The sequence below is a fragment of the Joostella sp. genome (genome assembly GCF_048266025.1).
In the GTDB taxonomy this organism is placed as follows: domain Bacteria; phylum Bacteroidota; class Bacteroidia; order Flavobacteriales; family Flavobacteriaceae; genus Galbibacter; species Galbibacter atrarenae.
Window position 1 is genome coordinate 944,502 of record NZ_JBLXAF010000001.1, and the last position, 230,686, is coordinate 1,175,187.

The window sequence follows — 230,686 nt, forward strand, 5'->3', positions numbered from 1 at the left end:
CAAGTTGACCGTTTTATGTTGAAAACGGTAATTAAATACCCGAAATTAGATGAAGAGCAACTTATTATCCGAGCGAATCTAAAAGGGGAATTCAATAAGGTAAATAAAGTAGTTTCCATAGAGCAAATTCTTAGAGCTCAAGCTTCTGTTAGAGAAGTTTATATGGATGAAAAAATCGAGAAATATATCCTTGATATAATTTTTGCAACACGTTATCCAGAGAAATACAACCTTGCAGAGTTGAAGCCACTTATTAGTTTTGGTGCTTCACCAAGGGGTAGTATTAATTTGGCAGTAGCTGCAAAATGTTATGCGTTTATAAAAAGAAGAGGATATGTAATTCCAGAAGATGTTCGTGCTGTAATCCATGATGTGCTACGCCACAGAGTAGGAATTACATATGAGGCAGAAGCAGAGAATATTACTTCAGAAGAAATAATTAATAAAATTGTAAACGAAATAGAAGTACCATAGATAATTGAAAAAAAAATTATGATACGGAGAAGGTTGTTTTGGAAAACTCTAAAACACATAAAACTTCGAAGTGTTAAACTCAGCTAATGAGTAAATTTTATTGAGATCTCATGGATTCGATAAAACAAACTTTCAATAAAAAATGGATACTAAAGAACTACTTAAAAAGGTTAGAAAAATAGAGATAAAGACCCGTAGATTGAGTGATCATATCTTTGGCGGGGAATATCATTCTACATTTAAAGGGCGTGGGATGACATTTAGCGAAGTCCGCAGTTACCAATTTGGTGATGATGTAAGGAATATCGACTGGAATGTTACTGCGCGTTATAACGAACCTTATATAAAAGTTTTTGAAGAGGAACGCGAACTCACCATGATGCTTATGGTAGATGTGAGTGGATCGGAGCTATTTGGAACAACCAATCAATTCAAAAAAGATATTATTACTGAAATATCGGCTACGCTAGCATTTTCTGCTATGCAAAATAACGATAAAATTGGGTTAATATTATTTTCAGATCAGATAGAATTATACATCCCGCCAAAAAAGGGAAGATTTCATGTGTTACGAATTATTCGTGAGTTGATTGAGTTTAAGCCGTCAAATAAGAATACAGATATAAATGGTGCACTTAAATTTATGTCTAGCGTAAGCAAGAAAAAGGTAATCGCATTTGTATTGTCAGATTTTATGTCTGATGCTTATGAACATGCTCTTAAAATAGCTGCAAATAAGCATGACATTACAGGAATAAGAATCTATGACGAAAAGGAAGAAGCTATTCCTAATATTGGTTTCGTGCAGATGGAAGATGCAGAAACTGGAGAACTGATGCTTGTAAATACAAAGTCAAAAAGTGTTCGTAATCAGTATGCGCAACATTATAAAGACAATGTGAATTATTTTCAAACAGTATTCACTAAAAGTGGGGCAGGGGTAATAAGTAGTCGCGTAGATGAAAGTTATGTGAAGAAATTATTAGGGTATTTTAAACGAAGAGGATAAAAAGAATTAACCATAAGAATGACAAATTTAATTTTTAAGAATAGGTTTAAGATGTCGCTTCGAGGGAAGTCGGGCATGCTGTTGCTTATATTCTTTTGTGTTTCCTATTTTACCATAGCACAATCTACACCAACAATAAAATCTTCTGTAGATTCTACAGAAATAAAAATTGGGGAGCAGATACTTTTTAAGGTTGAAGTGGAAGCAGATACTACTGCGCAGGTAATTTTTCCTGAAGGGCAAACTTTTATGCCTATAGAAGTGGTGGAAGCTTTACCAACGGATACATTGATAAATCAAGATAAATTCAATTTAATAAAAAAATATGCATTAACGCAGTTTGATTCTGGGAGTTATACGCTACCGCGTCAACAGATAATGATTAACAACAAGCCTTATTTTACGGATTCTTTGCAAATAGAAGTAAATACCGTTGTTGTAGATACGTTAAAGCAAAAAATGTATGATATAAAAGGTTTGGCACAAGTAGACAAGCCTCTTGGAGATTGGTGGATTTGGCTACTTGTTGGGATTGTAATTGCTGCTCTTGTTGGAGGTTTACTTTATTGGTTTGTTTTTAGAAAGAAACCACTTTCCGAAGAAGAAAAGATAGCATTATTGCCTCCTTATGATCGTGCTCTTGCTGAATTAAAAAAATTAGACGAATCTAAATACCTTATCCAATCGGAATACAAAGAGTATTATTCAGAATTAACGAATATTGTACGTTCATATTTAGAAGAAGATGCACATATTTCTGCATTGGAGAGTACAACAGATGAGTTGATTTTTAAAATGGAAATGCTTCGTGATGCAGGGAATTTAAAAATTGATGATGAAACGTTAAAGCAGTTTAAAAATGTACTTCAAACTGCCGATTTAGTAAAGTTTGCAAAGTCTACTCCCGAAGGTTCGATTATAGATCGTGATAGAAAGTCTATTGAGCATATTGTTGTAAAAACTAAAGAAGCCCTTCCAGAGCCTACAGAAGAGGAGTTGATGGAGCAAGAAGAATACATGGAGGCCTACAAGCAGAAAAAGAAAAAGCAACAAATAAGATACGCTATTGCTGCTGGAATCGGAGTGTTGTTAATTGTTGTAGGGATATTCACGTATACTTATGGCTTTAAAAATGTTAAGGATTCGGTTTTCGGGAACGCTACAAAATCTTTACTCGAAGAGCAGTGGGTAGGAAGTTCTTATGGATACCCAGCAATTTATGTGGAAACACCGGTTGTTCTAAAGAGAGAGACTGATATTACAACAGATGAAGCGGCAGGAACTAATACTTATCAGGTGTTTTCTTATGGAGATTTACTAAGTAAGTTCTATATACAGACAAGTATCTCTACCTATAAAAAAGAAGCTGATTTCGATGCTAAGAAAGCGATAGATGCAGCGCTAGCAAAAGTAGAGGCAGCTGGAGCTAAGAATATGATTGTAAAACAAGAAGACTTAGTAACGCCAACAGGAAAGAAAGGGAATAAGGTTTTTGGAACATTAGAAATAGAAAACCCTGATGATAAGAAGATGAAGAAGTCTGCTTACGTTATTCTTAGTTTTGTTGAAAATGGAGGTTTCCAGCAGATAATTATGGTATATGAGAATGGCGATAGTTACGCGGAAGATATTGTTAAAAGAGTAACCAACTCTATAGATTTTAAAACGGAAAGCTAATTATGTTTGAAAATATACAATTTGCAAATCCACAATTTTTCTGGTTGTTTTTGATACTTCCAGTAGCTATTGCTTGGTACTTTTTTAAACGTAAAAAGCAAACAGCTTCCTTAAAAATATCTAGTATTAAAGGATTTAAGGGGAAGTCGTCTACGCTAGCAAAATTGAAGCCTTTACTTTTTGTATTGCGTTTACTGGCAATAGCAGCTTTAATTGTTGCGATGGCAAGACCACAGACAGAAGATATTTCTACAAGAACCAATACAACGAGAGGGATAGATATTGTAATGGCAATAGATGTTTCTTCAAGTATGTTGGCACGCGATTTAAAGCCTAATAGATTAAGTGCACTGAAAAAAGTAGCAGCAGAATTTATTAAAGAACGTGTAAACGACCGTATTGGATTGGTGGTTTATTCAGGAGAAAGTTTTACGAAAACCCCTATTACTAGCGACAAGGCTATTGTGCTGAGGTCTTTAGAAGATATAAAATACGGACAGCTTGAAGATGGTACTGCTATCGGAATGGGACTGGCTACTTCTGTAAATAGATTAAAAGATAGTAAAGCCAAGAGTAAAGTAATTATCTTGCTGACCGATGGTGTTAATAATTCTGGTTTTATAGAGCCACAAACAGCAGCTGGTTTAGCAATAGAATATGGTATAAAAACGTATACAATAGGGTTAGGGAGCAATGGTATGGCGCTTTCGCCAATTGGTTATAATCCAGATGGAAGTTTTAGATATGGAATGAGTAAAGTAGAAATAGACGAAGCTTTACTAAAAGATGTTGCAGATAAAACTGGAGGGAAATATTTTAGAGCTACAGATAATGAGAAATTGTCTGAGATTTATGATGAAATAAATAAATTAGAGAAAACAGATATTGAAGAATTTAAATATTACAACTACGAAGAAAAGTTTAGAGTGTTCGCGCTTTTAGCTTGTGCTTTATTAGTATTGGAATATTTATTGAGGTATACTGTTTTTAGAAGTTTTGTATAAGATATGTATCAATTAGACGAAAAAATATATTTCTATTTATTGGTTTTAATACCAATATTGTTGCTGCTTTTTTTAGGGTTTAAATTCTGGCAAAGAAGAACTCAGAAGAAGTTTGCAGATACAACATTGCTCGATAAATTAAGTCCTAATAGATCGAGCTTTAAACCGTTTATTAAGTTATTGTTTTTACTTTTAGCGATAGCATGTTTGGCAGTTGCATTGGTTAATCCAAAGATTGGTTCTAAACTCGAAACAGTTAAACGAGAAGGAGTAGATATTGTTTTTGCTATTGATGTTTCTAAAAGTATGGCTGCAGAAGATATTGCACCAAATAGATTAGAGAAAGCAAAACGGATAGTTTCAGAGATAATAAACAATCTTGCTAGTGATCGTATAGGGATTATTGCGTACGCTGGGCAAGCATATCCGCAGTTACCAATTACAACCGATTATTCTGCTGGGAAAATGTTTTTGCAGAGTATGAATACCGATATGATGTCTTCGCAAGGAACGGCAATAAATGAAGCCATTTCGTTAGCAACTACATATTACGACGACCAAGATCAAACAAATCGTGTATTGTTTTTAATTTCTGACGGAGAAGACCATTCCGACATGGCAATTGAGTCGGTTGAGAAAGCACGTGAAGCAGGAATTAAAATATATACTATTGGGGTAGGAACACCAAAAGGAGGGCCAATTCCTATTAGAGTAAATGGAATTATAGATTCTTATAAAAAGGATAGAAATGGTGAAGTTGTAATTACACAGCTTAACGAGACTATTTTAGATGGGATTGCTTCGGAAGGAGATGGATCTTATATTAATGGATCTAATACAGGGGAGGTTGTAGATTTTGTTACAGATACCTTGGCAAGGATGGATAAAACTGAATTTGAGTCTAAGCAATATGCAGATTTTAAAGATCAGTTTCAATGGTTTATTGCTGCGGCAATTATATTTTTGTTCCTAGATATTTTCTTATTGGAAAGAAAAACGGTTTGGATTCAGAAATTAAACTTGTTTAATGAGCGAAAGAAAGATGAAAAATAATATAAAAACAATAGCTATAAAAGAGCGATTTTCTATGGATGCTAGAATTGTTTTCCTAACTGTTTTAGCACTTTTTTCCGTAGCTCAAATAGCTGCACAAGATTCAGAAGCTTTAGAAAAAGCTAAAGAGAAGGCTTTATCTGAGTCAAAAGGTTATACTTATGAAGGAAACGAAATTTTATCAGAAAGTGATGACGCTGTTGCTGCTGAAGTAGAATATCGTAAGGCTATAGCTAAGAGTTCTGCAAATGCAAAAGCTAAATATAATTTAGGAAACGTTTATTATAAGGATGAGAGTATGGGCGAAGCTTTTATGCGATATAAAGAAGCGGGAACCACAGCAGAAACTAAAGAAGAAAGACATAGCGCATATCATAACTTGGGAAATGTATTCATGAAGAATAAAGAGTACCAGAAAGCAGTAGAAGCGTATAAAGAAGCGCTTAGAAACGACCCATCTGATGAAGAAACACGTTATAATCTTGCCTTAGCCAAAGAAATGCTTAAAAAGCAGCAAGACGAGAATAAGGATAATCAGAATAAAGACGACCAAAACCAAGACGAGAATAAAGACAACCAAGAGAATCAGGATCAGAATCAAGACGATCAAGATAAGAAAGATGGTGATGAAGGGGAAGATAAAAAAGACGATCAAGGTGAGGAAGGTGACGAGAATAAAGAGGGAGACAATAAAGATGAGCAAGGAGAGAATCCTGAAGATAAAAACCAGGATGAAGGAAAGAATGATAAACAAGATCAGCAGAAGCAGAATCCTGAAGGTAAACCTGAAGAGCAGCAACAACAGCCTAGACCAGATCAGTTATCACCGCAGCAGGTGAGAAATATTTTGGAGGCTATGAATAATGAGGAGAAGAAAGTTCAGGAGAAAGTAAATGCTGAAAAAATAAAAGGTGCGCCAGTAAAATCTGAAAAAGATTGGTAGAGAAATGAAGATTAGAATATTAATAATAGCTTTTATTATAGGATTTTTTGGGAATGTATATTCCCAAGATGAGGTACAGTTTGAGGCCAAGGCCAGCAAGCAGAAGCTTGGTGTGAATGAGCGCTTACGTATTGAATTTAGTATGAATAAAGATGGAGATAATTTTGTACCTCCTTCTTTTGAAGGCTTTAGAGTAGAAATGGGACCAAATCAATCTGTGAGTCATTCATGGGTGAATGGAAAACGTTCTTTTTCGAAATCATATTCTTATATAATTTCTCCTATTTCAAAAGGGAATTTTACAATTAATCAAGCAAAAGTAGAGATTGATGGAAGTACTTATAAAACATTTCCAATAAAGATAGAAGTTACTGGTGCAGTTAGCGATCCGAACGCTCCTCCTTCAGCAGACGAAATTGCTGGAGAGAATTTACATTTGGTAGCCGAAGTCTCTGACGCTAGTCCTTATTTAAATGAAGCGGTAAGCGTTGTTTATAAGCTTTATGTAAGCCCAAGTATTAATGTGTCTAATTTTGTGCCTAAAGCAAATCCTACGTATAATAATTTCTGGTCTCAAGATATAAAGGTTAAAAGATATAATGTTGAGAATGGATTGTATAATGGAAAGCAATATCGCTTTGTAGTTCTTAAAAGAGTTGTTTTATATCCTCAAAAAACGGGATCTTTAGAGATAGAGCCACTTTCTTTAGATGTAACGGTAGATGTGCCTACTAATAGAAGGGATGTTTTTGGAGGTAGATTGTTTACGCAAACTCATAAAACAGTTACTGCTGGGCAAAGAAAACTTAATGTTCGTCCGTTGCCTACAAAAGGAAAGCCTGATGGTTTTACTGGTGCTGTAGGGCAATTTGATTTTGATGTGATTACTTCAAAATCTGATCTTAAAGCAAACGAATCTTTAAGTGCTAAGATAAAAGTATCTGGAAAGGGTAATTTAAAACTTATTAGCTTACCAAAGTTAACGCTACCAAGCTCTTTGGAAGTATATGAGCCAGAGCATGAAGAAAGTGTTTCTACGAACTTATCTGGAATGAGTGGTGAGATTTCCGATAATTATACCATTGTTCCTCAGTACAAGGGGAAATATCCAATTCCAGGCGTTGCTTTTTCATATTTCGATCCAAAGGAAGAAGCATATAAAACGATAACTTCCCAGCAGTCGGTAATTAATGTGTATGAAGGGCCTACAAGTGCTTCTGTTGCGAATGCAACAAATGATAATGCAGATAGTAGTACTTTAAATAAGCAACCAGTTTCAACTATTGGAGATCAGTTTAGATATATAAAATTGGATGCTGATTTTGTGTCTAAGAAAGCGAATGTCTTCTTTGGTTCTATTTTGTATTATATATTATTATTAGCTCCTTTATTGTTAATCCCTATTGCAATTATGATAGGTAAGAAAAGAGCAGCTATGGCTGGAGATGTTGTTGGAAATCGTGTGAGAAAGGCTAATAAGCTTGCTAAGAAATATTTATCTGAAGCCAAACGTAATTTAGGTAATAAAGAAGCTTTCTATGAGTCTTTAGAGCGAGCGCTGCATAATTATTTACGTGCGAAATTAAAGTTAGTGACTTCAGAATTTAGTAAAGAGAAAATTAGTGAATTATTGCTGTCTAAGAGTGTGGATGAGCAGGTTGTAAATGAGTTTATTGCATTATTAAAAAGTTGTGAGTTGGCAAGGTATTCTCCGAGTACGATTGCTGAGATGCAGAATGATTATAATAAAGCAGCCGAAGTTATTTCGTTAATCGATAAACAGTTTAGATCATGATTCGAGGTTATAAAATTTTATATAAAAGTATTGTGCTCGTCCTTTTCTTGTTAATTTCTGTTTCAGGATTAGCACAGCAGGAGTCTTCATTTCAAGAAGGAAATGATTTTTATCACGACGGTGAATATCAAGAAGCTATAGATGCATATTTAAAGGCAGAAAAAGGGAATCTTCACTCTGTAGCATTGTATTATAACTTAGCTAATTCATATTATAAATTGAATGAAATAGCACCGAGCATTTATTATTATGAAAAAGCTTTATTGTTGAATCCTGACGATGAGGATGTAAAAAACAACTTAAAGTTCGCTCAACAAATGACTGTTGATGCTATTGAAGTATTACCACAAGTAGGGATAGATAAGATTTTTGGGAAATTAATTAATAAGTTCTCTTACGCAACATGGGCGATTTTAGCTATTGTCTTTATGGTTTTGTTTGTGTTAGCTTTCTTACTTTATTATTTTGCTAATTACCATACTAAGAAGCGAGTATTTTTCGCTATCAGTATAATTTTCATGATAGCTTCTATTGGTAGTTTTGTATTTGCACATTCTCAATATGGAGCTGTAAATGCTAAAGATCCTGCTATAATATTTGCAAAAGGAACACCAGTTATGTCCGAACCAAACATGGGGAGTACTGAGGTTTTTTTACTACACGAAGGAACCAAAGTAAACGTTTTAGATACCGTTGGAGAATGGAAGAAAATTAGGCTTACAGACGGTAAAATCGGTTGGTTGCCAAGCAGTGAGATAAAAATAATCAAAGATTTTTAGTTGTTCCTTAACAGAAAAATCAATAACAAATATTATCTTTACATTTATTGTAATGTAATTTGCTAGCATTGGATACAAATAAGAAAATATTTGTTTGTTTTTTTTTATTCATATTCTGCTCTTTCTTGATAACACCGGCAATTTTAACGGTAGTAGAGAAAGGTGCAGATATAGCCTATTATTATAATTTAGCAGAAGAAGAAAAGAAAGATACCAATACAAATGGGTTGAAAGAAGTTAAAGAAATGCCTTACCCTAAGGACTTAAACTTACAGCTCTCCCAGATTTCTAAGAAAAAAGAAAATTATTTTTACTACTTCAAGCGCCATTACGATCAAGTAATGGATGTTATTATACCGCCTCCAGAGGCCTTTACTGTATAATTAATTAGATCAGAATTCATTTTTGAAATTACGAATAGTTCAGCATAAATTTTTGTTTAACTCAGTTAGTACATCAGTAATGAAATAAATAGGATCTAATTTATTATAGTTTCGTTTTTCAAATAAGATTTATAGTAAAGTTTCAATAGGCTTTCGCGTTACGCGGAGGTATAATATAGTTAGATATGTTTAAACATTTAAAAAAAGATTTACCGGCTAGTCTTGTCGTATTTTTTGTAGCCCTTCCATTATGTCTGGGAATTGCATTGGCCAGTGGAGCGCCATTGTTTTCTGGTTTGATAGCTGGAATTGTAGGAGGGATTGTAGTAGGAAGCTTGAGTGGTTCGTCCATAGGAGTTAGTGGACCAGCAGCAGGTTTAGCAGTTATAGTTTTAGCTGCGATAGCTAATTTAGGATTCGAGAACTTTTTAGTAGCAGTAATTATTGGTGGTGCGCTTCAAATCTTATTGGGAGTGTTAAAAGCTGGTATTATTGGATATTATTTCCCTTCGTCTGTAATTAAAGGAATGTTGGCAGCCATAGGTATTATTATCTTTTTAAAACAAATTCCTCATGCATTTGGATATGATTCTGATTATGAGGGAGATTTAAATTTCTTCCAAATGGATGGAGAGAATACGTTTTCAGCAATAGGAGCAATGTTTGATTTTATTTCTCCTGGAGCTCTTTTAGTAACGTGTATTTCGCTACTCATTTTATTATTTTGGGAGAAAGTTTTATCAAAAAAACACGATATATTTAAAATTATACCAGGGCCGTTAGTAGCAGTAGTTGTAGGTATTTTATATTATATGTTTGTAGATCCAACTTCTTCGCTTGCAATAGCAAAAAATCATTTAGTTTCTGTACCAGTTCCAGAGAGTGCAACAGATTTTATGAGTCAGTTTACATTCCCTAATTTTGGAGCGATTACAAATCCGCAAGTATGGGTTGCAGGGGTAACAATTGCTATTGTGGCTAGTTTAGAAACACTATTGTGTGTAGAAGCTACAGATAAGTTAGATCCAGAGAAAAGAACAACTCCAACAAATAGAGAGCTTTTTGCTCAGGGAACAGGAAATATTGTTTCTGGACTTATTGGAGGGCTTCCAATTACACAAGTAATTGTTCGTAGTTCTGCGAACCTTCAATCAGGAGGTAAGACAAAATTATCAGCAATTATTCATGGATTTTTATTGCTAGGATCGGTAATTTTGATTCCGTTGTTACTTAATAAAATTCCATTAGCAGTATTAGCTGCAATTTTATTAATTGTAGGTTATAAACTAGCAAAACCAGCTTTATTTAAGCAAATGTTTAAGTTAGGAAGTGAGCAGTTTATTCCTTTTATTGTAACTGTTTTCGGTGTAGTGTTTACAGATTTATTAGTAGGAATCGGTTTAGGATTGGCCGTAGGGATTACAATAATTCTAATTAAAAATTATCAAAATTCACATTTCTTGCATATTCAGAAAACAGAAGATGGAAGTCATGTTGTTAAAATGACTTTAGCAGAAGAGATTTCTTTTCTTAATAAAGGCGCTATTTTAAAGGAGCTTAATGCACTTCCAGAAGATACATTGTTGGAATTGGATGTGAGTAAGACTTTGCGATTAAATTATGATATTTTAGAAATTCTTGATGATTTTGCTATTAAAGCTAAAGATAAAAATATTGAAGTTAAATTGATTTCCGATAAAGGAGTTCTTTACAATCCGAAAAGTTTTACTGAATTTTTTAGATCAAAAAATAGAAAAGCGGCTTAATTGTTTATTTAAAAAAGTTTAATTTTAGAAAAAATATATAAATATGAATTTAGAAACGGTATTCGATAATAATAAAAAGTGGATTCAATCTAAACTCGATGTAGACTCAAATTATTTTGAAGAATTAGGGAAAGGGCAAAGTCCTGAGCTATTGTATATAGGATGTTCTGATAGTAGAGTTACAGCTGAAGATTTAATGGGTTTAACACCGGGTGAAGTTTTTGTACATAGAAATATTGCAAACATGGTGGTAGGTACAGATTTAAATGCAATGTCTGTATTAGATTATGCTGTTAATCATTTAAAAGTAAACCATGTTGTAGTATGTGGTCATTATTCTTGCGGTGGAGTGAAAGCAGCTATGCAATCTGCTGATTTAGGAATTTTAAATCCATGGTTAAGAAATATTCGTGATGTGTATCGTTTACATAAAACCGAATTAAATGCTATTGAGGATGAAGATAAACGTTACGATCGTTTAGTTGAATTAAACGTTCAAGAGCAATGCGTAAACCTTATTAAGACGGCTACAGTACAAAAAGCATATAGAGATAGAAGCTTAAAAGTACATGGTTGGGTGTTTGATATTCACACAGGAAAGTTAATCGACTTAAAGATTGATCTTGATGGTATTTTAAATAATATCATGGAGATTTATCACTTAGACTAAAGTAAGAGATATCAAAATCAAATAATATTTTATATCATCATTTGTTTTTGTGATGATATTGAGGGCAAAAAAAATCCTGCGGAGTTTTCTCCGCAGGATTTTTTGCTTTCTACTGTTATATATCTTAGTTGTTCTTTTAAAGATGTATCCTTTTAGCCTTTGTGTTGTATACTTTATAGATTTCTTCTTTTATTTCTAACCTAAAGTTCATCTCTGTTTTAATTTTAATCTCCAATTTATAAGGCTTTAAGTTAGTTATTCTGGTTGTAGTGCATTATTATTTAAATTTTATTCTATATTTCTTGAATTAATAATGAAATATTTTTAATATAATGTCATCTGTTTCTTATAATTTTATTTTTAGTTACATTATTTTGTTATACATTATGACCGCATAAATACTTGTTTTTTAGGTATATGTCTAATTTTCGCACGACTTCGTAAGAAAATTCGAAATAAATAAAAGAATTTAGTGAATGAAGAATTTTTTCTCCAATTTTAAAAATGATGCTTTTGGAGGTATCACAGCAGGAATAGTAGCATTACCACTAGCGTTAGCTTTTGGTGTTAGTTCAGGGTTAGGTCCTAGCGCGGGACTTTATGGAGCTATATTTTTAAGTTTCTTTGCAGCGCTATTTGGCGGAACTAATACACAGATTTCTGGCCCAACTGCTCCGATGACTGCTGTAAGTATGGTCGTAATAGCAAGTATTATTGGCGCTAATGATGGGGATGTTGCGCAAGCTTTACCTGCTATCTTAGCTGTTTTTCTCCTAGCGGGATTGATGCAAGTAGCGTTCGGACTTGCTGGTGTTGGAGTGTATATTAAATATATACCATATCCTGTAGTTTCTGGTTTTATGACCGCTATTGGAGTAATTATTTTGATTACCCAATTGCTCCCAATGGTTGGGTACTATCCTAAAGAAGATAAAGCTTTTGTGAGTGAGTTTACTCCCTATGCTGAGGAGATATTATTAGATAGGATTTTAAAGGAAGAAGCCGGAGAAGGTATTTTGGTGCTAGATGATTTTAAAGAAACAGTAAGTAGAGCTGAAGAAATTGATGATGATAAGATCCATACTGAAGCTGTTGTATTAGCTAAAAAATCTGCTTCTGGTGTCATAGGAGCTATTAAGACTTTTCCTCGTGCTTTGAACAATATAAATTGGTTAGAACTTGCTTTAGGACTGATTACCATATTCATTATATACGGATTTAAGCGAATTACAACCGCTATTCCAAGCACATTAGTTTCATTATTAGTGGTCTCTGGAGCGGCAATGATATTAGGATTAGATTATCGTCCCATACAAGAGATTCCTGGAGGATTCCCAATTCCACACTTCGAAATATTTACATCGTTTAGTATCTCCTCTATATTGCCTTATATTTTCACTGCTTTTACTTTGGCGTTATTAGGAGGTATTGACTCGCTATTAACTTCTGTTGTTGCCGATAATATGACTAAAACAAAACATAAACCTAATAAAGAATTAATAGGACAAGGTATTGGTAATAGTATAGCCGCCTTATTTGCTGGATTGCCTGGGGCTGGAGCAACCATAAGAACAGTAGTTAATATTAAAGCAGGAGGTGCAACGCGTCTTTCTGGTATGATGGCTGGAATTCTTTTACTGATTGTATTATTAGCATTAGGTCCTATTGCATCTAAGATTCCTGCTGCTGTTTTAGCAGGTATTTTGGTTACAGTAGGTCTTGGAGTTATGGATTATAAGGGATTAAAAGCAATTCCGAATATGCCAAAAAGTGAAGTTTTTATAATGGTAACGGTAATGTTACTTTCTACTTTTTGGAATTTAGTATACGCTGTAGGGATCGGTTTGGTGATTGCTGCTTTGGTGTTTATGAAGAAAATTGGAGATCATACAGCACAAGCATCTGATGTAAAAATGTTAAAAGAAGAAGACTGGAAAGATGAGATGGATTTCCCAGAAAGCTTGAAAGAGGAAGTCTTTATTAAGCATTTAAAAGGGCCTCTTTTCTTTGGGTTTACGAGTGAATTCCAACACCTTTCATCTCAAATCCCTATGACTGCTTCTCATGTGGTTATCAGAATGGATAAAGTTCCCTATATGGATCAGTCTGGAGTGTATGCAATGGAAGATGTGTTGATAGAACTCAGTAGTGCCAATATAGAAATTTTATTTGTAGATGTTAATAAGCAGCCTAGATATCTAATGGAAAGAGTCTCTCTGATTCCAAGATTAGTGCCAGAAAATCATGTTTTTAAAGATTTTAATGAGTGCTTGCTCTATATAAAAATGAATGTAAAGGATGAATATCCTAAGAAGTAAGGGTAAGGCTGAATTATTAAGATGTTTCTTTTAGAACCCAGTCAAAAACAAAATTTCCGATACTTTTTACAGGTTCATAAGTAGCGGAGTTTTCGAGGGTTTTCTGGTTTATAAACTCTATTGTTTGGTTAGAACGGTCTATAAAAATTAAGATGGCTCCAAGGATAATAGCAATCTTTAATCCTCCAAAAACGCCTCCTGAAATCCTATTTAAGAGTCCTAAAGCGGCTAGATTAGCTATTTTGGTAAGGAGCTTTCCAATTAAAGAAACAGCTAATATTATTAATATAAATGTAATTGCAAAAGCAGTGAGGCTAATGTATTTTTCATCCCAGCTAACCTGTTCTTTTAAATAGTCTCCAATAAAATAGGAAAAATGGATGGCGCCATATATACCTAATACTAAAGCAATCAAGGAAGCTATTTCAATGAAAAGACCTTTCATAAAACCACGCACTAAGCCAAATAGAATAAGTCCGCCAATAATAATATCTATAAAGTTCATGCAATGATTGCTTTTCAACAAATATAAATCTTTTTTTAAATTATAATTAAGACCATAATTGATGGCCTCTTTAATCGCGGATAAAGAATTAATGTTAACGGTTAAATACTTATGGATTAACTTTCTATTTTTGTACAAAATTGAAAGATGGCAAGAGACGAGGTATTAAAGATGAAATGGGATTTGTTGGTTACTAAATTATCCAATCAGTTTGCTGATGGAGATGAGTTAGAGCTTGACGGAGTTATATATTTAATAGGTGTTCAGGAACTTGGGCAACTAAATAGAAAGTTTAAAAAAGACGAGAAGCTTAATTTAATGCATATTGCTATTTGTAGACTTTTAGAGCCTTATGGTTATTATGAGTTTGATTTTTTTGATGATGATGGTTGGCCGCATTATACTATAAAAGAACAATTGCCAGTGCTTAAAGCAGGAGAGCAATCTGTATTAATGAAAGAAGCGATTGTTCAATATTTTATAGAAGGTGGTTATATCGAGTAATTTTTAAAAGTATTATTAAAAAATGGTTTTTAAAAAGAATTATAAGTTCGAGGAAACTACATTATATTCTTTAGAAATCTTTAAATTTGCCCTTCCAAAGAAAAGTTGGTTATGATAGATACTATTAAGGAACATATCGGAAAAGTAAATAGCTTTACAGCTGCTACTTTAGATGAGGTTGAAGCATTTAGAATTGAATATTTAGGAAAAAAAGGATTGTTAAATGATTTTTTTGCTGAATTTAAAAATGTTCCTAATGAACAGAAAAAAGAATTTGGACAGGTAATTAACCAGTTGAAAACTTCTGCTCAAGAAAAGGTTAATTCTCTAAAAGAAGCCTTAGAAAATAATGACGCAGATAGTAATCAATATGGAGATTTAACTCGTCCTGGAATGCCATTAGAGCTTGGAGGGAGACATCCAATTTCTATCGTTAAGAATCAAATTATAGATATCTTTTCTCGTATCGGGTTTAATGTTTCTGAAGGACCAGAAATTGAAGACGATTGGCATAATTTCACAGCTTTAAATTTACCTGAATATCATCCAGCAAGAGATATGCAGGATACTTTTTTTGTACAAAAAGATCCAGATGTTCTATTGCGTACACACACATCTTCTGTGCAAGTGCGCTACATGGAAAATAACAAGCCACCAATTAGAACAATTTCTCCAGGTCGTGTATTCAGAAATGAAGCAATTTCTTCACGTTCTCATTGTTTCTTTCACCAAGTGGAAGGTCTTTATATAGATAAAGGAGTTTCTTTTGCAGACTTAAAGCAGACATTGCAGTATTTTACTACCGAAATGTTCGGAAAATCTAAAATTCGCTTACGTCCTTCTTACTTCCCATTTACAGAGCCAAGTGCAGAGGTGGATGTATATTGGGGTTTAGAAACAGAAACCGATTATAGAATGACTAAAGGTACGGGTTGGTTAGAAATTATGGGTTGTGGTATGGTAGATCCAAATGTATTGGAAAACTGTGGGATCGATTCTAAAGAATATTCAGGATTCGCCTTTGGAATGGGGATTGATAGAATTGCATTGTTACTACATCAAATATCTGATATTAGAATGCTTAGTGAAAATGATATTCGTTTTTTAAAGCAATTTAAATCTGTATTATAAATAATATTACTGATGAAAAAAGATATTGAAATACCAGTTGCAGAAGAAGTTTATATCGCCGCTGTAAATGAGTGGGATGAAAAACACCTATCTAAAACATGGTATATTTATCTTATTAATAATCGAAATACCCCTTTGGAGGCTTCTCTTCTTGTTTCCAAAGGGTATGCCGAAGAAATGAAAACTACAACCATGCGCCATGGTCTTGGTGATCTGGATGCAAAATCTTTTCGTAAAGTAGAACTTCTTCATGAGGATCTTTTTAAATTAGAAAATGAATTCTTTTTAACTTTTTTTGCAGACAATAAGCTATATGAAAGAAATTTTATTTTTGATGCACATCAGATCTCGGAGAGTAATCAAATCAATATTCCTTTAATGGATGTGGAGGGAGTTTTAGCTAGATAAATCCCATAAAACATATTATTTGTTCGGTGTAATCACTATTATAATTGATTAACCCTATTTTTATTTATCTGAAATAGTTGTTATTAGCTTAAAATTATTATTTTCGTTTAATGAATATATTCTATGTAATAAATAGATTATATATATTGCTTGATTTAATAGTTTTAGAGGTAGTAATTTTATTATGAATTTATGGTTTTTTACAGATGATAGAGATGAGATAACAAAACTTCGATTCTTAGCACTTTGCGTGATTATCTCTGCTTTTTTGTTTGAAACATATGATGAGTTAGTGCTCAATGGTAATTTTATAAAAGGTTGTGTAGATGTACTTATAACTCTTATTATATTATCTTTATTAGTGTTAAATAGATTTAAGGTCATTTCATTAAAGGTGATTTTAACTATCGTAATGTATTGTATTCTTCTTTTTATAACTTTTTCAGCACCAATTGAAGGGATACATAATTTAGATTCAGCAATTACATTTTTTGTAAAGGGGGAGCTTATTTTTGTTTTATTAATTGTTGGGATGGGGGTTTTAGTTGATCCTCTTCATATAAACTATTGCATAGCATTAAATCTAATTTTTGCAACTTTCTTGGTTTATTACTTGTTTACAATCGATTTACATATTCCAACTCCTAAATTATTTTATTATCTAGTGATTTCATCTGGGTCTGGTATTATAGCAAAGCGTTTGTATGTCCATCTATTAAGTCTTCAGTCTAAGTTAAGAGAAGCTAATAATGATATTACTCTTAAGAACGACAGACTTATTCGGGTAAATAAATCTAACCAAGAGTTGTTTGTAATATTGGGTCATGATATGAAAACTCCTTTTGTTCATATTAGAATGTTGTTAGATTTAATGGAACGTGCAGATTTTTCTAAAGATAAGTTTGATAAGTATAAAGCAATGCTTGATGAAGCTACTGCTAATGGAAGTAAATTACTTAGAAATTTATTGGAGTGGGTGCATAACAATTCTTTAGAGCATGAAATGAAAATCACACCTTTCCCACTTCATTCTTTAGTTGAAGAAGAGATAGAAATGTTTAAAAACACATATATATCTAAAGAGGTCAAGATTGTTAATTTAATCCCTAAAGATCTTATTATAAATGCGGATATGAATATGTCTTCAGTAATTATTAGAAACTTACTTTCTAATGCTATAAAATATTCTCATGTAAATTCTAAGATTGAAATTGGAGTAAGAGATATTAATAAGAGCCTTCATATTTATGTAAAAGATTTTGGAGTAGGTGTTAGTGAAGCTGTTTTAGAGAAAATCAAGAAAAATATAAAAGTGTCTTCCATGCCAGGAACTATGAATGAGCAGGGTACGGGCTTAGGAATAAATATTTGTAAACAATTAGCGTATCATCATGGTGGTGATATTACTGTTGCTGCAGATGATGAGGTAGGTAGTACATTTATTTTTATTCTCCCTCAATAAAACAAATATTTTTTTCTACTTGAATTATTTCTTCACTATATTTAACATATATTAGTTCCTTTCCCCTTTTTTTAGATTTCCCCCACACATATTTATAAGTTAATAATGAGCGTTTTAAGCGCTTTTTAAGTTCTTTGATAGATTTAACAAACTATTAACGACTGTTTAGTTCGGTATTATCCGAACTAGAGTTAATTTTGCGCTCTTATTTAGGCACTATGTTAATAGATGAAAAATTAAATAAAGTAAAGGCAGAGCTTATTGAAGAGATGGGAGTGTATTTTGAGTGTCAAGATATATTATCTCCATTGTCTTCAAGGATTTTTGCCTATTTAGCTTTAGCGGGAGATGATGGCGTTACCTTCGATGAAATTTTAGAAGAGTTAAAGATTAGCAAGAGCTCAGCTTCTACTAATCTTCAGCTTTTACAGTCTATGGGTAGAGTTGGATATTACACTAAGCCTGGAGATCGTAAGAGATATTTTAAAGTTTCGTTTGATAATATGGTGAACCGTTTAGATGATAAAATTAATTCTTGGAAAAAAGAAAAGGAGTTACATATCAAAGTGCTCGATTATCGTCATAAGGTTTTGTTAGCAAACGATAAAATCGACCGTGAAATAGAAAATAGAAAAGATTTATCATATAACAAACACTATATAGAGTTTGTGGATAGGATGATCGAAAATTTGCATAAATTAAAAAGTAATTTAATAACTGTCAACCAAGATAAATAATGGGTTCAAAATTATATTCAAGAATTATATTAATGGGACTTTCAGTAGTCTTATTAAGTTGTGGAGGTAAGAAAGAGCAGGATCAAAGTCAAGCGCAAAAGGCCATGCCATTTCCTACTGTTAAAGTAGAAAGTAAAGAAATTACAGGTTATAAGACCTACCCAACAAGCATAGAGGGGGTTCTTAATAGTGATGTGCGTGCTAAAGTTTCTGGTTACATCAAAGAGGTTTTAGTAGATGAAGGAGAGAAAGTGAGTAAGGGACAGACTTTGTTTAGACTAGAAACAGAATCTTTAAGTCAAGACGCACAAGCTGCACAGGCTAGCGTTAATGTGGCGCAGGTTAATGTAGATAAGTTGAAGCCACTTGTAGAGAAAGGGATCATCAGTAAAGTGCAATTGGAAACAGCAAAAGCAAACTTAGAGCAAGCAAAAAGTAATTATAGTAGTATTAATGCTAGTATTGGTTACGCAACTGTTAAAAGTTCTGTGGATGGGTATGTAGGTGCTATTCCTTTCAGAGAAGGTACTCTTGTGAGTCCAAATGATCAAACACCATTAACAACGGTTTCAGATATTAAGCAGGTTTATGCTTACTTTTCTATGAATGAAGAAGATTACATTGATTACATTCAGAACACAAAAGGAGATACTCGTCAAGAAAAACTAGATAATTTCCCTGAGATAGATCTTGTTTTAGCAAATGGAGCTTTATATCCACATAAAGGAAAAATTAAAACTGTAACAGGGCAAATCAATCAGAATACTGGTACGGTTAGTTTTAGAGCGACTTTTGATAATCCAAATTCATTGCTAACTAATGGGAATAGTGGAACAATAAAAATTCCAACTATATATAAAGATCAGCCGGTTATTTCTCAAGAATCTACATTTGAACAACAAGGTCAAGTGTTAGTTTATCATGTGAATGATGAAAATAAAGTTTCATCAGAAGTAATAAAAATTAGTGATGAGATAGACAATCTATATGTTGTGAAATCTGGAGTAAAAGTAGGAGATGTGATTGTTGCAAAGGGAGTAGGGAAACTAAGAGAAGGGATGCTTATTGCTCCCCAAGAAGTTTCTTACGACAGTATAGTCAAGCCAATAAAAACTTTATTTAGAAACTAGAAGCTTAAAACATAAGATATGCTAAAGACATTTATTGAGAGACCTGTATTGTCTACAGTAATCTCTATTATATTAGTAATATTAGGGGTTTTAGGGGTTATTTCACTCCCTATAGAACAGTATCCTGATATTGCTCCAGCTACGGTTCAAGTAAATGCTACTTATCCTGGAGCGAGTGCAGAAACAATATTAGAGAGTGTTATTGTTCCGATTGAGGAGCAAATAAACGGAGTGGAAGGGATGACTTATATCACTTCAACAGCTACAAACTCTGGAACAGCTAATATTACTGTTTATTTTGATGAAGATACAGATCCAGATATTGCCGCGGTAAACGTTCAGAATAGAGTTTCGAGAGCAAACTCTTTATTACCACAAGAGGTGGTTCAAACAGGGGTAATTACACAAAAGCAGCAAACAAGTTCGTTGATGTTTATATCATTCTATTCAACGAATAAAGATTACGATGCTACTTATTTACAGAATTACCTTAAGATTAACGTAATTCCAGAATTACAGCGTGTTAAAGGGGTTGGAGACGTTAATGTGTTTTCGCAGCAGGATTATGCAATGCGTCTTTGGTTAAAGCCAGAGAAGCTAGCTGCTTATAACCTAATTCCAACAGATGTTGTTGCAGCATTGACCGAACAAAGTTTGGAGGCTGCTGCCGGATCTTTAGGAGAGAATAATGGAGAGGCATTTTCATATGTTATTAAATATAGTGGACGTTTTAAGACCGAAACTCAATATGAGGATATTATTATAAAGGCGTTAGGCGATGGTCAGTATTTAAGACTTAAGGATGTAGCCGATGTAGAATTAAATGCGCAATCTTATGCTGCAAATTCTGTTACAAAAGGCTTCCCTAGTATAAACATGGCAATTTATCAGACTAAAGGTTCTAATGCACAAGAGATTATAGAAACTATTCAAGGGAAATTAGATGATCTAAAACCTACTTTTCCAAAAGGAGTTGAGCTATTTATTCCATATAATACGAATGACTTTTTAACAGCGTCTATAGAAAAAGTAGTACATACGCTAGTAGAAGCCTTTATATTGGTTTTTATTGTTGTATTTATCTTCTTACAAGATTTCCGTTCAACACTTATTCCTGCAATTGCAGTTCCAGTGGCGATTATTGGAACGTTCTTTTTCCTGAATGTTTTTGGATATTCTATAAACCTATTAACGTTATTTGCATTAGTACTGGCAATTGGTATTGTCGTCGATGATGCCATTGTGGTCGTCGAGGCCGTCCATGCAAAAATTGAGGAAGGGAATTCTGAGTCCGCGAAATCTGCAACCATCGATGCGATGCATGAAATTTCTGGAGCTATTATTTCGATTACATTAGTAATGGCGGCCGTATTTATTCCAGTAACCTTTATTCAAGGTCCTACAGGGGTATTTTATGAGCAATTCGGTATTACACTTATTGTGGCGATCATGATTTCTGCAGTAAATGCATTAACCTTGAGTCCTGCATTATGTGCATTATTGCTAAAAACACATACAGAGGAAGAAAAGAAGAACACTTCTTTCTTACAACGATTTTATGATGGTTTTAATAGAGGATTTAACGCTATAACTCAGCGTTATGGTAAATCCCTAGGGTTTTTATATAAGCATAAATGGATTACAGGAGTTGCTTTACTGGCATCTATAGCGGGTATTGTATGGGTTTCTTCAACAACACCTACAGGTTTTGTGCCTAGTGAAGACCGTGGAATTATTTTTGCCAATGTTGAATTGCCTCCAGGTTCTTCAATTGATAGAACAGGAGAAGTTAATAGATTATTATATGAAAAAACCAAAGATCTTCCTGGAGTAGAAGGAGTATCTGTAATTAGTGGTTTTAGTTTGCTAGGAGGTAGAGGTAGTAACTACGGATTAGGTTTTATAAAATTAGATGATTGGGAGAAACGTGGTGAAGATTCTCTTTCTGTAGATGCTCTTACTAAAAAACTCTTCGGTTTGGCGGCTTCTATTCCTGAAGCAAATATTGTCTTCTTTGCTCCGCCGAGTATACCTGGATTTGGAGTTTCCTCTGGGTTTGAGGTTAACCTTTTAGATAAATCAGGAGGTGCTTTTACAGAGCTGGATCAAACTAATCGTGATTTTATGACTGCCTTAATGCAGCATCCTGAAATACAATATGGGCAATCGTCATTCAATACAAGATATCCACAGTACGAAATGGAAATCAACGTTCCATTGGCTAAAGAAAAAGGAGTCCCTATAAACTCTATATTTTCAACATTACAGGGGTATATAGGAGGTATTTATGCATCCGATTTCTCAAGATTTGGAAAGCAGTATCGTGTATACTTACAAACACTTCCTGAGAATAGAGATAATAAAGATGCTCTTAACGGTCTTTATGTTAGGACAGGAGAAGGAGAAATGGCTCCAATTACACAGTTTGTAAAACTGAAGAGAGTATATGGACCGCAATCTGTAACAAGATTTAATCTTTTTAACTCATCAAAAGTAACTGGAGCAACAAATCCAGGATTTAGTACAGGGGATGCTATTGCTGTTGTAGAAGCAGAGGCTACAAAGCTACCAGCAAATTATGATATTGCTTACTCTGGATTAACAAGAGAAGAGGTGAGTGCCGGAAGTCAGACGATTTTAATCTTCATTTTAAGTATTGTCTTTGTATACTTCTTATTAGCGGCACAATATGAGAGTTATCTATTACCATTCTCTGTTATTTTCTCTCTTCCATTAGGGGTTTTTGGAGCTTACTTTACTACGAAAGTGGTAGGATTGGAAAACAATATATATTTCCAGATTGCATTGATAATGTTAATTGGATTACTGGCGAAGAATGCAATTCTTATTGTAGAGTTTGCGCTCCAGAGACGTAAAAATGGTGAAAGCTTATCTGAAGCAGCTATACATGGAGCAAAAGCGAGACTTCGACCTATTTTAATGACTTCATTTGCATTTATCTTAGGATTGATGCCGCTAGCATTAGCAGGTGGTGTAGGAGCAGCAGGAAATAGATCAATTGGTACAGGAGCTGTTGGTGGAATGTTAATAGGTACCATTTTAGGAGTATTTTTTATTCCGATATTGTTTGTAATCTTTCAATGGTTACAAGAACGTATTTCTGGAGCACCAAAAGTAGCAGTAGAACCTCATGATAACTCAAATTAAGATGAAGAATTTAAAGAAATATAGAATCTTATTAGGTCTTAGTATTCCATTGCTTTTGCAGTCTTGCTTTGTAGCTAAGAATTACGAAAGGCCTGAAGTAGAGACCGAAAACTTATATAGAACTGATAATATTTCTCAGGATAGCACTTCTTTAGGAATGGTTTCTTGGCGTGAATTGTTTCAAGATCCAATTTTGGAGAAACATATAGAAACTGCATTAGAGAACAATCTAGATATTAGAATGGCAGTTCAGCAAATTGTTGCTTCGGAGGCTTATTTAAAACAAGGAAAGGCTGGTAATTATCCAACACTTGGTGTTAATGGGTCGGTTACGCGTCAGCAGAACTCAGAGAATAGCCAGTTTGGTAGTATTTTCAGTGAGCCATATGAGCAGTATGATTTGACTGCAAATATTTCTTGGGAAGCAGATATCTGGGGTAAAATACGAAGTAACAAAAGAGCTTTTGAAGCTACTTATTTACAAACCTTAGAAGCACATAAAGCTGTTAAAACAGAATTAATTGCTGCTATAGCTTCTACTTACTATCAATTACTTTCTTTGGATGAACAATTAGAAATCACCAATGAAACGATTGAGAATAGAAAAGGAAGTTTAGAGACTACAAAAGCTTTAAAGGAAGCAGGATTAGTTACTGAGGTAGGAGTTAAACAAACGGAAGCGCAATTGTATACTGCACAGGCTATAAAGATTGATCTTGAGAACAATATAAAATTATTGGAGAACTCTTTTTCTATTCTTTTAGCTGAGCCACCGCATGCTATTGAAAGAGGAGTTTTAGATGCCCAAAAAATTGATTCTGAATTAACAACAGGGGTGCCATATTTGTTATTGCAAAACAGACCAGATGTAGCTTCAGCGGAATATGGATTGGTAAATGCTTTTGAGCTTACTAATGTAGCTAGAAGTAGCTTTTATCCCTCTATTACATTAGGTGCTAGCGTAGGTTTTCAGAGTTTAAACTTTGATAACTGGATAGATGCGAGTTCTATTTTTAATTCTTTGGTAGCTGGTTTAGCACAACCAATTTTGAATGGAAGAAAAATACGTACACAATTTGAAGTTTCTAAAGCTCAACAAGAACAAGCACTTTTAAATTATAAGAAAACACTGTTGGTTGCTGGAAGAGAGGTGTCTGATGCATTGTATGATTATGATGCTGCTACAGGAAAAATTGAAGTCAGACAAAAAGAATATGAAGCTTATAATTTAGCAACACAATATTCAGAAGAGTTATTAAATCAAGGTTTAGTTAACTACCTTGAGGTGCTTACAGCTAGAGAGAATTCATTAAATTCTGAATTATTATTGGTTCAGAATAAGTATTACCGTTTAAACTCTATTGTCACTCTATATCAAGCCTTAGGAGGCGGTTGGCAATAAGACTTTCATAAAATATATAGACATTGTGCCCTTACTTATTGTAAGGGCTTTTTGTTTTTAATAATTAAAAGGTGTTAATTAGAGTTTTTAAACTCAACTCATGAATATTAATCAACTTTCACAAGAACAAATAAAAGCAGAGCAAGCCCGATTTATGACTAAAGTATACGGATGGATGTCTGGAGCTTTGATTATAACAGGTTTAATAGCAGCTTGGGTTGCTAATACAGAAGAAATTGTAAATGTTATTTTTAGTAATAAATTATATTTCTACGGATTGCTTATTGCAGAATTTGCTGCTGTTGCCTATTTAAGCGCTGCAATTAATAGGATAAGTGCAAATACTGCAATCGCTGTGTTTATAGGGTATGCTATATTAAACGGATTAACGTTTTCTGTTATCTTTCTTGCTTTTACTTCAGAGTCTATAGCTACTACTTTTTATATTACTGCAGGAACCTTTGGAGCTATGAGTGTTTATGGATATTATACTAAAACCGACCTAACTTCAGTTGGGAATATAGCTTTTATGGGCTTAATTGGGATTATTATAGCATCAATTGTCAATTTCTTTTTCCAGAATGAAATGTTGTATTGGATTGTGACGTATGCAGGTGTTTTAATTTTTGTAGCGTTAACTGCTTATGATACTCAGAAGATAAAACGAATGAATATCATTGGGAATGAGGGAACAGAAGAAGATACAAAAGAAGCTGTTATGGGAGCTTTAACACTTTACCTAGACTTTATAAACCTATTTCTATTCTTGCTGAGAATTTTTGGAAGAAGGAAATAACCTTTATCGGTTGAGCGTTTCTTTTCTTTCTTAAATTGAAATATTCTTCAAATTATTGATGATAAAAAAGTATCATTCTTTGTTATTTCTTGTGTAGAAAAAACTCTGTTATTAATGTAGTTTGCAATCAGTAAAATTATTGTGATTGCTTACTATAAGCATTCTGCGGTATAAAATGAGATATATAAACAGCGATATTTTTGCAAATTGATATTCACTATTTACTTGTTTTAATCTTGAATGATAGTGTTGATTTAATAAAATGCTTGAATTAGTAGAACTACTGATGTATCTGAGTTATTAAAATTCTTCAATAAATTGAAACCGAATTATTATGAATAGAGTGTTGTATATAATGTGTTGTCTTGTATTTTGTGGAGTTGCTTTAGGGAACGCACAAGAAAAGGAGATGGACGAACTGTGGGGTGGATTAAATAATAATACCGTAGATAAAAAAACGCTTTTTTCTGAAGGAAATTACGCTATGTTTATTCACTGGGGTATTTATTCGGAATTAGCTGGGGTATGGCAGGACACTACTTATTATGGAATTTCAGAATTTTTAATGGATAAAAGACGAGCAGGTATTCCTGTTGATGTTTATAAAAAGCAAGCAAGTAAATTTAATCCAGAAAATTTTAATCCTGACGAAATTGTAAAACTCGCAAAAGATGCAGGGATGAAATATATTATAATCACTGCCAAACATATCGATGGTTTTGCGATGTATGATTCTAAAGTAAGCGATTTTAATATTGTTAAAGCTACGCCATATGGAAAAGACCCGATGAAAGCTTTACAAGAAGCTTGCGAACGAGAAGGACTCGGTTTCGGCTTTTATTATGCGCAATATTTAGACTGGACATTTCCTGGAGGGAAAGGAGGTCCTACTAAAGATAGTCAAGGGAATCCTGTAGATTTTGGATATTACTTTGAAAATAAATGTTTGCCTCAAGTTCGAGAAATCACCCAAAATTATGGAGATTTAACTTTGCTTTGGTTTGATACGCCTGGACAGATGGAAAGGAAGTATGTAGAGAAACTTATAGCAGAAGTTAAGAATAATCAACCCAACGCTTTAGTTTCTGGAAGGGTAGGACATGGATTAGGAGATTATAATACATTTGGAGACATGCATATTCCAGTACTCAATGTAGATGGATTATGGGAATCTGTAGATGTAACGAATGATAGTTGGGGTTACACATGGTATGATAAAAATTGGAAAACACCTAAGCAGATTTTAATTAATACAATTTCTACTATTGCTAGAGGAGGAACATATATGCTGAATATAGGTCCTAAAGGAGATGGTTCTATCCCTAAAGCTGTAAAAGCTAGTTTAGAGAGTTCTGGATCTTGGATAAAAAGGCATCCTAGTGTTATTTATGGAGCAAAGCCTTCTCCTTGGAAAAAAGCATTTTCTTGGGGAGATGTAACAGTTCATAATAATACTATTCAGTTATGTGTTTTTGATTGGCCAGAAAATGGAAAATTAGAGTTTTACGGACTAGAGAATAAAATAGTAAGTGCTAAGTTGCAGAGAGAAGATGAAACACTTTCAGTAGCATATAATCAAGAAAATAAGTGGGCTACAGTGAATTTACCGTTTCAAAAGCCAGAGAAACTTATAAATGTAGTTGTTTTAGAGGTAAAAGGACAAATAAAAGTAGATGACAAACTTGTAGTTGACCCAGTTTACAAAACTGAATTACCTGTAGAGATAGCTAGTGAAAATAATGTTACTATTGAAGGGAAACGATGGATGGAAAAATTTGGAGAATGGAAGCATGTTACGCAAGCACATAATTGGATTGAAAAAGAGAGCTATATTTCCTGGGAAGTAAATGTAAATCAACCAGGATATTATCAAACAGAACTACGCTATGCTGGAAATGGGCGTATGGTATGGAAGATCGAATCTTCTCATGGTGAAGTCGTTCAAAACGAGCAAGGTTCCTCTAGTATTTATACAAACTTCCCGATGGGGTGGATAAAATTTGATGAAGCTGGCGTATATGAGCTAAAAGTAAGATTGATAGAAGGTGATACTTCTTCAGCTAGTTTAGAAGGGTTATACCTTCAGCCAATTGAATTTTAAGGTTTATAGTCAGCTTTTTTCTTCTTTTAAAATAGCGTCAATCGTTGCGTTTAGTTTTTCTTTGTTGCTATAGATAGGATCTAAATCGATGATTTCAACTTTTCGGAACTGTACAGGGTGACTTTCACTTTGAATAGATATAAAGCCTTCTGTTAGCGCTTTTCCGTCTTGTTTAACGGTTGGATCAAAATCTTTAACCCCAGCATCTCCAATTTGAGGATTTGTATATTCAAGTACTGTTTCTCCGTCTATAATATGTTTTACAATGGAGTCTTTTAAAACTAAAAATGTACCACGAACCCATTGGTCGCCATGATAAGTTTTAGAATCAGAGTTTGTACAGTGTGGGGTAAATAATGAATCGTTTAAGACAACATTTGTTCCTGGAGTGCATAAGTTCAACGTGTGTCTTTCGTTAGTGCCGTCTCCTCCTAAAAATTGCCCTTCAATACTAATTGGAAAATCTTGATCTTTCAGCATTGTTCTTGGGTCTTGGCCATGTAACATAGCACCGCTATTTCTCCAAGCCCACCCTTCACCGTCTGCAATTTGTTTGTCTATGAATCGGTATTCAATAGCAAGGAAATATGCCGAAAAAGACTTGTCGTAGAATAAATGACCGTATTGTTTATTGAAAACATCATTATAACCATCATAATTAACGGTAATGTATCCATCTTTTACGGAAAATGTGTTGGCATAATTTTCGCCAACCTCATGATGCCTAATTTTAGGAATCCAGCCAGAAAGGTCTTCGCCATTAAATAGCTGCTCCCATTCTAGCTGGACTGCTGTATCAGTTTTTAATGTTGGTATTTCTTTTTTCTCTTCATTGTTTTTACAACCAATCGTAAAAATTAGTCCTGCCAATATTATAAACTGATATATCTTCATCTTAAAATAAATTATTCTACAATAAATTTACCTTGCATAGCAGCAAAGTGTCCTGGGAAACTACATAAGAAATCATAAGTTCCAGCAGCTGGAGCTTCAAATTCTATAGTGTCACTTTCTCCACCACCAATTAATTTTGTGTGTGCAATAACAGCATCTGTTCCTTCAGGAATGTATTCGCTTTCTGATGCTCCAGTAGCTTTGGTAGCAAATTCTATAAGATCAGTACCTGCTTTTAGAATCACAAGATTATGACCCATTACACTTTTGTCAAGCTTACCAACGTGCTTTAAAGTGATAGTTACTTTTTCACCAGCTTTTACTCTAATTTCTTTTTTATTGAATTTCATCATGTCGTTTGCTGTAATAACCACAGTATTTTGTGATTCTTTAGCATCAGAGCTCTCTTTAGAAGACGACTGATCTTGTTCATATTGAAATTTTTCTTCTTTTTTCTCTTTCTTCCCGTCACCACAACTTATAATGGCTAATGAAAAAAGACACGCAGCTATTTTACTGTACAGTTTCATTGTTGTTGTTATTTTTTTAGTTAACTGCTAAGATAATCATTTCAGATTCTTTTGTGGAATTCATTGTGTAGAAAATAGGTAGCTTTTTAGTCTGTAAAATCTGATGCAAATTGAAGCGCTCTCTTTTCATTATAATAAATATTGTTTGTGTCATAAAACCCCACATGTCCTCCATACTTAGGGGTTTCAAGAAAAAGATGCTCATTTTTTTTTGCCTTTTCTCTTGGGAAGCAACTTTCAGAAAGAAAGGAGTCGTTTTCTGCATTTATGAGTAATGTTGGTGTTGTAATAGCCTCTAGATATTGTAGAGAGCTACTTTGTTTGTAATAGTCTAAAGCATCTAAAAATCCATGTGCTTTTGAAGTGTATATGTCATCAAAATCTTTTAGAGTGATTATGCTTTTTATAGTTTGATCTGTTACTTTATCTGGAAATATTTTTTGCTTTTCTTTTAATTTCTGAATTAGTGACTTTTTAAAGCGAAGAGCATATAAATAATTTTTCCTTTTATGAATCTCTAGCATGGATCCATATAAATCACAAGGAGCAGAAATTGCAATGGCTGCTTTAATTTGTGAAGGTGTGTCGTGTTGGCCTAAATATTTTAGAACTAGATTTCCACCAAGACTAAATCCTTTTAAAATAATATCCTTATAATTAGTTGTTTTTAGAATGTGATTTATAATCCATTCCAATTCATCAGAATCTCCAGAATGGTAGGATCTAAAATTATTATTTGTTCGTCCGCTACAACTTCTATAGTTTACCGAAACAACATCAAAGTCGTTGTTGTTAAATAATTTTGCGCTTCCTGTAACATAAGGCCTTTGTGCATTACCTTCCAATCCATGTAAAATAATTAAGAGCTTAGTTGTTTTTACTTTTGAATAACTCCAATCTAAATCGATAAAATCATTGTCGCTTGTAGTAAGTTCAACACGTTTCTGTTCTACGCCAATTACCTTTCTTATTTTTCCAGAATAGATAGTTGCAAAATGACCGTTTTTAAATAAATGAGGTGGATTGTAATGAGATTCAATAATAGGCATATTAGAAATATATTTTCCTTAAGCGTTAAATATTATGCGCGCATAATAATAGTTTGTAAATTTGTTTTCAGGGAAGGTTAAAACTAAGAAAATAATTAGATATAATAATCGCTAGTGCTGTCTATTTAAGTATAAAATAGAACAATCTATGTGGGAGATGTTTTACTTCTGATGTTGGAATGAATTAAAATTTATATATGTACAAAAAGGAATTTGAAATACGTTGGAACGATTTAGATGCAAATAGACATTTAGCAAATAAGGCATACATAGAATTTGCAGCTCATACAAGAATGTCTTTTTTAATAGAAAATGGTTTTGATCAACGTTTGTTGGCAAAGCTAAATATCGGTCCCGTAGTTTTTTATGAACACATTTATTATTTTAAAGAAGTATTCTCAGGGAAACCAGTAACAGTTTCTCTAGAGTTAAAAGGACTTAGTGAAGATGGAATGTTCTTTGAATTTCATCATAATTACTATGATTATAAAGGTCGTAACGTAGCACATTGTGAAATAATGGGTGCTTGGATTGATTTAGGATCTAGAAAACTAATAGGGCTTCCAGAAGAGGCTGTTCATCTTTTTGATAAGATAGAGCGTGCTAAAGACTTTAGAGTACTTACCAAAGAAGATACTCGTAAACATGCTAAAAAGCCAGTCGATTTAGAAGCTTAATGAAAATAGATCGTTGAAAGACGAATTTTTTTGTTTGACTCCCTCGCGGTATATGCTGCGAGGGAGTTCTTTTTTTATACAGGCTTGCTCTCCATCTTAGGTACTTGCTTTTTAGTTTTAGTCACCAAATAGACACCTATAAATACTAAGATAGCAGCAACAATTCTAACAGTACTAATTTTATCAGCGCCTACTAAAACAGCAAAAGCTATCCCGATAAGCGGTTGTAAGTATACAAAAGCTCCAATAGTCGATGCTTTTAATTGTTTTAATGCGTAGATATTTAAAATGTAAGTAGAAAATGTGGTTCCAAGTACAACAAAAGCCATACGCCAAATAGCATCGAATGGGAGAGAACTCCATTCTACTGCTGTGAATTCTGAAATTGTAAACGGTAAATTAATAAAAATTGCAATTAGAAACAGCCACTTCATAATTGTGAAGGCATGATATTTTGCTGTGAGTGGTTTAACCAAAATTAAATAAATACCGTACGAAATAGCATTTATAAGAACCATAATATTCCCCAATGCAATGTCTGGAGCTCCTTGTTGCATTTCCCCTCCGGCTAGCACCAAGCCAAGGGCTCCGGTTAGACCTAGTAAAACTCCAAAAATTCTAATTGGAGTAATGCGTTCCTTTATAATCAAAGCAGAAAGTACAAATACAAAAATTGGTGTAATTGTGGATATCACAGAGCTGTTTACAGGCGAAGAAAGGCTAAGGCCTTTGAAAAACATCAGCATATTGATAACCATTCCGAAAATAGCACTTCCTATAAGTCGTGGCCAATCTTCTCGGGCAATTTTTTCTTTCGGACCAAAAAGACTAATGAGCCAAAATAAGACAGCCGCACCCGTTACTCTTAAAAATATGAACCCAAAAGGCTCAATATAAGTTGGCATTACATCTTTAGCAACAGTGTGGTTTATTCCATAAATAACACTTGCGCCAAAGGCTGCTAATAGCGCTAAAACTCTTTTATCCATGAACAGCTTGTTTTGCGGATTCAACAACTTTTTTACTGTTTCCTATAAAAATAGAATCCCCAATAATTATAACTGGTCTTTTTAAGAATGTATAGTGTTCTGAAATAAGCTCTTTGTAGTCATCTTCACTGAGTTCTTTATTTTTTAAATTTCGCTCTTTATAAAGGCGTGCTCTTTTACTGAATAAAGATTCGTATGACTCAGCTAAAGCTTTCATTTCTTCAATTTGCTCCTTTGTAATGCTTTCTTTTTTTATGTCTTGAAAAATGAAATCTGAAGGTAGGTTTAGTTCTTCAATGATTCTTTTACATGTGTCACAAGTGCTTAGGTAGTATATCTTTTTCATGAGCTAAAATTTAAACGGCAAATTTAAAGTTTATAAGACACTTTAGCCTTCTTTTTGTGGTATTTATATCATAGTATATGTTATTAATTATGTGACTTTTTATAATGAGTTCTTGCATGTAAATATGTAATTTTATCGGTTAGAATTAAAAACACTATATATAATGATCGATTACCAGTTTAATATCTTGGAGAAAAGTAGAGAAGCCGTATTGAAAAAAACGCAAAACCTTTCAGAAGAACAAATCAATAAAATCCCTGAGGGGTTTAAAAATAATATAGCTTGGAATGTAATACATCTGCTAGTAACCCAGCAACTTCTGTGTTATAAGTTAGCCGGAAAAGAAATGTATGTTAGTGAAGAAGTGGTTAATAGTTATCGTAAAGGAACAGCTCCAGATCCAAGCAAGCCAGTTTCTTTAGAAGATTTTAATAAGTTTAAAGAGGAACTTATGCTAAATATCAAAAGGATAAAGGAAGATTATAAAAAAGTTACTTCTTTTAATAGCTACCCAACCAGTGCGGGGATTACTTTAAATAGTATTGAAGACGCTATAGCTTTTAATAATTATCATGAAGGGCTGCATACAGGTTTTATTAATGCGTTGCTTCGTGCCATTCAGGCTTAATAAATTCATTAGCTTTTTCAAAAGGAATTTCAATTTTAGTAAGTCCATCTGCATAGGCAGATATTTCATACGGGTTGTAAATTAATATGATCCCCTTTTCGTTGAATCCAATGCTATTTGGTAAATGAAAATTATCATCTTCAAACATAAATCCGGTGCTATTAATATTGGCATCGGATTTTATTTTTTCTTGATTTCTAAAAGTTTCTTCCGCGTAATCTATAAATGCTTCTTCATCTTTAAAAAGTCCTTTAGAAGGAATAATATTCCCTGTAGCATTATCAAAATTTAAGTAGCTAACGCTCCCGTAACCGTGCGCGCCACCCGTAAAAACATAACTGTCTATTTTTATGGAAGTAAATTTCTCGTTTTCAAAAGCTATTTCTCCATTTATAGTAGCTTCCCATGGAATAATATCTTCTGGAAACCTCTCTTTTAATTTCTTGTAGTCATTTTTAAAAATTCCAATAGCTGTTTCTAAAGAATCTGTTGTTCGTTCTTCAGAATAATTAAGAATACTGATAATAAATTTATCGACCTCTTGATTTATAGAAGTTGCAATAGGACTTTCCGGTTGTGCTTGCGGAGTATTGATAACTACTTTCGCACAATTTTCGCAGGTATCATTTATGATATTATGATTCACAAAACTAAGAGTTTCCTTCTTTTCACATCCTATAAAAAGGATAGAAATAACAATTCCGATTGCAAAAAAATTCTTCATAAAAAATAGCTGTTAAATAAAGGATAAAGGTACGTTGTTCTTTGCAATCACCAAAAGTAAACGATATTTTTGTTAGGGTAACACTGCTACATTTTATGAATTTAAAGTTGCTTTTATTGTTTCGGCTTTAGTATGAAAGTTGGGGTTCTATAAATTATTAAAATGATTGTTTTGAGAGTGTTATGTAATTTCATCAGATATGAGTAAAGATAATTTACGTTTTAATTCTAAAACAATTCATGGAGGTCAAGAGCCAGATAAAGCTTACGGTTCCGTAATGCCTCCAATTTATCAAACATCCACCTATGCACAAAGCACACCAGGTGGTCACAAAGGATACGAGTATTCTAGGAGTGCTAACCCTACACGTACCGCTTTAGAAAAAAGCTTGGCTAGCATAGAAAATGGTAACTACGGACTGGCTTTTGCAAGTGGTTTAGCTGCTATTGATGCTGTTATGAAGCTATTAATGCCTGGCGATGAAGTGGTTTCTACGAGTGATCTGTATGGTGGGAGTTATAGGTTGTTTAGTAATATTTTTGAAGGTTTTGGAATCAAATTTCATTTTGTGAATATGGAGAATCCTTCAGAAATTGAAAAACATATCAATAAAAATACTAAGATCATTTGGGTAGAAACACCAACCAACCCAATGATGAATATTATAGATATCGAGGCGGTTTCTATGATCGCAAAAAAACATAAGGTGCTGTTGGGAGTAGATAATACTTTTGCGACTCCCTATTTACAGCAGCCTATAAATTTGGGTGCAGATATTGTTATGCATTCAGCTACAAAATATTTAGGAGGACATAGCGATGTGGTAATCGGAGCTTTAGTTGTTAAAGACAAGGAACTTGCAGATAAATTATATTTTATACAAAATGCAAGCGGAGCGGTTGCCGGCCCGATGGATAGTTTTCTTGTTTTAAGAGGAATTAAAACATTACATGTTCGAATGCAGCGCCATTGTGAAAATGGAGCGGCAGTTGCAAAATATCTAGTGAGTCATCCAAAAATTGAAAAGGTATATTGGCCAGGTTTTGAGTCGCATCCTAATCATGAAATAGCTAAACAGCAAATGAATTGTTTTGGAGGAATGATTTCTTTTGTTACAAAAGGAAATAATTATGAGGAGGCTATTAAAATAGTGGAGAACCTTAAGGTTTTCACTTTAGCTGAGTCTTTAGGAGGTGTTGAATCGTTAGCAGGGCATCCTGCGAGTATGACGCATGCTTCAATCCCTAAAGAAGAGCGAGAAAAAACGGGTATTGTAGATGCACTTATTAGATTGAGTGTAGGAATAGAAGATGAAAATGACTTAATAGAGGATTTAAGTCAAGCAATTGGATAACGAAAACGTTTGAAATTGATGATTTTTAAAAAAACTAGTACCTATTTTCAATAAAAAGCATAATTTTGCTTTCAAATTATTAAATACTTAATTATTCCATTTTTATGAACGCAATGGACAAAAAAATTGAAGCATTTATGGACGAAGTAAAAGTTCGTAATGCGCATGAACCTGAATTTCTTCAAGCAGTACAAGAAGTAGCAGAAACGGTACTTCCTTATATTGCTGAACATGAAATTTATAACGGTAAAAATATATTATTAAGAATGGTGGAGCCTGAAAGAGCAATTATGTTCAGGGTGCCATGGGTAGACGATAAAGGAGAAATCCAAGTTAACAGAGGATATAGAATTCAGATGAGTTCGGTTATAGGGCCGTACAAAGGAGGACTTCGTTTTCATCCAACAGTAAACTTGAGTATTTTAAAATTCTTAGCTTTTGAGCAAGTGTTTAAAAACAGCTTAACTACGCTGCCAATGGGTGGTGGTAAAGGAGGCTCTGATTTTGACCCTAAAGGGAAGTCTGATAATGAGATTATGCGTTTTTGCCATAGTTTTATGTCAGAACTTTTTAGACATATTGGACCAAATACAGATGTTCCAGCTGGAGATATTGGGGTTGGAGCTAGAGAAATTGGTTTCTTATTTGGAATGTATCGTAAGATTAGAAATGAATTTACGGGAGTTTTAACAGGAAAAGGACTTTCATGGGGAGGTTCGTTAATCCGTCCAGAAGCTACAGGATATGGAAATGTGTATTTTGCACAGAATATGCTTGAGCGAAAAGGAGATAGCCTAAAAGGAAAAGTTATAACGGTTTCTGGTTCTGGAAATGTAGCGCAATATGCTACGGAGAAAGCTACGCAATTAGGAGCTAAAGTTGTAACATTATCAGATTCAGGAGGAACAATATACGACAAAGACGGTATAGACGAAGAGAAGCTGGCTCATGTTATGGAGATTAAAAACGTAAATCGTGGCCGAATCTCTGAATACATTGAGAAGTATCCAAACGCAGAATATTTTGAAGGTAAAACACCTTGGCATATTGCTTGTGATGTTGCAATGCCATGTGCTACGCAAAATGAGCTTGATCAAGACAATGCAAAAGAATTAGTTAAAAATGGATGTATCTGTGTGAGTGAAGGGGCTAACATGCCTTGTACTCCTGGAGCAGTTACAGTTTTCCATGAATCTAAGATTTTATTTGCTCCTGGAAAAGCTTCTAATGCTGGTGGAGTTGCTACTTCTGGATTGGAGATGGCGCAAAATTCATTACGTTACAGCTGGTCTAGAGAAGAAGTGGATGAGAAATTACAAGGGATCATGAAGAGTATTCATAATTCTTGTATCGAACATGGTGAAGATGAAGATGGTTACGTAAACTATGTTAGAGGTGCTAATATTGCAGGTTTTGTTAAGGTGGCAGATGCCGTTTTAGCTCAAGGAGTGGTATAAGAAACCATATTATAAAAATAAATGATGCCCCAAAGGTTTTATTAACCTTTGGGGCGTTTTTTGTTTTAAAATTACTTGATTGGATTTGTGATTTTAAGTTTTTGAATGAGCAGTTCATGCTTTAAACAATACAATAAATAGCTTTTTTACGGTTGCGCTTTCCTATCTTTGTTTTTATGATTGTTACGACTAAAGCTATTGTGCTTTCTGCCTTAAAATATGGAGATACGAGTTTAATCGTTAAGCTCTTCACAGCTTGTGATGGCGTAAAATCGTATTTACTTAAAGGAGTTTTGGCTTCTAAGAAGGGAAAGCTTAAAAAAGGATATTTTCAGCCGTTAACACAATTGGAGATTGTCGCAAATCATAAGAATAAAGGTACGTTAGAAAGTTTGCGAGATGTAAAGTTAGCGTACTCCTATAAAAGTCTTCAGACAGATGTTCTAAAAAGTTCTATTGCACTGTTTTTATCTGAAATGTTAGTAGTTTCTCTTCAAGAGGAAGAAGAAAATGTAATCTTATTTGATTTTATAGAAAATGCTTTTATTTGGTTGGATACCAATAATGAAATTGCAAATTTCCATATCTCATTCTTGATTCAACTGACTACTTTTCTTGGTTTTTACCCTGATGATACTCATATTGATGCTTCGTATTTTGATTTATTAGAAGGGGAATTTGTTCCTTCGCTTTATAATGAAGTTATCGAAGGAGTCACATTGGAAGCATTTAAACAATTCCTAAAAGCAGATTTTGATGAAGCTAAAACCATTAAAATGGGAAGAGGTGTCCGTGCTATTCTGCTTAATAATCTAATCCGTTATTACCAGCTCCATTTAACGGATTTTAAAAAGCCGAGATCTTTGGAGATTCTTCAACAAGTATTTGGCTGATAACTTCTGCGCATCGCTTTTATTTCAGAAGAAAAACAGAACCACGCAATCATAAAAGTTAAAATCATAGCTAGTAAAGTGATTATTTTCAAGTTATTTATAATTCAATAGGGAGCTTTTAGTGTTATTAAGGTGTGTCAATTCACTGGAATTTAGTAATTTTGCAAACTTTAATACGACAAAGATTAACTGATTGGTTGTAGATGAAAATTGACATTAATAAATTTTAATTTTCAGTGAATTGAAATATTTAATGTGAGAGCAAAATGGAAACATATGTTCTTAATTTTATAATTTATGTAATCAGCTAATTACTAAAATTTAAACGCGTGAAGTTTACAGAATATAAAGGATTGGATTTACCGAAAACAGCAGAAGAAGTTCTAAAGTTTTGGGAGGAACAGGCTATTTTTGAAAAAAGTATAACTAGCAGAGAAGGGAACGAACCGTTTGTGTTTTTTGAAGGACCTCCTTCTGCCAATGGATTGCCAGGTATTCACCATGTGATGGCTCGTGCGATTAAAGATATTTTTTGTCGTTATAAAACTCAAAAAGGATTTCAAGTAAAAAGAAAGGCTGGATGGGATACACACGGACTTCCTGTAGAGCTTGGAGTTGAAAAAGAATTAGGAATTACCAAAGAAGATATCGGTACTAAAATATCGGTTGAAGAATATAACGAAGCTTGTAAAAAAGCGGTAATGCGCTACACGGATATCTGGAATGATATGACGCGCAAAATCGGGTATTGGGTAGATATGGAAGATCCATATATTACTTACAAACCAAAATATATGGAGAGCGTTTGGTGGCTACTTAAGCAAATCTATTCTAAAGATTTGATGTATAAAGGGTACACTATTCAGCCATATTCTCCAAAAGCAGGTACAGGATTAAGTTCACACGAAATTAATCAGCCTGGAGCATACCAAGATGTTACTGATACAACTATTGTAGCGCAGTTTAAAGCGAAAGATGAAACATTGCCAGCGTTTTTAAAAGGCTTTGGGACTGTTCATTTCTTAGCTTGGACAACAACTCCATGGACACTTCCATCAAATACAGCTTTAACAGTTGGACCTAAAATAGATTATGTTTTAGTTAAAACTTTTAATCAATATACACATGAGCCTATTAATGTTGTAGTTGGGAAGCCGCTTCTTAAAAAGCAATTCTCAGGAAAATATTTTGAGGCTACTTCGGAAGAAGATTTTGCTAATTATAAAGCTGGAGATAAGAAAACACCATACCAAGTAATTGCTGAAGGTAAAGGTGCCGATATGGTTGGTGCAGAATATGAGCAATTATTAACATATGCATTGCCTTATCAGAATCCAGAAAATGCTTTTAGAGTTATTTCTGGAGACTTTGTTACTACAGAAGATGGTACTGGTATTGTTCATACAGCACCTACTTTTGGTGCAGATGATGCTAAGGTTGCAAAAGAGGCAACGCCAGAGATTCCTCCAATGTTGGTATTGGATGATAATGGTAATCCTGTTCCGTTGGTAGACTTGCAAGGGCGTTTTAGAGCGGAGCTTCCTGAAGTAGGAGGTAAATACGTGAAAAATGAATATTATGATGATGGAAAGGCGCCAGAGAAGTCTGTAGATGTTGAGATTGCTATTAAATTAAAAGAAGAAAATAAGGCCTTTAAGGTTGAAAAATATGTCCATAGTTATCCACATTGCTGGAGAACAGATAAGCCAGTATTGTATTATCCTTTAGATTCTTGGTTTATAAAAGTAACCGATGTTAAGGATAAAATGTACGAATTAAACAAAACGATTAATTGGAAGCCAAAAGCAACTGGAGAGGGTCGTTTTGGAAATTGGTTACAGAATGCAAATGATTGGAATTTATCGCGTTCTCGTTTCTGGGGAATTCCATTACCAATATGGCGTACCGAAGATGGAAAAGAAGAAGTTGTTGTAGGTTCTATAGAAGAATTAAAAGCGGAAATGGCGAAAGCCGTAGAAGCGGGAGTTCTTGAAGCTGATATTTTTGCTGATTTTGAGGTGAATAATATGAGTGAGGAGAATTATGATAAAGTAGACCTTCATAAAAATGTAGTTGATAAAATTACATTAGTTTCTCCATCTGGAAAACCAATGAAGCGTGAAGCTGATCTGATAGATGTTTGGTTCGATTCTGGATCGATGCCTTATGCACAATGGCATTATCCTTTTGAAAACAAGGAGAAAATAGATGATAAAGAAGCTTATCCGGCAGATTATATTGCAGAAGGAGTAGATCAAACTAGAGGTTGGTTCTATACACTTCATGCAATTGGTACAATGGTATTCGACTCTGTTGCATATAAAAATGTAGTTTCAAACGGATTAGTTTTAGATAAGAACGGACAGAAAATGTCTAAGCGTTTAGGGAATGCTGTAGATCCATTCGAGACATTGAATGAATATGGTCCAGATGCTACACGTTGGTATATGATTTCGAATGCAAACCCTTGGGATAATTTAAAATTTGATCTTGAAGGAATAGCTGAGGTACGTAGAAAGTTCTTCGGAACACTTTATAATACGTATTCTTTTTTCAGTTTATATGCTAATATCGATGGATTCACGTATTCGGAAGATGATGTTCCGTTAGAAGAGCGTCCAGAAATAGACCGTTGGATTCTTTCGGAGCTAAATACTTTAATTCAGAAAGTAGATCAAGCTTATGCGGAGTATGAACCAACACGTGCGGCCAGAGCAATTTCTGACTTTGTACAAGAGAACTTAAGTAACTGGTATGTACGTTTATGTAGAAGACGTTTCTGGAAAGGTGACTATGAGCAAGATAAGATTTCTGCGTATCAAACGCTTTATACTTGTCTTCTTACAGTAGCTAAGTTGGGTGCGCCTATTGCTCCATTCTATATGGATCAATTATACAAAGACTTGGTAGCTACTACCAATAAAGAGAATTCTGAGAGTGTACACCTTGCAGATTTTCCAAAATATGTAGAGAACTTTGTTAATAAGTTGTTGGAGCGTAAGATGGAGAAAGCGCAAACGATCTCTTCTTTAGTACTTTCATTACGTAAGAAGGAGATGATTAAAGTGCGTCAACCGCTGCAAAGGGTTATGATTCCTATACTTGACGAAGCTCAAAGAGAAGAAATAAAAGGAATAGAAGAGCTTATAAAGTCGGAGGTTAATGTAAAAGAAATCGAGTTGATTGATGATGCTTCTGGGCTTTTAGTAAAGCAAATTAAGCCTAATTTTAAAGTTTTAGGACCTCGTTTTGGAAAGGATATGAAGCTGATTGTCAGTGAGGTATCTAAATTTGAACAAGCTGAAATTCAGCAAATAGAAAAGGACGGAGAGATTTCTATTGAAATTAATGGAAAAAATGTTACTTTAGGTATCGATGAAGTAGAGATTTCATCGCAAGACATAGAGGGGTGGTTAGTAGCAAGTTCAGGCGCTATCACTGTAGCATTAGATGTAACTATAACTGATGATTTACGCAATGAAGGCGTAGCTCGAGAATTGGTAAATAGAATTCAAAACCTTCGTAAAGATTCTGGTTTTGAAGTAACAGACAAGATCGAAGTTAGGTTACAGAAAGATGGATTTGTAGAAAAAGCTGTACAGAATAATATAGATTATATTAAAGCAGAAACGCTGACTGCAGAGCTTAATTTCGAAGAAAATATTAATAATGGTACAGAAATTGCATTTGATGAGGTGAACACCAAATTAATCATTCAAAAACACTAGTACTATGGAAGCAGATATAAAAACGAGGTACTCAGATAAAGACCTAGCAGAGTTTAGGACTTTAATAGAAGGGAAAATGGAGAAAGCTTATCAGGATTTAGAACTTTTAAAGAGTTCTTATAAGAATGATGGGAATAATGGAACTGATGATACATCGCCTACTTTTAAAGCTTTTGAGGAAGGTTCTGAGACCATGAGTAGAGAAGCAAATACACAGCTTGCTTTACGTCAAGAGAAATTTATTCGTGACTTAAAAAATGCCTTGGTGCGTATTGAAAACAAAACGTATGGTGTTTGTAGAGTTACAGGAAAACTTATAAATAAAGAACGCTTGAAACTTGTTCCGCATGCTACTTTAAGCATAGAAGCGAAAAATTTACAAGCTTAATCTACAATGTTTATTTTTTTTAAAAAACGCTCTTTTTAAGGGCGTTTTTTGTTTACAGTAAATCGTACTTTGGTGAGATTTTTTATAGTCTTTTTTTTGACAGTCAGTTTTTCTTTTGCCCAAAAAGCAGTGGATATGGTGGTATTTGCCGATGGTGTTTCTCTTATAGATGTTAATGCCGAAAATATATTTTCAGTAACTATAACTACACATACATCTGATGAGGTGTTCATAACAACTCTTATGGATGGGGAATATCAAAATGAATTTGTAAACACCGTAAAAGAAGATGGTACAACGCTTTATCTAGGAGTAGAGAATAGACCTTTGTTTGATAAGCCAAATGATAAATTAAGCGCTCATAAAGTAGTTGCTATTTCTTTGAATATTGTTGTCCCTGAATATAAGGAGGTGCGAATTCATGGAAGTTATACAAAAATAGAAGCATCAGGTAAGTACGCGGTTATGGAAGCCACTACTGGAAATGAAACGATTGTTTTAGATAATATTTCAGGGAATCTTATTAAGGCAAGAACTAGAAAAGGTGCTATTATTGTTACTAGAGCCGCGGGTATTATAAAAGCAGTATCTAAGTATGGACAGATATATCAAGGAACTTTAAAAAATGGAATAACTAAGTTTGAGTTAAATTCTCTTAACGGAGATATTTACGTTAATAAAACAGAATAATATCCTTATTTTTACGGCCGTCCTAAAAAACACTTTTTTAAGTTGGAGGCAATTATTTAGAAAATCATGTCATTAAAGAAAGCAACATTTATAATTATATTGGTCTTACTAATAGATCAAATCTCAAAAATATACATTAAGACTAATTTTGTTTTAGGAGAACACGTAGAAGTTTTTAGTTGGTTTAAAATTCTATTTATAGAAAATGAAGGGGCAGCATGGGGAACAAAAATTAGTGATATTATTCCTGGTGTCTCCGATGAGGCAGGTAAATTATTTCTTACTGTTTTTAGATTGATAGCAATCTGCGGAATTGGTTACTGGTTGGTAGATAGTGTTAAGAAAAATTCGACGCCAACATTAATCTTAGCAGTTTCTTTAATTTTTGCAGGTGCTTTAGGGAATATTATAGATTCTGTTTTCTACGGATTAATATTTGATGATAGTTATGGTCATGTAGCTACACTTTTTTCTGATGAATCTTACGGGACTTTATTTCATGGTAAAGTGGTAGATATGCTTCATTTCCCTATGATAGATACAGTTCTTCCTGATTGGTTTCCTATTTGGGGAGGTAAAAACTTTAGATTCTTTGAACCCGTTTTCAATGTTGCAGATGCTGCAATTAGTATCGGGGTAGGTGTTCTGTTGATCTTTAACAAAAAAGCTTTCCCTAACGAAGGGAAATAGTGCTAAGGCTTGTTGATTTTTCCACTATAATTTTTTGAATTATATTTCTTTTTTTATTGGCTATATATAGAAATTTTAACTTTATTTTTAGATTATACGCTTCAATACGTATAATTTAATCTAAATTTTTATATATTTCGGGCAAAGGATGAACTTATGTATCCTTAGCTGATATTGAAAAAACGAAATAAACTTTTTTTAGACACTCTTTATTATGAATATGTAGATTCATTGTATAGTTATGGAATGAACATAAATAATGATTCTGATTTAGTTAAAGATACCATCCACGACTTATTTATTGATTTATATAAGTATAAAAAGAAACTACGGAAAGTCGAGAATATAGAGTCATACCTTTTTACTTCCTTTAAACATAAACTTTATAAGGCGATTAAAGTAGAAACAAAAGTTATTAAAGTTTCTTTTAATACAAATGACCATGCTACGGATGTAGTTTCACAAGATCATAAAATTATTAATCTTGAACAGTATAATTACGATCTTGAAATGCTGTCTAATGCGATGCATAAACTTTCGGATAAACAACGTAAAGTAATTCAATTCAAGTTTCACCATGGTAAAGATTATCCTGAAATAGCTCATATAATGGGCATTTCTGTACCTTCTGCAAGAACACAAGTATACCGTGCGCTGAAAACATTAAAAGCTGGAATTAGTTAAAATTATTCTTTTTTCAAAAAAAGAGCATATAATCTGTCTATATATTAAAACTTAATGACTCTTACTATTAAAGGCTTCTGTTTTTGGAGGTTTTTTAATGAAAATGAGAATTGTGTTTTAATGAATAGATATAGAATTACACATGATGATAAAATGAAGCTTATGAATAGAATTAATGATTCTATTAATCAAATGAAGCTTCAGAAGAGAATCAGACAAAAGAGAATAATATTTTCTGTTGCAGCAGCTGTAGTGTCTATATTCTTTGTGGGACATCTATTTTATAAGGATAATTATTTCCAATCATCACCTTTAAAAAAAATAATTACTCAAAATAGAGAAAGCGAATTATCTACAGGCGGGGAGGTTAAATTAATTATAGGAAGAGAAAAAGCGATTAGCCTTCAGCAAAAAAACTCAGAATTAATTTATTCTAATAATGGAGAGGAAGTTCTAGCAAATAATATTTTAGTTCATAAATCTTCTGTAAAGATCAAATCTAATATAAATGCCTTAATTGTTCCATATGGAAAGCGGTCTTTTGTTACTCTTTCTGACGGAACAAAAGTCTGGTTAAATTCTGGAACGAAACTGTCGTACCCCAGTGTTTTTAATGCCATAAAGCGCGAAGTATATTTAGAAGGAGAGGCAATTTTTGATGTTGCTCATAATTCAGAGAAGCCGTTTTTTGTGCATACAAAGGAAAGTGAAATTAAAGTCCTTGGAACCATCTTTAATGTTTCTAGTTATTCTGATGAACAATTTATTCAAACAGCCTTAAAATCTGGAAGCATAGAAGTTATTTATAGAAAATCTAACATTCTAGGAACAAAAATTAAGAAGAAACTTTCTCCAGGAATGATTTCTCTTTTTGATAAGGATGCTGAATCAGTAGAGATCAAAACTACTGATGTAAATAATGTTATGAGTTGGAGGGATGGAGTGTTAATTTTTAGAAATCAGCAATTAGAAGGTATTATAAAAAAATTAGCTAGGTATTATAATGTACGTATTGAAATAAAAAACAAAGAAGAATTATCAAAGACATTCTCTGGTTCATTGCATATAAAGAAAACTATAGAAGAAGTAATGCAGGTGATAAAAGAGACTACAAGTATTGATTATGAAATTAAAAATATGAACGAGCGAAACTAACTTTTAAACTAAACTATACGCCTATGAAATGAGAGCCGCTAAACAAAAAAGCCAGAAAATGTTCCCGCATTTTCTGGCGTGAAATTAATTAAACATTGAAGTGAACAACATTTAAAAATCTATTACAAAAATATGAATAAAAAGTACACACTAATCCTGTACAATGGATTAAATAAGTTCCTATGGGGTATGATAAAAACAATTGTTTTATGTATATGCTTCGGGTTAAATAGCTTGTATGCTATAAATACCTATTCTCAAACAAAAATGAATATTGATGTAGAAAATGTGTCAATAGAACATTTTTTTAAGGAGATACAAAAGAAGAGTGACTTTATTTTCTTTTATGAAGATAATGTAGTTAATAATGTTTCAAAGATATCTTATCACGCTGAAGATAAGTTGATAAAAACAATTTTAGATGATGTGCTCAATGAAAATCGTCTTCATTTTAAAATGTTTGATAACCAAATAATAATAGCGAGAAGTACTAAAGTTATTATTCAGCAGTCTATCAGTGGAAATGTTACAGATCCAGATGGATTGCCAATGGCTGGTGTAAACGTCTTTATAGATGGAATTGCTAAAGGTGTAACTACAGATTTTGATGGTAATTACTCTATTACAGCAACTGAAGGGCAGACTTTGGTGTATAGTTATATTGGGATGAAAACTCAAAAACATACCGTAGGAAGTAATGATGTTATAAACGTTGCTTTAGAATATGATGTAAAAAGTTTAGAGGGAGTTGTAGTAACAGGATATCAAAATATTCAAAAGAAAGTCTTTACTGGTGCTTCTCAAACATTAGAGGCAGAAGAGTTCAAGATAGATGGAGTTATTGATGTAGGGCGTATGTTAGAGGGTAGAGCTGCTGGGGTTAATGTCCAAAATGTTACAGGAACTTTTGGAGCTGCACCAAAAATTACGATTCGTGGAGGTTCTTCTATTTATGGAGATACAAAACCACTTTGGGTAGTAGATGGAGCAGTGCAAGAAGAAATTATAAATCTTAGTTTTGCAGAGTTGGTGTCAGGAGATTCAGCTACATTAATTAGTTCAGCTATTTCGGGTATAAATGCTAATGATATAGCATCAATAGAAATCCTTAAAGATGCATCTGCATTATCATTATATGGAGCGCGAGCAATTAATGGAGCGGTTATTATTACAACCAAAAAAGGAGGTAGAAATCAGAAGAACACCATTACCTACCAAGGGGAATATACCGTGAGGAGTATTCCTGATTATTCCGATTATGATTTATTGAATTCTCAAGAAACAATGGGTATTTACAAAGAGCTCGAAAATAAAGGGTTCTTAAATTTATCAAGAAATACACAGGGAAGATACGGGGGAGTTTATAATATTATGTATAGAAGTATAGATAATTATGACCCATCTATTGGAGGATATGCAGTAGAAAATACTCCTGAAGGAAGAAATAGGTTTTTACAGCAATATGAAATGGCAAATACAGATTGGTTTAAGACTCTTTTTAGAGGTAGTCCAACTCAAAACCATACGTTGAGTTTTTCAGGTGGTGGTGAAAATAGTGCTCAATATGCTTCTATAGGTTTTTATACAGATCCAGGATGGACAATTGCTGATAAAACAGATAGATTTACCGCTAACTTAAGAAACACCTATTATATTTCTGATGTTGTTACTGCTGGAATTTTACTTCAAGGATCTGTAAGAAATCAAGATGCTCCTGGGACATACGAAAGAGAGTCTAATACTGTAGATGGTGAATTTAGTAGAAACTTTGATATAAATCCATTTAGTTATGCTTTAAACACAAGTAGAACGTTACGACCAAGAGATAATAATGGAGATTTAGAATACTATAGATTTAATTGGGCGCCATTTAATATTATAAACGAGGTTAATAATAATAAAATTGATCTTCAGGTAATAGATATTAAGGCACAAGGTAATTTAGGAATTAAGATAAACGATAAGTTAGATTATAGTTTTTTAGGATCTCTTAGGTATGCAAAAAGTAGTAGAGAACATAATATAACAGAAAACTCTAATGTTGCGGCAGCATATAGAGCAAATGAAACTACCGTTGTTGCGGATGAAAATGTTTTCTTATTTACAGACCCTAATAACCCTAATTCACCTCCGCAAGTAGTATTACCGTATGGGGGTATTTTGAATTCAAGTGAAGATAATTTACAAAGTTTTTACTTCAGAAATGCATTGAATTACTCTAATAAATTTAATGACAAACATGATGTGGAACTTTATTTGGGGCAAGAATACAGATATACAAATAGAAGTAATGAATTCTTTTCGGGGTATGGGTATCAATATACTCGAGGAGGTATTCCTTTTACAGACTATAGAGTTATCCAAAATGCTTTAATTAACGATACAGATTACTTTGGTAAATCTGAAGATAGAGAAAGAGGAGTTGCTTTTTTTGGACAAGGAACATATGCCTTCGATGATAGATATGTAATTAGCGGAACAGCAAATTATGAAGGGTCTAATAAGTTAGGAAGATCAAGTAGTGCTAGATGGTTGCCAACATGGAATGTGAGTGGTAAATGGAATGCTTCTAATGAAGATTTTTTGAGAGATTCTAAAGTTATTTCAAACCTATCTTTTAGAGTTGGATATGGTTTGATTGCTGGTTTAGGAAGTGCAAGTAATGCTGTGGCAATTTTTGAGAATGATATTACAAATAGATTTAATACGGATGATCGTGAAAATGTAATTGATATTGATGAGCTTGAAAACAGCGATTTAACTTGGGAAAAAGTAAATGAATTTAATTTCGGAATGGACTTAGGCTTGTTTCGTAATCGAGTTACGCTAACAACAGATTTATACCAAAAGAAATCCTATGATTTAATAGATTTTGTTTCTACAACGGGTATTGGAGGTCAAACTATAAAGATAGCAAATAACGCAGATATGACAACAAAGGGTATTGAGATAAGTTTGCTTGCAAAAATCTTTGATAACCCTAATTTTAAATGGACTTCGACATTTAATTTTGCTTGGTTCGATCAAGAAATTACCAAATTACATAATGAACCGTCAGTGTTTGACTTGGTTAGAGATACAGGAGGGAATGTAGTAGGAAGACAACGTAATTCTCTTTATTCTTTTGACTTTACAGGATTAGATGAGCGTGGCTTGCCAATGTATAATTTTGGAGAAGATCAAAATCCAACAACAGATGTTGATTTTCAAGACACAGAAGATATCTCGGATTATCTAAAGTATGAAGGACCAATAGATCCAAATATTACAGGAGGTTTTTCAAATACTTTTACATATAAAAATTGGGATTTAAGCGCATTAATAACAATGCAGGCAGGTAACAAAGTAAGGTTGTCACCCATATATAGCTCAGAATATAATGATTTAGATGTCTTTACTACGGATTTTAGAAATAGATGGTTAGTCCCTGGAGACGAAAATGTTACTAATATTCCTGTAATTGTAGATACAAGAACCATAGATAGCTATAATTCTAGAGATTTATCTCGTGCTTATAATGCTTATAATTACTCAACAGAGAGAGTTGTTGATGGTTCTTTTGTGAGAATGAAAAATATTGCTTTAGGATATTCATTCCCGAAGAACTTAACAAACAAATTATCGATGTCTAATTTTAAATTAAGATTTCAGGTAACAAATCCATTTTTAATTTATTCTGATAAAGATTTAAATGGTCAAGATCCAGAATTCTTTAGAGCTGGTGGTGTTGCTTATCCAATAAGCAGGCAATATACTTTTACATTAAACGTAGGATTCTAAAAAAGGAGAAAGATGAAAAGAAATATTAAAATATATACACTATTACTGGTAAGTGTGTTTGTACTGTCTAGCTGTAATGAATTTTTAGATGAAGTGCCAGATAATAGAACAGAGATAGATTCTGCTGATAAAATTGGAGAATTGCTAGTGGGTGCATACCCAGAGGCGTCATATTTTATGATTGCAGAAAGTATGAGCGATAATGCAATAGATTTAGGTTCAGCCAATACTACAGATGTAGATGTTAATACAATCATGTACAATTGGGAAGATACAAACCTTGACACAAGAGATACACCTACTTTTTATTGGAATGCATGTTATGCTGCAATAGCTCAAGCAAACCAAGCGCTAAAGGCAATTGAAGAATTAGAAGGAGGTAGTGATTTAAGTGCTTATAGAGGTGAAGCATTATTAGCTAGAGCTTACGCACATTTTATGCTTGTAAATTTATGGGGAAAAGCGTATGATTCAAACACAGCAGCTACAGATCTAGGAGTTCCATATGTTTTGGAGCCTGAAGTTGAGGTTTTACAGGATTATGAGCGGAATACAGTTGCGGAGGTTTACGAATTAATCGAAGCTGATTTATTAGAAGGACTGCCTTTAATTACAAATGATTATTTTGAAGCAAAATTTCACTTTACCCAAGATGCGGCAAATACATTCGCTTCTAGATTCTATTTGTTTAAAGGCGAATGGGATAAGGTGGTAACGTATGCTTCGAAAGCACTTTCTGCAAATCCAGCAGATAACATTAGAGATTGGAACTTCTATAGAACACTTACTTACGATGAAACAAGAATAAGACATCAAGCTAGTGTTGAGCCGACTAACTTGCTTATTGTTGGGGCGAGTTCTTTGTATGCGAGACAATATGCATTAGGGAGATATGGGTTGAGTTCAGCGCATAGAGGAGAAATTTTCACTACTGACACACCTCTAAATAAATCATGGGCGTATAGTGTATTTAATTTTTCGTCAACTAGGTATTTTGTTCCTAAGTATAACGAGTATTTTAGATACACCAATCTAAGTGAAGGGATAGGGTTTCCGTATGCTATGAATGTACTTATAACCTATGATGAAGCTTTGCTTAATAGAATTGAAGCTAACGTTATGCTTGGAAATACAGTAGAGGTTGCAAACGATATAAATGCATACATTTCTAAAAAAACACTAGGTTATGATGCTACTAATGATTTGCTAACCTATAATGATATAGATACATATTATCAAGATTTTGTAGTAAACGGAGAATTTGATCCTTTTTATGAAATAGGAACAGATAAGCTGCCTTTAATGAAGTTTGTATCTAAAAGTAGACAAAGGGAGTTTTTTCATGAAGGGATAAGATGGTTAGACATCAAGCGCCTAGGAGTGGAAGTAGTACATCCAGATTTTGATGGGAATGAAGAGATCTTAACTAAAGAAGACCCTAGAAGGCAATTACAGATTCCTATAATAGCACAGAGTTTAGGAATTGAAGCAAACCCAAGATAATTAATCCAACTAAAAATAAAATAGATGAAATTAAATAATATAATATATAGTTTTTTCTTGATGCTTTTATTTAGTGCTTGTGATTCAGAAAAATCATTAGAGGAAAGCATCTTAGATACGTCTCAACCAGCTCTGTCAGAATTGGATGTTTGGTTGAGAGATAGTTATGTATCGCCGTATAATATAGAAGTATTATATGAATGGGACGATAACCAAGTTACGCAATCTAGATATTTATATCCTCCTACTGAGGAGAATGTTAAACCTTTAATGGAGCAGATATTAGATATTTGGATAAATTCTTACTCTGAGGTTGGAGGTGATGATTTTGTGAGGGAAATAGCACCAAGACAAATTGTGTTAGTAGGAGGGTATAATGTAAATCCTAGTGGAACCATAACGCTTGGACTTGCGGAATCTGGAAATAAAATTACACTTTTCCGTGTGGACGATCTTGATTTCTCTGATTTGGAACAAACAAGAAGATTCTTTAAAACTATTCAACACGAGTATTGCCATATTTTAAATCAAAATAAAATTTTCAGTGAAAGCTTTGGTGATATAACACCTTCTGGTTACGATGGTGACTGGCACTTAACATCTACAGAGAATGCCAGAGAAGAAGGTTTTATAACTAATTATGCTAAATCTAGAGATTCAGAAGATTTTGCAGAAATGACATCAGTAATGCTTACCAATTCTAAAGAAGAATACGAGGCTATCATTGCAAGTATTGAAAGCGAAACAGCTGTAGCAGATTTAAGAGCAAAGGAAGCTATCGTAGCAGATTATTTTTTGAAAGAATGGGCAATAGATATATATGAACTTCAAGCTATAAACTACAATAAATTAATAGCGTTAACTCAAAATTAATTAAAACATTATGAAAAAAATATCAAAATATAGAATAGCTGTTAGTACAGTTTTTTTCGCGCTGTTTTTAATTACTTCATGTAATAATGACGAAGGCGCAGAAGATTTATTCACTGAAAATGCTGTGGAGCGTTTAGATGAACGTTCGGAAGAACTAAATAATTTGCTATTAAGTGCAGAAAATGGATGGAAAATGTATTATTTCACTGATAGTGAAGAGTTTGGTGGGTTTACTCTTTTAATGGACTTTAGAGAGGATGGTACCGTTTTAATGACTTCAGATACAGATGATGAATTACAAACTAGTGAAAGTAGGTACGATATCAAATTAGGAAATACAACCAAATTGTCTTTTACTACCAAAAATGATATTCACAATCTTGTTGATTCTTACTATCCAGTTGAGCTTAGAGGAGAAGGTTATAAAGGTAGTGGAGAGTTTTATTATATAGAAACAACCGAGACGGGAAATATTGCTTTTAGCTCAGTAAGATTTCAAGAAGGCGAATATATTGTTTTTGAAAAGGCTACTGCAGAAGATTGGGATTCTACCATAGAAGAGAGTATAGCTATGGAAGAAAATTTATTACCAGGTCCTGAAGATTCTGTATTTACATTAATTGAAGTTGATAATGGTTCTAGTGTTGAAAAATATCCTTTTGTTTTTGATGAATTACGAAGGTATATGAATTTCTCAGGAATTGATAGTGACGGTAAGGTTGTAGATAATTCTTTTGGAATTTTGTATACTCCAGACGGATTAACAGTTTATCCAAAGTTAGAGTTTGATGGAGTAGAGTTTGATAGCTTTAATTTTGATGAAGAGCAAGGTGTTTTTATTGCTGAAGAGGGTGGTATTACTGTAACTATACAATATGCAGATGCACCAGCAGTAATAAGCGATGAGGTTAATGAGATTGGAAGCGTTAATTATGAAACGTATGGATTTAATTTTGGTTGGGGAACAAGTTCTTTAACATCTAAAGGGTTTTTAAATTTAATAGATGAAGTTAATGAAAACCTTGGTCAATATGAATTCGAAAGATTTAACATCTATGCGGAAGTAGACGAAGATGGTTATGTACTAGTTGGTTTCACAATTTCAGGATATTTTGCTGGGTATTATTTCCTGCCTGAAATAAAAGATGGTAAATACGTTTTAACATATCAAGACGTAGCAGATAATAATGGACGATTTTTTGAAGAAGGTCTTCAGCCATTTTTAGATTTAATTGGTAGTGAAGAAGGGTGGTATTATGATAAATTAGGTTCTTTCACAACAGATACAAGAAACTTTTCTAATACCTCTGCAACTTTTACTAGCGCAGAAGATCCAAGTGTTAGATTCTATGGGTTGTGGTATTAAAAATTAAGATTGTATAATATTTTCAAAGCAACTTTTATTCATTTAAAAGTTGCTTTTTTTTATACTAGAAGCTGCAAATTTCATTTGGAGTTACGCAGTAATCTAATGCGATGTCATGTTGAGAAATGTCCTCAATACTTTCTTCAGGAGGGAAAAAGGAAAGACCTATTTTTATAACTTCATTGTTGCAAGACGCAAGGAATCGATCATAAAATCCTTTGCCGTATCCAATTCTATTCCCTTTTTTATCATACGCTAGTAGCGGTATAAAAACAACATCTATCTTTTTATTAGGCACTTCAATACCGTCTTCAGGTTCAGGAATCCCATATTTATTTACTTTAATAACAGTATTATCGGTGAGTAAAAAATTGGTTAGTATTCCTTCTTTAAAATTACTTTTTGAAATAATTACTTCTTTGTCTTTTCCTTGAAGAATGCTAAGGATAAAGGAAGTGTCTATCTCCTTCTGAGAGGCAATACTTAGGAAAATATGGTAATAATTGTTTTCCCAAATTTTAAGCCTTAAAAGTTGGTTTGCAATAGCGATGCTATAATCTTCTATATCGCTTTGCGAGAGAGCATCACGTTTTTTTTTATATTCTATACGAAGCTCATTTTTATTCATTATTATCAAACTTTTTCAAACATCTCTTCTAATTCCCCTAAAGATATTGGTTTTACCCAATAATCAGAAACTTCTTCGAATTCTTTGGCGCGTTCTATGTCTTCTTGATTAATAGAAGAACTCACCACATATAGTGTAATTGGATGTTCTAGATCACATTTAATTTTTACAAATTCATCTAAGAATTGCCATCCATCCATAACAGGCATATTAAGATCTAAGAGGATTACCTGAGGGACTTTATCTTTTGTAGGTTGTTCAAAAATATCTTTGAAATAAGAGAAAGCTTCTTGACCGTTTTCAAACACTAAAAACTCTTTACAAAGCTTTTTGATGTCTAATAAACGAGATAGCATTTTCACATAGAGTTTATCGTCATCGATTATGCAGGCTAGGTCTATTTTGTGGGTCATTTATATATTGTTAGGGATCAAGTTATAATAAAATAGCTGCTAAATATAGTTTTTTTTTAATACTTCAGTCTGTAAAAAAATAGCAGAGGTAGGTATTTGAATGAAATAGTTATTTTAGGCTAAATTATATCGTATTTTTACTGTGGATTAAATAAAGCTTTCTGCCAAATGTGTTTTATTTTAGATTAAATTATCTTTGTTAGAAATTGCGATTAATACATGAGTAATACTCCGATAGAAATTCAATTACAAACCTTACCCGATAATCCTGGGGTCTACCAATTTTATAATAAAGATGGTAAAATTATATATGTTGGTAAGGCAAAGAATTTAAAAAAACGAGTTTCTTCTTATTTTCATAAAAATCATGATTCTGGTAAAACTAGAGTACTTGTAAAAAAGATTGATACTATAAAGCATGTTGTTGTGGCTACAGAAACAGATGCATTGCTTTTAGAAAACAACCTTATAAAAAAATATAAGCCGAGATATAATGTATTATTAAAAGATGATAAAACATATCCTTGGATCTGTATAAAAAATGAACGTTTTCCTAGAGTTTTTCCAACGCGTAATTTAATTAAAGACGGTTCAGAGTATTTTGGACCCTATACAAGTATGAAAACAGTGCGAACGCTGTTGGATTTAATAAAAGGACTGTATCCTTTAAGAACTTGTAGTTACGATCTTGCAAAAGAAAAAATCGATGCAGGGAAGTATAAGGTTTGCTTAGAATATCATTTGGGTAATTGTAAAGGGCCTTGTGAGGGGTATCAATCGTATCAAGATTATGATAACCAGATAAAGGCTATTAGAGAGATTCTAAAAGGGAATTTTAAGGATTCGCTTTCTGAGTTTAAAATTCAGATGAAAGAATTGGCGGAAGATATGCTTTTTGAGGAGGCTCAGAAAGTAAAAGAAAAAATCGATGTTTTAGAAAACTATCAGGCTAAATCTACTATTGTAAATCCTAAAATAAGTAATGTAGATGTGTTTTCTATTGTTACTGATGATAGCTTTGGGTATGTTAATTTCTTACAGCTTTCCTATGGTTCTATTATCCGAGCACATACTATAGAAATTAAGAAAAAATTAGAAGAGACAGATAAAGAACTGCTAGAATTGGCTGTTACGGAATTGCGAACACGTTTTAATTCGCAGTCAGAAGAAATTTATGTCCCTTTTTCAATAAAAGTACCAGGAAAAATTAAGGTGACTATTCCAAAATTAGGGGATAAAAAACGTATTTTAGAACTGTCGGAGAGAAATGCTAAGTATTACCGTCAAGAACGTTTTAAGCAAATAAAGATAATCGATCCAGATAGGCATGTAAAACGTATAATGGGACAGATGAAGCAAGATTTACGTCTTTCTGAAGAACCAAGGCATATAGAGTGTTTTGATAACTCTAATATTCAAGGGACAAATCCTGTGGCTGCTTGCGTTGTTTTTAAAGATGGTAAACCTAGTAAAAAAGAATATCGCCATTTTAATATTAAAACGGTAACAGGGCCAGATGATTTTGCTTCTATGGAGGAAGTAGTTTTTAGACGCTATAAGCGACTTTTAGAAGAGGAAGAACCTTTGCCGCAGTTAATTGTTATTGATGGAGGAAAAGGACAACTTTCTTCAGCATTAAAAAGTTTAGATGTATTGGGTTTAAGAGGGAAGATTGCAATTATTGGGATTGCAAAACGTTTAGAAGAAATCTATTACCCTGGAGATTCTATTCCGATGTATTTAGATAAGAAGTCTGAGACGTTGAAGATTATTCAGCATTTAAGAAATGAAGCACATAGATTTGGAATTACATTCCATAGAAATAAAAGAAGTAAAGCAGCTATTAACTCAGAGTTGGAGAATATAGAGGGAGTTGGAGAGAAAACAGCAAGCGATTTATTAAAGCAGTTTAAGTCTGTAAAGCGGGTAAAAGAGGCTCCATTAGAACAGATTGCAGCTGTAGTAGGAAATGCAAAGGCTAAAAAAATATATCAAACTTTTCATAAAAATTAGAACCGTGTTGGCAAAGAAATATTTATTATTATTTACACTCCTATTTTCATTTTTAGGCTTCTCTCAAGAGGTTCAAAATAAAGACCCAAAAGTAGGATTGGTTTTAAGTGGTGGTGGTGCCAAAGGACTAGCTCATATTGGAGCCTTACAGGCAATGGAAGAGGCTGGTGTTCGAGTAGATTATATTGGGGGAACCAGTATGGGAGCAATCGTTGGTGCGTTATATGCTGCTGGATATTCTCCAAAGCAACTAGATTCTATTTTTCAAGAGATTAATTTTGACGTGTTATTACAGGATAAAATTCCACGTTCTGCAATGTCTTTTTATGAAAAGAATAGCTATGAAAAATATGCAGTTTCCTTGCCATTTAATAAGTTTAAATTATCCCTTCCGAGTTCATTGTCTAAAGGGCAAAGCTTATATAATTTATTATCCAAGCTTCTTTTTAATGTAAATGAAATAGAAGATTTTAACGACCTGCCAATTCCTTTTTTCTGTATCGCTACTGATGTGGAAACGGGGGCTCAAGTGAAATTGAATAAGGGATATCTGCCTAGAGCGTTGGCTGCAAGTGCTGCGATTCCCTCTTTTTTTGAGCCTGTAATGAATGATGGAAGTGTTTTGGTAGATGGTGGAGTGATTAATAATTACCCTGTGGATGAAGTGCTAGAAATGGGTGCTGATATTATTATTGGGGTAGACGTTCAAGATTCTTTAGCAACTCGAGATGAACTTCAGTCTGCTACAGATATTTTAGTACAGATTAATTATTATAACACTATAAATGCAATGGAGGAGAAGTTAAAAAAGACAGACCTTCATATAAAACCAAATATTAAACCTTTTAGTGTGCTTTCCTTTGGAAAAGGGAGAGATATTATTGAAAGTGGATATGTTGCTGCAAGTGATAAATCATTAACATTAGATAGTATTGCAAGCCTGCAAAAGCAAAAGCCCATTAAGAGATATCCTGGGAAAATTGTTGATAGTTTTTTAATTGACAAATTATCTTTTGAAGGAAATGATAAGTACACTCGAGCTTACTTAAAGGGGAAGTTACGATATAGAACTGAAGAGTATATAGATTTTGATAAAATAGATCAAGGAATGAGCAATCTTGCTGCTACAAATAATTTTAATAGCGTAAGGTATGAGCTTAGACCAAATAAGGAAGGTTATATGCTTACGGTTCCTATAATAGAGCGCCATACAGATATGTTTCTGAAATTTGGCGTTCATTATGATGGTTTGTACAAAACAGCAGCTTTGGTTAATATTACAAAAAAACATCTCTTTTTTGATGATGATAATGTTTACTTTGACTTTATAGTTGGTGATTTCCTTCGGTATAATTTTGAATATTATTTAGATAAAGGATTTTATTGGAGTTACGGAATTAAATCTAGGTTCAATACATTCTCTAAGGATGTAGAGTTCGATTTTATAAATCAAGGGCAATTGCAAGATGCCCCCGATTTAAATAAGTTGGATATAAAAATGTCGGATTTTACAAATCAGATATATATGCAAACTGTTTGGAAAGAAGAGTTTACTTTCGGGGTTGGATTAGAACACAAATTGCTGCAAATTGAAACAGAAACATTGGTTGATGATAATGGAAAGGAAGTGTATTTAGAGGATGAGAATTATTTTAGCGTTTATAGCTTCTTGAAATTTGATTCTTTAAATGATAAATACTTTCCTTCTAAAGGTTTTTTCTTTGACGGTGATTTTCATGCGTATTTACTTTCTTCAAATAAACGAGATGATTTTAGTGAGTTTTCGATTGCAAAGGCGAAAATGGGGTTTGCAACACCTTTATATAGGAGTTTGTCACTTAGTGCTTTTACAGAAGGTGGATTTAAATTTGGAGATCCCAACATTCAATCTTTAGATTTTATTTTTGGAGGTTTTGGGAATAATTTCATTAATAATATTACTCCCTTTTTAGGTTATGATTATCTTAGTTTTGGTGGAGACAGTTATGTAATGGCTACTTTCACTGCAGATTGGGAGTTTGCAAAGCAAAACCATGTAAATATAACAGCTAATATTGCAAATGCAGGGGATGATATTTTTGAGGAAGGTACTTGGTTTTCTTTACCTGATTATACAGGATACGCCTTAGGTTATGGTTATGAGTCTATTATTGGGCCTCTCCAAGGAAAAGTTCATTGGTCTCCAGAGGTAAACGAGGCGCTTTTTACGATTAGTATTGGGTTCTGGTTTTAAATACGTATAGTTTTTAAGAGTTTCTTAATGGAAATCTCCGTAAATTATTGCGATATTTGTTTAATTCAAACGTTTTCGTTATGCCTTTTTATCATAAACTCGGTAACATACCACATAAGAGACACACTATTTTTAAAAAGCCAGATGGTAGCTTGTATTATGAGCAATTATTTGGAACTATCGGTTTTGATGGAATGTCCTCAAACTTGTATCATGTACACCGCCCAACGCAAGTAAAAGAAATAAAATCTAAGATAAATGTAGCTCCAAAGGTTGCTGTCTCTAACAATATACAATCGTATCGTTTTCATGGATTCAAAATAAAACCTGAAAATGATTACTTAAAAAGTAGAAAATCAGTTTTAACAAACTCCGATTGTACAATTCAATTAGCGGCACCTAAAAAGTCGTCAGAAGAGTACTTTTATAAGAATGCAGATGCAGATGAACTTATTTTTATTCACAAGGGGAATGGGAAGCTGAGAACTCATCTAGGAAATTTAGATTTCTCTTATGGAGATTATTTAGTCGTACCAAGAGGGACTATTTATAAAATGGATTTTGAAACAGAAGACAATAGACTTTTTATTGTAGAATCCCGAAGTCCAATATACACACCCAAACGATATAGAAACTGGTTTGGACAATTATTAGAGCATTCTCCATTTTGCGAACGAGATATTCGTAGACCTTACGAATTAGAAACTAATGATGAGAAGGGAGACTTCTTAATTAAAATAAAGAAGCAAGATGAGATTTTCGATATGGTCTATGCAACACATCCTTTTGATGTAGTTGGTTACGATGGTTTTAATTATCCTTATGCGTTGAGTATTCATGATTTTGAGCCAATAACAGGTAGAATTCATCAACCACCACCAGTACATCAAACTTTCGAAACAGACACTTTTGTTGTTTGTAGTTTTGTTCCTAGACTTTATGATTATCATCCAGAGAGTATACCAGCTCCTTATAATCATAGTAATATAGATTCTGATGAGGTTTTGTATTATGTAGATGGCGATTTTATGAGCAGAAATGATATAGAAAAAGGACATATTTCGTTACATCCAGCAGGAATACCTCACGGTCCTCATCCTGGAGCAGCGGAGCGAAGTATTGGTAAAACTGAAACAGAAGAATTAGCTGTAATGGTAGATACCTTTAAACCGCTTATGCTTACAGAAGAAGCTATTGAGATTTCAGACGACTCGTATTATAAGTCTTGGTTAGAAAATTAATATTTAAAGAATATGTTGAATTATAGAGTTGATATAACAGCTCATTTAAGAGCAATGTGGTAGGTATTTGTTATTCTCAGAAATTAACTTATCGCTTATTCATATTCAAAATAATAATTATAAAAAAATAAAATGTCACAAGATACAACATCACTAAAATTAAATAAGGAAGTAGCAGAAGCTGAAGATTTTTTACCGCTTTTGGGTACTGATTACGTTGAACTTTATGTTGGGAACGCCAAACAAGCAGCGCATTATTACCAAGCAGCATGGGGTTTTCAGCCAGTAGCGTATGCTGGACTAGAAACTGGTAGAAGGGATAGTGTTTCATATGTGTTAGAACAAGATAAAATAAGAATCGTTTTAACGTCTCCTTTACAAGAAGGGGGAGCAATAAATAGGCATATTGAAAAACATGGCGATGGAGTAAAGGTAGTTGCACTTTGGGTGGATGACGCTAAGAAGAGTTATGAGGAAACCACAAAAAGAGGTGCAGAAAGTTACATGGAGCCTAAGACTATTGAAGATGAGAATGGAAAAGTAGTACTTTCAGGAATCCATACATACGGAGAAACCGTTCATGTATTTGTTGAGCGCTCAGCATACAACGGAGCTTTTATGCCAGGTTTTAAAGAATGGAATCCAGAATATAAGCCAGCAACTGTAGGTCTTAAATTTATTGACCATATGGTTGGGAATGTAGGTTGGAATGAAATGACTAAATGGTGTGAGTTCTACGCTAAAGTAATGGGGTTTGCACAATTGGTTTCTTTTGATGATAAAGATATATCTACAGATTATACCGCTCTTATGAGTAAGGTAATGAGTAATGGTAACGGTAGAATCAAGTTTCCGATAAATGAACCTGCGGAAGGAAAGAAAAAATCGCAGATCGAGGAGTATATAGATTTTTATAATGGTGCTGGAGTGCAACACATAGCCTTGGCAACAGATAATATTATTAAAACTGTAAAGGAGCTAAAATCTAGAGGAGTGGAATTTTTAAATGTTCCTGAAACATATTATGACACAGTTTTAGATAGAGTAGGGAAAATAGACGAAGATTTGCAACCGCTTAAAGAACTTGGAATTCTTATAGATAGAGATGATGAGGGTTATTTACTGCAATTATTTACAAAGCCGATTTTAGATAGACCGACAATGTTTTTTGAAATTATTCAGCGTAAAGGGGCTAAATCCTTTGGAAAGGGTAACTTTAAAGCACTTTTTGAAGCTATAGAGAGAGAACAGGAAATGCGAGGAACGCTATAAAATAGCGATTTTATTATTAAATTGATAAATAGAAACTGAACAATTTATATTCTTAATGTTAAAAAAGTTAAACTTATTTATTATGCTTGCATAATATATGTTTTGTATTAACTTTGCTCTCGCAATAGGGGTGGTGCCCTATGCAGACTTTAAGTAAAGTTTTCATAATTTAAAGTTTTGGTTGGTTAATGAAAAAAACTCGGCTTCGGTCGAGTTTTTTGCGTTTATAAACTTTTGGAATAATAATTGTTAATTGTATTGATAAAGAATTATAATGTAATTCATTTTATTATTTTTACACAATTAACTCTGACTATGAAGAAGATAATCTTAGCGATAACAATATTTTGGCTTTCAGCTTTTGTGAATCAAAATGAGACAAAAGAACAAAAAGCTTTTCAAGACGGAGAATGGTTTAAGTTTAGAATCCACTACGGAATCTTCAATGCTAGTTATGCTACACTACAAGTTAAAGATGAATATCTAAATGGGAAAGAAGTTTACCATGTAACAGGAATTGGTAAAACTACAGGATTAGCTAGCTTGTTTTTTGAAGTTAATGACGATTACCAAAGTTATTTTGATAAGACTACTGGTCAGCCTTATAAATTTATTCGAAAAATAGATGAAGGAGGGCATACCAAAGATTTAGAAATAAACTTTGATTATAAAGCAAAAAAAGCAACTTTAAAAGATCATAAACACGATACAGAAGAGTATTTTGATATAGATAAAGGGGTTCAAGACCTTATTTCTGGATTTTATTTTCTTAGAGATCGCGTAGATAGAACTACCGTAGCAGCTGGAGATGAGTTCGTGTCTGATATGTTGTTTGATGATGATGGGATATTTAAATTTAAACTTAAGTATTTAGGGAGAGAGGTTTTAAATACAAAATTCGGTAAAGTAAAATGTTTGAAATTCAGACCTTATGTGCAGTCTGGACGTATTTTTAAAGAAGAAGAAAGTTTGACTTTATGGGTGTCTGACGATGAGAATAAAATACCAATACGAATAAAGGCAGATATCCTTGTAGGTTCAATAAAAGCAGATTTAGAAGAATTTAAAGGATTGAAGCATCAGTTTAAAATTCAAATGAATTAATGGCAATTAAACCAGAAATTGAAGCTCAAATTAAAGAGCTTGAAGAGAAGTATAAAAATTCAGGACAAGATCTTAGTGCGTATTTAGATGGTCTGCTTTATGAAAAGTATCTTACATATTGGGATTATATCCATTTAGATACATTGTTAAGCCTGCAGATTCCACGTACACATTTCCCTGATGAAGAAATTTTTATTACTTATCATCAAATTACAGAGTTGTATTTTAAGCTTATTATTCATGAGCAAAAGCAGATTATAGATCATAAACTGAATGATGCAGATTTTATGATCACCAAAATCGGAAGGATTAATAATTATTATAAAATTTTAATTAATTCTTTTAGTGTTATGATTAATGGGATGGACAGAGCTCAGTTTCTAAAATATAGAATGGCGCTTCTTCCAGCCAGTGGATTTCAATCTGCTCAATTTAGAATGATAGAGATTTATTGTACTCCTTTTTATAATTTATTGCCTGAAAATGCAAAATCAGAATATACACCAGAAAGTAGTCTAGAAGATCTTTTTGAAAATATTTATTGGAAAAGAGGAGCTGTAGATACTAAAACACAAGAAAAAACGCTTACATTAAAGCAGTTTGAATACCGTTATACTCCAAGGTTTATGCGAATAGCCAAAGAGGTAGAAGGAGTGACGATTTATGAAAAGTATTTAAACTTTCCAAAAGAGGTAAAAGAGAATCCTTTATTGATTAAAGCGATGAAAGAGCTAGATGTAAATGCAAATGTAAATTGGAACTTGATGCATATGGGCGTAGCTTATAAGCATTTAAGTAAAGATAAGCAGACAATTGATGCTACTGGAGGTACCAATTGGAAAGATTATTTACCTCCAAGTTTTCAGAAAATCATCTTTTTTCCCGAAATTTGGAGCGATTCAGAAAGAGCCGACTGGGGAAAACAGTGGGTGGAGCATATGTTAAACCCTCAAACAAATTAGTAGTAAATGCCAAAGAAGATTGTAGGACTTTTGTTTATTGCGATACTAACTATTTTATCGTGTAAAGAAGAAGAGAAGAAAGTAGAGGAAGTGGGTGTTGTGGAAGCAGAAGGATTGGAGCCCGTTGAAGTGAAAGAATTTGGTTATGATTTAAACCAATATCTTGTTGTTAGAGATACAATAAAAGCTGGCGACAGTTTTGGTGAGATTTTACAGCGTAATAATATAGGATACCCTGAGATATATAATATTGTTGAAGGGGTAAAAGATTCATTTAATATAGCAAGCCTTCAAGTAGGAAAACCTTATACATTATTGTGTACTAAGGAAGATTCTTTACAGAAGCCAAAATGTTTTATCTATCAACCAAATAGCATAGATTATGTGGTGGTAGATTTTGCTGATTCTACATTAGTAAAAAAGGGTAAAAAAGAAGTTAAGCTTGTAGAACGTGAGGCTTCAGGAATTATAAACGGTTCTTTATATCAAACACTTCAGGAACAAGGGTTAAGTCCTATTGTAGCTTATAAAATGTCTGATATCTATGCTTGGACTATAGATTTCTTCAGAATTCAGAAGGGAGATAAGTTTAAAGTTTTATTTACTGAAAAGTATATAGACGATTCTATTTATGCAGGAGTCGATAAGATTAAAGGAGCATACTTTGAGCATAATGGAGAGCCTATTTATTCATTCCGTTTTGAGTCTGATTCTACAAAACATATTGTTGATTATTTTGATGAGAATGCTAAAAATTTAAGAAGAGCTTTCTTGAAGGCGCCAGTTCAGTTTAGTAGAATTTCATCTCGTTATAATTTAAATCGTAGAATTGCTTACTACGGAAATAAAGTGAGACCACATAAGGGGACTGACTTTGCTGCACCAGTTGGAACACCAATTTTATCTACAGCAAATGGTACCGTAATAGAATCTACCAGAAGAGGTGGAAATGGTAATTATGTAAAAGTAAAACACAATTCAACTTATACAACTCAATATTTGCATATGCAGAAAAGGAAGGTGAAAGTAGGTGAGTATGTTAAACAAGGAGACGTTATTGGTTGGGTTGGTATGACTGGAAATACTAGTGGACCCCATGTTTGTTACCGTTTCTGGAAAAATGGAGCACAAGTAGATCCGTTTAGACAAGATCTTCCAAAAGCAGAACCTATTGGAGATTCGTTGAAAGTGAAATATTTAGCTCATATAAAACCGATAAAGCAACAATTAGACGCAATAGAATATCCTTTGGATAAAAGCTCTGAAGAAGGAGAATATGTAACCGAATTAAATCAATAAGATGCCATTATCAGCAATCAACCCAACCAAGACAGAAGCTTGGAAGAAATTAGAAGAACATTATAGTACTTTTCATAATACATCGGTAAAGAGTTTGTTTGCTCAAGATGATAAAAGAGCAGAGAAGTTTACCATTCAATGGAATGATTTTTATGTAGATTTTTCTAAAAATAGAATCGATGATACTACGGTTAATTTACTTCTAGAACTAGCTACAGAGGTCAACTTAAAGGATGCTATAGAAAAATGTTTTACTGGAGATATTATTAATGAAACAGAAGGGAGAGCAGTGCTTCATACAGCTTTAAGAGCCAAAGAAAGTGAGAAGATTTTTGTTGATGGAGAGAATGTTGTTCCTGAGATTTATGAGGTAAAAGAAAAAATAAAAGCGTTTACAGAAAGTATTATTTCCGGAGAGAAGAAGGGGTATACTGGGAAAGCGTTTACCGATGTTGTAAATATCGGAATTGGAGGATCAGATCTTGGGCCAGCAATGGTCACAGAAGGACTCCAATATTATAAAAATCATCTTAATGTTCATTTTGTAAGTAATGTAGATGGAGATCATGTGCATGAAACTATCAAGAAATTAGATCCTGAAACTACTCTGTTTGTAATTGTTTCTAAAACTTTTACAACGCAAGAAACATTGAGCAATGCAACAACTCTTAAAAAGTGGTTTTTAGAATCTGCCACTCAAAAGGATGTTGCTGCACACTTTGTTGCTGTGTCTACGAATCTAGAAAAGATAAACGAATTTGGAATAGATTCTAATAATGTATTCCCAATGAAAGATTGGGTTGGAGGAAGATTTTCATTATGGAGTGCTGTTGGTTTGTCTATAGCGCTAGCAGTAGGGTTTGATAATTTCAACAAGCTGCTGGGGGGAGCTCAAGCCATGGACGATCACTTTAGAGAAACTCCTTTCGAAAGAAATATTCCAGTAATATTAGCACTTTTAAGTGTTTGGTATAATAATTTTTATGGAGCAGAAAGTGAAGCTTTAATACCTTATTCTCAATATTTACATAGGCTCTCAGCATATCTTCAGCAGGGAACTATGGAGAGTAATGGAAAGAGTATGGATCGTGCCGGAAACCCAGTAGATTATCAAACGGGAACTATTATTTGGGGAGAACCTGGAACGAATTCACAACACGCATTTTTTCAATTGATTCACCAAGGGACTAAATTGATTCCAGCGGATTTTATTGGGTTTATAGAGTCACTTCATGGAGATAAAGATCATCATGATAAGTTGATGGCCAATTATTTTGCGCAGACGGAAGCTTTACTTAACGGAAAAACAAAAGGAGAAGTAAGAGAGGAGTTAGAAGGAAAAGATATTTTAGAAGAAGAAATTGAAAAATTACTCCCTTTTAAGTTATTTGAAGGAAATAAGCCTACAAACTCCATACTTATTGATAAGTTAACACCGCAAGCCCTCGGAGAGATTATAGCAATGTACGAGCATAAAATCTTTGTTCAAGGAGTAATTTGGGATATTTTTAGCTTCGATCAATGGGGTGTGGAATTAGGGAAACAATTAGCCTCTACAATACTTACCGATATAAAAAGCGAAAAGATTAGTAATCATGATAGTTCTACGTTAAATCTTTTGCGATTTTATAAAAACAGTTAACATATTTTGTTAAAATCTAAAAACGTAACATTGTAATCTGCACAAGATTATTATGTTACGTTTTTTGTTTACTTTTGTTCCAATGTTAAATTATTTAACATTACCTTAATGCTAGAAATCATTTAATAGATGATTTTTGCACCGTTAAATTAAATTAAACAAACAAATGAAGACAATCTACAATTGGATTTTAACAACAGTAATTGCATTGATTACTACTACAGCTTTTTCGCAAGGAACGATTACGGGTTCTGTAGTAGATGGGAGTTTCGGGGGGCCATTACCTGGAGCTAATGTTATGGTGAAAGGTTCTACATCTGGAACTTCAACCGACTTTGATGGTAATTTCACATTAAATGTTACCGAAAACTCAGGAACTATCGTAGTTTCATATATTGGGTTTGTAGCAAAACAAGTTAATTATACATTAAGTAATGGCTCTACTAATATTGGAGCTGTTAAATTACAGCCAGATTCTGAAGAATTAGAAGGAGTGGTAGTTGTTGGGTCAGGTATTATTGACCTTGCAAGAGATAGACAAACGCCTATAGCTGTGTCTACAATTCCTGCAAAAGAAATTCAGCAAAAAATTGGAACTCAAGATGTATCAATGATGTTGGTAAACACTCCATCTGTTTATGTTTCTAGCCAGTCTAGTGGTTTTGGAGATAGTCAGATTAGAGTTAGAGGGTTTGAGCAAGATAATACTGCGTACTTATTAAATGGACAGCCAATTAATGGTATGGAAGATGGTAAAATGTATTGGTCAAACTGGTCTGGAATGGCTGATATCGCCAATGGTATTCAAATTCAAAGAGGTTTAGGGTCTTCTAAATTAGCAATATCTTCTGTTGGAGGTACAGTTAATTTTGTTACAAAGGCTACTGATATGAATGAAGGTGGTTTTGCTTCAATAGGAGTAGCAAATGATAATTACTTTAAAACGACAGCTGCTTATAATACAGGTATTAGCGAAGGTGGTTTTGGAGCTAGTGTTCTTTTGAGCCACTGGCAGGGAGATGGTTATAATGATGGCACTTACGGTTCAGGGCAAAGCTATTTTATATCTTTTGGTTATAGACCTAATGAGAAGCATAATTTAAACTTTTTAATTACAGGAGCTCCTCAGCAACATGATCAAAGTTATTCAAAATCAATTGAGACTTATTTAGAAAGAGGTAGAAAGTTTAATAATAATAATGGTACTTACAGAGGTGAATACATGACTGAAGTAGGGAATTATTATCATAAGCCTGTAATGAACCTTAACTGGGACTGGGAGGTAAGTGATAGATCTCAATTATCAACAGTTCTTTATGGATCATGGGGACGTGGAGGTTCTATTGGTAGTGTTGGTAGTCGTGTAAGAAACTCTGAAGGATATGTAGATTTTGATGCAATATATCAGAATAACATAAATAGTCCTGATGGATCAGCAACATACGCTTTACGTAATTCTGTTAATAATCATTCATGGTATGGTTTGGTGACAAACTTTAGCCATTCAATAAATGATAATTTAGACTGGAATGTTGGTTTCGATTTAAGAACATATAAAGGAAATCACTTTAGACAAATAAAAGATCTTTTAGGAGCAGATTATTATGAAGATACACGTAATGTTCGTTATCCTGACGGAAATCAAATTTCTAACACATACACAAATAATCCTTGGAGTGCAGTTTTTAACTATGCTGATGAAGAAGATAGATATGCTTGGGACTATGATGAAAGAATTAATTATGGAGGATTATTTACACAGTTAGAATATAGTGTAAATAATTTCTCAGCTTTCTTTCAAGGAGCAATTTCTAATCAAACGCACGTTAGATGGGATAGATATCAATATACTGTAGAAAATGAAGAATCTGAGAAAGTAGAGAATTTTGGATATAATGTAAAGGGTGGTGGAAGTTATAAATTTAATGATAATAATGCTTTTTATGTAAATGCTGGATATTATTCACGTCAACCTTATCATGACAATATTTATTTAAACTTTACAAATGAAGTAAACCCTTTAACTGAAAATGAGAAAATATTAGGTTTAGAGGCTGGATATTCATTTAAAAGTAATTTCTTTTCTGCTAATTTGAACTTGTATAGAACTAGTTGGAAGGATAGAGTAACTACGTCATCAAGGGTTACTTCTGATAGCGAAGTGATAGGAGGTAATACAGTGCCTGCTGAAACTTTATTGTATACTACAAATGAAGGAGTAGAACAATTGCATCAAGGTATTGAGTTAGACTTTACTGCATTTCCAGTAAATAGATTAAGACTTAAAGGTTTTCTTTCCGTTGGAGATTGGGAGTATGTAGGAAACTCAAGAACTACAATTCGTGATGAAGACAGAAATGTGCTTGATTTTAATGACGAAGATGTAGATGGAGGAAAAGTTGGAGGAGCTGCTCAATTTACTGTAGGATTAGGTTTCAATTATGAAATTATCAGAAATTTATCTATAGATTCAGACTACCGTTACTATGATAATTTATATTCTGATGTTGGTGCAGTTAAAGAAAATTTAGAATTACCAGGTTATGGACTTTTAGATTCTGGAGTATCGTATAAAATGATATTATCTGATTCAAAGAACAAAAATTCTATTGACTTTAGATTTAATGTGAATAATGTACTTCATAAGATATATTTATCTGAATTAAGAACAAATAATTTTGCACAACCTGGAGACGAGACATATCAAGGTTTAGCAGTTTCGAATGAAGGTTATTTTGGATTCGGTAGAACATGGAACTTTAGTATGCGTTTCAACTTCTAGAACTTAGAATCACTACAATATTTAAACCCCGCAATTTGCGGGGTTTTTTTATGTCTTTTCTGAAGTTTATCAAGCTTTAATTCTTATTTTTGAAGAACTAACAAAACAAACATACTCATGTATACAACAGTTAATGCTTTACATTCATATTGGGCGTATTTTACGCTTTTAGTACTTATTATAGCCGTTCTAAATGCTATGGTAGGATATTTTAAGAATAAAGATTTTAGTCTGGCTAAAGACTTTAGAATAAGTCTTTTCGCTCTTATCTTTTCTCACTTACAATTGGTAATAGGTTTAATACTTTACTTTGTTTCTCCAAGGTTTTCTTCTTGGCAAACAGGAGGAGTAATGGGAGATAGCCTTTTAAGACTAGTTCTTGTAGAGCATCCTTTTATAAATATTATTGCAATCGCTTTAATTACTATCGGTTGGAGTAAGCATAAAAAAGAAACTACTTCTAAAAGAAAATTCGGAAAGATTGCCTTATTCTACGGAATTGGACTTTTCTTGATTTTACTTAGAATACCTTATATGCTTTGGTTCGATTAGTCTATTTCTGGACTTTTTTAACCAAATAGAGATACACCGGAAAATGGTCAGAATATCCTGCTATAAAAGCACCTGAAGCATAGCTTCTAAAAGGATATCCTTTGTATTTTCCGGTTTTTGTTTTTAAATATTCTGCACTGAAAATGCCTGCTTTCCAAAAGTGCATTCCGTCATCTTTTTTTAATAGGTTTGATGTTAAAAAAAATTGATCAAATAAACTCCATTTGTCTCGATATGCAAGAGAACCGATTCCTTTCTTATATAATTTTTCCATAGGATTATACAAGTTATTGATCTCATCTAGTTCATCCCTTTCTCCTTTTGTCCTTAATATGTTTTTAAAACTTGCGTCTGTAGGGTTATCATTATAATCGCCCATACTGATTATTTTAATGGCTGGATTTCTCCATACAACAGAATCAATTATTTTCTTATTTAATCTCGCTGCTGCTTCTCTAAAGGGTCTACTTCTTTGTTCGCCTCCACTTCTCGATGGCCAATGATTAACAATAAAACAAAAATGCTCTCCTTCAAAATATCCATCAACCACCAATTGATCTCTTGTGTAATCTCGGAATCCCTTCTCGTTGTGTATTATAAGTCTTCTATAATGAATAGTATTAGGAATAAAACTTTCTTTTTTATAAAATAAAGCTACATCTATGCCGCGTTCATCTGGAGAATCTTCATGTATAACACCGTAATCACTACTTATTAATTCTGGATGACTCTTGAGGTCTGTAAGTACTTTTATGTTTTCTACTTCAGCAAAACCAATAACCGTAGGAGTATTGTCTATCGTTTCATTTGTAATCTCTTTTATGACCTTAGCAAGTCTGGATAATTTTATATTATATCGCTCCTCCGTCCATTTGTATTTTCCATTCGGAGTGCGTTGGTTATCAAAAGTTAGAGAATCATCTAGTGTGTCATATAGGTTTTCAACATTGTAAAAGGCGATGGTTTTTATTGAATATTCTGTTGATTGTGCAATCAAAATAAAAGATTTTAATACGACAATTGTAATTAATAACTTCTTCATTATATATTATTTTCTATAAATAAATAGTAAATGTACGTTATATTTCATTACATTGAAGATTCAAGTGCCTGATAATGAGTATGAAAGTTTTAGTTCTTTGTTGTTTATTAGTTAATTTTCACTGTTTGTATGGGCAGGAAGTAAAAGGCTCTATCTATGATTTAAGAACGCAACTCCCTATTGAAGGTGCTTTGATTGAAGTAGAAGATTCTTTTCACGAAGTGTTGTCATCTTTGGATGGTAATTTTGTGATTTTAGATGTTGCTAGTAATAATCATGTGCTGAAGATTACCAAGGAAGGTTACATTATTAAGTTTCTCCCGTTTTCTAAAAAATATTTGCAGACAGTAAATTTTAAAACCATCTATTTAGAAGTAGATGTCAAAGAACTTCAGCAGGAAAACAGTATTTCTCTATCTGACAGTGATTTTATAGATGATGTAGATACCGATTTTTCAGGGCAAATGCTTCAGGCAACACGTGATATTTTTCTTAGTAGAGCAGCTTTCGATTTTAGTCAATCCTTTTTTAAAGTCAAAGGATATGATTCTAAATATGGGGATGTTTTAATAAATGGAGTTCGGATGAATCGAGTCTTTAATGGTAGACCGCAATGGAGTAATTGGGGAGGGATAAATGACGTACTTCGAAATCAAGAATATTTTTATGGTTTAAAGGCAAATCCTTATGGTTTTGGTGGACTTCTTGGAACTACAAATATGAATACTAATCCAGCTAAAATGCGCCCCGGAATACGTTTGTCTTCTTCAGCTTCTAACAAATCTTATAGGGGTAGATTGATGGCAACTTATAACTCTGGAGTAAAAAAGAGCGGAATTTCCTATTCATTATCCGCTTCAAAACGATGGGGGAAAGAGGGCTATGTTTCTGGAACCTTATATGATGCCTATTCTGTGTTTGGAGCAATAGGATATCAAACTGGGAAACATAATTTTTATTTTACTGGAATGTATACACCTAATAGAAGAGGTAAGTCTGCTGCTATTACTGCGGAAGTATTTCAGCTTATAGGGAGAAGATATAATCCATATTGGGGAGAGCAAAATGGAGAGATTCGTAATTCTAGAGAAAGAAACATAGAAGAACCTATCGCTATGTTTAATTATGATTTTTCAGGTGATAAACTTACCGTGAATTTTGGTGCTGCATATCAATTCGGTAGCTTTAGTAGTAGTCGCTTAGGGTATTATAATGCTCCAAGTCCCAATCCAGACTATTATAGATATCTGCCTAGTTTTTATATTAATAATTCTTTAGGAGCCAATTTTGATAATGCCAATCTAGCTAAAGAGGGGTTTCAAGAAAACCCGCAAATGCAATGGAGTTCTTTATACAGTGCTAATTTATCTAGTGAGCGGAATGGTAAAAGTTCTTATGTGCTTTATAATGATCAAGCGGATGAGAACCAATTGTTTGTAAATATCAATTCAAGCTATATTTTTAGTGACTACTTTAAGATTGATGGTGGTTTTAGGTATCATAAATCGGATGCTGAGAATTATGGACTTCTTTTGGATTTACTTGGCGGTGATTTTCATGAAGATATAGATACATTTTCAGATACTAAAAATGATGTTGAGCATGAAGTTCAGAAAGGTGTTGGAGATAAGATGGGATATAATTATAATATCAATTCTAGTTTCTATGAAGGTTTTTTGCAGGGGGACTTTCAGTTAGAGAAATTTGCATTTTTTGTTTCAGCCAAAATATCACAAACAACATATCAAAGAGAAGGTTTGTTTTTAAATGAGCGCTTTCCATTAACCTCTCAGGGGAAAGGTGAAATTCAAAATTTCACAGATTATGGGTTTAAAACTGGACTGACGTATAAGTTTAATAATCGTCACATTGTAAATCTGTCAGCTGCTTATTTAACAAAGGCTCCCACGTTGCAGAATACTTTTGTAAACGCTAGAGAAAATAATAAAACTGTAGATAGTCTGCAGTCCGAAGTTATATATTCTGGAGTACTTACATATAATCTTGATCTTCCTAATATAAGCATGAGACTTACGGGTTATTATTCCAAATTTAAAGAAGTAACGGATATAAATTATTTTTATGTAGATGCAGGTGTGGGGAGTGACTTTATCCAAGAGGTGGTAACAGGAATTGAAAAGTTGCATTACGGAGGTGAACTTGGGTTTTCTTATCAAGCTACAACAGAAATTAAGCTTACAGCTGTTGCATCCTATGGAGATTTTAGCTATACCGAGAATGCTAATGTAACCATCAATTTCGATACCGTTGGAGCGGAGGAAGATCTAATTAATTTAATAGGAACATTAGATTTGGGTGAGACAGCAATAAAAGATTTTAAGCTTGCTGTAGGCCCTCAAAAAGCATATTCTATTGGTGTAGATTATAGAAGTTCTAATTATTGGTGGGTTGGTACAACAGGAAATTATTTAGCAGATAACTATGTGGATATTTCTGCTATTAAAAGAACAAATAGCTTTTTACAAGATCCCGATGGGGATGTTTTTCCCAATGCTACTTCAGAGATAGTTACTGAGCTTTTGACACAAGAGCGATTAACTCCTGTTTATTTATTGAATCTTACTGGCGGAAAATCTTGGTTGATAGACAAGAAATATATTAGCTTTTTTGTGAGTGTTAATAACCTTTTCGATGTTAGTTATAGAACGGGAGGTTATGAGCAGAGTAGGAACGGGAATTTTGGACAGGCATATAACGATACGCAACGTGGCGCTCCACTTTTTGGGAATAAATACTGGTATGGATACGGTAGATCATACTTTGTGAATCTTGCTTTAAGCTTTTAATATGCGAAATCTAAAAAATATAATACTCAGTATTATTTATTTAACAGCTATTCTGATTTTCTTTTTTGCTTGTGTTGCAGATGATCAGCACGATATTCCAAACGATATTTGTATAGAGAATACATTGGAGGTAAATGCTTCTTATGACGAAGTTAAGGCTTTATATAATGGAGAGATCCTAAGGATCCAAGAGGATTTAATTATATCTGGATACATAAATTCTTCTGATGCAGCTAGTAATTTTTTTGGGAATATCCATTTTCAAGATCATCCTACAAATCCTACTCAAGGGCTTCAAATAGAATTGGATTTAAGGAATCTTGCGATTTTTTATCCCATTGGTCAAAAGGTTTTTATAAAATTGAAAGGCCTTTATTTAGATAATGATAAAGGAACATATAAGCTTGGGGGTACGTTTACTGCTTTTGGAAATCTTTCTGTAGGGAGACTTCCCGCAACTAAAATTAGGGAACATATAATTGTATCCTGTGATGAAGTTGTGTCAATGGTTCCGAAGAAATATGAGATGGAGCAGCTTGATAGTACTATGGTGAATACGTTGGTTGTTATTGATGATTTAGAGGTTGCTCCTGAAAGATTATGTGGCGCGTTTGCAGAATTCCGAGAAACTACAGATGTGGAACTGAATAATTGCAACGGGGCACCTTTGATTATGAGAAATAGCGGCTTTTCTGATTTTCAGTCTGCACTTTTGCCTCTAGGAAATGGTCTTGTTACAGGGGTGTTAACAAAAGAGCGTGAAGAATATATAATTACTATTCGTGATCTAAATGATGTAGATATGAATAATGAAAGGTGCGATGCGATTGAATATTATTGTGAAATACCTGAAGCTAATGCAACTATTTTTGATGTTAAAGAAAAGTACTTGGGGGAGAGGATTACGATAAAAGAACCTTTAGTTCTTAATGCTACGATTATTGCTAATGATGAAAATAAGAATTTTTCTAAACAGCTATATGTACAAGATGCTACTGGAGGAATTAAGGTTAAGTTAGATGATACTAAGATTTTTGAAAGATTTCTGTTGAATGCTGTAATTACAATTGTAGTAAATGGATTAACCTTAGATAAAATTGATGAGGAATATACTTTAGGAATCTTAAGTGATGAAGAAATTCTTGGAGTCGAAAAAGAAGATTATTATCGCTTTTTTTATGATGAAGGGGAGTATTCAGAAATAATACCTAATAAAATAAATATTGCTGATATTTCTGAAGCTGATATTGGAAGTTTAGTAGTTGTAGATTCTGTACAATTTGTAGATAATTCTAAGTTCGTTATAAATAACAGAGATACAAAGAGTGTTATAACAGATTGTTTTGCTAATGAACTTACTTTAAATACATCACGTAGTTTTGTTTATAGTAGTGAGGTCGTGCCTATTAATAATGGAAGTATAATCGGTATTTTACAATATGATAATGGGTTTCAGATAAGGATAAGAGATGTTGCTGACTTAGTCGGGATGAATCTTGAAAGATGTAATGTTCTAGATAATGCTGCAGAGATAAGTCTGGAAACTTTAATTAGTCAATATGGAGAAAGTGGAAAAGAGATAAAAGAAAATCTTAAGATAAAAGGGTTTGTCACTACAGATTATTTAACTCATAACCTTGAAAATACTAGCGCGATAATTCAAAATCAAGATATTGGAATGGAGCTTGAATTTAAAGAGGCACACCAGATTCCCTTAAATTCTGAAATCACTATCGCCTTACGTGGTCTAACATTTTTTAATGATGAATATGGATTTCATATTAAAGGGTTGACTAATGATCATATTTTAAATATTATTGAAGCTCAGCCCGTAAAACCATTTAAAGTCAGTATAGATGAATTATTATCGTTAAAATACAATAATGTAATTGTTGAGTTACAGGGATTCCAATTTGAAGATGTTAATGCTGTATATGCTGGAGATAATGTTATTGTTAACTGTGAGGATAGTTATACAATTTCAATACTCGAATCTGCCAGTTTTGCTAATGTTAATGTAAGTGATGGAAAGGGAAATATTGTTGGAGTATTGATCAGAGGTCGGTTTTATGTGAGATCTGTTTCAGACTTCACGTTTGATCAGCCTTATGAAGATTGTTCTTTGAAATTGACAAGCAAGTTTGTCTTCATTTCTGAAATAGCTGATCCAGACAATAGCAGTGCTGCTTTGAATATGCGATTTATAGAACTCTATAATTCTAGTGATAAAGAAGTAAGTCTTAATGGTTGGGCATTGCGAAGGTATACAAATGCAAATGTAAGTTTTACGGAGCGAAGTGTTATTGATTTGTCTGGTTATGTTATTCCGCCAGAAAGTACTTTTATAATAGCTTCAAATGAGGTAGATTTTATTTCAACTTATGGGTTTTCTCCCAATTTGGAGGCTGGAACTGGGAGTGCGGCAGATTCTAATGGAGATGATAATATAGAATTAGTGGACGGTAATGGTAGCGTTGTAGATGTATTTGGGAGACCTGGGGAGGATGGATCGGGTACAAATCACGAATTTGAAGATGGTCGAGCTGTGAGGAATCTAACAGTAACTACTAACAATAATGAATATGATTTTTTACAATGGATGGTTTTCAATGATACGGGTGAATCTGGAACTGTAAAGCTCCCAAAAGTTGCTCCTCTAGATTATAACCCAGGACAAAGGTAGCTGCATTTGGTTTAGATTGTTGAATATATTTTATTGTCTTCAACAAGGTTAAATCTATGTAAACATGATATTTATCATGTTTTGTTAGAATTATTGAGTTTACTTTTGTTAAAGATTAAAACATAAATACTATACTTTGGAGTTTATGTTTAGCTGAAGTATTCTGAATTTTGAGGGGAATGATGAATAAAATTAAAGCTTCTAATCTTTTTTAAATTATTTGTTATTTAAAAGGCTTCCATTTTTAAGTGGAAGCCTTTTATTTTTTTATTCAGTAAAAAGAGCTTTTAATTCTGTAGCTTCATTTGGTTTCATTTTTCCAGCTAAGACTAGGCTAAGTTGCTTTCTTCTAAGCGCACCTTCAAAACGTTCTTTTTCTAGTTTTGTTTCTGGTACCGTTGGAGGAACAGCTACTGGTTTCCCTGTGTCGTCTACAGCTACAAAAGTGTATATTGCCTCATTAGCTTTGCTTCTGTGACCATTTTCTCGATCTTCGATCCAAACATCAAGATATATTTCCATAGAGCTATTAAATGCTCTAGAAACACATGCTTCTACAGTAACAACACTTCCTAGTGGAATAGCTCGGTTAAAAGCTACATGGTTTACAGATGCAGTCACTGTAACTCTTCTGGAGTGTCTTCTAGCAGCAATACTTGCAGCCCTGTCCATTCTGGCTAGTAACTCACCACCAAATAAATTGTTTAGTGGGTTTGTTTCACTAGGTAAAACAAGGTCGGTCATTATTGTGCGAGATTCGCTAGGTGTCTTTGCTTGCATTATTTTTATTTTTTTGCAAAGATATCTTCATTTATTTCAATAAAAGAAAATTAGTTAGATAATATTTATAGAATACTCATAGTTAGATTAATATTAGGATCAGTAAATACATAAATATTAATAGGAAGAGCTATATTTTAATGATGAGCCAAAAAAAAGCCTCATTATTTAATGAGGCTATGTGTATATTGCTATTATAGCAAGCTTATTTTATTTCGTCAACCAAAAGCCAAGCTTCGGAAGATTCTGTCTTTTTAACTTCTCTAAGAAATGTTAATGCCTCAGGAACATCAGCAAAACTAGCATAGGTAACTTGATGTAGGCCATATTTGTTTTTTCCTATACGCTCTGCATCGAATCCTTTTTCTATGAGTTGATTTACTTTTTTATCTGCGTTTTCTTCTACTCTAAAAGCGCCAGCTATAATATGATATTTTAAAGGTTGCTTTTCAACTTTTAAAGTAATAGAAGGAATTTCTAATGGAGCAGTATCAAAAAATGTAGCTTTCTGGATATCTCTCTCAATTTGTTCTTGAGCCTCTTGTTGGGCAACTTGAACTTGATTTTCTTTCTGAATGTCAACCAATCGATAGCCGATAGTTCCAGCAGAAACTGCTAATAAGAATATTGCAGCATATTTTAAGTAAGAACGATTTTTTCTTCGCTCTGGAGTAAATGCAATCGGAGCTTTCTCTTCAATTTTTTCTATATCTTTCTTTAACTCCTCTCTAGTGATAGAGGGAGAAACAAAAGAAGATAATCCGAATGAATCTGTTAAATAGTTTAAATGATAAGAAGGCTGGAATAATATTTTTTCATCTTCATTAGACCAAAGTTCTCCTATGTTTTTAAGTGCTATTCTTTCTTTAGATAACAATGTTTTTCTCCATGAAAGTACAGTGGCTTCAATTTTCTTTGTAGCCTCTTCGTAAGAGACATTTTGTGCTTCTGCTACATATTTAGTAAGCAACCCATCATTAGATTTTAGTTGCTCATTAAATGCGATTGATTTAGATGGAGGATAGAATGCATTCGTGTTATAGTGCACTTTTGCAGGTTTGTGTTGAGTTATGAAAGAACCAAAACCTGGAATGGTTACACACTCATATCTGTATAATAAATCGCTTATGTAATTCTCTATTCGCATATAGCAAAGATGTAAAAAAATCGAGTAGATTTTAAAATACTTTTTCAGTTTTTATTAACAGTAGTTTTTTTTCTATACTTTTATAACTGATAATCATTTGTTTAGATGACAGATAAAGAGCTTCTTTTTTTATTAGCAATGCATAGAGCGCCTAAAGTTGGGGATATTACTGCAAAGAAAATCCTACAACATTGCGGTAGTGCGGAAGCGGTTCTTAAGGAAAAAAGGAGCAATCTACTTCAGATTGGAGGGGTAGGTACGTTTTTAGTAAATCAGTTATTGCGTAAGGAAAATCTAATTGAAGCAGAGAAAGAGCTTGCATTTATTAGAAGTAGTAATTATAATGTAGTTTCATATTATGAGGAGGAGTATCCTCGTAACCTTCGGCATTGTATTGATGGCCCAATTCTTATTTTTAGTAGGGGTAATATTAATCTAACGAAGCCTAATAATAAGATTTTGAGTATTGTGGGTACGCGTCAAATTACTTCCTATGGATCGGCTTTTTGTGAAGAACTGATAAGTGATTTAGCTCCTTTTGATCCCTTAATTCTTAGTGGTTTTGCATACGGAATAGATATTTGTGCACATAAAAGTGCAATTAAAAATAATTTACAAACTATAGGCTGTTTGGCTCACGGTCTTAATCAGATTTATCCTAAAGTGCATTCTAAATATGTTTCTGAAATGGAACATAACGGAGGCTTTATTACTGATTTTTGGAGCGATGAAGGCCCTGAGCGTAATAATTTTTTAAAAAGGAATCGCGTAATAGCGGGAATGGCAGATGCTGTTATCGTAGTTGAGTCGGCAGGAAAAGGGGGGAGTTTGGTCACTGCAGATATTGCAGCGTCCTATAATCGAGATGTTTTTGCAGTTCCTGGTAGAGCTACAGATAAGTTTAGTGAGGGGTGTAATAACCTTATAAAAACACAACAAGCGCATATGATAACTTCAGCCGCCGATATTGTTTATATGTTAGGTTGGGAATTGAAAGAATCTGTAAATTCTGTACAGAAACAAATGTTTGTTGAAATGGATGAAAGCGAACAAACTGTTTATGATTATTTGCAAGAAAATGGAAAGCAATTATTAGACAGTATTGCGTTAGGCTGTAAAATGCCAATACATAAACTGGTAACAGTTTTATTCGGGATGGAAATGAAAGGAGTTGTGCGCCCGTTGCCAGGTAAATTGTTTGAGTTGATATAGAATTACTATAATAATCAAGGATGGATTCTAGAACCCATCCTTGATTTATTTTTTAATATCCAATTTTGCTTCGTACGCGTTTTAAAGTTTCATTGGCTACTTTTCTTGCTTTTTCAGCCCCTAAAGCTAATATGTCATCAATCTCATTAAGGTTTTCCATATAATAATTGAAGCGTTCTCTTTCTGTAGAGAATTTATCAAGAATTAGTTCATATAATGCTTGTTTTGCATGACCGTAACCAAAACCTCCTTGCTCATATTTTTTACGCATGTCTGCTGTTTGCTCTTCCGTAGCAAGTAATTTATAAATGCCATAAACATTACAAGTATCTGGATCTTTAGGATCTTCTAACGGAGTGCTATCCGTTTCGATGCTCATTACTTGTTTACGTAACTTTTTTTCTGGAAGGAAAATATTAATAAAGTTATCCGCAGATTTACTCATTTTTTTTCCGTCTGTCCCTGGAATGTACATCGTTGTTTCTTGTACTTTTCCTTCAGGAATAACAAACGTTTCACCTATTTGCGTATGTACACGTGAAGCTACATCTCTAGTTATTTCTATATGCTGCATTTGATCTTTTCCAACAGGAACAATCTCCGCATCGTAAAGTAAAATATCTGCGGCCATAAGCATAGGATATGTAAAAAGTCCTGCATTTACATCGTCCAATCTATCTGCCTTATCTTTAAAAGAATGTGCTAGTGTAAGACGCTGAAATGGGAAATAGCAACTTAAATACCAAGTAAGCTCCGTTGTTTGTGGAATATCACTTTGTCTGTAAAATACAACTCTATTTACATCTAGACCGAAAGCAAGCCAAGTTGCAGCAACTCGGTAGGTGTTATTTCTTAAAGTCTCTCCGTCTTTAATTTGAGTTAACGAATGCATGTCTGCAATAAATAGAAAAGAATCGTTTTCTAATTTATCAGACATTTTAATTGCAGGAATAATAGCTCCCAATAGATTTCCTAAGTGGGGAGTTCCTGTACTCTGTATACCTGTAAGTATTCTTGCCATTTCTGTATTTTAAACAATACTACAAAGGTATAATGTTTTATAAAAAAATATAGTACAATTGCTTATTTTTGACTCCATGCAGAAACTTATAAAAGGATTCTTTCAGTTATTATATAGAATTTGGTTTTATCTCCTTATGGCGTTGCCAATTATTGTTTTGTTTCCATTATTGCTGATTCTAAGTAGTAGTGAGCGATTGTATCCTTACTTCTTTTGGATAGCTAGAAACATATGGGCTAATTTTGTGCTTTATGGTATGTTTTTGTTTCCAATAATCAAGAGAGAGCAGAAGCTTGAAAAAGGAGAAAGTTACATGCTTATTGGGAATCATACTTCTATGATGGATATTATGATGATGCTAAGAGTTTCTAAAAATCCTTTTGTTTTTGTCGGTAAAAAGGAGTTGTCGAAGATTCCTATTTTTGGATTTTTCTATAGGCGTGTTTGTATTCTTGTTGACCGAAGTTCTTCTAAAAGTAGGTCTGCTGTCTATAAAAGAGCTCAAAAGCGTCTAAATCAAGGGGTGAGTATATGTATTTTTCCTGAAGGGGGAGTTCCCGATGATATAACTGTTGTGTTAGATTCTTTTAAAGATGGCGCCTTTAGATTGGCTATAGAGCACCAGATACCTGTTGTTCCAATTGTTTTTTTAGATAATAAAAAGAGGTTCTCGTATGAATTTTTTAGTGGCTCTCCTGGGAAAACAAGGGCTGTTGTGATGCCTTTTATTCAAACTGAAAATTTAAAATCTAGTGATGCTTCAGAAATAAAACAGGAATCTCGTGAGCTTATTCTTGATAAATTAATTGCTGAAGGATAAGGTCATTAGTTAAATATAAATCTAACGAGTGATTATCTGTAAAGTTATATATACCAATATTATTCTTGAGCTAAATGCTTTACTTTTCCTAGCGGAAATAGTAGTCTTTAGAAGTTGATTAAAACTTAAAGCTCAATCCAGAATATACTCCTAAAATATATGGAGAGAAACCACCGTCTTCTCTAGAGAATGTGTTTAATTGGTATTTAAACATTGGCTCAATATTAAAAAGTAACTTGTTGGAAACTTGGTAATCTACTCCTAGCCCAATATTGGTACTAAAACTTAAATCGTTCAAATTATTAGCTTCTCCAATTTCGGTGGCTAGATTATTAGATTGTAAGGTTACTTCATTGTTTGTTAAAAATAAAGAGCTTACACCTCCAATAATATTAATTCCAAACTTCTTATCTAACAAGCGATATTTTAATTCCATTGGGACTTCAATATATCCGAACTCTTGATTCATAGTTCCTTCAGAAGAATCGTCTGTTTTTCCTTGAAATTCACTAGTTGCGCTAAAACTTGGGTTTTTACTACTAGAAACATTTAAAAGCGCATCTGATCTATTAAAAGTTACGGTAGAAAGTGATTGTGTGGACCCAAAAACAGCAGGGCTAAACTCAATATTATTGGTACTATAACCCATATTTACATTGTTAACTCCAGACCTCACACTTAAACGCTTACTCACATTGTATGCAACGTTAATTCCATAACTCATATTTATAGCACCTTCTTTGCTGTTTGAAGAAAATTCCCTGTTAATAGGAGATCCTTTGCTAAGTGAATTATAGTAAACAGGAGCGATATTTGGGTTTACAGACCAACGTGAAGCTTTAGGCTCGTTAACTGCAACTTCAGTTTCTTCTTTTTCCATTTCTGCAACAACATCTAATAGCGATCTCTTTTTAGAATCATCGATATCGGTGTCTTTTTCCTCTTCTGTCTGTGGCGAATTTTTAGCAACTAGATTATTATCCTCTGCAACTTCCTTGTTTGCTACCGAAGACTCTTTATTTGCAAAACTCTTATCTACTTCAGGGTAATTAATTGGGTTTTTTGAAGTGTTGTTGTTAGCTTTATTTGTGCTTTTTTCTGATACAGCAACTCGGGTATTGTTTGAGTTAACTTCTTTTTTGGTTGCAGGGTTTTTAATGTTGTCAAGAGTTTCTTTCTCATTATTCTCTTCCTCTGCAATAGCATTTTTAGGTGTTATTGCAGGCTCTTCATTTAATATGTTGGTATTTTTTTCTTCTGATGGTGTAGCAGGTTTATTGGTGATTGTTTCTGTTGAAGGAATCGCGTTGTTAGGAGTGTTTAGGAATAGACTGCCTAATAATAGTAAAAGAGCTACTGCAGCAGCTGCACCACCAAGTCTCCACCAAATAGGAATTACCTTGCGGTTTTGTTTTCCTTTATCATCCAAAGAGGTTTCAATCGAAGACCAGATGTGCTCAGGTGGAGCAGCATCGAAATCCTTGAATTTCTCTTGGAATAAGCGTTCTATGTTCTTTTTGTCCTTCATATTAATAAAATACCAATAGGTATTATATAATTTTGTAGCAAAGAAAGTATTTTATACCGAATTTGCTGCTGTATTTATAGTGTCTTCTTCTATTTTATTCCTTAAAGCCATTTTAGCACGTGCCAAATTAGACTTAGATGTTCCTTCGCTAATAGATAGCATTTCGGCTATCTCTTTATGAGAATACCCGTCCAATACATAAAGGTTAAATGTGAGACGATATCTATCTGGTAATTCTTGGATGAGTTTTAATAAATAATCCAAAGAAATGTCTTCATCTACAACTTCAACATTTACTTCTGCATCCAGATTATTGGGGAGCGCTTCAAAAGCACCTTCTTTTCTATACTTTTGAAGTACTGTATTAACGGTAACTCGCTTCATCCAGCCTTCAAAAGAACCTTTAAAGCTATATTTTTCAATTTTACTAAAAATAACCATAAAACTATCGTGCAGATTATCTTCCGCCTCAGCTTGATTGCGAGAATATTTTAGGCATGCGCTATATAGCTTCTTACTGTAAAGCTTATAAAGTGCTTCTTGCGCTTTTCTATCCTGCTTCTTGCATTGTTCTATGAGTTGTTCTAGACTCACTATGGCTTCGTTAGGCTCTTTTTGTTTTTACTCATCTCCAGCATCTCTTACTGGAACTTCATAAGTAATATACACTTTTTCTCCATTTTCATCTTCGCCTACGTAAAATTTAAAAGTATAGGGGTCTCTATATCTTACTTCAAAATCGAAACTGTCTGTACCTTCTGTATCTGTTAGTGTTTCGCAATCTGTTCTGTCTAACACTGTGGCGATTGCAAAGATAGTACGTTCTGTTTCTCCTGTATGATTAAATTCAAATCCATCATAAATGTGACAATCAGTAGGAAGTGCATAGTTGAATTCAATATTATACACCTTTCCATATTCAAAATATTCTGGGAATGTAGCCTCAGTAACTTCTAAGGTTTCATAATAAAAATTTGTAGCATCATCATCAGATAAGTCACAAGAACTAAAACTAAGTAGCAATACGCTGCTAAGCATTAAAACAAAAAACTTTTTCATCTTTCTATTTGTGTTATTTTTTTATTATTAGATGCTTTTGTAATCAAAGGGTTGCGTATGGGGATAAAAAAATCCCGAGAAATTATTTCTCGGGATTTTTTTGGTATTAAATAAGAGATCGAGTTTATTCATTCATAGCTTTAATAGCGTCATAAATTTTAACTTCAAGCTCTTCTAAGAGTTCTGGATTGTCTTGTAATAATGCTTTAACAGCATCACGACCTTGACCTAGTTTAGTGTCTCCATAACTAAACCAAGAACCACTCTTTTTAATAATTTCAAACTCAACACCAAGATCTAAAATCTCTCCAACACGAGAAATCCCTTCACCATACATAATGTCGAATTCTGTAGCTTTAAAAGGAGGAGCTACTTTATTTTTAACAACTTTTACTCTAGTTTTATTTCCAGAAGCACCACCGTCACTATCTTTAATTTGTGTAGATCTACGGATGTCTAAACGTACTGAAGCATAAAATTTTAATGCATTACCACCAGTTGTTGTTTCTGGGTTACCAAACATAACTCCAATTTTTTCTCGAAGCTGATTGATAAATATTACGGTACATTTTGTTTTATTAATACTTGCAGTTAGCTTACGGAGCGCCTGAGACATTAAACGGGCATGAAGTCCCATTTTAGAATCTCCCATTTCTCCTTCAATCTCACTCTTAGGAGTTAATGCAGCTACAGAATCTATAACAACGATGTCTATAGCTCCAGAACGAATTAAGTTATCTGCTATTTCTAACGCTTGCTCTCCATGATCCGGTTGAGATATAATTAAATTATCGATATCTACTCCTAATTTCTGCGCATAGAAACGATCAAATGCATGCTCTGCATCAATAAATGCAGCAATACCTCCAGCTTTTTGAGCCTCAGCCATTGCATGCAAAGTAAGTGTGGTTTTTCCAGAAGATTCTGGACCATATATTTCTATAACTCTTCCTCTTGGGTAACCTCCAACGCCTAAAGCGATATCCAGACCAATAGAACCTGTAGGAATAGCATCTACATCTACAATAACACTATCTCCCATTTTCATCACCGCTCCCTTACCGTAGGTTTTATCCAACTTGTCTAAAGTGAGCTTTAGTGCTTTTAATTTTGCATCTTTTTCCGAACTCATTTCTCTCTGTGTACTTTATATTTTGATTAGTGCTAAAATACTATTTCTTTTTTCAGCATACAATTTGCCGCGCAACCTTTTTAATTATTTTGTGTCTATTAATTAAGGAAAGCAAAAAGAACTCTTGTGATTAGAATTCACTTAAATAGTATTTTCTAGTTGTAGGGAAGTTACGTCTTTTATTTTTAAAAGATTTACATAGATTTTTTCAGATAGAAAACGGCAATGTCTACATATTAAAATCAAAAATAACTTTTGCTTTTCCTTGTTTCGAAAAGATTGATGTAGGCTAATTTCGTTGTTGGTTTTTGCAAGGATGGATATATTAAATGTTTAGCAACAACGATTTAGTTATTAAAGAGTTTCAGTGTAAATTGAAACTCTTTTTTTATGTGTATCTTTGCACGGTTTAATTTCTATATAGATGACAAGTAACGGACGTATTGAATTGATGGCGCCTGCAGGGAATTTTGAATCACTACAGGCTGCTTTGGTAAATGGAGCAGATTCTATTTATTTTGGTGTTGAACAATTAAATATGCGAGCTCGTGCAAGTATTAATTTCACTATTGATGATTTATCAGAAATAGTGAAAAGATGTGAGGAGAAAAAAGTTCGTACCTATTTAACTCTTAATACCATTATTTACGATCATGATCTTTCTGTAATAAAAACGGTTCTTGATGCTGCTAAAGCGGCAAATGTTACAGCCGTTATTGCTATGGATCAGGCTGTAATTGCCTATGCTAGGCAGATACAGATGGAAGTTCATATTTCTACACAAATTAATATTACAAATATAGAGACAGTAAAGTTCTATTCTTTATTTGCAGATACTATGGTTTTGAGTAGAGAACTTAGTCTTAGACAGGTTAAGAAGATTTGTGATGACATTGAAAAGGAGCAAATAAAAGGACCTTCTGGGAATTTAGTTGAAATTGAAATTTTTGGACACGGAGCTTTGTGTATGGCTGTTTCTGGAAAATGCTATTTGAGTCTTCATTCTCATAATTCTTCAGCAAATAGAGGTGCTTGTAAACAAAATTGCAGGAAAAAATATACCGTTATAGATCAAGAAAGTGGTTTTGAGATAGAGTTGGATAATGAATACATGATGTCTCCTAAAGACTTGTGTACATTAGATTTCTTAGATCAGGTGATAGATGCTGGGTGCAGTGTTTTAAAAATAGAAGGACGAGGAAGAGCACCAGAATATGTTGCTACGGTAATAAAAACATATCGAGAGGCTATAGATTCATATTATGAAAAGACCTATTCTGATGAAAAAGTTTCAGAATGGATGAAATCTCTTGAGAAAGTTTATAATCGTGGTTTCTGGAGCGGATATTATTTAGGTCAGAAATTAGGAGAATGGAGTGATGGGCCAGGATCACAGGCTACGCAGAAAAAAGTGTATGTAGGTAAAGGGATGCATTTCTTCCCTAAAAGCAATATTGCTGAATTTAAAGTAGAAGCTTTCGATATCAAGATAGGAGACACACTGCTTGTAACAGGACCTACAACTGGAGTTGAAGAATTTACTTTGGAAGAAATGATGGTGAATGATGAAAAGCTTGAAGTTGCCAAAAAAGGAGATTCTTGTACGATCCGTACAGACTTTAGAGTCCGATTATCAGATAAACTATATAAAATTGTTGCTTCCTAATGGTTGTAGTTACTTTACAGAGAAATAAATGTATAGGCTGTAATTATTGTGTAGAATTGGCGCCGCAGCAATTTCAGATGTCTAAAAAGGATGGTAAATCTGTGTTGCTAGGAGCGGTAGAGAAAAAAGGGTTTTTTACAATAAAATCTTTCGATGAATCTATTTATGATGCTTGCAAGCAATCACAAAGTGCATGCCCAGTAAAAATCATAGAAACGAAACTTATTTAAGTAGTAAATTCAGAAAATTAATAGTTTGTAAAAAATCAAGTTAGGTGCTTGCTAAAATGGGTTGAAGAAAACTTAGAGCAGGCAACTGTAGAATGTGCAGAGAGCACCAAACACAGTTTCTTTTATTCGTTTCTTTAAAAACCAAAAAAGGCTTACTTTTGCAAAAATATATTCTTTAACTTAAATTTTGTTATAGCATGCAACTGTACAATAACTTAAGCGCAGAAGAAAGAGCAACATTAATTGAAGAGGCCGGAAAAGAACGCCTTACAATTTCTTTCTACAAATACGCTAAAATCGGAAATCCACAAATCCTAAGGGATCACTTATTTATAACTTGGAACGAATTGGAAGTTCTTGGTAGAATTTATGTTGCTAATGAAGGGATTAACGCACAATTATCGGTTCCTGCCGATTTATTTGCGGATTTTAAAGCACATTTAGATTCCATTTCTTTTTTAGAAAATGTACGATTGAATATTGCTATTGAACATGATAATTTTGCTTTCCTAAAGCTTAAGGTGAAAGTGAGAGAGAAGATTGTTGCAGATGGACTTATTGATGAAACTTTTGATGTTACTAATAAAGGAGTTCATGTAGATGCAAATAAATTTAATGAACTTATAGAGGATCCAAACACAGTTTTAGTGGATATGCGTAATCACTATGAAAGTGAAATAGGTCATTTTAAAAACGCGATTACTCCAGATGTAGATACTTTTAGAGACTCTTTGCCAATTATTGAAGAAGACCTTAAAGAGCATAAAGAAGATAAAAACTTGGTAATGTATTGTACTGGTGGGATTCGTTGTGAAAAAGCCAGCGCTTACTATAAACATAAGGGGTTTAAGAATGTATTTCAGTTGGAAGGTGGAATCATTAATTATGTAAGGCAAGTAGAAGCAAATAAGTTAGAGAATAAATTTATAGGTAAGAATTTTGTTTTTGATGAGCGTCGTTCGGAGCGAATTTCTGAAGATGTTATTGCTCATTGTCATCAATGTGGGAAACCTTGTGATACACATGTAAATTGTGCTAATGAAGCTTGCCATTTGTTATTTATTCAATGTGAAGAATGTGCAGCAGAAATGAATAATTGCTGTTCTACAGATTGTATGGATATTGTTGCACTTCCTGCTGAGGAGCAAAAAGCGCTAAGAAAAGGGAAGGGTGTTAGTAACTTGATTTTCAAAAAAGGAAGATCAGAAGTATTAAAATATAAGAATAAGAGTTAGTAAAAGCACTTATAAAGAGTGTTTTTATTAATTTAAAAAGCTGTTTCTATAAATCGGTCATTCTTAAATTTTAAGGGTGTAAGAAATTTAAACAGACTAAAAATAGTATCTTTACGTATTAGTAAAATATTTATGAACCTCCGCCGAAACATACTTTTGAGAAGTTTATTTCGGTTCAATATATAAAATTATGGGATGTAGTAGTTGTTCAACCGGTAAGGATGGGCAACCTCGAGGGTGCCAGAATAACGGTACTTGTGGAACAGATGGTTGTAATAAACTTACCGTTTTTGATTGGCTTTCTAATATGTCGTTACCCAATGGGCATGAGCCTTTTGATTGCGTGGAAGTTAGATTTAAAAACAGTAGAAAAGAGTTTTTCAGAAATAAAGAAAATTTAACCCTTTCTATCGGAGATGTCGTTGCAACAGAATGCTCTCCTGGGCATGATGTTGGAGTTGTTACGTTAGTTGGAGAATTGGTTAAAGTACAGATGAAGAAGAAAAAAGTAGATTTTAAAGATGAAAATCTACCTAAAGTCTACCGAAAAGCTTCACAGAAAGATATAGATATTTGGCAAGCAGCACGAGATCGTGAAGCTGAAGTTCAGAAACGTTCTAGAGAATTAGCTATAAGCCTAAAATTGCAAATGAAAATCTCCGATGTTGAATTTCAGGGAGATGGGTCTAAAGCTACTTTTTATTATACCGCAGAAGAGCGTGTAGATTTCCGACAGTTAATTAAAGATATGGCGCGTACTTTTAGTACACGAATAGAAATGCGTCAAATAGGTTACAGACAAGAGGCTGCCAGACTTGGTGGGATTGGATCTTGTGGCCGTGAACTTTGTTGTTCTACTTGGCTTACAGATTTTAGATCCGTAAATACTGCTTCCGCTCGTTACCAGCAGCTTTCACTAAATCCACAGAAATTAGCCGGACAATGTGGTAAGCTTAAATGTTGCCTAAACTACGAATTGGATGCGTATTTAGATGCATTGAATGATTTTCCGAGTCAAGATCAGCGCTTAAAAACCAAAAAGGGAGATGCCGTTTGTCAGAAAATAGACATCTTTAAGCAGTTAATGTGGTTTTGTTACGAAGGAGAATGGGCAAATTGGTTTATTCTTACAACGAGTCAAGTAAAAGAAATTATCAGTCTTAATAAGAAAAAACAGCTAGTAGCAGGGTTAGAAGAATATGCTTTAGATCTAACTGAAGATACTAAAACGGAGTTTGAAAACGTTGTAGGGCAAGATAGTTTAACACGTTTTGATAAGCCTAAAGGCACAAAAGGGCGTTCTAAAAATAAGAAAAGACGTAATAATAACAGAAGGAAAAGGTCTGACAATGCATAAACGACTTGTATTTTTAAGTCTTATAGGTTTACTGCTTATTGCTTGCGATACCAATAGTGTATTTAGTGAGTATAAAGCGATAAAAGGAGGTTGGGATAAAGAAGAGGAGGTCTCTTTTGATTTCACCCCTAAGGATTCTATAAATGCATATGATATCTTTATCAATCTTAGGAATGATAATAAATATCGATTCAGTAATTTATATTTGATTGTTAATTTAGACTTTCCCGAAGGAAAAACTATTTCAGATACTTTAGAGTATGAAATGGCTAAGCCAAATGGTGAATGGCTAGGAAAGGGGTTTTCTTCAGTAAAAGAGAATAAACTTTTTTATAAGCAAGCAATTGTCTTCCCCACTATGGGAAATTATAGTATTGGGATAGCGCATGCAATGCGAAAAAATGGATCTGTAGAAGGAGTGACGTCCTTAGAGGGGATTACAGACGTAGGTATAAGTATAGAAAAATCAGCTGAAAAATAAAATGGCAAAGAAGGCAACGAATAAAAAAGCTAAAAGTAAAAATCAAGGTTTTAGAAAATATATCCTTTGGTTTTGGCGATTGTTCTTAGGTGGAATCGCTTTTGTAGTACTTATGTTTTTATTAGCTTCATGGGGTGTATTTGGAGAATTACCTTCATTTGAAATCCTAGAAAACCCACAAACAAACTTAGCTTCAGAAATTATTTCTTCTGATGGAAAAACGTTGGGTAAATATTATTTAAATGATAATAGAACGCCTGTTGCTTTTGAAGATCTTCCGCCACATTTAGTAAATGCATTAGTAGCTACAGAGGATGAGCGTTATTACGACCACTCAGGAATTGATGCTTGGGGAACATTAAGAGCAGCTGTTTTCTTGGGGTCTAGGGGAGGAGCAAGTACGATTTCTCAGCAATTAGCAAAACAATTATTTACAGAACAAGTTTCGTCGAATATACTAGCGCGTGTCGTTCAAAAAATGAAAGAATGGATTATTGCCATTCAGCTAGAAAGACAATATACAAAAGAGGAAATCATAGCGATGTATTTCAATATCTATGATTTTGGTAATAATGCAGATGGTATTCGTTCTGCTGCACGTATATATTTTGGAGAAGAACCTTCAAGCCTAAATGTAGAGCAATCTGCAATGTTGGTGGGAATGTTTAAAAATTCTTCTTTGTATAATCCTAGAAGGAACTCTGCAGGAGTGGAGAATAGAAGAAATGTAGTGTTGAGCCAGATGTATAAGAATGATTTTTTAAATGAGCAAGAACGCGATTCTCTAAAGGCAATTGCTTTAGAAATCGACTACCATCCAGAAACACACCGAGAGGGAATTGCTACATATTTTAGAGAGTATCTTAGAGATTGGTTGAAGCAATGGGCTGCAGATGAAGATAATTACAGACCAGACGGTGAGAAGTATAATATTTACCTAGATGGATTAAAAATATTTACGACTATAGATTCTAGAATGCAAGCAAATGCAGAAGAAGCGGTAACGGAACATATGAAGCGTTTACAAGCAGAATTCTTTGTTCAGAATACAGATGAACGCAACCCTACAGCACCATTTTTAGATGTTACTCCAGAAGAAGTACAAAGTACATATGAGCGTTCTATGCGTCAATCAGAACGTTGGAGGCATATGAAATATGATCTTAAAAATCCAAATGATAAAATTATTGCTTCATTTAAGGAAAAAATTCCAATGCGAGTTTTTACTTGGCAAGGGGAAAAAGATACCGTAATGACGCCGTTAGATTCGATTAAATATTACAAGTATTTCTTACGTACAGGAATGATGTCTATGGAGCCGCAATCTGGACATGTAAAAGCATGGGTTGGAGGTATAAATTATAAGCATTTTCAATACGATCAAGTTAAGCAAGGTCGCCGCCAAGCGGGTTCTACTTTTAAACCTTTTGTATATGCTACAGCTGTAGATCAATTGCACTTGTCTCCTTGTGATGAATTTCCAGATATATATACATGCATTGAAGCTAATAAGTATGGAAATATGCTTCCTTGGTGCCCTAAAAACTCCAATGGAAAATATTCTGGAGATATGTACACGTTAAAGTATGCATTGGCAAACTCTGTGAATACTGTTACAGCTAGGCTAATGGATAAAGTTGGTCCGCAACCTGTTGTAAACCTTATAAAACGTATGGGGATAGAATCTGAAGTTCTTCCTGTACCTTCTATTGCCCTTGGTACAGCAGATGTTTCTGTATACGAAATGGTAGGTGCCTTTGGTACTTTTGCCAATCAAGGGGTGTATGTAAAGCCAGTTATGATTTCTCGTATAGAAGATAAAAATGGAACTGTATTATATGAGTCTGTACCAGAAACACGTGATGTTTTAAGTAAAGAAGTTGCTTATACAACCATAAAACTGATGGAAGGTGTTACCCAGGCAGGATCTGGAGCTAGGTTAAGAACTACTGGAGTAGATAAGTATAACCAGATGTATCGCGAAATAATGACGGGTTATCCTTATAAATTAATGAATCCTATTGCAGGTAAAACTGGAACAACTCAAAATAATAGTGACGGTTGGTTTATGGGGATGGTTCCTAATTTGGTTACTGGTGTTTGGGTAGGTGGAGAGGATAGAGCAACTCATTTTTCAAGGACTTTATATGGTCAAGGAGCGAGTATGGCATTACCTATTTGGGGACTTTATATGAAGAAGTGTTATGCCGATGAAGATCTTGGTATTTCAACGTCAGATTTTGAAGAGCCAGAAGACTTAAGTATCCGAGTAGATTGTGATAAACCTGCTGAAACGGATCAAGATTCTATAAAAGTAGATTATAACGAAGGAGTAGATATCGATTTTTAAAATCGTACTTATGAAAGCATTATTAATTGTAGATGTTCAAAACGACTTCTGTACTGGCGGCGTATTGGCCGCCAAAGGAGGTGAAGAAGTGGCTCCTATAATTAATAAAGTTGCTCCTAGTTTTAATTTGGTAGTAGCTTCTAAAGATTGGCACCCTACAAAAACAAAGCATTTTGATAAATGGCCTCCACATTGTGTTCAAAATACAGAAGGAGCAGCCTTTCACCCTGATTTAAACTTAGATTTTATAGATAAAATTGCTTTAAAAGGAACAGGAACTATTGATGATGGTTATTCTGCTTTTGAAGCTACGAATATCAATCTTACTTCATATTTTAATAATGAGGGTGTTACTTCTTTATATGTTAGTGGTATTGCAACAGATTATTGTGTTCTTCATTCTGTGATAGATGCAATCAAAGCTGGTTTTAAAACATATGTTATAACAGATGCAATCCGTGGTGTAAATTTAGAGCCGAACGATTCGAAAGAAGCATTAAAGCAGATGGAACAGCTTGGTTGTATTTTAATTACTTCTGAAGAGTTTTTAGATTCTTAGGACTCATGAATGATATTTTTTGACTTTAGTTTAAAAGTTAACTCCCAATAATCAGTTTCTTCAATTTCTTTCCATAAATAGATTATTAAACAACTCAATAAAAAATTCTTATTTTATTGAAATATTCGTAATTTTCAATTAAAATTTTATCAAATGATTAATAAGAAAGTTGCCTCTGTGGATGAAGCACTCCAAGGAGTAAAAGATAATATGACATTTCTATTGGGAGGATTCGGACTTTGTGGAATTCCTGAGAATAGTATCAATAAATTGGTAGCGCTTAATATTAAGAACCTTACTTGTATTTCTAATAATGCGGGAGTAGATGATTTTGGTTTAGGCTTGCTGCTGCAAAAACGTCAAATAAAGAAAATGATTTCCTCATATGTTGGAGAGAATGACGAATTTGAACGTCAGATGTTGAGTGGAGAGCTAGAAGTAGAACTTATTCCGCAGGGTACATTATCGGAACGCTGCCGAGCGGCACAAGCTGGGATTCCTGCTTTTTATACTCCAGCAGGCTATGGAACGGAAGTGGGTGAAGGAAAAGAAAGTAGAGTTTTTAATGGGAAACCACATATTTTAGAACATGCTTTTGATGCTGACTTTGCTTTTGTAAAAGCATGGAAAGGGGACGAAGCTGGGAATCTTATTTTTAAAGGAACTGCTCGTAATTTTAATCCTGTTATGTGTGGAGCAGCTAAGATTACAGTTGCCGAAGTAGAAGAGTTGTTACCAGCAGGCATTTTAAATCCTAATGAAATTCATATTCCAGGGATTTTTGTTCAGCGAATTTTTCAAGGAGAAAAATATGAAAAGAGGATTGAACAACGTACAGTAAGAAAGAGAGTTTAATTTGAACAATTCAACAAGTTAATTATGAGTTTAAATAAAGAACAAATAGCGCAGCGTATTGCTCAAGAAGTAAAAGATGGATATTATGTGAATCTTGGAATTGGAATTCCTACACTGGTTGCTAATTATGTACGCGATGATATTTCTGTTGAATTTCAAAGTGAAAATGGCGTGCTTGGGATGGGACCATTTCCTTTTGAAGGGGATGAAGATGCAGATATAATAAATGCCGGTAAGCAAACAATCACAACATTGCCAGGTGCTTCATTTTTTGATTCATCACTTAGTTTTGGGATGATTCGTGGGCAACATGTCGATCTTACCATTCTTGGTGCTATGGAAGTTGCAGAAAATGGAGATATAGCAAACTGGAAGATTCCAGGGAAAATGGTGAAGGGAATGGGAGGAGCAATGGATTTAGTTGCTTCAGCAGAAAATATTATTGTTGCGATGATGCATACCAACAGAGCAGGCGAGTCTAAGCTTCTTAAAGAATGTTCTCTACCATTAACAGGGGTTAAGTGTGTTAAAAAAATTGTTACCAATCTAGCCGTTCTTGAGGTTACTAAAGATGGTTTCTTATTGTTAGAACGTGCTCCTGGAGTTTCTGTAGATGAAATTAAAAACGCTACTGATGGACGTCTTATTATTAAAGAAAATACTCCTGAAATGAATTTATAACAATTTATTGTTTTCTTATTAAGTTGTTATTTTTAAAAGAATGTGCATTTCGTCGAATTAGTTTATCCTTTTAACTGATAATTCAAATTTTCTTTTAGATTTGCAACCGTCAATATGGAAATATTGTGTTGAATGACACATAATTTTAATTTGACAACAACATTTGTATCATTCACAACAAAAATGTGAGATTTATGATAAAGTGTTATAAATTTATGTTCCTAGATTATTAGATTGTTATTAACCTACTTAACTATTTGTAAAATGAGTGATTATGCTTTAACCTATGAAACCGACCAACAAAGTAAATCGATCTTAAAAGTATTAAGTAATAATATTAAAGGAACGATTACACTAATGAAAAGTTTAATGATTGTAGCAAAAAAACTATTAATGTTCTAATGCCCCAAATAAGAACATTTCCCCCACTAGTTTTTTGCTGAGTGTCATGGATTAAAGAGATAAACTTAATTGTTTATCTCTTTTTTTATGCTTTAGAATTTACTTTTTATGTTAATTACCTTACTTTTATCTTATGTCGGATACACTTTCAATAGCAGCAATACAAACTTCCTTAGCGTGGGAAAATCCTGAGGAGAATCGTGAATTACTTCAACAGAGAATAAGAGATTTAAAAGAGGATGTCGCTATTGTAATCCTTCCTGAAATGTTTACATCTGGTTTTACAATGAACGCAGCAAGCGTGTTCGAAACTATGGAAGGTGAGACTTTAAAGTTGCTAAAAATTATTTCAAAGGAAAAAAATGTAGCTATTGTTGGGAGTTTGGTAATTCAAGAAAGCAATAATTATTACAATCGATTAGTGTTTGTAACTCCAGATGGTAATATTAGTTATTATGACAAACGGCATACCTTTACGTTGGCAGGAGAACATGAGGTGTATGCTTCGGGAATCGAGAAAGTGATTATTACTTATAAAGGTTGGAAGTTATGTCCGCAGATATGTTATGACTTACGTTTTCCCGTTTGGGCTAGAAATACCGAAGATTATGACGTGCTTCTATATGTTGCTAATTGGCCAAAAAAGCGAATAAAAGCATGGGATGTTTTGTTGCAAGCACGTGCTATCGAAAACATGAGTTACTGCATTGGAGTAAATCGTGTTGGGTTAGATGGGAATAATTTTGAATATACAGGGCATTCTGCAATATACAATCCTCTTGGAGACACTGTTGTTTATAGCGAACAAGATGAAACTCTTTATGCTACACTTTATAAAGAGGAAATTGCAAAGTACAGAAACGGACTTAAATTTTTAAATGATAGAGATGACTTTACTTTAAAATAAAAGTCTGCTCAATCTCCCAATTGGCTCTTAACTCAACAGGATCCGGATAATAACTGATTCTTTCAGGCTGGATTTTCTTTAAGTAATTTCCTGTATCCCATTTTCCATTAGCATTATCATCATGAATTACACGAATTAGATATGTGCCAGGGTCGATATTTCTGAATTCATAAGCATATTTCTTTTCCTCGATGTACATTTCTTCCTTTACATCGCCATTTTTATCTGTAAGCTGAAGTATTAATGGGTACGATTCTACATTCTTTAGATTTACACGCATACTCCCAAGATCAGCCACACTTTTTGTGGAAACACCATAAGAAAGGGTGTCGTTTTTATCACCATAGAAATCTGTAATAGCTCCAGGAAGTAAGGTGATTCTATATTTCTGATCAGCCTCAGAATCCCATTTTAAATTAAAGATGTTTTTCTTTTTATCTAATAACGGAGTAAATTCTAAGGTTGTAGAATCTTTGTCTATTACAGAAATAAGCTCTTTGTTATAAGATTCAATTGGCGTAGAACCATGAATTTTTAAGGAATCATTTATACTGAAACTCTTATTCATTTGTGCTACCACAAGGGTGTCTGCATAAAGTTCTTTAATACGGACAGTAAAGGTGTCTATTTCCTTTTTGTTTTTTACTTCAAAAATTAAAGAATCGGACTCGAAAGGAGTGAAGAAGTATTTAAGTGTATCTTTTTCAGCATCTGGAAAGATTCGGTAATCATAATCTTCTGGTTTGTCAGAAATTAATTTTATTTCCATTCCAGTAGGATCGCCTTCGTAACCAAAAAATATTTTATTCTTAGCAATTAAAGAGGGTCTTGCTGCTTTATATGCAGGAACTTCCGTAAAGAGATTTAATCCGTATATAGAATCGTTTGGAATATTTATAAGATGATCTATAAAACCTATTTTATCTGTTTTTGGATCGAATTTATAATTTCCAGCTTTATCTTTTATAGCGACTAATTTATAAGTTCCCTTTTTAAGATTTGTAAGTCTAAAATTTGTAGAACTATCTAATGTGTTTGTTATATATGTAGGTGGTTTCTGGTATATAACAGAGTCGGTATAAGCGCTATCCACTTCGTAAAGCATAACAGAAATAAAAGAATCTGGCTTTTTCTGAACTGCATCAATCACAAAACCTTCCAACTCTAAAGAATCGATATATGATCCAGTTGAAAAAACATATTTAAAAAAAGAATATGGATTTGCTTCATTGTTATCTACTACACTTTGTCCGAAATTAAAAACATAAGTGGTATTTTCCTTCAAGGTGTCTAATAATTCAATCTCCAAATATTTACTCGCTCCAGACTGAGGATATACATAAGGAGTGTTTTTTAAAGGAGGAGAGACAATAAGTTGCTTCTGTAGGTCTTTAAGTTTGATGTATTCATCAAAATCAATTCTAATTTTTTCTGAAGTAAAATTAGTAGTATTATTCTCAGGTCTAGCTGAAACAATAGATGGTGGCGTTAAATCTTTAGGTCCTCCTTCAGGGGTTCCTCTTCTAGCGCAGTTTATAAGACTGAATAATAGGACAAAAAATAAAATATAACTTAAGAGATTCTTAGCTTTCATCAGATAATACTTAATTGTTTTTCAGTGGTCAGCTAGAAAACTTTTTAGTAATGATTGTTGTAAAATTATTACTGATTAAAAAAGGTATTTCAAGTAGCCCAATTGAAGCTGCAAATTAACGATTATTTTTAGTAACGTTGAAATTATGTAGTAATTGCAATAGTGATAATACTAAATTTAATATTCTGATCTTTCGGGAAGGCAATAATACAACTCTCCATAGTGGCTCCCGTAGTGATTACATCGTCAACAAGTAAAATATGTTTTCCCTTCAGATTGATGTTATCATTATATAAAAAACGATTTTTTAAATCCGAGACACGCTCACTTCTGTTTTTTCTTGTATGTGTTTTCGAAAACTTAATATTATAAAGAATTTCTTCGGAATAATTTGCTGCTATCTGATCGGCTATTTCCTTGCCAAATTTTGCCACTTGATTGTATCCTCTTTCTTTTTTCTTCTTTTTGTGTAACGGAACTGGGATTACATAATCAATATTTTTAAATCTTACTGAATTTAAAATTTCTACTCCAATCCATTTGCCAAAGAGTGTTCCAAGCTCTTGGTGGCCTCTATATTTTAGGTTATGAATAAGCTCTCTGACGATTCCTTTTTTATAATATCGAAGAAAAGAAGCTGCATTTTCAATTTTAACACGTCCGTATAAAATTTTTTCGGTAGGATTAGCGTTTGTATTAATAAATTGAGTGAGTGGTAATTGATGTCGACATTCAACACAAATAGAAGCACTACTAGGTCCTATTATTTCTGAACACCCTAAACAAGTGATCGGAAAGAATAAATTTTGAAGATCATTTAGTATCTTTACAGCCTTAATCAATTATGATAGTTGAAGTTATATCCAAATCTAACTAATTTAAATGAGTGCTCAAAAAAAGCAACTTGGACAAAAAATAATATTAGGAGTTTTACTGCTTTGTATAGCAGCACTGACTGGGTTTTCTTACTTTAATTATGTAGAAAGCGAAGAGAAAGTTTCTTTTTTGGAGAATGCTAAAGGGATGATTGTTGAAGATTTAGAGAGCATTCAAACAGATTTGAATAAGTTAGCTGAGGAGAATGAGAACCATATCAAACAAATCGATTATAGCAGAAAACGTATCGCTATGTTGATGGACTCCATCCAAATGCTTGATGTAGATTATCAGATTTTAGGCAGATATAGAAGAGAGCTTGCCGAGATCAGAAAAGAGAATAATTATCTTCATAAAGTTACAGACTCTATAAAACAACAAAACTTCTTACTATCTAAAGAAATAGATAGTACAAGATTAAGATATACAGAATTAGAGCGTTATTCTAATGCCTTAAAAAGCGCCAACGAAAATCTTACGCAATTCACAGATTCTCTAATTAATGAAAATATTGAGCTGACCAAGAAAGTAGACAGAGATCCCGCTTTAAAGGTATCTGCTTTGGCAGGAATGGCATATAAAGCTAGAGGCAATGGTAAAGTTATAGAAACCAATAGAGCTTCTAAAGCAGAACGTCTTCGTGCTTGTTTTAATATAGCTCCTGGTACACTATTGCAACCTGGTGAGCGTGTGTTCTATATTCAATTCATAGATCCTAAAAATCAGATTCTAGGAAGTAGAAATGCGGTTAATTTTAATGATAAAAAACTAATTTACAGTAAAAAAGTGGTGGTAGACTATGAGAATAAACCCATGGGAATCTGCGATTATATTATTGTAAAAGACCTCGAAATGGATGGAGATTATCGAGTGAATGTGTTTTATAAAGAAAATTTATTAGCATCTTCTGTTTTTAAGCTGAAATAAAATTCTAATTCTCCTAAAAAGTATATTTTTGCGACATGGCAAATCAAGACGATCAATTTAAGAAAGTGATATCCCATGCTAAGGAGTATGGGTATATTTTTCCTTCAAGTGAAATTTATGACGGATTAAGTGCAGTATATGATTATGCACAAAACGGGGTAGAACTCAAAAGGAATATCCGTGAGTACTGGTGGAAAGCAATGGTGCAAATGCACGATAATATTGTAGGAATAGATGCATCTATTTTAATGCATCCTACCACATGGAAAGCTTCTGGCCACGTTGATGCATTTAACGACCCGTTAATCGATAATAAAGATTCTAAAAAAAGATACCGTGCAGATGTTTTGGTAGAAGATTATGTTGCCAAACTCGAAGGTAAAGTAGAAAAAGAAGTAGCCAAAGCAGCAAAACGTTTTGGAGATTCTTTCGATAAAGAACAGTTTATAGCTACTAATCCACGAGTTGTAAAATACAATGAAGAGGGGCAAGCTATTTTAAAGCGTCTAGGACAGTCTTTAGAGAAAGAAGATTTGGAAGATGTAAAAGCACTTATTGAAGAGCTTGGAATTGCAGATCCTGAAACGGGAAGTAAAAATTGGACTGATGTTAAGCAGTTTAATTTAATGTTCGGAACAAAGTTAGGAGCTTCTGCAGATTCAGCAATGGATTTATACCTGCGCCCAGAAACTGCACAGGGGATTTTTGTAAACTTCCTTAACGTGCAAAAAACAGGACGTATGAAAATTCCTTTTGGAATTGCACAAACAGGAAAGGCTTTCCGAAATGAGATCGTAGCAAGACAGTTTATCTTCCGTATGCGTGAATTTGAGCAAATGGAAATGCAATTTTTTATCAAGCCAGGAACACAAAAAGAATGGTATGATTACTGGAAAGATGCTCGATTAAAATGGCATATGTCTCTAGGTTTGGGGGCAGATAATTACCGTTTTCATGACCATGAGAAATTAGCGCATTATGCTGATGCAGCTTCCGATATTGAATTTAGATTTCCATTTGGATTTAAAGAATTAGAAGGAATTCATTCGCGTACAGATTTTGATTTGTCGCAGCATGAAGAATTCAGTAATAAAAAATTACAATATTTCGATCACGAAGAGAATAAGAGTTATACACCTTATGTTTTAGAGACTTCTATTGGTTTAGATAGAATGTTCTTAGCAGTATTCTCAAACTCACTTCAAGAGGAAGAATTAGAAAATGGTTCTACAAGAACTGTTTTAAAATTACCATCGGTTTTAGCGCCAACAAAAGTGGCTATTTTACCACTGGTTAAGAAAGATGGACTGCCAGAAGTTGCTAAAGAAATTTTAGAAGATCTTAAATGGGACTTTAGTGTTACTTATGATGAAAAGGATGCCGTTGGAAGGCGTTACCGTCGTCAGGATGCAGCAGGAACACCTTTTTGTGTTACCGTAGATCATGATACATTAGAGGATAACACCGTTACCATAAGATATCGTGATACGATGGAGCAGAAACGTGTTAAAATTGATGAACTTCGTGGTTTAGTGGCTAAAGAAGTTGATATTAGAAACTGGTTGATGAAAACCAAGTAATCACGTTTCTTAACATATATAAATCCCCAAAGGTTAGTGATAATCTTTGGGGATTTTTCTTTTTATAATTTATAGTTTAATTTAATTCCGCCGTAATAATTAATTGGGAGTCCAGGGTAATAATAACGAGGTTCTGAGTCGCCAAAACCTACTGCATTAATAAGGATCGAAGAGGCATATTTTTCATCAAAAAGATTATTGATGCCTCCTGTAATTTCCAAGCTAAGATTCTTGGATACAAATTTTTCATATCCCGCCTTTAGGTTAATAAGATTGTAGGCATCACTGTATAAAGAGTTTTCGTCATTCATAGGCATTGTACCTAAATGTTGATATGTAGTTGTTAAGAAAAGTCCGTTTAAATGTTTTAGCTGAAACCCACCATTAATCATGTTTTTAGGAACCCCCGTAAGTTTATTTCCTGAGTAATCGACATTGTTATCTACAAAGTCTTCAAACTTATGATGGTTAAAAGTGGCATTTATATAAGGCTGAAAGGTGATTCCTGCTGAAATATTAGTTACGTAATTTAATGCCAGTTCGATTCCTTTGTGAGATGTTTTTCCAGCATTTCTCCCTATATATTGATCTTCATCAACTCGATCTGCAACTAGTAAATTTTTAACATCCATAAAGTAAAAGGAAGCCGTAGCTTTTAGTTTTCTTCCGAAGAAATAATTTTCACTTCCAATTTCATAATTAGTTCCAGTTTCTGGGCCAATACTTGCATTAATTACACCTTCTGGAGTTAACGTTTCTTCAAGATTAGGAAAAGAGTAACCGTAGCTTATATTTCCATAAAGGAGATTGGTCTCAGTGAAGTTATATCGTACGCTAAAGTTTGGAGCCCAAATTCCATCAAAATTTCGCTTTGCATTCCTATTTTCTATCCCTTGATTGTAATAATCACGGAAGTTATAGGAAGTACTATTGTAATTTAGCCCTAGTTCTACTACCAGTTTTTGGAAATACATGCTAAAAGTTCCAAAAGTATTTAAACGATTTCTATACTCTTTATTGTCGCTTAAAAGATTTCCTTCAAGGCTACCTTGGTTGTTGTTTTGTTCATATAAATTTTCAATAGTAGCCCAATTATAAGTGTCTGTATATAATTCTGCTCCAGCAGAAAATTTATTTTTAAAAGGTAATGATGCGATGTTTCCAAAGAAAACAGATCTAAATCCGTAGCTATTAGTAAATTCATCTAATATATTAAAAGGCCTTGGTTCGTAATGGTCTGTATAAGAGTAGAAAGCAGTGGTTGTATTTGTTAATCGATCAGAAAAACTATGCTCCAAGGAAATTCCAACAGTAGTTATTTTATTGTCTTCATAACCTTGCGCTTCATTCCAGTTTGAAGCGGCTAATTTTGGATTCTCATTAAAATCTGTAGCGCTAATAGAGCTCGCAATCTGTGCATTATAATCAAGTTGATTAAATAACAGTTTAATGGTGTTTTTAGCATCCAAATGATAGCCCATATCCAATAGAATAGCATTTCTTTTATAATTGCTATTCTCCCTATAACCATCGGTTTCCAAATGGTCTGATATTAAGTTGAAATAAAACTTTTCTTCTCGATGGCTTGCTTGAAAGCTATTTTTTAAAAGGCCAAAAGAGCCCAGTGTGATATTATTACTAACTGTAGTTGTATTCTTTTCTGGGATTTTTGTTTGCATTAAAAGAGCACCACCTAAATTGGAACCATAGGGAGTTGCTTTAGGACCTTTTATAATTTGTATGGAAGCTAGGCTCTCCGGATCATAAATATTAAAAGATGTTTCGCCGATACCGCTTGTAATAGGAATGCCATTAAAATAAGCTTGGATTTTATTAGTTCCATAAGGAGTCCTAGCCCCCATTCCTCTTACTGTGAGTCTATTTGTGTTGATAGCGCCAGAGAAAACATGTACGCTGGGTGTTTCGTTTAAAACTGTTGTTATTTCTGTAGGAGCATATCTTTCAATATCGTTACTACTTATGTTATCTACAGGGATTATGAGCGGGTTCTTTTGGAACTGTTTAGATTCTAAAATGACTTCTGCCAGTGTGTCGTTCTTCTTTTCTTGAGCTGTTAGAAAAAAGACGGAAAATATAAGAAATAGGAAGGTTTTGTTCATTAAGTAAAAATAATAGTTTTGACGGCGATGCCATAACTTTCTGATTAAAATGTAAAATGTTGATAATTTCACTCTTTACTTTCACTCCATATATCTTAGTTTCCTCTTAATATCCTTATTTTAGCTTTTTGTCATAAATCGACTTTATAATTCTTGAAAAATAAAAATAAGCATGAAAATTATCTCCTATAACGTAAATGGAATCCGAGCAGCATTAAAAAAAGGTTTTTTAGAGTGGTTGCAATCTGCAGATCCAGATGTAATTTGCCTACAAGAAATTAAAGCTAATAAAGAACAATTAGATTTATCTGTTTTTGAAGAAGCTGGTTACCCTTATCATTACTGGTATAGTGCTCAGAAGAAAGGATATAGTGGAGTCGCTATTTTATCCAAAACAGAGCCTAAAAATGTTACCTACGGAACAGGAATTGAACATATGGACTTTGAAGGGAGGAATATAAGAGTAGATTTTGATACCTGCTCAGTGATGAGTTTATATTTGCCTTCAGGGACTAATTTAGCTCGTTTGGAGCATAAATTAATGTATATGGCCGATTTCCAAGAGTATATAGATTCGTTAAAAAAGGATATTCCAAATCTAGTTATTTGTGGAGACTATAATATTTGTCATGAAGCTATAGATATTCATGATCCTGTTAGAAATGCTAAAGTGTCTGGTTTTTTACCAGTAGAAAGAGAGTGGATAGGAAACTTTATAGATAGTGGATTTATTGATAGTTTCCGTCACTTTAATAAAGAGCCAGATAATTATAGTTGGTGGAGTTACCGCGCCAATGCTAGAAACAATAACAAAGGTTGGCGTATTGATTATAATATGGTAGCAGAGCCGTTACAAGAAAAATTAAAAAGAGCCGTTATATTACCAGAGGCTAAGCATAGCGACCATTGTCCAATACTTGTTGAGATTGAAGATTAATGGCAGCTTTGACTATAATTTTAAAAATATATCAATGTTAAAAAAAATATTTATAGGATTACTTTTTGTTGGGCTAACAACTTCTTGTGTTTCATCTAAAGTATATAATGACTTACAAAGTAAATATGATGCTCTAAAAGGTCAGAATGATGATACTGCCGCTAAAAACCAGGAGTTAAATGCAGCGAATAATCGCTTAGAGAACGATTTAAGTAAGCTCCAAAAAGAATATGATGCAGCTGTTGCAGAGCGTAATAGGCTACGACAAGATTATGAAGCGGCTAAAAATAATCTAGCAAACTTGGAGGCGTCTTATAATGCTTTAGAGAAAAATAGTAGTGCAGCAATAACAGCTAATTCTGAAAAGAATAGAGCTTTATTAAAGCAATTGGAAGAAAAAGAGAAAGCATTGGCGGAGGAGAGTTCACGTCTGGATGCTTTAAAGCAAGAATTGCAAGCACGTTCTCAAAGAGTTATAGAGCTTGAAGGATTGATTGCTGCTAAAGATGAAGCAATGAAAAATTTAAAAGATGCTATTTCTAAGGCATTATTAGATTTTGAAGGGAAAGGATTAACTGTAGAGCAACGCGGAGGTAAAGTGTATGTTTCTATGGAGAATAAATTATTGTTTCAGAGTGGAAGTTGGGCTGTAAATGCTAATGGAAGAAAAGCGGTACAGCAACTAGGGACGGTATTGGCTCAGAATCCAGATATCAATGTGCTTATTGAAGGTCATACCGATAATGTGCCTTATGGAGGGAATGCGAGTCTTAAGGATAACTGGGATTTATCAACCAAAAGAGCTACATCTATTGTGCAGATTTTAGAAGAAAATAGTAGTATTGATCGTTCTAATTTAACCGCGGCGGGAAGAGGAGAATATCTTCCGATAGCAAGTAATGAAACCGCTGAAGGAAAGGCTAAAAACCGTAGGATTGAAGTGATCCTTACGCCTAAATTAGATGAGGTTTCTAAACTATTAAATGATATATAAATTATTCAATTTCAGATTTCTTAAGTTTAGATATAAGATTTTTGATTTTAGAATTTCGTATTTTTGAGAAGATTTCTAGGAGTGGAGTTAGAAGAGCCCTTTTAGAAATCTTCTTTTATTTTTAAAAATTGCTATATGAAATACACAAAACTACCTAATACTGATGTTGATGTCAGTAGAATCTGCTTAGGAACCATGACTTGGGGAAAGCAGAATACAGAGGCAGAAGGGCATCAGCAAATGGATTTTGCGGTCGATAAAGGAGTTAATTTTTTTGATACTGCAGAGTTGTATGCTATTCCGAAAGAAGTGGCAACTCAAGGAAGTACAGAGAAGATAATTGGAAACTGGTTTAAAAAATCGGGAAAGCGAGATGAAATTATTCTGGCTTCTAAAATTGCTGGGCCTCCAGAATTTAACGAACACTTTATTAGAAAAGAGGGTTTTACGAAAGCTGCTTTTGATGATGCAATTCATGGAAGTTTAAAAAGATTGCAAACCGATTATATTGATCTTTATCAGTTGCATTGGCCAGATAGAGATACTAATTATTTTGGGAACTTAGATTATCATACCAATAACGATGAAAAATGGGAAGATAATATTCAGCAAATACTTCAGATTCTAGAAGGATATATTAAAGAGGGTAAAATACGTTACATCGGACTTTCTAATGATGTTCCTTGGAGCGTAATGCGTTATTTAGAAGAGAATAAGTTTAATGGCCTGCCGCGGATTAGTACTATTCAAAATCCGTATAATTTATTGAATAGGACTTATGAAATTGGTTTAGCTGAGATATCTATGCGTGAAAATGTTGGATTATTGCCTTATTCTCCGCTTGCTTTTGCACGTCTTACAGATAAGTTTATTGAAAATAAAGGAATAGAAGATGCGCGAATCACATTATTTCCTGAAATGGCTAGGTATAATGGAGAGCGCTCATTGGCTGCTACTCGTCAATATTACGATTTGGCTAAGAAATACAATATGTCTTTAGCTACATTAGCTTTGGCATTTATAAATGCGCAGCCTTTTGTAACAAGTAATATTATTGGAGCTACAAAAATGGAGCAGTTGGAAGAAAATATTGCAAGTATCGATGTTGATTTGGATAGAGAGATCTTTGAGGAAATCAATAAAATTCATAGCAATATACCCAATCCAGCGCCTTAATATTAGATTCATGTTTAAAAATCTAATATTATAAAATAACAAACCTCGTGGGATACACGAGGTTTGTTATTTTATAGTGTTAATTTAGTTAATCTACTTTTCTGAAAGTAAGCTCGTTATCTCCAGAAGTAAGAGTAAGAATAAGATTTTCGTATTTGTAGCTGAATCTTTTATTATTAACTGCACTTAAGAAACTACTTTCTAAGTTTTGGTTTTTACAAGCCATTCTCGTGCTTACCAATTCCCCAATTGCAAGAGAATCTTTTTCTACTACTAAAGTTCCATTAATCCTATTACATCCGCTGAAACCAAATACTTTTCCTGTTCGTAAATTGAACTCTAAATTAGGACGTTTCATGCTTTTGTCAACTGGATTTCCGTCAATTGTTTCTAATGCCCATATATCGTTTAAACGATAATCGCCTATATACTTTCCACAACCGTCAAAATCTTTGTAATCTTCCATGTCTTTCGTTTTTGTTGAAATACGAACCTTATAAGAGAAAGCTTCATCGCTGTTAGTTTCACATGGCTTTTTAAAGATGGTAACCTGTAGCGTTCCTGCTTCCGTTTCAGCAGAATAATTTACAGCATTCACATCTTGAGGGATACGTTCTTCTGGAACTGGAGTGCTAATTTTCTTTGGTGAGTCTAAAGAAGTGAATGTCATCGATTTATCAAAATCGATTAATAAGCTCCATGAAGGATTTTCTCCTGTAGCTATAAAATCTACTCCTTCTGGAATGGTATTCTCTGTTTTCATGGGAGTTTCTTTAGTTACTTCTTCTTTTGGCGAATTAGCTTCTTTCTCTTTATTGGCTTCCTTGCAAGCCGCAAATGTTATTAAAGATAACCCTATTAATATTATTTTTTTCATGTCTATTCTTATGTGTTATTTCTATCCAAATAAAAAGGCTACAACATCTTCAATTTTAGAAACACGTTGGATTTTTATCTGATTGTTTTTTAATGATATTTTATTCAGTTTAGATACAAAAATAGTTGAAAATCCTAACTTTTCTGCCTCCAAGATTCGTTGCTCTACCCTTTGTACGGGTCTTATTTCTCCTGCTAAACCTATTTCAGCAGCAAAACAGAAATCTCTTTCAATGGCAATATCTTCATTGCTAGAGAGAATGGCTGCAACAACTGCCAAATCAATTGCAGGTTCTTCTATAGAAATACCTCCAGTTAAATTTAAAAATACATCTTTAGCACCGAGTCTAAAACCAGCTCTTTTTTCTAGAACCGCCAAAAGCATATTTAAACGCTTTACGTTATAACCTGTTGTTGTTCGTTGAGGTGTTCCATAAACGGCGGTACTCACAAGCGCTTGAACTTCTATCATTAACGGTCGCATTCCTTCCAATGTAGCTGCAATTGCTGTGCCACTAAGCTCTTCTTCTGTTTTAGAAATTAATATTTCTGAAGGATTGCTCACTTCTCGGAGTCCTTTTCCTAACATTTCGTAAATTCCGAGTTCTGCTGTAGAACCGAAACGGTTTTTTAATGCTCTTAAAATTCTGTACACATGGTTTCTGTCGCCTTCAAACTGAAGTACAGTATCTACCATATGCTCTAAAATTTTGGGACCTGCAATATGACCGTCTTTAGTAATATGTCCAATTAGAATGACAGGTGTATTCGTTTCTTTAGCAAATTTTATAAGCTCTGATGTACACTCACGAATCTGACTAATACTTCCTGCGGAAGATTCGATATGGTCAGTGTGTAGGGTTTGAATAGAATCTATAATGAGGATATCAGGTTCTGTAGCTTCTATTTGCTTAAAGATATTCTGAGTTTTTGTTTCAGTAAGAATATAGCAATGTTGACTACCCGAAAAGATTCGCTCGGCTCTCATTTTTATTTGTTTCTGACTTTCTTCTCCAGAAACATATAAGGTTTTAAAAGGAAGGTGTAATGCAATTTGAAGGAGTAGCGTACTCTTTCCAATTCCAGGTTCACCGCCTAACAGAATAACTGAGCCAGGAACGATGCCGCCACCTAAAACACGATCGAATTCAATTCCGCCAGAAGACATACGCATTTCTTGAGAACCATCAATCTCTTGGATTCTTAAAGGTTTAGCTGCTCTCTTAGAAGAAGTGTCTGTAGGCTTCCATCCCTTTTTTTCTTCTTTTTGAACAACTTCTTCTACTAATGTATTCCAATCTTTACAAGAAGAACACTGTCCTTGCCATTTTGCGTATTGTGTGCCGCATTTCTGACAAAAAAATGTTGTTTTGACCTTTGCCATTCAGCTATAGTTTTTTGAAGCCGAAAGGTACGAAGAAGATTTTATAGTTTGGAGTCATAAAAGTAGTCACTGTATACTTAAGGAACACAAATAAGTGTATACTTGGGGACACTTATGTATAAAAATTATACACATTTTAATTGCGATGTATACTGTAAGTTGTTGTTTTTCAATCATTTTATCAAATGGTATCAAAGTTGTTTTAAAAGTAGCGAATCAAAGTAAACAACAATGAAGCAATCTATATTTTCAAAACCGTCAGAAGAATCACCAAATGAACCTACAAATCGTTTGGAGAGATTTATTTCCAATTCATCATCAACTTTTATTTTAACAGCCACATTTCTGTTGTTAGTAGGAGCTGCACTTTCATTTTATTTTTTACAACCTTATTTTGAAGAAATAAGATTAGAGAGAATGGCAACTAGTTGGGGTTCTTTTCTAGTAATATTGGGGATTACTTTATTGGCAGTTAAGTTTAGTTTTTTAATTTATATACTAAGTCTATACTTACGATACCGAGATATTAAGTCGGTTTCTGATAATGAATTGCCGTTATGTACAGTAATTGTACCAGCATATAATGAAGGAGAGTTAGTTTATAAAACTTTGAAGAGTTTGGTGGCAAGTGATTACCCTGAAGAGAAGCTTCAGATAATCTCTATTGATGACGGAAGTCAAGATAATACTTGGGATTGGATGAAAAAAGCTCAAGAGGAGCTTGGGAATCGTATTGCAATATATCAGCAGCCAGAAAACAGAGGTAAGAGACATGCATTATACCGTGGTTTCCAATTAGGAAGTGGAGATGTGTTTATTACAGTGGATAGTGATTCTATTGTTTTGAAAGATACTTTACGTATTATGGCAAGTCCTTTTGTGGTGAATGAAGAGTGTGGTGCTGTAGCTGGTAATGTACGTGTATTAAATCGTGATAAAGCTTTAATACCGCGTATGTTGAATGTTAATTTCGCTTTTAGTTTCGAATTTGTACGTTCTGCACAGAGTAGTTTAGGTTCTGTATTATGTACGCCAGGTGCGTTGTCGGCATATCGTAGATCTGCAGTTTTTGGTTGTCTTCATGATTGGATTAATCAGACCTTTATGGGAGAAGTTTCTAAGATTGGAGAAGATCGTGCGATGACAAATATGATTTTAAAACAAGGTTTTAAAGTATTATTTCAACGTAAAGCTTATGTGTATACTAATATTCCTGAGCATTACAGAAACTTGAATAAGATGTTTATCCGTTGGGAAAGAAGTAATGTTCGTGAGAATATTGCAATGAGTAGATTTGCTTTTGGAAACTTTAGAGAAGGAGCTAAAGCTGGAACTCGTGTATTATTATTAAACCAATGGTTGAAAATGGTAATGGCTTACCCAGCAATATTATTAATGTTATTCTTTGTGTTTACGCATCCATTATTATTCCTTAGCTCTACATTGGTCGGGATTATAGTTTTCTCAAGTATGCATGCTTTCTTTTATGCTAAGAAACACAGTATTTCTGAATCGTTTTGGGCATATCCATATAGTATCTTTTATGCATTTACACTTTTCTGGATTACACCTTATGCAATAGCAACAGCAGGGAGAAGTGGATGGTTAACAAGAGACTTAACTAAAAAAGAGCTTAAAGAGCAACAAATGGTTGCAATGACGTCATAATAAAATTCTTAATAGTCAATATATACTCAACAAACTAAAAGCGTTCATCAAGATTTTATCTTGTATGAACGCTTTTTTATTGGATTTAGGGAAGTTGTTCTTACTCTTCATTTTATTAGAGACATAATCTTTTAGAAAGCAATTAATTTAGTTGATTAAAAAAAGTTAAATTGATGTTTGAATCAAAAAAAATATTGAATTGATGAAGGAAAGATATTTAGATTATGCTAATTATAATATTTGGGCCAACAATAGATTAATTAATGATTTAAAATCAGAAAGCGATCAGATTTTTGAGCATGAGTTTATTGGGAGTTTTCCGACAATCCGAGCTACAATTTTACATATTTGGTATGCAGAGACAGGTTGGCTTTCTCGTATGCAAAATCGTGGCTGGTCAGTAGAACATATTGTAAATTTTTCTGATGATAATGCAAAGCTTTTTGACAATTGGCAGAGTACGTCTTTTGAATTTAAAGAATTTGTAGCTAAAGCAGATTTAGAGAGGGAAATTAAGTTTCAGCATAAAGAAGAACAATTCTCTATTCCATCTCGCGAGATAATTCAGACAGTTTTTAATCATGGAAGTTATCACCGAGGGCAAGTGGTTATGATGATGCGGCAACTAGGAATTTCTAAAATCTCACAAACAGATTATATCGAGTGGGTTCGAGAAAAGAAAAGAGGTAATGTGTAAAATTGAGCTTATTTAGGTAAGTTGAATAAAAAAACGTTCACCAATTAATTAAAGATGAACGTTTTTCTATTTTTTACTGAAAGATATTTAGTTTACCAACCAAAGTCAGCTTTTAAAGCATCGATACGCTCTAGAGCAAGATCTTTAGTTACAAAATCTATCTCTTGCATCCCAAAAGCTTTTTCGTAAGTGCGCATAGCTTTTTTAGGTTCTCCCATTTGTTCTAGATATTCAGCTTCAAGGAAAAAACCAAGCATTGTATCTGGGTATTCGTCTTTAGCAATTTTACTGAGCTCATTTAAAGATTCCAAATCTTCCTTTTTCTTAGTGGCTGCATAAATTGCCATCATATCATTTAAGCTTACTTGCTTTTTAAAACTGAATAGTGTTTCTATTGTGCTGTATTTCTCTGTCAGATATTCTACTACAGGACCATCATGTTCTAAAACTTCATTTTTATACTCTTCTATACTTATGGGTTTATAAACTTTAAATATTTTATCTAATGCTTTAGGGATTCCATAAGAAGCTACTCCGTAATGATTTGCATTATCAAATTCATCAAAGTAATAATGAACGTTATCATTGGTAATGCCTTTCATTGTGTTATCGAAAACACGAATTCGCTGCTGATTTTCTTTCTCATCATTTTCGCTAGTTGCTAAATAATAAAAAGTCATAGCATCTATGTCGCCTAACCTTTCAGGGATGTTTCTTTCCATAGTCGGTGCGAAAGTAGGCGATAAATTAATGTAGGCGTTAAATAATAGGTTTCCTTTAAATAGATAGTAATTGGAGAAATTGGCAGTTATATCATGACCAACAATTGCTTTGAATTTTGCTAAGTTGTAATTCTTTTGGATCAAAGGAATGAGTTCCATGCCTATAAATTCGAAGAAATCATTTCCTTTTTTATCAGGGAATCCACTTTCATCGCTATAAAAACAATCTTCATAGCGAGTTTCACTTTGATTGATTCCGACCACAATACTTTCTGGCATTTCGTTGTTGTAGGTGTAAAATTTCACATTCCCTACCACAACATCAAAAAGATAATCGGCATCTAATACAACAATAAGTGGGTATGATTTTTCTGCGGAATAATTCTCCGGAACATACAGCTGTATGTCTCTTTTTTCTGCTAATTTAAAAGATTCTATTGTTGATGATTTTAGTTGTGCTTTTAAATTTAAAGCACACAAAAAGAGCATCGTACAAATTAATGTAGTCTTTTTCATGATAATAAGATTTGGTGAAGGAAAGATATAAAATTATTTGTTTTTATTGTATATCGGAAGCAAAAGAAAAGATAAAGCTCCAAATATAACGACCATCAGTGTTTGTGAAGACCACATGATCCATCCGAAAGCGTCTCCCGAAGTTTCAGAAATTCCATAAATAAGAAGAATTTTACTTACCGCAATTGGGTATAGTCCTATCCCTCCATTAGTAGCAGTCATGGCAAATGCACCTGCTACAAAAGATGCTAAAATGGCATTTAAGGGAAGTGATGTAGTTTCTGGAATACTATATTTAATAACCCAGAACATTGCAATGTATAAAACCCAGATGCATAGAGTGTAAAAAATAAAGAGCCATTTATTCTTCATTTTAAAAATACTCAAGGCACCTTCAAGAAGATCGAAAACGAAGTTTTTCACTTTTAAAAAAAAGCCACTTTTTGCTTTTCTTATCAGCAGTAAAAAAATAATCCCCAGAACAATTAATACACTTCCGATTGCAATTAGTTTTATATAATCTATATTTTTTTCAGCAAAATAATCGGCTATGATTTCTGTTTGTAGAATTGCAGTAATTAATACTATTGATAAAAGCATAATTACATCGATAACACGCTCTGCTATAATAGTACCGAAACCTTTTTGAAAGGGTACTTTTTCGTAAGAAGTTAGGGTGGTGGCTCTTAATACTTCTCCAGATCTTGGGATACCTAAGTTTGCTAAATATCCAACAAAAATAGCCATAATATTATTAGGGAAACGTGGTTGGTATCCTATGGGTTCCAAAAGTAAATTCCAACGTAATGCCCGAGAGATATGGCTTAAAAAACCTAGAATAACCGATAGAATTACCCAGAAGTAATTAGCGTTTTTTATAGCGTTGTAAATATTTAATCTGTCTTCTTGTGTGGTGTTGGAGTAGGAGTACCAAATTAAAAATACTCCCAGAAAAAGTGGGAGTATTTTTTTAAAGATATTTAGAATTTTTTTATTCACTTTTAGGTAAGAGAATTGTCTTTCTCATTAGGGAATATTAAAGATGGCTTAAAGTTTTTAGCTTCTTCAAAATCCATAATTCCGTAAGAGATAATTATGATGATATCTCCACGTTGTACTTTACGAGCTGCGGGTCCATTTAAAGTAATCACTCCACTATCTCGAGCGCCTTTTATGGCATAAGTTTCTAGACGTTCTCCGTTATTTATATTAACAATTTGTACTTTTTCGCCTTCAATAATATTGGAGGCTTCCATAAGTGCTTCGTCAATGGTAATACTACCAATATAGTTTAAATCGGCACCAGTAACGGTAACTCTATGGATTTTAGATTTTACTACTTCAATTTGCATTTTACAAAGATATTAATTTAGAGCTACATTGTCTATAAGTCTTATATCGCCAGCATACACCGCGATGAAAAGTCTATAGCGTTCGTTCTCTTTTTTTGTTTTAATAGGTTTCAGCGTTTCTTCATTAGCAATTTCTGCATATTCTAATTTGAAATTAGCTTTGCTGTCAAATTGCTTTTCTATCCAATTTATAGTATCTAAAGCACTTTCTGTGCCAAACTTTTCTTTTGCTTTTATAATAGTTTCATAAATAAAAGACGCCTCATTACGTGTTTCTTTTGGGAGTCGTTCATTTCTTGAACTCATGGCGAGTCCGCTTTCTTCTCTACTAATTGGGCAGCCTGTTATTGTTACTGGAAGCTTATTTTTAGCTACCATTTTTTTGATAATTTGGAGCTGTTGGAAGTCTTTTTCTCCAAAATATGCATTGTTAGGAGCAACAATTAGGAAAAGTTTTTTGACAATTGTGCCGACGCCGTCAAAATGACCGCTTCGGAATTTACCTTCCATTTCATGTTCTAAACCATCAAAATCGAAAGTTTCAGAAGTTACATTGTTGTCGTAAATATCTTCAACTGATGGAGCGAAAACGATGATGTTATTGCTTAGGTTTCCTAAAATTTCAACATCTTTTTCAAAAGTTTTAGGATATTTAGCAAGATCTTTCTTGTTGTCGAACTGTGTTGGGTTAACAAAAATACTAACTACAACGACATCGTTATTTTTAAGAGCCATTTCAACTAGAGAAAGATGACCTTTGTGCAGAGCGCCCATTGTAGGTACTAAGCCGACGGTTTTTTTCTCTATTTTTTCCTTTTCTAGGAATTGAATTAATGCTTCTTTTTGAGTAAAAATTTGCATTTGATAAAAAATTAAAAGCGTGCAAAGCTATATAAATTAAACTAATTAGGCATATTTTTTGTATTTTTGCGTCCTTTAAAGATTAGTCTAAAGAAACAAATTGATTTTATGACAGACAAAAGAGTATTATTTGTCGCTTCAGAAATGGTTCCTTACTTACCGGAAAATGAAGTGTCTTCAATGGCTTACGAAAGCCCACGAATGGTGAATGATAGAGGTGGACAAATACGAATCTTTATGCCTCGTTTTGGTAATATTAATGAGAGAAGGCATCAGTTGCATGAGGTTATCCGATTATCAGGAATGAACCTTGTAGTTAACGATATGGATATGCCGCTTATTATAAAAGTTGCCTCTATTCCTAAGGAGAGAATACAGGTGTATTTTATCGATAACGAAGAATATTTTAAGCGTAAAGCTACTTTCACAGATGAAGATGGAAACTTGTTTCCAGATAACGATGAACGAGCAATATTCTTTGCAAAAGGGGTTGTAGAAACAGTAAAGAAACTTAATTGGAATCCAGATATTATCCATGTTCATGGATGGATGGCTTCCTTACTTCCTTTATATTTAAAGAAATACTATGCAGATGAGCCTTTGTTTGCAGATAGTAAAATAGTAACCTCTGTTTACAACAAAGGGTTCGAAGGAACGTTAGACAAAGAAATGATTAATAAGGTGAAGTTTGATGGTGTTGATGAAGAAACAATTAAGCCGCTAGAAGATCCTACGTATAGCAATCTTTTGAAAGTTGCTGTAGATCATTCTGATGCTGTAATTGTTGCTTCTGAAGAATTGCCAGAAGATTTGAAAGCTCATATCGATTCTTTAGATGTTCCTGTGCAACCACATGTTTCAATTTACGAATTTGAAGAAGCTTACAACACATTTTACGAAACCAAAGTATTAAGTTAATCTAAACGATAAATGAAGATGAATTTAAAAGGAGGTAATGTATTATCTGCATTATTTGTAATAGGTGTTATTGCTTTTTTTACTGCTTGTGAAAGAGATTATAATACTATCGGTGTGGATTTAGTTGATGAGGGAGATATAAATGCCAGTAAAGTCACTTATGATGTATTTGCATACAATAGAAAGCTAAACGGAGTTCGTACAAATGGACTTTCTTCCTATTTATTGGGAGAATATACACATCCAGTTTATGGTGTTTCCAAAACTTCTTTTGCAGCACAGTTGTCTTTAACAAGTGGAGATCCTGTTTTTGGTTCTAATTCTCAGTCTACAGAAAATTCTTCAGCAGACGAAGCGGAAAATGAAAGAGTTACGGCAGTATATTTAAATATTCCATTTTTTAGCACTGCATTAACTGATACTACAGATTTAGGAGAAGAAGAGCCAAAGCCATATAGGGTGGATTCTATTGTTGGTAATAGAGACGCGGCTTTTACACTTAGGGTGAATGAGTACACTAAATACCTACGAGATTTAGATCCAGAGAGTAATTTTCAAGAATCTCAAGAATATTTTTCAGATGAAGATCCTGCTCCTTATGTGAGTACAGTTTTATTTGATGAAACATATGAAGTAGATGAGACAGAAATCTTATTCTTTAATGATGAAGATGATCCAGATACAGAAGATGTTGATGAGTCTGCAATTCCTTCAGAAAGGCTTACGCCTCGTATTCGCGTAGCTTTAGATAGTCAATTTTTTCAAGAGAAAATATTGGATAACGAAGGTCAGAGTGTGTTAACAAGTCAGAGTAATTTCAAAGAGTTTCTAAGAGGAATTTATATTTCTGCTGAAATGCCTAATAGTGATCTCGCAATGTTGCTTAATGTTAATAGCGCTTATGTGGAGATTGAATATGATTACGATAGTACAACTGATGGCGAAACAACTGTAGAGAGTAGTACTTATAGATTGCCAATGTCTGGTAATAAAATAAATTATATTAATGAGTCAGCATATCCTCAGTCTATTTTAGATCAATTTAATGATGCAAATGCTTCTAGGCTTTATGTTAATGGGGCTGCAGGAAGTTATGCAGAATTAAATATGTTGGGAGGAGCGCCAGATGTAACAACTGCTTTTCAAGAAGCAAAAGAACAAGGTTGGCTTATAAACGAGGCAAATTTGATTTTTTATGTTGATAAGTCTGCTCTTTCGGAGGAGTCAGATATTACATTGCCTCCTAGAATGTATTTATACGATCTTGGTAATGGAAGAACATTAACAGATTATAGTAGAGATTTAGTTGGGAATACAGGAGTTGATTCAACTAGTTATAGTGTCTATGGTGGTATTTTAGATGAGGATAATGATGTAGGGCCACGTTATAAGTTTAGACTTACAGAGTATGTAAATGATATTGTTCGTAATGATTCTACTAATGTTAAGTTAGGATTAACAACTACGAATAATATTGCTAACATTTTAAACGTGTCTGCATTTAATCAAGAAGAAGAAATAGAATTACCCCAAGCTTCAATAACGAATCTTTACGGAACAGTGTTTTACGGAAATAATGTTCCGGCAAGCGAAGATGAAAGTAAATTACAGCTTGAAATTTACTATACAGAAACAAAGAGTAATTAACCTAAAAAATTAATGTATGTGTGGGATTGTTGGATATATAGGTCCTAGAGAGGCTTATCCGATTGTTATTAAGGGATTAGAAAGATTAGAATATAGAGGGTATGATAGTGCTGGAGTTGTGCTTTACAATGAAGGAGATACATACCTTTGTAAAACTAAAGGAAAAGTAGCAGACCTCAAAGAAAAAGCTTCTTCGGAAGGAATTACTAAAGGAAATATTGCAATAGGACACACAAGATGGGCTACACATGGAGTTCCTAATGATGTGAATGCACATCCACATTATTCTAATTCTGGAAATTTAGTTATCATCCATAATGGAATCATTGAAAACTACGGTTCTATTAAAAAGGCACTTATAGAAAGAGGATATACTTTTAAATCGGATACAGATACCGAGGTTTTAGTAAATCTAATTGAAGATATTAAAATAAACGAAGGTGTAAAGCTTGGAAAAGCTGTTCAGATAGCTTTAAATCAAGTGATAGGAGCTTATGCAATTGCTGTTTTTGATAAAACAAAGCCAGACGAAATTGTAACAGCAAAGTTAGGGAGTCCTCTTGCTATTGGAGTAGGAGAAGATGAGTTTTTCATTGCTTCTGATGCTTCTCCATTTATAGAATTTACAAATAATGCTATTTATTTGGAAGATGAGCAAATGGCGATTGTTCGTTTAGGTCGTGATGTTAAAATCCGTCAAATAAAGGATGATAAGCCTATTGCTCCTTATGTTCATGAGCTACAATTAAGTTTAGAGCAGATTGAAAAAAATGGTTATGACCATTTTATGCTGAAAGAAATTCATGAGCAACCTGAAGCTATAAAAGATACATATCGTGGCCGACTTCGAATTAACGAAGGGATTATTAAAATGGCTGGAATCGAAGATAATCTTGAACGAATTATAAATGCAAATAGAATCATTATTGTTGCTTGTGGGACATCATGGCATGCAGGTTTAGTTGCAGAATATATTTTTGAGGACCTTATCCGTATTCCTGTAGAAGTAGAATATGCTTCAGAATTTAGATATAGAAATCCAGTTATAACGTCTAAAGATGTTGTGATAGCGATTTCCCAATCTGGAGAGACTGCAGATACACTAGCGGCTATTAAATTGGCTAAGCAGAATGGAGCATTTGTATTTGGAGTTTGTAATGTAGTAGGTTCTTCAATTGCTAGAGAATCACATGCAGGGGCATACACACATGCAGGTCCTGAAATTGGAGTAGCTTCCACAAAAGCTTTTACAACGCAAATAACATTACTTACTTTAATCGCTTTAAAATTAGCGCAGTCTAAAGGAGCGATCTCTAAAACTGATTTCCATAAATACCTTGCGGAGATGGAGGCGATTCCATCAAAAGTAGAGGAGAGTTTAAAATTAGATGCACAGATTGAAGAGATCTCTGCGGTTTATAAAGATTCGCCTAACTTTCTGTATTTAGGACGTGGATATAATTTCCCAGTAGCCTTAGAAGGAGCATTGAAGCTTAAAGAGATTTCGTATATCCATGCGGAAGGGTATCCAGCTGCAGAAATGAAGCACGGACCTATTGCTTTAATTGATGAGCAGATGCCAGTTGTGGTAATAGCAACAAAGAAAGGGCATTACGAAAAGGTTGTTAGTAATATCCAGGAGATAAAATCTAGAAAAGGTAAAATCATTGCTGTAGTTACTGAAGGTGATACTGAAGTGAAATCGATGGCAGATTATGTAATTGAAGTTCCAGAAACTATTGAAGGTTTAACTCCGTTGTTAACTACAATTCCATTGCAGTTGCTTTCTTATCATATTGCTGTTATGAGAGGTTGTAATGTAGATCAGCCAAGAAATCTTGCAAAATCCGTGACGGTAGAATAGTTTTTATTGCCTTAAATAAATTTCTATACTATATATAATTGCTCTTATGTAAAAATCATTTTTACATAAGAGCAATTTTTTTGATGATACTTCTTTTTCCATTTATTGGTGTCAGTTTATTTTATGTTGAAATAGTGACGATGAAAAAATATATTATATTTTTGGAATTATAAGATTGATTTTGCGTATTTGTTATAAAAATGGGTCGAGGTGCTATTTCTGTGTTGACTTTGTAACTTTCAAAAGTTCAGCTAACTAGAAGAATGAAAAAAAAATGCATATTTTGACTTATTTTTTCAATTAAAAATATATCTTTGCACCGCGAAAAAAGGCTCAATTAACTATAATTTTTTGTTCATTTTTCAGCAAATAAAAAGCTTAACATTAAACACTTAAGTAATGTCTAAAATTACAGGTAAAGTTTTACAAATTATTGGTCCAGTTGTAGACGTAGTATTTAATTCTGAATCAGAATTACCAAATATTTACGATTCTTTGGAAATTGATAGAAAAGATGGTTCAAAATTAGTACTTGAAGTACAATCTCATGTTGGAGAGGATACGGTAAGAACTATTTCGATGGACTCTACAGATGGTTTAAGTAGAGGTGCAGAAGTAGTTGCTACTGGAAACCCAATTAAAATGCCGATCGGAGACGATGTTTACGGACGTTTGTTTAATGTTATTGGTGATGCTATTGATGGAATTGGAGACTTGCCAAAAACTGGTGAGAATGGACTTTCAATCCACAGAGAAGCACCTAAATTTGAAGATTTAACAACTTCTACTGAAGTACTTTTTACAGGTATTAAAGTAATTGACCTTATTGAGCCTTATGCAAAAGGAGGTAAGATTGGTCTTTTTGGAGGAGCGGGTGTAGGTAAAACTGTACTTATCCAGGAGTTAATTAATAATATAGCAAAAGGTCACGGTGGTTTATCAGTATTTGCTGGTGTAGGAGAACGTACGCGTGAAGGAAATGACCTTTTAAGAGAGATGCTAGAATCTGGTATTATAAGATACGGTGACGATTTTATGCACTCTATGGAAGAAGGTGGATGGGATCTTACTAAAGTTGATAAATCAGCTTTAAAGGAATCTAAAGCTACTTTCGTATTTGGACAGATGAATGAGCCTCCAGGAGCACGTGCTCGTGTAGCTTTATCTGGACTTACTATTGCTGAGTATTTCCGTGATGGTTCTGGTGAAGGACAAGGAAAAGATGTACTTTTCTTCGTTGATAACATTTTCCGTTTTACACAAGCTGGTTCTGAGGTGTCTGCACTTCTTGGACGTATGCCATCTGCGGTAGGTTACCAACCAACATTAGCAACAGAGATGGGTGCGATGCAAGAACGTATTACATCAACAAAAAGAGGATCTATTACATCTGTACAAGCGGTATACGTACCTGCGGATGATTTAACGGATCCAGCTCCAGCAACAACATTTGCCCATTTAGATGCTACTACAGTACTTTCTAGAAAAATTGCTGAGCTTGGTATTTACCCAGCGGTAGATCCATTGGATTCTACATCAAGAATTCTTTCTGCTGATGTATTAGGTAAAGAGCATTATGCATGTGCACAAAATGTAAAAGAGCTTTTACAACGTTATAAAGAGTTACAAGATATTATTGCTATCCTAGGTATGGAAGAACTTTCTGAAGAAGATAAGTTAGCAGTATCTAGAGCAAGACGTGTACAGCGTTTCTTATCTCAGCCTTTCCACGTAGCAGAACAGTTTACAGGTCTTAAAGGAGTTTTAGTTGATATTAAAGATACTATCAAAGGATTTAATATGATTATGGATGGAGAGCTAGATCACCTTCCAGAAGCTGCTTTTAACTTAAAAGGAACTATCGAGGAAGCTATTGAAGCTGGAGAGAAAATGCTTGCTCAGGCTTAATAAGCTTAGCGATTAATTTAAATTAAGTAACTATGTATCTTGAAATAGTAACACCAGAAGCAACATTATTTAGTGGAGACGTTACTTCTGTAGCCGTTCCAGGTGTTGATGGGGAGTTTCAAATGTTAGATAATCACGCGCCTATAGTTTCTATTTTAGGAAAAGGTAATGTGAAGATTTACGGAGATGTAAAAATTGATAAAGCTTACGCTTCTAAGTTTTCTAAAGGAGAAAAAGGAGAAACTGTTTTACCAATTTCTAGCGGAACTGTAGAGATGAATAATAATAAAGTAATTGTTCTTGCAGATTAATTTTTAGTAAGGATAAACATTTATAATTTTTAAAAGCGTCACAAATCTTGTGACGCTTTTTTTTGCTTTTATATCTACTCCTAGAGTATCTCTTATATGCTCTTTAAGCACTTATTTATAATCTTCTGCCTAACCATTCATAATATAACAATATATGTTTCTATGTTTTGTTTATAACATATTTTGCTGTCTGTTCTACTTTTTATACATGAGATAAAGATATTACGTATTAATATGTAAAAAATATACTACTGACTGGCATCATAAGTTCATAACTGTAAGTTTTTATATTTCGTTTAGTTTTTAAATGTTATTTATTTCTCTTATATTGAGAATATATACTATTCAAATAACCAAAAACTTTCGCTTATGAAATTTAATTACAAAATACCGAATTTTAAATTGTTAATGTTAGCCTTTGCGATAGGCTGTTTTTTTGCTTCCTGTGATTTAGATGGAGAAACTATGGGAGGTCAAGAAGAGATTAATGAAGATCAATTGTCTGTAGATGGCCAGAAACAATTGAACGTAATTTATTTTTTACCTAACGACACTGAGCCTTATGATAATTATGAAGAAAGACTTTCTAAAGCTCTAATTCACGTTCAAGGTTACTATGCTAAAGAAATGGAATCTCATGGCTTTGGTCATAGAAGATTTGGTCTTCAGGAAGATGACAGTATTCCAGGTCAAGTTAAAATTCACCTTCTTCGTGGAGAAGAACCTAGAGCATCTTATCCATATAAGGGTGGAGGTGTAAAGATAAAACGTGAAGTTCAGCAGTTTTATCAGCAAAACCCAGATTTGAAAACTAGTGAACATTATATGATTTTTATTCCACGTTATGATATTGGTGTGCCTTTTTATGGTCTTGGGCGGTATGCGTTTATTAGGGATTATGAAAATGGATATGATATGGATAAGTGGGAAGAAGGAATTGGTTTTCCTACCAAGGATGATAGGTATCTAGGAGGACTTATACATGAGTTGGGTCATGGTTTAAATTTACGACATAATGAGGAGAAGGCTACGGATGATTTTATTTCAATGATGGGAAATGGTAATAATAAATATTGGAAGCGACCAGATGATATTAAATTAACAAAGGCTACATCATTGACTTTAAGATATAATGAGATTTTTAATGTTAACTCTCCAATTGATTATTATGTAGATCAGCCAGAGGTTGAGATTAAGAAAGCAAGAATGTATGCAGATAATCAAAATTTACATATTGATATGAGCTTTTCATCTACCATTGAAGTTGGTGGTGTTATTGCTTATAATGACCCTAAAACCAGTCCTGGAGATGCTGATTATAATGCTGCAACATGGACAACTACAGATATTATGAATGATAATGGGAATAAAAAGGTGTCTTTTACAATCCCTTTAAATGGAATAAAGGATGAGTATAAGGAGTTTCCCTTTTTGCTAAAATTTAGACTTGTGCACGTTAATGGTATAAAAACAACTTTTAGTCATCCATATAATTTTGTTGACGGTAAACCAGATATAGATATTGATTATGAATTATATGATCATATTAGTAGAGATAATTGGTTAATTGAAGAGGTTTCTCATGAGGATCCTAATTTTTCTAGTTCAGGTGGTTTAGCCATTAATACACTTGATGGAGATTTGAGTACGGTTTGGCATACGGGGTATCAGACTGCATATGATCATCCTCATCATATTGTCATTAATATGGGACAAATGGAAACTTTACGTGGAATCTCTATGGTTCAAAACCAAGATAATACTAATGGAATGATAAGAGACTTTAAAGTTTTTACCTCTTCTGATAATATAACTTATACGGAGGTAGGAACTTTCGAAGCCACAGCGTCTATTGCGAGGCAACAATTCTCTTTTGATAACCCTGTAGAGGCCAAGTATTTTAAAATTTACTCTACTAGTTCATATAATAATAGGCCTGTAACTAGAGTTGCTGAAATCAATGCGTTTTAATTTTTTTTAATTTAGTTTAGTAGTACAAAAGGTCGATTGGAATTTCCAATCGACCTTTTTTTAATTATTAATGATCTTGTAATATAATCTAGCTGAATTAAAGTTTGAGTGTACTAGTGATCTAAGTATGTGTAGGAGTTCATAATGTGTGTAAAAAGCTGCTCCTTTTATATTTTTATAATTAGCATGGGTAGTTATTTTACTGGCTAAACTTATCTCTTATCATCCCGTTACTATGTTTTTAAACGAATTATAACAAAACTTAGTGTAAATTTTATATTAATAACATGTATGCTATGAAATGATATTATTTGTACATATAAGAAAATGACTTCTAGTAATTGTGTTAAAATCCTACAATGTTTATGGGTTAAAAATTACGATAAAAAATATTGTTGCTTTCGATTAGTTTTTATTTGTTAGTTTTTAGTTCTAAATTTAGAGTATATAAAACATTAACAACCAAAAACTTATGTTTATGAAATTAAAATTAAAATTCCCAAATTTTAAACTATTTACTGTAGCTGTTATGCTTAGTAGTATTATTGCTTCCTGTGATCTTATAGGAGATACAATGGGCAACGGAGGTGTAATAAATGAAGACGAATTATCTGTTGATGGTCAGAAGCAATTAAATGTTATTTATTTCCTTCCTAATGACACTGAGCCTCATGATAATTACGAGGAAAGACTTTCCAGAGCCTTAGTTCATGTTCAAGGCTACTATGCTAAAGAAATGGAATCTTATGGTTTTGGTCATAGGAGATTTGGTCTTCAAGAGGATGATAGTATTCCGGGGCAAGTTAAAATTCATCTCATTCATGGAGATCAACCAAGGTCTTATTATCCATATTCTGGAGGAGGGGCTAAGGCTAAAAAAGAAATTGATCAGTACTTTCAAGAAAACCCTGATTTAAAAACTAGTGAACACTATTTGATTTTTATTCCTCATTATGACGTTGGGGTTCCTTTTTATGGACTTGGAAAGTACGCATTTGTTAGAGATTATGAAAATGGTTATGATATGGATAAATGGGAAGAAGGTATTGGGTTCCCTACAATTGATGATAAATGGATTGGTGGTCTAATACATGAGTTAGGTCATGGTCTAAATTTACCACACAACGCAGAAAAGGCCTCTGATGATTTTATCGCAATGATGGGCACAGGTAATAATAAGTACTGGCAACAACCAGAAAATATAAACCTAACTAAAGCTTCATCATTAATTTTAAGATATAATGAAATCTTTAATGTTCATCCTCCATTTGTATTTTATGCAGATGAACCTGAGTTTGATATTAAATCTCAAAGACTCTATGCAGATAATGAGAATCTATACGTAGATATTAGTTTTACATCTTCGATTCCTGTAGGAGGAGTTATTGCTTATAACGATCCTAAGAAAAGTGCTGGTGATGCAGACTATAATGCAATTACGTGGACTACTACGGATATAACTTCACAAAATGGAAATAAAAAAGTTTCTTTTACGATCCCTTTAAGTGGAATTAATGAAGAATATAAAGAGTTTCCATTTGATTTAAAAATAAATTTTGTTCATGTTAATGGTACAACAACTAAGCTTGCTCATAAGTATGATTTTGTTGGAGGAAAGCCAGATATAGACGTTACATATGAAAGATATGATGATATAAACAGAGTTGGTTGGTCAATTGAAGAAGTCTCTCATGAAGATCCTAACTTTTCTAGTACAGGAGGTTTAGCTATTAATGCTCTTGATGGAGATTTAAGTACAGTATGGCATACGGGATATCAAACTACATATGCTCATCCTCATCATATTGTCATTAATATGGGACAAATGGAAACTTTACGTGGAATCTCTATGGTTCAAAACCAAGATAATAATAATGGAATGATTAGAGATTTTAAAGTGCTTGTGTCCTCTGATAATGTAACATATACGGAAGTAGGTGCTTTTGAAGCCTCGACCTCCATGACTAGGCAACAGTTCGTTTTTGATGCTCCTGTAGATGCTAAGTATTTTAAAATCTATTCTACAAGTTCATATAATAATAGACCTGTAACTAGAATAGCTGAAATTAATGCGTTTTAATACTTTCATATAAGTTTTATAAAACTAAAAAGGTCGATTGGGAATTCCAATCGACCTTTTGTTATTTAGGTATGTTTTAAAGCTCTTGTTTTAAGACTCAGGAGCAAGTTCAACTTCCAGCCCATCTAGGTCGAAAGTCATTTGTATCTGGCATCCTAGGCGGCTATTTTCTTTTACATTAAAAGCTTCTGCTAACATTAAGTCTTCATCATAACTCATTTCTGGTAGTTTATGGTCAGATTCTACATAGCATTGGCATGAGGCGCACATTGCCATTCCACCACAAATTCCTATGGTTCCTTCTGGAGCAAGTTCGTAAGAACGTACAACTTCCATTAAATTCATAGCCATATCTGTAGGTGCTTGAATTTCATGAACTTCTCCTTCTCGATCTTTTATTTTAATTGTAATATCAGACATATGATTGCTTTTATAAAGCCACAAAAATAATTAAAACTTCAGTATTAATTGCAATTACTCTAGTAAAATGGTAGAGATTTGTAGAAATAATTAGTTAATCGATTTAACTACAGCTTTTTCTGCTTCTTTTCTACTTCCATCAAAACCATCTACACCACTAACAGTGGTATATTTCATTACATATTTTTTATCAGGGAAAATTCTTTTGTATGCACTTTGGCACATTAATGTAGCTTCGTGGAAACCACAAAGAATAAGTTTTAATTTTCCAGGATACGTATTTACATCACCAATAGCATATACGCCTGGGATGTTGGTTTGGTAATCTAATGTATTATCAACTTTAATAGCGTTTTTCTCTATTTCTAACCCCCAGTTAGCAATAGGTCCTAGTTTTGGAGAAAGTCCGAATAATGGGATAAAATGATCTAATTCTTGTATGAATTCTTCTCCATCTCTTTTGATGGTGATACTCTCCAGCTTTTCTTTTCCGTTAAGTCCAGTAACTTCAGCAGGTGTAACTAGATTTATTTTTCCAGCTTTTTTTAGTTCTTCTACTTTTTCAACAGAATCTAATGCACCTCTAAATTCATTTCTACGATGAATTAAGGTAACTTCGGAAGCAACATCGGCTAAGAAAATACTCCAATCCAATGCAGAATCTCCTCCTCCTGCAATGGCTACTCTTTTATTACGGTATAATTCTGGATCTCGAATAATATATTCTACTCCTTTATCTTCGTAATCGGTTATGTTTTCTAATTGTGGCTTTCTAGGCTCAAAGCTTCCTAATCCACCTGCAATAGCAACAACTTTTGCATGATGTTTAGTTCCTTTGTTAGTAGTTACAATAAAGGTTTCATCTTCCTGTTTTTCTATAGTTTCTGCTCTTTCTCCTAAAGTAAAACCAGGCTCAAAAGATTCTATCTGTTTCATAAGGTTTGAAACAAGGTCTCCAGCGAGTACTTCTGGGAATCCAGGGATATCATAAATTGGTTTTTTAGGATAAATTTCTGAGCATTGCCCGCCAGGTTGAGGTAATGCATCTATAAGATGGCATTTCAACTTTAATAATCCGGCTTCGAAAACAGTGAATAGACCTGTTGGGCCAGCTCCTATTATAAGGATATCTGTTTTAATCATTGTAACGTAACTTTTAAAGGCAAATTTATAATTGATTTGCCTCTCTTAATATGATATTTATCATTTTGCGTAAGGGATTGCGCTATTTGTTTGAGCTCTCTTTGGCATGAAATGCCTAGAAGCGAGTAGCAAAAGCCCAGTTTTTAAATTAACTGCGATAGCGAGTTAATATAAAAATACGCCCAAATTATTCTACATTTATAACTTGTTCTATTTGTGGAACATGTTTTTTGATAGTTAATTCCACACCACTTTTAAGCGTCATTTGGTTTACACTGCACCCAACGCAAGCACCTTCTAATCTTACTTTTACAATCTTGTCATTTTCTATAGATACAAGACTGATGTCTCCACCATCACTTTTTAAAAAAGGTCTGATTTCTTCTAGTGCTTTTTCGATGTTTACTTTAATATCTTCCGACGTCATCTCTTTATAAATTATTTCTTATTAACGGGTGAGCAACCTGCCATAGTTGTTATTTTGATTGCTTCAGTAGGAGGTAAGCTTTTGTTTCTACTTACCACTTCTTGAACTATATTTTTGGTAATATCTTTAAAAGAAACCTCTAATGGGGTACCCTCTTGCAATGCAGCAGGACGACCAACATCTCCAGCCTCACGGATGCTTTGTACTAAAGGAATTTCTCCTAAAAAAGGTACATTTAAGTCATTAGATAAGTTTTTTGCACCTTCCTTACCGAATATATAATACTTATTATCTGGTAACTCTTCTGGAGTGAAATATGCCATATTTTCTACGATTCCGAGCACTGGTACATTAATACTTTCTTGTTGGAACATGGCAACTCCCTTTTTAGCATCTGCAAGGGCCACATTTTGCGGAGTACTCACTACAACCGCCCCAGTGATAGGAAGCGCTTGCATGATACTTAGGTGAATGTCTCCAGTTCCTGGAGGTAAATCGATTAAAAGAAAATCTAAATCTCCCCAGGCTGCATCAAAAATCATTTGATTTAATGCTTTTGAAGCCATAGGTCCTCTCCAAATTACAGCTTGATTTGGCTGTGTAAAGAAACCGATAGAAAGTATTTTTACACCATAACTTTCAATAGGTTTCATTTTAGACTTACCATCTACATTGATGGCAAGTGGTTTTTCATTTTCCACATCAAACATAATAGGCGCAGATGGTCCATATACATCAGCATCTAAAAGACCAACCTTGAAGCCCATTTTAGAAAGTGTAACTGCTAAATTAGAAGTAACGGTAGATTTTCCTACACCACCTTTACCAGAAGCAACAGCTATAATATTTTTTATTCCAGGGATAGATTTCCCTTTTATTTCTGGTTTTTCTGGCGCTTCAACTTTTACATTAACTTTTACTTTCGCCTTTTGAAATACTTTATCGTGAATTGTTTTTAAAACCTCAACTTCAGTTTTTTTCTTTGCTTGTAAACTTGGATTATTGATAGTGATATCTACAACCACCTCATCGCCGAAAATCATTATATTGGTAACGGCTCCACTTTCTATCATGTTCTTTCCTTCACCAGGAGCAGAAATCGTTTCTAGAGCTTTTACTACTTCTTTCTTATCTATTTTCATGGACAATTCTTCTTATTTATAACCTCTTAGAAATGAGGATTCTATTTTAAACTGATTCTAAATTACAAAGATAAGGATTAAAAATTAGAAGTTAATTGATGTACGTTATGAAGTTGGAATGAAAATTACTTCTAATATAAAGAATGGTGTAGGAGGTTTTAAAGTTAATGTGCTTTTGATTATTTGAAGATTGTAAAAGGTATATTTTGTACCTAAAGTTCTATCGCAGGATCCCAGAAGATTTTTTCGAATTCTTGAATTTGATTATCAATTACGAGAACACCTTCGCTTTCTAATAATTGTTGCATTAAGTTAGTGCCTTGAAAGTGATGTTTCCCTGTAAGAACACCTTTTCTATTAACAACCCGATGTGCAGGTACATTTTCTTTCAAACCGCTTCCATTCATGGCATAACCAACCATGCGTGCACTTCTAGCAGCACCGAGGTATTTTGCGATAGCACCGTAAGAAGTAACTCTTCCGTAGGGTATTAAACTCGCAACTTCATAAACACGGTCAAAGAAATTCTGCTCTTCCATTTTTTTATGAATAAAATAAACGAATGAAAGTAATTATGAGCAGTACCGCCATTAAAGCACTTAAAATATAATCGGAGTACCGAGCAAAGGAGTCTGTTCGCTCTTGAAGTTTATCGAAATAAAAAACATACATATAAAGCATTGCAAATGTTCCGAGGCCAGCTGCAATTATAAAAACTAGAATATCCCAAAGTTGGAATTTAATCCACCCAGAAACATTCCAAGCAGCGTTGAGTCCACAGAAATAAGCGATAGGAAGTACATTTAGTGCTGAAATAAGCATTCCTTTTAAGAATACATTTTTCTTACTTTCTTCAATTTTCACATTTCTGGACTGTTGTTTTACATTTTTTTTTCGCTTGGCTAGAATAAAAAAGTAGATGGCAAAAAAAGCAAAAACTACCAATGCTATTTTCAGGAGGATGTCTATTACATTAGGGTTTTTATAAAGATACTTAGAAATTAAAACCCCAATATAAGCCTGAAGGATTACTGTAGTAGAAGCGCCAGCTGCAAACACCATTCCTTTTGTTTTCCCTTTCTTGGCACTCGTTTTTGCGGTGGTAATATTTATAAGCCCTGGAAATACTACCGCCATAAGAGCTGCAGAAAAAGTAGCAAAAAAAAGGATGAATAAATGCGACATTAGTTAGTTTTAAACTTAATATAAGTAATTGGTTTGTCTTTTTCTAGGTATTGCTTTTCATAGAAAGTCTGGATAGAGGTGACTTCTTCAGGGCTTCCTTCATTTTTGTAAATATGGTGATTAGCATATAATACCTCATATCCTAAACCATGGAGCAGCCCCAATGTATAACCATGCATAAACTCGCTGTCTGTTTTTAAATGTACGATGCCGTCTTTATTTAAAACCTTATTGTAACGCGTTAAGAAATCGGCGTTTGTAAGCCTATGTTTTGTGCGTTTATATTTTATTTGAGGATCTGGGAATGTAATCCAAATCTCATCAATTTCATTTTCAGCAAATAAATATTCTATAAGTTCTATTTGCGTTCTTATAAAGGCAACGTTATTTAAGTTTTCTTCCACAGAAGTTTTAGCACCGCGCCAGAAACGAGCTCCTTTTATATCTACTCCGATATAATTTTTATTTGGATTACGCTGTGCTAAATTAACGGTGTATTCTCCCTTTCCACAACCTAATTCTAGAACAATGGGGTTGTTATTTTTAAAGAATTCTTTATTCCATTTCCCTTTAAGGTCAAAACCTTTGGTTACTAATTCATCGCGCGTAGGTTGAAATACATTCGAGAATGTTTCATTTTCTTTAAAGCGCTTTAGTTTGTTTTTACTCCCCACAACAATTATTTAATTAAAAGACAAAATTAAGGAAATCTTTCACAGGGAAAAATTAAGTTGATTTGTAGTTATGATTAAAAAGAAAAGAATTTTGGTAGCCCCCTTAAATTGGGGCTTGGGGCATGCTACAAGATGTATTCCTATAATAAGAGCTTTACTTTTAGAGGGTTTTGAACCTATTATTGCTTCGGATGGGGAGGCTTATAATTTATTAAAAAAGGAATTTCCTGCCTTAGAATTTATAGAAATGCCTTCGTATAAAATAAAGTATGCTGAAAAGGGAAAGCATTTTAAGCTTAAAATGCTTTGGGATTCACCAAAAATTCTAAAAGCCATAAAAAAGGAAAAGAAACGTACCAAAGAGCTAGTTAAAGAATTGAAGCTTGATGGGATTATTTCAGATAATCGTTTAGGAGTGTATTCTAAAAAGGTTCCTTCTGTTTTTATAACACATCAATTAAATGTACTTACAGGAAATACGACGTGGTTTAGTTCTGAAATGCATCAGAAAATAATCAAGAAATTTAACGAATGTTGGGTTCCCGATGTTGCTGGAGAACCAAATTTGAGTGGTCGTTTAGGGCATCTTAAAAAAGAAAGTAATACGTTAAAATATATAGGACCATTAAGTAGATTGGAGAAAAGGGCATTACCTATTAAATATCAGCTTATGGTTGTAATTTCTGGTCCGGAGCCACAACGGTCGTTGTTAGTAAATCGTCTTTTAGAAGAGGTGACAGAGTTTGATGGGAAAGTGCTTTTTATAAAAGGTAAAATAGAAGAAAATCAGCAAGTTATAGAACAAGGAAATTGTACGATTTATAATTATATGAATTCTGAGCAGTTAGAAAATGCCTTTAATGAAAGTGAAGTAATAATTTCTAGATCTGGTTATACAACGGTATTAGACCTTGCTAAGCTTGGAAAAAAAGCTTTTTTTATTCCTACACCCGGGCAATATGAACAAGAATATTTAGCTGAGCGTTTACAAGAATCTCAATTTGTTCCTTATTGCACACAAGATGATTTTAGTATTGAAATGCTAAAAAGGGTGAACGATTATAACGGGTTGGTTGGTTTTGAATCTGATTTTAACTTACGAAGTTTGTTTGGACTTTTCTAACGTGAATGAAAATTCTGAACCTACTCCATATACACTCTCTACATATATTTTTTCTTTGTGAGCCTCTATAATGTGTTTCACAATAGAAAGACCTAATCCAGAGCCACCTTCTTTTCTGCTACCACTTTTATCAACACGATAAAAACGCTCGAAGAGGCGTGGGATATTTTGTTTTTCAATCCCTTCTCCGTTATCTGTAACTCTAATAATAACTTTATTTTTTATAAGATTTTCAATGCTAATCTCTGTAGTACCACCCTCTTTTCCATATTTTATTGAGTTTACAATGAGATTAGTTAATACCTGTTGTATGCGTTCTCTATCTCCATGAACATAAATAGGTTTTTGATATTCTTGATCGAAAGTAAGGGTGATTTTCTTTTTAGCAGCTTTCATTTCCATGAGATCGAAAGTATTTTGAGTAAGCTCTACGATATCAAAATCAGCATGTTCAAGATGAAGGTCTCCAGCTTCAAGTTTGGTAATCATATCCAAATCTTTCACAATATAGATAAGGCGTTCTACGCCTTTATTAGCTCTGCCTAGATATTTTTTTCGGATAGCTTTATCTTCCATGGCGCCATCTAAAAGCGTTAAAATATAACCTTGTACGGTAAATAGTGGCGTTTTTAGCTCATGAGAAACGTTCCCTAGAAACTCTTTACGATATACTTCTCGGATTTTAAGAGTTTCGATTTCTAATTTTTTATTTGCAGCGAATTTTTCAATTTCCTCAGTTAGCGTTTTCATATCCGTCGTTACCGGCTGGTCTTGGAACGTTGTAGATTCTAATAGCGATACATCATCATAGATTCTTTTAACACGCTTATAGATAAATTTTTCTGCTCTATATTGAATGATAAAAAATGATAAGATGAAAATGATAGCTATAAATAAAAATATGGAAATTGGACTATAAAGGTCAAAATAATAGAATAGACAGATGACAATTGCAGCACAAATAGTAATCATTCCAGAAGAACGTAGTGCAAAACGATATGATTTTTTAAGCTTGGTTTTCAATAGGTTTTTATTTGAGAAAATAAAGTTACAATAATTAAGAAAACTAATACTCCACGTATAAATTGCGAAGTATTAGTTTTAATTTTTGGTAGCTTATTAAGCCGTTATTTGTTGTGATGTAGTTTATAAAACGAATTTATAACCAACACCTTTTACTGTCTTAAAATGATCGTCTCCAATTTTTTCACGGAGTTTTCTGATATGAACATCGATAGTTCTACCACCAACAATAACCTCGTTACCCCATACTTTGTCTAGTATTTCATCTCTTTTGAATACTTTTCCTGGGCGACTTGCTAAAAGTGATAGCAATTCAAACTCTTTTCTAGGTAGGATAATCTCCTCTCCAGCTTGAATGATTTTATATTCATCACGATTAATAGTGATGTCTCCAACTTTTACAATACTCTCTACCGTTTCTTCATCGTCTTTTAGACGACGAAGTAAAGATTTTACTTTACTAATAAGGACTTTTGGTTTGATAGGTTTTGTGATGTAATCGTCTGCACCAGCATCGAAACCGGCTACTTGAGAGTAATCTTCTCCGCGAGCTGTAAGAAAGGTAACAATTGTATCTTTTAAATCGTTAGACTTTCTAATGTGTTCACAAGTTTCAATCCCATCCATTTCGGGCATCATTACATCGAGAATAATAAGATGTGGTTTTTCCTTTTTGGCTTTGGCAATTGCTTCAACTCCATTTTTAGCTGTAGAAACATTGTAACCTTCAGTAGATAAGTTGTATCCTACAATTTCTAAAATATCCGGTTCGTCGTCGACCAAAAGGATTTTAATTTCCCTCTTTTTCATCTGTATTATAAAGTTTAGTTATGTCTAGCTTCTTTTTTCAGCAAGAACAGTTTTTAAAGTTGATTCATTAAGATAACTAAAACATTTTTAATGATTTAAATGCTTGTTGAGTTATTCTTTCAGACGTCAAAAGTAAAGATAATATTAAAATATGAAAGCACTTAACGTTGATTTAATATGGTAACATAAATGTAACATTGGACTGGCTTATGTTTAACATGCGGATAACTTTCTTTTTGGATATCGCTTGTTTATTTGCAGCGGAATTAAAATCAAACAATGAAACATTTATTTACATTATTAATACTGTTTGTTAGCGCACTAACCATGGCGCAAGAAACTACAGGTTCTATAATTGGTGTTATTACCGATAAAGAAATGAATAACGATCCGTTACCATTTGCCAATGTTCAAATAAGCGGAGCCACAAAAGGGACAACAACCGATATGGATGGGTTGTATGAAATTAGTGGTATTACCCCTGGAACTTATACAATTGTTATTAGCTTTATAGGTTACGAAACATTGCAGGTTCCAAACATTAAAGTAGAAGCAGGGAAAGTTACAGAGCTTAATACAGCTTTAGGAGCTGGAAGTGTAAGTTTAGATGAAGTAGTTGTAACAACAACTGCCCGTAGAGATTCTGAAACAGCTCTATTATTGGATCAGAAAAAAGCGGTAGAAATAAAAACATCTATTGGTGCTCAAGAATTATCTAGAAAAGGGGTAAGTGATGCTGCTGGTGCCGTAGCGAAAATTTCTGGAGTTTCTAAGCAAGAAGGATCTAGTAACGTTTATGTAAGAGGGCTTGGGGATAGATATTTAAATACAACATTAAATGGACTCTCGTTACCTTCAAATGATGTTAACAAGAAAAATATAGATTTAGATTTATTCTCTTCAGATATAATAGAAAGTGTTTCTGTTAGCAAAGCATATTCTACAGGTCAATATGGAGACTTTTCAGCGGGGAATATAGATGTTTCTTCGAAAGTATATAAGGGAAAGCAAATGTTTGAGATCGCATTAAGTGAGAGTATCAATACGAATGCTATCGGAGAAGATTTTGTGAGAAGTGAAGGTACTGGATTTTTTGGATATTATGGGAGATATGATCATAACCCATTTGCTGTAGTTCTTTCTCATGGCGTTGATCCTGTTTCTGTAGGAACACCTATAAATATAAGTTATGGAGGTTCAGCAGGTAAAACATTTGAGTTTTCAGATACTTCAAGACTAAGTATCTTTCTTACAGGTTCTTTTGATAATAAATATGAATATAGAGAAGGGTCTGCTGTAGATTATACGTTAACTGAGAAAAAGGCATTTGAAGATAATGCTAAAGAATATGATTATTCTACCACAACTACTGGGATGGCTAATGTTAATTATAGAATTAATGATCAAAATACACTTCAGTTTAATTCATTATTTATTAATAATTCATCAGATGTAGTTGGTTATTTTGGTACAGATGGGAAAGGGCGTAGTAGAGATGCTATCTTGAATACGGATGAAGGTTTCTATCAAATGAACGTACAGTTTGATCAAACGCAGTTCTATGTGAATCAACTTATAGGAACTCATGCTTCTGGAAAATTTAAATTAGATTGGGGTCTAGGTTATAATGTAGTTTATTCTGATCAGCCAGATAGAAAACGTATTACGTTAGAGAACTATCAATATGCTTTAGATGATGATACTCAAACAAATCCTACTTTTTATAGCAATACAGACTTTGATAATCAACGTTATTTTCAGAAGATTGAAGATGAGGAGTACAACGGAAGGTTTAATTTAGCTTACGATCTTTCTGAGGCTGTTAAGTTTAATTTTGGATATAACGCAAGAAGTAAAACAAGAGGATTTAGTAATATTAGATACGGATACGATATTATAGACACGAGTTATCCTGTAACTGATGTAAATAATATTAATGAAGACTTGTCTTTAGAACATCTTAATATTGCAGACAATCCAGACGCTGTTTATGAGCTTACGGTTATTAATAACATAGAAGGACAATCGAATACAAACCGTCCTGGATTAGCAGAAAATACATATGATGGTAAATTAGATATCTATGCTGGTTATGTAAATGCTGAAATTAATATCGGGAAAAAACTATTGGTAACTCCTGGTGTAAGATTAGAATCTTTTAATCAAGAAATTAGTTTTGATGTAATTAACTTAGGGTCTTTAGGGAATTCGAAAATCACATCTTATGATAATTTTGTTCTTCCTAGTTTAAATATTAAATATGGATTAACTGAAAATCAGAATTTGAGATTTTCAGCTAGTAAAACAGTATCTATTCCAGAATTCAAGGAAGTTGCACCTTTTGTTTATGAAGATATTTCTACACGTGTTGGAGGTAACCCAGACTTATTAGAAAAAGGTTTCTCTAAAATTTACAATTTCGATTTAAAATACGAATGGTTTATTAGTCCAGGAGAAATCTTCTCAATTTCAGCTTTTACGAAACAGATTAATGATCCTGTTAATCTTGTTGTTGGAGCTGATGCAACTGGTACCCAAAGATATTTTAGAACAGGAGATAAAGCAGAAGTATATGGAGTTGAACTTGAAGCTCGAAAAGATATATTAAAAAATAGCAATACGTCTTCTTTACTTTCATTTGGTTTGAATGGTACTTATATGCACACAAAACAAGACTTATATAGTCAGATTGATGGTGAATTTTATGATGTTAGTTTTCAAAAAGAGGAAGATGAATTACAAGGAGCCTCTCCATTTATAATGAATGCAGATCTTAATTTCTCACCAGTAATTGGCGAAAACTATAAGCCATCAATGAATGTAGTGTTTAATTACTTCTCTAATAGAATCGATGCTCTTGGTTCTGGACAATTAGGAAATATAATAGAAAAAGGAATTCCAACGCTAGATTTTATCTGGAGAAACGAAATTAAAGATAGCTTTCAAGTAAACCTTTCCGTAAGAAACTTGTTTAACCCATCAATAAAGTATTACAGAGAAACAACGCTTGGAGATGTTGTTGTGAACTCTGTAAACGGAAAAGGGGTTTCAGATTATAAAAGAGGACTAGACATCGGACTACAATTAAAATATCAATTCTAAACAAACATTATTCTTTTCAAATTTAAAATTATCAAACAAATGAAAAATAACTTAATTATTGCAATAGCTTGTGTTTCAATGCTATTCTCATGTACAACAGACGATACTGCTGATATTATTATTAATGATAACAGTATTACAAATAATGGAACTGGAGGAAATACTGGAGAGGTAGTTATCCCTATTACTTCAGGAACTATCACTTCTGATTTGACTTTACAAGCAAATACAACCTATTCTGTTAGTGGACCAGTTATTATGGCTGAAGGTTCTACATTAACTATAAATGAAGGTGTAACTGTTTTAGCAGATGCTAATGGTGCAGATGTTTATGTAGCTATTTCACAAGGGGCTAAAATTTTAGCTAACGGAACCGCTACAAACCCTATTATTTTTACTTCTGGTGCAGCTTCACCTGCTGCTGGAGATTGGGGAGGTTTAATTTTATTAGGTAAAGCACCTGTAAACTCTGTTTCAGGAACGGCTACATCTACTTCTGAAATTGCAAGCCTACCTTATGGAGGTACTAATGATGGTGATAGCTCAGGAACTATTCGTTATGTACGTGTTGAATATTCTGGAGGAGCAGCAGACGGGCAGTCTGAAAATAATGGATTCTCTTTCTACGGTGTAGGAAATGGAACTGTGGTAGAGTATATTCAAGCATTTGAAGGGAAAGATGACGGAGTAGAATTTTTCGGAGGAACTGTAAATGTTAGCAATGTTGTAGTAATGAATGCTGAAGATGATTCTATCGACTGGACTGAAGGATATTCAGGAACTATAACTGATGCCTATGTAAAGCATAAATCAGAGCATGATAAAGGAATCGAGGCAGATGGGTTTAATACAGACTTTAGTAATGAAGCTGGGTATTTCTCTAAGCCTTCTGTTAATAACCTTACTATTATTGGAAATGGTTCTGGTACAGGAAATGAAGCAATTCGTTTAAGAGCTGGTACGCAAGGATTATTTACAAATGTTCTTATCGAAGGTTTTGAAGAAGGTTTTGATTTAGACGGAGATCAAGGAGATAATCCTACTGGTGCAGGTGTACTAAGTGGAGATTTAAAAGTTACAAATGTTACTTTTACAGATGTACTTACAAAAATGCAAAACGATACTGGAGAAACATTTACTGAAGCTGATTTTATTTCAGGAGATGGAAATGGAACAGGTACAGATTTCTCTACTTGGGGAGCTGGATGGACAAAACAATAAAACATCTATAACTTATAGCATTGACTATAATTAATTAATAGGAAAATCTCAACAGTTGTCTAGCTGTTGAGATTTTCTATTTTATTTTGATCTCTTAAGTTTCTTTACCTTATAACTAAAACTTATTTTTGCAACGTAAAATAAGGTTTATGAATCCAGAAAGTGTTTTTAAAATTAAAACGAATGCCGACTTTGATGAAGTGGCATTAAATGTTTTTGGATTTCAATATGAAAACAACCCTGTTTATAGGGAGTTCTGCAATTATCTTCATCGCAATCCCAATAATGTTAATGCTATAGATCAGATTCCATTCTTGCCGATTGAATTTTTTAAATCTCATGAGATTTTAAGTACTCAGAGCCCCTTGGAGATTACTTTTACTAGTAGTGGAACCACAGGGAGTTTAACCAGCAAGCATTTGGTTACAGATTTAACTGTTTACGAAGAGAGTTTTAGAAAAGGGTTTTCTTTTTTCTACGGAAATATAAAAGATTATACGGTATTAGCACTTTTACCAGCTTATTTAGAGCGTACAGGTTCATCACTTATCTACATGGTAAATGATATGATTGAGCAATCTGAAGCTCCTGAAAGTGGATTTTATCTAGATAATTTAGAAGAGTTAGCGCAGCACCTCAAAACGTTGGATGCTCAAGGAAAAAAAGTATTGCTTATTGGTGTTTCCTTTGCACTTTTAGATTTGGTAGAAGCATACGATTTCAATTTAAAGAATACCATTGTTATGGAAACTGGCGGGATGAAGGGCCGTCGTAAAGAGATGATTCGAGAAGAGCTACATTCCGTTTTATCAAAAGGGTTTGGGGTGAATAAGATTCATTCTGAATATGGAATGACTGAATTACTTTCTCAAGGATATTCTAAAGGGAATGGTGTTTTTGAATGCCCACCGTGGATGGATATTATAATTCGGGACACCGAAGATGCACTTACTATTTTTGAAGATGGTAAATCTGGAGGAATTAATGTAATCGATTTGGCAAATATTAATTCTTGTTCTTTTATTGCCACACAAGATTTAGGGAGAAAAAAGGGAAAAGAATTTGAAGTTTTAGGTCGTTTTGACCATTCAGATATTCGAGGCTGTAATCTTATGGTGCTTTAATTTTATGATGCTTTTTGAAGAAGGACTAATTAACGGGCAATTAATTTGCCAGTAATTAAAGTAATGCTTCCAATCCCAAATAGTATACCAGCTATAAATCCGATTCCATCATTATCAAAATAAATCATACCAATTACAGAAGTAATAACTAATAAAAGGCCTATAGCTCTAATTTTATTCATGCTAAAAAAGGAAGGTTTCATGATTATATTTTTGAAATGATTGTAGGTTGTAAGTTAGCTAAAAAGCATTAATTAGCAAAATTATAGTTTGAGTAAGGAGTTAGAATAATAGTTTTTATTTTAAATCTAATCTGTAGATATTACCTCCTATAGATTTTGTTTTTTCATCCGTAATATAAAGAGCGTTTTCATTTATAAAAGTGATACCTTCCTTTTGAGAGTCGTGGCCTAACGATAGCACTTCAATAGTTCCATTAAAAAAATCATCGTCAGAGAAATCTTTTAAAATCCATACTTTATCATGTCCTAATAAAGCAACTTTCTTTTTATTTGGACTGATGTCTGCTCCAGTAATAGTACACTTTCGAGGCTGTTCGCAAGTTTTATAACTTGAAATTAATTCAGCTTTATGATTTCCTTTCTTTGCAGGAATTTTATAAAGAAATGTGGTGCCGTCAAATTTATGAGCTCTATTTTTTGTGAATATATATAAGTTGTTATTCAGATAAAAAAAGGCTTCAGCATCATAAAAGCGTTCTTTCTTCTTTGGCGGGAATTTCTTTTGCTCAGGATAATAGAAATTGATTTCTATGGCTTCCAGTTCATCTCCTTTATGAGTTTCAGGGTTTGGAATTTTATAAATTTTTAAATCCTTTCTTTCGTTATCATTATTACCAAAATCTCCAATAAAGATATTTCCTTCTTCATCTTTTGTAATTTCTTCCCAATCTTTGTTTTTAGCATGCTTAATATTAATATCCCTAGTAATATTCCCATTGGTATTTACAGCATATATATGGTCGTCGTTACCAGAATCTGCTACCATCCAAAGAGAGTTTGGATCATTAATTATTTGTATTCCAGAGTTTTCTTCTAATAAATCTGGAGTGTTTGCTATAATTTTTAATTGTCCATAATCCGCTGTACAAGAAAACAGAAAAATGGACATTATTATATTTGTTATTAAAGTTTCGGTTTTCATATTTAGATAAATGTCTTTACTATCTCGTTGATAGGAGTAAATTACGAGTTACTTAGCGAAATAAAAAGCTTAATTTAATCGAAAAAGCTTATTTTTGATTTAAGCAAAAAAGGAAGATATAAAGATGAGGCAAAAAATAACGCTTAAGGAGATTTCAAGAAGATTTAATGTTTCTATTTCTACAGTTTCGAAAGCATTGAAGGACAGTCCTGAAATTAGTGAAAAAACTAAAGAAATAATACAAGCCTTTGCGAAGGAACACCATTATAAGCCTAATAATATCGCCTTGAGCTTAAAGAATCAAAAGACCAAAAATATTGGGATCATCTTACCAGAGATTGTACATTATTTTTTCTCTTCCGTAATTACAGGGGTTGAGCGTTTAGCAACTGCAAAAGGCTATAATGTAATTGTTTGTATCTCTAATGAATCTTTCGATAAAGAGGTTATAAATATGCAAATGCTTGCCAATGGAAGTATAGACGGATTTATAATGTCACTTTCTAAAGATACCGAGAAGAAGCAGGATTTTCATCATATAAATGAAGTTATCAATCAGGGGATGCCTGTAGTAATGATAGACCGAATTACCGAGCAGGTAAGTTGCGATAAAGTTATTATTGACGATTTTCATGGTGCCTATAGTGCCGTTTCTTTCTTAGCGCAAAGTGGACGTAAACGTATCGCGTTAATTACGATGCCAGATTATATGAGTGTTGGTAAATTGCGTACAGAAGGATATAAAAAAGCATTAGAAGACGCAGGATTAGAAATTGATGAAAATCTTATTGTAAAGGTAGAGGATTCTTATAGTGGATTTGAGCCTGTAGAAGAGATGATGAAAAACAATGATGTAGATGCCGTTTTTGGAGTTACCGAATTTTTTGCAGTATCTGCCATGAAAATAGCTCAGAAAATGGGCAAATCTGCGCCTAAAGATATTTCTGTAATAGGTTTTACAGATGGAATTATATCTATAAGTAGTAGTCCATCTTTAACCACTGTGAGCCAACATGGAGAGGAGATAGGAGAAAAAGCTGCCGATTTATTAATTAAAAGGTTAGAGGAAGAAGATTTTGAATCTCGCCCTTATGAAACCGAAATTATTAAATCGACATTAGTAAAAAGAGAATCTACAAATTAGATTTTACTGTGCTATAGGAATATAAATTTCCGATTTCCATGATAATGCATCTCCACCAAAATTTGGATTGTTGTGGAATTTTTCAATTATTTTATTCTTTAGATTTATATCGTGACTTTTAGCATAGTTGTAGATTCTAAACCATGCATGTTGTGAGTACATATAATTCCCATTAAATACAGCTTTAATTGCAGGGACGCTCTTTATATCTCTAAAGAAAATTTCTGGATGTTCCGGGATGCTACTAACTCCTTTTATAGGGAAGCAAAAGTCCATATCAATCGTATTTTTTTCCTTGTCAAAATCATTAATAACAACCATAGGTCTACCTTGCGGCTGTATATTGTTATCTGCTACATAAGCTCCTATATAATTGTAATTTCGCATCATATGTTTTGCTTTCCCTTCAGGGGTGGTTTTTGCATTTACACACGCACAAATACTGTTAGGAGACTGTTCTTCTCTAATAGCACTGACTTTAAAAGTAGATAGGTTTGTTTTCAATTTACTTATAAAGCTAACTGCTATTTTTTTGGATGTTTTTTTAAATTCCGATTCGTAAAAAGGGGCTGTGATTCTATTTATAACATTATTTTCATGCGCTCTAACCCCTAAATTCACTTTTGCTAGAGAATCATTTTCAGTATTGATATCCCAATAAAGGGTGTATTCTTTATTTAAATATTTTAGATTTTGAGTGATATGATTGTATAGGGTGCTGTCTATTGTTTCTGTAACTATAGAATCGTTTGTTTTCTCCCAATTTGAGATGCTATAGAAAACTGTAGCATCAGTAGTTTTTGCTTCAAATCTATAGATATAATCACTTTTTTTAATAAATAAATACCATCCTAATGCACATACAAGGAGTAGAATTAGAATACTCAAAATTTTTCTAGTCATAAGATAATCTTATTAATTTCTACTTGTTTTGTTATTCATTTTATCAAGCTTGCTAATAATATGTTCCGCCATCGATCTTCCTTGTTCCACTCCAACCTCAATCGCTGCTCTGTAATGAATCCCGCCGTAAAGTCTACTCATTGCAGCTTCGTTTGCAGCTTCGTTAAAAGAGGAAAAGGATCTTATTGGGAGTCCGTAAGCGGTTTCTGTATCGTCGTCAAAAGAAAAATTATCTCCAAAAATAGAAGTTAATGTCTTTGCTGCAGCTCCAGAAACTACAGAATGTCCACTTGTATATTCAGGAAAAGGAGGTGTCTGTAATATAGGTTTCCAGTTTTCGTCTATATATTGATTTATAACTGTTTCTGGACGGATTAAATTACTTCTATATTTTTCATCCCAACAGCTTATAAAACCATCAAAAATAGCAATAGCAGTTTTAGTATAAGCGAATACTGTTTTGTTGAAATCTGTCTTTTCATTGCGACAAGCAATTTTTGTAATTCCAATCCAATGTGCTCCAGGAGTAATTTTTTTGGTAGCAAACATTAAGTGACCTTTTGTTACAGAAACATATGGATTACAGTCCCAAAATTTGGCGATTGCAATTCCTTCAGAAGTATCTCCTTCTTTCGTAATTTCATTTCCTACCTCATAAACTTCCATTGTTTCTTTAAAAAACTCACTTTCTTTATCTAAAGAAAATGCTGGAGGAGGAAGGGGTTTAAATTGAGAAGAAGAGTCTATTGCAAGAGGTCTAATTTTCATCCAATGTGGTTCTATTCCATCCATATAAGCTGGTGGCGTAGGTTGCCAACGCGCAGGGTCGTCGCTGTTTACTGTGAACTTAGGCATGGTACGCGTTTGTTTATAATTATCTGTATCTATCCATTCTTTTAAATGACTTACAACAGACATAGCGTAGTTTTTTGAAACCTCAAATTCAGTTTCATTTGTTTTTTTCCATGAAGTGTACAAACTGTCTTGATAAACTTCAATCCGATCTTCAGAAAAAATTAGACTTTTACTTATCTCTAAATGAGCAATAAGAGCAGCTAATTGGTAGTTGAGGTTTGTAGTGTCTTTTGCAGGGGGGATAGGCTTTAAATCTGTAACCACACCAGCGAGCGAATTATATTCGGAATCTTGTTGTGCTATAATCTCATAGGCTGCAATATCTGCATACACAAAAATTCTGCTCGCTACTGGAGGAGAAAAGATATCATGAATCATAATATCTACCACTACATCAATTGCTTCATGCATGTTTTCTGATGTGATTTCAATTGGTTTTTCTTCCTTATTACATGCAATAAAACATAGGGGAGATAAAATTAATAAGAATATAAAAATGCGTTTCATCGGGCTATTTATTATTTAATTTATACAGTTCTGCACTGTTGTTGTTTATGGTAACCAAGAGGTATTCTTGGTTTTTTATGGTTATAATATTTAATTGTGAGATTGCTTTCCTAGAAAAGTCCAATCCTAGATTTGCAGTCGATTCTATTTTATTAATATTGTAAATAAGGGCTCCAGGAAAAGCATCTAATCTTCCTTGAAAAGGCTTTACACCAAAATAATTTCCAGCGGCAAGAACTTCTTCTTTTCCATTGCCAGTAAAATCATGTTTTAAGTAATTTGTTATTGGCGACATTTGCATTTGATTATTAAAAGCATGAAAAGTAAACATTCCTTCTCTATTTTCTAACCAACCAGATTTTAAAGTATGTACTTCAAGGAGCGTTGCTTTTTCTAGTGCTTCAGAACCCATTACTTCTTCGATTGTTTTGCCAGCAAAATCTTTATAATTGGTGAACTTTTTACGCATCATGGATACCATCTGTTCGGAAAGTTCATCTAAATTAGCCAATGTGTAATATTCGCCATTTTTTTCTGTAGCAACAACAGTTTCTGTTCGTTTGTTATTATCAAAATCGCCATAATACATTCGCATCGGGAATTTTTCTGAAGCTATAAATTTCGAGTTTGTTCCCCAGTTACCTAATAAGTAATCTTTATCTCCATCACCATCTATGTCAAATTCAATAATGCTTCTCCATAGTCCGTTTAACTTTTCTTCAGTAGGGAAAACTTCTTCTAAAATTCCATTTTCATTACTGAAAAATTTTGGAGACATCCACTCACCAATAACGATGAGGTCTTTTGTGCCATCATTATTAAAGTCACTCCAAATAGCATCTGTTACCATTCCAGACTTTTCTAGTTCCTTGTTATTTATAGCTTTGAATTGTCCGTTTTCATTTTCTAATAGGTAAGATGTAGGAATCGCACCAAAATCATATGAGATCGCATTATTTCCAATAAATAGATCTAAATCACCATCACTATCAAAGTCATAAGGTTTTATTACTGAAGTATTGTCAAAATATTCTTTAAGTGCACTTTTTGTAAAAGTTGTATCCTTATTTAAATACAAAATATTATTTAGAGGCTTCATTTTTCCGTAGAAATCTCCACCGCCAGTTCCAGAGAAGATATCGTTTTTACCATCTTTATTGAAATCAGCAATAAGAGCAGTTACAATTTCATAAATCGAATCATTTTTGATGATGTCATCTTCTTTTTCAACAAAACTTGTATCATTTTGATAGTATATATGGGCACGTTTAAATTTTGAGCTTCCAAAGAAAATATCATCTTTTCCATCTCCATTTAAATCCCCAATGGCAGTTGCTGGCCCACGATCTGAAATCTGATATGGGATTAGTTTCTGACGGTTGAAATCGATATAATTATCTTCTTCATGTTTAAAATTGATTCCTAAGTTATTATCAACTTTTGAGAATAAAATATTCTTGTTACTTCTAAGACTCGAATAGTCAAATGGTTTTCTGTTATTTTCTGCTGATATATCTAATGTTTGGTTAACAGCAATATTTTTTAGTGTTTGAAAAGTATTGTCTGGCCATATAACGAACAAAGAATCTATGTTTTCTTTATCAGCATATCCAAAATGTATAAATGGTTCTGATGAAGCTTGGAAACCTCTAACAGTATATAGCTCGCGGTATTGTAGTATTCCTTTTTGATATGAAAACACCTTTGTTCCAATACCGAAGCTGTTAGGTTTATTATAATTAAACCTTAGTTTTAGGTAGTTTCCTTTTTTATTAGATTTGTTAATATATAGTGATGCAGGCTGATTAATATTATTTGTTATCAAGTCTATATCCCCATCGTTATCAAAATCTGCTATTGCTGTAGCTCCAGAAATTAGGGTGTCATTTAAAATCCATTTATCAGATTGATTTACAAATTGGAGGTCTTTTTCACCTTCAAAAATAAAGTTATGATAACTCCCAGAAGGCATTAATTCTAACGCCTTTTGATCGACTAATTTTGTGTTATTAAGTTTTTTTCTGATTTGTTGATCAGAAGTAAACTTGATGTAATCTAAATCGTTAGGACGTTTAGGGATTCCGTTAGAAATAAAAATATCTTGCTCCCCATCTTTATTGAAATCTGCAAATAAGGCACTCCAACTCCAATCTGTTGCCGCAATACCGCTCATAAGGGCAATTTCTTCATAGTTATTTCCCTGTTGGTTTAGATGCAACATATTCCTAGTAAATTGATAATGGTAGCCTAATTTTTCAGTACGCATTTTCATCATCTGGATATTATCATCTCCAGCAGAAGATTTTAAAACAGTTTCATTTTCAGGGAGCATATCTAATGAGAGTATGTCTGGAAATCCGTCATGGTTTATATCGGCTACATCATTTCCCATTGAAAATCTGCTTGTATGTCCAAAATGATCTTTGATACTTTCAGTAAAAGTTCCGTCACCATTATTAAGATAATAATAGTCATCTTCATGAAAATCGTTACCTATATAAATATCTGGAAACCCATCTTGATTAAAATCAGAAACAGCCAATCCTAATCCATAGCCATTTATACCTCCATATATTTTTGCTTGCTCGCTTACGTCGGTAAATTTCCCGTTATCATTCCGTAGTAACTTATCTCCTGTAGCATAGTTTCTTTTATTGCGTAGTGAAACATTTCCGAAGGAGTTTTGTGTATGTACAGCATGATTTAGTAGGTATATATCTAGATCTCCATCTAAATCGTAATCTATGAAAGCAGCCGAAGAACTGTAAGAATCGAAATCGAGACCATATTGCTTTGCGCTTTCTGTGAAAGTGGCATCTCCATTATTTATATACAACTCATTATACCCTCTAAAGCCATTAATTCCTACAACTGCACAAACATAAATATCCAAAAGACCATCTCCATTTACATCCCCCATTATAGCTCCAGTATTCCATGTACTATTCCCTTGGATATTGGCAGTAATAGAAATATCTTCAAACTCTAAATTCCCCTTATTAAGGTAGAGTTTGTTCTTTACTTGGTTTCCAGAAAAGAAAATATCTGGTAGATTGTCATTATTAATATCTCCAACAGCAACACCACCACCATTATAAAAATAAAGATAGTCTAGGATGTTTAGTTCTTCTGTATTGATAACTGTGTTAGTAAAGGTAATACCAGTGTCATTACTTGATGGAGTAGAAAATAGATTGCCTTCTTTTTTACAAGAAACCATGAGAGTAGTGAGCAGTATGATTAATATTATTCTATTCATTTATCTTGAATATTTTAGGTTGCTCATCATTAATAGCTATTAATATATAAGACGCTCCAGAAGCATCGTTGAAGCGTTCTATGTTTTTTATTTCTCCTTTAACCGACAATCCAGATTTATAGGCTTTTTGTACTTTGAAATTCCCTTTTCCATCTCCTAAAAGTACGTTTCCTAGACTAGCATCTAGACGTGCAAATTGTGGTTTTAGGTCATAGTTGTTTCCTCCCATAATTAAATCAATATTTCCATCATTATTAAAGTCTGTACACGCAATACTACACACACAAGAAAATTGTAATTCCTTAGGGAGTGGAGTGGTCGTAAATTTTCCATCACCATTATTAATAGCTACCACTGTAGCTGTAGTTGTTACGGTTCTAATCAAAGAATTGTCGAGTGTTTCTTTGGGAAATAACTCATCAAGAGATTTCGTAGCATAATCAGAAGGCTTTAAGTTTTGCTTTTTCAATACCACAATTTGGTTAGTAATCTCTTTCTTTAAATGTATTGGAGTGTCTTTATTATTTATAACTCTTGTTGTAATTTGTTCGATAGTTCCGTTATTATCAAAGTCGTTGACATAAAGTCGTAAAGGTGATTCAGCAGAAGCTTTGTAGGATAAATTAAGCCCATCATTTCCTAGAATTAAATCTTCTCTTCCATCATTATTAATATCTGTAGTTTCAATAGTATTCCACCATCCACCTAAATTAGATAAGTTTGTATCCATAGATATAAGCTCCCTTCCTGTATTTTTTAGTATCAATGGAGCTATCCAATCTCCAATTATTACAAGATCCTTTTTATTGTCATTATCAACATCTACCCAAACAGCATCTGAAATCATACCAGCATCTTTTAATTCGTATGCTTTTCTCTCTGTTACGTCTGAGAAATTCCCACTTCCGTCATTCTCTAGTAATAAGTGATTTGGATTGATACCATAAATACCAACTTTATTTCTCATCCCAATGAAAAGATCATTATCTCCATCTTGATCAAAATCGTATGCTGTAATTACAGCAACATTTTCATTATTAGTCTTAAAGCTTACTTTTGATTTTGAAAAATTTCCGTTCCCATCATTTAAATAAATTCTAACATTATAACTATTCCCTTCATTGATTTCATTCCCGCCAGAGCCTATTATAAGATCCAAATCATTATCTCCGTCAATATCTGTGAATGAAGAAGCGGTGTCTTCAAAAGTAAAATCTTCTTCAAAAATGGGTTGTTTAGAATTTTGAATTTTTCCATCGCCTCTATTTATATACAGATTCCCTGCTTGTCCCTTTGCACCTCCAATATAAAAGTCATCATTTCCATCTCCATTTACATCTCCAACTGCAACTGTAGGTCCCTCTTGAGATATTTTTTTAGGGATTAAACCTTCATAATCAAAGTCAGAGAAGACGTTTTCTTTATGTTTGAAAAGCGTTTGATTTGATAGTTCACTTAAATATGTTTTTTCAACTTTTTTATTATTTGTTATAAGGGGATTGGTGATAGCGTTGGATTCTTTGATAACTAACAAAGAATTTGTTTTTATGTTATAAACCTGTTGCGTTTTTCCACCAGGCCAGTATATATGAGCAGAATCTATAGTTTTTTCTTCTCCAGTACCTAATGTAATTTTATAATCTACGGAAGATTGAAATCCTCTAGATGGGATTAACTCATTTTTTATAACGCCCTCCTTTATAAATAGTTTTGTTATGGCACCTATCCCGAAAGTATTTTGTCCTGAACCCTCTAGTTTTATTTCCACAGAGTGATTATTAGGAAATATCTTTTCAGAATTATTTTTGTAGATAAATGCGGGCATATTTACATTATTTACGATAAGATCTAAATCTCCATCGTTATCAAGATCTCCATATGCAGAGCCGTTTGAGAAGCTAGGAGTATTAAATCCCCAATCTTCTGACTTTTTTGAAAAAGTTAAATTTTTGTTGTTTTGAAAGGCATAGTTTAAAATAGGAACTCTAGGCATTTTACTGATGATACTATCTATTTCTTGCTTCTTTCCAGTAGTTACCATTTTTTGAATAAGCTCATTTGCAAAGAAATCCATGAAGTCACCATCAGTCAGATCATGATTCATTCCGTTAGAAACATATATGTCTCGGTATCCATCATTATCCATATCAAAAATAAGGGGACTCCAACTCCAATCTGTTTTTGATACGCCACTAAAATGGGCAATCTCCGAAAAATTATTTGCTCCATTATTGAGCTGTAATGTGTTTTGCATTTGTTGATTAAAGAATCCTCGATTTTGTCTTAGTTGATAGATGTCAGGTCTATCGAATTCACTAACTTCTTTGGCTCTTGCATCATTCTCAGCGAGCATATCAGTAACGAAAATATCTGTGTTTCCGTCATTATTTATATCCCCCATATCTGCACCCATAGAAGAATGGCTTATGTGTCCCGTCCAGTTTTCTATATCTTCAGTAAAAGTTCCATCTTGGTTGTTTATGTAGAGATAGTCTCGCTCATAAAAATCATTTGAAATATAGATATCTGGAGAGAAATCATTATTAACATCACCGATAGTAACTCCTAGCCCAAAGCCGATAAGGCTACCATAGATGCCAGCTTCTTCGCTAACATCAATAAATTTTCCATTATCATTTCTCATTAATTTATCACCGCCTCCTAAGAACTGTTTAGGTAGATTCCATTTTTCAGCTCTCAAATCTCTTTTATTATTATACTGTAGGCTACTTACAGGGATAAAGCTGTTATTTAATATATAAACATCTAAATCTCCATCTTTATCATAGTCAAAAAAGGCAGCATGAGTTGTGAATCCTGATTCTGCTAGGTTATATTCTTCTGCTTTTTCAGAAAACGTTAGATCTCCATTGTTTATAAAAAGCTCATTTTTTTGACTGTCTCCTTTTACGTTACCAGCATTACATACATAAATATCTAGCAATCCATCTGCATTAATATCTACCATTACTACTCCAGTAGACCATGCCTTAGATCCTTTAACTCCAGATGTTTCAGTAATGTTTTCAAATTTGAAGTTTCCTTTATTTAGAAAAAGTTGATTCTGATTTTGGTTTGAAGTGAAATAGATATCTGATAAGCCATCATTATTAATATCACCAATAGCAACACCTCCACCATTATAAAAATTTCGATAGTTGAAAATATTAAAATCTTTATGGTTAATCACTTTGTTTTCAAAGTTTATGCCTGTTTCGGTACTATCTAATAGAGAAAATAAGAATTCCTTGCCTTTACTTTTTTCTACACTTTTATTACATGAGGTAAATAGCGCAAGGAAGGATAGTGTTATGAATATTCTTTTCATGGTGTTGTTGTCTCTTTTTGTAAAAAAACAGGTTCGCTATTATTAATGGTAATAATATAGTAAACCTTGTTTTGTATTTTTATTTTATTGATATCTCTAGCTGGTCCTGAGATTTTGAAATTTTGTTTTCTTTCAACATTAAAAAAACCATGTTGGTCGTTTATTAATAAGAGGCCATTCAAAGCGTCTAATCGTCCTAATTGTGTGCTAATCTCATAGTTGTTTCCAACTAAAAGTAAGTCTTTAAAAGCATCGTTATTAAAATCGTCTATTTCAATATCATTAATAGAGGAGTTTTGTGTAGGGAATGGCAGTTTATGCGCTGTAAAAGTGTTGTTGCCATTATTTTCAAAGTAGGTGGACTCTAATTTAAAAACTTGCTTTTTAAGGGCTTTATCTATTTTTTCTTTTGGAAAAATATCATCGAAAGGAGCAGAAGCAAAGTCAGCATAAGAGAGATATTTTTTATTCAATATAGGAAGTTGTTTTACTAGTTCTTCTTTTGATGAAAAAGTAGTTTCTTTTCCTTTATAAAAATAAGAAACAATAGGTTCTATGCTTCCATTATCATCAAAATCGTTACTATATAATGTTATAGGCTCTTCCTTAGAAGCCTTTAATCTGGTGTTCAGTCCCCAATTTCCAGCTACAAAATCTATATCTCCATCTTTATCGAAATCTGCCACTTCAATACTATTCCACCAACCGTTGGTATTATTTAGATTAGTGTCCAGAAGTTTTAACTCCTCGCCGTTATTTATAAATATTGAAATTGGCATCCAATGTCCCACAGCAATAGCATCTATATAAGAATCGTTATTTAAATCAATCCACTTTATATCTTGGACATTTCCTATATGCTGAAAATCTTTAGCATATGTTGCTGTAATATCTATAAATTTCCCGTTACCATCATTCTGAAAAATATATTGTGGAGTTGTTTCTCCAAATATTTTTGCAGTTCCATTAGACGTAATTATTAGGTCGTTATCATTATCATTATCTATGTCTATAGCTTTAACTGATGATGCATTTATAAATATGTTTTTAAACTGAAGTGTGTCTTTTACCATCATCCCACTTTCGTTAAAGTAGAGTCTGGGGGAAAGTGGGTTTCCGGTAATGAATTCGTTTCCTGCGCTAATAACTATTAAATCGTTATCACCATCGTTATCCGCATCAAAAAAAATATTATCAATATCTTCATTCAAAGCATCTTCTTTAAAAAGGTCATTTTGAATGGCAGTAAAATGCCCATCTTTTTCTTGTAGGTAAAGTGCGGAGGGGAAGGATTTTGATCCGCCAATAAATAAATCTTCACGACCGTCATTATTTATATCTCCAACCGCTGTTTTTGGTCCTAGATTGGTGCTTGCAAAAGGAATGAGGGGGTTTCGGTTGAATTCAATAGATGAAAAATCTTTGTGTGTAAATGGAATTTTAGGAGCTACATTACTTAGAAAGAGATTTTTTTTACCATCGTTATATTTAAATTTTTGTTTTGCATTTTTATGAGAAAGCGTAAGAGTTGAGTTTATTTGTGGTGTTTTTATTTTTTCTGTATTTCCATCTGGCCAAATAACTCTTAAAGAATCAATTTTAGTTACTGCGCCTAATCCAAAATGTAATTCAGGGGCTATGGCCGACATAAACCCTCTTGTATTGTAATTTTCAGAGGTAAGTTCTAATGTATCTGAATATACTCTTACAGTTGCTCCGATTCCAAACCTATTTTTCTCATTACCCTTAAAATTTATTTTCAGGTAATTATTATTTTTCAATAGTTCTCGAGCATTATTCTTTATTACAAATGCATTTTCGTTTACATTATTAACAACAAGATCTAAATCTCCATCATTATCTAAATCAGCATAAATATTTCCATTGCTAAAAGAAGGGATTTCTTTAAACCATTTTTTAGTTACGTTTTGGAAGGTATTATCGCCATTATTTTTAAAAAAATAATTTGAGATATGTTTTTCAGGAATTTCATCTACAAGAATTAGATCTTCCTTCTTCATGCCTTTTCCTAACCTTTTTTGGATATTCTCATTCGCTATAAAGTTTATAAAATCCATATCGTTCGTAGCACCTAAAATTCCGTTAGAAATATAAATATCCTTAAGGCCGTCATTGTCAAAATCTGCGATTAGTGGTGCCCAAGACCACTCTGTAGCTGCAATACCACTTGAAAAAGCAGTTTCTGTAAATTGAAAACTCCCATTATTTAAATGCAATGTGTTTTGCATAAACTGTGGAGTATATCCATTTTTTAGGTAGCCGTTGTAGGTCTGAAAATTATACTCTGTTCCAGAAGTTTTAAAGCTCTCTAAATTTTCAGGAAGCATATCAACAGATAGAATATCGGTTAACCCATCGTTGTTAATATCTGCAATGTCATTTCCCATAGAGTAGTGGGTGGTATGCCCTAAAATAGTTTCATCTATGGTATTAAAATCTTTAAAAGTTCCGTCTTTTTGATTGATATATAAATAATCATTTTCAAAAAAATCATTTCCTATATAGACATCTGGATAGCCATCGTTATTTATATCTGATATAGAAACTCCCAATCCATACCCAATACTTCCTTGGTGAATTCCTGCCGCAATTGAGTTGTCTTTAAAAAATCCATTTTCATTTTTATATAGGCGATCCCCAGACAAAGAGTCTATTGTGTTTCTTTTGTTTCCATTGCCGTAAGTACGGTTGGGGTGTACGGAGTGGTTAAGTAAATACATGTCTAAATCCCCATCCAAGTCATAATCAAAAAAAGCTGTTTGTGTAGCGTATGTGGAAATATCCAAACCATATTTTTTTGCTTCTTCTTTAAATTTAGGAATCCCTTTTTCATCGATTCCCTGGTTTATATACAATAAATTGTGACTGTTTTCTGAGTAAGCTCCCACTTTCGCAATATAAATATCTAGCAGTCCATCATTATTTATATCTGCTGTGGTAACACCAGTTGTCCAATTTTTAGCATTGTTAATTCCAGAAATCTCAGTGATATCTATGAATTTAAAGTCTTTCTGATTTAAATAAAGCTTATCTTCTGTTTGATTTCCTGTAAAATAAAGATCTATCCATCCATCATTATTAAAATCTGCAGCAGCAACTCCAGCGCCATTATAGTAATATAAATAGTTGAGAATATTTAATTCTGGAGTATTAGTAAGAGTATTTTTAAAGTCTATAGAAGTTTCCTTGGAGCTTAAAAGTGTAAACTGTTTGTTTTCCTTAGAACAGGAAAACAAGAGTATAATAATTAGGAATGTTATAATCCGATCTTTCACTTTTAACTAAATTCTATTATTTTACTTCTGAGTTTCAAATTAGTGTATGTTATCAACTAAAAAAAGCTAACTTGGGAGCTAGCTTTTTTTATAGTTTATAGTATGAAGAACCCTAAACTAACTGAACACTGCTAATATATAGAATTGGAAAGGTAATGAGGTTAATGATAAAACAAAAAGATTAACGAAAGGTTAATTTGATTAATGAAGTATTAATTACGCAAAAGAGTTGTTATATTTTACTTATTTAGATACTTGTAATGCTGAATTTTAAGAAAGGATATATTATAGTTTTTGTAATCTCGGTCATTGGTCTGTCTTTTATTCAGTATCAATATTTAAAACTTGGATTGAATTTAGCTAAAGTTCAGTTTAATACAAAGGTAGGTCAAGCCTTACAGACTATAAAAACGGATTTAAGCAGTCAGAATGAACTCACTTTTTTAATAGACCAAGCAATAACTAAAGACGAATCTTATTTTACATTAAGTGTAGATAGTATTCAAGATGCTTCTAGTCATTTTCTGAATGATTTTTTAGTGGATCGACTCTTAGAAAGAGGAGTGAAGTCAGATTTTCAATACCGTCTATATAAGAATGATAGCACCGTTTATTTAGTATCCCCAAGTTTTGAAAAATATGATAATGAAGAGCTAAAATTCCCTGTTGTATTGTCTGGATACCTTCCTAATAAATTGGGTGAAAGATTAATCTTAGAGCTTCAATTTAAAGATCTAGCCACTTATTTTCTTTCGCAGTTAAATGGTTTAACAATTCCGAGTTTAATCTTTATGGTAGCTATTATTATAGTTGTTGTTTGGGTTTTTAGATCACTTTATTGGCAACGGAATGTTATTACTACTACAAATGATTTTATAAATAACCTGACCCATGAATTAAAAACACCTGTTTTTTCGATAGGTTTAGCAACCAAATTATTAGAAGAAAAAGCAACAGAAGAAACCAAACCGATAATTGCAATTGTGAGGGAGCAGAATGATAAATTAAAGGTGCATGTAGAGAAAGTATTGGATTTAGCAGGAATAGAGAGTAATCGTAGTGTTCTTAAGCTTGAAAAGCATGATTTCTATCCTGTCTTGGAGAATTTATGTGCTTCATTTTCCAAATTATCTGAACTTGAAAAGGTAGATTTTAAATATCTTTTAGAAGGCGATTCGTATATGATTTTTTGTGAGATCGCCCATTTAGAAAATGCAATTAATAACCTCTTAGATAATGCGAAAAAATATTCTGAAGGGATTCCTAAAATTAGGTTGAAGTCTTTTATAAAAGATGGTTACTTTTATGTGACGGTAAAAGATGAAGGAATAGGAATCCATGAAGGGGAGTTGAAAAATGTATTTAAAAAATACCATCGTATTTCCTCAGGAGATCTTCACAATGTTAGAGGTTATGGACTTGGTCTAAGCTATGTTAAACAGGTTGTAAAGTTACATAATGGTAAAGTTCAACTGGAAAGTAAACCAAGTATAGGAACAACAGTAACAATAAAAATACCAGTTAAATAAATAAGAATGGATAAGATATTATTGGTTGAGGATGATAATTCTCTTGGTTACCTACTCAGTGAATATTTGAAGATGAAAAGCTTTCAATTGGTATGGGCTAAAGATGGATTGATGGCACTTGAAATTCTAAAAAAAGAGGATTTTGATTTAATCATTTTGGATGTTATGATGCCAAAAATGGATGGTTTTACCTTAGCCTCAAAAGTGCGAGATTCGTTCCCGTCGATTCCATTTATTTTTTTAACAGCAAGATCTCTAAAAATTGATGTTTTAAAGGGGTTTTCTTTAGGTGCTGTAGATTATTTAAAAAAACCAATAGATGAGGAAGAGCTTGTAGTAAGGATACAGACCTTATTATCTCGATTAAAAATTAATAGTCCAGAAAACTCTGATAGTGATGAAATTTCTATAGGAAACTATAAATTCCATTATAAAAATCAGCAATTAAAGTATAGAGAAGAAGATGTTGTTTCTTTAACAGCAAGGGAAAGTGAGCTTTTAATGTTTTTGTATAGACATAAAAATGAATTATCGTTACACAAAGATATTTTAGTTACAATATGGGGTGAGAATGACTATTTTAATAGAAAAAGCTTGAATGTTTTTATTTCTCATTTAAGAAAATATCTAAGTAAAGATGCATCTATTTCAATTGAAAACGTGCATAATAAAGGCTTCTTATTTAAAATTGATCAATAAAAAACGCCTCGTTATCGAGGCGTTTCTAAATATAATTTTATAAATAAGCTTTTAAGCTGTTAATGTACATTCTTCACAATCTTTAATAGTACCGTAGTAAGTTTCTCTGTATTTGTGCAGAGTTTTTAGAGGCACACCAAGTAAGTGCTTTTTAATGTAAGTTACTTTAACACTTACACTCCCCATTTTTCTACTGTACCTTTTTTCTAATTTTGTTTTTCTTTTTATTGTTATAAAAGCCATAATGTGTGTGCCCTTAAGTAAGAGCCAAATACGCCAAAATAAATTCGGAATATTATTAAGATAAATTTTTAGGTGAATGCAACTAGGTCTCTCCATGTTGCGAACGACACAAATATCGTAAATATAATGCTCAAATTCAAATAGTTATATACTATGCTAATTATTATACTATAATAAAAACCTATGACTACGGTTATTTTTCAATAAAATTATTGATAATTGAGGTGACTGATAATACTTGTAATCTTGCTTTATTGCTATTATTGAAGGGGTTTCATTAACTTTGTTTTTTATAATCTGTTGACACTAATTTTTTGAAGGGTATAATTCATATAAAACTAATCTTATTACGCTGTTTTCTGTTAGGAATTTTATGTATGTATCTCTTTATCCCATATAAAAGTCATATTTTTAATGTACTTCACAGTTTATCCCATAAATTAGAATTGGTTTTTGATGAAGATCATCATGCTCAACCGCATACTCATACACATATCGATAATCATTCTCATTCTAGTAAACACCATCATCAACCCCATTCCTCAGAACATGCACATGTAAAAAAGGTAGCTCCTCATCAACATGATTATTTAACTTCTTTGATGGATTTTTTTACTTCAGCAGAGAAGAGTAAAAAAAAGGATGATAAAAATTTCATACTGAGTAATTTGGATGAACATATTCATCCAGAAATATATGTTTTTCAGTATCAAAATGTATTTGTTAACATTCAAAAAGATTGGCTTTTGTGTCATTCTTCATACTATGTTACGCTATCGGTTACAACGCCGCCTCCTAAATTAGTTTAAGCACATACGTATATTTTATAGACTTCTTTTTTTAAGAAGCTATTGATATGCCTTTAAATTAAAAGGGAGGAATCCCTATGGTTAAATTTTTAAATTATTATAATGAAATATATAATAACAGCATTTTGTATGCTTGTTGTCAGCATAACTTATGCACAATCTTTATCGGGAAAAGTGGTAAATTCTGAAGGGTCGCCACTTCCTGATGTAGGAATATTTAATAGATCTACTGGAAGTCATTCTCATTCTAATGAAACTGGGTCTTATAGCTTGATAAAAACTCAAGTAGGGGATTCAGTTTATTTTTCTAGATTAGGATATAAAACGGAATTAGCAATTATAACCAAGACCGATTTATCTGGAAAAAGGAATGTTGTACTTTCCGAAGCAAATATCTCTTTAGATCAAGTGGTATTGGTGTCTGAGGTGAATGCACTCAGCAAGTTTGTAGATGTAGATATTCAAACAAATCCAGTAAAATCGTCCCAGGAAATTTTAAGAAAGGTTCCAGGATTAATTATTGGTCAGCATGCAGGAGGAGGAAAGGCTGAACAGATTTTCCTTAGAGGTTTTGATATAGATCACGGTACAGATGTTTCTATTAATGTGGATGGAATGCCAGTAAATATGGTTTCACATGCACATGGACAAGGATATTCAGATTTGCACTTTGTGATCCCGGAAACTATAGACGATATTAATTTTGGTAAGGGCCCTTATTATGCCAATAAAGGTGATTTTACCACTGCAGGATATGTAGATTTAAATTTGCGTAAATCGTTGGATAAAAGTGTCGTTTCTGTAGAAGTAGGTCAGTTTAATACAAGTCGCTTTATGGGGATGCTTAAAGTATTAGATACTGAAAAAAGTAATGCCTATGTGGCATCTGAGCTTTATTTGACAGATGGTCCGTTTGATTCTCCACAGAATTTTAATAGGATAAATGTGATGGGTCGCTATAATTATAAGCTTGCAGATGATGAAGATCTAACGATAACGGCTTCTCATTTTCAAAGTAAATGGGATGCTTCTGGTCAGATTCCACAGCGTGCTGTAGATGAAGGATTAATAGATAGATTTGGAGCGATAGACGATACAGAAGGAGGAGAAACAAGTAGAACAAACCTTCTAGTAAATCATATTAAATTGTTAGATGAAGACCGCGCTGTAAAGACGAAGGCATATATCTCGCAGTATGATTTTGAACTGTTTTCAAACTTCACATTTTATTTAGATGATCCAGTAAATGGAGATCAAATTCAGCAAAAAGAAAGCCGTATAATAGCAGGAGCAGAGTCTGCCTTCGAAAGAAGTAATCTTACATTAGGAGAGAATATACATTTTAAGTATCAAGCGGGAGCTGGTTTTAGGTATGATAATGTAGATGATGTTCAACTTTCTCATACTGTAAATAGAAAGGAAATCCTTGAACGATTTGCTTATGGAGATGTAGATGAGGTAAATACTTACGGGTTTGTAAATACAGAGTTTAGATTAGGTAAATGGACGTTTAATCCAGCTTTGAGAATTGATTACTTTAAATTTGATTATGTAAATAAGCTTACAGAAACATATGATAATAAGAGTGAAAATAAAGTAGCTTTCAGTCCTAAGTTTAATACTATATATTCTGTAAACTCCAATTGGCAATTATTTTTTAAAACAGGAATGGGCTTCCATTCTAACGATGCCAGAGTTGTAGTTGCTAACCAAGGGGAGGATATTTTACCAGCAGCATATGGAGCAGATTTAGGGACTATCTATAAACCTATTAATAAGCTAGCTATTAATGCAGCTTTATGGTGGTTGTATTTAGAGCAAGAGTTTGTTTATGTTGGAGATGCTGCTATAGTTGAGCCTAGCGGAGAAACTAGACGTATGGGAATAGATGTTGGTGCTAGATATCAAGCGTTGCCATGGCTATATCTCTATGCGGATGCAAATTATGCATATGGAAGAAGTGTAAATGATCCAGATGGGAAAAATTATATTCCTTTGGCTCCAGATTTTACATCTGCTGGAGGTATTTTAATTGAAAATTTAGGAAATTTCTCAGGAGCTCTGACATATAGATATATAGATGACCGACCAGCAAATGAAGATGATTCTATTGTTGCTGAAGGTTATTTTGTGACCGATTTTAATGTGAGTTATACTAGAAATAATTGGACATATGGTATCATTATTGAAAACCTTTTTGATACAGAATGGAATGAAACCCAATTTGCAACAGAAAGTCGCTTGTTCGATGAGCCTGAACCGGTGGAAGAAATTCACTTTACGCCTGGTACTCCTTTTTATTTGAGAGGGAAAGTTACAGTTAGATTTTAGAAGGTAATGTTTTTTTAATCAACGAATAATGGAAGTGAATAGGTAAGGTGAATGTTAATTTATCTTATCTATTCCACCCATTTTTATTTTTTATAACTCTTATTAATAGATGTTGGATTTAATTCATTAGTGTTATTGATTATTAAATGATAATGGTGTAAATCCTTCTTTTAACGATTTAACCTTTAATAGATTTATATGAAAAAAATATTTTTTTTGTTTTTAGTAACTATAGCTTTGAATGCTAGCGCTCAAATATATGAACCTGTAGAATGGGCTACTTCTGTAGAGAAAACATCAGAGAAAGAGTTTGTTTTAATAGCAACAGCAACTATTGAAGAGGGGTGGCATTTGTATTCTCAAAATGTTCCTGAGGATGGACCGATTGCAACTACTTTTACTTATGAAGAAATTTATGGAATGGAAGTAGTTGATAAAACTTCTGAAGGAGAAGGTCATGAAGTTTATGATAATGTTTTCGAAATGGATATAAAATATTTTGAAAACAAAGCTGTATTTAAACAGAAAATAAAACTTAATCAGCCACACGGCGGTATTATTAATGGTGTTGTGGAATTTATGGTTTGTAATGATAAAAGTTGCCTACCTCCAAAAGAAGTAGATCTAACATTTAATTTGAAATAGCTTTTCTTTTAAACCAACGAAAAAGGGGAAAACACATTTTGTTTTCCCCTTTTTTTATGTAGAATATTGAAAGTGTTTATCCTTCATTACTTTGCAATAACTCTTTAATTACTATTACTGGAACGGTGTTTTTTGTTACCATTTGTAGGTTTTTTTGTTTAGACTGATTGGCATAATAAGAATGTGTGCTAGAAACAGTTCCAATAGCATTTCCGTAGATATCAATAACTGGCCCTCCGCTAGATCCTTTTGCATAATCTGCTGTAATACTCATGACATATTGTGTTGTATCATTATTTTTTCGCATGTCGTTTCTAGAAACCATCCCTTTAGTGAAGTAGTAAAATATCTGACTAGGATGACTAATAACAAAAGCAGATGCACCGATTGGAGCAGGAGCTCCTAAAGACATTGGAGTCAGCTTATCTCCATTAGTTTCAAGTTCTAATATGGCAACATCATTGTCTTTGCTTGCTGATAAAACATTTTTTACTTGGTATATTTTTCCGTCTGCGGTTCTTGCGACAAACGCTTTTTTATCGAACTTAATATTCGTGTAAGACTTCACTACATGATAATTAGTAATAAAGATACCGTCTTCATTTATTGTATATCCAGATGCATTTCCCATGTGTGTTTTATCGCAAGTATTGCATAGATATGCATAACCTATTATTAAAGTAGATTTCTTTCCTTCATTAAATATTTTTTCAGAAGTTAAAACATCTTTTTTGGGCTCTGGTAAATCCAAAGAAATTACTTTGTTAGAAGCTAGAAATAATTGTTCCTCTGCTTGGTCTCCTTTTAATATAATCTTGTTGGACTTTATAAGGTTTCCAGTTTCAGTCTTCATTTCCTCAATAATACTTGTTGGGTCTTGGTATTCTACAGAGGTATTTTCCTTTTGTGCATATGTTGTGTAGCAGAATAGAAATGTAAATAAGTAGGTGTAAATACTAATTGTAGATAGGTTTTTTAATGACTTCATTATGATAGTAGTTTTATGGTGTTATATAATATATGAGTATAGCCGTAGATAATAGGGTGGTTAACTATATGTTAATTTTTAAAAATCAAAACTTTAACATATGATAGAAGTGAAGCACTTTTTATAAACATCATAATTTATTTTGGAGAATTATTCGGAAATTAATAATTGAAGCCAAAAAAATAAGCATATGAAAATTCCTATAACTATTTTAAGATAATTACATGGATTTAATAAGTTAAAATCTTTTATAAAGTTTAAAGAAAAAGGTTTAATTCAGTTGAAAAAATTATATTTACGCCCCAATTGTTAAATATATCACAAGATTAGAGTAGTTGATACAAATAGTATAAATGCAGAAGAAGCCTTTGAGAGTTTATTTAATGAACTTTACACAAGGTTATTTGCCTATTGTTTTGATTACGTTAAAGATCAATATGTTGCTGAGGAGATTGTAGAGGAAGCGATGCTTTTCTTATGGGAGAGGAGAGAAGATCTCGACCATATTAAAAATATAAAGGCTTATATGTATTCTGTTGTTCGAAACAAATCGTATACTTTCTTAAATAAAAAGCAGCAAACAGTTCATTTAGAAGATGAGATGTATGATGCTCCAGTAGAAATTGATTCTGAGATTATAGAAGAAGAAGTTTATGCTGTGTTGATTGAAGCTTTAGAAATTCTTCCCGAAAAATGCAGAAAAGTATTTGAACTATCCTGTATAGAAGGATTAAAGTATAAAGATATTGCAGAAGATATGGGGATTTCAGTAAATACAGTTAAATCGCAGCGTGCTAGAGCAATTGAGCTTCTTAAAAAAAATCTTGATAATCATCCGTTATTGCTATTATTTCTAGCTTCTTTTTTAAAATAAAATATAATTTTTTCTTTCTACAGATAAATCAAAGTTTGCTTTTAAACTTCAGCTTTTGAGGCGTTCTTGTTGTTGTTTTGCTCTATTAAATTCACCTTAAATGTTAAAATTTTAAATTTTATTAAGTTTTCTTCCACCCATTTCTATTTCGCATTAGTCTTACTAATATAACAAAAGTTTAAGGGTTTAATAACACCCTAATAATAAGAAATGAATATAAATACAGATCCATATCATATTGCCGATTTAATTTACAAGTCTCTGATAGACTCTTTATCTCCAGAAGAAAGATTAGAGCTTGACAAGTGGCTAGAAAACAAGCATAATTTAGATCTCTACACTAAAATTCTGAGTAGGGATGGTATTAATAGTAAGAGGAAAATATATGCTTTAGTAGACAAGAGGAGTGCTTTTTTAAAATTGAAAAATAGAATTCAGGTAATAGATGCAAAGAATACTAGAAAGAAAAGATTAGTCACTTTTTATAAATATGCAGCAGTTTTTCTTCTACTTATTTCTTCAGGGTATATAATTTTCACACTAAATAATAATGGAATAGATTCTTCGGTTGAGGTAGTAGAAACAATTAAGCCTGGTTTTGAAAAAGCAACTTTAGTTCTAGGTGATGGTAGTACAGTAAGCCTTGAAAAGGATGAAAATAGAATTATAAAATCTGAAGATGGAGTAGCTCAAATCGAAAATAGAGATAACATATTAAAGTATAGTAATGATGAGAAGAAAGAACTTGGAGAGGTACAGTATAATACACTTTATGTGCCTGTTGGAGGGATTTATAAATTAGAATTACCTGATGGTTCTAAAGTATGGGTTAACTCTGCTTCTTCGATCAAATTCCCAGAAAGTTTCTCTGCAAATAAGCGTATAGTGGAGTTAGAGGGAGAAGCTTATTTCGATATAGTAAAAGACCCTAGAAGAACTTTTGTAGTAAAAACAAACTTAACAGAAATAAGTGTGCTCGGTACTTCTTTTAATGTTAGTAATTATGATAATGACACCTTTTTTTCTACCACACTTGCAGAGGGTAAAATAAAGCTAGTCAATACAAATGATCCTGAGAATGAAGTGATTTTAAATCCAGGGGAAAGAGCAGTTTTAAACAACGATGGGACTCAAGATATAAAAGTAGAGAATGTAGATGTAGATGTGTACACAGCTTGGATAAAAGGTAAATTCTATTTTGAAAGAGAAACATTAGAGGATTTGTTTAAAAAGGTAGGAAGATGGTATAACTTCAATCCTGTTTTTTTAGATGAAGGGCTTAAACAATCCTTATTTACTGGGGCAGTTTCTAAAGAAAATGATCTCGAGTATCTGCTAAAGATGATTAGTAAATCTTCAAAGATAAAATATAAAATCACCAAAAATAAAAACCATGAAAGCTATACTGTAGAAATCTCAAAAAAATAAAAAAATCTGGGAAAATGTTGACGCATCTCCCCAGATATGAAAAGTTGTCAATTTAACTATCCACGTCTAATTAACTACTAATACGTAAAAATATGAAAAAAAAGTATTCTGCGCATGCAGATGAGTTTCAATTTAAGAAACTTAAAAGCCAATTTATTTGGATTATGAAAAGATCCCTTATTATATTCTTTATCTTCTTTTTAAGCTCCTCATCATTCGCATTCTCTCAAAAAGTATCTATTAGCATAGAAAAAACTACACTTGGAGAAGCATTTAAGATGATAAGCAAAGAAACAAATGTAGATTTCTTCTACAGTGACTCTGAGTTGAACGTCGACAAAGTAGTTACAGGAAATTTTAAAAACACAGAGCTTGTTGAGGTTGTAGAGTCACTTGTTGGAAATGACTTTGAAGTACAACGTGAGAGTGAAAACTTGATCCTCATTGTACCCTCCGAAAAAGAGGTTGCTGCCCAATCTATAGTAACAGGTACAGTTGTAGATGATCTTGGTGTTCCATTATTTGGAGTAACGGTAGTAATAAAAGGCTCTCGCCAAGGAGGTGTTACAGATGATAAAGGTAATTATAGGATTCTGGCTAAAGCAGGAGATGTTCTTCTTTTTACTTACATAGGTTTTGTTTCAAAAGAGGTTGAAGTAAGTGGTAAAGAGAATGAAAATATAAATATAACGATGGTTCCAGATGTTTCAGAGTTATCTGAAGTTGTTGTAACAGGTATCGTGGAGCGTAAGAAAGAAAGTTATACGGGAGCTGTAAATACAATCTCTGGAGAAGAATTGAAAAATATAGGGAATCAAAACGTTATTCAGAGTATAAAATCCCTTGATCCTTCTTTTATAGTATTAGATAACAACCAATTTGGTTCTAATCCAAACGTGTTACCAAACATAGAAGTTAGAGGAAAAACTAGTGTTTCTACAAGTGCTATTAGGGATGAGTTCGATGGAGATCCAAATCAGCCTATTTTTATCTTAGATGGTTTTGAAACAGATCTACGTACCATTGTAGATCTTGATATGAATAGAGTTAAAAGTATTACAATTCTTAAAGATGCAACTTCTACGGCATTATATGGTGCGAAGGCTGCTAATGGTGTTGTTGTGGTTGAAACTATAAAACCTAAAGTTGGGGAGCTTCAAGTGTCTTATACTGGAGATTTTAGATTTGAATTTCCAGATCTTAGTGATTATAACTTAATGAATGCTGAACAGAAATTAGAATTTGAAAGACTTTCTGGGAGATGGACGGATAGAGGTGAAGATCCTGTTAAACAAGTTTCTTTGGACGCTATTTACAATGAAAAATTGGCAGAAGTAAGAAGAGGAGTAGATACGTATTGGTTAGATAAGCCTTTGCAAACTGGATTTTCTCAGAAACATGGTGTTTATGCTAGTGGAGGTAGTGATGCTTTATTTTTTGGGGCAGGAGTTAACTACCAAAATACTGAAGGAGTAATGATAGGTTCTGATAGAAAAACATGGGGAGCTAACGTTGATATTAATTATAGAAAAGGAAAATTAAATATCTCTAATAGACTTTATTTAAACGGTTCTGATGCTAATGAATCTCCGTATGGTTCATTTCAAAAATTTGCACAGGCAAACCCATATTATAGACCAACAAATGAGTTTGGAAAAATTGGGAAATATTTAGACAGGGTTGATGTTTCTGGAGTTGATTCCTATAATGTTACAAATCCACTTTACAGTTCTACACTTAATAATATGGATAATACTGTAGGATTTGATATTAGAAATAGTTTGCAAGCTATTTATAGATTCGATAATTCTTTCCGTATTACTGCAGGACTTCAGTTAAAGAAAGGATCTTCAACTAATGAAATTTTTATTTCTCCTGAAGAATCTCAATTTGATGATGTAGATGTTTTTCAAAGAGGAGAGTATACAAATTCAGAAGTAGAAGACTATAGTTATTATGGTAATATAATGTTGGTTTATTCTAAGATATTAGCAGAAAAACATGCTATTAATGCCAATGTTAGAGCAGATATTGAAGAAACAAATAAAGATAGATACATAACAACAGCGGTTGGTTTTCCTGTAGGTACAAATGGGAGTCCTAGTTTTGCCTTCGGTTATGAGCCTAATGCAGCACCAAGTTATAGAAGTAATGTATACCGAAGAAATAATATTCTAGGGTCGGTTAACTATACATATGATAACACATATTTATTTGATGCTACATTTAGAATGGATGGTTCTACAGCATTTGGTTCTAATGAAAAATATTCACCTTTCTGGTCTGTAGGTTTAGGATGGAATTTACATAATGAGTTCAATTTTGATCCTAAAGTTGTAGGTCTTTTAAAGCTTAGAGGGAATGTTGGTTTAACAGGAAATCAAAATTTTGGGAGTGTAGCAACAACTTCTATTTATGGGTATACAGATTCTGTAAATATTTATGGTCCTGGAATTGATTTAGAGCAGTTAGCAAATGAGGATTTGGAGTGGCAAAATACATTGCAGACTAACATTGGGGTAGACTTTAAACTCTTTAATGATAGATTAAGCGGATCGATGGAATTTTATTTAAAGAATACAGATCCTTTAATTGTTACTATAGACTTGCCTTCTTCTACTGGTTTATCTGGATATCCTTTAAACGCTGGATATTTAAATATTAAAGGTACAGAGGCAATTATAAAGTATTCTCCAATTTATAATATGCAGAAAAAAACTGTTTGGACATTGGGAGTTACTGCAAGTGCATACAAAAGTACTTATGGAGGGTTTGATAATAAGTTAGCAAGCTTAAACGAAGGTGCTCAAGAGAGTCGGTCTTTATTAAGATATAAAGACGGTTATAGTCCAGATGATATTTGGGCTGTGCCATCTCTAGGTATAGATCCTGCAACTGGTAAAGAAGTGTTCTTAAAAGCAAACGGGCAAACTACTTTTGAGTATGATTATGACGACACTGCTGTGGTTGGAAATTTACGTCCTAAAGTAGAAGGAGTAATAAGTAGTAATCTTAGCTTAAAAGGATTTCTTTTTGGAATGAATATTCGTTACAGATTTGGTGGTGATGTATTTAATAATGCAATGTACGAGAAAGTTGAGAACATTAGTCGCTCGGAAATTGTAAATAATCAAGATATAAGAGCCTTAGAAGACCGTTGGTTAGAGCCAGGAGATATAGCTAAGTACAAAGGGATTTCTTTAACTGAATCTACTCCGATCTCGTCAAGATTTGTACAAGATCTTAATGAGTTAATCGGGGAGTCTTTCAGCTTAGGTTACAGAACTACAGACCAAGCATGGGTAACTAATCTCGGACTGCAAAGTGTTAGGTTTAACCTTTATATGAATGATATTTTTAGAATTTCTTCTGTAGACGTAGAAAGAGGAATTCAATATCCATTTGCTAGATCTGTCTCATTCAGTCTCAATGTGGCATTCTAAATTTCTAGGAATTTAAGTCATGAAAACCCTTAAATGGGTTAGCGTTAAATTAATTTTTCAGAAAAGGAAACCGTCAATAATATGCGAGCCTTTCAAATTAAAAATAATCAAATGAAAAAATATTTTACAAACACAATTTTATTTCTATTAGGAATCTTATCCTTTTCCTGTAGTGATTATTTAGATGTTCAACCAGAAGATAAATATTTAGAGTCACAAGTTTATAGTTCAGAAGATGGTGTTAATAATATCCTCAATGGTGTTTATTTAAATCTTGCTGAAAACAATTTGTACGGAAGTCAATTAACATTAAGTACCGTAGAAGTTTTAGGGCAGCGATATAATCTGTCTAATTCTAGCCATACTTGGTATAATGAAGGGCATTATTTATATGAAGAAACTAGCGCAAAATCAAATTTTGAAGGAATTTGGTCAAGTGCATACGAAGCAATTTTAAACTTAAATTCTTTAATTGAAGGCTTAGAAAAGTACTCTACTTTAACAGAAGATAAAGAAAGTATCGTAAAAGGAGAGGCTATAGCTTTAAGAGCAATGCTTCATTTTGATTTGTTACGTCTTTTTGGTCCAATTTATAGTGTTAATTCTGAGGCTTTAAGTATTCCTTATTACGATCAAGCAAAAGCAGAATCTAATCCAGCACTACCAGCTAGTGAAGTTATAAAGAATATCTTGAACGACTTAATGGTTGCAGAAGGTCTGTTGGCAGAAGATCCAATTATAGAAAACGGTGTTGTTGAAGATATCAACTATCCTTTCTATTCTTTGAGAAATTTACGTCTTAATTATTATGGGGTGAAAGCACTTCAGGCAAGAGTAAATCTATATGCAGGAAATAATCAAGAAGCATTAGCAGCTAGTAAGTCAGTTATAGAAGCTACAAGTAGTATTCTCCCTTGGACACAGGCTACAGATGTAATTTCTGGGGAGAATAAAGACAAGGTGTTTTCAAAAGAAATAATATTCGCCGTTCAAAACTTATCGCTATACGGAAGACAAACAAATCTATTTGCTAGTAGCCTTACTGATAGTAAAATTTTAGCTCCAAATACAAAGCGTTTAGAACAAGTGTACGAATCTAATGAGAATGATTATCGATATAATCCTAGCTGGATGGTGCCTTTAGATGGTTCTAAAAGCTACCGTACTTTCTTTAAATATGCAGATGTGCCAGATAAAGAACAGTCTTTTAGGTTTATGCAGCCTTTAATAAGAAAAACAGAAATGTATTATATAGCAGCAGAGGCAACTACAGACAATACAATGGCTTTAGAATACTTAAATACAGTTCGCTATAACCGAGGATTGTCAGATTTAGAAGAAGGAGTAGATATTGAAGCTGAAATTCAAAAGGAATATATGAAAGAGTTTTACGGAGAAGGGCAACTATTCTTTTACTATAAAAGAAAAAATATAGATGCCATTCCAGATGGAAACTCAACATCATCTTCTAGAACAATAAGTATGGGAGAAGAAAATTATGTAATTCCTATTCCGGATTCTGAAACAAAATTCCAATAATAAAAAATATAATAAGATGAATAAAAATATAGCGTATATAATAATGGGTCTTATTTTGTGTTGTTTCATTGCTTGTGAAAAGGATGAGATAGATACATTTAGTGGGAAAGACAGTATTTACTTTACATGGCCCGTAGAAGGAACTTCCTTTAACAATGCAACAGTTTATCCTGATAGTACTGGAGTTTCATTTGCATTCATACCTCCTACAAAAAATGATACAATTATAAAATTACCAGTATCTGTTCAAGGAATGCTTTCTGATGTTGATAGAAAAGTGAGTTTAAAAGTGTCAGAAGAATCTACTGCGGTAAAAGGAGTGCATTTTGATTATCCAGAGCGTATAGTTTTTAGAGCGAATGTGCCAACAGATTCTATTCCTGTTACATTGTATAGAACTCCTGAAATGAAGCAAGAAAGCTTCCAGATGATTTTACAGTTGGTAGAGAATGAAGATTTCTCTACGGAAATGGCATATATGGAAAATGAGTCTACAGGTGAAATTTTAAACTATACAAAGTTTCAAGTAAGTATCAGTGATATTATTGAAACACCTCAATATTGGTTTGAGCCATATTTAGGAGACTTTACAGCTAAGAAACTCTTCTTAATGAGTGATGTGTTGGGAATCCCAACAGATACATTTAATAATCCAGTGTCAATTTCAGATATGCAGTTCTACGGCCAATTTATGGCTCGTTATTTAGATGAAAAGGCTGCAGCAGGAGAAACCGTATATGAAGATGATGGAACTGAAATGGAAATGGGGCGTCTTATATAGTATTAATGATAAAAAAAATAAACATGTTTCGATATATAAAATATAGTTCTTTATGTTCACTTATCGCTTTGGTCTTGTTGTTTTCTTGTTCCAAAGACTTAGGTAATTATGATTATAAAGATATTAATGAAATACAAATAACAGGACTGGACTCCACTTATGTAAGCTTATTTGGAGAGCCTATAAAGATTATTCCAGAATTAGATTTTTCGCAGGATAGTGAAGGAGCTGATAGTAACTATACCTACGAGTGGTTCGCAATTAATCAAGACCTATCTACACTTAATGCAGATAAACGCACGGATATAGTAAATACGAGAAACCTAGATTTGGAATCTTTATTGTTACCTCCAGGTAATTACGATATTAACTATAATGTTACAGACACTAACACAGGTGTGCAGTGGCATAAAACTTTCACCTTAATCGTGGAGAGCAGTATTCAGAAGGGATTAATGGTACTGAACGATGTGCAAGGGAAAGCGCGTTTAGATATGATTTCTTTAGTTAATGAGGAGTATAACCCAATTTATGATGTATTAGATTACACCGGATCTTCTCTAACATTAGAAGGGGCTCCTATAAATGTAGCTTGCTATGCTTATGATTATCAGTTTTATGGTGTTTATGTTAATACTACTGGTAATGGTACTACGAAAATTCATCCTGAGTCTTTTGATTGGGATAATACCTACAGACTATCTTTTGAAATGCTAACTAATGTACCTACAGATTACGGAGCAGATTTTATAGAACCAGTAGAAGGATTACAAAGCTTTATGTATAAAGACGGAGATATATTTTACTATTATAGAACTCGTTCTATAAGATATGGGGTTCCAATAAATTTTATAGAAGCTGATAATGCTAAATTTAATGCAGCGCCATTTATAGGATATGGAGATGTTACTGTATTGTATGACGTTGATAAAAAACGATTTGTAAGATTTACTGAAGGTGGATCGGTTAGTTTTGAAATGCCTACAGGAGATCTATTCGACTATAATACGGGTAAAGATTTAATATATATGGCGAAGAGCTCTTATAACGGAGGGGAAGTATTTGCTATTTTAAAAGATCCATCTGATGCTAAGTTTTATTTAGCAAGAATAAGATCTCGAAGAAATATTAGACAACAATATTATGGAGAAATTCCAGATGAGGTTGCTTTACAAATGGATCAAGCAGATCAATTTGCAATTAGCCCAGACTTTGGGTACATTTTTTACAATGTAGGAGGAAAAGTTTATGAGTATGATTTTAATTCTCAAAAATCTAAATTGATGATAGATAAAGGGGCTGGAAATATTACAGTGTTGCAATTCGAAAGATATGCTCCTTATTCTAAAGATTTAATAGTAGGAAGTTATGATAGCGGAACTACAGAGGGAACTATAGAAGTATATAAGGTTCCAGCTGTTAACGGAGATTTAGAGTTATCACAATCTTACAGCGGTTTCGGAAAAGTTGTAAGTGTTGCTTATAAAACAGAATAGGAACTGTTTTTAGAACTATCTCAAAATTTTATTTGAAATTCAATATAGCTTATAAACGCTCATTTGGATTTATTTGATTAGCTAAATGCAATTCTGGGAATTGATTTTACAATTCCCAGGTGCTTTTAATTATAAAAATTCTATGAAGAAAATATCAATACTTTTAATACTGTTGATGAGTTTAATGTCATCTGCACAAAATCTAAATCTTTCTAAGCAGTTAATTAAAAACTATGAGAAATCTTTTATTGATAAAGATTTTTCTTCGATGGAAAAATTAATATCAGATAAATTTACTATCGGAGTATATCAGCGTCCTTCAACAGATATGATGTTAAAAAGTATTTTAAATAAATACTATCCGTTAGATTCTCTTCAGTTTCTAGATCAGGAGAAAGCAGGAGGGATTAAAACTATAAAAGTTAAGTACTTTTTTAAGGGACAGAAAGCTACAATATCTAATGTTGTTGTAAATAATGATAATAAAATACAGTACGTAGATCTTTTTGATAAGCTTTATAGAGTCGATAGGTACGTGCCATCTAAAAAGATTGCAAGTATTCCTTTTGAAGTGATAAACGGTTCTATCGTTCTTAAGATTAAACTAAATGATTCTGATGAGGAGTTTAAAATGCTCTTTGATACAGGGGCAGACGGAATGGCCTTAAATGAAACTGCGGCATCTAAAGCTAATATTAAAAATGTAGAAAATCGTTCTACTGGTGTTGTAGGAGCAAAGGTGAATGTTAAGTTTTCTTCTGGGAATACAATTCATGTAGGAGGGATAGCTATAAAGAATCAAAATCTAGTAGTTTTTTCTAAGGTGAGAGGCGGTTTTGATGGTCTTTTTGGGGGTAATTTCTTATCCAAATATATTACGAGTGTAAATTTCGACACTAAAAGAATTGAGTTATTCACTTTCGGTATGTTTGATTATGAGGTTGGAGGCAGTATTCTTCCTATAAGTTATGCCACGCAATTGCCAATAGTAAATGCAACCTTAAATTTTAATAATCATAAAAGATTTGAGGGGGAATTTGTTTTTGATACTGGAGCAGATTACAATGTTATTGTATTTGGCCCGTCAGTAGAAAAGAATAATTTAGAGGATGGTTTCCCAGTAGCGTATCAAGCTACAAATTATAGTTTTGGACATCAAACGGGAATTAAAATTGGAGATGTAACTTCTATTGATTTTGATAATTCTAGTTTAAAAAATGTTCCAATCGCCTTACAAGAATTTCAAGAAGATAATAAAGATTGGAGCTCCCATGATGGGTCGATAGGAATCTCGGTAATCAGTAAGTTTAACTTTATTGTAAATGTTCTCGAGAAACAGATTTATCTGAAACCTAATGAGAGCTTTAATAAACCATTCGACTTCGTTTTAAAGGGTGTTAAATTTGGATTTACCAATACAGACGAGCTTATTGTTAAAGAATTTATCCAAGGAACAAAAGCTAAGCAGTTAGGAGTTTCTTTAGGTGATAGCGTAGCTACAATCAACGATTATTCTTCAGCAGAATTGCTAAATACAGATAAAGTAGAAGAGCTAAAAAATTCCAAAGAGAAAGAATATATTATAATAATTACGGAAGAACATTCTTCAAAAAGAATTAAACTTTAAAATAAAAATTAAACTATTTCGATGAGAGTATTTAAACTTTATATGCTTGTGTTGAGCATTTTTATTAGCGGATTGAATTATGCAAATAAGGCTTCAGAATATACTATTATAGAGGGGGACTTTCAAGGGGAAGTCAAGAGTGAAGAGGTAATATTACATCACGTTGTAGATGGACAGTTAACTCCTTACACAACTACAAAAATAGCTGAGAGTGGTAAATTTGGATTTGTAATACCTGTTGTAGAACCAGGGTTTTATTATGTTGATTATGGTCAAATGACTTTAAAAAATAAAGATCAATTAATAAGATTGTACTTAGAGCCTGGTTTGGATTTCTCAATAGACATTGATACTTATAGTTATAAGTTATCAGGAAAGAAATTGGGTCATAATAAACTAGTTCAAGAGGCAAATAATATTTATAATAAGTTTTCTAAATTCATAGTTTTTAATGGAGCTATATCGTATGAGCAATTTTATCCTTTTATAAGAAATGAAGGAACTCAAATGGTATCAGAATTTAAAAGTTCTATAGATACCAAAGACAATGACTTTAATGATTTACTGAAATTAGCTGTTCAAGCTGATTATGAGAATGCACTATATTATTTTTTTAGAATCCCAAGAACAAAATTTCCTAAGAAAGGAAATGAGCTTAGTGCTTATGAAACATTATATGTTGATGGGATTAAATTTTCAGATCCTAATATCTTAAAATTAGAAAATGGAGTTGCTTGGATGGAAAATTATTTCTTTTATTATACAATAAAGAATAAGATTACCAAAGACAGAATCAAAAGGATTTCTAGTTGTATAGCACATATTTCTGATGATAGAATCAAAGAAGTTTATATAAGAGAGAGTATTAAAAAAGGATACTATAAAGCGTATGAATACAATGCTTTTATAACCCCTTTGCGTCAATACCTTACTTCAGAAACAAGTAAAGAATTTATTGTAGAATATGAGAAAAATCATCATAAAGATGAAGGGCAAGCTGGGTATAATTTCACCTACAATGATCCAAAAGGAAATCCTGTGTCTTTTAGCGAGTTTAAGGGAAAATATGTCTATATAGACTTATGGGCTACTTGGTGTGGCCCTTGTAAAAAGGAAATTCCATTTTTAAAAGAACTTGAAGAGAAATATAAAGATGAAGCTATCGAGTTTGTTAGTATTTCATTAGATAAGCCAAAAAACCTTCAAAAGTGGAAAGATTTTGTTGCTGATAAAAATTTAAAAGGAGTACAATTAGTAGCAGACAATGCTTTTGATTCTGGTATCGCAAAAAACTATAGTGTTAAGAGTATTCCACGTTTTTTACTTTTTGATAAAGAAGGAAAGATAATATCAACAAATGCTTTACGCCCTTCTAATCCTGCACTAAACACTCAATTTCAGTCATTACTAAAAAAATAATGGTATCATCAAATAATTATAGATAATGAAAAAATATTTTTTTATACTGAGCTTGATTGTTTTCGGCTTAAGTTTTTCTTGGGCGCAAATATCTGAGCCTGTAGAATGGGAAACTAGTATTGAAAAAGTATCAAGTACAGAGTATAATCTTGTTTCTAAAGCTAAAATAGAGGAGGGGTGGCATCTTTTTTCACAAGAAAAGGCTACAAATGGGCCTATGCCTGCCACTTTTACTTTTGAAGATACTTCGGGTTATAAAGTATTAGGAACAGTTACTTCAACAGAAACGGTTGCAATCTATGATTCTATTTTTAAAATGAACATTGAATCTTTTGAGCGCAGCGTTGTGTTTAAACAGTTGGTGAGCATAAAAAATTTTCAAATTGAAAATATAGAAGGCCAAGTTGAGTTTATGGTTTCAAATAATCAGCGTTGTTTACCACCAACTGTAAAAAAACTTATTTTCAAGTTAGCGCAGAATGATGTTACAAGTACCCATGATGCAGATACAGATAAAGTGGTAGCTGGTAGTATTGAAAAGAAGCAAGAGAAGAAGGGACTTTTAACTATATTTTTAATTGCTTTTCTCTCCGGTTTTGCAGCCTTACTTACCCCATGTGTCTTTCCAATGATACCAATGACGGTTAGCTTTTTTACCAAGCAAAGTAAAACAAGGGCTAAGGGAATTAAGAATGCGTTGTTTTATGGTTTTTTTATTGTAGTAATTTACGTGTTTCTTGGGGCTGTTGTTACTTGGTTGTTTGGAGCAAGTGCACTTAATGCACTTTCTACGAATGTATGGTTTAATATTATATTCTTTATAATTTTAGTTGTATTTGCAATTTCCTTTTTAGGAGCTTTTGAGATTGTACTTCCTTATTCATGGGTTAATAAAGTTGATAAACAAGCAGATCGTGGAGGTTTGATAGGGATTTTCTTTATGGCATTAGCGTTAGCTATTGTGTCTTTTTCATGTACAGGTCCAATAGTAGGAACTTTATTGGTAGAAGCAGCCAGTAAAGGTGGAATAGCTCCTTTTGTAGGGATGTTAGGTTTCTCTTTGGCGTTAGCTTTACCTTTTGCTTTGTTTGCAGCCTTTCCTGGTTGGCTTAATACATTGCCTAAATCTGGAGGTTGGCTTAATACTGTGAAAGTATTTCTAGGTTTTTTAGAATTAGCGTTAGCTTTCAAATTTTTATCCAATGCAGATCTTGTATTGCAATTGCATATATTAGAGCGTGAAGTCTTTCTAGCGATTTGGATTGCTGTTTTTGGAACCTTGGCGCTATATCTTTTTGGGAAAATAAAGCTTCCTCACGACAGTCCCGAGAATCATATTTCCGTAGGAAGACTAGGAATGGGGATGTTCGTGTTAGCATTTACCATATACTTAATACCTGGAATGTGGGGTGCTCGTTTAGAAATGATAAGTGGATTTCCTCCAGCTATGAATTATAGCGAATCACCATATGGAGTAGGTTATACAAAGTTGGGAAGTGGCGGAGATAATACGGCGAAACTCATACCCGATGGGGCACATTTAGGTCCTAATGATATTATCGCTTTTAAAGATTATGAAACTGGTTTAGCTTATGCTAAAACTGTAAATAAACCTGTATTAATCGATTTTACTGGTTATGCGTGTGTTAATTGTCGTAAGATGGAAGAGCGTGTTTGGAGTGATCCAAAAGTATTAGAGGTACTAAAAAGAGATATCGTTCTTATTTCTTTATATGTGGACGATAAAAGAAAATTACCAGAGGATAAACAGATTGTTTCTAAGATAACAGGAAAGAAGTTAAAGTATGTTGGTCAGAAATGGAGTGAATTCCAAACCTTACGTTATAAAGCAAATGCTCAACCTTTTTATGTTCTGATGGATTTAGAAGAGAATAATTTGATCTCACCTGTAGGGTATACAGCGGATATAGATGAATACCTAGATTGGCTAAATAAAGGAGTGAAAGCCTATAATGATTAGCAGTACATTAAAGTTGCCTAACATTATAAATCCGCATTATGATTAGTCATAGTGTGGATTTTTTGATTGAAAGAGAGATTGTCATAATTTAAGTTTATTTCTATCGTGTTTACGCTCAATAAAAAAAGAGCCCGCTTAACAAAAGGCGGGCTCTTTCAAAATTTTAAACTCGTTTAACGAGTTTTTATTTGTTTTAATATCCTGGATTTTGAATTAAGTTAGGATTGGTTGATAATGCTGCAGGAGGTATAGGGAATAATAGATAAGTTTCAGTAGATACTGGCTTTTCTTGAAAAGCATCTAAATAGGTACTAAATCTTATTTGATCATTTCTTCTCCATCCTTCCCAATAGAATTCTCTAGCTCTTTCTTCTAATAAAGAAGTTAAATCTATAGAACCTAAATCTGTAGCATTTCTTTCACTTCTTATATCATTTACTAAACCAACAGGAGTATCACCATTGGTAGCATTACCGCCTCTTAAAATTGCTTCCGCTTTCATTAGCATAACATCAGCTAGCCTAAAAAAGACATAATCGTTACCTGGTGTATTATTAGTTACAAAATCTGGCGGATATTTGATAACTCTAATACCATTTACTTCATTAGAAGACGTTAATGAAAATTCTGGAGTAAATGCAAGAGGTCCTCCTTGTCTATCTTGTAATGGAGTCCCATCTGCAGCATACTGTTGCCCTACTAAATATCCTGCATTCATACCTGTATTACCTTCAAAATAATCAGGAGTATAACTTCTCCTCATATCATCTTCTTCATACAAATCGTATATATCTGATAAAGTTACAAAACCATTCCAACCATCTGGTTGATTGTTATAGTGAAGGGTCATGTGCCATCTAGAATGTGTGTTCGCCGTATTACTACCTTGAACGTTGTTACTAACAAATATATTCTCTGAAGAATCATCTGTGTTTGTAGGAGAAAAATTATCGAAGTATTTGTCTTCTAATGTATACATTCCAGATCCCATTACTGCATCACAGTGTTCTATTACTTTGTTCATGTCTGCAGCGCTGAAAGTAAACGGTCCTGCGGAGGCTCCATTTGTGTTCTCATCTGTAGCTAAAAAAACAGCTTTGTTTAAATATGCTTTGGCTAATAGTGTGTGTGCTGCATTTTGTGTAGCGACTGCAGCTCCACCAGAGCTAGGAAGATCATCCATTATTTCTTCCAATTCAGATATTACAAATTCAATCCCTTCAGCTCTATTTAAGTAAATAGAAGGAGGTTGCGTTAAATCCTCTCCAGGTTCTCTTCCCAATACTAACCCGAAATTATCTACCATATGGAAAGAGAAAAACGCTCTTAAATATCTAGCTTCTGCAGCTTGGGATGTTGTTGGTGCAAACTCCAATACTTGCGTAGCTCTAAATATACCACTTAATAAACCATTATAGGCGCTATTTATGTAGGTATGTGAACTTGTCCAATTATGGGTGTGTAAAACTCTCCAAATACCTGCATCATCCCAGTCTGGTCCTCTAGTTGGTCCTGCCATTTCATCTGATGTATGTTCTTGCAAAGCAAAGATGTTATCTTGCGTATCAAAGATTCTTAGAGCTTGGTAAGCTGCTGTTAAAAGGGACTGAGTGTCTACAGATTCTTTTGCAACACTGCCCTCAACAGTATCGTTTAGTTCTTCATCTAGATCAGTACAACCTACAAATATGGTTATAATGAGAACTAGTATCCAATATATTTTTTTCATTTTCATTTTTTTAGAAATTAGCATTTAATCCGATTACAAAACCTCTGCTTCTTGGGTATGATGTATAATCTATCCCGAAAGAAGGTACTCCGTCCACTTCTTTATTTGTATTTACTTCTGGATCAAAACCATCATATGGTGTTATTACAAATAAATTTTGTCCTGTAACATAGAATCTTAATGACTGTATCCAATTAATCGACATCGTTTGTGAGTCTAAAGTGTATCCAACGGTAAGGTTGTTTAGTCTTAAGAAATCTCCACTTTGTAAATCTTTAGTAGATAGAAATGGTCCTCCACCAGTTTCTGCTGCGCCAGAATTAACTTCTTGATATGTGGCATTATCTCCACTAGTTACCGCGCCTTTATAGAATAAGGCTGCATTAGTGTTATCGAAAATCTGATGCCCATATGCTCCATTTAAATTAGCACCCATATCGAAGTTTTTGTATCTAGCATTTAGAGCAATTCCTATAGTAATGTCTGGATTAGGATCTCCAACAAAATCTCTATCCGAATTTCCTCCAGGACCATCGAAATTAGGGTTTACAACACCATCTCCATTCACGTCTCTGTATGTAGGTAATCCTGCAGCATCATAACCTTCAAATATAGGAAGGTAGAACTCATATAATGGTTGGTTGTCATAAAGCAATTGCGCTCTTTGACCTGATAAACTTCTTCCGTTAATTTCACCCGTAGGAATTCCTAAAGGAAACTGGTTAGAAACATTTCTAATTTCATTGTCTAGGAAAGCCATATTGTAACTTATATCAAAAGTAAAATCTTCTGTTTCAACAATTCCGGCATTTATTGAAAATTCAAATCCACTATTTAGTACTTGAATGTCGTCAAAATTTGTCCAATAATTTACATTTGGTGCAGGTTGTATTGCAGGTAATCTAAACAATAGATCATTTGTAGTTCGATTAAAGTAATCAACAGAACCTTTAATTCTATTATTTAAGAACCCATAATCAAAACCAATACCCCATTGAGAAACAGATTCCCATTGTAAGTTAGGATTCGCTACATTATCTTGTTGTAATGCAGTTCCATCTCCAGTAGGTCCAAATTGAGTTTGCGCAGAACCAGCTGGAAATTCTTGGTTTCCAGTTACCCCCCAACTACCTCTAAGTTTGAATTCAGAAATAGCTTCAGGAAGAAACCCTTCTTCTGTTAAACGCCAAGCTGCTCCTACAGATGGGAAGTATCCGTATTGATTATTTTCACCAAATTTACTTGAACCATCTGCTCTTAAAGTAGCGGTTAGTAAATATTTACTTTTATAGTTGATGTTTGCTCTTCCGAAGAAAGATTGTAATTCAAATGAAGGATTGAAATATCCACTTACTTCAGTAGGTTGTATTGTAGCTGCATATCCTATATCTTTTAAATAAATATCTTGATCTGTTACACTAAAATCTCTTCCGACAATTCTATTCCCTTTAGCTTCAAAGGACTGGTATGAATATCCAATTACTGCATCTAAATTAAAATTTTCTGAAAAGTCTTTCTTGTATGATAATGTATGTTCAAAAAGTTTATTGAAATTATAATTGTCCTCATAAGAAGCGACACCTCTACCTAAAGTATTATTTGTATTTAGTAAAGATGATGTTGCGGCCCTTCTAGTAGATTCACTTCTACCAAGACCAATATTTAATTTATAGTTTAATCCATCGGTGATTTTAACCGTTGTACCAAAATTAGCTAGGATTCTTGAAGTTTCTGTATTATCCTCATAGTACTCAAGTATTGCTAAAGGGTTTCTTTGGTTATCACTTGGCTGATTATATGTTCCATCTGTATTATAAAATGGTCTTGTTGGATTCCATCTTAAAGCAGAGGATAGTAGATCTCCTTCAGCTCCTACGTTATCAGATATTGCTTCTCCGTCATCTCTGATGTATGAATAGATAACACTAGTGTCGAAAGTAACAACATCATTAAAAGCTCTTTGAGTAATGTTAACATTACCACTATATCTCTGTTGTCCTGTTCCTTTAATAATACCCTCTTGGTCTAAATACCCTAAAGAAAATCTATAGTTACCAGATTCCGATGCAGCTCCATATGAGAAGTCATGTTGCTGAGTGAATGCAGTTCTTAAAATTGATCCAAATGGATCTAACCTAGCTCCTAGGTCAGGGTTTGTATTTCCTACACTTGCAGCAATAGAAGGGTACTCATTTGCTTCAATTAAATCATATTCATTAGAAATATTACTGAATTGTACAGAGGTATTAAAACTTACCTGAGGTTTTCCTACTCTCCCTTTTTTAGTAGTTATTATAATCACCCCGTTTGCACCTCTAGAACCATATATGGCGGTAGCAGAAGCATCTTTCAATACATCCATACTAGCAATATCATTAGGGTTGATGAAACTTAATGGATTTCTTGCACTTTGTCTACCAAGACCAATGTCAGATCCTGCTCCACCACCTCCTCCAAGAGGAATTCCATCTACAACAACTAATGGGTCATTACCAGCTCTAATAGAAGATGTACCACGAATTCTAATGTTTGCAGCAGCTCCTGGCTCTCCGCTAGACTGTGTAATTTGTACCCCAGCAACTCGCCCTTGGATTAATTGATCTGGCGATGTTACAACTCCTTTGTTGAAATCTTTTGCTTTAACAGTTTCAACAGCACCGGTAGCATCTTGTTTTGTCGTTGTACCATAACCAATAACTACAACCTCATCTAAGGCTTGTGCGTCTTCTGTTAAAGTAGTGCTTACCGTAGACTGTCCGTTTACTGGAACCTCCTTAGAAGAGAAACCCACATAGCTAAAAACCAAAGTAGCATTAGCGCTTACATTGTCTAAGGTGTAATTTCCATCAAAATCGGTCTGTGTTCCATTAGATGTTCCCTTTACGAGAACATTAGCCCCAGGAAGGGGGCCAGTTGCGTCAGATACTGTCCCACTGACAGTCTGGGCTTGAACCATGCTAAAACATAAAAATGCCCCAACAAAGATCAAACCTTTGATTAAATTGTTCTTCATACAATTAAATTTTATAGTTCAAATAGTTAGCTTGTATCTAACACTGATTAAATCTTTACAACTAGGGTGTTCAGTTAGCTTGAAGTCGAAAAGAGATTATTAAAACAGTGTTAAATTATTATAATGTTATGTGAATATAAAAAAAATATAGCATAAAAAGTATTAGTTAATGTATTTTTTAGTCAATATTTTGTTAGATTAATAAATGTTATTTTTACTTATATTTTATTGATAAATAAAAGAGGCTGCTTAAAAAGTAGCCTCTTTTGTTTCTGTGAAAAAATGTATTGATGTTATGCTTTGTTCTGTGTTATTTTAAAAGCATCAACTTCAAACTTATTATTCTATTACTGTTTCTGTAGTTGTAATAGACCAAATAGCGTAACCGTTTGCTGGAGCTTCAAGTAATACTTCTCCATCTTCAGTTGTAACTGGAGTATATGTTGAATTAGAGGTGTAATCATATAGTACTGTATCTTTCCAATTACTTGTAACATTTCTGCGTTTTATGTTATCAGAAGTGTTTATGTATAGAATTAATCCAGGGTTTTCTGAAGTTCCTTTTCTTGTCATTATATATTCATCTGTGTCAACATATAAGATTTCTGTATCACCAATTGCTATACTGTTATGAATTGATATTAGCTGTTTTAATTGTTCAGTGAACTTTTCGTTTTCAATATCAGAATAAAAAATAGTTGGATAACCAGGGTGAGTTAAAATATAAGCATAAGCTGTTAGTTTATGGTCTGACATTATATAGTTATCTTCATTGCTATCCTTTTCAGTATCGTGGTTTGCTGTAAAAGTAACTGCCTTATCGGGGTAAGTTTGCCAAAGCATTTCTTCATTTAAATAATTTAAATCTTCAAAACGATCTAAAGCTTCTTCTAATTTGTAGAACGTAGAGAAATCGAAAGCACTACTACCAGTTTCTTCAATATATTTTTCTAAAACAGAAGCGCTTCCATCCCATAATTCTACTACTGAAAATCCACCAACCTCATCGATCCAAGCTTTTACAACCCATGGCTCGTATCCTAAAACATAATCAAAACGCCAACCATCAAAACCCATAGTGTTTTTATAATATTTTGCTACGGAATTATCTTGTTTCCATAGCCAATTTTGGACGTATTCTTGATTGTGATCTAAATTCTGTTCAGGGTAAAAAAGACTTCCATCATCATAATCGCTTGTGCTATTAGGGTAAAAATTCTCATAATTTCTATTAAACATTCCAGAGGCATTTCCGTGAGTTTCATCAAATAGTGTATAAGTATTTTTGTCTCTATATGGGTTGTATTCCTCGCCACCTCCAGAATTATGATTTATTACAATGTCTGCAATAACTTCAAGGTTATTATCATGTGCTTTTGAAATTAAGTTTTCTAGCTCTTCACGACTTCCAAATCTTGTTTCTACGGTTCCATGTTGTTCAAATTCACCGAAATCAAAATAATCAGAAGGATCATATCCCATAGAATACCCTCCAGATTGTCCTTTTGTAGCAACTGGAAGCCACAAACGATCTATACCGGCATCTGCCCAATCGGTTACTTTTTCACTTAAAATATTCCACCAATCTCCTTTTGGTTCTACATCCCAATAGAAAGCTTGGAGCATTACATCCGTTCCGCTATCATATTTTGAAAGGTCTAATGGTTTTACTTCACCAGTTTCTGGTAGTGTTGGCTCTGGGTCAACTGAAGAGCTGTCATCATCGCTGGAGCAAGATGATAATAAAAAAAAGCTTGTTGCAAATAAGTATAGAAGTTTGGTTTTCATAAGTTTTATTTTTGATTAAAATTTCTGTTGAGCAAACAAGGCGAAACAAACATAGAATATGAATATTTCGCCTTGCCTCATAAATAGATATACTATTAAATATTATTCAGTTACCTGACGAATAAATAGGTATCTACCATCTATATCATTGAACCAAACGTTATAGGTTCCAGCTGTTGCAGGAATATTTGGTCCTCCAATAGTTCCTTGTCCGCTAAGAGCTGTATCTGCTCCCCAGCTAGTTTCCCATTCATTATCAAGTCTAAATTTAGCTTCCCCATCTGTGATTGTAATTCCTTCGATATACCATATATGTGGGTCAAATGTAGATTTAATCATATCTTGATCTTCATCCCATCCACCTTCTGTAGCATCACCTAAAATACCGATACTACTATAGATAGGGGCAGCAGAGGCATCATATTTCTCCCAAGTGTACGTTAGATCTTCTTTGTTTATTGAAAAGCTATAGTAAGCATCTTCAGAAACTTTAAATGCAGATGGATCTCCTCCTAAAATCTCGTTATTACTTACATCTGTACCATCAAGCCCCCATTGTGGTTGCCATTCACCAAGTGTTTCTAGTAATTTAAACCCTTCAACATCTGCTCCTCCAGCAAAACGACCAGTAAAATAATATGCATTGTCATTTTCAGGATCTCTAAAAAGAGGAGTATTTGTGTTATCTGGGTTCCAACCAGCAGCAGTAGCATCTCCTACAAGATAAAACTGAGGTTTAAGCTCAATTGGTTCTGCACCATCTGTAGGCTCTACCAAAACTACATTTAAAGACAGTGTATCTGATAATTGTTCTACCAAATTAGATGTTTTGTCACCAACATAAGCTCTTACTCTAAAAAATAGATTTCCAGTGTTAGGTGCTTCCGTTTCTGGGTCGCTGTCTAAACCTGCATCTTCTGCTAGTGTAATCATGCTTTTAATAGTTACACCGTAGTTGGTTTCAGTTAAATCTGAAGCCAATACTGTAATTCCATCGAAAGTGTTATCTGCAGACGACTGTAATTCATATTTTACAGGTGTTGGAGCATCAAAATTGGCTGCATTCCAAACAAATCTTTCTGCTAAGTTATTTTCGTTCTCAGCTTCTAATTCATAAGAAGCTAATGGAGTATTTTCAAAAGATATTCCTTCAGGATCTGGTTTTGCTACGAAAGTGAATTCGTCATCATCAGAGCAAGCATTAAAACTTAATGTTGCTATAAAGGCAATCAGTAATAGTGATATTTTTTTCATCATGATTAGTTTTTATTAGTAACCAGTATTTTGAGTTAGGTTTGTATTGATTATTACGATATTACTAGGTAAAGGGAATAAGTCTCTGTAGCTATCTACACTTGTTCCGTTTTTAGCTCCACCTTTAAATGGCCATAAGTAGTTTCCACTAGTGAAGTATCCGAAACGAATTAAGTCAGATCTACGCTGTCCTTCCCAATACAATTCTCTTGCTCTTTCATCTAAGACAAAGTCTAAAGTAAGATCTCCTTGTGCGATGTTACTTGCATTAGCACGTGATCTTATTTCATTGATGTATGAAGTTGCTGTTGCTAAATCTCCACCAGAACCACCTTTTAAAGTAGCTTCAGCATAGTTTAAATAGATTTCTGCAACTCTAATTATAGGAAGGTCTGTGTCTACAAAATCTCCACCTTCATCGCTTCCAGCATTTCCTTGAGAATCGATGTTTTTAAATTTAGTTACCGCATAACCATCAGTAAATGTGTTTGCAATAGTATTGATTTCGTAAGATTGGCCGTCTGTATAAAACATTGCTCTCGCATCAGACCATTCAATTGGGTAACCATCATCATCACTATTTGTAATTGCAGTGTCAAATTTTTCTACAAGTGACTTTGTAGTTCTTAGACCTGCCCATCCACCATTTACACCAAATTCAGCAGGATCCATATCACCTCCAATGGCAGCATGTACAAGAAAAGTAGTACCTCCGTAAGTTCTGGATTGATTTCCATCAAAATTTAAAGCGAAAATGAATTCGTTTTGCGCACCATTTGTGTCGTTATCTGCTAAGAAAAGTTCATCATAAGCTGAGCCATTTCCGTTAGCATCAGTTGTATTTAATTTATATGAAGAGTTTATAGCTTTGTTAGCATAAGTAAGTGCTTCTGTATATTTAGCTTCTCCAATCCAAGTTTCTGCATTCAAATAAAGCTTCGATAATAATGCCCAAGCAGCAACACGATCTACACGACCATATTCATTAGCGCCACTTTCTTTAAGTGAAGTTTCAATTTCTGTTAATTCTGTTTCAATAAAATTGAAAATCTCTGCTCTTGTATTTTGTTCAGGCAAATCTGTAGAAACTACAGTTACAAGTGGAACATCACTATAAAAATCTATTAAGTTATAGTAAGCAAATGCTCTTAAAAATCTTGCTTCAGCAATAAAAGAAACAACTTCTTCACTTTCGTTTAAAGGCGTTACCTTTTCAATAAATGAATTACAGAAAGAAACCTCTTGTGCCAAACGATAATACATTGCCGTAGTGAAGTCATTACTTGCATTCCAAGTCATGGCGTGTAAGTTTGGTAATCCAGGATCTCCCCAACCAACTACAGCATTGTCTGTTGTTAATTCATTTAAACTAAAAAGCATTCTTGTATATTGTGAAGTACCTTCATCAATTCCAGTAATATCAGCATCTCCAGCAGGCCCTTCTTGTCCTGTTAGTGCTAAACTTGCATAAAGTTTGGCTAGTGCTCCTTTTGCTTCATCTGCATTAGCAAAAACATCTTCTTCTGTGAAACTGTCTGGATCGATTGGAGTTTGATTTAAATCGTCGTGACAAGAAACCATTAGGGATCCAGTTGCGAATAAAGCGATGAGTAATTTATATGTATTTTTCATTATTAACTCTTTTTAAAAATTAAGATTAACACCAAATACGAAAGATCTCGGTCTTGGGTAGAAGTTGTTGTCTATTCCTCCATCAATTTCAGGATCCAATCCATCATAATCTGTAAAAGTGGCTACATTCTGTACAGATCCGTAAAAACGAAGACTTGTACTAGGAATAGCATCTTGTAAAGTATATCCTAAAGTGATGTTGTCTATTTTAAAGAATGAGGCATCTTGTACATAATAATCACTTTGAAGGTTAGTTTCTGTAATAGTTTGGAAACCAGTATTAAAATAATCACTATGTAAATTTGTAAGGATGCTATTCTCTGTAGCTCTGTTTAAGTAACTCTTACTTGAAGCCATGTTATTGTAGGCATAGTTTCCAATATTAGCTCTTGTAACAATTGCTAAATCCCATTTTTTATAGTTTAAATTGGTGTTTAGTCCCATAATTACATCTGCATACGGGTCTTTGTATAAATAACGGTCGTCATCGTTTATTTGATTGTCACCATTTCTATCTACATAAGCACCTTCAATAGGTCTCCCATCTTCATTGTAAACTTGTTTGTATACCCAGTAACTAAAAGGAGAGTATCCTTCTTTGTGCAGTTGGATGTTATTTCCAGTTCCTCCGTTGATTCCACCAACTTCTACTTGACCAGGAAGATTAGTGATTTCATTATTGTTGTAAGATATGTTGTATCCGATACTCCAATTAAAATCATCCGTTTGAACAGGAACTACATTTAATTCGAATTCAATCCCTTTATTCTCCATATCTCCAATATTTTTGTCGATCCCATTAGAGAAGTTTGTAAATGGGTCTACAGTAACGAAGCTTATTAGGTCTTCGGTTTTCTTAAGATATGCATTTACAGAACCAGAGATTCTATTATTAAAAAATCCGTAATCAATCCCAACATTCAGAGTTCTTCCAATTTCCCAACGTAAGTCTTCATTGTACTCCTCTGGTCTGTATGTTTGGTAGAAACCATCTCCTAATTGGTAATTTGCATTGGTTCTACTAGCTGTATATTTGGTTAAGAAATTATAATCTCCTAAACCATTTACATTTCCAATTTCACCATAACCAACTCTTAATTTTAATTCGCTTATTGCTTCTGAATTTTCTAAGAAACTTTCGTTGTTTATATTCCAAGCAAGTGCTACAGATGGGAAGTATCCCCAACGATCGTCTGGATTTAATTTAGATGAAGCATCTGCTCTTAACGTAGCAGTTACTAAATATCTGTTATCATAATTGTAATTAAACCTTCCGAAGTAAGAAAGTAAAACACTTCTCCATTTATCAATTTTGATAGGATTGTTTCCTTCTTCTTCAGCTTCACTATCATAATTATAATTATCGTTTTCAAAACTCTGATAAGAATATCCAGCTACTGCATTTATAGTATGTACATCGATATCTTTTGAATACGTAGCATACGCATCAAATAACTTATTAGTAGCCTCGTTTGTGTAGTTTGAGTAAGATCCATTCCAGTCTAATTGTGAAGATGGCATTTGATCTGAAACAATTACTCTCCCGTGGCTATTAGTTTTATCCAATCCAACGTTTACTGTAGCCGTAAGGTCAGGGAAAAAGTGAAGTTTGTAATCAACTTTTGCATTTCCTATAAAACGTCTAACTTCTGCTGTATCATCTTTTAAGTTAACTAAAGCAACAGGGTTTGTCGGCGCTAAGCTATTCTGAACATTATCATTATTTAACCAAGTAAAATACCCTCCAAAAGGAGAATTCTCGTCATAAATAGCTTGTGTTGGGTCAAAATCTACAGAAGAACCAATAGCATCTTTATTAGCAAAAGTGTTTTCTGTATATGATCCTCTACCATTTAATTCAACTTTTAAATGATTATCTAAAAAAGATGGACGAAGGTTTATAGATCCTGTTGTTCTTTGGAAGTTGTCACCTTGTAAAACTCCATCTTGATCTGTATAACCAATAGAAGCTCTAACAGGCATAAATCCACCGATATTCCCTGTAGTACTTAAGTTATGCTCAAAACCAAAAGCATCATCGTAGATTTCTCTTTGCCAATCTGTATTGCTGTTTCCTAAACGACTAATTTCATCTGCAGTACCAACTTCGTTTATTAGCGTGCTAAATTCGTCAGCATTCATAACATCTACATAGTTTGTAGGTGTGTATAATGTTGTGGAACCAGTGTAGCTAAACTTAAAATCGTTTCCTTTTCCTTTTTTGGTAGTAATCATAATTACTCCATTTGCGGCTCTAGCACCATAAATTGCTGTAGAAGATGCATCTTTAAGAACCGTCATGCTTTCGATGTCATTCGGGTTAATAAAGTTTAACGGACTTCTAGAACCACCCGTGTTATCACCTGCAATCGGCACTCCATCAATTACGTATAATGGCGAGCTGTTTAAAGATAAAGATCCTTGTCCACGAATAACAATGTTTTGACCTTCTCCTGGAGCTCCACCGCCTGAGGTTACAGAAACCCCAGCAATTTTACCAGTAATTAGCTGTCCAGCAGTAACTACTGGCCCTTGGTTAAAGTCTTCCGTAGAAACCTGATCTACGGCTCCCGTAGCATCTTTCTTTCTTACAGAACCATAACCAATTACTACAACTTCGTCTAATTGTTGCGTGTCTTCAGTTAAAGTTACATTCATAGTAGCTCCAGAAACTGTTTTATCTAAAGGACTAAAACCGATGTATGAGAATTGAAGCGTAGTTCCATTTTCTGCTTCAATTGTGAACATACCATCAAAATCTGTAGTCGTTCCTGTAGTTGTTCCTTTTATGATAACATTTACTCCCGGGATGGGGGTATTTGTCGATGCGTCTGTAACGACTCCACTAACCGATTGCTGGGCAAAAATCCCTATCGGTATTAGGAACATTAGTAGATTTAATTTTTGAAATATTTTCATAAGAAATTGTAAAATAGTTTGATAATTGTTAGCTTATATTTTTACTTCTCGGTGTTAAAACTATGTAAAATTTGAGTAAAGAAAACGTTGGAGTAATTTTAGAGGGTCACGAAAACGTTTTAGTGTTGAGAACTTTTAATTTTTTAACAGAATACGAGATACAAAGGCTTTGATTTTACTATTCGTAATAATAAATAAGTATTATTATGAATCTTATAATTTTAATATGAATTGAAATCTTGATTAATATTAGAAAAGAGTAACTTTTGTTCGTATTTTTGTAGAAATACGATCACCCTAATTTGCCGCCATATTATGAAGAAAAAAATAACGATTAAAGAGATTGCTAGAGAGTTGGATGTTTCTATTTCAACAGTATCTAAAGCGATGAGTAATAGTTCGGAAATCAGTAAAGATACTATCGAAAAAGTACAAGCTTTTGCGAAACTCTATAATTACAAGCCAAATAATATTGCGCTAAGTCTTAAAAATAAAAAGACCAAGAATATTGCAGTTATTATTCCTGAAATTGTTCATCATTTCTTTACACTTATAATTAGTGGAATTGAGCAAAAAGCTAATGAGCTTGGTTATAATGTTATCGTTTGTTTGTCTAATGAGTCTTTTGATAAAGAGGTGATTAATATGGAAACGATGGCAAATGGTCAAATAGACGGATTTCTATTATCGCTTTCAAAAGAAACTTTACAGAAGAAAGATTTTCATCATTTACGAGAAGTTATAAATCAGGGGATGCCATTAGTGATGTTCGATAGAACTTCTGATGAAATCTACTGCGATAAAATTATAATAGACGATGCGCGTGCTTCTTATAATGCGATCCAACATTTAATTTATTCTGGTTGTCAACGGATTGCATTAATTACTACTGCAGATTATATTTCTATTGGTAAACTTCGTACACAAGGCTATGTAAATGCACTTTATGATGCTGGTATTGAGTTGGATGAAAACTTGATTGTAAAAATAGACAAGGCAGAGGAGTTGGATGAAAAAATAAAAGAGCTTTTTGATTCTGAAAAATTTGATGCCGTTTTTGGGGTAAACGAATTATATGCTGTCGTAGCAATGCGAGAAGCACACAACCGCGGATTAAAGATTCCTCAGGAGATGAGTTTTATTGGGTTTAGTGACGGAATTTTATCAAAATACTCATATCCAACACTTACAACTGTTATTCAACATGGTTTTGAAATGGGAGCGAAAGCAGCTAAAATGTTGATAGATAGATTGGAGAGTGATAATGACGAGTCTAGTTACAGAACAGAGGTTATAAAAACCTCCATTTTAGAAAGAGAATCTACGAAACCTATTTAGTAGTTTTCGTAGTATTTAAAGTTTAACATTAAGACTATTAGTTTCTTATCTGCTAAAATACTATCTTGCGACCATCAAAGTTTATATTTTTACTTCTCAATTTAAATTAAGCTTTGATAAGTCATAGCGCTTATCGTATAATAAACTAATAAGTTACGATAATGAAAAAGCGTATTTTAGGTTTCTGGGAAATCTGGAACATGAGTTTCGGTTTTCTAGGAATTCAATTTGGTTTTGCTCTTCAAGGAGGGTTTATGTCTCGTATTTTTCAGACACTAGGTGCTGAAAAAGATAGTATTCCACTCTTATGGATTGCAGCTCCTCTTACAGGATTAATAATACAACCCATAATAGGTTATTTAAGTGATAAAACTTGGCATCCCAAGCTAGGTCGTCGACGCCCATATTTTCTTATCGGTGCGATATTAAGTTCTATAGCCTTATTCCTAGTGCCGCATTCTCCTGCATTATGGATAGCAGCAGGATTCCTTTGGATTTTAGATGCATCTATTAATGTTAGTATGGAGCCTTTTAGAGCTTTAGTAGCGGATAAACTTCATGAGTCTCAACGTTCCTATGGTTTTGTTGTACAAACCTTAATTATAGGTATTGGTACTTGGGTGGCTAGTAATTTACCTTGGTTGGTTAATTATTTAGGTGTAAGTAATGAAGCTGCTCCAGGAGTTGTGCCTATGTCTGTTAAAGTGGCTTTTGCAATTGGAGCTTTTGTTTTTATTACTAGTATTCTTTATACCATTTTTACTACTGATGAATATCCGCCTGAAGATATGGAAGCTTTCAAAAAGATGAAGGCAGAAACTAAAGGTCATTTTATAAGAGATATTATTGAAAATATTGGGAATATGCCTCCTACCATGATAAAATTAGGAGTAATTCAGTTTTTTAGCTGGTTTGCCTTTTTTACCATGTGGAGTTTGGCAACCCCAGCACTTACAGAGCACGTGTACCATGCACCAGCTCCAATAGAAGCAGCATTCGATCTTCAAGATGTTGCACAACAAACAGCTTTTAATGTTGCAAATAAAAAATACCAAGATGCATCAGATAATGTAGGTTCCGCAATGGGAGTTTACGGACTCTCGTCCATGGTTTTTGCATTACTGCTTACTTTCTATGCATCTCGAAAACGAGTAAATCGTAAATACACACATATGGTTTCCCTAATTTTAGGGGGTGTCGGGTTTATTTCTATGTACTATATTCCAGATCCTTCCTATTTATATATAAGCTTTATTTTAGTTGGAATAGCATGGGGAAGTATCTTATCAATGCCATATGCTATGCTTTCAAGTTCTATAGACGCCAAGAAAATGGGTGTTTATATGGGACTCTTTAATATGTTTATTGTACTGCCGCAAATTATTGCCGCTTTAGGTGGAATTAATTATGCCTACAAATTCATAGGAGAGGAAACCATTAATTCAATGATTGTAGCTGGAATTTGCCTTATTCTAGCAGGCTTTGCAAATCTGCTCATTGTAAATAAAAAGGCAATAGCATATACAATAGATTAATACTTGGTTAGAGAGTATTAATTAGGATTACACTTTAAAACAATAAAAATGAATACAGAAAAAGGATTTATATTCGACTTAGACGGTGTTATTGTAGATACCGCTAAGTTTCACTTTTTAGCTTGGAAAAAAGCAGCCGCTACATTCAATTTTGAATTAACGCTAGAACATAACGAACAATTAAAAGGAGTAAGCAGAATCGACTCCTTAAAGAAAATATTAAACTGGGCTAATACATCGGTTTCTCAAGAGGAATTTGATGAGCTTGCAGCAAATAAAAATTCAGATTACTTAACCTATGTGGATAAAATGACCGAGGATGATATTTTACCTGGAGTCAGAGAAATACTAGCTGAAATTAAAGCAAATAATTTCCCCATTGCTTTGGGTTCGGCTAGTAAAAATGCCCCTAAAATATTACAGAAAGTAGGAATTATGGATTTGTTTGATGCTATTGTAGATGGAAATAGTGTTTCTAAAGCAAAGCCAGATCCAGAAGTATTTCTTATTGCTGCTGATAAAATAAACGTTGCGCCAGAAAAATGTGTAGTTTTTGAAGATGCAGAAGCAGGAATAGAAGCTGCAAATAGTGCAAAGATGATTTCTGTAGGTTTGGGCAACGAACAGAACTTAAAGGAAGCCGATTATAATTTCTCGAGCTTCACCGAAATAACATTCAATTTTTTAAAACAACTTCAACCTAAATAAAAATGAATCAGGATTATATTGTACCAAACGAATGGTCATTAATAGAAGAAGGATTTCAGGCAGCAAAAGTTAAGTCGTCTGAAAGTTTATTTAGTATCGGAAACGGAGCCATGGGGCAACGTGCAAATTTTGAAGAGTATTACTCAGGTGCTACTTTTCAAGGAAGTTATATTGCAGGTGTCTATTATCCAGATAAAACTCGTGTAGGGTGGTGGAAAAATGGATATCCAGAATATTTTGCTAAAGTACTTAATGCTCCAAATTGGATTGGAATAAACGTATTGGTAAACGGTGAGATGTTAGATTTAAATACCTGTAAATCGGTTGAAGGTTTTCGCAGAGAATTGAACATGCAAGAAGGGTGGCACAAACGTAGTTTTAAAGCCACACTTCCTAATAATATAGAAGTTGAAGTTACTGCAACACGTTTCTTAAGTTTAGAAATGGACGAAGTTGGAGCAATTAAATATGAAGTTACTCCTTTAAATAACGATGTAGAGATAACTTTCTTACCGTATGTAGATGGTGGGATTACTAATGAAGATACCAATTGGGATGATGCCTTTTGGGATGTGTATAATACAGGTACAGAAAATGATTTTGGATATGTGGTTTCTAAAACCAATAAAACCGAATATCATGTTTGTACTGGGATGATAAGTACTGTGTTTTTAAATGAAGATAAAATTGAAGTTGCTTCAGAAGAAAATATCGAACCTTTAAAAACCACTTTTACTTATAAAGTGCCTGCAAAAAAAGGCCAGACAGCTTCCATTGAAAAGATGGCAGGATATGTAACTTCCTTAAATCATAAAAAAGAAGATTTAGTAGCTGCTTCCAAATCGGTATTGAGTAAAGCTTCAAATTTAGGTTTCGATGCTTTATTGCAAACTCAGAAAGATGCTTGGGCTTCTATTTGGGAAATGGCAGATATTACTATCGATGGAGATGTAAAAGCTCAACAGGGAATTCGTTTTAATATTTTTCATTTAAATCAGACGTATTTAGGGAAAGATGCACGCCTTAATATTGGTCCAAAAGGATTTACTGGAGAGAAATATGGAGGGAGTACTTATTGGGATACCGAGGCCTATTGTATTCCTTTTTATATGACTACCAAAGACGACCAAGTAGCGAGAAACCTTTTAAAATATCGTTACAACCATTTAGGAAAAGCTATTGAGAATGCCGGAAAGTTAGGCTTTAAAAATGGAGCTGCCTTGTATCCAATGGTTACAATGAACGGAGAGGAAAGCCATAACGAATGGGAAATTACTTTTGAAGAAATTCACCGTAATGGATCTATGGTTTATGCTATTTATAATTACGTTCGTTATTCTGGAGATTACAGCTACATTCCAGAAATGGGATTAGAAGTAATGATTGCAATTGCACGTTTTTGGCATCAAAGAGCAAACTTTTCTAAGGATAAAAATAAGTATGTAATTTTAGGAGTTACAGGTCCAAATGAATATGAAAATAATGTAAATAACAACTGGTTTACAAACTACATCGCAAAATGGTGTATTGAGTATGCTACAGAAAATATAGAGAAAGTTAAGGCTGAATATGCTTCAGATTACGAGCGTATTATTGCCAAGGCAAATCTTTCTTCAGAAGAAATAAAACAATGGTTGGAAGTTGCTCAAAATATTTATTTCCCATATAGTGAGGAGCATCAGGTGTATTTGCAACAAGATGGTTTTTTAGATAAAGAATTGATTACTGTTGAAAATCTATCTAAAGAAGAACGTCCAATAAATCAGAAATGGTCTTGGGATCGTATTTTACGTTCTCCATATATAAAACAAGCCGATACATTACAAGGGTTTTACTTCTTCGAAGATCATTTTAGCAAAGAAGAATTGGAGCGCCATTTTGATTTTTATGAACCATTTACGGTACACGAATCTTCTTTATCGCCGTGTGTGCATAGTATTCAAGCTGCAGTTCTAAATAAAATGGAACAGGCTTATAATTTCTATTTACGTACCTCACGTTTAGATTTGGATGACTATAACAAAGAAGTTCACGAAGGGCTACATATCACTTCGATGGCTGGAACATGGATGAGTATTGTTGAAGGTTTCGGAGGAATGCGTGTTAAAGATGGAAAACTGACATTCGAGACTAGAATTCCGAAGCAGTGGAAAGCATTTTCTTTTAAAGTGAATTTTAGGGGAAGTATTGTAAAAGTAAACGTTTCTCATGCTGAAACTACATTTAGAGTTGATGGTGATAAGGATTTAAAAATTAAATTGAATGGAGAAGAAGTTGTTGTAAAAGCAACTTCGAAAGTAGCTTAATATGAAAAAGATAATTATAAATATTTGTGTTCTTTTATTAGCAGTGGGAAGCCTTTCTGCGCAGGAGTTAAAATCACCAAATGGAAATTTCTCTATGGATTTTTCTCTGCTGAAAGATGGTACTCCAACATACAAACTTACCTATAAAGGAAAAGCAATCATCAAAGAAAGTAAACTTGGTTTTGAGTTGAAAGATGATGATACGTCGTTACTTAATGGTTTTTCTGTTGAAGACACACAGACTAGTACTTTTAATGAAACTTGGAAACCAGTTTGGGGAGAAGTTTCAGAAATTAAAAATCATTATAATGAATTAGCAGTTACATTAAATCAGAAATCGACGGATAGAAAGATGACAATTCGCTTTCGTTTATTTGATGATGGTTTAGGTTTCCGTTATGAGTTTCCGAAGCAGAAAAATTTAGTGTATTTCGTAATCAAAGAAGAACGTACGCAGTTTGCAATGGCTGGAGATCATACAGCATTTTGGATTCCTGGAGATTATGATACGCAAGAGTATGATTATACAGAATCTAAGTTGTCTGAAATACGTGGGAAAATGGATCAAGCGATTACGCCAAATGCTTCGCAGCAACCATTTTCGAAAACAGGTGTACAGACTTCTTTAATGATGAAAACGGAAGATGGATTGTATATAAACTTGCATGAGGCAGCTTTGATAAACTATTCTGCTATGCATCTTAATTTGGATGATAAAAGCATGGTTTTCCAATCTTGGTTAACACCAGATGCAAATGGTGATAAAGGGTATTTGCAAGCGCCATTCAATACGCCTTGGAGAACAATTATTGCTAGCGATGATGCCCGAGATATCTTGGCTTCAAAAATGACATATAATTTAAATGAACCTTCTAAAATAGAAGATACTTCTTGGATAAAGCCAGTAAAATATGTTGGTGTTTGGTGGGAAATGATTACAGGGAAAAGTTCTTGGTCTTATACAAACGATTTTCCTTCTATAAAGTTAGGAGAAACCGACTATTCTATAGCTACTCCTAGCGGTACGCATGGAGCGACTACAGCAAATGTTAAGAAATATATCGACTTTGCTGCAGAAAATGGCTTTGATGCTGTTTTAGTGGAAGGCTGGAATGTAGGATGGGAAGATTGGTTTGGAAAATCTAAAGATTATGTATTTGATTTCGTAACGCCTTATCCAGATTTCAATGTGGAAGAGATTCATAGTTACGCTAAATCTAAAGGTGTTAAAATGATGATGCATCATGAAACTTCTAGTTCTGTTCGTAATTACGAGCGACATATGGATGCAGCGTATAAATTTATGAACGATAACGGATATACTTCTGTAAAGAGTGGTTATGTAGGTGATATTTTACCGAGAGGTGAAAATCATTATAATCAGTGGATTGTAAATCATTATCAATATGCATTAGAAAAAGCAGCCGATTATAAAATAATGGTAAATGCTCATGAAGCAGTACGTCCAACGGGAGTTGCAAGAACATACCCGAATTTAATTGGAAATGAATCGGCGAGAGGAACAGAATACCAAGCTTTTGGAGGTTCTAAGCCAAATCATGTTACGGTATTGCCATTTACACGTTTAATTGGTGGCCCGATGGATTATACCCCAGGGATTTTCGAAATGGATATCAGTAAAATGAATCCAGACAATCACTCGCATTTAAATGCAACTATTGCCAATCAGTTGGCGCTATATGTAACTATGTATAGTCCGTTGCAAATGGCGGCAGATATTCCAGAGAATTACAATCGCTTTCCAGATGCTTTTCAGTTTATAAAAGATGTTGCTGTAGATTGGGATGATAGTAAGTATTTGGAAGCTGAGCCAGGTAAATACGTTACTGTAGCACGTAAAGCGAAAGGAACTAATAATTGGTTTGTTGGTAATGCAAATGGATTGGAGAAACGTACTTCAGAAATTAAACTAGACTTTTTAGATACAGGTAAAAAGTACGAAGCTATAATTTATACAGATGCTAAAGATGCGCATTATAAAACCAATCCGCAGGCATATAAAATCACAAAACAAACGGTTACTAATAAAACTAAATTGACTATCGATTCTGCTCCTGGAGGAGGATTTGCAATTAGTATTATTGAAAAATAAATTAAAAAGCATCCGTAAGAAAGAATCATGAATACCCATAAATCAATTTAATTATGAAAAGACGATACATTCAGTTTATGGTGGCGCTTTTAATTTTTAGCGGTTTTACTGCTGAAGCGCAAATCAAGAAAATAGAACCTCCATTTTGGTGGAGTGGAATGCAGAAAAGTGAAGTTCAATTAATGGTTTATGGAGATGATATTTCTTCATTAGAACCAGAAATTGATGGTTTGGAGATTAAAGAGGTGAAAAAAACTGAAAACCCAAACTATCTGTTTATAACTATTGAAACAAAAGGTGTTTCAGCAAAAAACTACACCATCAATTTTAAGAAAGATGGGAAAGTAGTTTCTAAGCAAGCGTATGAGATAAAATCAAGGAAAGAAAATTCAGCTAATAGAAAAGGGTTTGATTCTTCGGATATGATTTACTTGCTTATGCCAGATCGTTTTGCAAATGGTAATCCTAAAAACGATAGTAATTCAGCATTAAAAGAAAAAGCGAATAGAGAGTTACAAGGTGGACGCCATGGAGGAGATATCCAAGGAATTATAGATCATTTAGATTATATCGAAGACTTGGGGGCTACTGCTATTTGGAGCACGCCATTGGGAGAAGATGACGATGAGGTATATTCTTACCATACCTACGCGCAAAGTGATGTTTATAAAATTGATGCCCGATACGGAACGAATGAAGATTATAAAAGATTAGCTAGTGAAATGCATAAAAAAGACATGAAACTAATCATGGATTATGTTGTTAATCATTGGGGAGCGGAGCATTGGATGGTTAAAGATTTACCAACTTACGATTGGATCAATCAGTTTCCAGGTTATGCGCAGACTAATTATAGAATGAGCACACAAATGGATCCAAATGCTTCTGAAATTGATTTTAAGATGTGTATGGATGGGTGGTTTGTAAAATCGATGCCCGATTTAAATCAGAACAATCCATTGGTTTTAAATTATCTTATTCAGAATGCTATTTGGTGGATTGAATATGCAGATTTAGATGGGTTTCGTGTAGATACATATTCGTATAATGATAAAGAAGGGGTAGCAACTTGGACCAAAGCGATTATGGATGAGTATCCAAATTTTAACATCGTTGGAGAGATATGGATGCACGACCAAGCGCAAATTGCATATTGGCAAAAGGATAGTAAAGTAGGTGCTATTCAAAACTACAACTCGCATTTACCAAGTGTAATGGATTTTACATTGCACGATGCTGTAACAGCTGTTTTTAATGAAGAGAATCCTTCTTGGGATAAAGGAACAATCCAGTTGTATGATAATTTTGTTAATGACTTTCTATATCCTGATATCGATAATATCCTTGTTTTTGCTGAAAATCATGATACAGGAAGAATCAATGAAATTTATAACAATATTGAAGATTATAAATTAGTAATGACATTGATGGCTACCGTTCGTGGGATTCCACAACTTTATTACGGCTCTGAAATAGGAATGAAAGGTGATAAAGGAAAAGGTGATGGCGATATCCGTAGAGATTTTCCTGGAGGATGGGAAGGTGATACAAATAATGCTTTTTCAAAGGAAACAAGAACAGACACGCAAAATGCATATTTTAATTTCACCTCAAAACTTTTCAATTGGAGAAAGAATAAAACGGTTATTCATTCAGGAAAAACTACACAATATATCCCACAGGACGAGGTGTATGTTTACTTCCGTAGTGATGAAAATGATACTGTTATGGTGGTAATTAATAACAGTAAAGATGTGCGTACGTTAGATTTAAGCCGTTTTAAAGAGAATTTAAAAGATGTCACAACTGGTAAAGATATTATTTCTGAAAAGAGTTTATCACTAGAAAACACACTAGAAATAGCAGGAAAATCTAGTTATATAATCGAAGTGAAGTAGGGGTGATTATTGAATAAGGATAAAATTCATAAAATGATAAAGCTAAAAAATGCCATCCTTTGTGTAATCTTATTATCTTTAGTAGGCGCTTGTAGCAATACTAAAAAAATGGAGAATAAAAAGGAAAAACAGTATTCAAAAATTGCAATATACCAAGTGTTTACGCGCTTGTTTGGAAACACTAATACCACCAATAAACCTTGGGGAACCATTGAAGAGAATGGTGTTGGAAAGTTTGCCGATTTTACAGATAAAGCTTTAGAAGAAATTAAAGAATTAGGGGTTACCCATATTTGGTATACGGGAGTTCCACACCATGCTTTGGTGAATGATTATACAGCCTACGGAATCTCTAATGACGATCCTGAAGTGGTGAAAGGGCGTGCTGGTTCGCCTTATGCTGTTAAAGATTATTACAATGTAAATCCAGATTTAGCTACAGATCCTGCAAACCGCTTGGAGGAGTTTAAGCAGCTTATAGATAGATCTCACAAGCATAAATTAAAGGTTATTATAGATATTGTTCCCAATCATGTGGCTCGAAATTATGAGGGGATTACCAATCCTGAAGGCGTGGAGAGTTTTGGTGCTTCAGATGATGTTTCGGTAGCTTATAATAAAGACAACAGTTTTTATTACAATCCCGGGGAAGCCTTTTCTTTACCAGATTGGAAGGATGGATATTCGCCTTTAGGAGGAGAAGAAAATGCTTTGATTGACGGTAAATTCGATGAAAATCCTGCAAAATGGACAGGGAACGGATCTCGAGCTTCCAAACCAGACCAGAATGATTGGTATGAAACGGTGAAAGTAAATTATGGAGTTTCTCCAGATGGTCACCGAGATTTTGATACCCTTCCAGAGAATTTTAATCAGGAATCGTATAAAAAACATTTTGAGTTTTGGCAAGATAAAGAGGTGCCAGCTTCATGGATAAAATTTCGCGATATTGCCTTGTATTGGATTGATTATGGAGTAGATGGTTTCCGTTATGATATGGCAGAGATGGTGCCTGTAGAATTTTGGAGTTATATGAATTCTGCCATCAAAATGAAAAATCCAGATGCATTTTTAATGGCCGAAGTTTATAATCCAGATCGCTATAGAGATTATTTGCACTTAGGAAAAATGGATTATTTGTATGATAAGGTAGATATGTACGATTCGTTAAAGCATATTATGAAGGGCTACGGGTGGACAGATCATATTCCTGTGGTGCGAAATAAGTTTAACGATATAGAGCATAATATGCTTTATTTCCTAGAGAATCATGACGAACAACGTATTGCGAGTCCAGAGTTTGTAGGGAATGCAGAAACTGCTAAACCAGCGATGACAATGTTGGCAACAATAGGAACATCGCCTTTAATGATTTATTTCGGACAAGAAGTAGGGGAGCCAGGAGCAGAAAATGCTGGTTTTGGTAATCCGAGTAGGACTTCTATCTTCGATTATATTGGTGTTCCAACGCATCAAAGGTGGATGAATGGCGGTAAGTTTGATGGCGGACAATCTACAGCTGAGGAAAAAGAACTAAGAGACTTTTATAAGCGTCTGCTTAATGTTGCAATTAGTAATGAAGCCTTAACTGGCGAGAGCAGAGAGATACATTATTATAATAAAGACCATACTGAGAATTACGATCACCGAGTGTTTTCTTTTGTTAGATCTTCAGAAGATCAGAAGCTAATTGTTGTGTCTAATTTTGATACAGATGTTTCTCATGAGTTTGAGTTACGTATTCCTAAAGATATCATCTCTAAGTGGAATTTATCAGAAGAGGAATATGAGCTAAATGACCTTTTATATCAGCAGAAAGGAAAGTTAATATTAAAAAATGGTGAAGGTTTTATAAAGGTATCTCTTGCTCCATTAGAATCATTTATTTTTGAGCTTTCAATAAATGAATAGCGATAAAAATGATAAAAAAAGGATTGATTTTTGGTACACTTCTGGTACTTTTTCAAAGTTATAGTCAAATGGAAGAACCTATAGTTATAGGGCATCGTGGTGCGAAAGGACATATAGTTGAGAATAGTTTGCCTTCTATTGAGAAAGGAATAGAACTAGGCTCTGATGCTATAGAAATTGATGTTTTTAAAATAGCAGACGGTTCTGTAGTTGTATTTCATGATGATACCTTAGACCGATTAACAGAAGCTACTGGGGCTATAGAAAAGTACACAAAGTCTACGCTAGATGAAGTGCTTTTAGAAGGAGGAGTGAAAATTCCAACTTTAGAAGAGGTTTTAGATTTAATAGACAAGAGAGCGGTGCTTAATATAGAACTTAAAGGAGCTGGTACTGCTACACCAGTTTATAAGATCATGAAAAAGTACATGGCTGATCAAGGATGGAAGAAAGAAGACTTTATTATTTCTAGTTTTAAATGGGACGAATTGGAGGAAATGCGAGGTCTAGACAACGAAATTCCTATTGGAGTTCTCACCAGTAAAGATATGATCGGTGCTATGGAAGAAGCTAAAAAAATAAATGCCGTAGCGATACATCCTCATTTTAAAGCATTAACAAAAGAAAATGTAGCGGAAGCACAAAAGGAAGGATTTAAGATTTATACATGGACGGTAAATACTCCTGAGGATATAAAATTAGTAAAGTCGTTATATGTAGATGGTGTTATTACGGATTACCCTGAGCGCGTAAATTAAAGAGCAACATATTTCTATAATTGTTCGTGAACTAACTAACTAAAAGTTTCCATATAACTCAACTTTTAACTACATTTGTTTGAATATAACAACAAATAAGCTGTATGAAACCAAAATTTGAGGTGGTTTTTCTTGAACAAGCTATAGACTTTATATCCAAATTGGATGCTAAGGCGAAAAAGAAAATCTACTTCAATTTGGATAAAGCGAAACTCGAAAATAATCCTAAACTGTTTAAGAAGCTAACAAACGATATTTGGGAGTTTAGAACAATCTATCAAGGAGTTCAATACAGACTTTTTGCTTTTTGGGATAAAACAGACCATACTGAAACACTTGTGTTATCAACACATGGAATGATAAAGAAGGTGAGTAAGGTTCCAAAATCGGAAATTGAGAAAGCATTGAAGATAAGAGCTAAATATTTTGATGACTAAACTTAAAGTTATGGCAACAAAAAATAAGAAAATTAAAATGATGACACTTGACCAAATGAAGGACAAGGACATTGGAGAAATTGGAACACCAGAGAGAGATAAATACGAATTTGACTTGCGAATGGAAGTTCTTGGAGAAATGATAAAGTCTGTGCGTAAAGAGCGGAATTTAACGCAAGAACAACTTGGAGAATTGATAGGAGTACAGAAATCACAAATCTCCAAACTGGAAAGAAATACTAAAAATGTAACTATAGAAACGATTTTAAAGGTATTTAAAGCGTTGGAAGCAAATGTTAGATTTAGCGTGGAAATGAACGAATCTGAATTTAAAGTAGCATAATCTAACTAGCAGACATATAATAAGACTATCTAAAACCATCTTTTTAAATTTAAATAGATGGTTTTTCATTTTTGTGTATTTTTGAATAATCCCCCTCTACAATAAATTAGTATTCAATGAAAAAAGCGCTTGTATTATTACTGGTGAATGTAGCGGGAATCATAATTATTTCAGCACAAGAACGTTTTTTAAGTCTTCAGTCCAAAGACAGCATAAATGGTTCTCCTAGATATAAAACTAGTTTAGGGGCTAATTTAAAGTTGAATGGGTATTTTGATATTTTTGGAGGACTTCAAGATAGTGAGACTTTTAATATTGGAAATATTAATGTTTTTGGAACTGATGATTCCAAGAGCCTTAAAGTCGATATGTATCAAACTCAGATAAAATGGGAAACTAGCGTTGTTTTAAAAGATGGGAAGAAGATAAGTGCTGTAATAGAAACCGATTTCTGGGGTGGAGATGGACATATCCGATTAAGAAAGGCGTATGTAGAAACTGAGCATTGGCAAATTGGTCAGAATTGGAATAACTTCGGCGATGAGGTTTTATGGCCAGATATTATGGAATGGGAAGGACCTCCATCTGGGATATGGCTTAGAACGCCACACGTAAAATATAAGAATACACTTCGGAATGAGAATTTTATATATGAGATTAGTTTAGAGGCGCCAATGACCGATTATGAGCGCTTCCCAGATATAGAACCCTATGTAGAAGAAGCTACTCAGTTCACACCAGATCTTACTTTTGCAATGAAATACGAGAAGCCTTGGGGGCATATCAGACTGTCTTCCGTTTATAGACATATACGCTACAAACTGGATGGAAATGAAGATAGTTTTTTTGGTTACGGGTTTAGTCTTTCAGGGATATATAGCGCTGTAGAATCGAAAAATAACTTTCAGTATCAATTTGTTTCAGGAAAAGGAATTACCGCCTATATGACTACTATAGCAGGTCAAGGTTATGATGGTTACCCTACCGTTAATGATGATTTTAACGCGACTCCAGCTTTAGGAGGGTGGTCTTCTTACGAGTATTATTTTGCTCCAAAATGGCACAGTAGCTTTGTGCTAGGATATACTCAATATTATACAGATAATATGGAACGCTATATTGTTACCGATGAAATTGATTCAGGGGAATTGTTTTTAGACGGAGATGTAAAGAATTACCATTATTATGGAATTGTAAACCTTATGTTCGATCCATATGAGCGAATGACCGTTGGAGTGGAATTAGATTATGGAGTGAAAACCTTAGATGCACAAGGGCATTTAAACAATGTTTTTGTAGACGATAGCAAAACCCGAGATGCCATGCGGATAAGCTTCGGATTCATGTTTTATTTTTAATGCTTTAGTTTAATGATTAGATGTTTACTTTATACGTTTACATCTTAACAGCTACATTATTAGTGTCTTAAAGGGAGCATTTATTATTTAGATTAATGTGTTGGATAATAGAATTAGCTTGTTATGTGTCACAGAGTAGGTGGTCAATGAGTATATTGAGAAATATTTAATGTAATTCAACGAATTATTTTTTTACTCATAGTAAATATGTTATATTTGAAGCGAGTTTTAAGAAGTTTTTAATATAAAATATTAATTTTCTTGAAGTTGAGCCCTAAATGTAACTTATTAACCAATGAAGAAACTATTACTATGGTTATGTTTTTTTATTACCAACTTCTCCTTTTCAAATCATATTGAAAGAGGCACAATAGTTTATGGAGATACAGTTTCAAAAAGAGCAATACCGAAATCAATAATCAATACATATAATAATGCCTCATCTTCATTTTTAGGAAAACTAGAGGCTAAATTTCCTAGTACTAATCATACTAATAAAGAGCTAAGGCTTAATGATGAGCCTGAGTTTAATTGGGGGTATATTTCAGCTAATTATAAGACTAAAGATTCTGTTAATGCCCAAAGAAAGTTAGCTTCAGCTTCTTTTCAAGAGATTGAAGAAGGCGGTTTGTGGGTGGAGGAGTTTGGTAATGAAGATATTGTAGCCTTGCCAGTAGGAGTTAAAAGTTTCTTGGGTAATGTAGAGTATGCTATTGGGGTGGTAAAAGCAGAGATAACCCCTCAATTTACACGCCTCACAGTTTATGCAAGAGTGACAATCCCTCAAAGTAATAAGGAAGGAGCGCCTATAAAGTTGTTCTTTGGTGCTGATGACGTAAAATTATCACACCAGGGTGGAATTGTAGGGGATGCTAAATTAGTCCTTTTGGGAGATGTGCCAATTCCATTCAATGGAGGGAACTGGTTAGTGAATTTCCGTGGAGGCTTAGATATGAAAACGGGTGTTACTACAGATTTAACCTATGCCACCATCAACTGTGATGGTATAAAAGATATTTCACTAAACGGATTTGTTCAATTTTCTCGTCAATATATTCTTCCTGTCCTGCCGAATGGGCAAGTGGATGGATCCTCAGACAATCGTGTTCAGGCAGACTTTAATGTTACCGTGGAAGACTGGAATGATCTTTTGGTAGACGTTTCCTTGCAGCCATTTACAAGGTCTAAAATGAGAAACGGTAAGGACTATAATGGGAATTTCCTTTTTTACGTAAACAATGCAGTATTGGATTTTAGTGATCTTAGGAATTCTCCGAATGTATGGTTTCCAGAATATTATGGTGAAAAGGGGTTGTTGATGCCTAATCCAAGTACATGGCGAGGGGTTTTTATTGAGACTATTGATGTACGGCTACCTACAGAATTTAAAACTCAGGAATCAATATCCGCCCAGCAAAGAGTGGGTTTTGGTGCTCATAATATGATCATAGATTCTTATGGACTTTCGGGAACTTTTTATGCCGATCATCTGTTTCAAATGGATGAAGGGAGAACCAATGAGCAAAGTGCTTGGGCGTATTCTTTGGACCATATAGAGGTCAGTTTGGCAGCAAACCAATTCGTAGGAGCAGAAATGGACGGGCGTATTCTGATGCCCGTCTCCAAAGAAACCAATGAAAATGGCACAGTAGGACTTAGGTATTTAGGTCTTATCACCGAGGAAGAGTATATGCTTCAAGTGGCTACAGATTCGGTTGTGGATTTCAATTTGTGGAAAGCTAAAGGGCAGCTATTTCCAAATAGTGGCATAGAATTAAGAGTAGCAGATGGAAAATTCCGCCCGAAGGCTATTCTAAATGGACGCATTGCTATTTCCGCGAGCCAAAAGGAAACCATAGTAAATGAAGGGAAACCTGCTCCCACAGAGCAAGATTCTACTGCGATGGTTCAGTTTAAAGGCATAGAGTTTCAAAATTTTGTACTACAAACAGAAAGTCCGGTGCTCTCCATTGAATACTTGGGTTATAAAGACGAGGTTAAGTTCGGAAATTTTCCAGTATCTATATCGGATATTGAATTAATGGCTCCTCCAAATTCTAATGGGGCAGCACTTTGGTTTGACCTTAATATAAACTTAATGGATGGAGCGGGGTTTGGAGGCTCTACTAGACTTGGGATTTTGTCAGTAAATGAAGAAATAAGTTATCAACAGCGTTGGCAATATGACGGGTTGGATTTTAAAACTATAGCTGTCTCTGCTAATATGGGTGCTTTTGCATTTAATGGATCCCTAACGATTATGGATAATGACCCGGAATATGGGGATGGTTTTGCGGGTGATCTTAAAGCAACTTTTAAAGGTACGGCCGGTGTAGAAGTAAGTGCCAAGGGAATTTTTGGAAGGGTGGACGGATATCGCTATTGGTACTTTGATGCAAGTGTAAATAATTTGGCTCCACCTGGAACCCCGGGATTGATAATCCCAAAAGGGTTTGCCGGAGGGGCGTATTACAAAATGAAGCGCAGGGGGTTTGGTTCCGATTTTTCACCTTCAGGACTCTCTTATGTGCCGAATAGAAACCAAGGTCTTGGTGTAAAGGCGATGATGATGTGTTCCATTGCAGCCAGCAATGTAGTGGATGCAGGTGCTGGATTCGAAATACTTTTTAATAAACATGGAGGTGTCTCCCGTATGGGATTTTTTGGACAGGCTAAATTCATGGCAGATTTACCTCTTGGGGATGACATCAATGCACTTATGGATAAAGTGAAAGAAAATGCTCCCTCTTTGGATGATTTTATAAACATTGACCCGAATTCCTCCATAGCAAAAGTAGGCAAGCCATTTCTTCAAAAGGCGGATATGAGTTTCCCTAATATCAGTACCGAGATTGGCGTGGAAGCGAGTTTGGGTATCGAGTACGATTTTCAGAATGCAACTTTACATGGTGAGTTAGATGTCTATGTAAATGTTGCAGGGGGAGTAGTACAAGGTCGTGCAAGCCGAGGAAGAGCTGGTTGGGCTGTATATCACTCATCACCTCAGGAATGGTATCTCCATGCAGGAACCCCAACAGATAGGCTAGGTTTGTATATTGGAGTCGGTCCCATAAGGGCAAAATCAGGTGGTTATTTTATGATTGGCGACAAGATTCCAGGGAGTCCGCCACCACCGCCAGAGGTTGCAGCAATTCTTAAAGAAGACGTACAGAGCCTTGACTATATGAGAGACTTGAATGCCCTTGGCGATGGACGTGGCTTTGCCTATGGATCGGATTTTTCCGTGGATACTGGGGATTTAAATTTCTTGATACTCTATGCTAGTTTTAAAGCTGGTGCAGGTTTTGATATTATGTTGAAGGACTATGGAAATACTGCTTGTGCTAACCGTGGCGGCGATCAGATTGGAATAGATGGTTGGTATGCCAACGGCCAGGCCTATGCATTTCTTCAGGGGGAGTTGGGAATTAATGTGAAATTATTTTTTGCAAGGAAAAAAATACCAATTATAAAGGGTGCTGCTGCTGTATTATTGCAAGCGAAAGCACCAAACCCTGTTTGGATGAAAGGCTATGTGGCTGGGGATTACAATTTACTTGGAGGTTTGATTAAAGGGAATTTCCGTTTTAAACTTACTATTGGGGAAGAATGTGAACTCATGAATGCTTCACCCTTAGGCGGAATGAAAATTATTGCTGATGTAACCCCTTCAGACGGAGGTAAAGATATTGATGTGTTTGCTGCCCCGCAGGCTACTTTTTCAATGAAAGTAAATGAACCTATTGTAATTCCTGAAGATGATGGCGATAAAACATATAAGATTATTGTTGAAAAATTCAGGATTTTACATAATGGAAAGGAAATTCCTGGGGAAATAAAATGGGGCTTAAACGGTGATAGGGGTACTTTTATGTCCTCTGATATCTTGCCTCCGCATCAACCGATGAAAGTGGAGGTAGAAGTGAGTTTTCAGGAATACGTAAACGGAAGTTACAAACCAATTATAGTTGACGGCAAAAAGGCGATAGAGACAGAAGTACGAAATTTTACAACAGGTGAGGCACCGACTTTTATACCACTACATAATATTCAATATTCATATCCAGTGGTAGAGCAAAAGTATTTTTTGCAGAACGAATATAAAAAAGGGTACATACAATTAGAGCGGGGACAGGATTACCTCTTTGATTTGGCGGAATGGGAAACTGCGGTAAAGGTCTTTGACGAGACGGGAAGCGAATCAAAAGTACAGTTCAATTACGATACAGCCAATAATAAGGTTTTTTATGATTTCCCGAAAGTGGCCAATGACAGGAAACTGAAGATGGTCATTGTAAGTTCCACAAAATCTCAAAGTTCTACAGGAGAAACTTCAAGATATCGTGCGAAAGATGTAGGTGACGGTAACGACGTAGAAATACGCCAAAATGTGGCCGAAAGTGTTATAAAAGAGGGTGAGATAGAGCGGTTAAGTTATGAATTTAAAAGCAGCAAATTTGACACTTTTAAAGATAAAATAAATGATATCAATACGGTAAACCAAAACTGGGGGAAAATTTATTCGGATGTGATTTTCTTGGCAAACAGAATCCAAAGTGATGAGACCTTTGACTTGGCAGAACTCACTGGAAATGAATTTACCGATAACAAACCTTTGGTAAATGTAAGAGCAACTCTTGCTGACGATTATTTTAAAAAGGATATTAATCCTCCCTTATACAGCAAATATCCTATTGGCGGGAAGTATAGGTTAAAGAATAGGGAAGAAAGTGAGTATGGGACACCACCAAGTAGAGCGGTTCCTATATTATCTCATTATTTAACAAGTGTACAATATGGTACCGATCAGGGTTGGAAATTGACCAACTTTCCGTATTTCTATAATCTACCGCTTGTGTACAAGCAGGACTGGGTGGACCTGCGTTCCCAAGTGTTGAACGATAAGGTAAATGGGAATATACAATCTTTTAGCTTTTTAGATGAAGATTATTATTTTATACGTTATGGGAAGTACACTATCAATATGCAATATGTGCTGCCTGGAGACATCCAAGGGACTAGCATAGAATACGATTTTAAAAACAACAACAGGTTTAGGTAAAGAAATTTTTCAAGGTAAACGTGCAGCCTTGATAAACAGATGGACAAATGCACAAAATTGATGAATAGCAATTTAAATTTTAAAACAATGAAAAAAGTAATGTTTTTAGTAATGGTGGCAATAATGCCATTTGTAGCCTGTAGTAGTGATGATGATAATGGGGGACAAGATGAAATTATTGGAAAGTGGAGAGAAGTAAAAAGTATTGGTAAAGAGTATGTAGAAGGAGAATTGGTCAGTACAGAAGAGGTAACAGCTACCGATGAAGATTATTCTGAAGTCGAATATAAAGCTGATGGGACTTTTACTGAATTTTATTCAGAATCCTATACTTCAGGAGGGGAAAAAGTAGTAGAAATAAGTACTGATGGTGGTACTTATGAAGTTTCAGGTGATAAAATCATTACAGTTTATTCTCCAGACGAAAATGGTGAGAATGGTGGATCATTTGAAACTCAATTTTCCATTTCAGGAGATATACTTACCACTTTTTCAGTTGATGAAGGAGTAGATTATGAAGGTAAAAGTTACAGAGAAGAGTATACTACAGAATTTCAAAAGCTTTAGTGTTTAGATTCAAACTTATCAGAGATTTTAATGCTTCTAAGTTATACATATTCAAATAGAACGATATTATTCAGTTTGCTAGGGTTTTTGTTCGTGTCCATATTACAGGCACAATATGCCCCAGCGCAGGCAGATACTTCTGCCGTTCAATTAAAGGCACGTTTCCAACAGGACAAAATACTGTTGCGGTGGGCAGTGGACAGGCCTTTGGAATGGCAAAAAGCCAATAATTATGGTTTTTATTTGGATAAGTACGTGTTTAAAAGAAACGGGGTTAGGGTTGAGTCTTTGGAAAAAGTAAACCCTACCCCCATTTTTATCAAAGCCGATCCCGTTGAGGCATGGGAGCAAATCGTGGCAGAAGACGATTATGCCGCCGTTATTGCTCAGGCGCTTTATGGCGAAGGTTTTGAAGTGGAAGGCACAAATCAAGGTGCTATCGCCCAAATTGTAAATACTGCACAAGAAATTGAGCAACGGTTCTCTTTCGGTCTCTATGCAGCTGATATGAATTTTGAAGCTGCTGTAAAAGCAGGATGGGGTTTTGTGGATTCCGAAGTACAACCGGGGGTAGAATATATTTATCAGGTAAGAACCGCCATCCCAAAAGAAATGGCCACCGTTAAAAGTGCATCCGTTTTGGCGAGCATCGATAAATACGAGGAGCTCCCACAGCCCATGGGTTTACATGGCGTTTGGAGCGATAAAAATGTAATGCTTACATGGGAGTATGCGCTTTTTAAAAGTGTTTATACTTCATATAATATTGAGCGTTCCGAGGATGGAAAAAGCTTTAAGGAACTGAGCCCAATACCTATTGTTAACCTTAATGACAAACCCAATGCCCCTGCCAAACGCATGTTTTATGCGGATACTTTGGCAAACAATAAAAAAAAATATTATTACAGGGTTTACGGTATCTCGCCATTTGGAGAGAAAGGGCCTTATTCCGAAGTGATTTCAGGAAATGGGATTCCCGCCCTTGTGCACACCCCCAGGATTTCCAACTTCGAATGGACTAATAACCAAAATGAAGCCCTCATTAAATGGGAATACCCTAAAGAAGGAGAAGCCCTTATCACCAAGTTTACAATGACACGATCCGATCAGGATTCTGGACTTTACGAAATCATATTCGATAGCATTCCCAAACACAAAAGGGAAATACTGTATTCGGAATTGAACCCTTCCAACTATATAAAGATACAGGCCGTTGGTAAAAACAATCAGATGAAGCAATCCTTTTCAACGTTGGTACAGCCCATGGATTCCATTCCACCTTCAGTTCCTATCGGACTTGAAGGCAGGATAGATAGTTTAGGTGTAGTACAGATTTCCTGGAAACCTAACACCGAAAAGGATATGTTAGGGTACCGTGTATTCAGAAAAAATATTGAAAATGAAGAACCGGTACAATTAACGGTTTCCCCTGTGGAGAGCACTTCCTTTAAAGATACTGTTCAGTTAAAATCACTGAACAGTAAAGCATACTACAGTATAGTAGCGGTGGATAAGAGGTTTAACCAGTCCGATTTTTCACAGACCCTGGTATTGGAAAAGCCAGATGTGGTACCGCCATCATCCCCTATATTTATCAATTATCAAGTGGAAAATGGTACGGTAAATTTAGTATGGGAACCTAGCACGGAAGAGGATGCGACACATAACCTGTATCGTAAGAATTTGACTGATGATATGGCATGGGAAATTGTCTTTTATACCAACGATACCATTATAAAATACAGGGATAGTGAAGTGGAAAATAGAAAAACCTATCGCTATGCTATTATGGCCATTGATAAAAGCGGATTGGAGTCCGAGCCATCTACCCCTATTACGGTAACGGTAGCCACTATTGAACCCAAGGAATATCTTAAATCGGTGAATGGTTATGCCGATAGGGAAAACCATTATATAGAACTCAACTGGAAATTGCAGCAAGAAGAAGATGTTGCCGAAGTTACCATTTACAAAGCTGTAAAAGACCAGCCACCCACTATATTTAGGGTATTGCCTATTCATATAACAGAAATACAGGATAAAAATATTAATCCAAATAATGACTATTCCTATCTTTTCCGCGCTATCCTTAAAACAGGGGAATTTTCTAAGCTGGAAACTATAGTCATAAAATATTAAGTAGGATGAAGAGAGGGGTATTATTTTTTATTATTTTTTTTTGTGTAGCTTGTTTGTTTTCTCAGAATAAGTATAAATTATATTGGACACTTGATATCCCTAATCAGGATTGTAATTGTAGAGATGGAGGTATTAAGGAATTAATAATAAAATCGTCATCCAATATTAAATATTTATATGCTGAAAATAATCAGTTATGGAGTGCTTTTGGAGAAACCCACCGAGGGACGGTAGAGATGTATTTAGGTAATACTATTACATTTGAAATAAGAACATCCTCTAATATAAAAAATGCTCAAAGAGATTGTTCATCAGAGTATATAAGGACATTTAACGTTGAAGATATTATATGTCCAAGCAAAACCTTTACACCTAGAGCTATTAAGAAAAAAACTTTTCAAGCTGATGCAACATGTTTTGAGTTAAGCTTTACCTTTGATCATGCAGAACCAATAATAGATTTAATACAACCTAATAATGTGATTATTGGATATGATGACCCATTCAATATTAGTGTGGCAGGGAATTCTAAAGGGTTTTCCGATTCATCATATAATTGGCAATATCATGTAGAGGGAGATCAAGTATGGGTAGAAAGACCATTTGGAGTTGGACGTTGGGTGGATGTTTGGCAGAACTTACCTGCATGGACACAAGGAGAAAACAGCTTCGATATTACTCCTAATACTTTTTTAGGCAAAGAAGATATAAATAAAGAAATTAGATTTAGAATAAAATCATGCCAGGGGTATATATCAAATGACAATATATTTTACAATTTAAGAAAATCAGCCCCAAAGATACTATATAGTGAAGTGAGCCCTCCTAAATGTTATAATTCAAAAGGCTCTGTAAAGTTATTCTTCAATAGACAATTGGACTTAGGAGAGAAAATTAGTTATGTGATTTCCGACAAAACCAAATCTGCAGGTTCAACAGGAGGTGTCCCTTATTATACGCCATTATTCACAAAAGACAATTTAGAGATTTTTGAACAGGAAAACGGTCGTTTTTTTATAGAGATTGGTGAACTCGATCCAAGCGATAGTTACTTTTATGAAATGATTGGTTTTGGAGAGGATACTGACTATAGAGGTGAAGACGGAGGACCTTTTGATATTGAGGATTCTCAGTTTAAAGGAAAGTCGTATTTTACTGATGGTCAAGATCATTCTACTAACATAGCAATTATACGCCCGACGCCTGTGGACTTTTCTATGACCAGTTCTACCGATGTAAAATGTTATGGGGAAAGGAATGGGAGTATATCTATAGAAGCGAGCGGGGGTAATGTAAACGGAACCTATCAGTATCAATTGTTTAAGGACGGAAACTTATTTAGGGATTGGACTTCATTTTCTTCAGTAAATACGTCCATGATTTCAGGCTTGTCGATAGGTAGTTATATAGTAAAAGTTCAAGATGCAAATAATTGTATATCAAGAGAGATAGAGAGAGATAATTCAGGAAGCATTATAGGTTTAGGAGATGAAAAAGAGATCGAACAGACCATCAATGAGCCTCTTCCTTTAACAACCACCATTGTTGATAATGAAATCCAAGAACCTACAGCCTACGGTTTTACCGATGGAGTTGTCTCCGTAGAAATAGTAGGCGGAAATCACAATAATACAGGATATAATGTTGCTTGGTATAAAAATGAAAACCTGATAAGCAATCCAACAATTGAAAGAACAACTTCAGGAACGGAAGCTTCTTTTATATATATAGAACGTTTTTTAGGGGTAGGAGAGGGGAAATATAGAGCAGTTATCACCGATGATAATGGCTGCACAACTTCAATTGAATATGATTTAGGACAACCAGACCCCTTGGAAGTGTTCATTACGGTTGAAAATCCGATTTCCTGTAATGACGGAAATACAGAAAGTTTGACCAAAATTGAAGATGGGGTTTTAAAAGCAGTAGCTTCAGGTGGAGTGGGTAACTACACTTATACTTGGAAATGGCGGGAAAGCACAAACGATAGTTGGACGATCTTAACATCTCCACCAAGTATTGAGAATGAGAGTGTTTTTAAAGATTTAGGAAAGGGGCAATATGCAGTGAATGTAAAGGATGATAACGGTATAGAGCTAGGAATATATACCGATAATGATTTAAGTAGTATTGTTCGTAAAGACTCCCTTTTCATTTTAAATGAACCAGAACCTATTGTAATAGTAGCCGATTCGCAAAGCGTATTATGTAAAAATGGTAATAATGGATGGATCGATGTATCTGTGTCTGGGGGAACATTAAAAAACGGTGAAAATTATCGCTATGAATGGAGTAATGGTAAAATAGGTTCAAAAATAGAAAACCTTACCGCTGGGACTTATGGAATATATGTTTATGATTCCAATGATTGTTATGCATATAAAGAATTTAATATAACGGAACCTCTCGAAGAACTTCAATTAGCTATTGTAGGTTACAAACAGCCCAAAGCAACAGGACTTACTGATGGATACATTCAATACAAAGTTACAGGAGGAACACCAAATTTAAACAAAACGTATAATTATAATTGGACAGATGGTGATGGGGTGAATTTGAATTCTAAAGTTACCGATTCGTTGGCAAGCAATGGATATTTTATTAAATTAAATAATATTGGAAAAGGAGATTATTATTTAACGGTTACAGATGCTAATTATGTAAAAACAACTAGCAATATTGCTTGTACAGCAAAAGAGGAATTCAAGATGGATGAGCCAGATCCACTAGAACTAATTATAAGCGAAACCAAAGTAATTTCATGTAATACATTGAACGAGTATGGAAATCCATTTTCTGATGGTGCTTTAACCGCAAGTGCTAAGGGAGGCGTAATATTACAACCCAATGAGAACAGAGGGTTGCCATATTTTTATACATGGAAAAAGAAAAATATTGATGGTACTTGGAAAGTCTTAACTAATCAAACCGATAGTATAGCTACTAATCTTAATGCAGGGGAATATGCAGTAAATATTGAAGATGCCAATGGGGTAGTTTTAGGAACTTATGGTATTAATAATGAGTTAGAGCAGGAAATTGATATACTTTATACTTTAGAAGAACCACCATTATTAGAAATAGCTACTATTCAACAGAATGTATACTGCTTTGCCGGGAGCGATGGCTGGGCAGAAGTTAGAATTACAGGCGGAACAGCGCCCTATATAATTAAATGGAGTAATGAAGATACTACGGCAAGAGCAACAGGACTTAGTGCAGGAAATTATGAAGTTTATGTAACCGATTCTCGTGGGTGTGAAGCAATTGCACATGTAAATATTACAGAGCCAGAAAGGCCAGTTTCTATTTCTTATTCTAAGCATAATAGACCAACTAGTATTGGTGCTAACGATGCTTGGATTGAAGCAGTTATTTCTGGAGGAACCCCTTTTGTAGATGGCACTTATACTTATTATTGGGAAAATAAAGATGGTACAAGTCTTATTGCGCAAACATCCACAGAAATAATAAATAATACCTATGTTGTTCGCTTGAATAACATCTCTGCAGGTACTTATTATTTAACAGTTCAAGATAAAAATCATGAAATAGCGACAACCAAACAGGGATGCACCCATGCTAATAGTGATTTTATTATTTATGAACCCATTGAAGCCATTATTGAAATTGAAATACCAATTTCTTGTAATGCTGATAATGAGTATCAAGATCCTTATAGCGATGGAGCATTAGTAGCTCATATTCAAGGAGGAGTACCCTTTGAAAGCGGGCTACCATATATATATCATTGGAAAAAGCAAAAAGAAGATGGGCAATGGGAAGATTTAATAGATCAGTTGGATAGTATTGCCATAGACTTAAACGATGGGAATTATGCTTTGAATGTTGAAGATTCCAAGGGTACGGTAATGGGAACCTACACCAGTGACGATTTAATAAGTGCGATTGATAGTACATACTATTTTAAAGAACCAGATTTATTAGAGTTAGCGTTCTCTTCAACAGAAATAAGTTGCGATGCTGGTAATAATGGTACTGCACAAGTTTTTATAAGTGGTGGGGTTGCTCCTTATGATATAAAATGGTCAAATGGAGAAACCACATCGAAGATTAATAATCTAATAGGAGGAAGTTACTTTGTTTTTGTTACCGACAGTCGTGGTTGCGAAGTAAGTGGAAATATTGAAGTTTCTCAACCTGGAGGCCTTCAGCTTGACGTTGCAGTCCAAAAAAATCCTACCTGTTATGAGGGGGATGATGGGGAAATTGCCATAAATGTAGCGGGAGGGATTGCTCCTTACCAATATCAATGGAATACAGGGGAGACTATTAATCGACTGTCAAATCTTATGCAAGGAACATACACTTTAAAAATAATAGATAGTGAAGGTTGTGTAGCATTTAAAGAAATTATTTTAGAAGATCCAGATCCTGTTTTTATCGATTTAGGTGAAGATAGAACTTTGTGTAATGGTCAAGAGTATACATTAGATATTTCTATAGAAGACCCAGGAGCTAGTTATTATTGGGAGTCGGATAATGGATATAATAGCACGAATGCTAAAGTATCATTAAACAAAGCAGGGACTTATACCGCGACGATAACTACTTCTTTAGGATGTATTGGTACGGATCAAATAGTTATACAAGAGAGTGATGTTGCTATTGATGCCGATTTTTTAATTACCTCGCAGGCCTTTGTTAATGAAGAAGTAGTGTTAGTAAACGTGAGTAGCCCGTTAGGGGAAGCAACTGAATGGAATGTGCCCGATGGAGTATCTATTGTATCAGAAAGTAATGAAGCTATCATATTAAAATTTAACAAAGTAGGGATGTACGATGTGCGTCTGCGAACCATGGAGGGAGATTGTTTCCAAGACTATAATAAACAAATTATTGTTGAAGAGCCAATCGATTTAGTGGGCATAGGTGATGCAGAGCAGCCTTTTTTAAAGAAATTTATGGTATATCCAAATCCATCTGATGGAAATTTTCAAGTGGAAATTGAATTAGAAGAATCCGCGGATGTAGCGTTACGAATTATTAGCTTGTTAACAGCAGATGTATCTAGTACAAGAACAATGAATAATAAGAATAATTATTTAGAGTCTTATAATACAGCCTTAGCATCTGGAACATATATTTTATTATTGGAGACCCCAAAAGGAAATGAGGTTAGAAGGATCGTCATTAAATAAATGAGGAATCAGAAGATAATAAATAAGATGCTGTTTCCAAAAGCTCAGTAATACAAATAATGAATTATTGCACAGAGCCTGTATAAGTGAGGTTTAACTAAATTAGGAAGTGAGAATTAATACATGCATAATTAAATTAAAATTTATGATAAGCATATGTTTGCTTATGATAAGTTCTTGTACTAAAGAACAAGCTATTCCTGTGGAAGTAGATTATGATGTGATAGTACTAAATGAAGATTACTCAACTCCTGTTCAAGTAAAAATCAGTAATAAAACTACTGGTGCAGATGCTTATGAGTGGACTTTTGACGGTAGTACTTCCAATACCATGAATACTAGTCGTAATCCAGGAACTATTGTTTATGAAAAAGGAGGTGATTATCTTATAAAGCTAGAGGCAACCAATCAAGATGGGGAAATGGGCGAGAAATCGGTTCCCATAACTATTTTTGATGGAATTGATTTGAGCTTTGATACAGAAATTATAAAAGATAGTTTTTCTCCAGTAGAAGTGAAATTAACTAATAATACTATCGGTGCAACTAGTTATAAATGGACTTTTGATGGAGGGACTCCAGAGGAATCATCAGAAAGGCATCCAGAAAATATAATTTTTACTGAACCGGGTAAGCATATAATTTTATTGGAGGCAAGTACAGGTTTTGAAAGTAATAGCCAACAACAAACTATTACGGTTGCTCCATATTTGGAAGCTGATTTTGATTGGGATGTAGCTTTTGAAGATGACGATTATCAAGCTCCAGTAACCCTGACGATGGTTAACAATAGTATTAGTGCTACCGGATATCAATGGATTTTTGAGGGAGGTTTACCACAAACATCAACAGAAGAAGCTCCTACGGTAACGTTTGACACATCCGGAATACATTCCATCACCCTAAAAGCTACCAACGGGAAGGAAACTAAAGAAATTACCAAAACAGTTGAAGTTTCTCTAAACACCAATATAAGAGCATTCAAGGACGTAAAACTGGGCATTAATACGGCGCATAATGGCGATAACATTGGCGCATTTTTTTCTACGAAGAATCGAAAAGTTTATTCGCAAGGGGAAGTTAGTAGTGAAATAGGAGAAGATATAGAGATTGTATTCTTTGGGCTTGACGAAGCTTTTAGCTTTAATAAATTTATATCTCCCGATAAGGTTGTTGGGGAAACATCGTTTGCGCCAATACCCAATGCTCAAGCCACCAAGTTTATCAATTCACAGGAAAATTGTGGTTGTGGTACTTCCCTCTCGGTTGCGGAATTTGACGCAATGGAAGACGATGGTTTGTTAAAAAACTTAATCATAGAGGAAACCAACGGGGGTTCACAACATTTTACAGCGGAGCTGCAACCTAGAATTATTCTGTTCCAAACTGCCGATGGGAGAAAAGGAGCCATCAAAGTAAAAGAGTTTAAAAATGAAGGGAGCAATTCCTATATATTGATTGATATTAAAACCCAAAAAGAGCCTAATTAAAATTAAGAAAATGAAAAACAAATTATTATTATTATTCCTGATGTTAACATTGGTATTAGCTTGTTCAAAAGATGAAGAAAATCTAGAAGATATAGAAGCAATTGAATGGAGTGTCGAAATAGGTAATGTTACAGCCACTTCTGTAACATTTAGTGATTATTCGCTTCGAGGTGGGCAAAGGTCTAAGTTTGGATATAGAAAAATTGGGGATGATAACTTTTCTCATTTTGAAATTAGCACGGATGGATTAACAGGTTTGGAACCTTTAACAGATTATGAGATAAGAATATTCGAACTAGGAACAGCTAATTATTCCTCTAAAGTAGTTTCTTTTACAACGTTACCATTTGATGCTGACTACAGCTCATTTAATAGTGATACTGTACAGGATACCATTGCTTCTTATGAGGGGTTTGAACATTCTTTTAAAGTAATTAACGAACTGGATGCTGAATCATCAATTTCCGGTAGGTTGAAATCAACAGCTGCACATGAGGATGTGATGGTTCAAAACATTAAATTAGAGAATGGGATGGTTTATTTTACTGTTCCAGAGAATATTATTCCAGACGGTCCGTATGAGTACAAAAGGGAATATTATTTAGAGTTAATGATCAATGGAAAACCATATTCTTTTGGTGAGAACGCAAAAGGGGAAAATGTAAAAATATTCATGGTTTACAATAAAAAGCCCTTTATAGAGAATGTAAAAGTTAAATTAATTAACAATGGGGGCACTTTATGTAACAATTTGTCTTTATATAATATCCAGCTAGAAGGTGCTTTCCTGTCTCATGTAGAGGATCACCTGTCATCTACATGTTTTATAGATGATAGTTCTTTGAGAACTATAATAACAAATACCGAAACTAATGAACTATTGATGTATCAAATAGATGATAATACAATTTGTAGAAAAATTGGGAGAAGAAACTGGGAAGATTACAAAAAGGACGATGAGGAAGATTTCTTTTTAACATATCAATACACGAATTGGATAGGTTTGAATGATTTTATATCCGAACATGGATTGCACCCTGGGGAATACTCAATAAGAGTGGTTTTTGAAAAAGGTGATGAATTCTATGAAACCAATGAGTTTCTTTTCACCATTGAAGAATAATTGATTAAGATAAGTCCATCTAACTATGCAGATAACTTTCACAAATGCCTTTTTTATACTTAAAAAGAATTCATTCTTTTTAATGGTTTTGCTATGGATGTTAAGTACCATAAGTGGATGGGCTCAGGTGTATCCTGTTCAGGTAAATACCCAGATGAACCCTCCCTACAGTTTAAAGCTATCGGACTATGCAACATCACAAAGCGAGAAAATAATAACTAATATTTTATTAACAGACGTTAATGAGTTTAATAGGCAGTTGCGATTTCGATTTTCTATAAAAGGAAATGGAGTTAATATTAGATCAAACGATATGGTTATTGGAGCGGCTCCTGTTTTTATAGATGGAGGTGTGCCATTACGACTTACTAATCTCGATTTAAAACCTTATTTCGAATTACAAAATTTGCAAGGTATAAGTCCGCAACAATACAATAATCCACTTCCAGATGGAATGTATCAGTTCTGTTTCGAAGTATTCGATTGGGTTTCTGGTCAACGACTCTCCAATCCTAATTTAGGGTGTTTCAATGCTTTTTTAATTATTAACGATCCTCCATTTTTGAACCTCCCTAGAAAAGGAGATCTTATTGAAGCTAAAAACCCACAAAATGTTTTGTTTAATTGGACACCGAGGCATTTAAATGCAAATAATGTACAATATGAATTTGAGTTGCGAGAAATTTGGGATACAAAAATAGATCCACAAGCATCATTTTTGGCAAGTCCAAACCTTTATCAAACCACAACCAGAAACAATACATTATTATATGGCCCTGGAGAAACAACATTACTAGAAAATAAAACCTATGCTTGGCGGGTACGTGCTTTGGTAAGCGATGGAATAAGTGAAGCATCTGTTTTTAGAAATAATGGTTATAGCGAGATTTTTTACTTTACTTATACAGCAGATTGTCAATCTCCTCAGTTTGTTTTGGCAAAATCGTTGAGCGCAAATAGTGAGGAGATTACATGGCAACCCAATGTGGACCACCAAGGCTATAATGTACAATACCGTAAAAAGGGAGTTCGAGATGCAGTATGGTTCGAGGCTAATGCTGTAAATTCTTATACTAAATTATACAACCTTGAGGCAGGTACAACCTATGAGTTTAGGGTGGGAGGACAATGTATGTTGCCTATTGCAAATTCAGAACCCCGTTATAGCTATTCTTCTATACAAGAGTTTACCACTCCCATAAAAACTGAAGATAATTATTACAATTGCGGAATTGCCCCAGAGATTTCCATAACCAATAAAAAACCTTTAGATGCCATTGGTGCAAACGATGTATTTACAGCCGGAGATTTTCCTGTGACGATAAAAAGGGTAGAACCCAATGGTAATGGTAGCTTTTCGGGGATCGGTTTTATAGTGGTTCCCTACTTAGCCGACACCAAAATTGCTGTTGAGTTTGATAATATAAAAATAAATACCGATTACCAGCTCTATCAAGGATCACTTTACACTACTTACGATCTCGAATGGAGCAATGAAGATGACACAAGCGATGAATTTGAAGCAGTAGCCGAGATACCAAATGCAATTGGGGAGTTGGGAGATATTGTCACCGAACTTTTAAACTTGGATATTGACAAGGCTACAAGGGAGCAAATTAAAAACCTGACTGAAAGTTTTGTAGAAGGGGTTAAAAATGAAGACCTTCCAGCGGAACTAGCTACTTCGTTGACCGAAGCCGCCAATGATTTCGAGGAAAAAGGCCTAGACGTTAAAGATGCTGACGATGAGCTCAAAGAGGCGCAGGAGTTGGGAGATGAGGAGGCAATCAAGCAAGCTGAAAAAAAACTAAATACAGCTAAAGAAAGTTTTAATCAGGCTCAGGACAACTTAAATGATGTAAATAAAGAGCGGGAAGAGTATTTGGAGCAGTTTAGTGATATTGTTAGAAAAGCAATCACAGAGATTTATAGGGAATATAAAGAAATGGAATTGGAAAATGCATATTTTTCCCAGTTGGATAATTTTACCGTTTTGGATAATCAAGAGGACATTTCTGTTGTAGGAGCAAAGTCTGATGTCGTTGTTCTAGATATTCAAATGCAGGATACCGATTATGAAACCGTACAGACTAAGCAATATGATGAAGCCTTGAGGAGGCTAAGTATTTACTATATCTGCAAACTCGTTATAGAAGATTCTGAAAGCGATTATTATAATCAATTCATAGTAATGGCGAAAGCCAATGGGAGTGATCTTTTCAAACTGGCAAAAACTGAGTTAGACAGTGGAAAAGTAGAAAGAGAAGTCATTCCAATAATAAAAGAAGAGATAATAAAAGCAACCTCAAAAATTATGGGCTACAATGGTTAAGAAATTATTATATATACTGGTTTTTCTCTATAGTGCATTGCTAAGTGCTACGGAAGTTCCTGCCAATATTGAGGCACAGTATAATTACCTAATGGCACGAAACGCTTCCATAGAGAATTCAACAAAAGCAACAAAAAGCCCTTGGTACATTATTTTAAAGGATGGCAATTTATCTGACCTTAAAAATTTAATTAGTAGTATTGATAAAGACTATGAGCATTTAACTATTAAATCTGGTTTACTTGGGATAAACGAAAGCCAAGCCAAACAAGTCAATACATACTTAACAACCATTAACGCTAAAAATTTACTTGAGCTTTATGTAGCTCTTGAAGATGGAGAACCTATGGTGGTTCCGCTGGCGCCGATAAACGGTACATATAGGGAGCAGGAACTTAAAGACTACTACCGAAAGTTTTTGGATAGCTCCGCAACCATGGATGGGTATGACCCAGGAATAATCGAACAGCAGATAGCAGCCCGCTTTAAGCATGATGATTCACTGTTGGAAAATTATCAGAACAGTTTATCCAGCGATAAAGATTATAAAATTTTATTGGTAGAATCATTATCGTTGTTTAAAAGTAAAAAGGGAGTTGCATGGAAGTTATCTTCCATATTGTCCTACACTAATAAAGGCAAAAAAACAATTGATGGGCAAGAGCTATCTGATTTTGTAAAAGTAGATAACGAAACGTATCATGCCGATAATGCTATAAATAAACTTCTTAAATACAGTTCGAATTTTTATATGGTAGTTTATGGGGAATCCCCCGTTGTGGAGGGATTAAACAACCAATATAATTTTGATCTTAAAGAAATATCTATTGGGGAAACTATAACCAAAAGCACCCCCAATGATAAAGACTTATTGCCGAAAAAGGAATTACAAATTTATGATTTTGCAGGTATCTTCACTTCAGAAGAATATGCCGAGATTAATGAGCAGTTAAATGAATTGCCATTAAACCCTCATACAAATGTTTATGCATATTATACTGATAATACGGTTTCCACTGATATAATAGCAAAAATAGAAGACACACCTAATAAGAACAATACAGTAGCTCTATGGCTACATTTGGAAGATAATGGTACAGTATCCAGTAAGCTTTTAATGAGCAAAGAGCTCGAACAACAATATGCGTTTTTAAAAGTGTGGCGACAAATGACGCCATACGAAAAAATGGAATATAGAGGCAAAGATGCTTTACGGGCTTTTGGAACAGGTTTTGCCGAATTTGGGGCCGCTATTGGAGAGCTTATTCGAATGGCATCTATACCCGAGGATTTTTACAACCGTTGTCATCCAAATTTTGAAGAAAAATATGGATCGTTTTATACAGCTATCGAGGAATTGTATGCCTACAGCAAATCTAATGATAAAATAGTCTCCTATACTAGGCAGACTTTAAGACCCTTTGTAGAGCAATTATTGCAATTGCCAGAAGTAAATCTAGGTTTCTGCAATTTTGATATTAATAATGATGCAGATGTACTGTGGGTTAGTATTGCTTTTACAACGGGTATATATAATGAAGCGATAAATGTGTTAGCGGGAGTTCCTGAGAGTTTTAGCTTAGTGAACTTTTTGGTGAATCCAGATATTAACATGGGAGAGGAATTCACTAAATTTTTTAGTGCACTAAATTATGAGAAAATATGGAATTTAGCAGGCACCTCTTTAGAGGAGGCATTCCCAAGCGATAACGTCTATGTTATAGCGTATTCTTCTGGAAGAACTACATTATTTGTAGCTTCTTTTGCAGTAGCATTTACCAAAACAGGGAAACTAAGTAAAGTAGGACAGACCTTTGAAGCTTTGGACGGAATGAATGCCCTTTCAATAATGTTTAAGGCTATTGGGGTAGGAAGCAAGTATACTTTGAAGGTAGTAGGTGGTACCTCAAAAAAAATATACCAACTCGTAAGCAAAACGGGTGGAGAAACTCTAGTAAGACTTTTACAAAAGGCTGATAATACGGGGTATGATATCGCTATCACTACAAACAGTCTTACTCATACTATTGGTAATGTAGACGAATTAGGGAACGTAAGAATAACCAATAAATTGAATGATGGCGAGGTAGTTGAAACATTACAAAATATTACGTATCTTGACAATGGAATAGAAACCACGGGTGATTTAACTATTGTAAGAAATGGTGATGAGGTTGGAGTTAAAGTGGTTAAGGGGGGGGGGGATTTTTCACACTTTTTAGACGATGCCTTTGTTTTGTCTAAAAGAGCAGAAGTTATTGCTGAGAGATTACCTGCGCAATTTCCGAACCTATCTATTGATGAGTTAACTGCTATTAAGGTTTATACAAGTGATGAAGTTAGAAATGGTGTAAAGATTTATAAAAGCCTAAACACACAATTAAGAGCAGGTAGTTTAGATGATTATTATCAAGGCCTTAATCAGCTTTTAAATGATGGATTAAGTAAACTCTCTAAACATAATGGGAATACTGTTTTTAGAGGAATTCATGGGGATGAAGTTACAATTGCGGATGGATGGAAAAAAGGTGATTTAGTTGATTTTAAAGATTTTAAATCTTCTTCAACTAGTATTGAAACAGCTGCTTATGAGTTTAGTTATAAGCAGGGGTATGATGTTGTATTAGAAATAAAAAATGCAGATGGATATAATATTTGTAATATATCTTGTAGTCCATCTGAAATGGAGATTTTACTATCTAGTGGGCAAAAATTTGAAGTAATTGATATAGTTGACAACTTCCAAATCTATGACCCTTCTTACACTCAACAAAACCCCTTCACAAAAATAATTCTTGAAATCGCTCCGTAATGACTGAAAAAAAAATACTCAAATACATTGACACTATAATTTCAAATTTGGAAAAATTTCTTGATAATGAGAAAGCTATTCAAAACGAAAAAGAGAAGAAAAAATTAGAATTAAGATTAGAGGTAGTTCAAGAGGTAAAAAGAGCCTTTAATTGGGGAATTGCTTCTGAAGAAAACAAACAATCAAAACGTATTCTTCAATTAGCTAAATCTAGAGAGCAAGATTTGGACACAAAAAACCAATTAAAAGAAATCAATCTTTATTCAAAAATTAGAGAGGTTATTCCTTACATAATGGCAGTTAGTTATAAAATAAATATGGAGGAAAAACACCTAACAGAAGATTTATTGAATTTTTGTGAAAACCAATTAGAAATTATAGATTCATCGCCTTATAAACGAAAAATTGTCTTCCCTACTAAAGAAGAAATTGAAACAGCTTTTAAAAGCTACACCGAAAGAATCAAACCAAATAAAATACCTAGCCTTAAGGTTTATAATCAACCAGAAGTAAATACAAAAATAGAAGAGCTCTATCAAATGTTTTTGAATCTAGCTAGTTAAATTGCTTTCAGTTTGACATTACTAATCATCGCATCAAGCGTGTAAAGAATATGCTCTTTATCTTTTGCAGAGAATTTAACAATGTCGTTTAATCGTTTCAACATTGTAGGGTCTTTGAGTAGTTCTCTTTCTTCTGTTTTCCCCGCTGGCGCGAGTGTCACGCTCGTGTCGTCAGCAGTAAGTAAGAATAGAAAAAATATTATTTAACATAGAATATAAACTAAAACTATGAGCCGTAAATACAAATTCCATAATAAAGAGACAGCTTATTTTATAAGTTTCTCGACTGTATATTGGATTGATGTATTTACACGTTAATTGTATTTTAACGTTTTGGAAACGAGTATTACTTATTGCCGTAAAGAAATAAGTAATGGAAATTTTTGCCTACTGTTTTATGCCGAGCCATGTTCATTTAATATTTAGATCTGCGGATGAAGACCCCTCTGGTTTAATCAGGGATTTTAAAGATTATACAGCAAGACAACTTATAAGAGCAATAGAGGAAAACCCACAGGAGAGTCGGAAAATGGCTTTTGTGGATGTTTGGGGAAGCTGGTAAGAAAAACAGTAATGTGCACAATAGGCAGTTTTGGCAACAACATAATAAACCTATAGAGTTATGGAGCGATAAAGTCATCAAGCAGAAGATAGAGTATATCCACAACAATCCTGTAGGAGCAGGTTTTGTTTTAGATCCTGTGGATTGGAAGTATGGCAGTGCAAGGAATTATGCAGATGATCAAACAGTTTTAAAAATAGACAATGAGAACATGCATTTGGGTATGTTGTGATGTGCACGAGCGTGACGCTCACGCCAGCGGGGGTCAATCAAATCAAACAATGTTTTCTTTTTGATCTCATCAAGTAAATCCAAATCTTGTATTCTTTGGTGTGTTTTTATTAAAAAAATGATCTACTCACAACAAATTTACGATACGATGGTGTATATTTGTTAGTACAAGGAAGTTTTTTAAACTGGATTGTTAAATTATGAAAACGTATGTATGAAGAGATAAGTTTGTAAAACTAATTTTAAATGATAAAAAATAAATTTTAAAACAGTGAACAGAACATAGCATATAATAACCTACTACCCTAGCTATAAACACCCCGATGTAAAGATTACCTTGAATAGAGAATTAATTCTTATACTAGTAAGTTCTTTCTCTTGTTTTTTAAATGCGCAAAGTGTAGACTTAGAGCAATTTAATCAAGAGAAACCACTAAAAGTTAGCGGCAATATTGCCGCTAATAGTGTATACTATAATTCGAACCAGAATAATGCTAGGGAGCCGTTTACTTATTTTTTACAGGGAGGTATTAATGTAAGTTTATATACTTTTTCGATGCCCATAAGCTATAGTTTTACTAATCAAGGAAAGAGCTTAAACTACCAATTACCTTTTAACTTTAATAGATTAAGCCTGCATCCTAAATACAAATGGGTAACAGGACATATAGGAGATGTAAACATGAACTTTTCTTCATATACTTTAAGCGGACATCAGTTTACTGGGGGAGGAGTAGATCTCACTCCAGAGGGAGATTTTGAGATAAGCGCTATGGCAGGGCGTTTATTAAAAGCTACCGAAGACACAGAAGACCCCAGAACAGTACCTGCATTTAAACGTATGGGGTATGGTATCAAAACTTCCTATGAAAAAAGAAAATATACCATTGGGATTATTGGTTTTTATGCAAAAGATAAAATTAATTCCATCGATTCTGTGCCAGAACAAAAGCGAGTGTTGCCAAAAGAAAATCTGGTGTTAAGTGTAGAAGGAAGTTATAAAATAACTAATAACCTAGATGTCTTTGGTACGTATGCTTCGAGTGCTATTACGCAAGATTTAAGAGCTCAAGAAGGTAATGGCGGTAAAGGAGGTCTTGCGGGGTTGTTGTTTAATAGTAAGGTGTCTACAGAATATTATACAGCTTTTAAAACAGGTGTAAATTATAAATTTGACCAGTCTTCTGTTGGGGTTGCTTATGAGCGTATAGACCCTGGTTATGAAACGTTAGGAGCTTATTATTTTAATAACGATTTTGAAAATATAACTTTAAATGCCGCTACTGTGGCGTTTAATAATAAAGTAAATCTTTCTTTTAATATAGGTTATCAGCGGGATGATTTAAAGAACCAAAAAGAAAATGCAAGTAGCAGATTTGTAGGGGCCGTGAATGCATCTGCTAATTTGAGTGAACGTTTAAGTATTAATGGTTCATATTCTAATTTTAGAACCTATACCAATGTAAAAGTAAATCAATTTGAAAATATAAACGATGATAATTTATTAGATAATAATTTAGATACATTAGACTATAAACAGCTATCACAGAATGCAATGTTGGGTATTAATTATATGTTATCTAAAAAAGAAAACCTTCAACAAAATATAGCTTTTAATTATAATGTAAGTGATGTAGCAAACGAACAGAATGGTATAGTAAGGATTGGGGATGCTTCAATTTTTCATAATATAAATACCGCTTATACGCTCACATTCCCTAAGCAACAATTAAACGCTACAGCAGCTTTTAATGCAACACTAAATAGTATTGGACGAGAGGATGCTACCACATTAGGGCCTACTTTAAACGTTAATAAGCGTTTTTTTGACAGTAAACTTAATGCAGGTATTTCTTCTTCTTACAACATAAGTAGTAACCAAGCAGGGAGTACAAATATTGCTAATATAAGAGCCAATGCAGCCTATGTGTTGCTTAAAAGGCATATGATTAATTTGAGTCTGATTCAGTTATTCCGAAGTAATAATTATCAACCGCAAACTAACGGACTCAAAGAATTTACAGCAACACTTGGGTATAATTATTCATTTAACCTTCCCCCTAAATTTAAAAGAAAAAGAAAAGATAAAATATTTAATTTCTCCTATCGTGAGTATTATTTTGAGGGAGCTCATGATAGTATTAGTACAGAAGTAGTAGCTGTTTCACGAGAAGATAAATTCAGTGCTATTTTAAAGATTAAAGGAATAAAAGAAAATTTATCTTTTTTAGAAGAAGTCATTTATCAATCAGAGAATAGTAGTGATAAGGAATATAAGCAAACCGCAATAGCATACTTAAAATATTTATATGATCATAAAGATTTTCTAGATACCTATAATGAATTAACATTTAAAGGGTTGAAAAAACTATACACGGAAGCTGTTGAAATGGATTATGTGGTTGAAAGGGAATATTTTTCTGCTCAAGCCAAGGTGAATTCAGCTGAAACAAATAGTGATAAGGCTATAGAAGACCTACATCTCAAGGAGAAAAGGTATGTGGCTCATTCTTGGATGATGAAGCAGTTGCAAACCATCCATTATGATGATATTTTAAATAATGACCCTCCGTTTGATACGTTTAAAGAAAAGTACATTTCTAAGGTCTTTAAAATGTTGGAAAACGGTAAAAGTAGAGAAGATATCCAAACGTATTTAGAAATACAATTTGCCGATATGTATCATAAGCAGGCATTAAAAGAAATGAAGCCTATTAATAATTAATAAATTAGTTTCTGAAGACAGAATTATTATACATTATAAAAAAGTAGCTCATAAAGTGGGAGTATATATTAAGTAATGTATATATGGTATTTTTAGAATTGGTTATATACTTGAGTAGTAATTATTATATATCAGTTTATAATGTAGATTATTAGTTATATTCGGTATTAGAAAATACAAACTTTAATAGAATGAATACAAATGTAATTTATTGGGACGTAGATCCAGTAATTTTTTGGATTACAGATACATTCCCTTTAAAATACTACGGACTACTATTTTCATTAGGAATTTTATTAGGCTATCAGGTAGTAAAAAGATTATATGTTAATGAGAGAGTGCCTATAGAGAGTCTCGATAAGTTATTTATTTATATTGTTGTTGGAATAGTAGTGGGAGCTAGGTTAGGACATTGCTTTTTTTATGAGCCAACATATTATTTTGAGCATCCTATTGAGATTTTTCTTCCAATAAAAAAAATAGGAACTTCGTATGAGTTCATTGGTTTTCAGGGATTGGCAAGTCATGGAGGAGGAATAGGAGTGTTAATTGCTATTGGATTATATTGTAAAAAATATAAGTTTAATTTTTTATGGGTACTAGATAGAGTCGCTATTGCAGTGCCTCTAGTAGGAGCTTTTATTAGGTTTGGAAATTTTATGAATTCAGAAATATATGGAAAACCCACTAATGGGAACTGGGGAGTAGTATTTGTAAAAGATGACCTAATTCCTAGACATCCAACTCAACTTTATGAAGCTATATCTTATTTATGTATTTTTTTCATTCTCTTTATTTTGAAATATAGAATGAAGGCTAATTATAAGAATGGTCTTTTAGTAGGTGTATTTCTTGTTCTTTTATTCTTAGCGCGATTTATAATTGAATTTTTTAAAGAGAATCAAGTTGCTTTTGAAGATTCAATGACTCTAAATATGGGACAAATACTAAGCATACCTTTTATATTAATAGGTATAGGTCTAATAATTTTTAGCGGAAAAGAGAAAGTTGTTTAGAAGCCCATGCGCACAGATATATCTAAGTAAATCTCCAATACTAAAAAATCACACATTAGTAATAAATACTAATTATTTGTAAATAAAGTAGTTATCGTGATGTTTCGAAGTAAATAATCGATACCTTGATGTCTTAACCAATACAAATGTTACTTATGGCATTAGACAACTTAATCAGTGTATCATTTTCAAAGCATGAACTTAAAGAACTTCAAAATCACCTTGCGGGCATAGAAGCCCTTTTAAAAGGAAAAACAGTTAATCTTACTCCCGAGCAACGTAGACAATACGGTCGTATTGCAAATCAGAATAAGCTTTTAGTAGATAAAGCTAAAGATTATATGGGGCAACACCCTAATTGGATTCCACGATTTTTGGATAAAAAGGAGTTCGTCAGATTATAAATCTCGAGAAGATGTGGAGGGTGTAGCGCGTTATATGGAAAGTTTGACGCAGCAATTAGTAGATACAAAAACACTTTTAGACCACGATAACTATAACAATGCGCTTACTTTTTATAGAAAAGTACGCTTTCTCGCTAAAGAGAATGAGCCGGGATCGAATACCGTTTATAAGGATATGAGTGTGTTGTTCCAAAAATCTTCCGAGAATATAGAGACTGAAGAGTAGGGGGTGTGCCATAGGGGGCTAACCCCATACAGCTACCCCTAGAGGGGTGTTGTGGTGGGTTCTAACCATTAAATTAATGCTTATAAGCGATAGTATGGGGCTTTTTTGCTACTTGCCATCGCTTTTTGGTGTCTCAAGGTGGGCAAGACCCCTTAAAGAGTGGGCTAAAGGGGGGTGCATGTAGGGGGTCGGGGTGGCAGAATAGGGGTGATTGGCCATAAAACGACCCAAATAAGGTCTTCCGTAGCTGCTATAAGGGGTGATGTGCCTCTTTAAGGGCATATGGCATGGCCTATGTGGTTTTACTAGATTCTTATTATGAAGCTTAAATTTATAGGGTAGACTTTTAATCAATAAAATTATATGATATATTATTATACATCTTTTAACGATCTATGAAAGGGATTTCTTATTTTTAATATTCTATTTAAGTAAATACTAAATGAGTAGAGTTTTAAAAATTAGTGTTATGAATAAACACTTTTCAATGAAGTATGTTAATCATGAAATTTTAAAAAAATGAATTCGTTTGAATTTGATATTTCTGAAAATAGAAATATTAATATAAATCTTGAATGCTTGGAGTGTGGGGAAAATTTTTCTACAGAGATTGATGCCGATTTTGAAGGGGTTAAGTATCCATACTCTAAGTGTGATACACTTTATTGTGTTAATTGTGAGGCTTCTTACGATTATACAGTCAAAATTAATTTTGATTATTTGGAATTAGTTTTTATTGATGATTTAAAAGGTTTCATCAGTTATTCAACTTCTGCTATAAGTCTTGAAGAATATAATCAATCTAATTTGTTTAAGTCAAAACAATTCTATTTCTCTCAAATAGATAGATTGAAAAAAATACTAAGTCATGAGATTAATGAATATATAACGGATCAAGCACTAAATAGATTAGTGTTTTCCGGAGTGATTACTTCCTTAGAAACATTCCTTAATGAAATTTTTGTTACGATTGTTTTTGAAAGAGATTATACTCTAGAGAAATTCGTAAGTGAATATGAGCCATATAGGAAAGAACAAATTCCGTTAAATGAAATTTTTTCTAAGTTTAATGGACTGGAAAGTAGAGTGAGAGATGAATTAAACTATTTTATTTATCATAATATGCCTAAATTAATATCTGTATTTAACATATTCAATTTTAAATTAAATGAATGCTCAAGCATAAAGGCTATTTCCAAAGCTATTAAAACAAGACATGATTTTATTCATCGTAGTGGTTTAGATAGAGACAATAATTTTCAAGAAGTATCCAAAGAAGAAGTTTTACTTCTAATTTCTAAAACTACTGAGTTAGTAGAATATATTGATTTTAAGATTAAGAATAAATGCTATTTGTTCTATTCTTCTGGGGATGACTCTCCTTTTTGAAACAGGTTTAATTAGGCTTATGCAATGATCAATTTCCTATATTTTCTGAATCTGATATAGAATTAAGAGGGTTTGTAATGGTGGTATTATATTGATGCCGATATATAGTAATAAGTAATTTTTGGAACGAAACAGGTGTCATTGCAAATAAAAAATGTAATTTTGTTCTATTGAAAATCAATTGATTATGGTAAAAGTAGTTACTGTGTCTCCAGATAAGAAGACGGTAGAAACATTGAAAAAGATGATGAGACAAAAGGAAGAAAACCGTAAAAAAATTTTATCAAAAGTAAAGAAGGCTAAATGAGTTAAGGTATTATAAATATATGTACAATATTGAAAGACAAGAGGGTGAGAGCCCTCTTTTTATTTTTCACACAAAACACGACTTGATATATTATGTCTCTTTTCAGAAGATGAATATAGAAAATGATTATTTTAATAATCTTTATTCGGTTGATTTTGGAGAAGCTAATTCGATAAGGAAACCAAAAGATGAGTTAATAGGAATAACAATAAAACAAATCATTCTTGATTTTTTACATGTGAAACCTAAGTCATTGCTTCATTACGTTTGCGAATCTTATGACGGAAAGCACTATAGTAGAAGTAGGTTGTTTTCAAATTGGTTTAGGTTATATAGAGAAGAAGGCTGTAGTAAGTTTATAGTGAACTATAAAAATGATGAAGTTAATTATTCACTAGAGTTTATTTTTCGTAATGGTCACTATATAATAAGCGAATTGGAGGAGCAAATAATTAACCAAATGGGTGAATTTTCAGAAGCTAAATAGTCTATTAATTTGTAAATTAAAAACTATAGTTAAGCTAGTCTAATTATAAATCATAAACATAACTACTGTTTTATACCAATAATACCACTAATACAAATTTTCAAGTTCTGTAAGTTTTAAAACGCTCAATTTAAAATAAGCGTACCTTTGCTTCATGGTTTTCGATGTAATAATAGTAGGTGGCGGAGCAGCCGGATTTTTTTCAGCAATACAAATAGCGACACATGATCCGCAGTTAAAAGTAATTATTTTAGAGCGTGGAAAAGAGGTGCTTACCAAGGTTAAAATCTCTGGTGGTGGGCGTTGTAATGTTACGCATGCTGAATTTGTGCCAAATGAATTGGTAAAGTCTTACCCTAGAGGTGAAAAAGAACTCCGAGGACCTTTCCATACATTTTGTAGCGGAGATACGGTAGCCTTTTTTGAAGAAAGGGGAGTTGCTTTAAAGATTGAAGAGGATGGAAGGATGTTTCCAGAAAGTGATTCTTCGCAAACTATTATCGATTGCTTTTTAAAAGAAACTGAAAAGTATGGAATTAAGGTAAATACAAGTTGCTCTGTTAAAAATATTAGTGCTGTTTCGGGAAGTGATGAATGGAAATTAGAAACATCGCAAGGTGATTTTCAAACTAAAAAATTATTAATTGCAACGGGGAGTAATCCTAAAGTATGGAATTTACTTGAATCGGTAGGGCATATTGTTGTTCCTCCAGTACCTTCTTTGTTTACATTCAATATTAAAGACACACGTATTAACGGACTCATGGGGCTATCGGCACCGGCATCGGTGTTGTTGTTGGATAGAAAGGGAAAAGCCTTAAAGCTAAATGGAAACCATAAGGGAGAGGCAAGCGGTCCTTTATTAATCACACATTGGGGAATGAGTGGCCCTGCAATTTTGAAATTATCAGCATGGGGTGCGCAAGAATTATTCGATCTTAATTATCAGTTTAAAATACAGGTAAATTGGCTTTTGGATAGAAATAATCATGAGGTTTTTGGAGCATTAACCAATGTTAAAAACTCCGAAGGAAGAAAGCTTGTTTTTAATACCCGTCCTTTTGATCTGCCAAAGAGATTATGGTTTAAAATACTTGAAGCTTCAGAAATTACAAGCCAAATGAAGTGGGCAGAAATAAGTAAAATACAATTGCAGAAACTTGCAGATGAACTCACTGAAGCTACTTACCAAGTGAATGGTAAAAGTACTTTTAAAGAAGAGTTTGTTACTGCTGGTGGGGTAGATTTAAAAGAAATCAATTTTAAAACCTACGAAAGTAAACTGCATAAAAATCTCTTTTTTGCTGGTGAAGTATTAAATATAGATGCTATTACTGGAGGGTTTAATTTTCAAAATGCATGGACAGGTGCCTTTATAGCCGCAAAGGCAATCACAGAGAGAACCTAACTTTATAAACTTTTTACTTTCAGGTGTTACAACTTATTAAAATTTAGATAGTGTTTTTTGACCCTAAGTTTTTTGTTGGTGAAGTATTAAATATAGCTGTTTTAACTGAAGGGTGTAATTTTTAAATACTTTGATAGGAACTTTTATATTCATATAGGCAATCACAGAGAGAATCTAACTTTATAAACTTTTTACTTTCAAACTTTATAACTTCCTTCAATTCAGTTGCCAAATACTAAAATTGAGAACAGTAGCAAAGCAAACCCATAACAAGTACGGAATTAGTAAATAAGCAGCAGTTTTATTAACCACTTTAAACCATTTTATAGTAAGAATTATGAGCACTAAAAGTGTAATTATAATTAATAAAGCCCAAAATGGTTTTTGAAATCCGAAGAAGACAATACTCCACATGGCATTAAGTAATAATTGGAAACCAAAATGATACAATGCTGTTTGTACCCATAGGTGGTAAAATCCTTTTGCCCAAACAATTCCAGCGGCAACGCCCATCATAATATATAGAACAGTCCAAACGGGAGCAAAAATCCAATTTGGCGGATTAAAACTTGGTTTGTTTAGTGTTGTAAACCATGTGTCTACAGAACTCTGCGTAGCAAATCCAGAAAGAAATCCTACCAATAAACAGATAGCTACGGCGATTATAATTTTGGTGATTTTGTTTGGCATAAGCTTGTTGTATGACACTAAATTAGTAATTTATTTTCAATAAAAAGAACGTCAATAGCTGTCGGGTAGATTTTTTTTAAAGGAGTAGTCAACAAGGTATTTTACTTATATTTGCGCAAATTTAGTATGCTAATGACTACAGATGTATTTATCCCAGCTCCTTATGTAAATAAGCTCGAAAATGGAAGTTGTACATGGCAATCTCCAAGTAACATTGCTTTAGTAAAATATTGGGGGAAGTTAGAGAATCAGATTCCTGCAAATCCTTCTATTAGTTTTACGTTGGATAATTGCCATACTAGAACAACTTTGGAGTATGTAAAAAAAGAATCGGGTGATGATAAAAGTACATTCAGCTTTAAAGTTTACTTAAACGATGAGCTAAAAGAAGATTTTGCACCTAAAATTGAAGTTTTCTTTAAGCGAGTAGTAGCATACCTTCCTTTTTTGAAAGAGTATCATTTCACAATAAAAACCTTTAATTCTTTCCCTCATAGTAGTGGGATTGCTTCCTCAGCTAGTGGTATGAGTGCACTTGCGTTGTGTTTAATGGATCTTGAAAAGCAGTTGTTGGGATCTATGG

The 230,686-nt window shown here is 33.6% G+C and carries 174 protein-coding genes and 1 pseudogene (2 of these 175 only partly in view); 123 read left to right on the forward strand and 52 right to left on the reverse strand.

All coding sequences use genetic code 11. From position 1 onward, the window contains the following. From ACN0TY_RS04020 to ACN0TY_RS04075, 12 genes are all read left to right on the forward strand, one after another. A protein-coding gene (locus ACN0TY_RS04020; RefSeq protein ID WP_236957762.1) for an AAA family ATPase crosses the window boundary here: on the forward strand, positions 1-474 show its 3' end. Its footprint begins 528 nt before the window's first position; 474 of the gene's 1,002 nt are visible here — the last part of the coding sequence; its start codon lies off the left edge, out of view; the stop codon is at positions 472-474. Between the two features lie 142 nt (positions 475-616). Next, positions 617-1,483 (forward strand): DUF58 domain-containing protein, encoded by an 867-nt coding sequence (locus tag ACN0TY_RS04025; RefSeq protein WP_236957763.1) that lies wholly within the window; start codon positions 617-619, stop codon positions 1,481-1,483. Between the two features lie 18 nt (positions 1,484-1,501). Then, a complete protein-coding gene (locus ACN0TY_RS04030) occupies positions 1,502-3,160 on the forward strand; it encodes a BatD family protein (protein ID WP_417443454.1) in 1,659 nt (552 codons plus the stop codon). Between the two features lie 2 nt (positions 3,161-3,162). After that, the gene (locus tag ACN0TY_RS04035; protein WP_236957765.1) at positions 3,163-4,164 is read left to right on the forward strand and encodes a vWA domain-containing protein; all 1,002 of its coding nucleotides are present in this window, start codon (positions 3,163-3,165) and stop codon (positions 4,162-4,164) included. A gap of 3 nt (positions 4,165-4,167) precedes the next feature. Continuing rightward, the gene (locus ACN0TY_RS04040) at positions 4,168-5,217 is read left to right on the forward strand and encodes a vWA domain-containing protein (protein WP_417443455.1); all 1,050 of its coding nucleotides are present in this window, start codon (positions 4,168-4,170) and stop codon (positions 5,215-5,217) included. Continuing rightward, positions 5,192-6,160 (forward strand): tetratricopeptide repeat protein, encoded by a 969-nt coding sequence (locus ACN0TY_RS04045; protein ID WP_417443456.1) that lies wholly within the window; start codon positions 5,192-5,194, stop codon positions 6,158-6,160. Before ACN0TY_RS04040 ends, ACN0TY_RS04045 begins: the two co-directional genes overlap by 26 nt. A 4-nt stretch (positions 6,161-6,164) precedes the next feature. Then, entirely contained in the window at positions 6,165-7,955 is a 1,791-nt protein-coding gene (locus ACN0TY_RS04050) for a BatD family protein (RefSeq protein WP_417443457.1), read from the forward strand. Continuing rightward, entirely contained in the window at positions 7,952-8,734 is a 783-nt protein-coding gene (locus ACN0TY_RS04055; protein WP_417443458.1) for a tetratricopeptide repeat protein, read from the forward strand. Before ACN0TY_RS04050 ends, ACN0TY_RS04055 begins: the two co-directional genes overlap by 4 nt. A 125-nt stretch (positions 8,735-8,859) precedes the next feature. Then, entirely contained in the window at positions 8,860-9,117 is a 258-nt protein-coding gene (locus ACN0TY_RS04060; protein ID WP_236957770.1) for a hypothetical protein, read from the forward strand. Between the two features lie 185 nt (positions 9,118-9,302). After that, positions 9,303-10,883, forward strand: coding sequence for a SulP family inorganic anion transporter (locus ACN0TY_RS04065; RefSeq protein WP_417443459.1), 1,581 nt, complete (start codon positions 9,303-9,305; stop codon positions 10,881-10,883). 43 nt (positions 10,884-10,926) lie between these two features. Further along, the gene (locus ACN0TY_RS04070) at positions 10,927-11,553 is read left to right on the forward strand and encodes a carbonic anhydrase (protein WP_236957772.1); all 627 of its coding nucleotides are present in this window, start codon (positions 10,927-10,929) and stop codon (positions 11,551-11,553) included. Positions 11,554-12,029: 476 nt separating this feature from the next. Continuing rightward, positions 12,030-13,871, forward strand: coding sequence for a SulP family inorganic anion transporter (locus tag ACN0TY_RS04075; protein WP_417443460.1), 1,842 nt, complete (start codon positions 12,030-12,032; stop codon positions 13,869-13,871). A 16-nt stretch (positions 13,872-13,887) separates the two neighbouring features. On the opposite strand, the gene ACN0TY_RS04080 is transcribed toward ACN0TY_RS04075, so the two are convergent. Then, positions 13,888-14,376 carry a CvpA family protein gene (locus ACN0TY_RS04080; RefSeq protein ID WP_417443461.1) on the reverse strand — a complete coding sequence of 163 codons (489 nt, stop codon included), beginning with the start codon at positions 14,374-14,376 and terminating at the stop codon, positions 13,888-13,890. A 147-nt stretch (positions 14,377-14,523) separates the two neighbouring features. Between ACN0TY_RS04080 and ACN0TY_RS04085 the strand changes: the two genes are divergently transcribed. The 10 genes from ACN0TY_RS04085 to ACN0TY_RS04130 all read left to right on the forward strand — a co-directional run bounded on the left by ACN0TY_RS04085 (position 14,524) and on the right by ACN0TY_RS04130 (position 27,215). After that, complete coding sequence (locus ACN0TY_RS04085) at positions 14,524-14,880, forward strand: hypothetical protein (protein WP_417443462.1); 357 nt, start codon at positions 14,524-14,526, stop codon at positions 14,878-14,880. Between the two features lie 111 nt (positions 14,881-14,991). Then, a complete protein-coding gene (gene pheS / locus ACN0TY_RS04090; protein WP_236957776.1) occupies positions 14,992-16,011 on the forward strand; it encodes a phenylalanine--tRNA ligase subunit alpha in 1,020 nt (339 codons plus the stop codon). Between the two features lie 12 nt (positions 16,012-16,023). Continuing rightward, complete coding sequence (locus tag ACN0TY_RS04095) at positions 16,024-16,419, forward strand: hypothetical protein (protein WP_417443463.1); 396 nt, start codon at positions 16,024-16,026, stop codon at positions 16,417-16,419. A 184-nt stretch (positions 16,420-16,603) separates the two neighbouring features. After that, a complete protein-coding gene (locus ACN0TY_RS04100; RefSeq protein WP_417443464.1) occupies positions 16,604-17,881 on the forward strand; it encodes a sensor histidine kinase in 1,278 nt (425 codons plus the stop codon). A 197-nt stretch (positions 17,882-18,078) separates the two neighbouring features. Continuing rightward, positions 18,079-18,618 (forward strand): GbsR/MarR family transcriptional regulator, encoded by a 540-nt coding sequence (locus ACN0TY_RS04105; protein WP_417443465.1) that lies wholly within the window; start codon positions 18,079-18,081, stop codon positions 18,616-18,618. Then, positions 18,618-19,748 carry an efflux RND transporter periplasmic adaptor subunit gene (locus ACN0TY_RS04110; protein WP_417443466.1) on the forward strand — a complete coding sequence of 377 codons (1,131 nt, stop codon included), beginning with the start codon at positions 18,618-18,620 and terminating at the stop codon, positions 19,746-19,748. Before ACN0TY_RS04105 ends, ACN0TY_RS04110 begins: the two co-directional genes overlap by 1 nt. An 18-nt stretch (positions 19,749-19,766) precedes the next feature. Then, positions 19,767-22,916 (forward strand): efflux RND transporter permease subunit, encoded by a 3,150-nt coding sequence (locus tag ACN0TY_RS04115; RefSeq protein ID WP_417443467.1) that lies wholly within the window; start codon positions 19,767-19,769, stop codon positions 22,914-22,916. Position 22,917: 1 nt separating this feature from the next. Further along, a complete protein-coding gene (locus ACN0TY_RS04120; RefSeq protein ID WP_417443468.1) occupies positions 22,918-24,318 on the forward strand; it encodes an efflux transporter outer membrane subunit in 1,401 nt (466 codons plus the stop codon). Between the two features lie 100 nt (positions 24,319-24,418). Then, entirely contained in the window at positions 24,419-25,114 is a 696-nt protein-coding gene (locus ACN0TY_RS04125) for a Bax inhibitor-1/YccA family protein (RefSeq protein WP_417443469.1), read from the forward strand. A gap of 334 nt (positions 25,115-25,448) precedes the next feature. Beyond that, positions 25,449-27,215 (forward strand): alpha-L-fucosidase, encoded by a 1,767-nt coding sequence (locus ACN0TY_RS04130; RefSeq protein ID WP_417443470.1) that lies wholly within the window; start codon positions 25,449-25,451, stop codon positions 27,213-27,215. Positions 27,216-27,224: 9 nt separating this feature from the next. On the opposite strand, the gene ACN0TY_RS04135 is transcribed toward ACN0TY_RS04130, so the two are convergent. The 3 genes from ACN0TY_RS04135 to ACN0TY_RS04145 form a co-directional block, all read right to left on the reverse strand. After that, positions 27,225-28,109, reverse strand: coding sequence for a 3-keto-disaccharide hydrolase (locus ACN0TY_RS04135; RefSeq protein ID WP_417443471.1), 885 nt, complete (start codon positions 28,107-28,109; stop codon positions 27,225-27,227). A gap of 11 nt (positions 28,110-28,120) precedes the next feature. Continuing rightward, a complete protein-coding gene (azu, locus tag ACN0TY_RS04140) occupies positions 28,121-28,639 on the reverse strand; it encodes an azurin (protein ID WP_236957786.1) in 519 nt (172 codons plus the stop codon). 86 nt (positions 28,640-28,725) lie between these two features. After that, positions 28,726-29,688, reverse strand: coding sequence for a YheT family hydrolase (locus ACN0TY_RS04145; protein ID WP_417443472.1), 963 nt, complete (start codon positions 29,686-29,688; stop codon positions 28,726-28,728). 197 nt (positions 29,689-29,885) lie between these two features. Here ACN0TY_RS04145 and ACN0TY_RS04150 point away from each other — a divergent pair, with 197 nt between their 5' ends. Then, entirely contained in the window at positions 29,886-30,365 is a 480-nt protein-coding gene (locus ACN0TY_RS04150; protein ID WP_236957788.1) for an acyl-CoA thioesterase, read from the forward strand. 74 nt (positions 30,366-30,439) lie between these two features. Here the strand turns inward: ACN0TY_RS04150 and ACN0TY_RS04155 are convergent, their stop codons facing one another. Then, entirely contained in the window at positions 30,440-31,354 is a 915-nt protein-coding gene (locus ACN0TY_RS04155) for a DMT family transporter (RefSeq protein WP_417443473.1), read from the reverse strand. Next, on the reverse strand, positions 31,347-31,700 hold the full coding sequence (locus ACN0TY_RS04160; RefSeq protein WP_417443474.1) for an arsenate reductase family protein: 354 nt from the start codon (positions 31,698-31,700) through the stop codon (positions 31,347-31,349). Before ACN0TY_RS04160 ends, ACN0TY_RS04155 begins: the two co-directional genes overlap by 8 nt. Before the next feature lie 163 nt (positions 31,701-31,863). Between ACN0TY_RS04160 and ACN0TY_RS04165 the strand changes: the two genes are divergently transcribed. Further along, on the forward strand, positions 31,864-32,328 hold the full coding sequence (locus tag ACN0TY_RS04165) for a DinB family protein (RefSeq protein WP_417443475.1): 465 nt from the start codon (positions 31,864-31,866) through the stop codon (positions 32,326-32,328). Here ACN0TY_RS04165 and ACN0TY_RS04170 read toward each other — a convergent pair. Then, complete coding sequence (locus ACN0TY_RS04170; protein WP_417443476.1) at positions 32,297-33,052, reverse strand: PdaC/SigV domain-containing protein; 756 nt, start codon at positions 33,050-33,052, stop codon at positions 32,297-32,299. The genes ACN0TY_RS04165 and ACN0TY_RS04170 overlap by 32 nt on opposite strands. Before the next feature lie 199 nt (positions 33,053-33,251). On the opposite strand from ACN0TY_RS04170, the gene ACN0TY_RS04175 reads away from it, so the two are divergent. From ACN0TY_RS04175 to ACN0TY_RS04235, 13 genes are all read left to right on the forward strand, one after another. After that, complete coding sequence (locus ACN0TY_RS04175; RefSeq protein ID WP_417443477.1) at positions 33,252-34,406, forward strand: cystathionine gamma-synthase; 1,155 nt, start codon at positions 33,252-33,254, stop codon at positions 34,404-34,406. A gap of 113 nt (positions 34,407-34,519) precedes the next feature. Further along, complete coding sequence (gene gdhA / locus ACN0TY_RS04180) at positions 34,520-35,863, forward strand: NADP-specific glutamate dehydrogenase (protein WP_417443478.1); 1,344 nt, start codon at positions 34,520-34,522, stop codon at positions 35,861-35,863. A 176-nt stretch (positions 35,864-36,039) separates the two neighbouring features. After that, positions 36,040-36,756, forward strand: coding sequence for a DNA repair protein RecO (recO, locus tag ACN0TY_RS04185; RefSeq protein ID WP_417443479.1), 717 nt, complete (start codon positions 36,040-36,042; stop codon positions 36,754-36,756). A gap of 329 nt (positions 36,757-37,085) precedes the next feature. Next, positions 37,086-40,484: an isoleucine--tRNA ligase gene (gene ileS / locus ACN0TY_RS04190; RefSeq protein ID WP_417443480.1), complete on the forward strand. Its 3,399-nt coding sequence runs from the start codon at positions 37,086-37,088 to the stop codon at positions 40,482-40,484. Positions 40,485-40,488: 4 nt separating this feature from the next. Continuing rightward, the gene (locus ACN0TY_RS04195) at positions 40,489-40,872 is read left to right on the forward strand and encodes a TraR/DksA family transcriptional regulator (RefSeq protein WP_236957798.1); all 384 of its coding nucleotides are present in this window, start codon (positions 40,489-40,491) and stop codon (positions 40,870-40,872) included. Between the two features lie 135 nt (positions 40,873-41,007). After that, on the forward strand, positions 41,008-41,562 hold the full coding sequence (locus ACN0TY_RS04200; protein WP_417443481.1) for a hypothetical protein: 555 nt from the start codon (positions 41,008-41,010) through the stop codon (positions 41,560-41,562). 66 nt (positions 41,563-41,628) lie between these two features. Then, complete coding sequence (locus tag ACN0TY_RS04205) at positions 41,629-42,252, forward strand: lipoprotein signal peptidase (RefSeq protein ID WP_417443482.1); 624 nt, start codon at positions 41,629-41,631, stop codon at positions 42,250-42,252. A 174-nt stretch (positions 42,253-42,426) separates the two neighbouring features. Then, positions 42,427-42,936 carry an RNA polymerase sigma factor gene (locus ACN0TY_RS04210; RefSeq protein WP_262911727.1) on the forward strand — a complete coding sequence of 170 codons (510 nt, stop codon included), beginning with the start codon at positions 42,427-42,429 and terminating at the stop codon, positions 42,934-42,936. Positions 42,937-42,990: 54 nt separating this feature from the next. After that, a complete protein-coding gene (locus ACN0TY_RS04215; RefSeq protein WP_417443483.1) occupies positions 42,991-44,091 on the forward strand; it encodes a FecR family protein in 1,101 nt (366 codons plus the stop codon). Between the two features lie 456 nt (positions 44,092-44,547). Further along, positions 44,548-47,871: a SusC/RagA family TonB-linked outer membrane protein gene (locus ACN0TY_RS04220; RefSeq protein WP_417443697.1), complete on the forward strand. Its 3,324-nt coding sequence runs from the start codon at positions 44,548-44,550 to the stop codon at positions 47,869-47,871. Between the two features lie 12 nt (positions 47,872-47,883). Then, positions 47,884-49,374, forward strand: a complete 1,491-nt coding sequence (locus ACN0TY_RS04225) for a RagB/SusD family nutrient uptake outer membrane protein (protein WP_417443484.1) — start codon at positions 47,884-47,886, stop codon at positions 49,372-49,374. 24 nt (positions 49,375-49,398) lie between these two features. Beyond that, positions 49,399-50,247 carry a zinc-binding metallopeptidase gene (locus ACN0TY_RS04230; protein WP_417443485.1) on the forward strand — a complete coding sequence of 283 codons (849 nt, stop codon included), beginning with the start codon at positions 49,399-49,401 and terminating at the stop codon, positions 50,245-50,247. 10 nt (positions 50,248-50,257) lie between these two features. After that, on the forward strand, positions 50,258-51,613 hold the full coding sequence (locus ACN0TY_RS04235; RefSeq protein WP_417443486.1) for a DUF4302 domain-containing protein: 1,356 nt from the start codon (positions 50,258-50,260) through the stop codon (positions 51,611-51,613). 64 nt (positions 51,614-51,677) lie between these two features. Here the strand turns inward: ACN0TY_RS04235 and ACN0TY_RS04240 are convergent, their stop codons facing one another. Next, the gene (locus ACN0TY_RS04240) at positions 51,678-52,241 is read right to left on the reverse strand and encodes a 5-formyltetrahydrofolate cyclo-ligase (protein WP_417443487.1); all 564 of its coding nucleotides are present in this window, start codon (positions 52,239-52,241) and stop codon (positions 51,678-51,680) included. A 5-nt stretch (positions 52,242-52,246) separates the two neighbouring features. After that, positions 52,247-52,654 carry a response regulator gene (locus ACN0TY_RS04245; RefSeq protein ID WP_236957807.1) on the reverse strand — a complete coding sequence of 136 codons (408 nt, stop codon included), beginning with the start codon at positions 52,652-52,654 and terminating at the stop codon, positions 52,247-52,249. A 219-nt stretch (positions 52,655-52,873) separates the two neighbouring features. Here ACN0TY_RS04245 and uvrC point away from each other — a divergent pair, with 219 nt between their 5' ends. From uvrC to ACN0TY_RS04295, 10 genes are all read left to right on the forward strand, one after another. Beyond that, the gene (gene uvrC, locus ACN0TY_RS04250) at positions 52,874-54,667 is read left to right on the forward strand and encodes an excinuclease ABC subunit UvrC (protein WP_417443488.1); all 1,794 of its coding nucleotides are present in this window, start codon (positions 52,874-52,876) and stop codon (positions 54,665-54,667) included. Positions 54,668-54,671: 4 nt separating this feature from the next. Next, positions 54,672-56,900: a patatin-like phospholipase family protein gene (locus ACN0TY_RS04255; protein ID WP_417443489.1), complete on the forward strand. Its 2,229-nt coding sequence runs from the start codon at positions 54,672-54,674 to the stop codon at positions 56,898-56,900. An 80-nt stretch (positions 56,901-56,980) separates the two neighbouring features. Continuing rightward, positions 56,981-58,141 carry a homogentisate 1,2-dioxygenase gene (locus ACN0TY_RS04260; protein ID WP_417443490.1) on the forward strand — a complete coding sequence of 387 codons (1,161 nt, stop codon included), beginning with the start codon at positions 56,981-56,983 and terminating at the stop codon, positions 58,139-58,141. A gap of 132 nt (positions 58,142-58,273) precedes the next feature. Beyond that, positions 58,274-59,413 (forward strand): 4-hydroxyphenylpyruvate dioxygenase, encoded by a 1,140-nt coding sequence (hppD, locus tag ACN0TY_RS04265; RefSeq protein WP_417443491.1) that lies wholly within the window; start codon positions 58,274-58,276, stop codon positions 59,411-59,413. A gap of 315 nt (positions 59,414-59,728) precedes the next feature. Further along, on the forward strand, positions 59,729-60,517 hold the full coding sequence (locus ACN0TY_RS04270) for a DUF3108 domain-containing protein (protein WP_236957812.1): 789 nt from the start codon (positions 59,729-59,731) through the stop codon (positions 60,515-60,517). Continuing rightward, on the forward strand, positions 60,517-61,479 hold the full coding sequence (locus ACN0TY_RS04275) for a tryptophan 2,3-dioxygenase family protein (protein WP_417443492.1): 963 nt from the start codon (positions 60,517-60,519) through the stop codon (positions 61,477-61,479). The genes ACN0TY_RS04270 and ACN0TY_RS04275 overlap by 1 nt, the downstream gene beginning before the upstream one ends. A 6-nt stretch (positions 61,480-61,485) precedes the next feature. Then, entirely contained in the window at positions 61,486-62,778 is a 1,293-nt protein-coding gene (locus ACN0TY_RS04280; protein WP_236957814.1) for a peptidoglycan DD-metalloendopeptidase family protein, read from the forward strand. Between the two features lies 1 nt (position 62,779). After that, entirely contained in the window at positions 62,780-64,420 is a 1,641-nt protein-coding gene (gene pgi / locus ACN0TY_RS04285; RefSeq protein WP_417443493.1) for a glucose-6-phosphate isomerase, read from the forward strand. A 166-nt stretch (positions 64,421-64,586) separates the two neighbouring features. Next, positions 64,587-67,202: a TonB-dependent receptor gene (locus ACN0TY_RS04290; protein ID WP_417443494.1), complete on the forward strand. Its 2,616-nt coding sequence runs from the start codon at positions 64,587-64,589 to the stop codon at positions 67,200-67,202. Between the two features lie 117 nt (positions 67,203-67,319). Next, positions 67,320-67,754, forward strand: coding sequence for a hypothetical protein (locus ACN0TY_RS04295; RefSeq protein WP_236957817.1), 435 nt, complete (start codon positions 67,320-67,322; stop codon positions 67,752-67,754). A gap of 1 nt (position 67,755) precedes the next feature. Here the strand turns inward: ACN0TY_RS04295 and ACN0TY_RS04300 are convergent, their stop codons facing one another. After that, a complete protein-coding gene (locus tag ACN0TY_RS04300; RefSeq protein ID WP_417443495.1) occupies positions 67,756-68,796 on the reverse strand; it encodes an endonuclease/exonuclease/phosphatase family protein in 1,041 nt (346 codons plus the stop codon). A gap of 74 nt (positions 68,797-68,870) precedes the next feature. Here ACN0TY_RS04300 and ACN0TY_RS04305 point away from each other — a divergent pair, with 74 nt between their 5' ends. Beyond that, a complete protein-coding gene (locus ACN0TY_RS04305) occupies positions 68,871-71,603 on the forward strand; it encodes a P44/Msp2 family outer membrane protein (protein ID WP_417443496.1) in 2,733 nt (910 codons plus the stop codon). Between the two features lies 1 nt (position 71,604). Then, positions 71,605-74,286 carry a DUF5689 domain-containing protein gene (locus tag ACN0TY_RS04310; protein WP_417443497.1) on the forward strand — a complete coding sequence of 894 codons (2,682 nt, stop codon included), beginning with the start codon at positions 71,605-71,607 and terminating at the stop codon, positions 74,284-74,286. A 267-nt stretch (positions 74,287-74,553) separates the two neighbouring features. Here ACN0TY_RS04310 and ACN0TY_RS04315 read toward each other — a convergent pair whose 3' ends face one another. Together ACN0TY_RS04315 and ACN0TY_RS04320 are read right to left on the reverse strand one after the other, a co-directional pair. After that, positions 74,554-75,066, reverse strand: coding sequence for an acyl-CoA thioesterase (locus tag ACN0TY_RS04315; RefSeq protein WP_236957821.1), 513 nt, complete (start codon positions 75,064-75,066; stop codon positions 74,554-74,556). Between the two features lie 205 nt (positions 75,067-75,271). Continuing rightward, positions 75,272-76,213, reverse strand: a complete 942-nt coding sequence (locus tag ACN0TY_RS04320; RefSeq protein ID WP_417443498.1) for an SPOR domain-containing protein — start codon at positions 76,211-76,213, stop codon at positions 75,272-75,274. Between the two features lie 105 nt (positions 76,214-76,318). On the opposite strand from ACN0TY_RS04320, the gene dprA reads away from it, so the two are divergent. Continuing rightward, positions 76,319-77,425 (forward strand): DNA-processing protein DprA, encoded by a 1,107-nt coding sequence (gene dprA, locus ACN0TY_RS04325; protein WP_417443499.1) that lies wholly within the window; start codon positions 76,319-76,321, stop codon positions 77,423-77,425. A gap of 52 nt (positions 77,426-77,477) precedes the next feature. Here the strand turns inward: dprA and trpS are convergent, their stop codons facing one another. After that, the gene (gene trpS / locus ACN0TY_RS04330; protein ID WP_417443500.1) at positions 77,478-78,446 is read right to left on the reverse strand and encodes a tryptophan--tRNA ligase; all 969 of its coding nucleotides are present in this window, start codon (positions 78,444-78,446) and stop codon (positions 77,478-77,480) included. A gap of 76 nt (positions 78,447-78,522) precedes the next feature. On the opposite strand from trpS, the gene ACN0TY_RS04335 reads away from it, so the two are divergent. Further along, a complete protein-coding gene (locus ACN0TY_RS04335; RefSeq protein WP_417443501.1) occupies positions 78,523-79,266 on the forward strand; it encodes a lysophospholipid acyltransferase family protein in 744 nt (247 codons plus the stop codon). Between the two features lie 118 nt (positions 79,267-79,384). On the opposite strand, the gene ACN0TY_RS04340 is transcribed toward ACN0TY_RS04335, so the two are convergent. The 4 genes from ACN0TY_RS04340 to recA form a co-directional block, all read right to left on the reverse strand. Then, positions 79,385-80,794: an outer membrane beta-barrel protein gene (locus ACN0TY_RS04340; protein ID WP_417443502.1), complete on the reverse strand. Its 1,410-nt coding sequence runs from the start codon at positions 80,792-80,794 to the stop codon at positions 79,385-79,387. A gap of 51 nt (positions 80,795-80,845) precedes the next feature. Further along, a complete protein-coding gene (locus tag ACN0TY_RS04345; protein WP_417443503.1) occupies positions 80,846-81,388 on the reverse strand; it encodes an RNA polymerase sigma factor in 543 nt (180 codons plus the stop codon). 27 nt (positions 81,389-81,415) lie between these two features. Then, the gene (locus tag ACN0TY_RS04350) at positions 81,416-81,853 is read right to left on the reverse strand and encodes a hypothetical protein (RefSeq protein WP_236957829.1); all 438 of its coding nucleotides are present in this window, start codon (positions 81,851-81,853) and stop codon (positions 81,416-81,418) included. 124 nt (positions 81,854-81,977) lie between these two features. Continuing rightward, positions 81,978-82,985, reverse strand: a complete 1,008-nt coding sequence (gene recA, locus ACN0TY_RS04355; RefSeq protein ID WP_236957830.1) for a recombinase RecA — start codon at positions 82,983-82,985, stop codon at positions 81,978-81,980. A gap of 424 nt (positions 82,986-83,409) precedes the next feature. Here recA and ACN0TY_RS04360 point away from each other — a divergent pair, with 424 nt between their 5' ends. From ACN0TY_RS04360 to ACN0TY_RS04405, 10 genes are all read left to right on the forward strand, one after another. Beyond that, positions 83,410-84,651, forward strand: coding sequence for a peptidase U32 family protein (locus ACN0TY_RS04360; protein ID WP_417443504.1), 1,242 nt, complete (start codon positions 83,410-83,412; stop codon positions 84,649-84,651). Beyond that, positions 84,651-84,881 carry a ferredoxin gene (locus ACN0TY_RS04365; protein ID WP_236957832.1) on the forward strand — a complete coding sequence of 77 codons (231 nt, stop codon included), beginning with the start codon at positions 84,651-84,653 and terminating at the stop codon, positions 84,879-84,881. The genes ACN0TY_RS04360 and ACN0TY_RS04365 overlap by 1 nt, the downstream gene beginning before the upstream one ends. A 197-nt stretch (positions 84,882-85,078) precedes the next feature. Continuing rightward, the gene (locus tag ACN0TY_RS04370) at positions 85,079-86,116 is read left to right on the forward strand and encodes a rhodanese-related sulfurtransferase (protein ID WP_236957833.1); all 1,038 of its coding nucleotides are present in this window, start codon (positions 85,079-85,081) and stop codon (positions 86,114-86,116) included. 190 nt (positions 86,117-86,306) lie between these two features. Then, positions 86,307-87,473: a PSP1 domain-containing protein gene (locus tag ACN0TY_RS04375; RefSeq protein WP_236957834.1), complete on the forward strand. Its 1,167-nt coding sequence runs from the start codon at positions 86,307-86,309 to the stop codon at positions 87,471-87,473. Then, complete coding sequence (locus ACN0TY_RS04380; protein WP_236957835.1) at positions 87,466-87,954, forward strand: gliding motility lipoprotein GldH; 489 nt, start codon at positions 87,466-87,468, stop codon at positions 87,952-87,954. The genes ACN0TY_RS04375 and ACN0TY_RS04380 overlap by 8 nt, the downstream gene beginning before the upstream one ends. A 1-nt stretch (position 87,955) precedes the next feature. Then, complete coding sequence (locus ACN0TY_RS04385; protein ID WP_417443505.1) at positions 87,956-90,304, forward strand: penicillin-binding protein 1A; 2,349 nt, start codon at positions 87,956-87,958, stop codon at positions 90,302-90,304. Positions 90,305-90,314: 10 nt separating this feature from the next. Beyond that, positions 90,315-90,863, forward strand: coding sequence for an isochorismatase family protein (locus ACN0TY_RS04390; RefSeq protein WP_417443506.1), 549 nt, complete (start codon positions 90,315-90,317; stop codon positions 90,861-90,863). Positions 90,864-91,016: 153 nt separating this feature from the next. Next, the gene (locus ACN0TY_RS04395) at positions 91,017-91,718 is read left to right on the forward strand and encodes a CoA transferase subunit A (protein ID WP_417443507.1); all 702 of its coding nucleotides are present in this window, start codon (positions 91,017-91,019) and stop codon (positions 91,716-91,718) included. A 24-nt stretch (positions 91,719-91,742) separates the two neighbouring features. Beyond that, positions 91,743-92,399 carry a CoA transferase subunit B gene (locus ACN0TY_RS04400; RefSeq protein WP_417443508.1) on the forward strand — a complete coding sequence of 219 codons (657 nt, stop codon included), beginning with the start codon at positions 91,743-91,745 and terminating at the stop codon, positions 92,397-92,399. A gap of 535 nt (positions 92,400-92,934) precedes the next feature. Next, the gene (locus ACN0TY_RS04405) at positions 92,935-93,708 is read left to right on the forward strand and encodes an amidohydrolase (protein WP_417443509.1); all 774 of its coding nucleotides are present in this window, start codon (positions 92,935-92,937) and stop codon (positions 93,706-93,708) included. On the opposite strand, the gene ACN0TY_RS04410 is transcribed toward ACN0TY_RS04405, so the two are convergent. Then, entirely contained in the window at positions 93,695-95,302 is a 1,608-nt protein-coding gene (locus ACN0TY_RS04410; RefSeq protein ID WP_417443510.1) for an Ig-like domain-containing protein, read from the reverse strand. The two genes, ACN0TY_RS04405 and ACN0TY_RS04410, sit on opposite strands and share 14 nt — an antisense overlap. A 143-nt stretch (positions 95,303-95,445) precedes the next feature. Continuing rightward, positions 95,446-96,144, reverse strand: a complete 699-nt coding sequence (locus tag ACN0TY_RS04415; protein WP_417443511.1) for a ComF family protein — start codon at positions 96,142-96,144, stop codon at positions 95,446-95,448. Between the two features lie 40 nt (positions 96,145-96,184). Between ACN0TY_RS04415 and ACN0TY_RS04420 the strand changes: the two genes are divergently transcribed. Then, entirely contained in the window at positions 96,185-97,105 is a 921-nt protein-coding gene (locus ACN0TY_RS04420; protein WP_417443512.1) for a hypothetical protein, read from the forward strand. 35 nt (positions 97,106-97,140) lie between these two features. Further along, positions 97,141-98,685: a glycine--tRNA ligase gene (locus tag ACN0TY_RS04425; protein ID WP_417443513.1), complete on the forward strand. Its 1,545-nt coding sequence runs from the start codon at positions 97,141-97,143 to the stop codon at positions 98,683-98,685. A 62-nt stretch (positions 98,686-98,747) separates the two neighbouring features. On the opposite strand, the gene ACN0TY_RS04430 is transcribed toward ACN0TY_RS04425, so the two are convergent. Beyond that, complete coding sequence (locus ACN0TY_RS04430) at positions 98,748-100,805, reverse strand: TonB-dependent receptor family protein (protein ID WP_417443514.1); 2,058 nt, start codon at positions 100,803-100,805, stop codon at positions 98,748-98,750. A 172-nt stretch (positions 100,806-100,977) separates the two neighbouring features. On the opposite strand from ACN0TY_RS04430, the gene ACN0TY_RS04435 reads away from it, so the two are divergent. From ACN0TY_RS04435 to ACN0TY_RS04445, 3 genes are all read left to right on the forward strand, one after another. Beyond that, positions 100,978-101,742 (forward strand): exodeoxyribonuclease III, encoded by a 765-nt coding sequence (locus ACN0TY_RS04435; RefSeq protein WP_417443515.1) that lies wholly within the window; start codon positions 100,978-100,980, stop codon positions 101,740-101,742. A 34-nt stretch (positions 101,743-101,776) separates the two neighbouring features. Beyond that, on the forward strand, positions 101,777-102,736 hold the full coding sequence (locus ACN0TY_RS04440) for an OmpA/MotB family protein (RefSeq protein WP_236957847.1): 960 nt from the start codon (positions 101,777-101,779) through the stop codon (positions 102,734-102,736). A 135-nt stretch (positions 102,737-102,871) separates the two neighbouring features. Further along, the gene (locus tag ACN0TY_RS04445) at positions 102,872-103,912 is read left to right on the forward strand and encodes an aldo/keto reductase (RefSeq protein WP_417443516.1); all 1,041 of its coding nucleotides are present in this window, start codon (positions 102,872-102,874) and stop codon (positions 103,910-103,912) included. 88 nt (positions 103,913-104,000) lie between these two features. Here the strand turns inward: ACN0TY_RS04445 and ACN0TY_RS04450 are convergent, their stop codons facing one another. Both ACN0TY_RS04450 and radA read right to left on the reverse strand, forming a co-directional pair. Next, complete coding sequence (locus ACN0TY_RS04450; protein ID WP_417443517.1) at positions 104,001-104,789, reverse strand: META domain-containing protein; 789 nt, start codon at positions 104,787-104,789, stop codon at positions 104,001-104,003. A 21-nt stretch (positions 104,790-104,810) separates the two neighbouring features. Next, positions 104,811-106,172: a DNA repair protein RadA gene (radA, locus tag ACN0TY_RS04455; RefSeq protein WP_236957850.1), complete on the reverse strand. Its 1,362-nt coding sequence runs from the start codon at positions 106,170-106,172 to the stop codon at positions 104,811-104,813. A 231-nt stretch (positions 106,173-106,403) separates the two neighbouring features. Here radA and ACN0TY_RS04460 point away from each other — a divergent pair, with 231 nt between their 5' ends. Together ACN0TY_RS04460 and ACN0TY_RS04465 are read left to right on the forward strand one after the other, a co-directional pair. Then, positions 106,404-107,840: a glycosyltransferase family 2 protein gene (locus ACN0TY_RS04460; protein ID WP_417443518.1), complete on the forward strand. Its 1,437-nt coding sequence runs from the start codon at positions 106,404-106,406 to the stop codon at positions 107,838-107,840. A gap of 202 nt (positions 107,841-108,042) precedes the next feature. Then, positions 108,043-108,537 (forward strand): DinB family protein, encoded by a 495-nt coding sequence (locus ACN0TY_RS04465; RefSeq protein ID WP_417443519.1) that lies wholly within the window; start codon positions 108,043-108,045, stop codon positions 108,535-108,537. Positions 108,538-108,629: 92 nt separating this feature from the next. On the opposite strand, the gene ACN0TY_RS04470 is transcribed toward ACN0TY_RS04465, so the two are convergent. From ACN0TY_RS04470 to panC, 4 genes are read right to left on the reverse strand one after another with little or no spacing between them, the layout of a single operon-like run. Continuing rightward, on the reverse strand, positions 108,630-109,775 hold the full coding sequence (locus ACN0TY_RS04470; RefSeq protein ID WP_417443520.1) for an alpha/beta hydrolase: 1,146 nt from the start codon (positions 109,773-109,775) through the stop codon (positions 108,630-108,632). A 33-nt stretch (positions 109,776-109,808) separates the two neighbouring features. Further along, the gene (locus ACN0TY_RS04475; protein ID WP_417443521.1) at positions 109,809-110,774 is read right to left on the reverse strand and encodes a lysylphosphatidylglycerol synthase transmembrane domain-containing protein; all 966 of its coding nucleotides are present in this window, start codon (positions 110,772-110,774) and stop codon (positions 109,809-109,811) included. Between the two features lie 2 nt (positions 110,775-110,776). Beyond that, entirely contained in the window at positions 110,777-111,127 is a 351-nt protein-coding gene (gene panD / locus ACN0TY_RS04480) for an aspartate 1-decarboxylase (protein WP_236957855.1), read from the reverse strand. Positions 111,128-111,139: 12 nt separating this feature from the next. After that, positions 111,140-111,988, reverse strand: a complete 849-nt coding sequence (gene panC / locus ACN0TY_RS04485) for a pantoate--beta-alanine ligase (protein ID WP_417443522.1) — start codon at positions 111,986-111,988, stop codon at positions 111,140-111,142. A 108-nt stretch (positions 111,989-112,096) separates the two neighbouring features. On the opposite strand from panC, the gene ACN0TY_RS04490 reads away from it, so the two are divergent. The 7 genes from ACN0TY_RS04490 to ACN0TY_RS04520 all read left to right on the forward strand — a co-directional run bounded on the left by ACN0TY_RS04490 (position 112,097) and on the right by ACN0TY_RS04520 (position 122,687). Beyond that, positions 112,097-112,906: a glycogen/starch synthase gene (locus ACN0TY_RS04490; protein WP_417443523.1), complete on the forward strand. Its 810-nt coding sequence runs from the start codon at positions 112,097-112,099 to the stop codon at positions 112,904-112,906. 18 nt (positions 112,907-112,924) lie between these two features. Beyond that, positions 112,925-114,553 carry a DUF4270 domain-containing protein gene (locus ACN0TY_RS04495; protein WP_417443524.1) on the forward strand — a complete coding sequence of 543 codons (1,629 nt, stop codon included), beginning with the start codon at positions 112,925-112,927 and terminating at the stop codon, positions 114,551-114,553. Positions 114,554-114,569: 16 nt separating this feature from the next. Further along, positions 114,570-116,417 (forward strand): glutamine--fructose-6-phosphate transaminase (isomerizing), encoded by a 1,848-nt coding sequence (glmS, locus tag ACN0TY_RS04500; RefSeq protein ID WP_417443525.1) that lies wholly within the window; start codon positions 114,570-114,572, stop codon positions 116,415-116,417. A gap of 399 nt (positions 116,418-116,816) precedes the next feature. Beyond that, a complete protein-coding gene (gene atpD, locus ACN0TY_RS04505) occupies positions 116,817-118,325 on the forward strand; it encodes a F0F1 ATP synthase subunit beta (RefSeq protein WP_236957860.1) in 1,509 nt (502 codons plus the stop codon). 32 nt (positions 118,326-118,357) lie between these two features. After that, complete coding sequence (locus ACN0TY_RS04510) at positions 118,358-118,636, forward strand: F0F1 ATP synthase subunit epsilon (protein ID WP_417443526.1); 279 nt, start codon at positions 118,358-118,360, stop codon at positions 118,634-118,636. Between the two features lie 369 nt (positions 118,637-119,005). Continuing rightward, a complete protein-coding gene (locus ACN0TY_RS04515) occupies positions 119,006-120,607 on the forward strand; it encodes a discoidin domain-containing protein (protein WP_417443527.1) in 1,602 nt (533 codons plus the stop codon). A 478-nt stretch (positions 120,608-121,085) separates the two neighbouring features. Then, positions 121,086-122,687 carry a discoidin domain-containing protein gene (locus ACN0TY_RS04520; protein ID WP_417443528.1) on the forward strand — a complete coding sequence of 534 codons (1,602 nt, stop codon included), beginning with the start codon at positions 121,086-121,088 and terminating at the stop codon, positions 122,685-122,687. A gap of 90 nt (positions 122,688-122,777) precedes the next feature. On the opposite strand, the gene ACN0TY_RS04525 is transcribed toward ACN0TY_RS04520, so the two are convergent. From ACN0TY_RS04525 to trmB, 7 genes are all read right to left on the reverse strand, one after another. Further along, complete coding sequence (locus ACN0TY_RS04525) at positions 122,778-123,107, reverse strand: 2Fe-2S iron-sulfur cluster-binding protein (protein ID WP_236957862.1); 330 nt, start codon at positions 123,105-123,107, stop codon at positions 122,778-122,780. A gap of 90 nt (positions 123,108-123,197) precedes the next feature. Continuing rightward, the gene (locus tag ACN0TY_RS04530) at positions 123,198-124,250 is read right to left on the reverse strand and encodes an NAD(P)/FAD-dependent oxidoreductase (protein ID WP_417443529.1); all 1,053 of its coding nucleotides are present in this window, start codon (positions 124,248-124,250) and stop codon (positions 123,198-123,200) included. Positions 124,251-124,437: 187 nt separating this feature from the next. Further along, complete coding sequence (locus ACN0TY_RS04535; protein ID WP_236957864.1) at positions 124,438-124,677, reverse strand: NifU family protein; 240 nt, start codon at positions 124,675-124,677, stop codon at positions 124,438-124,440. A gap of 11 nt (positions 124,678-124,688) precedes the next feature. After that, complete coding sequence (locus ACN0TY_RS04540) at positions 124,689-125,819, reverse strand: P-loop NTPase (RefSeq protein WP_417443530.1); 1,131 nt, start codon at positions 125,817-125,819, stop codon at positions 124,689-124,691. A gap of 212 nt (positions 125,820-126,031) precedes the next feature. Then, positions 126,032-126,358, reverse strand: coding sequence for an MGMT family protein (locus ACN0TY_RS04545; protein WP_417443531.1), 327 nt, complete (start codon positions 126,356-126,358; stop codon positions 126,032-126,034). A gap of 4 nt (positions 126,359-126,362) precedes the next feature. Then, positions 126,363-127,004 carry a LysE family transporter gene (locus tag ACN0TY_RS04550; protein ID WP_417443532.1) on the reverse strand — a complete coding sequence of 214 codons (642 nt, stop codon included), beginning with the start codon at positions 127,002-127,004 and terminating at the stop codon, positions 126,363-126,365. Next, complete coding sequence (gene trmB, locus ACN0TY_RS04555) at positions 127,004-127,678, reverse strand: tRNA (guanosine(46)-N7)-methyltransferase TrmB (protein ID WP_236957868.1); 675 nt, start codon at positions 127,676-127,678, stop codon at positions 127,004-127,006. The genes ACN0TY_RS04550 and trmB overlap by 1 nt, the downstream gene beginning before the upstream one ends. Positions 127,679-127,748: 70 nt before the next feature. Between trmB and ACN0TY_RS04560 the strand changes: the two genes are divergently transcribed. Continuing rightward, positions 127,749-128,801, forward strand: a complete 1,053-nt coding sequence (locus tag ACN0TY_RS04560; protein ID WP_417443533.1) for a glycosyltransferase — start codon at positions 127,749-127,751, stop codon at positions 128,799-128,801. On the opposite strand, the gene ACN0TY_RS04565 is transcribed toward ACN0TY_RS04560, so the two are convergent. After that, a complete protein-coding gene (locus ACN0TY_RS04565) occupies positions 128,775-129,824 on the reverse strand; it encodes a sensor histidine kinase (protein WP_417443534.1) in 1,050 nt (349 codons plus the stop codon). The two genes, ACN0TY_RS04560 and ACN0TY_RS04565, sit on opposite strands and share 27 nt — an antisense overlap. A gap of 123 nt (positions 129,825-129,947) precedes the next feature. Further along, positions 129,948-130,634 carry a response regulator transcription factor gene (locus ACN0TY_RS04570; protein ID WP_236957871.1) on the reverse strand — a complete coding sequence of 229 codons (687 nt, stop codon included), beginning with the start codon at positions 130,632-130,634 and terminating at the stop codon, positions 129,948-129,950. Between the two features lie 279 nt (positions 130,635-130,913). Here ACN0TY_RS04570 and ACN0TY_RS04575 point away from each other — a divergent pair, with 279 nt between their 5' ends. The 3 genes from ACN0TY_RS04575 to ACN0TY_RS04585 all read left to right on the forward strand — a co-directional run bounded on the left by ACN0TY_RS04575 (position 130,914) and on the right by ACN0TY_RS04585 (position 136,081). Next, positions 130,914-133,736 carry a TonB-dependent receptor domain-containing protein gene (locus ACN0TY_RS04575; protein WP_417443535.1) on the forward strand — a complete coding sequence of 941 codons (2,823 nt, stop codon included), beginning with the start codon at positions 130,914-130,916 and terminating at the stop codon, positions 133,734-133,736. Positions 133,737-133,775: 39 nt separating this feature from the next. Further along, on the forward strand, positions 133,776-134,957 hold the full coding sequence (locus ACN0TY_RS04580) for a multidrug transporter (RefSeq protein WP_417443536.1): 1,182 nt from the start codon (positions 133,776-133,778) through the stop codon (positions 134,955-134,957). A gap of 149 nt (positions 134,958-135,106) precedes the next feature. After that, positions 135,107-136,081 (forward strand): acyl transferase, encoded by a 975-nt coding sequence (locus ACN0TY_RS04585; RefSeq protein WP_417443537.1) that lies wholly within the window; start codon positions 135,107-135,109, stop codon positions 136,079-136,081. A 29-nt stretch (positions 136,082-136,110) separates the two neighbouring features. Here ACN0TY_RS04585 and ACN0TY_RS04590 read toward each other — a convergent pair whose 3' ends face one another. Both ACN0TY_RS04590 and ACN0TY_RS04595 read right to left on the reverse strand, forming a co-directional pair. Then, positions 136,111-136,284, reverse strand: a complete 174-nt coding sequence (locus ACN0TY_RS04590) for a hypothetical protein (protein WP_417443538.1) — start codon at positions 136,282-136,284, stop codon at positions 136,111-136,113. Between the two features lie 94 nt (positions 136,285-136,378). Then, on the reverse strand, positions 136,379-137,212 hold the full coding sequence (locus ACN0TY_RS04595) for a hypothetical protein (protein WP_417443539.1): 834 nt from the start codon (positions 137,210-137,212) through the stop codon (positions 136,379-136,381). 157 nt (positions 137,213-137,369) lie between these two features. Between ACN0TY_RS04595 and ACN0TY_RS04600 the strand changes: the two genes are divergently transcribed. Continuing rightward, a complete protein-coding gene (locus tag ACN0TY_RS04600) occupies positions 137,370-138,389 on the forward strand; it encodes a LacI family DNA-binding transcriptional regulator (RefSeq protein ID WP_236957877.1) in 1,020 nt (339 codons plus the stop codon). Positions 138,390-138,392: 3 nt separating this feature from the next. Here the strand turns inward: ACN0TY_RS04600 and ACN0TY_RS04605 are convergent, their stop codons facing one another. Genes ACN0TY_RS04605 through ACN0TY_RS04625 form a run of 5 tightly spaced genes read right to left on the reverse strand, consistent with a single transcriptional unit; the run spans position 138,393 to position 150,537 of the window. Then, entirely contained in the window at positions 138,393-139,292 is a 900-nt protein-coding gene (locus ACN0TY_RS04605) for a GyrI-like domain-containing protein (protein ID WP_417443540.1), read from the reverse strand. 12 nt (positions 139,293-139,304) lie between these two features. After that, positions 139,305-140,654, reverse strand: coding sequence for a vanadium-dependent haloperoxidase (locus tag ACN0TY_RS04610; protein WP_417443541.1), 1,350 nt, complete (start codon positions 140,652-140,654; stop codon positions 139,305-139,307). 4 nt (positions 140,655-140,658) lie between these two features. After that, positions 140,659-143,913 (reverse strand): VCBS repeat-containing protein, encoded by a 3,255-nt coding sequence (locus ACN0TY_RS04615; protein ID WP_417443542.1) that lies wholly within the window; start codon positions 143,911-143,913, stop codon positions 140,659-140,661. Further along, positions 143,906-147,241, reverse strand: a complete 3,336-nt coding sequence (locus tag ACN0TY_RS04620) for a VCBS repeat-containing protein (protein WP_417443543.1) — start codon at positions 147,239-147,241, stop codon at positions 143,906-143,908. Before ACN0TY_RS04620 ends, ACN0TY_RS04615 begins: the two co-directional genes overlap by 8 nt. Beyond that, entirely contained in the window at positions 147,238-150,537 is a 3,300-nt protein-coding gene (locus ACN0TY_RS04625) for a VCBS repeat-containing protein (protein WP_417443544.1), read from the reverse strand. The genes ACN0TY_RS04620 and ACN0TY_RS04625 overlap by 4 nt, the downstream gene beginning before the upstream one ends. Positions 150,538-150,797: 260 nt before the next feature. On the opposite strand from ACN0TY_RS04625, the gene ACN0TY_RS04630 reads away from it, so the two are divergent. Together ACN0TY_RS04630 and ACN0TY_RS04635 are read left to right on the forward strand one after the other, a co-directional pair. Beyond that, complete coding sequence (locus ACN0TY_RS04630) at positions 150,798-152,066, forward strand: sensor histidine kinase (RefSeq protein WP_417443545.1); 1,269 nt, start codon at positions 150,798-150,800, stop codon at positions 152,064-152,066. 6 nt (positions 152,067-152,072) lie between these two features. Next, complete coding sequence (locus ACN0TY_RS04635; protein WP_236957884.1) at positions 152,073-152,765, forward strand: response regulator transcription factor; 693 nt, start codon at positions 152,073-152,075, stop codon at positions 152,763-152,765. A gap of 51 nt (positions 152,766-152,816) precedes the next feature. Here ACN0TY_RS04635 and ACN0TY_RS04640 read toward each other — a convergent pair whose 3' ends face one another. Next, positions 152,817-153,008: a hypothetical protein gene (locus tag ACN0TY_RS04640; protein WP_236957885.1), complete on the reverse strand. Its 192-nt coding sequence runs from the start codon at positions 153,006-153,008 to the stop codon at positions 152,817-152,819. Between the two features lie 377 nt (positions 153,009-153,385). Between ACN0TY_RS04640 and ACN0TY_RS04645 the strand changes: the two genes are divergently transcribed. The 3 genes from ACN0TY_RS04645 to ACN0TY_RS04655 all read left to right on the forward strand — a co-directional run bounded on the left by ACN0TY_RS04645 (position 153,386) and on the right by ACN0TY_RS04655 (position 156,793). After that, positions 153,386-153,817: a hypothetical protein gene (locus tag ACN0TY_RS04645; RefSeq protein WP_417443546.1), complete on the forward strand. Its 432-nt coding sequence runs from the start codon at positions 153,386-153,388 to the stop codon at positions 153,815-153,817. A 102-nt stretch (positions 153,818-153,919) separates the two neighbouring features. Continuing rightward, a complete protein-coding gene (locus ACN0TY_RS04650; protein ID WP_417443547.1) occupies positions 153,920-156,148 on the forward strand; it encodes a TonB-dependent receptor in 2,229 nt (742 codons plus the stop codon). Between the two features lie 198 nt (positions 156,149-156,346). Further along, positions 156,347-156,793: a protein-disulfide reductase DsbD domain-containing protein gene (locus ACN0TY_RS04655; protein ID WP_417443548.1), complete on the forward strand. Its 447-nt coding sequence runs from the start codon at positions 156,347-156,349 to the stop codon at positions 156,791-156,793. A gap of 76 nt (positions 156,794-156,869) precedes the next feature. Here the strand turns inward: ACN0TY_RS04655 and ACN0TY_RS04660 are convergent, their stop codons facing one another. Next, positions 156,870-157,781, reverse strand: coding sequence for a S1 family peptidase (locus ACN0TY_RS04660; protein WP_417443549.1), 912 nt, complete (start codon positions 157,779-157,781; stop codon positions 156,870-156,872). Positions 157,782-158,130: 349 nt separating this feature from the next. Between ACN0TY_RS04660 and ACN0TY_RS04665 the strand changes: the two genes are divergently transcribed. From ACN0TY_RS04665 to ACN0TY_RS04705, 9 genes are all read left to right on the forward strand, one after another. Beyond that, the gene (locus tag ACN0TY_RS04665) at positions 158,131-158,655 is read left to right on the forward strand and encodes an RNA polymerase sigma-70 factor (protein WP_417443698.1); all 525 of its coding nucleotides are present in this window, start codon (positions 158,131-158,133) and stop codon (positions 158,653-158,655) included. A 210-nt stretch (positions 158,656-158,865) separates the two neighbouring features. Beyond that, positions 158,866-160,083: a FecR family protein gene (locus ACN0TY_RS04670; protein WP_417443550.1), complete on the forward strand. Its 1,218-nt coding sequence runs from the start codon at positions 158,866-158,868 to the stop codon at positions 160,081-160,083. Between the two features lie 92 nt (positions 160,084-160,175). Beyond that, positions 160,176-163,526, forward strand: a complete 3,351-nt coding sequence (locus ACN0TY_RS04675) for a SusC/RagA family TonB-linked outer membrane protein (protein ID WP_417443551.1) — start codon at positions 160,176-160,178, stop codon at positions 163,524-163,526. Positions 163,527-163,637: 111 nt separating this feature from the next. Next, on the forward strand, positions 163,638-165,065 hold the full coding sequence (locus ACN0TY_RS04680; RefSeq protein ID WP_417443552.1) for a RagB/SusD family nutrient uptake outer membrane protein: 1,428 nt from the start codon (positions 163,638-163,640) through the stop codon (positions 165,063-165,065). Positions 165,066-165,081: 16 nt separating this feature from the next. Then, positions 165,082-165,846: a DUF4843 domain-containing protein gene (locus ACN0TY_RS04685; RefSeq protein ID WP_417443553.1), complete on the forward strand. Its 765-nt coding sequence runs from the start codon at positions 165,082-165,084 to the stop codon at positions 165,844-165,846. Between the two features lie 23 nt (positions 165,847-165,869). Then, a complete protein-coding gene (locus ACN0TY_RS04690) occupies positions 165,870-167,342 on the forward strand; it encodes a PKD-like family lipoprotein (protein WP_417443554.1) in 1,473 nt (490 codons plus the stop codon). Positions 167,343-167,484: 142 nt separating this feature from the next. Continuing rightward, positions 167,485-168,969 carry a retropepsin-like aspartic protease gene (locus ACN0TY_RS04695; protein WP_417443555.1) on the forward strand — a complete coding sequence of 495 codons (1,485 nt, stop codon included), beginning with the start codon at positions 167,485-167,487 and terminating at the stop codon, positions 168,967-168,969. 21 nt (positions 168,970-168,990) lie between these two features. Next, on the forward strand, positions 168,991-170,388 hold the full coding sequence (locus tag ACN0TY_RS04700) for a TlpA family protein disulfide reductase (RefSeq protein ID WP_417443556.1): 1,398 nt from the start codon (positions 168,991-168,993) through the stop codon (positions 170,386-170,388). Between the two features lie 25 nt (positions 170,389-170,413). Beyond that, positions 170,414-172,369, forward strand: coding sequence for a protein-disulfide reductase DsbD family protein (locus ACN0TY_RS04705; protein ID WP_417443557.1), 1,956 nt, complete (start codon positions 170,414-170,416; stop codon positions 172,367-172,369). A gap of 193 nt (positions 172,370-172,562) precedes the next feature. On the opposite strand, the gene ACN0TY_RS04710 is transcribed toward ACN0TY_RS04705, so the two are convergent. From ACN0TY_RS04710 to ACN0TY_RS04735, 6 genes are all read right to left on the reverse strand, one after another. Next, positions 172,563-174,098 carry a RagB/SusD family nutrient uptake outer membrane protein gene (locus ACN0TY_RS04710; RefSeq protein WP_417443558.1) on the reverse strand — a complete coding sequence of 512 codons (1,536 nt, stop codon included), beginning with the start codon at positions 174,096-174,098 and terminating at the stop codon, positions 172,563-172,565. 10 nt (positions 174,099-174,108) lie between these two features. Then, positions 174,109-177,111 carry a SusC/RagA family TonB-linked outer membrane protein gene (locus ACN0TY_RS04715; protein ID WP_417443559.1) on the reverse strand — a complete coding sequence of 1,001 codons (3,003 nt, stop codon included), beginning with the start codon at positions 177,109-177,111 and terminating at the stop codon, positions 174,109-174,111. Between the two features lie 339 nt (positions 177,112-177,450). Continuing rightward, complete coding sequence (locus ACN0TY_RS04720; RefSeq protein ID WP_417443560.1) at positions 177,451-178,899, reverse strand: alpha-amylase; 1,449 nt, start codon at positions 178,897-178,899, stop codon at positions 177,451-177,453. 102 nt (positions 178,900-179,001) lie between these two features. Next, positions 179,002-180,153 carry a SusF/SusE family outer membrane protein gene (locus ACN0TY_RS04725; protein WP_417443561.1) on the reverse strand — a complete coding sequence of 384 codons (1,152 nt, stop codon included), beginning with the start codon at positions 180,151-180,153 and terminating at the stop codon, positions 179,002-179,004. A 15-nt stretch (positions 180,154-180,168) separates the two neighbouring features. Next, positions 180,169-181,785: a RagB/SusD family nutrient uptake outer membrane protein gene (locus ACN0TY_RS04730; protein WP_417443562.1), complete on the reverse strand. Its 1,617-nt coding sequence runs from the start codon at positions 181,783-181,785 to the stop codon at positions 180,169-180,171. Between the two features lie 12 nt (positions 181,786-181,797). Continuing rightward, on the reverse strand, positions 181,798-184,704 hold the full coding sequence (locus ACN0TY_RS04735) for a SusC/RagA family TonB-linked outer membrane protein (protein ID WP_417443563.1): 2,907 nt from the start codon (positions 184,702-184,704) through the stop codon (positions 181,798-181,800). 315 nt (positions 184,705-185,019) lie between these two features. On the opposite strand from ACN0TY_RS04735, the gene ACN0TY_RS04740 reads away from it, so the two are divergent. The 20 genes from ACN0TY_RS04740 to ACN0TY_RS04835 all read left to right on the forward strand — a co-directional run bounded on the left by ACN0TY_RS04740 (position 185,020) and on the right by ACN0TY_RS04835 (position 220,658). Then, positions 185,020-186,042 (forward strand): LacI family DNA-binding transcriptional regulator, encoded by a 1,023-nt coding sequence (locus ACN0TY_RS04740; RefSeq protein WP_236957904.1) that lies wholly within the window; start codon positions 185,020-185,022, stop codon positions 186,040-186,042. 161 nt (positions 186,043-186,203) lie between these two features. After that, complete coding sequence (locus ACN0TY_RS04745; RefSeq protein WP_236957905.1) at positions 186,204-187,577, forward strand: MFS transporter; 1,374 nt, start codon at positions 186,204-186,206, stop codon at positions 187,575-187,577. 48 nt (positions 187,578-187,625) lie between these two features. Next, positions 187,626-188,285 carry a beta-phosphoglucomutase gene (pgmB, locus tag ACN0TY_RS04750; protein WP_417443564.1) on the forward strand — a complete coding sequence of 220 codons (660 nt, stop codon included), beginning with the start codon at positions 187,626-187,628 and terminating at the stop codon, positions 188,283-188,285. Between the two features lie 2 nt (positions 188,286-188,287). Continuing rightward, positions 188,288-190,591 carry a glycoside hydrolase family 65 protein gene (locus ACN0TY_RS04755; protein ID WP_417443565.1) on the forward strand — a complete coding sequence of 768 codons (2,304 nt, stop codon included), beginning with the start codon at positions 188,288-188,290 and terminating at the stop codon, positions 190,589-190,591. Between the two features lies 1 nt (position 190,592). Beyond that, positions 190,593-192,704, forward strand: coding sequence for a glycoside hydrolase family 97 protein (locus ACN0TY_RS04760; protein ID WP_417443566.1), 2,112 nt, complete (start codon positions 190,593-190,595; stop codon positions 192,702-192,704). 53 nt (positions 192,705-192,757) lie between these two features. Next, on the forward strand, positions 192,758-194,602 hold the full coding sequence (locus tag ACN0TY_RS04765; protein ID WP_417443567.1) for a glycoside hydrolase family 13 protein: 1,845 nt from the start codon (positions 192,758-192,760) through the stop codon (positions 194,600-194,602). A 33-nt stretch (positions 194,603-194,635) separates the two neighbouring features. Continuing rightward, positions 194,636-196,513, forward strand: a complete 1,878-nt coding sequence (locus ACN0TY_RS04770) for an alpha-amylase family glycosyl hydrolase (RefSeq protein ID WP_417443568.1) — start codon at positions 194,636-194,638, stop codon at positions 196,511-196,513. 68 nt (positions 196,514-196,581) lie between these two features. Continuing rightward, positions 196,582-197,271 (forward strand): glycerophosphodiester phosphodiesterase, encoded by a 690-nt coding sequence (locus ACN0TY_RS04775; RefSeq protein ID WP_417443569.1) that lies wholly within the window; start codon positions 196,582-196,584, stop codon positions 197,269-197,271. A 104-nt stretch (positions 197,272-197,375) separates the two neighbouring features. After that, positions 197,376-197,708 (forward strand): type II toxin-antitoxin system RelE/ParE family toxin, encoded by a 333-nt coding sequence (locus ACN0TY_RS04780; protein WP_417443570.1) that lies wholly within the window; start codon positions 197,376-197,378, stop codon positions 197,706-197,708. A gap of 10 nt (positions 197,709-197,718) precedes the next feature. After that, positions 197,719-198,051: a helix-turn-helix domain-containing protein gene (locus tag ACN0TY_RS04785; protein ID WP_236957911.1), complete on the forward strand. Its 333-nt coding sequence runs from the start codon at positions 197,719-197,721 to the stop codon at positions 198,049-198,051. A 116-nt stretch (positions 198,052-198,167) separates the two neighbouring features. After that, positions 198,168-199,409 (forward strand): hypothetical protein, encoded by a 1,242-nt coding sequence (locus ACN0TY_RS04790; RefSeq protein ID WP_417443571.1) that lies wholly within the window; start codon positions 198,168-198,170, stop codon positions 199,407-199,409. A 295-nt stretch (positions 199,410-199,704) separates the two neighbouring features. After that, on the forward strand, positions 199,705-204,471 hold the full coding sequence (locus ACN0TY_RS04795) for a hypothetical protein (protein ID WP_417443572.1): 4,767 nt from the start codon (positions 199,705-199,707) through the stop codon (positions 204,469-204,471). A gap of 87 nt (positions 204,472-204,558) precedes the next feature. Further along, positions 204,559-205,038 (forward strand): hypothetical protein, encoded by a 480-nt coding sequence (locus tag ACN0TY_RS04800; RefSeq protein WP_417443573.1) that lies wholly within the window; start codon positions 204,559-204,561, stop codon positions 205,036-205,038. Between the two features lie 93 nt (positions 205,039-205,131). Beyond that, complete coding sequence (locus ACN0TY_RS04805; RefSeq protein WP_417443574.1) at positions 205,132-207,177, forward strand: fibronectin type III domain-containing protein; 2,046 nt, start codon at positions 205,132-205,134, stop codon at positions 207,175-207,177. Positions 207,178-207,182: 5 nt separating this feature from the next. Beyond that, the gene (locus ACN0TY_RS04810; RefSeq protein WP_417443575.1) at positions 207,183-212,339 is read left to right on the forward strand and encodes a T9SS type A sorting domain-containing protein; all 5,157 of its coding nucleotides are present in this window, start codon (positions 207,183-207,185) and stop codon (positions 212,337-212,339) included. A gap of 145 nt (positions 212,340-212,484) precedes the next feature. Then, positions 212,485-213,828: a PKD domain-containing protein gene (locus ACN0TY_RS04815; protein ID WP_417443576.1), complete on the forward strand. Its 1,344-nt coding sequence runs from the start codon at positions 212,485-212,487 to the stop codon at positions 213,826-213,828. 10 nt (positions 213,829-213,838) lie between these two features. Next, positions 213,839-214,951 carry a hypothetical protein gene (locus ACN0TY_RS04820; RefSeq protein WP_417443577.1) on the forward strand — a complete coding sequence of 371 codons (1,113 nt, stop codon included), beginning with the start codon at positions 213,839-213,841 and terminating at the stop codon, positions 214,949-214,951. 25 nt (positions 214,952-214,976) lie between these two features. Continuing rightward, complete coding sequence (locus ACN0TY_RS04825; protein WP_417443578.1) at positions 214,977-217,283, forward strand: fibronectin type III domain-containing protein; 2,307 nt, start codon at positions 214,977-214,979, stop codon at positions 217,281-217,283. After that, positions 217,276-220,095 carry an ADP-ribosyltransferase domain-containing protein gene (locus ACN0TY_RS04830; RefSeq protein ID WP_417443579.1) on the forward strand — a complete coding sequence of 940 codons (2,820 nt, stop codon included), beginning with the start codon at positions 217,276-217,278 and terminating at the stop codon, positions 220,093-220,095. The genes ACN0TY_RS04825 and ACN0TY_RS04830 overlap by 8 nt, the downstream gene beginning before the upstream one ends. Next, complete coding sequence (locus ACN0TY_RS04835) at positions 220,095-220,658, forward strand: hypothetical protein (RefSeq protein WP_417443580.1); 564 nt, start codon at positions 220,095-220,097, stop codon at positions 220,656-220,658. The genes ACN0TY_RS04830 and ACN0TY_RS04835 overlap by 1 nt, the downstream gene beginning before the upstream one ends. Here the strand turns inward: ACN0TY_RS04835 and ACN0TY_RS04840 are convergent. Next, a complete protein-coding gene (locus tag ACN0TY_RS04840; RefSeq protein ID WP_417443581.1) occupies positions 220,655-220,819 on the reverse strand; it encodes a hypothetical protein in 165 nt (54 codons plus the stop codon). The two genes, ACN0TY_RS04835 and ACN0TY_RS04840, sit on opposite strands and share 4 nt — an antisense overlap. A 67-nt stretch (positions 220,820-220,886) precedes the next feature. On the opposite strand from ACN0TY_RS04840, the pseudogene ACN0TY_RS04845 reads away from it, so the two are divergent. The 8 genes and pseudogenes from ACN0TY_RS04845 to ACN0TY_RS04880 all read left to right on the forward strand — a co-directional run bounded on the left by ACN0TY_RS04845 (position 220,887) and on the right by ACN0TY_RS04880 (position 229,413). Continuing rightward, positions 220,887-221,452: pseudogene (locus ACN0TY_RS04845) on the forward strand (REP-associated tyrosine transposase). 336 nt (positions 221,453-221,788) lie between these two features. After that, positions 221,789-224,176 carry a hypothetical protein gene (locus ACN0TY_RS04850; RefSeq protein WP_417443582.1) on the forward strand — a complete coding sequence of 796 codons (2,388 nt, stop codon included), beginning with the start codon at positions 221,789-221,791 and terminating at the stop codon, positions 224,174-224,176. Positions 224,177-224,367: 191 nt separating this feature from the next. Beyond that, positions 224,368-225,192 (forward strand): prolipoprotein diacylglyceryl transferase, encoded by an 825-nt coding sequence (gene lgt / locus ACN0TY_RS04855; RefSeq protein ID WP_417443583.1) that lies wholly within the window; start codon positions 224,368-224,370, stop codon positions 225,190-225,192. Positions 225,193-225,347: 155 nt separating this feature from the next. Beyond that, positions 225,348-225,596 (forward strand): hypothetical protein, encoded by a 249-nt coding sequence (locus tag ACN0TY_RS04860; RefSeq protein ID WP_417443584.1) that lies wholly within the window; start codon positions 225,348-225,350, stop codon positions 225,594-225,596. 43 nt (positions 225,597-225,639) lie between these two features. Continuing rightward, on the forward strand, positions 225,640-225,822 hold the full coding sequence (locus ACN0TY_RS04865; protein WP_417443585.1) for a hypothetical protein: 183 nt from the start codon (positions 225,640-225,642) through the stop codon (positions 225,820-225,822). A gap of 519 nt (positions 225,823-226,341) precedes the next feature. After that, a complete protein-coding gene (locus ACN0TY_RS04870) occupies positions 226,342-227,211 on the forward strand; it encodes a hypothetical protein (protein WP_417443586.1) in 870 nt (289 codons plus the stop codon). 416 nt (positions 227,212-227,627) lie between these two features. Next, a complete protein-coding gene (locus ACN0TY_RS04875) occupies positions 227,628-228,005 on the forward strand; it encodes a DUF6169 family protein (RefSeq protein ID WP_417443587.1) in 378 nt (125 codons plus the stop codon). Between the two features lie 154 nt (positions 228,006-228,159). After that, entirely contained in the window at positions 228,160-229,413 is a 1,254-nt protein-coding gene (locus tag ACN0TY_RS04880; protein WP_417443588.1) for an NAD(P)/FAD-dependent oxidoreductase, read from the forward strand. A 216-nt stretch (positions 229,414-229,629) separates the two neighbouring features. On the opposite strand, the gene ACN0TY_RS04885 is transcribed toward ACN0TY_RS04880, so the two are convergent. After that, positions 229,630-230,103, reverse strand: a complete 474-nt coding sequence (locus ACN0TY_RS04885; protein ID WP_236957914.1) for a TspO/MBR family protein — start codon at positions 230,101-230,103, stop codon at positions 229,630-229,632. Between the two features lie 132 nt (positions 230,104-230,235). On the opposite strand from ACN0TY_RS04885, the gene ACN0TY_RS04890 reads away from it, so the two are divergent. After that, positions 230,236-230,686, forward strand: the 5' portion of a protein-coding gene (locus ACN0TY_RS04890) for a diphosphomevalonate/mevalonate 3,5-bisphosphate decarboxylase family protein (protein WP_417443589.1). Its footprint extends 647 nt past the window's final position; only the first 451 of its 1,098 coding nucleotides appear in the window; it begins with the start codon at positions 230,236-230,238; the stop codon falls past the right edge of the window.

What these genes read in the sequence shown, in the direction of transcription:
- ACN0TY_RS04765 (WP_417443567.1), top strand. Translation starts at nt 192,758, where the DNA reads ATGAAAAGACGATACATTCAGTTTATGGTGGCGCTTTTAATTTTTAGC.
- ACN0TY_RS04195 (WP_236957798.1), top strand. Translation starts at nt 40,489, where the DNA reads ATGGAAGCAGATATAAAAACGAGGTACTCAGATAAAGACCTAGCAGAG.
- ACN0TY_RS04260 (WP_417443490.1), top strand. Translation starts at nt 56,981, where the DNA reads ATGCCTTTTTATCATAAACTCGGTAACATACCACATAAGAGACACACT.
- ACN0TY_RS04615 (WP_417443542.1), bottom strand. Translation starts at nt 143,913, where the DNA reads ATGAATAGAATAATATTAATCATACTGCTCACTACTCTCATGGTTTCT.
- ACN0TY_RS04595 (WP_417443539.1), bottom strand. Translation starts at nt 137,212, where the DNA reads ATGTCCATTTTTCTGTTTTCTTGTACAGCGGATTATGGACAATTAAAA.
- ACN0TY_RS04410 (WP_417443510.1), bottom strand. Translation starts at nt 95,302, where the DNA reads ATGAAAGCTAAGAATCTCTTAAGTTATATTTTATTTTTTGTCCTATTA.
- ACN0TY_RS04150 (WP_236957788.1), top strand. Translation starts at nt 29,886, where the DNA reads ATGTACAAAAAGGAATTTGAAATACGTTGGAACGATTTAGATGCAAAT.
- ACN0TY_RS04550 (WP_417443532.1), bottom strand. Translation starts at nt 127,004, where the DNA reads ATGTCGCATTTATTCATCCTTTTTTTTGCTACTTTTTCTGCAGCTCTT.
- ACN0TY_RS04835 (WP_417443580.1), top strand. Translation starts at nt 220,095, where the DNA reads ATGACTGAAAAAAAAATACTCAAATACATTGACACTATAATTTCAAAT.
- ACN0TY_RS04200 (WP_417443481.1), top strand. Translation starts at nt 41,008, where the DNA reads ATGGTGGTATTTGCCGATGGTGTTTCTCTTATAGATGTTAATGCCGAA.
- ACN0TY_RS04030 (WP_417443454.1), top strand. Translation starts at nt 1,502, where the DNA reads ATGACAAATTTAATTTTTAAGAATAGGTTTAAGATGTCGCTTCGAGGG.
- pheS (WP_236957776.1), top strand. Translation starts at nt 14,992, where the DNA reads ATGATAGATACTATTAAGGAACATATCGGAAAAGTAAATAGCTTTACA.
- ACN0TY_RS04435 (WP_417443515.1), top strand. Translation starts at nt 100,978, where the DNA reads ATGAAAATTATCTCCTATAACGTAAATGGAATCCGAGCAGCATTAAAA.
- ACN0TY_RS04825 (WP_417443578.1), top strand. Translation starts at nt 214,977, where the DNA reads ATGCAGATAACTTTCACAAATGCCTTTTTTATACTTAAAAAGAATTCA.
- ACN0TY_RS04775 (WP_417443569.1), top strand. Translation starts at nt 196,582, where the DNA reads ATGGAAGAACCTATAGTTATAGGGCATCGTGGTGCGAAAGGACATATA.
- ACN0TY_RS04735 (WP_417443563.1), bottom strand. Translation starts at nt 184,704, where the DNA reads ATGAAAATATTTCAAAAATTAAATCTACTAATGTTCCTAATACCGATA.
- ACN0TY_RS04860 (WP_417443584.1), top strand. Translation starts at nt 225,348, where the DNA reads ATGGCATTAGACAACTTAATCAGTGTATCATTTTCAAAGCATGAACTT.
- ACN0TY_RS04230 (WP_417443485.1), top strand. Translation starts at nt 49,399, where the DNA reads ATGAAATTAAATAATATAATATATAGTTTTTTCTTGATGCTTTTATTT.
- ACN0TY_RS04510 (WP_417443526.1), top strand. Translation starts at nt 118,358, where the DNA reads ATGTATCTTGAAATAGTAACACCAGAAGCAACATTATTTAGTGGAGAC.
- ACN0TY_RS04730 (WP_417443562.1), bottom strand. Translation starts at nt 181,785, where the DNA reads ATGAAAAATACATATAAATTACTCATCGCTTTATTCGCAACTGGATCC.
- panC (WP_417443522.1), bottom strand. Translation starts at nt 111,988, where the DNA reads ATGCAAATTTTTACTCAAAAAGAAGCATTAATTCAATTCCTAGAAAAG.
- ACN0TY_RS04570 (WP_236957871.1), bottom strand. Translation starts at nt 130,634, where the DNA reads ATGAAAAAGAGGGAAATTAAAATCCTTTTGGTCGACGACGAACCGGAT.
- ACN0TY_RS04470 (WP_417443520.1), bottom strand. Translation starts at nt 109,775, where the DNA reads ATGAAAAAGACTACATTAATTTGTACGATGCTCTTTTTGTGTGCTTTA.
- ACN0TY_RS04165 (WP_417443475.1), top strand. Translation starts at nt 31,864, where the DNA reads ATGATCGATTACCAGTTTAATATCTTGGAGAAAAGTAGAGAAGCCGTA.
- ACN0TY_RS04065 (WP_417443459.1), top strand. Translation starts at nt 9,303, where the DNA reads ATGTTTAAACATTTAAAAAAAGATTTACCGGCTAGTCTTGTCGTATTT.
- ACN0TY_RS04335 (WP_417443501.1), top strand. Translation starts at nt 78,523, where the DNA reads ATGCAGAAACTTATAAAAGGATTCTTTCAGTTATTATATAGAATTTGG.
- ACN0TY_RS04660 (WP_417443549.1), bottom strand. Translation starts at nt 157,781, where the DNA reads ATGAAGTCATTAAAAAACCTATCTACAATTAGTATTTACACCTACTTA.
- ACN0TY_RS04810 (WP_417443575.1), top strand. Translation starts at nt 207,183, where the DNA reads ATGAAGAGAGGGGTATTATTTTTTATTATTTTTTTTTGTGTAGCTTGT.
- ACN0TY_RS04430 (WP_417443514.1), bottom strand. Translation starts at nt 100,805, where the DNA reads ATGAACAAAACCTTCCTATTTCTTATATTTTCCGTCTTTTTTCTAACA.
- ACN0TY_RS04360 (WP_417443504.1), top strand. Translation starts at nt 83,410, where the DNA reads ATGACAAGTAACGGACGTATTGAATTGATGGCGCCTGCAGGGAATTTT.
- ACN0TY_RS04170 (WP_417443476.1), bottom strand. Translation starts at nt 33,052, where the DNA reads ATGAAGAATTTTTTTGCAATCGGAATTGTTATTTCTATCCTTTTTATA.
- ACN0TY_RS04535 (WP_236957864.1), bottom strand. Translation starts at nt 124,677, where the DNA reads ATGACGTCGGAAGATATTAAAGTAAACATCGAAAAAGCACTAGAAGAA.
- ACN0TY_RS04700 (WP_417443556.1), top strand. Translation starts at nt 168,991, where the DNA reads ATGAGAGTATTTAAACTTTATATGCTTGTGTTGAGCATTTTTATTAGC.
- ACN0TY_RS04135 (WP_417443471.1), bottom strand. Translation starts at nt 28,109, where the DNA reads ATGAAGATATATCAGTTTATAATATTGGCAGGACTAATTTTTACGATT.
- ACN0TY_RS04575 (WP_417443535.1), top strand. Translation starts at nt 130,914, where the DNA reads ATGAAACATTTATTTACATTATTAATACTGTTTGTTAGCGCACTAACC.
- ACN0TY_RS04540 (WP_417443530.1), bottom strand. Translation starts at nt 125,819, where the DNA reads ATGAAAATAGATAAGAAAGAAGTAGTAAAAGCTCTAGAAACGATTTCT.
- ACN0TY_RS04120 (WP_417443468.1), top strand. Translation starts at nt 22,918, where the DNA reads ATGAAGAATTTAAAGAAATATAGAATCTTATTAGGTCTTAGTATTCCA.
- ACN0TY_RS04070 (WP_236957772.1), top strand. Translation starts at nt 10,927, where the DNA reads ATGAATTTAGAAACGGTATTCGATAATAATAAAAAGTGGATTCAATCT.
- ACN0TY_RS04145 (WP_417443472.1), bottom strand. Translation starts at nt 29,688, where the DNA reads ATGCCTATTATTGAATCTCATTACAATCCACCTCATTTATTTAAAAAC.
- ACN0TY_RS04175 (WP_417443477.1), top strand. Translation starts at nt 33,252, where the DNA reads ATGAGTAAAGATAATTTACGTTTTAATTCTAAAACAATTCATGGAGGT.
- ACN0TY_RS04215 (WP_417443483.1), top strand. Translation starts at nt 42,991, where the DNA reads ATGACTCTTACTATTAAAGGCTTCTGTTTTTGGAGGTTTTTTAATGAA.
- ACN0TY_RS04050 (WP_417443457.1), top strand. Translation starts at nt 6,165, where the DNA reads ATGAAGATTAGAATATTAATAATAGCTTTTATTATAGGATTTTTTGGG.
- ACN0TY_RS04205 (WP_417443482.1), top strand. Translation starts at nt 41,629, where the DNA reads ATGTCATTAAAGAAAGCAACATTTATAATTATATTGGTCTTACTAATA.
- ACN0TY_RS04045 (WP_417443456.1), top strand. Translation starts at nt 5,192, where the DNA reads ATGAGCGAAAGAAAGATGAAAAATAATATAAAAACAATAGCTATAAAA.
- ACN0TY_RS04525 (WP_236957862.1), bottom strand. Translation starts at nt 123,107, where the DNA reads ATGTCTGATATTACAATTAAAATAAAAGATCGAGAAGGAGAAGTTCAT.
- ACN0TY_RS04040 (WP_417443455.1), top strand. Translation starts at nt 4,168, where the DNA reads ATGTATCAATTAGACGAAAAAATATATTTCTATTTATTGGTTTTAATA.
- ACN0TY_RS04585 (WP_417443537.1), top strand. Translation starts at nt 135,107, where the DNA reads ATGAATCCAGAAAGTGTTTTTAAAATTAAAACGAATGCCGACTTTGAT.
- ACN0TY_RS04400 (WP_417443508.1), top strand. Translation starts at nt 91,743, where the DNA reads ATGAGTTTAAATAAAGAACAAATAGCGCAGCGTATTGCTCAAGAAGTA.
- ACN0TY_RS04115 (WP_417443467.1), top strand. Translation starts at nt 19,767, where the DNA reads ATGCTAAAGACATTTATTGAGAGACCTGTATTGTCTACAGTAATCTCT.
- ACN0TY_RS04875 (WP_417443587.1), top strand. Translation starts at nt 227,628, where the DNA reads ATGAATATAGAAAATGATTATTTTAATAATCTTTATTCGGTTGATTTT.
- ACN0TY_RS04820 (WP_417443577.1), top strand. Translation starts at nt 213,839, where the DNA reads ATGAAAAACAAATTATTATTATTATTCCTGATGTTAACATTGGTATTA.
- ACN0TY_RS04760 (WP_417443566.1), top strand. Translation starts at nt 190,593, where the DNA reads ATGAAAAAGATAATTATAAATATTTGTGTTCTTTTATTAGCAGTGGGA.
- glmS (WP_417443525.1), top strand. Translation starts at nt 114,570, where the DNA reads ATGTGTGGGATTGTTGGATATATAGGTCCTAGAGAGGCTTATCCGATT.
- ACN0TY_RS04490 (WP_417443523.1), top strand. Translation starts at nt 112,097, where the DNA reads ATGACAGACAAAAGAGTATTATTTGTCGCTTCAGAAATGGTTCCTTAC.
- ACN0TY_RS04395 (WP_417443507.1), top strand. Translation starts at nt 91,017, where the DNA reads ATGATTAATAAGAAAGTTGCCTCTGTGGATGAAGCACTCCAAGGAGTA.
- ACN0TY_RS04685 (WP_417443553.1), top strand. Translation starts at nt 165,082, where the DNA reads ATGAATAAAAATATAGCGTATATAATAATGGGTCTTATTTTGTGTTGT.
- ACN0TY_RS04280 (WP_236957814.1), top strand. Translation starts at nt 61,486, where the DNA reads ATGCCAAAGAAGATTGTAGGACTTTTGTTTATTGCGATACTAACTATT.
- ACN0TY_RS04520 (WP_417443528.1), top strand. Translation starts at nt 121,086, where the DNA reads ATGAAATTAAAATTAAAATTCCCAAATTTTAAACTATTTACTGTAGCT.
- recO (WP_417443479.1), top strand. Translation starts at nt 36,040, where the DNA reads ATGATTGTTACGACTAAAGCTATTGTGCTTTCTGCCTTAAAATATGGA.
- ACN0TY_RS04880 (WP_417443588.1), top strand. Translation starts at nt 228,160, where the DNA reads ATGGTTTTCGATGTAATAATAGTAGGTGGCGGAGCAGCCGGATTTTTT.
- ACN0TY_RS04755 (WP_417443565.1), top strand. Translation starts at nt 188,288, where the DNA reads ATGAATCAGGATTATATTGTACCAAACGAATGGTCATTAATAGAAGAA.
- ACN0TY_RS04365 (WP_236957832.1), top strand. Translation starts at nt 84,651, where the DNA reads ATGGTTGTAGTTACTTTACAGAGAAATAAATGTATAGGCTGTAATTAT.
- ACN0TY_RS04310 (WP_417443497.1), top strand. Translation starts at nt 71,605, where the DNA reads ATGCGAAATCTAAAAAATATAATACTCAGTATTATTTATTTAACAGCT.
- ACN0TY_RS04515 (WP_417443527.1), top strand. Translation starts at nt 119,006, where the DNA reads ATGAAATTTAATTACAAAATACCGAATTTTAAATTGTTAATGTTAGCC.
- ACN0TY_RS04305 (WP_417443496.1), top strand. Translation starts at nt 68,871, where the DNA reads ATGAGTATGAAAGTTTTAGTTCTTTGTTGTTTATTAGTTAATTTTCAC.
- ACN0TY_RS04375 (WP_236957834.1), top strand. Translation starts at nt 86,307, where the DNA reads ATGGGATGTAGTAGTTGTTCAACCGGTAAGGATGGGCAACCTCGAGGG.
- pgi (WP_417443493.1), top strand. Translation starts at nt 62,780, where the DNA reads ATGCCATTATCAGCAATCAACCCAACCAAGACAGAAGCTTGGAAGAAA.
- ACN0TY_RS04095 (WP_417443463.1), top strand. Translation starts at nt 16,024, where the DNA reads ATGAAAAAAGATATTGAAATACCAGTTGCAGAAGAAGTTTATATCGCC.
- ACN0TY_RS04390 (WP_417443506.1), top strand. Translation starts at nt 90,315, where the DNA reads ATGAAAGCATTATTAATTGTAGATGTTCAAAACGACTTCTGTACTGGC.
- ACN0TY_RS04710 (WP_417443558.1), bottom strand. Translation starts at nt 174,098, where the DNA reads ATGAAAAAAATATATTGGATACTAGTTCTCATTATAACCATATTTGTA.
- ACN0TY_RS04080 (WP_417443461.1), bottom strand. Translation starts at nt 14,376, where the DNA reads ATGAACTTTATAGATATTATTATTGGCGGACTTATTCTATTTGGCTTA.
- ACN0TY_RS04290 (WP_417443494.1), top strand. Translation starts at nt 64,587, where the DNA reads ATGAAGACAATCTACAATTGGATTTTAACAACAGTAATTGCATTGATT.
- ACN0TY_RS04465 (WP_417443519.1), top strand. Translation starts at nt 108,043, where the DNA reads ATGAAGGAAAGATATTTAGATTATGCTAATTATAATATTTGGGCCAAC.
- ACN0TY_RS04690 (WP_417443554.1), top strand. Translation starts at nt 165,870, where the DNA reads ATGTTTCGATATATAAAATATAGTTCTTTATGTTCACTTATCGCTTTG.
- ACN0TY_RS04800 (WP_417443573.1), top strand. Translation starts at nt 204,559, where the DNA reads ATGAAAAAAGTAATGTTTTTAGTAATGGTGGCAATAATGCCATTTGTA.
- dprA (WP_417443499.1), top strand. Translation starts at nt 76,319, where the DNA reads ATGACAGATAAAGAGCTTCTTTTTTTATTAGCAATGCATAGAGCGCCT.
- ACN0TY_RS04790 (WP_417443571.1), top strand. Translation starts at nt 198,168, where the DNA reads ATGAAAAAAGCGCTTGTATTATTACTGGTGAATGTAGCGGGAATCATA.
- ACN0TY_RS04680 (WP_417443552.1), top strand. Translation starts at nt 163,638, where the DNA reads ATGAAAAAATATTTTACAAACACAATTTTATTTCTATTAGGAATCTTA.
- ACN0TY_RS04315 (WP_236957821.1), bottom strand. Translation starts at nt 75,066, where the DNA reads ATGCAAGCAAAGACACCTAGCGAATCTCGCACAATAATGACCGACCTT.
- ACN0TY_RS04610 (WP_417443541.1), bottom strand. Translation starts at nt 140,654, where the DNA reads ATGAAACGCATTTTTATATTCTTATTAATTTTATCTCCCCTATGTTTT.
- ACN0TY_RS04705 (WP_417443557.1), top strand. Translation starts at nt 170,414, where the DNA reads ATGAAAAAATATTTTTTTATACTGAGCTTGATTGTTTTCGGCTTAAGT.
- ACN0TY_RS04580 (WP_417443536.1), top strand. Translation starts at nt 133,776, where the DNA reads ATGAAAAATAACTTAATTATTGCAATAGCTTGTGTTTCAATGCTATTC.
- ACN0TY_RS04655 (WP_417443548.1), top strand. Translation starts at nt 156,347, where the DNA reads ATGAAAAAAATATTTTTTTTGTTTTTAGTAACTATAGCTTTGAATGCT.
- ACN0TY_RS04075 (WP_417443460.1), top strand. Translation starts at nt 12,030, where the DNA reads ATGAAGAATTTTTTCTCCAATTTTAAAAATGATGCTTTTGGAGGTATC.
- ACN0TY_RS04340 (WP_417443502.1), bottom strand. Translation starts at nt 80,794, where the DNA reads ATGAAGGACAAAAAGAACATAGAACGCTTATTCCAAGAGAAATTCAAG.
- ACN0TY_RS04695 (WP_417443555.1), top strand. Translation starts at nt 167,485, where the DNA reads ATGAAGAAAATATCAATACTTTTAATACTGTTGATGAGTTTAATGTCA.
- ACN0TY_RS04640 (WP_236957885.1), bottom strand. Translation starts at nt 153,008, where the DNA reads ATGGCTTTTATAACAATAAAAAGAAAAACAAAATTAGAAAAAAGGTAC.
- ACN0TY_RS04160 (WP_417443474.1), bottom strand. Translation starts at nt 31,700, where the DNA reads ATGAAAAAGATATACTACCTAAGCACTTGTGACACATGTAAAAGAATC.
- ACN0TY_RS04240 (WP_417443487.1), bottom strand. Translation starts at nt 52,241, where the DNA reads ATGAATAAAAATGAGCTTCGTATAGAATATAAAAAAAAACGTGATGCT.
- ACN0TY_RS04370 (WP_236957833.1), top strand. Translation starts at nt 85,079, where the DNA reads ATGCAACTGTACAATAACTTAAGCGCAGAAGAAAGAGCAACATTAATT.
- ACN0TY_RS04055 (WP_417443458.1), top strand. Translation starts at nt 7,952, where the DNA reads ATGATTCGAGGTTATAAAATTTTATATAAAAGTATTGTGCTCGTCCTT.
- ACN0TY_RS04590 (WP_417443538.1), bottom strand. Translation starts at nt 136,284, where the DNA reads ATGAAACCTTCCTTTTTTAGCATGAATAAAATTAGAGCTATAGGCCTT.
- ACN0TY_RS04830 (WP_417443579.1), top strand. Translation starts at nt 217,276, where the DNA reads ATGGTTAAGAAATTATTATATATACTGGTTTTTCTCTATAGTGCATTG.
- ACN0TY_RS04405 (WP_417443509.1), top strand. Translation starts at nt 92,935, where the DNA reads ATGTCGGATACACTTTCAATAGCAGCAATACAAACTTCCTTAGCGTGG.
- ACN0TY_RS04785 (WP_236957911.1), top strand. Translation starts at nt 197,719, where the DNA reads ATGGCAACAAAAAATAAGAAAATTAAAATGATGACACTTGACCAAATG.
- lgt (WP_417443583.1), top strand. Translation starts at nt 224,368, where the DNA reads ATGAATACAAATGTAATTTATTGGGACGTAGATCCAGTAATTTTTTGG.
- ACN0TY_RS04445 (WP_417443516.1), top strand. Translation starts at nt 102,872, where the DNA reads ATGAAATACACAAAACTACCTAATACTGATGTTGATGTCAGTAGAATC.
- ACN0TY_RS04450 (WP_417443517.1), bottom strand. Translation starts at nt 104,789, where the DNA reads ATGAAAAAAATAATATTAATAGGGTTATCTTTAATAACATTTGCGGCT.
- uvrC (WP_417443488.1), top strand. Translation starts at nt 52,874, where the DNA reads ATGAGTAATACTCCGATAGAAATTCAATTACAAACCTTACCCGATAAT.
- ACN0TY_RS04620 (WP_417443543.1), bottom strand. Translation starts at nt 147,241, where the DNA reads ATGAAAAGAATATTCATAACACTATCCTTCCTTGCGCTATTTACCTCA.
- ACN0TY_RS04545 (WP_417443531.1), bottom strand. Translation starts at nt 126,358, where the DNA reads ATGGAAGAGCAGAATTTCTTTGACCGTGTTTATGAAGTTGCGAGTTTA.
- ACN0TY_RS04425 (WP_417443513.1), top strand. Translation starts at nt 97,141, where the DNA reads ATGGCAAATCAAGACGATCAATTTAAGAAAGTGATATCCCATGCTAAG.
- ACN0TY_RS04130 (WP_417443470.1), top strand. Translation starts at nt 25,449, where the DNA reads ATGAATAGAGTGTTGTATATAATGTGTTGTCTTGTATTTTGTGGAGTT.
- ACN0TY_RS04780 (WP_417443570.1), top strand. Translation starts at nt 197,376, where the DNA reads ATGAAACCAAAATTTGAGGTGGTTTTTCTTGAACAAGCTATAGACTTT.
- ACN0TY_RS04670 (WP_417443550.1), top strand. Translation starts at nt 158,866, where the DNA reads ATGAATATAAATACAGATCCATATCATATTGCCGATTTAATTTACAAG.
- ACN0TY_RS04155 (WP_417443473.1), bottom strand. Translation starts at nt 31,354, where the DNA reads ATGGATAAAAGAGTTTTAGCGCTATTAGCAGCCTTTGGCGCAAGTGTT.
- ACN0TY_RS04085 (WP_417443462.1), top strand. Translation starts at nt 14,524, where the DNA reads ATGGCAAGAGACGAGGTATTAAAGATGAAATGGGATTTGTTGGTTACT.
- recA (WP_236957830.1), bottom strand. Translation starts at nt 82,985, where the DNA reads ATGAGTTCGGAAAAAGATGCAAAATTAAAAGCACTAAAGCTCACTTTA.
- ACN0TY_RS04675 (WP_417443551.1), top strand. Translation starts at nt 160,176, where the DNA reads ATGAAAAAAAAGTATTCTGCGCATGCAGATGAGTTTCAATTTAAGAAA.
- ACN0TY_RS04770 (WP_417443568.1), top strand. Translation starts at nt 194,636, where the DNA reads ATGATAAAGCTAAAAAATGCCATCCTTTGTGTAATCTTATTATCTTTA.
- ACN0TY_RS04460 (WP_417443518.1), top strand. Translation starts at nt 106,404, where the DNA reads ATGAAGCAATCTATATTTTCAAAACCGTCAGAAGAATCACCAAATGAA.
- ACN0TY_RS04275 (WP_417443492.1), top strand. Translation starts at nt 60,517, where the DNA reads ATGGCAATTAAACCAGAAATTGAAGCTCAAATTAAAGAGCTTGAAGAG.
- ACN0TY_RS04385 (WP_417443505.1), top strand. Translation starts at nt 87,956, where the DNA reads ATGGCAAAGAAGGCAACGAATAAAAAAGCTAAAAGTAAAAATCAAGGT.
- ACN0TY_RS04100 (WP_417443464.1), top strand. Translation starts at nt 16,604, where the DNA reads ATGAATTTATGGTTTTTTACAGATGATAGAGATGAGATAACAAAACTT.
- ACN0TY_RS04745 (WP_236957905.1), top strand. Translation starts at nt 186,204, where the DNA reads ATGAAAAAGCGTATTTTAGGTTTCTGGGAAATCTGGAACATGAGTTTC.
- ACN0TY_RS04885 (WP_236957914.1), bottom strand. Translation starts at nt 230,103, where the DNA reads ATGCCAAACAAAATCACCAAAATTATAATCGCCGTAGCTATCTGTTTA.
- ACN0TY_RS04600 (WP_236957877.1), top strand. Translation starts at nt 137,370, where the DNA reads ATGAGGCAAAAAATAACGCTTAAGGAGATTTCAAGAAGATTTAATGTT.
- ACN0TY_RS04125 (WP_417443469.1), top strand. Translation starts at nt 24,419, where the DNA reads ATGAATATTAATCAACTTTCACAAGAACAAATAAAAGCAGAGCAAGCC.
- ACN0TY_RS04270 (WP_236957812.1), top strand. Translation starts at nt 59,729, where the DNA reads ATGAAGAAGATAATCTTAGCGATAACAATATTTTGGCTTTCAGCTTTT.
- ACN0TY_RS04300 (WP_417443495.1), bottom strand. Translation starts at nt 68,796, where the DNA reads ATGAAGAAGTTATTAATTACAATTGTCGTATTAAAATCTTTTATTTTG.
- panD (WP_236957855.1), bottom strand. Translation starts at nt 111,127, where the DNA reads ATGCAAATTGAAGTAGTAAAATCTAAAATCCATAGAGTTACCGTTACT.
- ACN0TY_RS04220 (WP_417443697.1), top strand. Translation starts at nt 44,548, where the DNA reads ATGTTTGATAACCAAATAATAATAGCGAGAAGTACTAAAGTTATTATT.
- trpS (WP_417443500.1), bottom strand. Translation starts at nt 78,446, where the DNA reads ATGGCAAGAATACTTACAGGTATACAGAGTACAGGAACTCCCCACTTA.
- ACN0TY_RS04035 (WP_236957765.1), top strand. Translation starts at nt 3,163, where the DNA reads ATGTTTGAAAATATACAATTTGCAAATCCACAATTTTTCTGGTTGTTT.
- ACN0TY_RS04725 (WP_417443561.1), bottom strand. Translation starts at nt 180,153, where the DNA reads ATGAAAAAAATATCACTATTACTGATTGCCTTTATAGCAACATTAAGT.
- atpD (WP_236957860.1), top strand. Translation starts at nt 116,817, where the DNA reads ATGTCTAAAATTACAGGTAAAGTTTTACAAATTATTGGTCCAGTTGTA.
- ACN0TY_RS04025 (WP_236957763.1), top strand. Translation starts at nt 617, where the DNA reads ATGGATACTAAAGAACTACTTAAAAAGGTTAGAAAAATAGAGATAAAG.
- ACN0TY_RS04295 (WP_236957817.1), top strand. Translation starts at nt 67,320, where the DNA reads ATGTATACAACAGTTAATGCTTTACATTCATATTGGGCGTATTTTACG.
- ACN0TY_RS04380 (WP_236957835.1), top strand. Translation starts at nt 87,466, where the DNA reads ATGCATAAACGACTTGTATTTTTAAGTCTTATAGGTTTACTGCTTATT.
- ACN0TY_RS04650 (WP_417443547.1), top strand. Translation starts at nt 153,920, where the DNA reads ATGAAATATATAATAACAGCATTTTGTATGCTTGTTGTCAGCATAACT.
- ACN0TY_RS04795 (WP_417443572.1), top strand. Translation starts at nt 199,705, where the DNA reads ATGAAGAAACTATTACTATGGTTATGTTTTTTTATTACCAACTTCTCC.
- ACN0TY_RS04440 (WP_236957847.1), top strand. Translation starts at nt 101,777, where the DNA reads ATGTTAAAAAAAATATTTATAGGATTACTTTTTGTTGGGCTAACAACT.
- ACN0TY_RS04715 (WP_417443559.1), bottom strand. Translation starts at nt 177,111, where the DNA reads ATGAAGAACAATTTAATCAAAGGTTTGATCTTTGTTGGGGCATTTTTA.
- gdhA (WP_417443478.1), top strand. Translation starts at nt 34,520, where the DNA reads ATGGACAAAAAAATTGAAGCATTTATGGACGAAGTAAAAGTTCGTAAT.
- ACN0TY_RS04245 (WP_236957807.1), bottom strand. Translation starts at nt 52,654, where the DNA reads ATGACCCACAAAATAGACCTAGCCTGCATAATCGATGACGATAAACTC.
- hppD (WP_417443491.1), top strand. Translation starts at nt 58,274, where the DNA reads ATGTCACAAGATACAACATCACTAAAATTAAATAAGGAAGTAGCAGAA.
- ACN0TY_RS04560 (WP_417443533.1), top strand. Translation starts at nt 127,749, where the DNA reads ATGATTAAAAAGAAAAGAATTTTGGTAGCCCCCTTAAATTGGGGCTTG.
- ACN0TY_RS04645 (WP_417443546.1), top strand. Translation starts at nt 153,386, where the DNA reads ATGTATCTCTTTATCCCATATAAAAGTCATATTTTTAATGTACTTCAC.
- ACN0TY_RS04320 (WP_417443498.1), bottom strand. Translation starts at nt 76,213, where the DNA reads ATGCGAATAGAGAATTACATAAGCGATTTATTATACAGATATGAGTGT.
- ACN0TY_RS04235 (WP_417443486.1), top strand. Translation starts at nt 50,258, where the DNA reads ATGAAAAAAATATCAAAATATAGAATAGCTGTTAGTACAGTTTTTTTC.
- ACN0TY_RS04420 (WP_417443512.1), top strand. Translation starts at nt 96,185, where the DNA reads ATGAGTGCTCAAAAAAAGCAACTTGGACAAAAAATAATATTAGGAGTT.
- pgmB (WP_417443564.1), top strand. Translation starts at nt 187,626, where the DNA reads ATGAATACAGAAAAAGGATTTATATTCGACTTAGACGGTGTTATTGTA.
- ACN0TY_RS04530 (WP_417443529.1), bottom strand. Translation starts at nt 124,250, where the DNA reads ATGATTAAAACAGATATCCTTATAATAGGAGCTGGCCCAACAGGTCTA.
- radA (WP_236957850.1), bottom strand. Translation starts at nt 106,172, where the DNA reads ATGGCAAAGGTCAAAACAACATTTTTTTGTCAGAAATGCGGCACACAA.
- azu (WP_236957786.1), bottom strand. Translation starts at nt 28,639, where the DNA reads ATGAAACTGTACAGTAAAATAGCTGCGTGTCTTTTTTCATTAGCCATT.
- ACN0TY_RS04350 (WP_236957829.1), bottom strand. Translation starts at nt 81,853, where the DNA reads ATGAAAAAGTTTTTTGTTTTAATGCTTAGCAGCGTATTGCTACTTAGT.
- ACN0TY_RS04740 (WP_236957904.1), top strand. Translation starts at nt 185,020, where the DNA reads ATGAAGAAAAAAATAACGATTAAAGAGATTGCTAGAGAGTTGGATGTT.
- ACN0TY_RS04495 (WP_417443524.1), top strand. Translation starts at nt 112,925, where the DNA reads ATGAATTTAAAAGGAGGTAATGTATTATCTGCATTATTTGTAATAGGT.
- ACN0TY_RS04110 (WP_417443466.1), top strand. Translation starts at nt 18,618, where the DNA reads ATGGGTTCAAAATTATATTCAAGAATTATATTAATGGGACTTTCAGTA.
- ACN0TY_RS04720 (WP_417443560.1), bottom strand. Translation starts at nt 178,899, where the DNA reads ATGAAAACCAAACTTCTATACTTATTTGCAACAAGCTTTTTTTTATTA.
- ACN0TY_RS04870 (WP_417443586.1), top strand. Translation starts at nt 226,342, where the DNA reads ATGAATTCGTTTGAATTTGATATTTCTGAAAATAGAAATATTAATATA.
- ACN0TY_RS04605 (WP_417443540.1), bottom strand. Translation starts at nt 139,292, where the DNA reads ATGACTAGAAAAATTTTGAGTATTCTAATTCTACTCCTTGTATGTGCA.
- ACN0TY_RS04225 (WP_417443484.1), top strand. Translation starts at nt 47,884, where the DNA reads ATGAAAAGAAATATTAAAATATATACACTATTACTGGTAAGTGTGTTT.
- ACN0TY_RS04815 (WP_417443576.1), top strand. Translation starts at nt 212,485, where the DNA reads ATGATAAGCATATGTTTGCTTATGATAAGTTCTTGTACTAAAGAACAA.
- ACN0TY_RS04635 (WP_236957884.1), top strand. Translation starts at nt 152,073, where the DNA reads ATGGATAAGATATTATTGGTTGAGGATGATAATTCTCTTGGTTACCTA.
- ACN0TY_RS04630 (WP_417443545.1), top strand. Translation starts at nt 150,798, where the DNA reads ATGCTGAATTTTAAGAAAGGATATATTATAGTTTTTGTAATCTCGGTC.